This is a genomic window from Bradyrhizobium sp. 139, assembly GCF_023074175.1.
In the GTDB taxonomy this organism is placed as follows: domain Bacteria; phylum Pseudomonadota; class Alphaproteobacteria; order Rhizobiales; family Xanthobacteraceae; genus Bradyrhizobium.
In genome coordinates, this window is the sequence record NZ_JADPKS010000084.1 from 1 (window position 1) to 161,725 (window position 161,725).

Here is a 161,725-nt window from a genome sequence, read left to right on the forward strand (position 1 = left end):
GTGTCGCAACGCGCTACGACAAACTTGCCAGAAACTTCTTAGCTGCCGTCCACCTCGCCGCCATCGTCGCCTATTGGATCAATTGAGTCTGAACCCTAGTTCTCAGCTTATCCCGGTGGGGAACGGTCACGGTGACGGTTAGCGGTGATCCTGGGTATGACTACTTTGTGAGACTGGTCGCAAACGAAACGAACCTTCGAAGCAACCAGCGCACCGTCATCAAGACGCCTGAACTCTGCCTGACCTTCGCCGGGGTGTGATGTGGATGCAAAAGAAAGCCGTGACAGAGTGCGCGCGCGGTTCGAAACCGCGATCACTTCCTCCTATGACACAAATGAGCTGGTAGCCGCCTTCTGCGTCTACAGGGGGCCGCTCGTCAAGCTGGAACGGGACACACATGCCTCCGGCCATCTCGAGTCGGTGGAGACGGCTTGTCAGCTCATCACCCGCGCTCATGTTCGCCCGTTCCTCGAAGGTACCGCCGAGGTCGATCAGGAACGCGACGTCATTTTGAAAGCAGCCGGGCAGCTTCAACAGGCAGGCTTTCGTGACCTGGGAAGCGTTCTTCGATTATTCCTTGCCGTGTTGGCCGATCGCATGGAAGAACCTCCTGAGCCAAGCCACTGCGAATTTGCCGTCAATAATCTGACCTGCAATTCCTGCGGCTATGCTGGCCCGCACAAGTTCTGGCATTTCGTCAACACCACTCTACGCCCGGAGCTGGAAGAACTCGCCATGAGCGGCGCTCTCTGCGAGGGACCTAGATGCATCATGTGCGACGAGCCATTCGAAGCCAAGCCCTTCTTCTATTGCAATCCGTGGCGTGAAGAATTCATCGCTTATTGGCCGCGCGACGATGATGCGGGCGCAGAGCCGTGGGCTGAAAGGTCGCTTGAATATATCGAGGAACTGCCGCCGGCCTTCAAAGGCGGCAAGACGGAGTTCGGCATCGTTCTGGGTATGCCGGTGGCGCTCTATGCTGAGTCCTTCGTCGGCGCCGTAACCGTCGTCCGCGACAAGGATCAGTTCGTTTCTACCGTTAGCGAGCCAGTGAATTATTTTATTGAGCACTACGATATGGCGGATATGGAAGCCTACTTCGAAGGAAAGTTCGCGGCCCAGCGGGAAGACTGGAAGGCTGCATCGGCAGGTTTTGCCAACGCGTTCTTGCTGAACCAGGGCGGCGTCAATCGTCTCGAAATGCTGGCGGGATGTCTCAAGAATTTGGGCCGACACGATCGGGCGAAGCTCATTGAGGATGAATCCATACGGTTGCGGGATCGGCTGGTGAAGGAACATGTTATCGTGCGAATTGGGCGTCCAAGCGTCCACTGGTCCGGAGATTTCAACAAGCAGCTAGGGGTTCAGCAGAACGGCCTGCCTTCGGATTGGGGATTTTCCTCACTTCTCGATCTCGTCCGCGAGATCAGTGAAGGAAACTAGCTGATTTCTTTTGCTTCTTTCGACGTCAGCTTCGGCAGCAAGGGTTTGCGCCTGTTGACGACAAGAACGGCTTCGTAGGGAAGGTCCCACCTTTCTGTGCTCCGCCCGAAAAGCACGACAGCCTGGCTTTCACTTGCATCGAGGGCCTGGTTGGCAAGTTGCTCCAGTGATTTCTTGAGTTCGGGCCGGAGCTGCTCAGGAAACAGGTAAAACCCAACACGCGCTTTGTGCTTTTGTGACGGCTGGATCTGCATCGAACTGACATGTTCCGGGTCGCGATAGTTCTTCCGGACCATGGTGCGCAATTTGTCGAGTGATCGCTCTATGCGGCGCTGCTCCGAAGGATTTGCCGCGCCGAGCAAATGAATGCCAACGGTCGTCCAACCCATCGGCCGCTTCTCATTCAGCCGGTCGATGATCTGCGTGAAGAGAGGGCTCAGGATTGCCTCTGGCTTTGGCGGGGCAATTCCCGCATTCAAGGCATTGTAGTAGCTGTCGATAGGTCCGGACAGGCCTGCAACGTTAAAAAGCATGTCCTTCTCCGGAAGAGCGAAGTTGAAGCCGTTATCAAGATAGATGCCGAGATAGTCCAGTTCGTCACCCAGCAGATTGTGGGCCTTCTGGAAGTATGTACGCTCACTCAAGTAATGCAGCAGCAGAAGCGGCTTATCGAGAATGTCGACGATACAGAGAAGATCGGCGATCAACACCGTCGGTGCGAGCTCGTGATCCTGTGGCACCCAGCCGATCTTCTTGAACTCTCCTTCAGCCGAGCTAAGAACCGAAAGATCATCGAGCGTAACCGACAGCCGTATAACCCGGTCGACCGACGCCGGATCAATCCCCAATCCCGCTACAACGGCCATTGACGCTTCATCGCCCGCTTGCGCGCTCGCAATGACATTGGCAAGTCGCTCCGACTGTAGCGAAGGATCGAGCACCATCTCCTGGATATGGCGTTTGACGCGGGCGGGCGCTCCGCGCAGGCCTTCCGGCGTTAACCGGTTCGCCTTCGCCTCCGCGGCAATCACGGTCCGGTCGATAACGATCAGGACGTCGGTCTCAAAGCCCTGATCGCCGATCTTCCAGGTGGCGCCGGGCGTTATATTTGCGCCCGGGAGTGCAGACCGCAACGTCGCTTCGAGCTTCTGCTGCAGATAGGTGGAGCGCGTTCTTTCCACGGCCTCCTTGAGTCCGGCAGCACGTGCGAGCCGCTCCATGATGCGGTGGATATGACTGAATACGGCTACGGGTATCGGGAGGAAGAAGCGATCTTCGAGATCGATAGCCGGAGACTCCCAGACAGGATTGCCGAGAAACAGATACTCGGTCCTGGCTTCCGAAAGAGAGCCGGGCTTAAGTGAAATGACACGAAGGATTTTTTCGACCACTTGCGCAGTCCGCCCTGACAATCTGGCGAGGTCGTCCGGTGTGAATGTGCCGAATTCGGCTATCCGCAGGTCGTAGTGGGACATCACCGCGGCCTTGGCACCGTCCAGGTCAACACCCGGCATGGCGGCAAGCATCTCTTCCGGATCTCCAACCAACCCCGGCACGTTCTGAAAATAGAGCCGGAAAATCTGCCGGGGGTTTCGTCCACGAAGAACCCGGCGAAACCTTCCCCAATGTTCCGTTTGCCGCCGTTCGTACTCGCGCACGGCGCAGTGCATCACTTCAATCAGGTCCGTAAAACTGAATCCGTGATGAGCAACAAGAGGGCCATCGAGCGGTCCATAGAGCTCTTTCGATATCTGGATGACGGACAGAAAGTGCGCCCAGTTGCGCACAGCCATCGTGTGAAGACGGATACGTTCCTGCAATTCGAGAACAGCCAGCTCTTGCGGGTCGGATACTTTCTGGCCCTCAAGCGACCTCTGCAAAAAGAACGTATCTGACAGCTTCGGCACGCTATCGAAGACAGTTTGCATGATCTGTGGCAGCACGGGAGCCGGTCCCCACTGGTCCTGCGGAATTGACAGGACAATCGCCTGAAGAAGCTCGGCATGGTGTTGCAGGACGTCCGCGACCGGCTTGCCGCTGGAGCCATCCTCAGATCCGAACGACAGAAGCCCGTATCCCGCGTAGCAGGCCAGGATTCCGATCGGATCATGGTGGCGAAGCTGGTCTTTGACGAGTTCGAGTGTCTTGGGAAAGTCGGCGACCGCGGCCAAAGCCGCTTCCGTCATGGCGGCCTTGAATTTCGGATGATCTTCCTCGCTGACGGAGAATGTGTCGAACCTGATTTTGGATCGCTGATCCTTATGTTTGCCTGCCTTGTGTCGCGGATTTCGTTTGCTCATGCGCTACCTTAGCAACAGGCGATCTCACGGAATATCGCCGCTCTTGCGATTTCCGCCTATCGATTGAGGTCTATTCCAAAAGAATTCACGATTGCCGGTGGCAGGCGTATTGATCAATGGCGACGACAATCGCCTGGACGTGATGGTAGGTAGCCCTGAGCGAGGCGACGTCGGTGCTGGGGACGCCCACCTAACTTTTGCCCGCCAGGAGCTCGTATCTACTTCGAAGGATATCCAATCCTGCGGCGTCTTATCTGTCCCGCTCATCGCCTGGTATTCCATCACGCCGGTCGGCATCGGTTCTCTGCTCCGTGCCGCGGCGCCGGGTACTGGCAAGGTCCGAAAGCTCCTTCTTCAGTATATCACGACGGGTCTCGACAGTAGGCATGTCGTCCAGGAATTGCCGAATCTGGCGCGCTAACTCGTGATCTGCTGCCACTCCAGAGCGCTGTAGCTCCGCGGCATAGTCGAGATAACGCCGCCGGATTGCGTCCTGACGTGACTTAATCTGTTCGTCCCAAGGATGTTTGGCGGTCCTGACGCCCCTCACTTCCGAAAGCACCTCATTTCGGGCAAGCCGATCGACATCGGGCGTGATCTTTCGCTTGCGCATAGCGAGGACCGCCCCGCGATCGGCCTTTCGAACCCGCCCGCGCGTTCGTCGCGGCGTTGCCTCTGCCGCGATCCCGCGAAGCCGGAGTTCGCCAGCAAACCGCTCCCGCCATGCCTGCAGATCCGCTTTCCGAGGGTTGAGGCGCTTGCCGTCGTGGCCCAGGGACCGAACGGTCAAGTGCACGTGGGGGTGCTTGTCATCGAGGTGCTGGACGAAGACGTAATCGTGATTATAGCCGAACGTCTCGATGGCAAATGCCCGGGAAGAATCCTTGACGGTGACTGCATCGGTGCCAGCCGGCATCGACAGAATGATGTTGACCGAGAGCGACCCATCGCGGCGGCGCGTGTTGTCGAGACCGGCATCATCCTCCCAGCGTTGCTGCAGATCTTTCAATCCGGAACGACCCGCCAGCGTCGCCCCCTGCTCTGTTTCCACATCGAGCTCGCCGTTTCGCGTGATGTAAGCCAGGTGCGACTTGAGGTGAGCCACGCTCTTGGTGCGACCGGTGATCTTGACCATCACCTCGGGTGCTCGGCGCACGATGCGCTCGAGCTTTGCACGCATCGCCGGCGTAAGGCGGCCGGGAGCGGCCGGATCGGGGATATCCCACTCGGCGCGCCGCGGGCGCCGATTGGGCGTTTCCCAGACATAGGAGATCGGCGGAAGCTCGGAGGCCAAGTCGGTCGGCCGAGGCGAGCGGCGCCGACTCATCGCCGCCCATCCCAATAATCCGCGTTGCCGTGCAGCGCATTACGTAATTGCGCGAGCTCTCTTTCGATGACCAGCCTGGCCTCTTCAATTGCTGTCAGATCGGGCTCAACCGCCCTACCCTGCAGCACACTGGTGTTTGCGGCACGCGCGATCTGGTTGATGTTGCCGCCGATCCGGTTGAGCTCGCGAACGATCGCGCGGAGCGCGTCATGCTCGTTCGGGGAATGCTGCACGGGCGACGCCAATCGCGAGCGCACCAGCGCGACAATCCAGCCGGTGCGGGTCATGCCGCGCTGATGTGAAACTTCCACGAGCTGCCGCATCTCGCTCTCGCGAAATCGCACCGTCACCTTCTCCGGTCGTCCGACCGGCAACGCCAAGATGCGCGGCGCTGGTGCAGCTAGTGCGTCAGCAATGAGACGCCGCAGCAGCGCGGATTTGCCGCCCTGGGTAGCTGCAAGAATTGAGAACTCCGCCGCGACTTGGTCGGAGACGCGAAGCGAGATCAGAGCCATGTGCTCCAATCCCAATCGTAACGTAATACATCGCTGGCGCGAAGCCTATCCTGCACTAGGAAACGCGAATCCTTCCACTCCCTCCACGTTGGTTCAAACCAACAGGCTCGGCAGTGAAAGCTTGGGAGTTGCAGCAGGTGGGATCCAATCCAACCGACGATTGATGCGGAGAATTGCTCCGGGAATGACGCAGCCGTCGCCCCTATTCCTTGTTCGCCACGAACCCCGCGCGTGCCGATCGGCAATACTGGCACCGAATATGTGGGCCGCGGCTTTCCAGCAGCCTCCGGCCTCTCTACAGCGCTGTGGGGGGCGCGTTCGGCCTCCGGCTGCTGCGCTAACGCGCCATCCTTCGGATGGGAAATCCGCTGCGCCGGTGCACCAAATGAAGCAGCATTTCTGAGTAGGTTGTCTAAGACCAGCTTCATGCGAACAGGATCTCTTCAATTGTGACCGTCGATGCTGGAACCTCTTCCGCTTCTTCTGCGCCATCGATCAGCAGCACGGCATGGCGTGAACCTTGAGACGCGAGTCGATCGACCAGAAGACAGCCAGTGCGATCTTGGTGACGGACTCTGATCGTCAGTGATGTGCTCCTTCGCTCGTTCCGATCGACCGAAGAGGTGGCGGGCTTTTCTGCGATCGCCGTCACGCGGTCGCTCTCCCTGGATCGCAATTCCACTTGCGGTGCGATCGGGCTTCGTGCGGGTTGAGCTCCAGGCAGACCCTCGCCATCAGCAGCGGAACCACGAACTTCCGCACGAACTTTGCGAGCCAGTTGACGGGCGTGGGCGTCGGTAAAGCTCTCCTGTGCTGCGCACAAAGTCTCGATGGCGTTGGGCTGCTCGCGCCAAGCCTGGTAGAGTTCATACACAGCACGGATTGATGAGCCGGCAAGCTTCGATCGGAGGAACTCCGGCATGCTCTGTACCGACGCGTAGCGAGACACCCAGTCCCTCGGCTTGCCGAGCTTCCGCGAGATGTCCGCTTGGTTGTCACCCTGCTCCAAACGGTCCGCGATGAACGCCGCAATTTCGGGGGCATTGAGGTCATCACGCTGGATATTCTCGATCATCTGAACATAACGATCCGCAGAACCAACGGCATGGATGAATGCCGGGATGTCACGGAGCCCGGCGCGCTTAGCAGCACGATACCGCCTCGCACCCATGATAATCACGTACCGGCCTTCCTCGGTCGCTTGCCGCAGCACGATCGGTTGCAACACGCCATGCTGACGGATTGATTCCGCAAGCTCCTCGAGCTTCTGTTCGTCGAAACTGCGACGTGGCTGGTCCGGATCTTCGCCAATACGGTCGATGGCGATGCAAGTCGGTTGTCCGATTGTGGCGACACCATCTTCCACGACGTCGATGAGCTGCTTAAAGCTGAGATCAAGCGCCATGTGACGGTTCGTCCATCTGCGCGACGATCTTGGCAAGAACATCGCGGATTTCCCGACCAGCCTCCTGGGCAGAGCGCCGCTTGAGCTTCCAGACCGGCAGGCGTTCCGCAACGGCCTCAGCGTAGCCGTCCCTTGCAACGATCTGGCCCGGAAACACATATTTGCCCGCCTCGCGCAAGAGTTGCTCAAGATGGGTCCTTTGACGGGGCGATTTCGTATTGAAGTTCGAAGGCAGCAACCCGAGGAACTTCGTATCCTGGCGGCCATAGCGCCTCTGCACGCCGATCACGGTCTGCATCAGACCTTTGACGCCCTTGATCGAATAGTCCTCCAGATAGATGGGGGCGAGCACGTGCGACGCCGCCACCAAGCACCCGACACTGCGCAGTCCAAGGGATGGCGGCGTATCGATGACGCAGGCATCGAACTGATCCGACGCGATGGCGAGGTTCTCTTGCAGAGTCGTTATGGCTGCCGCACTGCTGCGATCAAGATCAGTCAGCGAGCTATCGGCCGGCGCGAGCGTTAGGCCTTCGTCTTCCCGAGGTACGACCCGCATCCCCGGCTTAAACAGATCCGCAGCTAACGTTGAACCGGCGTAGTGCCTCAATGTATCCGATGCATTGCTCTGCGCATCAACGTCGATCACGAGAACGCGGAGATCCGCTTCCGCCATGAACCAGGCCAAATGCACAGCAAGCGTCGTCTTGCCAACCCCGCCCTTTTGATTGTTGATGACAATGGTCTTCATCTTAAGGTCCGAAATGGATCTAACAGCGCGGGAGTCATGTTCTTGTCCATCATGTGGTGGGGGATGTTGGTTTGAACCAACAGACGGTTGCGAATCCGGTCACCGGAACGATCCCGGAATTCGTCCGGCGAATCCCCTGCCACAAGAGTCAGGTCAGCCCATAGCCATCGAGGGAAATTCTGGGACGCGAGACTGGGATTGTGCTCGTTGCTGGGCGCTCCGCTACAGGTCGCGAGCGGATCGTCACGCGAAGGCGCGGAGACCGCTTGTGGGCTCCGGGAGCGTCGCCGCGGCGCGAGTAGAGCCGTCCCCGAAGGGGCTCGCCCAAGCAGGCTGGGCTGGAAGTGCCGCAGGAAGCATTGAACTAGGAACCGATCTCTTGCGGGCTCCTGTTCTGATCAGGACTAGCGCAATTGGAAGCCAAGTATTGCACGCGCGCCCCGATGGCGAAGTCTCGATCGAGGAGAGATTCAATCCGGCAAGAGGACGGTCCGCGGTATTTCCGGCGCAACGGACCTATTGATAAAACGAATCGATCTGCCCGGTCGATTCATAAAACTCATTGGACGCCGCTTCCCTCGGAAGCGAGAATCTGTCCGTGCCGAAACCCGAACCAGAACCGCTTCATCTGCGCCGCATCGATGCCGCGCGCAATATGCGTCGGTTTTATGCGCTGTCCACGCAGCCCACCTTGTTCGGAGAAATGTCGCTGATCCGCAATTGGGGCCGGATCTGCACAAGTGGCAAGACCATGGTGCAGACCTTCGATGGTAGTGCGGAGGCGATCGAAGCATTCGTACGCCTGGAGCGTGCCAAGCGGAGGCGCGGTTACGCTGTCGCGGACAAAAGACCGTCTTAGTCTGACATTCTTTCGAGGATTACGGCTCTGCCTGTGATGGCGGCTCTATCTGTCGCGGCCTTGATGCCAGACCAGCAAAATCGAAACAAGACGGAGCTCACACCCCACTAAGGGACGTTATCCTTGACGATGAGTAGGAGGTCCTATGGTTCTGCGAACGACGGAAGCCAAATTGCTTTGAGTCATAACCCAAGCGCGATCTCGGCCCATTTCAACATGCGGTCGCTATTAAGGAACGCCAGCACCGCCGGCTCCAGCGACGCGGGCGCGCCCGGTCCAACTAAAGCCGTTGCGGCCACCATGTCGCAGCGCTGATTGAAGGCGAGTGAGAGCGCGGCGTTGCGATTCCCCTCGACGCGATAGGCCCGGCTGCGGCCGCGCATCGGACCGACGATGATCTCTCGGCCGGCACCGATCGGCGTTGCCTTGCCAATCAGCGCCAGGTCGCCCATTTGCTCGAGGTCGCCATCGTCGGCGACGCCGGTGGCGCAATTGCAAAAGCCGAGCTTGGCGCGAACGTAGAGCTGGATCTCGCCGCCGCAATCGTCAGCCTTGCAGCGGAACGCCTTTCCTTTCCCCCAGGGATCTGCGCCGAAAGGCCAGTCGGTTTCCGTCCACACCGGGCGGACCTCGCCGGATGCCGCTGTTGCGGGTGCCAGTTCGCCGGATCGCAATATCCAGACCGCAGCGGCTGCGCAGAGCAGTGCGGTGGCTGCGCTGATTGCAACGAATTTGCTTGTCAAGCGCATGGATATTGCCGCGGCACTTTTGCTAATTCTGAGCCATGAACTTTCGCGCGGCCGCGAGATCCTCCCGCGAGGAGTCGCCATTGCGCGCCATGTCGACGACTTTCGCGTAGTACTGGCGTGCCTTCACGGCATCACCCGCTTTCTCGGCGGCGTGAGCGGCGCCGATCGTCGCGCCAAAGCGGTTCGGCTCCTTACGCATTGTGCTTTCGAACGCGGCCAACGCCTCCGTCGCCATGCCGCGCTCGAGCAGCATGGTCCCGTAAAGCTCGCGCGCGGGGGCAAGCGGTCCCGGCGTCACGATGGATTTTTCGGTCTTGTCTTCCGCATCGGCGGCAAGGCGCATCGCTTCCAACGCCTCGGCCTGTTTTCCCTGGGCGTTGAGCTGCCAGGCTGTGGCGACCTGCCGCTGAATGTCGACGATTTCGGTCCAATAGGTGTCCTTGTCCTGCTGCAGCTTGTCCCGTAACTCCGCCAGCTTGGCGATGTCCGCCGTTGCTGCGTCTGCATTGCCGGAGCGCGCGGCGCCGAGGGCGCGGGCGAAATAGGTGATGGCATCAACATAGGCAAACCGGCTCGGCTCGACCTTCAGCGCGGCGGCGCCCTGCCAATCACCGCGCTCGACCATATAGCGCGCCTGGCTGGCCGCTATGGCGTAGGGACCGGCGCGGACAGCGGGCGCATAGCCCGTGGTCGCAACCATGTCCGCGATGACGTCGTTGGCTCGGCTGTCCTGCGCGAGCTGGAGCAGGGCGTAGACCATATAGTCGTCGGCATGCAGTTGCTCGCTCGGGTCCTTGCCCTCCTTGGCAGCCTTGGCGGAACGGCTATTGGCGTCGACGGATTCGTTCCAGTAGCCGACGCGCGTGAAGATGTGCGACGGCATATGCAAGGCGTGCGGTGCCGCCGGCGCGATCTCGGAATAGCGCTTGGCAGCCTCGAGTCCTTGCTCTGCGATCGCCGGATAGTCATAGAGGTGGATCAGGTAATGCGCGACGCCGGGATGCCGCGGCTGGCGCTTGAAGATCGGCTCCAAGATGGCAGCGCCCTTGAGCTGGTTGGCATAGGTCTTGTCGTTTGGTGACGCCGTGACATTCAGCGTGATGGCGTAGGCGATCTGCGCCTCGTCATCATCGGGATAGCGCGCGGCGACGGCTTCGGTTGCCTTGAGATAGGCCTGCGCGCGTTGACCAAACGTCGTCTTTTCGTCGCCCGAATAGAAGGCCAGCAGCGCGTCGATATAGTCGCGTTCGCGTTCGCTCTTGGCGCCGAGTGCCTTGGCCTTCTGCAGAGCGCCGAGGCCCTCGGTGAGGTTTTCCTTCGGCGCGGGAAAATGCGGATTGTAGAGCAGACTCAGGGCAATGCCCCAATAGGCGATCGCGCATTCCGGATCGGCCTGCAACGTCTCCTCGAAAATCTCCTTCGCGGGCCGGTACCAGAACGAGTGCTGATAGCGCATCCCGCGGTCAAAGCGGCGCTGAGCCACCTCGTTGCAGGAGGTCTGGAAGTGAACCTTGCCAAATTGCTCGTCGGTCCCGTCCTGCGCGTGTGCGCTACGCGTGGCGGAGATCGAGCCCAGGGTAGCGAGGGTGAGAAGAGAGACGGTTCTCAAGGCGAGCGCGCGCATCGGCCCCTCCGTTTCTGTCCAGAAAGAATTTACTCAGATGGCGCCGATAAAGGCCGGGGCGCCGAAATTCGTAGTGCTGAAATTGGCGGTGGCAATTGCGTTGTTGGAAGGATTCGCCCATTCGCAATGCGAGTCAATACGAGCGGGTGGATTTTGCGTTAGGGAAGCACGCCTGTCAGGCTCCATCCGCCCGTGCGCGAAATCGTAAGGCGGATAGCGAAGCGTAGTCCGCCATTACAGGGGCCGATCTGCCGCCGGGCGGGCACCGATCAGGCCGTGCGGGGGCGTTGCCGGTCGTTGGCCGGCTCGACCTGTGCGTAATGGTCGGGAAGATTGTGTTCGAGCTCATGAGGTATCGATCCTGATCGCGTAACGACGGTGCGTCGTAAGATGCAGGAGGAGGGGGCTTATGCCCCCTCCTCGGCTGCGAGCGCTTCGTTGCGTTGGCGGATGAGTTCGGCCAGTTCGACTTCGAGCGCTTTGCGCTCGGCCGGCGTGAACACGCATTCGCGCAGCTCGGAGCGCAATTCTTCAATGGTGTCGACGGTCATGATCGCATCTCCGGTGGAAGGGGAGCGGGCCCCGCCTTGCGGCGGAGCCGACTTCCTGGAGCTTCAGTCGCGGTTCGGCCGGGACCAGATCAGTTGGAGGCCTTCCGCACCTTCGACCTCGATCAGTGTGGCGTAGATCGGAGCCGGGAAGCTCGGATCGTCCAGCTTGACGGAGAGGTAGTCGCGCTCAGTGTCCTTGGCGGTCTTCTGCCAGGCCGCGCCCAACTCGACGTTGCCGGAGTAGATGCGGAAGTGCGGTCCCTTGTCGGAAGGGGTGTCGACGCGGATCAGCTTGGCTTTGACGTTGAGGTTGAGCGTCTTGATCGCGCCGGAGAAGCCATTGCCCGTGGAGGCGAAGGTGCCGATGGTAGCCATTGTCTCATTCCTTGGTTTTCTCGGGCCGCGCCTATCGCGACCTCGATGGCGGTCGTGAGACCGGAGGCGATCGACCTGCACCCAAAGGGCCGAAATGAAGTGGAGGGCGGCCGGGAGCGACTTTCTTGGACCGCGAGGAATGGTGCGCAGCGCCAGGGGAAGAAAGTCGAGGACGGACGTTGCAGGGACAAGATCGAGAGCCCGCGAAGCGGGATCGGCCTTCGGTCAGACCAGCTTTTATCGAGGACGCTGATGGGTGCGCACGTCGCGAAAACACATGGAATGAAAACAGGCGGCCCTAATCCGTTCAGCCATTCGGCAACGGGCGTGGCAGCAAAATGCGGCTCACCTTAAGTGTGCCACCTGGACGGCGCGTCATCACCCGCAATGGAGATCGTCGCTGTCAGCAACGTCGGCGCACCTTTCGAACTCGCGATCGCAAGATCGATAACGAGGCTGGCAACGTACTCGCCATGTGGACCAACCCTGCCCTCCGCATCCATGCGACCGAACGCCCCCGAGGCGTAAAACAGATGCTAGCGTCGCTGGGCATGCCGGCCTCCGCGTCCGGGATGATTCCGCCGGCACGCGCGATGGAACGAAGCTGGGCGTTGGGGTTGCCACGCCACATCGTCGGAGAGGGTTGTGAGCACAATCGGCCTCTGCAGCAATCCGGCTGCCGGGCTCGATTTCAACTCGAACGTTATTTGGCCGGCGGTCGCAGCGGGCTTTCCGCCCACTTCCGGGCGGCGGGATCGCGCAGCGGATCGTCCTCGCAGACCAGGCAGACGTAGCGCGGCCGGCCGGGCGCGACGTCGTCCGGCACGGCCGTCATCGGCTTACCGCACTTCGGGCACAGCTTCCGGATGAGGTAGAGCGGAGTCATGGTTTTTGCCTGCCGGGATCCAGCTTAGTTCCCCGTGCGTCGCCAGCACAAGTCAATCGACGAAAATTGTCCGCATGCACCAGGCCGCTTGACGCGGAGCGCGTCTCACGTTGAAATCCGATTTTCAGTGATGTTGCGGGGGTGGCGTCGTGGAAGACTTTTATAGGGGCTATGCACAGCGGGCGCGCGATCTGGCGGAGTACGCTGACCCGTTCACCAAGCGGCGGCTACTCGACCTAGCCCAGCGATACGATCTCAAGAGCAAACCGGGAGCCCCGGGCGGCCGGACTCTCCCGCCGCCGCGCGCGACGCCACCGACGGTGCTGTTTTCCGGCTCCGGGGAAGCTTAAGAGTAGTCGGAGCGCGGCCCGGTCGTCGGTTTCTACGTTTTCATCGACCGGTCCGGTGTCGGCCGCCCGCGGTCGCGGTGCCCGCTAACCCCTACTGCACTGAACCGCGCACGCGCGCCGAGAAGAGTCATCGCCTGCGCCGCGCGATCTCATCAGCGATCATGCCCTCCGCCCGCACCAGCCGCTCATGCAGGGTCTCGAACATATCGAGGATGTCATCATTGGGTTCATTCTTGCCCTGCTCGATGGCTTCGGCGACGAGCTCATCGAGGGGCGTCTCCTTCAATTGATCTTTCTCCAGAAGATCCTCAAAAAGGCTATCGCTGGTCGGCTGCGGTTGGATGCGTCCGTCGGAATTGCACCAGACGGTGAAAGTCTGTTGTCCCAGAACGGCGTGCTCGACCATCTCCGCATCCAACGGAATCAGCGTCCCCCAGGCCTCGCCCGCCTCGTCCGCGAACCCCGCCACGTAGATCCGTTGCTCCGCGGCGCCTTCATCACGAGGCTGGAAAAACGGCGTGAGGGTGATTGGAGGGTGTTTTACCATGACGATCTCTCCGAACGGCTCTGCATCGACACAGCGCAGAAGCCGGGTCAGTGCGGGTATTTCGATCACACGAACAAGGCAAGGTCTGGGAACGGCGCCTCATCGCCTCACGCCCGCTGTTTGTCTCGCCGGCGAGAATTGATCTGCGCCATCAGGATCGGGCCAAGCGAAAATTCGCCGACCTCGGCTTTTCGCGTCAGACCGCGCAGATAACCGCCGGCGGAATTGATCGCCGTCCCGCGCTGCAGGATACACGCGACGACGACCGCCGCTTGCGTTTCACCCAGGACGGTTTGCGCCTCCTCCCAGGCGCTCGGACTGATCCCCAGCATCGATCGTACAACGGCCGCTGTGGCCAGGAAATCGCGCCAGTTCGAAATCCCGCCCTTCGCATAATCGACGATGTCCGGGCATGCACTCAGGACCATTCCCAATGGATACGCCCCCTCCCCGACTCGCGATGGTTGAGGCTTTGGCTCAGCTCCCGCCGCCCTGCCTTCTCGAAAGACAGGTTCAAGATCAATCAGGGCATCTGGATTTGAATTCTGTATGTGGCGCTCAGAATGGGACTCATTGGCGCTCGGATTCTTGGATTTGATATGTGTTTCCAGAAGATTGAGCACGTCGTCGGCGAGCTGAGACAACTCGTCGGCGATCGGCTCGAGCTCCTGGCGCGTCGCCGTGCGCGGAATCTGATCGACGATCGCGCGGAAGGCAGCGTGCACGACCTGCCAATCGGCAGGCCCCTGCCCTCCCCTTCGCGTCGGGACGGCTTCCTCGATGCCAGTTGCAATCATCTTCGCGATGTCGCGCCGGCACAGTGTAATCCGCTCACGCACGAGCTTGAGTGCGCGGGCCTCGGCTTCGATATCGGCCGCCAGGCTCTCGAACTCTTCCGAGCGCACGACGAGCGGTGAGAGATCGAAGCCGAACGCGAGCTCGATTTCGCCAGCATCGTCCTTGCGCGCATATCGCTTGCCGTTCGGACTGTCGCGCCGAACGATCAGGCCTGCATCGACCAGCACAGCGAGGTGGCGCCGCAGCGTCGATGCCGGCATGCCGTGCGCTCGCCGAGCGAGCTGATGGTTCGAGGGGAAGACGATCAGATCATCCTCTCCTGTCAGCGCGGTCTCGGGATGGAAGGTTAGGAGCGCGTTTAGCACCGAGAGCGCGCGCTCCGACACACCGAGGCGCGGCCTTGCCGTGCAGATGGCATGGAAGATCTTCCATTTGTGCACGATCTTTTCGGGCGGTCGTGCCGTTGCGACAATTTGACTTGCCACATGGGCAAGCGTCAGCGATCGCCGCCCAAAGGGCGTCGTTGGAGGATGTGACTGCATGTCTTTGCCTTAGTTTGGGCAAAGAAAATCTGCTCGCCGAAACGACGCCAAAAGGCTTGACACCGATTCGCAGAAGTGTGATTCTTTGGGTGCGAATACAAAGAAGGGGCTTCCGGAACGGCGACGTGACGGGGGCCTTTTTCTTTTGCCTATGGTTCTCCGACTCGGTTGCGTTGGTCTTGATCCAGTCGGCTCATTCCGACTGGGCAAGCTGTGTTTATGCCGGCGGATCGCCAGCTTTGAATTCGTCGTAAAGGGTCTGCAGCTTCTCTCTGACGAAGTCGCCGAACTTTGGTGCGACGCGATCGTCGAATGTCAGAGTGAGCCTCTTGCCGACGCGAGAGACTTTGGCAGCATGCGTTCCGTCCTTGGCGGCCCAATTCTCGGCCCGCGCGCGCAACGTCTTTTTACGCAGGCCTGCGGCAAGGGCCTCGAAGCGCTTGTCGGTGTCCAACGCGTTGAAAGTTGGGGCCTTGACGATTTCGAGGGCGCGAGCACGATTGGACTCTTGATCCAGCAGATCGGTGAGTTCCTGCCAACGCACACGGCCGAAGGCTGGCGCCGGCCCGATGGCGTCGATAACCGCGACAGGCACCCGGGTCGCGATCGCGATGAGCCGCGAGAGGGCGGCTTTGTCGACGTTCAGCGATGCCATAATTATCTCGCGCGAAAATTTTCGATCCTCAAGGCGGGCTGCGAAGCGCGCGCGCTCGATAAAGGTGAGATCGGTGCGGCCGCTATTTTCCTGGCCCTGGGCGATGACCAGTTGTTCGTCGGTGAGGGAGCGAACCACCGCCCTCACCTTTATTCCGAGCTCACGCGCTGCCCTCAGGCGGCGGTGCCCGAATGCTACCTCATAGCGCTCGGTGCCGCCGGGCTTTGGACGTACAAGGATTGGCACGTTCTGGCCGTGCTGTCGGATGAGCTCGCGGAATGCAGCATTTTGCTCCTCCGTCGCCTCCATGCGGTCCGGCACAAAGGAATTGTCAATGAGCGCCGGATCGAGGTCGACGATCACCTGCCCTTCGATGAGCTTCTGCTCGATTTCCTCCGCGCGCTTTACCTTCTCCGAGATCCCGCCAAGTGAGTGCGATATCGCACCTAGCGCGCCAGATTGCTTGATCGTGCGTTCAAGCCCGAGAAGAGGGCGCGCGCGTTGCGGGGCGATCTCATGCGCTTCTGACGGTTCCGTCACGGGAGCATCAAAATTGATCTTGCGCGCCATCGTCAGCTCCTGGCCCAGACCTGTTTGATCAGGCCTTCGATCTCTCCGTTCACCAGGTCAAGCGCTTCGGTGGCCCGATCATAGGTGCCGCGGGTGAATTGCTGTCGCTCGACCTCGTACAAAGTCTGCTTGGTGAGCCCCGCATCAGCGATCGCGGTGCTCTTGACCATGGGGTGAGTCAGCACGCGCGAGCCGAAGATCGAGCGCATGAGACCAACCATCGTCGTTTGTGGCCCGTCGCTGGGCTCGTAGCGAGTGACGAGATAGCGCATCCAATCGTATTGAGTGGCGCCGCCAGCTTTGGCGACGACATCGAGAAGGCTTCCGGTCATGTTGAGGAATTGGGACATCGACATCACGTCGAGCATCTGAGGATGCACGGTGATCAGGACTGACGTCGCGGCGCAGAGGGCGGAGAGAGTGAGGAAGCCGAGCTGGGGGGGGCAATCGATCACCACGACATCATAGGCATCGCTGACCTGGGCCAGCGCTTCGCCAATTCTGGCGAAAAACATTGAGTCGTCGCTCTGACGAGTCATCAACGCCTTGGGCGTCTCGTGTTCGAACTCCATGAGTTCAAGCTGCCCCGGAACGATGTGTAGGTTCGGAATGTATGTGCCGCGCACGATCTCCGGCATTTCGCGGCGCTCGGCATCATAGCGGATGGCGCCGTAGATCGTCTCGTTCTCGCCTACATCAAGTTCAGGCTGATGTCCGAACAGTGTTGAGAGGCTCGCTTGCGGATCGAGATCGATTGCGAGGACGCGGTAGCCGCGGAACGCTAGATACTGCGCGAGGTGCGCGGCCGTCGTGGTTTTGCCGCTGCCGCCTTTGAAGTTCATCACCGAAATGACTTGCAGAGCCTCGCCGTCGCGCCTGTGTGGAACGTATCGGCGAACTCCTTTGCCGGCGCTATCCAGCTCGCTTCGCAGCGCGTCAATGTCTTCAACTGAATAGCTTCGACGGCTGTTCGGCGGTGCAGGGGGGCCCTTCCCTTCAGAGACCAGTTGCCGAAGATAGCCCTCAGCGATGCCGATAAAGCGCGCGGCTTCCGCCGATGAGAATCGGCGGATGGTCTTCTCCGCCGCTGGCGGGAAGTCTCGAAGCTGCTGAGCGCGCAACCGTGTCGAAAGCTCCGCCGCGTCGGCATTGATCAGCGATCGGAGATCACGCACATTCTCGTCTAGAGACTTGGTTAACGTCGGCATTTTAAACTCTGCATCTGCGAAATTTTGAGCAGTTGGCCTCAAAATGCGCTGATGGTCAGTAATGCCCGATTCTTCCGAAGCCGCAAGGATTATTGAGTTAACGAGAAGTTAACGGCTGTTCCTCGTCTCGAGGAATTTCTCGCGAGGTCCCGTCAAAAATGGCCTAAGAGCAAACAGTTGTACGCTGACAACTTAACATATTGCCAGACTCCGGCTTTCCGGGTGTTGGTTCCCAACAACGCGGGGTTGGCCCGAGCCGAACCGAACAGTTGTACGCTGACAACTCAATGACAGACTCCTACTAGATTCCGAGGCGCACGGCTCGCCCGTATCTGCGCTCAGACTCATTGTAATAGCTGGCCGCCGGCTGCACGGATCGATGCTGGGATTGCTGCATAGGCTCCGGCAAGGAAACTCCGCGTTGCGCTGCCTCCGTCAGATACCCGGATCTCAAGCCCTGCGCGGAAAACTCCCTCGCCTCCAAGCCCTTCAGCGCACAGCGCCGCTTCACGATCAGGTTGATCGACTGCGGCGTCAGCGCCCTATCCTCCACCACCTCCCAACGGTGATGGCATGGAAGATCGGACTCTTGCTGATGCGGGCCCGTTCGAGCCATTCGCGCAGCGCCTCGACCGGCGGTCCGACCAAAGCACCCTGCCCGCCTCGTCCGTGACCCCGGTCTTGGTCCGGCCCCGTCGCTGATCTGCTCGACCCCGGAGCCGAGCCACCTCGCTGCGGCGGCGCCCACCCGAGGCAGGATGGCGAGATCGTGGGTATCGGCCAGCCGGTCGAACCGGCAGGTGCCAACCAGCACGTCGCGGGTGGCCGCCCGTTTGCTCTTGCGCTGCCGCGGCCGGGTGCTGGCGCGGACCGCCAGCCGGAGTGCCGAGCGCAGGTTGGGTGAGCGAAACGGGACCTCCTGCCCGCTCTTTCGGCAGGATGGCAGAGAGCGTATCGAGCTGCAGCGCCCGCCGGCTTTCGGGGTGGGAGACCAGCGCGCGGGAGGTGATGTCGTCCATCCTCGGCGCTCCGTCAGAAACCGTAAGTGCGATCCACCCAGCGCAGCAGCACGCCGGCGTCCGGGTCGGGAAGCCGCACGCGCTGGGCTTTCATGCCTTGCGCGACCGCCAGGCCGACGTCGGGATCGACCAGTGGCCGTGGGTCATCAGGAAGAACCACCGAAGGGCAAAGCCGATCTCGCGGCCCACCGCCTCGATGCCGTCCATTAGCAAATGGACCGAGGCATCTTGGCGTCATGAGCAGACGTCCTTTCGGCGGCCGCAACGGTCGGGGAATGAAGCCGACTCGCGCTCGCCCTTATGGGGGCAATCGCGGATATCGAGTGCCCAGTGGGCAAAGACCCGCTCGGCCTGGCGCTCGATTCCTCCCAGTCCTGAAAGAACCGCAACTCTCTCGGCACAAAGGCGAAATAGTCCGAGACCGCCGCCAGGAAGGGCGTCTCGCGCGCTCCGCCGGCCCGACCTCGCGAATGACTCGCCGCTCCAACTCGGGCCGCTTAGCCTCCCCGCTTGTCGCGCTCGATGCGGCCGCAGCGATCGAGAAAACTGCGGACGTGGACGATCGCGCCGTGGGCGCGGCCGCGGAGGCGATAGGCTGGACCGGCGAGGCGATCCGAGTCCGGGAGCTGATCGGTACGAGGCCAGCTCGGATCGAGCAGTTCCTCTTCGCCCCGCGGTCGATAGTCCGGGTTGACGATCGGACCGGCGCGCCATTCAACCTCGCGGCCGAGCGCGATCTGAACATTGTAGGCCACGCCTGGCCCGGTTGGCGCCGACACGAAGGAGCTCGTGCCGCGCCACTCCGTAATCTGCAGGTCAGTCTCCTTCAGCCGCTTCCAGACCACCGTCATATCGCCGTTTTTCTTGGCGAGTTCGGCCTTCATTCACGGCCGCAATTCAAGCCGTAAGCCATGGGGACGAAGTACCGAGCGGGTGTTGCGCCAATGATCGTCATCGATCGGCGCGATGCCGAATGTAAAGCCCGGAAAGGCCGCGGTGAGGGAGCCGAGGCCGGATTCAGCCCAGCCAGGACAGTTTCGAGCGAGGCTGCATCGGGAGGCGGGCAGGGGTCGTCATTCTCGCACGCTTTCAGCGGGTGAGCAGGGCTGTCATAAGTCAAAGGTCCCACTTGATTAATATCTCGATTTTCGCTATTTTGGCGGAAACGGAGATTTTTTATGGCCACTGTCACGCTCAGCGCGAGCGAATTCCAGGACCGGGTCGGCGAAGCGCTCGACCGCTCGCTCAGCCAGCCGGTGCTGATCACCAAGCACGGTCGGCCGCGCAATGTCGTGCTGTCGTACGACGAATACGAGCGGCTGCGTGCCCGCGACCGCCGGGCGGTGCGGGCCGAGGACCTCACGGACGAGGACATCGCCGCGATCGAAACCAGCGAGATGGCCCCGGGATATGAGCATCTCGACGCTGAGCTCGAGGCGAAATGACCCTTGAGCCGAAGGTCGGCTGGCTCCTGAATTATAGCTATCTGTGGGCCGATGATCATCGGCGCGGCGACGAGGAGGGGATCAAGAATCGGCCGTGCGCGCTGGTCACAGCGACGCGGCGCGAGGGCGATCGAATCGTCGCGATCGTGGTCCCTGTGACCCACAGTCCGCCGGCCGACCCGACGACAGCGATCGAAATTCCGGCGGTGACCAAGGCGCGCCTCGGCCTCGACGCGCAGCGCTCCTGGATCATTTGCAATGAGGCCAACGTGTTTGCCTGGCCGGGACCGGACCTGCGCGCGGCGGCCGGCCGGACACCGCCCAGCGTCTGGTTCGGGCCGCTGCCGCCAAAGCTCGCCACGGCGGCGCGGCAAAAGCTGCTCGGCTTCGCGCGCGCCGGCCGATTGCGCCAGGTGCCGCGCACCGAGTGACCGCCGCCGCTCGCGGCCGAGTGCGTCCGGAAGAGGGGGACTGGCATCCGCCCGGGCCTTCTCGTCGATCGGAGCCCTGCCGCGGCCGTCGGGGCTTCCGGAGGCTAAGAATCGCCGATTTGCGTTCTGACGTCCAATAAGCGGTGGTTATCGATCGTGAGGAGCGCTGTGGAACCCGTCGCCGCTATGACGGAAGTTAATTCTGTGATAGCTTCCGTTTGAGCGATTCCTGTTAAGGTTATCAATACCTTGCAAAACAGTTACCCAATCCCCGATCCACTGCCTTGGGATCAGCTTGCCGGTCCGCTCGCAATCGCCGAGGACGCGCTGGCCAGGCTAGACGAACGCCTGGCCAAGAGCCCGATCCGCGACGGCTGGGTTGCACGCACACATTATACTGACGCTTGCGCCAGTCTGTGGCTGGAAGGCGAGCTGGTCCATCTCGAAGATCTGGTTCTCCACGACGCCGGCATGGACATCCGTGCCCCGACCCACGAACTCACCCGCGCCCACGCCGTGCTGCGGACCCGGCGCCGCATCGCCGATGCGAAGCCGGATTGGGCGCCATCGCCCGCAGGGCTCGACAACCTGCGCGGCCGCAGCGGGCAGGGCGAGTGGGAGGCGGGGAGGGGCAACCAGAAGGAAGCTGAGCCAGGCTTCGTCGGCGGCGGCGAGCAGGACGAGGCGGATCTCGACGCGCCGCTTGGCGGCACCGAGTCCGACCCGCACCTGGCCGCCGCCTTCGCCGCGGTCGACGCCGCGAATGCCAAGGCGGAGCGGACACTCGCCGGCGCGAGTCGCACCGAGTCCGAGCGGGACCCGCTGGTCTACGACCCCGACTGGGACGAGGACGCGCGTCTCGACGACTGGCGCGCCGTCATCGAGCAGACCCGCATATTGCCGCCGACGCTCGCGGCCGCGCTTGCGACTGAGGCTTGGGACGCCATCGCACCGCTGCAGCACACACCCTGGCTCGGCCGGCTGCTGGCAGCCAGCGTGTTGCGCGCGCGGGCCAAGACCCGCTGGCATCTGCCCTGCCTGCATGACGGGCTGAAGGCGATCCCCCGCGAACGCCGGCGGCCGCGCGACGCGGCGGCGCGACTCGCCGTGCAGCTCGAGGCCATCACCGCTGCCGCGGCAGCTGGTCTCAAGGACCACGACCGCTGGCTTAACCAGCGAACCCTGCTCGCCCGAAAACTCGCCGGCCGCCGCGCCACGTCAAAACTGCCGGCGCTGCTCGACTATATGCTGACCCGGCCGATCGCCTCGGCCGGTACGATCGCGAAGGAGCTTAAGATCACGCCGCGCGCCGCTCAGGACCTGGTCGGCGAGCTTGGCCTGCGGGAGGTGACCGGCAGGGGACGATATCGGGCCTGGGGGATTCTGTAGGCGCCCTCAGTGCGGTGCCCCGCCCCGCAGCAGATCCCGGTAGCCATGCTCGGTGATCCAGCGGGCACAGGCGAGATGGGTTTCCCACGCCCGGCGCGCCCGATCCGGCTCGCGCGCGACGTCAATATGCAGCACAGCACGGTCCGCGCGACCTCTTTCCAGTCGGCGCCGTCGGCTGCGGCGTCGAGCAGACGGAGATAGGTGACCAGGTGCTGCTCGTCATAGCCGGTCAAAATCGGCGCGGTCGGCGCGGCATCGGCGACATTAGGATCGGGCGGTGACTTCTGCATGCGGTGTATTCGCCGGCAAGGTTTCTTGTCAGCGGGGAGTAGGCGCGTTCGTGCACCGGTGAGTAGACCCGAATTACGCACCACGTGGTGCCGGGCGCGTATCACCGAGCATCGCGCAACCGCAGCTGAACGAGTTTCATGGCCGATCTTGGGGATTTTAGCTTAATCCGGGTTATCGTAGCCTGACTACGACTTTGACTTCCAATTCAAGCTTGCAGAACTTGACATTATTCGCATTATCGTAGCATGGCTACGACCCACAGAAACAAGCTAAACAGGCTCTATACCCGCCTGACGCCGGGGGCGTCGCTGACCTCCGATGACTTCGCCGCCCTCGGGATATCGGTCGACCTTGCCGTCCACTATGTCCGTGCCGGCTGGTTGCAACGGTTGGCACGCGGCGTCTATTGCCGGCCAAACGATCCGCCCACTTTGCACCCGAGCCTCGTCCTGCTGCAGCGGAGCATCGAAGGATTGCATGTCGGCGCCAAGTCGGCCTTGGACTGGCAAGGCATCCGCCAGTACGTCCCCCAGCGGCCCGTCCTCCATCTGTACGGCTGGAAAGCGGGACGCCTTCCGGAGTGGTTCACTCAGCGCTTCCCGGCCGAGTACCACCGCAAGCGACTCTTCAAGGAAGAACCCGGCGCGCCGCTTCATGTCCGGCCCTTCGAGAGCCGCAAGGGCGGCCCGCTCGTCTCGGCGCCGGAACGCGCATTGCTGGAGGTGCTGAGCGAAGTCGGCGTCCGGCAGCCCCTGCAAGAAGCGCGCGAACTGGTCGAAAGCACTTACAGCCTGCGTGCCGATCTGCTGCGAGACCTGCTCAAGCGGTGCACCAGCGTCAAGACCGTGCGTCTGTGCCTGCAGCTTGGCCGCGAACTCTCTCAGCCCTGGGCCGGCAAGCTCGATCCGTCTCAACTGCCCAAGGGCAGCGACAGGGCCTGGGTGTCCCGCTCCGGTGACGGGCTCCTGATACTGAAGCCATGAACCAGGTCTACCTCGACAGCGCGCGGTTGCTGACGCGCGTGGCGCCGCTGGTGCTCGTCGACGATACGTTCGCACTCAAGGGCGGCACGGCGATCAACCTGTTCGTGCGCGACGGTGCACGAGGTCCTGTTTCCATCGCTGCGGGATCTCCGCCAGGAGTTCGAACACAATTTCGCGGGCATGACCACCGAGCCCGTTGAACTCGACGCGCTCTTGGCAGCGCGCGAGCGAATGATGCGCAAACTGCATCAAGGTCTGAGCGCCGATGAGCGCCGCTTCCTGCTGTCGCTGGTTGCCGCAGAGCCCGAATGGTCGCTACTGGGCGTGCCGCACTTGGAGCAGCTTCCCGGCCTGCGATGGAAGCTGCAAAACTTGGAACGGCTTCGGAAGGCCAACGCCCGAAAATTCGCCGAGCAATCGAATGCGCTGGCCCGGCTATTTGGATGAGCGAAGGTGGGCCGTCGCCACGGGCCGCAGGTGATACGGTGTGACTGCCGACGAGGCCCCTCCGGCCTCCCCATCAGCTATCCATGAAGCTATAGGCGGCACGATGAGGCAGCGCTTGCCGACTTTACGCGCGCGTTCAAAATCGTTTCTCCTTTCCGCCTACGGGTGAAGGCCCCGCCTCGCGGCGGGGCCACCTGCGCGGCGTCTCAGTCGCGACTCGGGCGAGACCAGATGAGCGAGTGGCCTTCCTCGCCTTCGACCTCGACCAGCGTCGCGTAGATCGGAGCCGGGAAGCTCGGGTCGTCCAGCTTAACCGAGTGGTACTCGCGGCCCGTGTCCTGGGACTTCTTCTTCCACATGGCGCCGAACTCGATGTTCGCGCCCGCGAAGATGCGGTAGTCCGGGGCCTTGTCTGAGGTGCGTTCGGCCGGAACGATCTTGGTCTTGACGGTGCCTAGAGCGAGGGTCTTGACGGTGCCGACGAAGCCGTTGCCGTTGACGGTGAAGTTGCCGATGGTAGCCATGTTCGTGTCCTCTTTCGTTCTCGGGCCGCGACCATCGCGACCTCGATGGCTGTCGTTGACCGGAGGCGATCGGACCGCACCCGAAGGGCCGCCACGCAGTAGAGGGCGGCCAGGGGGAGGCTTTCTTGTCTCGCGAGGAATGGGCGCGCAGCGACCGGGGGAAGAAAGCCGAGAACGGCCGTTGCGGTCTTTTGATCGAGGCGGAGCGCAGCGACGACGGCCTTCGGTTAGACATGCCAAATCGAGGACGCATTGGCGCGTCAGGCCGAACGATGTGGATATGACTGAGCGACAGGCAAGCCATGCCGCAGACGGCTGTCCAGGGCGCGTTGCTGAAAGAGACTCGCTCGCGCCGGGTAGGCTTTCTTCCGGTCCCAGCGGCCTCGACGGTAACCCCGGAGTCGCATCGTGATGACATCAGGCTTCCGCCGCTGCTGGAAGACGCCCGCCAAGGGACAGATCGGCATCTCGGACAGCCAGGCGATCACACCCGGCGCATTTCGCCGACGCCCGTAGGTGATGGGAAGCACCGCCATCTCCAGTCGCCGGTACAGGCATGACGACGCACAAAAGAAAGGCCCCGTGAGACGAGGCCTTCGTCATTGTCTAGAAAGTTGAACGATGAGCGCAAGAGGCCGAGACACGGATCGTTGCGCCTCATGCCGCTTGGTCGATCTCGGCCGGCTTGGGTTGAAGATTGTGCAGGTAAGTCACGGCGCGCTGGGCGTGGGCGGCCGCGGAGAAGATGAAGCGCTTGTCGTTGGAAAGCACCTCTAACCACGATGCAAGGTAACTCGCATGATCCGCACGAGGCTCGAGTTCGGGCACGATGCCGAGATCCGCACTGAGGAAACACGCGCCGAGCTCCGCGACCAACTCTTCGCGCGCCCGCTCACTGCGATCCTTCGCGTAGCGGCTGAGGTCGCGGTTGACGCGATGCGCGGGGGCCGTCCAATGCACGCATTCATGCGCGCGCGTGGCGGCATAGCTTTCAGGGTCACGGAAACTCTCGAATGGCGGCATTTGGATGAGGTCGAGCGCCGGCGCGAAGAAGGCCTTGTCGCCGCCGTGCCGAATGATCGCACCGGTGTTAGCGAAGAAGGCGTCTACATGCGCGATGCGTTGCGCCGGCGCGAAGGTCGGTGCGGGGCGCCCGTAGTAGTGATCCGGAAGGTCGTCGATCTGGTCGACGCAAAAAACGGTATAGGCGCGCAGGAACGGAACGGTCCGTTCGACGTCGTCGCCGCGCTCATCGGTCTCGGTCTTCGTGATCTTGTTGGCATAGACCACCATCGTTCCGGTCTCGCCCTTGCGGATGTGGCCGCCGAGCTCGAGTGATTGCTTGAACGTCATCCAGATCGGTGACGTGAAGCCGCGCGCGATCGCTTCCGACCACAGCAGCAAGACGTTGATGCCCTGATAGGGCATGCCGTTGTGGCGCAGCGGGCGCGTGATGCGTCGTGCCGCGTTGGCCGCATTCCACGGCTTGACCCAGGGCCGCACGCCGCGCTCAAGATCCGCGACGATGCGATCGGTGATCCGCGCATAGATGTCGGCACGCGGTTTGGTTTCCTTACCAGTCATGGTCCTAACCTCCATTGGAGGCCGCGCCCGTCGCGGCCCGTCACGGCGGTCAGCTGCGAAGGCCTGCGGGGTCGCGCATCCGGTGACGCTGGTGGTCGGGATGAGGGGAGAGACGCCGGACCGGAACGCAGTGGAGGACGGCAAAGCCGTTGCGCCGCCGCGCCGGCCAGAGCATCGACCGAAAGCCGGTACGGGCCGCGATGGCGCTCCATCCCGATTCATTTCTCTTTGCTCTCTTTGCTCCTTTCGTCCGTTGCCCCCGCGACATTAAAAAGGCCGGTCCCGAGGGACCGGCCGATATCGGATCGTGAAAGAGAATGGCGGGGCCGAAGCCCCGCCGACGGCGTCACCCGAACGCTGCCATTTGAACTTCGGCCGCCTTGCGGCTGACGGTCTCGCCCGGCTGATCGGGCTGGCGTTCGAACGGCTTCCAGCTCTCGCCGACGACGTGCTCGTAGGCGGCGACGGCGCCTTCGGCCGCCATGCGCAGCGCGTGCGCCTGGATACCGACCTCGGCCGCGAATTCGCGCTTGCGCTGGGCCGCGGATTCGAACCCGACTGGTCCATCAAGGTCTTCGTCGCGCGTGTCATTGGCGAGCTTTGCCGTCGCCTCGCGCGCTTCGGTGACGGCGCGGCTGTAGAACTGGCCGGCGCCGTGGGCTGAGCCGACATAGGAGCCGACGATCCGTTGCAGGTGGATCTGCATGGCGCGTTCGTTGAGACCTTCGCCGAGAGCGTCTGCGGTCTCGGTGATCAGGCGTTGGTGGAGATCGCGAATACCGTCGCTGTCGATGATGGCGAGACCGAAACCCTGGGCGATGCGAGTTGCCTGGGCTGCTTCCGGGCAAACGAGTCGGACCATTTCGATGGTGGTGCCGCGGCGAAGAGGGACGACGCGGACGTTGGTGCGAGGTGCGCGAGCGGTCTTGGTCATGGTGAAGTCCTTTCTGGTTTCGCCGTCGGGTTCGGTCCGGCCCCTGCCGGCTCTCCCCTCGGGTGCGGTCGCCGAGCGCCGCCGGAACGAGGGCCGCTTCAAGGTCCGGGCACCGCCAAGCGAGCAAGGTCCGGTTGCGGACAAGCGGGGTCCCAGACTGCTGGGCCCTGCGCCGGGCGCGGCCGGGCCTTGCCGAGATCGGCGGTCTCCGGTCGCTTGCGACTTGGCCTTGAAGCGGACCGCCGGGGGCGCAGACCGCAGCAAACCCGAGGGGAGAGGCGACAGAGTACGGGCCGGGTTGGCGATACCGGAAAGGTTCGATGTGGCCTCCGCCGCTTCTGCGCCCTCAACGTGTGGCGGGGGATGCCGCGATGTATGCACCGGCGTTGGTCCGCTATGCCGAAGTGCCATGCCGCTTCCCCGGACGACACTCGGCCGGACTGCGAGATTCGTTCGTTCGATTTGCGCGCTCCGGGTCGTCACAAGCGTGTCGAGACTCCGGCGCGCATCGAGCCCGCAGTGCCTCTATTGCGGTATCCTGCCGGGCGAGCTTGCGCGATAGCGCGTCGATCTCCGGCTGGCGCTCTGCCGTGATCGCCGCAAGGTTCGAGCGATAGCGTTCGAGGAAAGCCCTCGGGTCAGGCGGCTTCCCGCGACGGTATCCGGACGGCTTGCGGCCAAGCTGCGGGATCAGCGTCGTCATGCGGCGGATGATCTGCCGGTCGATCATGTCGAGCTGGCGCTGCGTCTGGCGCTGCGCCTCCTCCATGCGCGAAAGCTGGGCGAGGCGTTGGGGAGAGGCCTTCATGGCGATGTCCCCCGCTGCCAGGCGATGAAGCTCGACGGCCCGGAATAGACCGGGCGGCGGGTCTCATCGACGACGAAACCGAAGCGGCCAATTCGGTACTCGTCGGACGGAACCAGAAAGCGCCGCTCCTCAGTGCCAGCACCGCGTCTGCCGCCGGGCGTGGCGACGACTTCGACAAAGGCGGGATGCTGATCCGACGCTATCGCCGACACGACGATCCAGTCGCCAGCGTGCTCCGTCTCGAAGGCGCGCCGATCCTTCTCCCGGGATTCGCCGGGCTGGAGCACGATCCCGAAAATCGCCTCCCACGCATCGGGCCAGCTATCCCTAATCGTGCGCTCCGCACACCGCCGCTCGTAGCTGGTGAACAGATGCGGGAAGGTGATCGCCACGATCGCCCAGGCCTCGTCTTCCTCGTACCAGCCATCCCGCGCGCGCAGCATCGGATGGACGCTACGATTGCGTTCGGCGGAAAGATGAAAGCCGCCGTGTCCTGCCGTCGAATGGCAGACGACGCCTTCCGCATAGACCGTCGCGCCCTGCGATGGGCCCCAAGGCGTGTTCGCCGTGGAGGCGATGTCGCGACGGCCGAGCGCACGCGCCTCGCGCTGGTGCTCGGCATTCTCCGCGATTTTCGCGCGGAAGGCGGCCTCGTCGACGAGCTCGCCCGAATGGCCGTAGAAGTCGGAGTGCTTCCATTCGGCGATCGGCCGGCCGATGCGCCAGCCGGTCGCGAGATAGTGGCGGCCGTCGCGCGCCGGCAGCATGGCGAAGGCGGTGTCGGCAACACGCGCGGCGAGGAAGCCGTCGCTGCTGCGACCAAACTCGACCTCGGGAAATCCGGAAGCCGTACTTTCCATCATGGTGGGGAAGGGAGGGGACGTGGTCATGCGGCCGTCCTCCCGTCTACCACGCCCGCCGCAGTCGCATCGGCCGTCACCTCGTCGAGAACGGCATCCGGATAGCCGTGACTCTCCAGCCAGGTTTCGGCATCAACGCGGCTGTTGGCGAGGTAGACCAGCTCCGCATCGTCGCCGGCCCGGTCGAGCACGCGGACCGCACCGAGCTTCGGCCGTTCGGTCACGACGAACGTCAGGTCGCTGTCGACCGGGAAGGTCCGGTGGACGCGAAGCACCACAACACCTCCGCCGCCATAGTCGCCAGCATGCAGCGTGATGCTCGCGCCGACGACCGTGTTGCCGATGCGCCGTTCGGCCTGCTTGCGGATCAGCCGGCCGCCGCTGTTGTGGTGTTCCCAGGCGGCGAGCTTCTTGCGGTGGCGGTCCGGCGGCCGCGGCGTGCCGTCGGAAAACCGGACGAGCGAGCCGAGCGGGGCGAGGTCGTAGATCAACTGAGCGGACATGACGTCCTCCTGTTCATGGGGCGAAACGGAGCCGCCGCCGGATCACCCGGCGGCGGCGTGTTGTTCGGATTGTCGATGCCGGGCGGACTATTCCGCCGCCTCGCGGAACGCCTCGTCGTCCAAGGCTTCGCCATCGTCGGTATCGCCGGCCTCCGGATCCTCGACCTGGTCGTCGGCCGCGTCGTCTTCGGCGACGGCGTTCTTCGCCAGCCACGACAACAAGGCGGCCTTGTCGGGAGCGAACAACGCGGCCGGATGCACGAAGCGACCCTCGCTGAAGTGCTCAACCAGGGCGATGCGGGTGTCCTTCACCTTCTGGCGCGGAAGAACCGGCGTGTCCTTGCAGGAGCCTTCGAGCGCGGCGCGCGACAGGCACGACAGGTAATCGTCGGTGCCCATGTTCGGCAGGAAGTTGTCCGCGCCGACCACATCGCCGGCGACGCGCGCGACGATGCCGCTGGCGGTGCGGTTCTCTCGGCACGACAGGACTTCCGTAAGGGTTGAGCGCGCCGCGACGCGGAGCGTGTCGATGTCGATGACGAGCTTGCCATCCCGATCGAATAGCCCCGCGGCATGGCGGCCTAAGCGCCGGTTGCCGTAGTAGGTCCCGCCGCTGCCCGAATCGACCGAGACGTTCTGGCCGGCGAAGGCGAGGATCAACAAGGCCATCAGCGCGTCATCCTCGATCGGCGCGCGGGCCAGCGCCTCGTGCAGCGCGTCCGTTCGGAAGTCGCCGATCATCTCGAGGCCCTTGCGCGTCACGTCGGGACGCGGCTTCGAAACTGTTGCGGACTCATCCGCAGCGTCGCTGTCGGCCGCCGCACCCTTGCCCGTCGCCTTCTTCGCCGCGGGCATGCGGTAATGCACGCTCTGCACCCGGCCGTCACGGTCCAGATACATCGCGGTGCAATCGCTCTTCGAGGCCTTGCCGTAGACGCGCTCTGCCTTCGGCGGCAGCTTGACCTCGCCCCAGTTCGTCGTCTCAGCGATGACGCCGCGCTTCGGCAGGTTGTTCGTCATCCATTCCTGCTGCGCGCCGAGGAAGGCCTCGACATCCGTGGTATAGCGGCTGTCCTCATCTGCTGGCGCGAACAGATCCTCTGCCCATTGGATTCCGTAAGCCTGGACGAGGTCGTCGCCGAAGCTGGCATCACGTGCGTACATGCGGGCCTTGGTCAGAGCCTGCGCCACGCTAAACCACGACACCTGCGGATCGGCCTTGGAGGGCTTGTGCTTCTTCCAGACCTCCTTCTGCTCATCCAGCGAGGCGGAGGCGATGGTGCGGAGCTGCCGCTCCTCGGGCATGTCGCCCTTGGCCATGTGATCGAGCATGGCGGGCAGCACGTTCGCCAAGAGGCGGAGCTTTCTGATCTGTCGCACCGGCAGCGCCAAGGCGACGCCGATCGCTTCTTCGGTCCAGCCGAGCGCGACGAGGCGTTCGATCGCACGCCACTGGTCGACGGGATTGAGCGCTTCGCGGGCGATGTTCTCGATCATCGAGCGCATGGCGCCGTTGTCGTTTGCCGCCTCGTCGACAAGCACGTCGATCTCTTCGAGACCGGCGGCGATCGCCTGCTTCACCCGGCGATGACCGGCGTTGATGAGATAGCCGTTGCCACCGCCGGTCTCAGGCGTGATGACGGGCGGCTGGACGATGCCGACGGCCTTGATCGTCGCCAGCAGCAGGGTGTCGGCCTGCGGCGTCGACTTCGACTGGCGCATGCGGTCCGGATTCTCCTTCAGCGCGCGCGGATCGACCTTGATGAGTTGCATGGGATTTCTCCTGTTCGGGGTTGGCGGACCGCGCCCTCGCGGGTCCTTCTTCGTCTTCTTTCCGAAGACACCTCCGGGGCCGCGGAGCGGTCGGGCAGGCACAACTGCGGCCGAGCATCCCTGTCCGCCCGGACAAGCAGGGCTCTTAAGCCCTGCGAAGGACGACGGGCCGGGATCGCGCAGGCCGCGGTTGAGCGTCAGCGTTGCCGGCCTGGCCGATCTGCGAGCGGGCCTCCCTTTCCTTCCTCATCACGCTGCGATGGCGTTCTCGCCGCTCCCCTCCACATCCCTCGCAAGGGCCTTCTCTACCTCCGCCAACTGCTGGCGCTTCTCAGCCAGCTCTGCGGCGAAGGTGAAGTCGCCGTCCTCGCGCGCCTGATACGAGGCGAGCCTACGGCGTGTATCCGCGAGACGCTGGCGATAGCGCTCTCGCTCGCCCTCGAAATCGCCCAACCCATGCTCCAGTCGCGAGATCGCGCCGAGCGGCGTGACCGTGACCGGCAGCTCGATCTCGTCTTCAGCGCCGGTGCGGATCAGCGCGGTGCTGTAGCGATAGCCGTCGCGGCCGAAGCGCTCGCCGGAATATTCGAGATCGAAGCCGCCGATCGTGGCGATCACAATCTCGCCCTCCTGCTGAAGCTGCACGAGGGTCAGGATTTCCTTCATCAGCGCGCGGCCGGCCTCCTTGCGCTCGACATAGCGCCTGCCGGCCACGCTCGCGGTGAAGGAGTCGCCCGCCGTCGCAACGCGGCGCCCGATATCCTTGCCGACGTCCACGATCCGCCGCGTGCAGACCTCGATGTCGCGCTCAGCGTCGCGGATCTGCCGGCGGACCGCATGTTGATCGTCGATATGCGCCGCGCGGAGACGTTCCAGCCGCGCGATGTCGGCTTCCAGTCCCGCCTTCTGCATCAGCCGCTGGTCGCCGCTCGCGATCGCCTTGGCCATCGCGAACTGGTTGGCCTGACCTTCGCCGAGGTCCTCGAGCCGGCGGATCGACGTGTCGCCGGAAAGCGCCGCGGCGATGAAGCGGGCCTTGCGCTCGTTGTTCTGCCACATGCTCGCGTCGAGCGAGCCCTCGGTGGCATAGGCGAAGATGTCGATGACATCGTGCTGATTGCCCTGGCGCTCGATCCGGCCCTCGCGCTGCGCGATCTGCGACGGCAGCCACGGCACGTCGAGATGATGTAGCGCCTTCAGCCGAAGCTGCGCGTTGACGCCGGTGCCCATCGTGTCGGAGGAGCCGATCAGGAAGCGGACCTTGCCGGCGCGCACGTCGCCGAACAGGCGCTGCTTGGCCTCGGACTTCCTAAAGTCCTGCATGAAGGCGATCTGGAACGCCGGCACGCCGAGGCGGACGAGCTCGTCTCTGATCCAGCGATAGGCCGAGAAGCCGCGCGTCTTCTCGACGCTGATCGTTCCGAGGTCGGAGAAGATCATCTGCGCGGCGCCCGGCAGCTCGTAGGGCTTGCCGTCGGCGCGCATGTAGCTGTTTGCCGATGTCTCCTTCCAGATGCGGAAGGCGTTGGCGACGAGCAGGTTCAGCTTGTTGTCCGGCTCGTTGTCGCTACCTGGATCGACCAGACGCAAATCAATTGCCGCATGGCGGCCATCGGTGATGACGGAAAGCAGGATGTCGTCGCCCGGCTCCGGCGGCCGGTCGCGCATCTCGATGGCCTTGATCCGCGCGTCTAGCAGGGACTGGTAGCGCCTGAAGGCGGGGGTTGGCTTTGCGGTCAGGATCTGCCGCTTGCCCGTCGAGATCGCCGGGACCTTCACGTGCTGCCGCAGGTCATCCGGCATCACCACGTCGGCAAAGGACCGGAACATGGCGATCAGCTCGGGGACGTTGACGAAGGTCGCGAAGCGCGTGACGGGCTTGTATTTGCCGGACGGCTGAAGCTCGAGCTCGGTCGAGACGTCGCCGAAGGTCGAGGCCCAGGCGTCGAACTCGTGCAGGCCGCGATCCAGAAGCGCTGCGTAGCCGAGATAGCGCTGCACCGAGAACATCTCGCCGAGCGTGTTGGTGATCGGTGTGCCGGAGGCGAGCACCAGCGCCCGGCCAGGGTTCTTTGTCTCTATGAAGCGGGACTTTACGTAGAGGTCCCAGGCGCGCTGCGAGCCATTGGGGTCGACGCCCTTCAGCGTCGACATGTTGGTGGCGAAGGACAGCTTGCGGAACTCCTGCGCCTCATCGACGATGATCTGGTCGACACCGATCTCGGAGATGGTGAGGAGATCGTCCTTGCGCGTAGCGAGTGCTTCGAGCCGTTCCTTCAGGCCCTCCTTCAGCCGCTCGAGCCGCTTGCGCGAGACCCGGTCCTCGCTCTCGACCTTGGTGAGCAGTTGCTCGTACAGCTCGAGCTCGTCCTGGATCATCTGCTGCTCGAACGCGGACGGCACGCCGATGAATCGGAACGCCGAGTGCGTGATGATGATCGCGTCCCAGCTGGCGGTCGCTGCGCGCGACAGGAAGCGATGCCGCTTGGCTAAAGTGAAGTTGGTCTCGTCGGCGATGAGGATGCGGGCGCCCGGATAGAGCGCCAGGAACTCGCGCGCGGCCTGCGCCAGGCAATGGCCAGGCACGACCAGCATGGCCTTGGCGATCAGGCCGAGGCGGCGTTGCTCCATGATGGCAGCCGCCATCGTCATCGTCTTGCCGGCGCCAACGGCGTGGGCGAGATAGGTCGCGCCCGAGGCGATGATGCGCCAGATGCAGCGCTTCTGATGCCCATAGAGAACGAATGCGCCCGAGGCACCCGGCAGCTTCAGGTGCGAGCCGTCGAAAGCGCGCGGCACGATGTTGTTGAAACGATCATTATAGACCCGCGCCAGGCGATCGGTCCGATCCGGATCGGACCAGATCCAGTTCTGGAAGGCGGTCTTGATCTTATGCAACTTCTCCTTCGCCGCCTCGGTATCGACGACGTTGAGGACACGACGCTCGCTATCGCCGTCCTTGATGGTGTCGAAGATCTGGGGCACTGAGGAATTGAGCGCATCGGAGAGAAGCTGGCCGGCGTGCCGCCGCTCGGTGCCCCATTCGGACGTGCCGGCGGCCATCCAGCCGAGCTGCCGGGCCTCCACGGTCCACGATGCCAGTTCCGGCATGTGGTGGATTTTGATCTCCGCACCCATCCTCTCGTGGACGAAAGCGATGATATCGCAGGCGGGGATCCACGGCGCGCCGAGCCGCGCGGTGATGTCTGAGGGCCGGAGGTCGGCGGGCTGCACCTCCCGCAGGGCCGCCACATTGCGCTCAAATTCGGGGGCGAGCGCGGCCGCGGCCTCCGCCGCCGCGAGCTTCGATCGGACGGCGCCTGAGAGATAGGCGTCGGCGGTCTGCCACGACCCATCGGCCGGATCGCGGAAGATGGCGCTGCCGAGCTCGGCGATGACGTCGTCCGCATCGCGATGCAAGAGTTCAGCGATGTGGTCGGGATCGACATGGCCGCGCTCGTTGAGCACGACGGCCAGCGCGTCAGCGGCGCTGGTGATGATCGGCGGCGCCGGCGGGGCGATCACCCGCTCGGTGAAGATCGGGCCCGGCCTCGCCGTATCGGATTCGAGGTCGTAGTCTTCGATCGACGCAACGAGCCAGCAATCGGGATCATCGAGGAAAGGCTGGAGGTTCGGCCGGCGGTGTGTCTCGCGGACCTCGCCGGTTTCCGGGTCTTCCGTCGTCGAGACGACGGTCGTGTTGATCGGGCCGAAGGCGCGGACGAAGTTCGACCAGGCGATGCGTAAGCGGACCTGCGCATCCTTCCACGGTTGGTCGAGTTCCTGGCATTTCAGCACCTCGCGGACCGCGTCTCGGATCGGGATCAGCTTCTGGATGATCCGGACATGCTTCTCCGGAACACCCTCGGCACTGCGGCCCCTGCGCACCGTGACAGCGACCGGCTCCCCGTCGAGGATCTGCATCAGGCCATGCCGGTGATCGAGGAGATAGCTGCCCTCGCGCGCCGTGAGGCTCGCGGTGCTATCCGACTTCGCCGGCACGGCCTCATCCTCGCCGTCAGGGTCGATCGCCTCCGGTTCGCCGTCATAGAGGGCGTCCGGAAGGAGGGTGATCGCCTCGGCCAGTACGAGCGCGAGGTCCTCGCCCGCCTTGGGAAGACAGGTGTAGGTCTCTCCGAACGGACCGGAGGTCAGCGCGTGCGCGCCGAGCACAAGCCGGGGATGCCGCGCAAACCAGCGGTTGACGCGAATGGCGCCTTCGTCATCGGTCGCCGGGCGCACCTCCTCGACGTCGAGCCAGGACAGGTCGCCCTCGGACTCGCCGTCCTTGCGCCGACGGAGGAATAGAATGTCGACCACGACATCGGTGCCGGCATCGGCGCGGAAGCTGCCTTCCGGCAAGCGGATCGCAGCAACGAGATCGGCATGCTTGGCGATCAGCTCGCGCGCGGAGCCATCCGCCTTGTCCATCGTGCGGTGCGAGGTGACGAAGGCGGCGAGGCCGCCCGGCTTCAACAGCTTGATCGCCCTGACGAGGAAAAAGTCGTGGAGGCGCAGGCCTTGCGAGCGCAGGGCGCGATCCGAGCGGACGGTGCGATCGGAGAAGGGCGGATTGCCGATCGCAAGGTCGAACCTCGCCGGCAGATCGATGCGCGCGAAATCGCCGGTGACGATCCGCGCCCGCGGCAGCAGCAGCCGCGCGATGCGCGCCGTGACGGGATCGAGCTCGATGCCAGTGACGTGCGAGACATGGCGTAGCGCTTCGGGCATCAGTGCCGGAAACAGGCCGGTGCCGATCCCGGGCTCGAGCACACGTCCGCCGCGCCAGCCGAGCCGCAGCAATGCCGCCCAGATCGCCCGCACGATGAACTCCGGCGTGAAATGGGCGTACTGGGTGCAGCGCGCCAGCGAAGCGTACTCAGCATCATCGACCGCATCCTGCAGGTCGGCGCCGATCGCGTCCCATCCCTTCGCGAACTCGGTTTCGCCCGGCCGGCGGAAGACGCCATTGGCGAGCTCGGAGGCGCCGAAACCGGTGAAGCGGATCAGTTGCTGCTGCTCCTCCATTGTCGCGGGCCGTTGCTCCGGTCCGATCTGCGCGGCGAGCCGGACGGCCGCGATATTGTCGCGGGCGCGCTGCTTCCAGCTCCTTGCGAGGCCGCGCGCATCGCCAAGGTAGAAATTGTCGCCGCGGTTGCGGGAGCCGGCCCGGGGGGACTCCGACGTGACCGCCGGCCCTGCTGGGGCCGGCGCCGACGGCGGATCGTCATCATGATCGTCGTCGTCGCCGGGATCGGGGCCGAACGCGGTAACGCCAAGGCCGAGGCCCGACGAAAGGGCAGTACTGCCGAAGAGATCGAGGGTGAAAGGATCGTCATGCGCCATTGGGAATATCCTTCTGCTGGGCGCGCGTCGCCGTCCGCCGCCGCGAGTTGCGACGGACGGCATGGGCGCTTGCGGGACTGACGGAGAGCCGGCGTGGGGGCCGGGTGCGGAAATGCAAAGCCCGGCGCGTGGCCGGGCTGCTGGCAGGTCGGGGAGGGTAGGTCGGCTAGGCCGAGACCGTCTCCGGCAGATGGCGGAGCTGCACCGGCAGCTTGGCCGCGATCTCCGCCTCCGTGAGGTCGTCGAGAAGCTTCAGGACGGTGCCGCGCTGGCCCGCGTAGACGAGCACGGTGCGGCGACCGCGCATGGGAGCGGGCCAGCGTTCGCCGGCATAGCCGCGATAGTCGTCATGCGTGCTCGACCAGATGTGCTCAAGGCGCTCGTCGCGCGTCATGGCGCGGACCGGCCGCGATTCGCGCTCAATGATCTCTGCCTTCATCCGCTCGGGCGAACCCCGGTCCGACAAATCGCAATAGCCGTGGAACCAGCGCGGCCTGCCGTCGATGGTGAGCGCGAAGAAGATGCTGGTGACACTGCCAGTCATGAATTCGCGCATCGCGAACATATCGGCGCGCATCCATAACGGCGGCAGGATCTCGAGCATATAATCATGATCGCATTCCGCGATCTCGAACCACTCGCCCGCAAAGAGATGCTGGGCGTCGCCTTCGGCCATCGCCGGATCGCCCCGATGGCGGTTGAACATCCGGTACATCTCAGGGCGGGTGGCGACGCCCTCGAAGATTTTGCGAATGATGAGAGAGGTGTGCATCGGCGGCTCCTTTCAGCCTGACTGGGCTAAAGCGCGAGCGATCCGCCTGATCTCCTCATCACTTCAGTCCTTCGTCACACCTCCTCGGCAGCCGCCTCTCCGGTCGGCGGGTCAAGGGCCGCGGCACGCGGGCGAAGCTTCACCCTTGACGCGCCGGCCGGGCATGCGGCAGCGGTCCTTCTTTTTTTCATTCCTCATATTTGTTCGCGTTCGCGCGGACGACATACGGCACGGGACCATGCCGTGTTGCCTTCCTATCCACCTCAATTCGGCCGGCGCTGAGGTCCTCGTTCCAATCGTCGGCGCGCGGCTGCGACCGCACGAAACGAGAGCCGGCTTCCTCCGCGATCTCCTGAATCCGACGAGCGTAGACTTCGCCCTGCCGATTGTTATCTGTCGCGGCGACAATGACGGCATTGGCGCGCCCGGCCAAAGCACGGATCGCCATCTCTGATGCCGGCGCCCATCCGCCGCCGGTGCTGATATACAGAGTGTCATCACGCAGCTCTTCGAGCGCGGCAAGGCTCATCGCATCGACGGCGGCTTCCGTCACACAGATGCGCAAGGAATCCGCGGAACCAAGGCGGAACAGCTCCTTCGCACCGCCCGTCGCAAACCCGCGCCAGTTCGGGCCACGCTCCTCCCAGCCAGTGATGACGCCGACCGAATCGCTGGGTGCCGCCCACATGCTGCCTCGCGGGCCCTCCCGGAGCCGTCCTTCGGCAATGGCGGCCGCGATGATCCGTTCGGGGATATGCCGCTCATCGACCAGATAGCGCCAGGTCGCGGAGCCGGGCCGAGGTTCGGAGCGATGCCGCCAACGCTGCGCGATCGCGACAACCGGTTTTGACCTTGCGGTAGGCCGCCAGGCGGGCGCACTGGGCACAAAGCCGACCACGCCGGAAACACGATCACACGCGTCAGCAAATCCATTGGCGCCAAGATGTTGGGCGAGCGAGAACACGTCCCCCTTTGCCGGCGAGAGCGGATCGAACCAGCCGCGACCGTCGTGGATGACGATGACGATTCTCTCGTCGCGGCGATACTTGATCGCCCGGCGGGTGCTCTCCTTGATATCGACCTTCCACCCATCCTGCTCGAGCAAGGCCGCACACCCGACCCGTTCGCGCAGCACTTCGATTTCTCTTTTGTCCATATGCCTACGTCGGGGCTCGCCGCAGGCGAGGCCCGACCCTTTCCTCAGTTCTTTTTGCTTGCTCCAACTCTTGCGGAACGTCCCCGACCGGCCGCGAAGCCGGCCGGATGCAAGGGCGCGGTGACAAACCGTCAATCACCCGATCGCGCCCGCGGCGGAGCTTCCCTTGCAGACGGCATGGCGCCAGCGGCAGCCGGTCACCCCGGCTCAATGAGCCGAGGACCAGGGATCGTATTCGTGAACGATAGCGTCGTGCTCGCCGTCGTACTCGCTGGAGAGCATGACGCCGAATTCGTCATCGACCTGGAAGAGGATGACGGGCACCATCAGCGTGCGGGCCAGATCGAAGGCATGGTTCTGAGCAAGGGTGAGATTGTGCGACATTGAAAGGCTCCCGTCTTGGGGCGGGGACCATCCCCGCTCGACAGGCGCCGATGTGTTCGGGGGCGGCCGCGGTCACCTCGAGAGGCGAAGCCGAAGAGGTCGCACGCTTGCGTAGCGAACCCCTTGCGGGTTGATCGTAGAAGGCCGCGCCGGAACCAAGGAAAGCCCATTCGAGAGCGGGGTGGTCCTTCACCGGAAGCATGGTGTGCCAACGCGCACATCGTTCATCCCGCGGATACGTTGCCGTTCGGCTCGAAAGTGACAATCACCGTCGTCGTTCTGTACGGAATTAATGAAAACGCGTTTGCTCCACGCGGTGCTTCGGGAAACTGTCGTTTCCATTCGACGTCCTTGAGCTCATAGGCATTGCACGCTCTCGCTGGATTAAAGCCCGTTCCGTGAAGCTGCTTCCGATCGAACCCGCATCTGCGATGATTCGAGGAGCTTGGGCCGTCTGCGTCAGGGATGGCAGCCCGCAAGGGGGAAGACCCGCCTGCGGGGCTTCGGCGCAGCCAACAGCCCGGCCCCGCAGGGGCGACGCCCTGAGTCTCAGCTAGGTGAGATCTTGTTCATGGGAAATTTAGCTCCACTGCAAGCATTCTCGTCTGCTCCGTCGCATCCACAGCTTGTCTCGAGATAGGAGGCCGCCGTACTCCGCCGGCAGAACCCCAAGGCGAGTGATGTCCTGGGACTCATCGACGCAGTCTCCCCCTCATTCGAGCAGCCCCTGACGAAGCGCCAGGGCCACTGCGTGGGGAAGGGTTAATGCAGCGAGATTCCGTCTCGCATTGTCCAGATGAAACTTCACGCCACGAGGGCTAACTCCGAGAAGGTCGGCAATGTCCTGCATCGTCTTGCCGTCAGATATCCATGCAAGACACTGCCGTTCACGCTGAGTCAGCAGACGCCCCTCCTGGCTGTTCGGCGCTGCCCGTCCAATCCTGGCACTTACATGCGCATGGAAGTTAAGACCCACCGTCTTTAAGACATCCTCAGAGGTCTCGATAAAGCGGTCGAGCCCGAAGCTGCGGTCGTCCACCGCCAGTGTGAATGCCGCGAATTGGTTTTGACCCGCAGGAATGCGAACTGTGAGGCCAGTTCTGATCTTGAAGCTGAGCGCATCGTCAAACAAGCGGCGCTCTTTCGCCGACTTAGCGCTCCGCGCATCACGTCCATCCCACAGAAACATCCCGCTTGGGCCCCGCGATTTCTGCAGAACGGGATCGATCTCTTCGTACCCTTCGTCGAAGTAGTGGCTGGTCCAGCTTTTCGGGTAGGAGGAGATCAGATTGGATCCGTTCGCGCGGCGTCCAAAGTAGGCAAACCACCGGAACCCCAATGAGTGCGCGGTTCGTTCCGCAACGCGCCGAAAATCATCTTCGGTGATGGCGGAGTGAAGACAATCGACAAACTCATTGCACGCTCTTTCAACATTTTTCATTGCGCCCCTTTTTAGAACTATTCTGACTTCTCCAACGCGACAGCCACGCGACATTCTCGCGCTGCGTGTGGGGCGTGTATTGCGGGGTTGCGGCAGCTTTGGGGCAGAAACGATTCCAAAACGCCCTGTCAGAACTGACAGCGCAACGCCGTGACCACGACTGCTTTCTTGATCTCGAAGCCGTGATTCGTAAGTTTGAGGTTAAGAATGAAGGTCATTGTGCGAACCCGTGCAGCGCTCCTGCAGGACTCTGAACTGAGAATGGGAATGCATCGCCTGCGAAGGCGCGTGTTCAAGGAACGACTCGACTGGGAGGTCTCTGTGTCCGACGGATTGGAGATCGATCAGTACGACACATATAACCCGATTTATCTCCTGGCGCTCGAGCAGCGCGACGTTGTTGGCTGCGTTCGGCTTCTGCCCACCACCGGGCGCAATATGCTGGCCGATACGTTCCCAGTGTTGCTGGACGGCAACCCGGCACCGAAGGCCGCCAGCATCTGGGAGAGCTCGCGCTTCTGCGTTGACACCAAAAGTGCGGCGGCAACAGCAGAGAATGGTCTGCGCAAAGCGACATTCCTGCTGTTTACAGCAATGATCGAATGGGGTCAGCAGTGCGACCTTGAGGCCATCGCAACCGTCACTGATCTCCGTATGGAGCGCATCCTGCGCCGGGCCGGATGGCATCTCGATCGCCTCGGCACGCCTCGTGAAATCGGGACGACCAAAGCCGTCGCTGGATTGTTGCCGATCACCGAGGAGGCTCTCGGCGCGATCCGAGCGGCCGGGCAGATCTCAAGGTGTGCAATTGACGCGCCGTCAAGCCTGGCGATCGCAGCCTAGCATCCAACGTCTCAGCTCCTGACAAGAAGGCTCTCAACCATGGATCCAGCTGCATTCGCGGCTCTGGTCGAACGATGCGCCCCCACGGCAATGGTTCGGCCGCTGACGGCAATCGTCCGACAGGCGAGCTCGTTCGAGCCGCTGCTCATCACGATTCAGGGGCGCAAACCTATTCCGATTCAGGCGACCGACCGTGACGAAGCCATCCAGCTCACAACCGAGGCCATCGCGACCGGCCAGCAGGTCCGAACGGGTCTCGGTCAACTTGATGCGGAGGAAACACGGAAGGCCGGGCTGACGGCTAGTACCACCTTCGATGCGTGCCAGCACATTGCCGGGCTTGGCAGATTGTTCGATGCGCGACTGCAAGCGGCGAGCATAAAACGCGCAGACCGCGACCAGGCGATTGCCGAGGTTGTCGCGAGCTTCGCGCCGAAGGCTTCCGGTCAAGTCTCGGAACCTCGTATCGAGCCGATTGCTTCTACCGGTCGCGATCGCCTCACCGGCGATACGACAGTCAATCCACCCGCAGCCTCTGCCAGCGAGCGCCGGCCCTGGGACGTTTATCGCTCGGGAATAGGCACGTCAGCCTTTGTTTACGAACGATGAGGATCGCCGTTTTTCATCTCAACTCAACCGCGGTCCGGGCTGGGGTCCGGCTGCAGTGCCACTCGGAGCCGTGCCATGACTTCTCCTGTTAAACACTCCGCTGCCCTCCTTTGCATGGGCACCGTTCTCAGCATCGCGCTGGTCGAGCCCGCGTTTGCGCAGACCGCGAACATCGAAGGCGTGCTGCAGAACATCGTCAACATGCTGACCGGCAACGTCGCCCGCCTGCTGGCGACGCTGGCCGTCATCATCGTCGGCATCGCCTGGATGTTCGGTTACCTCGATCTGCGCAAGGCCGCCTATGTCGTGCTCGGTGTGGCCATCACGTTCGGCGCCTCCGAGGTGGTTTCGACCTTGACTGGGGGTCATTGATGACCGAGTCCGCGCGTCTCACGGAGGACACCCTGTTCCTGGCCTGCACGCGTCCGGCCATGGTCGCCGGCGTCACGATGGAGGCCATGGCGCTCAACGTGATGTTTTCCTGCATCCTGTTTCTGGTAGCTGGCAGCATTCTCTACGGCTTGGTCGCAATTCCGATCCATGGCCTTTGCCGCATCATCTGCCGGCACGACCCCAACATGTTCCGGATTCTGCTTGCCTGGATCGAGACGCGAGGGCGCACGCGCAACGCGTCATTTTGGGGCGGATCGTCCTGCACGCCGCTTAAGCTCGTTCGGCGTTATCGAACAAGAGACCTTGGCTATGCGTAACACAGCGCTCAAGACCCGAGAGATCGGGCCTGACGTCTACCTGCCGTTCGGCCGGCATGTCACGGATACGGTGATTAGTCTCACGACACGAGCGCTGCTCACGGTGATCAGGCTCGACGGCACTTCGTTCGAAACCGCCGAGACGGCGGATCTGAACGACCTTCACGCTAAGCTGAACCTCACGCTGCGCAACGTGGCGGATCCACGGCTGGCGCTATGGACCCATCTGGTGCGCCGTCGAACGTCGGACTACCCGGCCGGTACGTTCCGCTCGACATTTGCAGCCGCGCTCGACGCGCAATATCGCAACCGGCTCCGCAACGAGGCGCTCTTTCGCAACGATCTCTATCTGACGCTGGTCTGGCATCCCGGTCGTGCCACCACGGACGTGGCCGCGGCGTTCTTCAAGCAGCTTGGCCGAAACGCTGGGCATTCCCTCGAGGTCGACAGCGATGCCTTGAAGCGGCTCGAGGATGCGAGGCGCGACTTGGTCGCGGCACTGGAGCGTTACGGTGCCCACACCCTTGGATTGGTTGAGCGCAACGGCGTCGTCTTTTCAGAACCGATGGAACTGCTTCACGCCATCACAAGCGGGGAGTGGCTGCCGATCCCGTTGCCACAAGGGCCGATCGGACCAGCGCTCTACTCTAATCGTGTCATCTTCGGAAGCGAAACCGTCGAAATCCGGGGCGCCGGCGGATCGCGCTTCGCTGGCATGTTCGGGATCAAGGAATATCCGGCGTCCACCAGACCTGGGCTGTTGAACGCGCTGCTTTCCGCGCCCTTCGAGCTCATCCTCACGCAATCTTTTGCGTTTCTCTCAAAAGCTGACGCCAAGACCGTTCTGACGCGCAAGCAGAACCAGCTGGTCTCGGCGCAGGATCCGGCGGCCTCGCAAATCGACGAGCTCGCTGACGCGCTCGACGATCTCGAATCCAATAGATTCGCGCTCGGCGATCACCACCTCTCGCTGCTGATCTATGCGGAGACGCCTTCCCAGCTACAGGAATATATGAGCGTGGCGCGGCGCGCACTGGCCGATGCGGGTAGCGTGGTCGCGCGCGAAGATCTTGGACTTGAAGCGGCTTATTGGGCGCAGCTGCCCGGCATGTTTAAGTATCGGGCACGAACCGGGGCGATCAGCTCCCGCAATTTTGCGGCCTTTTCCCCGTTCCACACCTATCCCACCGGGAGGGCTGCCGGCAACCATTGGGGACCGGCGGTTGCGATGCTCAAAACAGCCTCCGGCTCGCCGTTCTACTTCTCGTTCCATTACGGCGACCTCGGCAACACCTTCATCTGCGGCCCGTCCGGGTCCGGCAAGACCGTCGTGCAGAACTTTCTTCTGTCGCAGGCCGAGCGGCTTGGCGCCACTTACGTCTTCTTCGACAAGGACCGTGGCGCGGAACTTTTCGTCCGCGCTGCCGGCGGGACCTATCTGACGCTCCACAACGGCCTTGCGACCGGCTGCGCACCGCTCAAGGCGCTGGACCTGACGCCAGCGAACCTGTCCTTCCTCGGCGCACTTATCCGGAAACTCGTCACACCGGAAAACCGGCCGCTGACGGTGACCGAGGAGGAGCGGATCGATTCCGGATTGAGAGCTCTTGGTCAACTACGGCAAGCGGAACGCTCGTTCGGGGCGCTGCGGGCCTTCCTCGGCCAGCAGGATCGGGAAGGCATTGGTGCCCGGTTGGAGCGATGGTGCCGGGGCGCGCCTTTCGGCTGGGTGCTCGATGGCGAGCAGGATGCCATCGCCTTAGAGGCCCGGTTCATCGGCTTCGACATGACTGATCTCCTGGATCATCCGGCCGTTCGCACGCCGCTCATGATGTATCTGTTTCATCGCGTGGAGCGGCTGATCGACGGCCGGCGCCTGATCATCGATATCGACGAATTCTGGAAGGCGCTCGGCGACGAGGCATTTCGCGATCTCGCTAACAACAAACTGAAAACCATCCGCAAGCAGAACGGCGTCATGGTGTTCGGGACGCAGTCGCCCCGGGATGCGCTGGCCTCGCCGATCGCGCACACCATTGTCGAGCAATGCCCGACGCAAATCTTCCTGCCGAACGCGCGGGGAACGCGGTCGGACTATGTCGACGGCTTCCATCTGACGGACACTGAATTCCGCCTGATCAAGGAGGAGCTCGCGCCCGAAAGCAGACGGTTCCTGGTCAAGCAGGGCCACAACTCGGTGGTGGCGGAACTTGATCTCGGCGGCTTCGACGACGCGCTCGCCGTGTTGTCGGGACGGACGGAAACGGTCGAGCTGCTCGATCGCATTCGCGCCGAGCACGGCGACGATCCGGCGCAATGGCTGCCAGTATTTCACGCAGAGCGGAGGAATGCCCGATGACGGTTCAGCGCATCTCGGCGATGTTCGCCTCCGCGTTAGTCGTGGCGCTCCTGATGGCCTCTCCGGCAGAAGCGGAGATTGTGTTCGACCCTAACGTCTTTGCGCGGCAATTTGAGCAACTGACGGAGCTGAAGAAGCAGGTTGATACCCTGACGTCGCAGCTCAAGGTGGCTCAGGATCAATTGAACCAGGCCAAGCAGCTCTATGACAGCTTCAACAAGCGGACCAACGCCAACGACATCGGATCGCTCTTGAACACGCCGCAGTTCCGCAAAGTTCTGCCCCAACAATTCTCAGACATCGAACGTCTCGTCGCGGGGCAGGGTGGCGGCAACTTTGCCGACGCGATCGACCACTATCTGACGCAGAACCGCGCATATGCCCGCAGCAGCGGCAATTCGTATTATCAGAGCGAGCTCGACCGGATCGCGCGGCAGACCGGCGCCAAGCACTCCATGGGCCAGGCGGTGTACGACACTGCTTCGCAGCGCATCGACGCACTCGAAGAGCTCAGAGCCCGCATCAGCACGGCGACCGACGTCAAGGAGACATTGGATTTGTCAACCCGGCTGCAGGCCGAACAAGCGCTGCTGCAGAACGATGTGCTCCGGATGCAGGGCCTCGCGATGATCCAGCAGGCCCGCATGGACATGGACGGGCAGCGGGAGCGCGAAAAACAACGACAACTGGTTGATGAGATGAAGGCGGCCCTGCAATGACGATCAAAGCATCCATTCTGGTAATCGCCGTTGCCACTGCTCTTACGGGTTGTAACGAATCCGACAGGAGCCAGCAGACGAAGACGGTCAGCTGGTTTTTCGACCATCGGAGCGAGCTTCAAGCAACGCTTAAGGCGTGCCGCGATAACCCAGGCAAACGTGGGAACACGCCCGACTGCATCAACGCGAATGAAGCCCGCAAGAAGATCACCGTCCAAGACATGAAAGACGCCCTGAAGTAAGGACCGCCGCGATGGCCATAAACGTCTTTGACAGTTTCCTGAAAGAGTTCGAGCAACCGATTACAGCATTCGTGTCGACGTCGGTGTCGAATCTCGCGTCGTACATCGATGGCCCGCTGCGCGTCGCCGTGATGCTCTACGTCGTCCTCTACGGTTTTGCTGTGATGCGCGGCGCGATTTCCGAGCCGATCATGGAATTCGCCTGGCGGGCGATGCGGATCGTGGTCGTGGTTCTGCTCGCGACCAATTCAAGCGCGTTCCAGCAATACGTCACAGGCCTATTTTTTGACTCCTTGCCAAAAGAGATCAGCAATGCTCTGGCGGGATCCGGACTGAACACCAATTCCGGAGCGCCTTTCGATCAACTTCTCTCCAAAGGAATCGACGTAGCCAATAAGATCTACGATCAAGCGGGTATAACCGACGTTGCGCCTGCCCTGATTGCCGCCATTCTTCTGGTCTTTGTGGCGGTTGCCTCTTTCTTGCAGTTTGCCATCTTGCTCTATGCCAAGGTCGGCCTCGGCGTCGTGATCGCGCTTGGTCCAGTCTTCATTGCGCTGGGACTGTTCGAGGCGACGCGGCCGTTTACGGAGGCCTGGCTTCGGCAGGTTGCCAATTTCGTAATCCTGTTAGTCCTGGTGGTCGCTCTGGTCGGGCTGATGCTAACGACCGTCAGCGGCTTTATCGACAGGTTCGCAGCCAATGCGGGCACAGCCGGCGAGATGGTGGTGGCCGCGGTCGCGATCAGCGCAGTGCTCGGTTTATCCGGGTACATCGCGCTGCAATTGCCGATCATCGCAGGCGGTCTCGCCGGGGGCGGCGCGTCCCTCGCAAGCCGGCTGGTCACAAGTCCCTTGATTGCCAATGCCACGGCGGCTGCGGGCGGCGCCTATGCCGGCGCACGCTGGTCGGCGAGCCGGGGTCTCGCCGCAGTCAGAGCCGGACGGCAGGGCGGCAGTATGCGGCGGGTCCGATCGCAGGGCACTACGACAGCTTAAGCAAAAGATCGCCGGCATCAGGCGATAAGAAAAACAGGGGCATCAGAACGATGTGGCGTCGACTATTCATCATTTGCGTTTTCGGATGGCAGCTTGGAGGCTGCGCGAACTGGTCAAAGGGGCCACCGTCCTGTGATGGTCTGACGCGCCGGCCGCTCAATCGTTCGTTGTGGGACTGGGAGACGGGAACGCCGCTGGCGGCACCCGAGCCGCCAATTGCGCCGTCGGCGCCAGCACCCATCATACGCAAGGGCGAGACCGGGCCATCAGCGCCATCCAGCCATACCGCCAATTTGAGCTCTCGGTTGAACATTGCAGCCTCTTACCGCGCCTGCGGCAGGGAGGCGTGAGATGGTCCGGCAGGATGATCTGAAGACCTATTTCGACGACGCGCGCCGGTGGGAACAGGATCTGTTGCTATCGGCCCATCGTTCGCGCCGAACGGCGTGGGTGATTGCAGCGGGTGCCTGCGTATTGGCGGCCGCCTCGGTCGGTGCGGTGGCAGCCCTTGCGCCACTCAAAACAGTCGAGCCGTTCGTCATCCGGGTCGATAATGCCACCGGCATTGTTGATACGGTCTCCGCGCTCAAATCGACGCCGGCGCGCTACGATGAAGCCGTGACCAAGTATTTTCTCGGCCGCTATGTGCGTGCGCGCGAGGGCTACAGCTATCCGGAGGCGGAAACCAACTTTCGAACCATTTCCTTGCTGTCCGGGGCGGGCGAGCAAGCCCGTTTCGCGGCGTGGTACCGCGGCTCCAATCCCGAAAGCCCGCAGGTCGTTCAAGGCCGTTTCGGGGTCGCCACCGTACGCATCAAGGCGATCTCGCTCCTGGCCGACAATGTCGCATCCGTGCGGTTCATGAAGGAGAGCCGCAAGGGCGAGGAAACCCGCATCACCCATTGGGTCTCGACCCTGACTTTCTCCTATGGCAGCGCGCCAATGTCCTCTGCCGACCGTCTCATTAATCCCCTCGGCTTTGTAGTTTCGGAATATCGCGCCGATCCGGAGGTCGTGCCATGAAACGTTTCGCCCTTTTTATGATCTTTGCGCTGGGATTCGCGGGGCCGGTGCTGGCGCTGCAGCAGCCGGCACCTGGTCAACACGACGCGCGCGTGCGCACGGTCACTTACGATCCGGCCAACGTGGTGCGGGTCAACGGCGTCATCCGGGCTTCAACCCAGATTTTGTTTGCTGATGACGAGGAGGTCGCGCATGTCGCGATCGGCGACTCCGTCGCATGGGAAGTTGCCCCGGCAGGCTCGATCTTGTTCCTCAAACCGCGGGAAAAGCATCCGCCGACCAATCTGCAGGTTGTGACCACCCGTCCCGACGGCCGCAAGCGCTCGTATCAGTTCGAATTGTCGATCGCCGAGACCACGCTTGCAGACAGTTATTTTGTCGTCCGCTTCGCCTATCCCGGTGACGAGATTGAGCGCCGGCGCATGGAAGCGGCCGCGCGGGGCGCCGAGCGGGAAGGCGCGCTGATCGAGCAGACCTTTGACTTGCATCATGCCTATGGGGCTCGCAACTGGCGGTTTTCCGCGCAGGGTTCGATCGATCTCGAGCCGGAAGCCGTCTTCGATGACGGCAAGGAGACCACTTTCCGCTTCGCGGGCAACCGCGAAGTTCCGGCGATCTACCTGATCAACTCAGACGGCTCGGAAAGCCTTGTGCCCAAGGATGTCCGCGGCGAGCTCGTGGTCGTCCATGCCACAGCACGAGAGTTTCGGCTACGGAAAGGCGAGAACGTGCTCTGCATTTTTAACGAGGCATTCGACGCGGTGGGGATCAACCCCGGTACCAATACCACCAGCCCCTCGATCGAGCGGCGGGCGAAGAAATCACCTCCATCCCTGAAGTCACGATAGGCGGGCGCGACATGACCGAGCATCACGATGAGACGATTGCCGGCGACCGCGGCATTACCCCTGTGGGAGGCGGGGACAATGGTCGAGCGGCGATGCTAAAGCGCAGCTTCGGCGCGCTGGGGCTGACCGCTTTTGCCTTTCTGATCATCTGGACCACCTGGAAGAGTGATAAGCCGGTGAGCGACTCCGCTCGCAAGCTGATGATCCGGCCGGCGGCGGCCTTTGAACCCGCCCCGGAACCGCCGTCGGCACCGATCACCACAGCCTCGATAGCCATACCGGTCGCAGCCGCCCCAGCGGCACCGGCACCTGCCTCCGACCAGCTCCTGGAGAGCGCGCGACGCGCGCCGGTACTCGCTTATAACCGGCCGATTTCTTCCGGGCGCCCCGCCCGCGATAGCGCCACCGGAAGCGTCCTGACCGACCCCTATGAGTTTGGACGGGGCGAGCCGCGCAACGATCTTGCCGACAAACTGAAGCCCACGCCAATCGAGGGCGTACGCGCGGCGCGGCTTCCAAACCGTAATCTGCTGGTTACTCAGGGCACTTCAATTCCGTGCGCACTGGAGACTGCGATGTCGTCTGATGTGGCCGGCTTCGTCTCCTGCGTCGTCATACGGGACGTGATGTCGGATTCCGGCAACGTGGTGCTCATGGAAAAAGGCACGCAGGTGGTCGGCGAGTATCGCGGCAATGTGCGGCGCGGCTCAAAGCGCCTGTTCGTGCTGTGGACCCGCGCCAAGACGCCGACCGGCGTGATTGCAGCACTGGCCTCGCCGGCCACCGATGCGCTGGGCCGCGCCGGCTTCGACGGCGACATTGACACCCACTTCTTTGAGCGGTTTGGCTCGGCGCTCCTGCTCTCGATTGTCAGCGATGCCTCATCGATCGGTCGTCAGCAGATGCAGGACGGCTCCATCCAGATCAACAACACCGCGGGCGCCACCAACACCGCCGCCGCTATTGCGGTTGAACAGTCGATCAACATCCCGCCGACGCTGAACAAGAACCAGGGCGAACTCGTGAACATCTTTGTTGCGCGCGACGTCGATTTCTCCTCGGTCTACCAACTTCGGCGAATCGAGACCCGGACTCAGATTCTCGACCGCACCATCCCTGGGACCATCGTGGCACCGGCTGTGGTGACAAAATGAACGAGGGTGCATCGAACGAACGCGATGGTGGCCGCCTCGTCCTGGAGCGCTATCTGGAGCCGCTGGCGCCATACCTTGCCGACAGAACCCTGACTGAAATCGTCGTCAACCGCCCTGGCGAGATCTTCGTGGAAGGACGTGAAGGTTGGACCCGGCATGAAGCGCCGGCTTTGACGCATGCCTACCTCTCGCATCTGGCGACTGCCGCCGCCGGTCACACCCGTCAGGACGTCGGTCCGGAGCATCCGGTGGTGTCGACCAGTTTGATCGACGATGAGCGCTGCCAGATCGTGGTGCCCCCGGCTGTCCCGGCCGGGACGATCAGCCTGACGATCCGCAAGCCATCGACCCTGACCATGACGCTTGACGCCTTCCAGCAGGCAAAACTGTTCGACGAGGTCCGTGTCACCGGGAATGAGCTCAGTCCTGACGAGCGTCGCCTACTTGCCCTGAAAGAAGCCGGCGCTTGGCGCGAGTTTCTCGAGCTTGCGGTACGGACCCGCCGCAACATTCTCATTTCTGGAGCGACCGGCTCCGGCAAAACTACCCTGTCCAAGGCGCTGATCGCGGCAATTCCAGCGCAGGAGCGGCTTATCACCATTGAGGACACCGCCGAGCTTGTCATCCCGCACCAGAATTGTGTGCGGCTGCTCTATGCCAAGGACGGGCAGGGCGTCGCCAGAATTGGACCGCGCGAGCTTCTTGAGTCCTGCCTGCGGATGCGGCCGGATCGGATCTTGCTGCAGGAGCTGCGGGATGGGACGGCGTTCTTCTATTTGCGGAATGTGAACTCCGGACATCCGGGATCGATCACGACGGTCCATGCCGACAGCGCCCGGCTTGCCTTCGAGCAACTGACCTTGCTGGTGAAGGAAAGTGCGGAGGGCCGCGACCTTCATCGCGATGATATCCGTTCGCTCCTGCTGCTTCTGGTCGACGTCGTGGTCCAAATGCAGAAGCGCGACGGCCGCTACCGCATCTCGGAAATCTATTATGATCCCGTTCGCAAACGCGACCATGCCCACTAGGTTCGCGCTCGGTAGTGCGCTTGCGGTCGGCGCCATTGGGGTGTTTCTGCTGGTCGCCTCAAATGTTCTGCTGCTCGGGCTCCGGCATCACGATGGTGGCCTGCACTGGTCGGAGATCGCCACCGGCTGGCCCCGTTACGGCACTGACCCACGGTTTGACCGGTGGTTGACGCTTTCAACGCTGGCCGGGGTGATCGTGGTCTTTGGCCTGCTCGGCGCTATCTTACGGCACCGGCCTCTGCCCCTTCACGGCAGCGCTCGCTTCGCTTCCGAACGCGAGATCAAGGCCGCCGGCCTTCGGTCCAAGGAAGGCGTGCTGCTCGGCCGCAAAGACGGCGCACTGCTCTGTTTCGGCGGATCCGAGCATGTCCTGGTCTACGCCCCAACCCGCGCCGGGAAGGGCGTCGGCTATGTCATTCCGAACCTGCTCAATTGGCCGGATTCAGTTGTCGTTCTCGATGTGAAGAAGGAGAACTGGGATCGCTCGGCGGGATTTCGCGCAGCCCATGGGCAAGAGGTCCATCTGTTCGACCCGCTCGAGGAGAACGGTCGCACCGCGCGTTATAATCCGCTGGGCTATGTCCGCAGCGATCCCGGCGATCTCTATGACGATCTGCAGCGCATCGCGGTGATGCTGTTTCCGGCCGAAAGCCGCGGTGATCCGTTCTGGTTCGAGGCAGCTCGTTCGTCCTTTGTGGCGATCGGCGGCTATGTCGCCGAAACGCCGGGCCTGCCACTGACGATCGGCGAGATCCTGCGCCAGCTGTCGGCGACCCAGGATCTCAAGACCCACTTCGACAAGATCATCGCCAACCGCAAGGGGGGTCCTTCCCCGCTGTCGCGGCACTGCATTACGGCGTTGAACGACTTCCTCGCGGCTTCCGAGAACACGTTGAACTCGGTCCGCAAGACCGTGACGGCCCGGTTGGGTCTTTGGCTCAATCCCCGCATCGATGCTGCAACCTCGTCCAATGATTTCGACCTGCGGCAGCTGAGGAGGCAGCCTATGTCGATCTATCTCGGAGTGACGCCTGACAATCTCGACCGCATGGCGCCGCTTCTGAATCTATTTTTTCAGCAGGTGGTCGATCTCAATACCCGCGAGCTGCCGGAACAAAACCCCAAATTCAATCGCAAGGTGCTGCTGCTGCTCGACGAATTTCCGGCGCTGGGCAATGTCAGTGTGCTGGCAAAATCGGTCGCCTTCATCGCCGGATATGGCATCCGCCTTCTCACCGTGGTCCAGAGCCCGGCCCAGCTGCGCGCCATCTACGGGATCGACGCGGCCCGCAACTTCATGACCAACCACGCCGTCGAGGTCGTGTTTGCCCCGAAAGAGCAGGACGTCGCCAATGAGCTCTCGGAGCGTATTGGCTATGATACCGTGAAAGCGCACAGCCGCAGCGGACCAAAAGGGCTCGCCATGCGGTCTACCAGCGAGACGATCTCCGAGCATCGTCGCGCCCTGATGTTGCCGCAAGAACTGAAGCTTCTTCCGAAATCCAAGGCCTTTATCCTCGGCACCGGCATTCCACCCATCATCGCCGACAAGATCGTGTATTACGAGGATGCGGCATTCTTGCCGCGATTGCTGCCGGCCCCGGTCCGGGAGTTGCCCAAAGGCCGCTCAAATGCACTGCTCGACGCCGAACTTAAGGAGCTGCGCTCCGAGATCGCCGAGCTGCGCGCGGTATTCCGGGCGCGGCCCATGACCGACGAGGAGGTGGCCGACCCCTCGACAATTCCTTCCAGCGCCAGTTTCGATTTCGGCGACGTGGATGTCGACCTTGAAGGGTTATCGGAAGAGGATATGAAAGCCTGGACTCTGAAATACATCGACGCCCAGGCCATCCCGCCAGCACGACGCTCCAGCCGCAATCAGAACGGGCAGCAGCATGAACGACAGGCGTGACAATGGCGAGGATTTCAGCCTTAGCCGGCAACATCGCACGGGGCGCCGTCCCGACCCGGACCAGGGAGGGGAGGACACAGCAGCCAAGTCAGCGCCGAGCGACAAGCTGGCCTCTGCGACGGTCAAGGACAACGCGTTGCCTGATCGAATCCGCCGCAAATATTATGTGGTGGCCAACGAGTTGGGGAAAGATGGCCCAGACGGCGAAGCCCGGCTCTATGCGGACGAACGCGGCGAGTACCTCGCGTTCAAGGTCACGGAAGATCGCCTCGTCACCCGGCTGGCCGCCGCCGAAGTGATCCGCGACATGATTGGCGTGGCGCAACATCGGCAGTGGGACGCCCTTCGGGTCCGCGGCTCCGTGGAATTCCGCCGCGAGGCATGGCTCGAGGCTGGCGCGCGCGGAATTCAGGTGCAAGGCTATCAACCAAACGAGCTCGATCGGCAATCGCTCGCCGATCGGCGAGACGTCTGGGATCGAACACACGCCGGGACCCGCGATGCAGAGGCTCGCTCGCCCTCCGACAGAAGCCAGCGCGCGGATCAGCTCGATTACGACAAAGGCGTCTCGGGGCGCCTGATGGAGGTCGGCCAGGCACCCTATCGCAATCGTAGCGATGCCGAGTTGTCCACCTACGTGACCATCGAGCTCGACAACGGCCGGCAGCATCAGGTGTGGGGCGTCGGACTTGCAACGGCGACCGCCGACAGCAAGGCAAGGGTCGGTGATCGCATCCAAGTGCGTAGGGATGGCGTCGAACGCGTCGCCAAAGACATCAAGGTCATAGATGCCGCAAGCGGGAGTGCGCGGATAGATCGGCGGCAGGTGCCACGCAACCGTTGGAGGGTGACGGCGGAGAAGTTTCGTACGGCCGATCGGCAGACGGCGGTGCGGGATCCCGATCTGGTCGCGGCCCACTCGCAAATGGTGGTTATTGAGAAGGCGCTGGAACGCGTGTTTCCGCGGGATGAGCAAGCGCAGCGACATATCATAGAAGCTGCAAAGGAGCGGGTCGCGCACCATCTCGAACACGGCCATTCGTTTGCACGCGCGACGGTTCTGGACTCTGTTCAGGAGCACCACCGAGCGGCAAACGACAAAGACCGGGTGCGTCATGAAGCGCGCGCAAGAATGAAGGAGAAAGAGCGCTGACTCTGCGCTTCCGGCTCTGGGACTGCCCTAGCGTCGGGTTAATGGTCTCCTCGCGTGGTTTGTTTTAGTTTCTGTGGGTGCGATGCTTGGATCTCTGGCCGGTACGCCCAACGGCGCGGTTTTCGGAGCAGCTGTACTCTTAACCAGCGGGTCACGCTGCGGGCGTCGATCGAGCGGTTCATCCGCCCGGTTTGTTCGGGTGCCATGTAGGCAAGCGTACCTGCGATGGTCTCGGGCGGCTCGGGCGCCTGCCGCTCGCGGGACAGGCGCGATGCGATGCCAAACCCAGTGAGCCGCACGTGTTCATCCGCGCAGTCCACCACAATATTAGCTGGCTTGATGTCTTTGTGGATGAGCCCGCGCTGATGAAGCTTGCCCAGAGCCGAGGTTACAGCGATTGCGAGGCGCAAGAAGCGTCCTACCTCCATGGGCCTACCGAGCAAACGATCGAGCGGCTCCCCGCCCAGATCATCGAGCATTAGTACGGTCCGACCGGCGTCGCGCATGAGGGCGAGCGGCCGCGCCGCCCATGCCCCGTCGAGTTCATCTTTCAGTTCGTATTCGTGCGTGAGGCGATCGAGTCTCGCCCGGGTCGGGTGGTCGGCCGCAGGCGCAACAAGTAGCACGGCGAGCCGGTTGCCATTGTCGTCCAGTCGCCAGCCGCGACTGAACACGCGCTCGCCGTCCTCCCACAACACCTGAGAGCTGCCGTCCGAGTACGCGATGTTCAGCGACTGCTGCACCATCTGTCAGCCTCCGCCGTCGGACTTCGTCTTGAAGTCGGCTGATCAAGCTCTTCGCGCGCCACACGCGCGGCCTCTCTCCAGCCTCGAGAAATCGTACTCCATCATCGGAGAAATGCCAGCCTTCCCTTGGTCTTGCCGGGTACGGCGGACGCGGATCCTCCTTCGTTTTAGCGACGATTACGAGCGATTTGCCCGCCCCGACCAAGAGGTGCAGAAGCGCGAGCTGGAACTCGGCGACCAGTTGGTCTACCGCGAGCGCCAGCTGACGCAGCTAACCGACCTTGGAAAGGAAGCCCTTCATGCAGACGTGGCATCGCGCGCATTGAAGGTCGGAGACGTCGCGCCGGATCGACATCCGCCGCTATGATCGAATAAAGGGCTCTAGCCTCCGATTTCGCTGCTTAGTGTGGGCCCGAACAGCTCCCATCTGTCGCCCTTGAACCTCCTGAGCTGCACCTGTTTGATCGGCGCGAAATTGATCGGGCTGGTGTTGATCTTGATGCCGGGCAGCAGGTTGGTGGTCCTGAAGTCCTTGAGGTTTGCAGCCTGCTTCATCACGTTCTCGCGCGTGAGATTATCGCCGCACTGCTTGAGGACCTGCACCAGCGTCTGGGCCATATTGAAGCCTGTCATCACCAGACTATCGGCCCGATTGCCTTGGGGGAAAACGTCGGCGAGGAAGTCGTCGAAGGCCTTCATGCCGGGATCATCCTTCCATTGCGGATCGAGCGCGTCCATCAGATGGGTCACCGAAATGATGCCCTGGGCGTTTTCGAAGCCGGCGGGCCTGATGACGGCTCCGATGGAGGTGCTTACGCTGTTGAGGACGTGCAGTGGCTTCCAGCCGATCTCGGCCGCCTTCCTGATGGCTTGTGCCGTGAACTTTGGCGTGGTGATGTCGACGAATACGTCGGCATTGAGCGACTTCATCTTGACGACGTGCGAGTCGATGGTCGGCTCGGCCACCTCATAGGCGTCTTCGGCAACGATCATCGACGCAGCCTTGGCGCCGAGGCCATCCTTCAGGCCTTTGAGGTAATCCTTTCCGTAGTCGTCGTTCTGGTAGAGGACGGCGATCTTGGCGTTCGGCTTCTCCTTCAGAATAAACCTCGCGTAGATCAGTGCCTCGTTCTGAGAGTTGGGCGACCAACCTATAGTCCACGGGAAGTTTTGCGGATCATTCCATTTGGTCGCGCCGGTCTGCACGAATAGTTGCGGCACCTTCTTCGCGTTCATATATTTCTGTATGGCGGTGTTGGACGGCGTGCCAAGCGAGCCGAAGATGAGAAAAACCTCGTCGCTCTCAACCAGTCTCCGCGCCTGCTCGACCGCTTTTGGTGGACTGTAACCGTCGTCATAGGAAATGAATGTGATTTTGCGGCCATTGATGCCGCCTTCGCCGTTGATCTTGCGAAAGTAGGCGGCCTCGGTCCTGCCTGTAATGCCGTAAGCCGACGCCGGCCCGCTGTAGGGCATGATGTTGCCAATCTTGATTTCGGTGTCGGTTGCTCCTGCATCGTATTTCTTCTGGGAAAGTGCGCTGCCTCCGCTTGCAGCAAGCACTATGATGGCTGTCGAAAACGCCACCAATCGTCGCGCGACGAAGGACATCTCGTTTCTCCCTATGAACCAATGAATGTGTCGATCGATATTGGCGCACTCGGGAGATCTCGCTCGGATCTCTCCTCGGAGAGTGAACACCATTCATCAGGCGTTGTCGATCTTCACGAACGCCACTCGCGTGTGCTTTCGGTGCAATTCGTGCGATTCGTCAATGGAGCTGCCCCTAATTCTCAAGACTAAGGCCCGCCAAGCTAAGTGCGACGATGGGGCCGATAGATGACCGAACACAGTGCCGGCGCTGAAGATCAAACAACCGACGGGACTTCTGCTCAGGGACTTTGTCGTGTGCAGACGATGACGCACGATCCTGACCTGCGCATCTGTTCGCACAAGGATCATCACATCGGGAGTCGAGAGGTCTTGGTGCGCTGCAAAGCGAAGTTGAATTCGAGGCTGCTGTAAGCGGGTTGGGAGCCGCGGCTGGTGCCGCGTCATTTGGAACTTCGATGGCGGCAAACCCTGTCCGGTCCGGCAACGCGCAAGAGCGCGATGGCGCTGGCGCAGACCGAGGAAATTGCCCGCCGGCTTGCCGCGGCTGCTCCCGGTCTCGATCTCGAGATCGTCAAGTTCGAGACGACAGGCGTGGTGTGTTCATCGAAGCATCGCGTTCCGGACCTGCCGACAGGTCGCGCGGTCGGGCTTGAGCTGCTGCAAAAAGGTGCGGCCGACATCATCGAGCGCAGTCGGCCGGTTTGATTGTCGCGAATCACAGCTCTTATATGCCCGCACCCGTTTCAGCATCTGCTCGACATGGGCGATCGGCGTCTCAGGCAAGATTCCGTGACCGAGATTGAAGATCAGCTGTCCCTTGGCATAATCGGAAAGCACGTCGTCGACCGCGCGATCGAGCGCCGCGCCGCCGGCGACCAGGACTAGCGGATCGAGATTGCCCTGAATGGCGGCGCGCTTCTGCACACGCTCACTGATCAATGAAGGTTCTGCGGCCCAGTCGATGCTGACGGCGTTGACGCCGGTTCCTTCGACATAGGAGGGCAACAGTGCGCCGGCGCCGCGGGGAAATCCGATGATCTTGGCGTCCGGTGCCTTCGCGCGCACGCCCGCAACGATGTGGCGCCGCGCCGGTTCGATCGACCAGCGTTCGAATTCCCGAGGTGGCAACACGCCAGCCCAGGTGTCGAAAATCTGCAAGGCGTCGGCGCCGGCCGCGAGCTGTCCGAGCAGATATTGGATCGAGTTCTCGATCAGCACGTCGATGATGCGGCGAACGCATCCGGATGCTGATAGGCCATCATCCGCGCCGGCGCCTGGTCGAGCGTACCCTGTCCGGCCACCATATAGGTCGCAACCGTCCACGGTGCGCCGCAAAAGCCGATCAGCGCAGTCGTCGGATCGAGCTCGCGGCGCACTCGCCGCAACGCTTCATAGATCGGCTCGAGTTTCACAAAGTCGACTTGCGTTGAAAGCGCGCGGGCCTTTTCCGGCGTGTCCAGGGGATCGAGCCGTGGACCTTCGCCCACCTCGAAGCGCACCTCGCGGCCGAGCGCGTAGGGAATGACCAGAATATCGGAAAAGTTAATCGCGGCGTCGAAATTGAAGCGGCGGATGGGCTGCAGCGTGACCTCAGTAGCATATTCCGGCGTGAAGCAGAGATCGAAAAAACTTCCCGCCTTGGCGCGCGATTGCCGATATTCCGGCAAATAGCGGCCGGCCTGCCGCATCATCCAGATTGGGGGAATTGGTTGTCGATGTCCGGAAAGGACTTCGATAAAAGGCTTTATGGCAGGGCTTTGGATCAAGGCGGGTCCAGTGCTGATCAACAAGTATGCGAGTGCTTCTGTAACGCCGGGAGTGACCTCGCCAAGTATTGGGCGTGTCAGAATGTTTTTGTAAGAGCGCCTCTGTGAGGGGTTTGCGGGGTCCGCGGACTGATCCCATGGGTTAGTCCGCCGACCGGATTCGACATCACTTCCCGATCGCGAAGGCGCATGGACTGGGGCAGCTGATTATGGACATACATACCACCCTCGGCGACGCCATCCTCTGGGTTGCCGGCGTGCATGCAGCCGTGGCTCTCGTCCACCACTTGCTATCAGCGCGATGAAGTCTTTCAGTCGATCGCTCGGGGCGCATGAATGACTAGTCCGAGCTGCTGCGGCGACGCGTTTTCCCTCCGAATCCGGCGAGCTGGCTCCGGCAGAATCACTCGGTCTCATGTCGCGCTGCCCTTCAAGGAACGGGAGTTCCTTGGGACGGTTCACCCGCACAAGGCCGCTACTGGTCTTGCCGATGGTCCAGCCCATGCCACCTTGAAGGCCGTGCGGTCTGCGATCTCGCTCAGCGCCGCCCGCAACTGGCACCGCTTCTTGCTGCCGCGGGATGCGGAAAAGCACGAAGTTGTGCAGTACCGCCTGGAATGTGACCGCGGGATTTTCTGCCAGGGCATCGCGCAAGGCCGGCGTACGGTGCTCCGTCAGTTCGGCAATAAGCCTATCCTTCAATGGCCCTGCCGCATCCTCTTCATCTGCTTCGGACGGCGGCGCGCGTTGGCACACGCAACCTCGATTGGGCCAAGGGCGGAAAGACTCTGCAGATGCAGCTGGTGGCATTCCTCGCTCGGGCATCACGCGGCGCGGCGGCAATAACGATCGTCTATCGACTCTATGACGAGAGGTGATTTCCCTCTCCGGCTTTGCAAGGTCATTCTCGTCGGGTGGTGGATAGTCATCTTCAAAGCGAACAGGAGCTACCGTGACTATTCAAGTCCGCGGCCTCGCGATTGCGCTCGCAATTGCTGTTCCTATCGCGGTGGCTGCAACGGCCGAATCGTCTGCTGCTCCGATCAATGGCACGTCGATCAAGGCGGCGGTACCAGCCGCGACGACGGACGTGCGCTATCGGGTGCGGCGAGGTTATCCTACTGATAATTCGTACCGGGGCTATCCGACCTATGACTACTCCTATCCCGGTGAGGCCAAAGCTTGGCCGTGTGCGGCTCCCTCGAGCTGCCGCTAGCCAACATGTATTTGAGACATCATAGCGTTCCTCGATCATTCGCACGTCGCTCTTGGAGCAAGCTGAGAAGAGTTCAGCGTGAGCGTATGTCTTCTGCCTTATCCTTGCGCATTTCATCGAGCTCAGTGCTGGTTATTCACCGATGCGGGATGTTCAGTTGGCCGAGTGGTCCAAAGAGGCTATCGCAACAAAGAATCAACGGAAGCTCATCACTGACGGTGACGACGTGGTAGCTAACGGTGAAACAGGCTTATTGGTAAGCTCACGCGCGCATCCCGGTCCTGTTGGGAGGGTTTGGGATAACGACAAAGGAGCGAGCAAATGACGCTCCAAGACAGCTTGACGGGCAAATCAGCTCATGAACGCGCCTTCTCAAGCACGAATACGGAAAGCGCGAGTACAGAGCATTTCTACGCCAATCTGAAGCCGTTCGATAACTTCTCACAAATAACGCATTTCGATCGCTATCTCCCCTTACCGCGCGATTGGTTCATCGGAATTGCCGATGTCGTCCAATCGACGACGGCGATCAAGACCGGCCGATACAAAGCCGTCAACACGGTGGGCGCTGCGGTGCTGGTCGCCATAACCAACGCGTTACCTGAACTCTGCTTTCCCTATGTTTTCGGCGGCGACGGAGCGACCGTAGCGATCCCCGGCAAGTATCTTGACGAAGTGAAGTATGCATTGGTGCGAACTGCGGCTTGGGCAGACGATACTCTCGATCTTGTGCTTCGAGTCGCGATCGTTCCCGTTTCTGCAATCCGCGCAGCCGGTCACGATGTTCGTGTCGCGCGATATGCCGCGTCCGAGAACGTCTCGTACGCCATGTTCACCGGCGGCGGCATGGCGTGGGCGGAAGGACAACTCAAGAAGGGAGAATTCAAAGTACGCCGCGCACCGTTGAATGCCAAGCCCGATTTATCAGGGCTCTATTGCGGATTCGGGCCAATCCCTACCGAGCAGGGCACCATCCTCTCTATCATCGCCATTCCGGTCGAAGAGCAAAGGTCGTACGCGGCGTTGGTAGCGGATGTTTTGGCCTTGATCGAATTTTCCTCGCGTCGATCGGGCCACCCGTTGCCGGAGGGCGGTCCGTTGCCTGCCTGGCTCGGAGGCAAAATCCAGAGATTGCTTGATAAGCACTCCTCACACGCGCACCTTCTGACGGCCATCGCAGATGCACTACGAGCCATCAAGACGCGATTCGTTCTTTCAGCAGGTATTCGCATGGGCCAGTTCAAACCCCTCAAATATCGACGAGAGATTTCGAACAATACGGATTTCAGAAAGTTCGACGATGGCCTGAAAATGACGGTGGACTGTTCGCCGGAAATCGCAGATGCTATCGAGGCTCGACTGGTTTCGGCCCAGCTCTCTGGCGTTTGTGTAGCGGGCACACATCGTCAGAGGAGCGCGCATCTCACCTGTTACGTGCCTTCAAACATCCGGTCAGATCACGTCCACTTCGTTGATGGGGCCGACGGAGGTTACGCCGCGGCAGCGGCCAAACTCAAAGCAGGCAAGACCGCTGTCATGGCAGGCATGGCAGCAGCGCGAGCTGTTGATACTCCGGCGGCACCTTGACACTTGCGGGCCGTCACAACTTGAAGGGCGAGGTCAGCCATGACCATCAAACGTCGTGAATTCGTTGTTGGAGCGGGCGTCATTGGCGTCGTCGGCGTAACTGGCGGATCAGTCGCCCCACAACCCGCATCGGCAGAGCATGCGATGCAGATGGGCGCGAAGCAGACTGCTCAAGCATCCTCACCCGCACAGACGGCAACTTCCGCACCACCCGAGAAGCGCGCTTACACGTTCCTCAATCCCGATGAGGCCACCTGGGTCGAGGCGGCGGTCAATCATATGATTCCGGCCGATGACTTGACGGCCAGCGGCGTCGATTTGGGCATTGCCTATTTCATCGATCAGCAATTGGCAGGCGGTTTCGGGCAAGGCGGTAAAATGTTTATGCAAGGTCCATGGCATCCTGGGGTGCCCCAACAAGGATGGCAGGTTCGCCTCTCTCCTGCGGAAGCTTATCGCGCCGCCATCCCGGCGATCAACGCATACTGCACCAAGACCTACGGCAAGGACTTTTCATCGATCACGGAAAGTCAGCGCGATGAGGTCTTAAATGATCTCGGCACAGGCAAAGCGGATTCGGGACCGCTTCCTGCTGGCCTCTTCCTTGATCTGCTTTATCAGAACGTGATGGAAGGCTTTTTCAGCGATCCCGCTTACGGCGGCAATCGCGATAAGGCTGCGTGGAAGATGATCGGCTATAGCGGGGCGACCGGGAACTTCGTCGACCTGATCGAGACGACTTACAACAAGCCTTACACCGAACCAAGCCAAAGCATTGCTGACTTGAGCTGATTTTCAGATCGAAGGAGAATTCCGATGGCGACGAAGTTGAAACCCGTCGACGCAGTCATTGTTGGTTTTGGCTGGACCGGGGCTGTGCTGGCTAGGGAACTGACAAAAACGGGACTCAACGTGCTGGCGCTTGAGCGCGGCGGGATGCGCGACACTATCCCGAACTTTGCCGCGCCGATGATACATGACGAATTGCGTTTCGCCATTCGTCATGACCTAATGCAGGACGCCTCCCGCGAGACTCTCACCTTTCGCAACAACGTCGACCAGACGGCGCTGCCGATCAGGCGCTGGGGATCGTTCTTGCCGGGAAATGGTGTGGGCGGCGCAGGCGTCCACTGGAATGGCCAGCACTATCGGTTCGCGCCCAGCGAGTTCAGGATCCGCAGCCACTATGGCGAACGATACGGCAAGACGTTCATTCCTAAAGAAATGACGATACAAGATTGGCCAGTTACGTACGACGAACTTGAGCCCTACTACGACCGCTTCGAATATCTCTGCGGCACCGCCGGGAAGGCCGGCAACATCAAAGGCGTGATCCAGGAGGGCGGGAATCCTTTCGAAGGGTCCCGTGCGCGCGAATATCCGAACCCGGCGATGAAGCGCAGCTTTCAAATGAAGATGTTCGAGGATGCTACGCGGGAAATGGGGTTTCACCCCTATGTTCAGCCATCCTCCGACGTTACGCAGGCCTACACGAACCCTGAGGGTGTGGACATGGGCTCCTGCGTGTACTGTGGGTTCTGCGAGCGCTTCGGTTGCGAAATGTCAGCGAAGGCAAGCCCGCAATCGACGCTTCTGCCACTTCTGCTGAAAGACCCTAGATTCGAATTACGCACGCTTTCTCATGTCACTAAGGTCAATCTTGACTCCGGCCGCAAAAAGGCAACCGGCGTTACCTATATCGACTCGCAAGGTCGCGAGTTCGAACAGCCCGCCGATATGGTACTGCTCTGCGCATTTGGTCTGCATAACGCACGGCTGATGATGCTCTCGGGAATCGGTCGCATCTACGATCCTAAGACCGGTAAGGGTGGCGTTGGGCGCAACTATGCCTACCAGATGTCCAGCAGCGTTACCGCGCACTTCAACGATAAAGTCTTCAATCCGTTCATGGGCGCCGGTGCGTGCGCCATGATCATAGATGATTTCAACTACGACAACTTCGATCATGGGCCGCTCGGCTTCGTGGGTGGTTCTTACATCTGTGTCGAGAGCAAGGGGCAACGGCCGATCGATTTCCGCAACCTGCCACCAGGCGAGCCTCGCTGGGGCAAAGGCTGGAAGCAATCGGTTGCCCACTGGTATAACCGAACTTTCGTGATCGCGTCTTTCGGCAGCGTCACAGCCCAGCGCAGCAACTATCTTGACCTCGACCCGAACTATAAGGACGGCTTCGGCAATCCCCTGCTGCGGATGACGTTCGACTTCAGCAAAAACGATCTGGACATGTCGAAGTACTGCACCGATCGTGCAGCCGACATTGCCAAGCACATGAACCCGGACAAAATGGGCATCAACTATCGCAAGGGCCCTTATTCGATCGTCCCTTACCAGACGACGCACACGACAGGCGGCACCATTATGGGAGCCGATCCGACAACCAGCGCTGTCAACCGCTATCTGCAAAGCTGGGATGTTCCCAACGTGTTTGTTATGGGCGCCGGCGCCTTTCCGCAAAACCCGTCGCACAATCCGACGGGCACTGTCGGAGCTCTGGCCTATTGGGCGGCCGATGCAATCACAACGAAGTATCTGAAATCGCCGGGGCGCCTGGTCCCGAGCTGAGCACGTCGGACCAGCGCCGATGGCGCCAGCCATCGAGTAGAACGCGACCCCATGGAGCACGATCTGAGGTTATTCCGGAGCGGCCGATGTACGCCAAGGTTGGGGCGCTTACGGCGCCTTACCGTCACACGCGATAATATCACTGGTGCAGAATGGCATATGTTCTCACGGTAAACGGCAAGCCGCATACGATGGACGCTGACGGCGACACCCCGCTGCTGTGGGTGCTTCGCGACATGCTCCAAATGACTGGCACCAAGTTCGGATGCGGTATGGCGCTGTGCGGCGCGTGCACGGTGCATCTCGAGGGCGCGGCGACAAGAGCCTGTATCACTCCGATTGACAGCGTCCGGTCACCGAGTGATCACCGCGGGCGGTGACCGGGCGGACAAGCTATCTGGCGGGCCTTCTCAAAGCGGCGTGAGAATCTGCCAGAAGACCAGCAGCACCACGATCACCATCATGACGTAGATAATCCTACGGCCGGTCTGGTTTATTCGGCTCATCGGATCACCCTGCACGGTTTGCCCTTCTTGCGCTGAGGCCCGCCATCTGGTGTCGGCCCTCCGCGGTTCAAGGCCCTCATGATGCCAACCCCAGCTTGCGCCCGTCTACCTCGACGATCATCCTCGAACGGCCGCCCCCAGCCCGCCTTCATCAGATGCGCTTCACACTGTCCGCGATTGCGCGTTCAACTTCTGATGCGAGAACCGTCAGGTGATCGGCCAACCTCGTGAAAAGCTTCGTTTCTTCGGGGCGGTCGCCAGATCGCGGATGAGGGCGCACTCCGCCGCATCCGCGCGAAGCTTTTCCAACTGAGCCTGCATGTCTTTCATTGCGGCTACTCCGTTCCCCCGAGGGAACAATATAGCAGCGTCCGAAAGTGAACAGAACTGATTGCCGGATGCTCCTAATGTCGGGATCCCTTGGCGATGACATGCCGCCTAGGGACCTCCGACGGCCCCGGCACATAGGGGTGTGCTGGGGCCGTTTCTATCCGTGCCCTTCAGCCTTGATCAGCCGCACGTAGGTCCCGCTCTCGTGCAGTTCGAGCCAGCCGTGCTCGACTGCATACTTGATGCCGGCGCCGAACTCCGTGCCGCTTCCCTTGAGCGTGTAGAGGAAGGGATAGTTGATCTTCTCAATGTGGATGCGACCGTCCTGTACCGGCTCGATGCTCGACGCTAGCTCAACCAGCTTACGCGCGGCGACTTCCGGGTCGGCGAAGGGGCGTTCTGTGACGAGTTTCATTGCAGGAATCAAAACCTCGAGCCCATCCTTGGCCTAACTCGCCCGAGACTGTCGTGCCAGTTCGGGACGATATGCACAGATCCTGCGGCGCCGCATGCCGATCAGACCAGGCGCAAGCCGATGCGAGACCACGGCTGATCCTGCGGAAGCGTGTCGAGCCGCCCGTCGACCCTGCGATCGCAGCGGCCGTTCAGACACTGGATGCTGCAGGTGACATGGCCGTCGGCCAGCCATTCCGCGGGGCTTCGGGGCGGATAATGGCCGGCCCATTTCGTGTATCCTTGCGCCGGGCTTCCACCCGTTGTTGCCGACAAGATCGTGTATTACGAGGACAAGGCATTCCTGCGGCGTCTGCTGCCGCCGCCTACTCCGGAGATGCCCAAGGGTCGCTCGAATGCGCTGGATGCAGAACTCAAGGAGCTACGCGCCGAGGTCGCTGAACTGCGCGCGGTCTTTCGCTCGCGGCCGATGACCGACGAGGAGGTGGCCGATCCCTCCGCGATTCCTGACGGCGCCAGTTTCGACTTTGGCGACGTGGACGTGGACCTCGAAGGGCTCTCCGAGGAAGAGTTAAAGGCCTGGCCCCTGAACTACATCGACGCCCAGGCCATTCCGCCGGCGCGACGGTCCGGCCGCAAGCAGAACGGGCAGCAGCATGAACGACAAGCGTGACAACAGCGAGGACTTCAGCCTTGAACGGCAAGATCGCACAGGGCGCGGTCCGGGGAGAAACGAACCGGGCGACCAGGCGGAAGCGAAGTCAAAGTCGGCCGCCAGGTCGTCCGCCGCGATAGTTGATGACAATGCGCTCCCCGAGCGTATCAGTCGCAAATATTACGTCATTGCAAATGAGACCGGAAGAGACCGGCATAGCGGGGAAACGCGCTTCTATGCCGACGAACGTGGCGAGTATCTGGCCTTCAAAATCACGGAAGATCGACTGGTCACCCGGCTGGCCGCAGCGGAAGTAATCCGGGACATGGTCAGCGTGGCACAACATCGCCAATGGGAGGCACTTCACGTCCGCGGCTCCGCGGAATTCCGACGCAAGGCCTGGCTTGAGGCTGGTGCGCGTGGAATAAGTTCAGGGGTATCAGCCGACCGATCTCGATCGGCAGGCGCTGGCCGACCGAAGAGAAGTCCGGAATCGAAGATACCCTCGCACGCGTGAGGTTGAGACTCGTTCAAATGTTGACAAGGACGCGCCCACGGCAGGTTCGACTACGACAAAGGCATTTCGGGGCGTTTGATCGACTTCGGCCAGGCACCCTACGGCAATCGGAACAACGCCGAGACGACGGCCTACGTGGCCATCGAGCTCGACAACGGCCAGCGGCATAAAGTGTGGGGCGTGGGTCTGGAAAAGGCGATCGCCGACAGCAAGGCAGGGCCCGGCGACCAAATCCAACTGCGCCGGGAGGGCGTCGAGCGCGTCCTCAAAACTATCAAGGTCATCGATGCAGCCGGAGGTGCGCGAACGGAAAGGCGGCAGGTGCCGCGAAACCGCTGGCGTGTGACCGCGGAGAAATTTCGCGTAAGCGACCGACCTACGGCCGCCCGGGATCCCGATCTGGTCGCGGCACGGTCGCAAGTCGCCATCATCGAGAAGCTGCTAGCACGCGCGTTCCCAAAGGACGAGCGCGCACGTGAGAGCATCATTACAGCCGCAAAGGAGCGCATCGCCCAACACCTCGAGAAGGGGCATTCGTTCAGGCGCGCGACAGTAATGGAACCCGTTCGCGGTGAAAAACTGGGCCGTGACAAGCACGGGGATTATCAAACCCACAAGAGTGAACATGTCAGACTGCAAGAGCGAGAGCGCTGAACGGAGGGTTCAAGCCCTCTTCGAACTGCTCTGCATCCTCCGTTATAGTGCTCCGGCAATCGCGCCGGTAGCCACTTAATCATGACGACAGATACCTTGATGTGACAGAGAATTCCTGCGAAGGTCGCATCGATCAGCACGGGGGCGCACGACAGGATCGGCATCGCGTCGAGCGCTCTTGGCCACAAGGTCTAGTTTATGGTCAAGTAGTGCGACGATTCTCCGACGGCATTTGAGCTCACTCGGCGCAACGTTATTGCAGGTGCGTGCGTCGGCGGAATTGACGACGGCTCCGAGCGACCGACGTAGTTTATGTGATCCTGGCGCTCGGGTTGTTGAATGAGGGTGGACGTCTCATGGAAAGCAGGGGATGTGAAATGCTCAGGAAAGCATTTGCAACGGCGCTGGGCATCGCCGGTGCCCTCGTGGTGTCGCAAGCTCATGCCGAGTCGGCAGGCAACAGCGAGCAGGAGATCGCGCTCCTGAAGCAGCAATTGAAGATGCTGGAGCAGAAGCTCGATAAGCTCCAGAGCCAGACTGCCGCGAACACGGCCGCCACGGCGAAGGCCAAAGTCGAAGCAAGGGCAGAGGCAAAGGCCGAAGCGCGGTCGGAGGCCAAGGCCGTCGTCGCCAACGCTAGTGCTGCGATCCCGCTCAAGGGCCCTGCACCGGCATCCGGCGTTGTCGTAACGATGCCGAACAACCGGCCAACCATCTGCACCGCCGATGGAGCGAACTGCGTCGCCATCACTGGCCGCGTGCATTGGGATGTCGGCGGCTACGACTATCGTCCCAACACCGCGGCCACGGTGCCGCAGAAGCTCGACAGCGGCGAGAACGTCCGCCGCGCCCGCATCGGGCTCGCCGGCAAATTCTTCAACGACTGGAATTTCGCACTGGTCTACGATTTCGGCGGCACCTCCGATGGATTTGGCGGCGCAGCTCCGGGATCGCTGCCCGGCGGCGGCGTCTCCGGCCTCGAGAATGCCTATCTCAGCTACACCGGTTTGAAGCCGTTCGGCGGAAGGATGGCAGTCGAAGCCGGCATCATGGACCTGCCCTACACGCTGGACGAGGCCACGAGCTCCAACGACATCATGTTCATGGAGCGGGCCTCGCCGGGCATCATCGCCACCAACATTGCCGCCGGCGACTTCCGCTCCGCGGCCGGCACGCGGTGGTACAACGACCAGCTCTGGATCGGCGGCTATGTCACGGGACCAGCGACGGGCGCGATCCACTCCGCCTCGAGCGCCGCGCCAGCCGGCACCAGCGAGCAATATGGCGCCGTGGCGCGCGTTGCAGGCAACCCCATCAGCGGCAAGGACTATTCGGTGCATATCGGTGCCGACGCGCAGTGGCTGATCCAGCCGCCGCGCAATCTCATCGCCAACACACAGACGGTCACGCTCAGCGACCGTCCGGAATTGCGTCTGGACCCGACGACGCTGGTGTCCACCGGTGCGATCGCCAATGTCTCGGGCGCGCAGGTCTACAGTCTCGAGGCGGCCGCCACCTATGGACCGCTGATCCTCCAAGGCGAGTATTTCTGGTACAATGTCGATCGCACCGCCAACACCGGCGTGCCGCTGGTCGGTGCGTCGAGCCTGAAGTTCCAGGGCGGTTACGCGCAGGCCGGCTACGTGCTGACCGGCGAAGGTCGTAGCTATAATGCGGCGAACGCGGCCTATAACGGCGTCAAGCCGGCGCATCCGTTCTCGCTGGATGGCGGCGGCTGGGGTGCCTGGGAAGTCGCCGGACGCGTGAGCCAGATCGACCTCAACGATCAGCTCGCGACCGCCAATGGCATCGCCGGCGGACGCCAGACCGTCTACACGCTCGCACTCAACTGGTATGTCAACGGCAACGTCCGCTTCATGCTCGACTACCTGCATGGCAATATCTCCAAGCAGGCCTCGCCGGTCTCGACCGCCGATGTCGGCTCGAAATTCGATGCCGTGGCGATGCGCACGCAGTTTGCCTTCTGACGCAATCTCTTGCAGGAGTGTTTTGTCGGCTTGTTTTTATGCGCGTCCGGCCCTGTTTCCGTCGCGTCGACCCAGAGACGCCTCAATAATACGAGCGGGCGCGTGTCTCATTCGCCGTAACCGGTTCAGTCGTTCCGCAGGCACTGAGTGTGTATCGGCCTCGAACATTGGGTTGGACTCAGATCCGATGATGTTTCTGCCGAGCTTGCGTTTCTCCAGCGGAGGACTCAGGATCATGCAAGCTAACATTTGGATTTCCTTCTTTGTGACGAGTGGGTCAGTTATCCAGAGCGCAGGTGATTCATGTGACTCGATTATTGTAGCGGTCCGAGCGGAAAGCGGCGTGGCCGAGTGCGCATCGTGCGGGCGAGATCAAGAATCGTAGCCCATACGACCGACAGGCTGCAGATTTGGCCTATACAGGCAAGGAAAATGCGCCTTTGCGTGATCACCCGGAGGTTCGATTGCGAGGTGCCCGATTGTCGGCGGCGCATTTTCGCTGAACGGTTCGGGGACGATGGGCGAGCGGCTCGACCAACGTCGAACGACCAAGCGAACCCAATCCCAAAAAGCCAGCCCGAAACCCGGCCCGCGGATTTGCGCCACTTGGTGAAGTCGTGAGGGGCTGCCTTTCTCATTGCTTGGATCGATGTTGCGGTCGAGCCACTCGCCGGATTGCGCGGCGCGCTATTGCTCTGGTATGTCCAGTTGAATACGAATGCCACAGATCGGAGACGCAATCTGCAATAAACGCGAAATCGACGATATCACGCGACAGAGCATGGCCGGACTCTATCGAATGATGTTTCGATACCCGTCAGGCATGATCGACAAGGTGAGGGGCGAGGCAATGTATTTCTTGGCCGCCCGGACGCGCGATGGGATGCGGCGCTTGAAGCCGAATCTCGTGACCGGACTGCCGGTCGTTTATTCGGAGGCGGTGAATTGAGATCAACGGCACTCACGAGCATTCCAGTCGGCGTCCTCATTGAGCGACGGAAGGCGAGGAGCACATGGGCTAAGTTTCTGTGGAGGCCGGTGTTGGGGCCGGAACGCCCTCCGCGGCAGCATGGACGCCGCTCGCCACACGAGCCGACCGGATATTATTTTACGCTGGTGATGCAACTATCAACCTGCACCGGACCGAGACGAGCTATTATCGGAACAATCTTGCGGCGGCGCCGCCCAAACTTTGGGTTGTTCTTCATCCCACCCCATCCGACCCGCCCTATGAACTGCTTTCGGTGACTGCCGATCCGGCCGAAGGCGAAGCCTTCACAGACACGGGCAGCAATCTGGTAGAGAGCGTACCGATGCCGCCGGAAATCGCCGAAACCATCGCTCAGTTCATCGCCACGCATCATGTCGAGCGGCCGTTCCTGAAGCGGAGGCGGCCCGCCGACCGCAACGGGCCCGAAAAGGCGAGGGAGAGCGACCATTGATCGGGCCAAAGAGTTTCGTTTCACGCTGGATGCGGCTGAAAAGCCAATCAGGTGCGGGGCACGACTCCAGGTTGGAAGTGGGGGATTTAGAGCATGGTGCAACACGGGTACCGGATCTCGCGCCGGATGCTGCTGACCGCGAAGCCGACGGCTCCCCCGAAGGGCCGTTTGATACGGCACGCCTCCCGGCCATCGAAACTATCAAGGTTGATACCGATATCGAGGCATTTCTACAGAGCGGGGTGCCGGCCGAACTAACGCGAGCCGCGCTTCGTCAGGCCTGGGCCAGCGACCCTGCCATTCGTGACTTCATTGGCATCGCGGAGAACCAATGGGATTTCAACGATCCGAACGCAATGCCGGGCTTCAGTGCGCTGAATGCGGAAGATAAGGTTGCCGATCTGCGGCGGCAGGTGCTCGGCGAATATCAGACGTTAGGCAGCTCGACACCGGTATCTGTCGCGCAGGTACCGTCAAGCGCTAGTGAGTGCAGAGCGACCGATCCCGCCCGGACGGCTACTCCGGGCGTACCGAGCGAACCCGATTTGGAAGCGACCACCATCGAAGAGGATCTTGCGACAGAGGAATATGACTCCTCGCCCTGGCGCGCTTCCCACGGCGGAGCCTTACCGACGTAACAGGACTTCGAGACCATCGCAGGCGGATCTGAGCGGATGCAGCGGCCTTTGCCTCACACCTACCCGGAACGGATCGTCGACACGATAGATCGCGCTCGCGCACGGGAGTATGCGCTCCTGGCGACTCTTCTTGCCCGCAGCCCGGATAGTCGAATGATAGAGCGTCTGGCTTTGCTCCGGGGCGACGGCAGCTTGCTCGGCGCAGCTCACGCGGCGCTCGCGGAAGCCGCCGCTAGCTGCGATGAGGAAAGCACTGGGCGGGAGTATTTCGATCTATTTGTTGGGCTCGGACAAAGCCTGCTCTCGCCGTATGCGTCACACTATCTGACCGGCTCGCTCTACGCCCGCCCGCTCGCGCGCTTGCGCGCTTGCGCCAGACATTTGGAGCTCTTGTTATCGAGCACGCGCAGAGGTCGGAGCCGGAGGACCACGTTTCAATTATCTGCGAGATAATGGCGGGTCTCATTGGCGGAAGTATCGCGGCTCCGGCCGGCGCAGATCGCTGGTTTTTTAAAGAGCATGTTACGACATGGGCCCAACGCTTTTTTGTCGACTTGGAGGACGCGCAATCGGCAACTTTCTATGCTTCTGTTGGCGCGCTTGGCAGGACTTTCATCTTGTCGAAACTGAAAGCTATTCGCTGTCAGATTAGATCAGGAGAAGCGCAATGCGCCCGTTCATCGCTTCATGCTTAGTCATCGGCCTCATAGCCATAAGTGCCGCGGCCATTCTCGATTGTTTCGTGCAACTGCCAGTGTCAGCCGCCTTCGCGAAATCGAGTGCGCGGCTCTGAAGCTGGCGCAGGGTCGAACGGCACGGCGAACTCGCTGAGGAAATTATCTTACGCTAGGCTTGACGCGCGCTTACGAGTGCGCGGTGTCGAAGCATTGCGACTATGGGACGTTTCCGCCTTGCCAAACATCAATGCAGGCAACACGAACGCGCCGGCCATGATGATGGGATTCGGTGCGCGGAGTTCGTCCGCGGGCAGTTAGCGAATATCTAATCGCTGCGGGCATCCACCAGGGCACAGACTGAGTAGTGGGTTTCAAGCCCTGACGGGCCGCTTCATACTGGCAGGCGGGACCGCTTGGCTTTGTCGAGAATGACACGAGAATGAGTGCGCATGGCCGCGGAGCGCTAAAACCTCTCAAGTCGACGTTCGCCTTCCTCAAACCGGGAGCATGTTGATCACTGTACCAAGAACAAAGCACAGCGATCCGATAAGATAAAGCCAGTTCGCTAAATTGCCCATGCGACATCCCGTGGATCGGCCGGCTGGGGCCCTGCAGTCTCGTTCATTTCAGCATCTATCCTCAGGAGAACGCAGCGGAACTTTATCAATACGACGGACACGTCGGCGTGTCGGTCCAGGGCGCCGTCGCAAAAGCGCCGGCGCGTGGTGCGGGCAACCTCACGTGGAATATCGGTAGCCCTCTGCGCCATCAGGCGATTTAGCTAGGGCGGCGGCCAGTGCGAGAGGAACAGCAATTGCGACGCTGTCGACTTGAAACTTCATGGTGGCTCCTATTCGTGTTGACAATGACTGTCCACCACCGACGAGAATGACCTTCCAGAACTGCTGAAGGAAATCACGTCCTGCCATAGACTCGATAAACGATGGTTATTGCTGCCGCGATCGGTGAGTGCCATAGCCATGGAATGCCATCAGCGCCAGCTGCAGAGACTCTCGTTGCTGCCATGGACCACTCGATGTTGCGCGTCCCAATGCGTCGACCTTGACCATCTTGATCATGACGGTTGTCGTGCACTGTCCTCGCGCACTCAGGATTGGTAGCGGTCTCGCCGGCAGCGGAGAGCGTGGCTGTTCGCCACTGTGGCACAGGACAACAACGCCAGTGCCAGCGCGATCGCCTTCGGCCTCGTGGACCTGATCGCGATGTTCGAGACGGGATCAAGCACGAGAGCGACTAAGCGTTCTCCATGATGTCGTTCGCAGCTTCCAGAAGGATCCGGACCTGGCCGGCAGCCAAGGTGTGTGTGGTTGGCGGAGCTGATTGAAGCTCGCCGGACCCGTGTTGCCAGTCGGCCCGGTCGGACCCCGCCGCACCAGCGCCGCCGCCAGCACCTTCTGCAGTTCGCGCTGAACGCGGTGCGCAACACGAACCTGCGGGATTGTCCCTTCGGCCACGAACCAAGTCCCCCGACCCGCCACTCAACCTGAGCTGACCCGGATGCGTTACGTCGCCTCTCCGCCTCAGTTTTTTTGGTACGAAAACTACAGTTGGATAGCTCGGTTACTCAGAACGTACTAGGACGTTGAGTCTGATGTATGAAGTGCGCAACAGATTCCTACGTCTGCTTCCACCTGACGAACTCAAGCACGTTCTGTTGCTCTCGGAAGAGGTGCCGCTGATGAAACGGCAAGTTCTTCATCGCTACGGCGTTCGCATGCAGCACGTCTATTTCATAGAGAGTGGTCTTGTGTCGGTCGGTGCCAAGGTGGGGCCGGAAGATTTTGTAGAGGTGTGGCTGATCGGCTCGGAAGGGCTTGCTGGAATACATCTCGCGTTGACCGCAAAGACGCAGCCGATGCACCGTCGAATTGTGCAGGTGCCGGCGCGGCTAATCGCCTCACCGTGGATCGCTTTCAGGAGGCGATTGCTCGTCTGCCGACTTTCCGCAGTGTGGTGCACGCCTATATCGCTTCCGTGCTCACTCAGACCGCCCAACCAGGGGCATGTAATACGTCCCATCAACTACAGCAGCGCCTTGGGCGAGGCTCCTGCTCGCGCGCAAGGCCCTGGGATCTGACGAGATCCCTCTCACGCACCAAGTGCTTGCTCAGCTTCTCGGAGTGCGCCGTGCAGGCGTTACTGACTGCCTTCTTTAACTCAGGAAGGATGGGCTTATCGAAATGATGCGTGGCCGCCTCGTCTTCCGCGACGCTTTTCGGCTGGCGCAGATCTCCTGCCATTGCTGGAGCTGGATCGAGCGCGAATACGAGCGACAGCTGCTGAATGTTTGCACTCCGAACAGCGAATCGTTGGTGCATGGGAATCGATACTTATCCGCGATGTGAAGTAAACAATGGCCGGTTGCCTAGGTTGCAGGTGGCTCCACGACTCTTCGTCTGCTTCTTCAAGCGAATCCGAAGGACCCGTCATTCGCTCCGCATGCGGAGACGACACGACTCCAGGCATCCTTCAGTTTCTCCACCATTCATCAGGGTGGCTAGACGAGAGGCACATTTGTGTCCGGTTTTGCAGCGTAGTTGCTGCGAACCGGTCGCGGGACAATGGCGCGTGCTTGAAATCACAAAACTGCAAGAGTCATATCAAGATTCGTCAGTTCTGTAGGCACCCGCTCCGGTGATGGCCTGCTGCAGATGTTCAATTTACGCTGCCTCATTTGACTGCTCGGGCACCGTGAATTGAAAACTTGCGCCCTGCGGCTGGGCAGCGGTGGCCCAGAGGCCCCCTCCGTGCGCTTCAATGATGGTGCGGCAAATCGACAGACCCATCCCCAAGCCGCCAGGCTTTGTGGTGTTGAAGGCGTCAAAGATACGCTCGAGACCCTCTGAACTGAGACCTGGACCCGAATCCCGCACCACGACGAGCACTCCGGAGGGCTCTCCGGTATGAGTGGTGATCACCAATTCTCGCGCCCCCTCGCTGACCGCACTCAACGCTTCGACGGCGTTGATGATCAGGTTCATGATCACTTGTTGCAGCTGAACCCGATCTCCTTGAATAAGCGGCAAGTCGTCCGCGAGCTGCGACTTGACCGAAATGCCGTTCTTCACGATCTCGCCACGGGTCAGGGTGATGACCTCGAGAATTGCAGCGTTAATGTCCACGTCTTCTTTCCGTAGAGGTGCTTTTTTGAAAAGGGCGCGCATCCGAGCGACGACGTCGCTGACGCGATTGCCGTTTGCAAAGATCCGGTTGAGAGCCTGCCGAGCTTTCTCCAAATCTGCCGGTTCTTTGCTCAGCCAGTGCAACGCAGCGGAAGTATTGTTGAGCGTTGCCCCGATCGGCTGGTTGACTTCATGGGCAATCGAAGCCGAGAGCTGCCCCAGTGTCGCGACTCGATTTGCGTGCACGAGCTCCATCTGCACCTCGCCGTAGCGCCGCTCGCTTTCGCGAATTTCCTGCTCCGCTCGCTTGCGCTCAGTTAAGTCTACCACGAAGGCCACGCCCTGGTCGGACCGCCCGCCGAACGTCGCTGCCCCGACCAGCACCGGTACGCGGCTGCCGCTTTTCCGGAAGTACTCCTTCTCGTAGGGTAGCGCCGTTCCGGTCGCCTCGAGCTCCGCCATTCGTCGGTCGTCGGCATCGCGCCATTCGGTGGGCGTCAGATCCCGCCAGCGCAGTCGACCGGAGACAACATCGTCGCGGCCGTATCCGGTGATGCGGAGAAACGCTTCGTTAGCATCGATGATCCGGCCGTCTATATCCCAGAAGAGGATGCCGATTATATTGGCATCCACTAGCCGTCGGATCCTCGCCTCCCGCTCGGCCAGCTCGCGGTACAGGTTAGCGTTCTCTATTGAGATAGCCGCCTGGGACGCGAGCAGCGTGAGCACCGCCATTCGAGTAGGAGTAAATGCGGCAGTCGTAAGGGTATTCTCCAAGTACAGCAGGCCAATCAACCTGGTCTGTTTCAGTATCGGCAGGCAGAGCACTGACCGTGAGCGACGGTCGCGAATATAGTCGTCCGCTGAAAACGGGTTCTGACTGGACGCATCGTGCAGGAGAACGCTTGTTTTTGTGCGAAGCACGTAGTGAAACACCGAGCTTGGTAGATCTGCGGTCGTGACGCGCGCCTGTTTCAGGACCACGGTCACGTTGTCACTGCTGGCTATGGCCTCTGCTTCGATTTGATATTTATCGGCTCGCGGAAGAATCAAGAGACCTCGATCGGCACCCGCGTGTTCGATTGCCGCACTCATGAGCGTGTTGATTAGCTTCTCGAAAACGATCTCGCCTGACACCGCTTCCGAAACTCTGATTACGGTAGCCAAATCGAGTTGCTCGAAGGGTGTCACTATCGTCGCCGGGGAATCCTTGTCCACTTTGAGGTGCGGATAAAGTTCCTCGAGTTGGCGAACCTTTCCGTCGGCTCCCCAGCGCAGGTAGCAGGCCCGCGCGGCCCGCAAATAGGTCGCCGCGATCTTCTCTTGACCGCGCTCTGCGTAGAAACGCCCGGCAATCTCGTTGGCAATGGCCTGGTTGTGCACGAACCCATGTTTGCGGGCCTCGCGGATCGCCTTGTCGTACAGCTCCTGAGCGTTCAGTACGCGGCCCTCCATGCGGGCGATCTCGGCACCGACCAAGGCAGCGCGGTTCTCGAAGTTTTCCGCACAGCGCGCCGCCCATACTTCGAGTTGATTGCGGTGGGCCACAAGAGCCTCAAAATGTTCCTGTTTCTCGTCCGGCGATGCGGAATTCCATGCTGCCGCGTGGCCGAGCGCACTATAGAAGCAGTACTCAGCCGTTTCGAAATGTGATGGTGAGGTCCAAAGTAGCTGTTGCGCTCTCAATGACGCATCCATTGCGGAAGCATAATCCGCAGCGAAGATCCGTGCTTGTAACTTACGGACCCAATATCGAAACTCGAGCAGCTTCAAGACCGGATTAGTCGCTAGGTGGCGCTCGAATCGAAGCTCATCGAAACCCTCGTGGTTGAAGGAGCCAAACGTCGGAGTCAGTCCGCTAAGCGTCCGAATAAATCCGAGCAGCATGGCGAGATTGTCAATGACGAAACCGAACCGAACCTTCTGCGCATACTCGAAACCTCTCTCGGCTTCCCGCTGCACCTCAGCAAGCGGGTCTCCCGCTGCCAAAAAGTTGGTTATCAAGTGATTACAGCTATAACCCGCAAATGTGATGTCCCCTGTGCGGTCAGCAGTAGCAAAGGCGCGACGTACCAGATCACGTCCCTCTAAGACATGTTTTGCCCACGGCATGACAATGTTACCAAAGGACATGTACGTTCGAGCTTGATAGCGCTTTAAGCCGCGCTTTTCTACCAGTTCATAGCCAAGCCGGCCGAAACGAAAACCGTCCTGATAGTTGCTGAAGCGAGGTCCAGCGATCTGGGCGAACCATACATAAGCGAAGCATGACCCATCGCTGTTGCCATACTCGAGGCTCAGATTCACCATTCGACAAACAACGAGCGAAGATAAGTTCTCCTCGATATGCATTGCCGGAAACTCGGCTAATATATCTAGAGTAGCGAGTAAGTCCGGATCGCTCATCAAAGGCAAGTCGACGAGTTCCTCGATTTGTCGACTTCCAAGCTGGGACCAGATTCGATCGTATTCGCGTTGTACTTCGATACGAGTCGGATGAAGTGACCAATCAATGCCTCCACGCTGGAGGTATTCAAGGCATATCTCGAGGCCGCGATCGCTCTGGTCCAAAGTGGTATAAAGCGTGAGCCGCAAACGTGTGACGGCGGCGGTGTCGGGGCCGCTTCTGGCACGACGCGCCAGCATCGAAAGTCGAGTTTCGGCTGCCACCTTACTCGCGGTCAGTAATTCGCACTCGGCTGTGAGACATTCGATGGCGAAGATGAGCTCGTAGTTGTAGTCCCAAATCTGCTCGGTCAAAAACGCCCGCCCAACGGCGAGATACGAAAGCGCTGAAGTATACGCGGTTGAGATCTTCGCGCGTCTACCTGCAATTAGATTCAATTCTGCGACCCGCTCACGCTCCTGATCTGACACTATGAGATGAGAGCCACGATTGAGCTGGTTTACGATGTCGAAGATCTTCTCTTCGATCTGCGTTGGCGGAATGCCGACTGCGAGGAGGCGGCCGATTCGAATATGAGCTTCGGCGCGGGCCGTTTCAGGTATTAGTGAATAAGCCGCTTCCTGGACACGATCATGCAGAAAGCTATACGCGCTTTCGGAGTGGAGAACGAGCCCAACTCGGACCGCTTCCAGGAGATCTCGATGCACTACATCCTTCGAGCCTCCGTAAACCTTCGTAAGTAGTGCGAAATCCGCGCTGTTGCCTAGGCAGGCAAGCTGCTGCAATGCGTTCTGAGTTCGAACGGGCAGCCGAGTCAGCTTCCCGACCATGAGGTCCACCACGTTATCAGTGTAACCCTTTGCGTGAATGCGATTTACATCCCAAGACCATCGCGCGTTGCAGTGGTCACAAATCAGTAACGCCTCCTCGGCAAGCGCATAAATAAACTGGTTAGCGAAGAATGGATTGCCAGCAGTCTTCTCGTGAACTAGTTGCGCCAACGATGTGGCGCGCTCCGGCTCGCAATGAAGGGAGTCCGCAATCAATTGTCCCAAGTGTTCACAGGCCAGGGGCGCGAGGGTGATCTCCTGCACTACCGCGCCAGCTTTGCGGATTGATTCGAGCCTGCGCGTCAGAGGATGGGCGGAGTCCACTTCGTTGTCTCGGTAGGCGCAGATCAACATCATGTACTGCAGGTCCTGCCGGCTCAGAAGATCTTCGAGCAAATCGAGCGTTGCTGCATCGAGCCACTGCAAATCGTCGAGGAACAGCGTAAGCGGGTGCTCCGGCCGCGCGAATACGGCGATGAATCGCCCGAATACCAATTGGAATCGGCGTTGCGCATCCAATGGCGGAAGGACAGAAACCGGAGGCTGTTCTCCGATGATTAGTTTCAATTCCGGGACAAGATCGATGATAAGCTCCGCGTTTGGACCCAACGCTTGGCGAAAGGCATCGCGCCAGATGCTCAGCTCCTCTTCCTCCTTGCCGAGAAGCGGGCGGACAAGGCTGCCGAAGGCCTGCGCGAACGTGGTATACGGGATGTCGCGTTTGTATTGGTCGAACTTACCCGAGGCAAAAAGGCCGCGGGGCGGTACGAGCACCTTGTGCAGCTCATTGACGACAGAGGACTTGCCGATACCGGAATATCCGGAGACCAGCACCAACTCTGGTACACCGGTCTTGATGATGCGATCGAAGCAGGAAAGCAACGTGGCGATCTCACGATCTCGTCCGTACAGCTTTTCGGGGATGAGCAGCCGGTTCGGCGTGTCCAGCAGGCCGAGCGGAAAGTCATCGATACGGCGGCGCGCTTCCCATTCCGCCAGGCAGCGTCGCAGATCGCGCTCGACACCGCCGGCGGTTTGGTAACGATCCTCGGGAGTCTTGGCGAGCAGCTTCATAATGATCGCCGAGACGGGCGCTGGGACACCCTCTAGCCGTTCCCCTGGCGGCACTGGTTTTCTGGCAATATGGCAGTGCACCCATTCCATCGGATCAGCCGCCGTGAAGGGCAGAACGCCCGTGAGCATCTGGTACAGCGTGACGCCGAGGGCGTAGAGATCGCTGCGGGCGTCGATCGAGCGGTTCATCCGCCCGGTTTGTTCGGGTGCCATGTAGGCAAGCGTACCTGCGATGGTCTCGGGCGGCTCGGGCGCCTGCCGCTCGCGGGACAGGCGCGATGCGATGCCAAACCCAGTGAGCCGCACGTGTTCATCCGCGCAGTCCACTACAATATTAGCTGGCTTGATGTCTTTGTGGATGAGCCCGCGCTGATGAAGCTTGTCCAGAGCAGAGGTAACAGCGATAGCAAGGCGCAAGAAGCGTCCTACCTCCATGGGCCCCCCGAGCAAACGATCGAGCGGCTCCCCGCCACCGAGATCATCGAGCACCAGTACGGTCCGACCGGCGTCGCGCATGAGGGCGAGCGGCCGCGCCGCCCATGCCCCGTCGAGTTCATCTTTCAGCTCGTATTCGTGCGTGAGGCGATCGAGTCTCGCCCGGGCCGGGGGGTCGGCGGCAGGCGCAACAAGTAGCACGGCGAGCCGGTTGCCATTGTCGTCCAGTCGCCAGCCGCGACTGAACACGCGCTCGCCGTCCTCCCACAACACCTGAGAGCCGCCGTCCGAGTACGTGACGTTCAGCGACTGCTGCACCATCCGTCAAACTCCGCCGTGGGGGCTTCGGCTTGAAGTCGGCTGATCAAGCTCTTCGCGCGCCACACGCGCGGCCTCTCTCCAGCCTCGAGAAATCGTACTCCATCACCAGAGAAATGCCAGCCTTCCCTTTGTCTTGCCGGGTAGGGCGGACGCAGATCCTTGTTCGTTTAGCACGATTACGAGCGATTTGCCCGGCGCGAGCTGGAACTCGGCGACCCGTTGCTGTACCGCGAGCGCCAGCTGACGCAGCTCACCGACCTTGGAAAGGAAGTCCTTCCGATGCCGGCGTGCGCACTGGCCTCGGCAGAGGCGAGTGCGTCGCAGCGCCCCAGGAGTTCCAACGCAGCCGATCTCAGCCGCCTTCCTGATGGCTTGCGCCGTGAACTTTGGCGTGGCGATGTCAACGAATACGTCGGCATTGAGCGACTTCATCTTGACCGCGTGCGAGTCGATGGTCGGCTCGGCCACCTCATAGGCGTCTTCGGCAACGATCATCGACGCAGCCTTGGCGCCGAGGCCATCCTTCAGGCGTTTGAGGTAATCCTTGCCGTAGTCGTCGTTCTGGTAGAGAACGGCGACTTGGCGTTCGGCTTTTCCTTCAAAATCTACCTCGCCTAGCAGGCTGTTGAAGAACTCAGCCGCGTTCGCAAACGAAGCCTGAATCGTCGCCATTGTGTATGTAGAAGTGGCCGACGAGCCTGCCCGCAGTGCCGATCATAACCCATCCGCGATCGCAGGCGGGGTCATTCTCGTCGTGTCCTTCCCATGAGAACTCCGCGCAGGCCGAACCGTCTCGCGCGCCGTAGCGGACGTCGAGAAAGCCCTTCAGCGCTCCGAAGGCAATTTCGCCATCGGACTTACCCTCGAAGGTGAGATGCGCCTCTTCGACAAGATCGAGGAAGTCGCTGTCCCAGTTGTCCATTTCGACGATGCGCCAGCGGCCGGCAAAGGCCTTGGCGAAGCCGGGTACCCTGGCCATCAGCCGGCCTCCGCTATCAGCTTGGGCAGCCGCACCAGATTGTAGGCGGCGGCAGCGAAGGTAAAAGCCCATGCGACGCGATCACGGCCACGGAAGCTCGTCTTCTCTTGCCCTGCGATCGTCTTGATCCAGCCGAATGCCTCCTCGATGCGCTTGCGGATGCGCTGGCTGACGGCATAGCCGCCGTGTCGGGTCGTTCGCCCGTCGATCGCAGAGCTGCGGCCGCTGGTGTTCTGTGCAACATGCGGCGTCACGTTCATCGAGCGCAGCTCGTTGACGAAGTCTTCTGCATCGTAGGCTTTGTCGGCGCCAAGTGTGATCGCTGTCGGTCGGTCGGCACGAGGCTCAATCATGTGCAGCGCGGCCACCCGTTCGGCGTGCCCGTCCGCCAGCGTCAGGCAGGCATCGACCAGCAGGCTGTGGCGGTTCTCCATCAGCCCATGCCCGATGAAGCACAGCTTCGTCTCCTTGCCTTTACCCTTGCGATAGAGCCTGGCATCGGGATCGGTGATCGAAGCATGGGTGTCGTTTGAGCGTCTCTGGCCATGGAAGTCCGCTTCGGCATTGCGCCCGCCGCCTTGCGCCGGCGGCTCGCCCGAGCCGTCCTTCGGCTTGACGCTCTTCATCGAGGCCCAGGCCTCGATCAGCGTGCCATCGACCGAGAAGTGATCGCTCGACAGAAGCTTCTTCACCTTGGGCTGCGCCAGCAACGCCGCGAGGAACTTGGCCGAGATGTCGCCTTCCAGCAGCCGGTCGCGATTCTTCGAGAACACCGAATGGTCCCAGGCTGCGTCATCAACGCCGATTCCGACGAACCAGCGGAACAGCAGGTCGTATTCCAGCCGCTCCATCAGAAGCCGCTCCGAGCGGATTGAATAAAACGCCTGCAATAGCATCGACCGCAGCAGCTTCTCCGGCGGGATCGACGGCCGCCCAATCGGCGAATAGAGCGCGGCAAACTCGCGCTCCAGCGCCGAAAGCGCCTCGTTCACAATCGTCCGGATCGTTCGCAGCGGGTGATCTCGCCGCACCCGCGCCTCCAGGTCAACGTAGCTGAACAGCTCGCCCGTTCGATTGTCGCCGCCACGCACGCACCATCTCCGAATCTCATCGGAGCCAATGAATCACGGTCGCCGATCGGCGGCGAGCGCCTTTTTCAACAGCCTGCTAGATCCGCGCCTCGTTTTGATAGTTGGGCGACCAACCTATAGTGCACGGGAAGTTCTGCGGATCATTCCATTTGGTCGCGCCGGTCTGCACGAACAGTTGCGGCACCTTTTTCGCGTTCATGTATTTCTGTGTGGCGGTGTTGGACGGCGTGCCAAGCGAACCGAAGATGAGGAAAACCTCTTCGCTCTCAACCAGTCTGCGCGCCCGCTCGACCGCTTTTAGTGGACTGTAACCGTCGTCATAGGAAATGAAGTTGATTTTGCGGCCGTTGATGCCGCCTTCGCAGTTGATCTCGCGAAAGTAGGCGGCCTCGGTCTTGCCTGTAGTACCGTAAGCCGACGCCGCTGTAGAGGTGATGTTGCCGATCTTGATTTCGGTGTCGGTTGCGCCGGCATCGTATTTCTTCTGGCAAATACGCTGCCTCCGCTGCAGCAAGCATTATAATGGCGGTCGAAAACGCCGCCAATCGTCGTGCGACGAAGGACGTCTCGCTTCTCCCTATGAACCAATGAATGTGTCTATCGTTATTGTGGAGCCAGCGCTTCCAAAAGTCGACCCTGACCCTCGTTATCCAGTGGTTTCCAATGTGCTACTTTGAAACTCGCGACCGGTTATTTCTAGGCTTGGCGCGGGGGCGCGGAACATTAGACCACGCCGCGTTCATTGTGGCACTCTGCGGCGCGGCCTGGCGGGTGAATTTGTTGAGTGAAAGCAAGGTGGAAAGCGCATGACAGACTTGGCTGGACAGACCGCATTCGTGACAGGCGCTGCCTCGGGGATCGGACTGGGGATCGCGACCGCGCTGTCACAGGCCGGGGTGAAGGTTATGCTCTGCGATATCGAACAAGAGGCGCTGAAAAAAGCGGTCGCGGATCTGAAGACACGGACCGACGTCGATGTCGACGGCGTGAACGCCGACGTCTCGCTCAAAGGCGAACTTCAGGCGGCAGCGGACGCGACCGTCGCGCGGTACGGCAGAATCCACATATTGGTCAACAATGCGGGCGTGGGCGGCGGCGGCACCTATGGTGAGTGGACTGATGCAGGCTGGAACTGGGTCCTCGGCGTCAACCTGATGTCGGTGATCTGGGGCTTCGAGATTTTCGGTCCGCTGATCGAAGCGCACGGCGAAGGAGGACAGGTTGTTTCCACGGCCTCCGTCGCCGGGCTGATTGCGGGACCAAGTTTGGCGTACGATGTGAGCAAATATGGAGTGGTGGCGCTGTCCGAGGGGATGCGTAACGTGCTCGCCCCGAGGAAGATTGGGGTCTCCGTTCTGTGTCCGGGCGTCATCCGCACGCAGATCATGAACTCTCGGCGCAACGTGCCGCAGCGATTTGCTTTGGCTGTCGGCCCCCCTCCGCCGACAGAAGGCCCCCGCGCCAACTTCATCAAGGCATTACAGGAACGGATCAACCACGGCATTGATCCGCTGTATGTGGGCGAACTGGTTCGCGAGGCCATCGAAAACGACTGGCCCTACATTTTCACGGATACCGAGCACGAATCGTTCATCGACGACCGCTTCGCAGCGATCAAGCAGGGCTTCGACCGTATACGCGGACGAACGCCGCGACACTAGCTCTCGCATCTGCTCACAGCCTGGTGACCCCCTGCCGACCTGAGCGCGGAGCGCCGTGGAAGTCTGTTTCCGGAAGATGAGGCGACGAAGATCATGCCAGCTGTCGAGATCAACGGTGGATCCCGGGATTGTCTGACATGCCCACCCTAATGCTGCTTGATCCCGATCAAGTCAATCGAGCCGCGGCAGCGCCGATCTGCTGAAAGACGAATACTGCATTTAGGTCTCCTTGTGCTCGTGGCGGTGCCGCATGCGGGCGGCGGACGGTGGGACTTAGCGCCGATCGCCTGTTGATCCATGGCGGCGCCAATTTGATGGTCTGCCCATGCCGATAGCGCGTGCTACTACTTCGTTGATGGGCCAGCGGGGCTATCAGCCGCCTGCTTTGACTCACCAGCGTTCCGTCGGCTCAAGGCGCTCCCTGAGCTTGAGGTCCGCTGGGCTAATCTGAGCGCCGGACCCAAGGCGCTGACGGACCGAGAGGCGCACGAACTAGCCCTCGCTGAACTGATCCTTGGCTAGATCAGTACAGCGATAACCCCAGTCAGCAGACCAGCTGGCACATCGGGCTCGGCGACCAGCTCTTCGGCGCCACGCCCGACCGGAGGGAGATCACGACCGCGACCCATTCTAGTCACGAACTGCTCAAGATTCGTCTGATACAATGGATTTCGGGCGAGTTAGCCGGCCACGGATCGCGCATTCCACGGGGAGAGACGGATGCGTTTCCCAGAACAGTTGGGAAAAATAGCCGCTCGGCAGACTGACGGTTGAGCGGAGTGTGACGGAATCGGCAATCTGAGCGCCGCCCCCATGTTTATGATGCATGCGCCCTCGCGCGTTCACGGGCTTCTCAGCGACGCTGGCGACGTTCGCGTCGGCGCTTCGCTCGCTCTATCGGCTGCGGCAACGCTGGCACCGGCGCGCCAGCCGTTTCTGTTAAGTCCTTCTCAATCGCAGGGTCTTGGCTTCGGTGCGCCTCCATGCGTTCGAGCACGGCTCGCCCTTTGGCAGTGACCCTCTACGCGCCATTTTGACGCTCAACGAGGCCGTCCGAAAAGATGTCCAGTCCGGGCACGCGCGCGGCCAGTCGCTTGGTGCGCTCGGCCCACTCCGGGCCGCTGGTGGCGAGGATCGCCACATCGCGGTTGAGGTCCGCCACCACAGCGAACCTGTCCGGGTAGCTCACCAAGATCTTCAACACCGTCACCTGCAAGTTCAACCCGCACCTCGCCCGATCAAGGCCACGTCGTCCGCGCTTGTGTCAGGGCTTTTCGGCCGGTCTGCCGCAGCTTGTCCGGTGTCGTTCGCCGGGTCTTTGCGGCTTCGAGGATCTTGCAGACCAAACTGGGTGCCGCAGGTGGATCCACAATCCCTGAAACGGAACTCTCCGCGACCGCGAAGAGACGTTCACGTGCTCCCGGCCACTATAACGCGCGGCTATCGACTTCATGGCGTGACGTCATTTCCCATACGCCGCGCGCAATCTCATGCTGACGAGTGTGAGCGGCAACTTACGCCGCCACTCCGAGACCCGAGCAAGGGTCCACAATCAGGAGGCTACAAATGTCAGTGAAGCAGCCGGTTCTTACGCCGCCCCACGGCGGCGAGACGGTGACGTCGAGCGGGGGCTCAACGGTCGAGATCAAGGTGGAGAGCAGTCAGACTGGAGGCGAATATGGCACCGTCCTGTGGACGGTGCGGGCCGGGGAGGAGCCGCCGCTGCACACCCACTCGCACGAGGACGAGCTGCTCTTCGTTGTGGAGGGGCAGCTGATCGCGCGGGTTGGCGATGCCCGCATTGAGGTGGGGCACGGCGCCTACGCGGCTCTTCCCCGCGGTGTGCCGCATACAATAGAGGTGGTCGGCGATCAGGCCATCCTGCTGCTCAGCTTCGTGCCGGGTGGGCTGGAGCGCTTCTTGGTCCCTCGCAAAGGCGAGCAGCTCGATCCGGCTGCTTTCGGCCTGACGTTCCCCTAGGGCGGGGACCGGGCGCGCGGAGCCCGCGGCCGTGCGCCCGCTCGGCCCGGCTACAGGCCGCGCGCGACCCGCGCCGGCCGAGTGCGCCAACGGTCTCCCGGTTCAAACCAACTAGCGCGCGGAGCGGTGAAATGCGCTAATGCGCCTGGTCGTCTGCAAGAATCCCGCTGGCCGAAGAGTACACACGGCGGACCGACAAGTCGGTCGCGCCGCTGGTGTCTTGCATATTCGTGGCAGCGTCGCCAAACACCCGAGAAAAAGCCGATAGCCGCCAATTGTCGGAATAGCAGAGGACGATGCAGTGGGACTGCGCCGGTTCGCATTGGCAACCGCGGAGCGGAGTTCAGGTGCCTACGGGCATCATAACGCGGGGTTATCGACTTCATGGCGTGACGTCATTTCCCATTCGTCGCGCGGAACTCCATGCTTGGCCGGAACCTTTCTTATCCATCGCACACCGGCTTAGCGTGTTGACGCCCGCTTTTGAAGCATTCCAAATTAGCGGGAAGGGAATCTCTTTGGATCGAGTGCTGTAATCCGCTAATCAATGCAGCCGAATAGGCTAGGGCCGACGGAATGCGCCAAACAATTGGACGTGTACGGCATTCTAGCGCGCTAATGGGCGCGTTCATTGCGCTGATTGGTCTCAGCGGATTTGCGCGCGCTGGCGGCCCCGCCAGCTCGGATGCAAGCTCATGGCGCGAGATCGAGACAAAATACATTTTCGGATTTACCACCGGCTCAGGTATCGGGATTGAAGGCGAAAAGGAGTTCACGACCGACACGATCGGCCGGTTTGCCAAGCGCGGCGGACGCTACAGTGCGACGGAGACGAAGTACGAGTTCGAATTCACCCCGTCTCAATTCGTGCAAATCGAATTTGGGGCGCTTGGATCCACCCATGACATCCGGAATGCTACTGATCTCGACGACCGTCGCCAAGTTGCGTTCAGCGGCGGGTTTGGTGAATTCCGCTACCTTGCGCTTGAGCGGACGTCGAACAACCCGCTGTCGGTGACGCTTGCATTCGAACCGACGGTTCGGCTAGTCGATGAGACAAGTGGTGAGCGGGTTCACAACTACGAATTCGAGACCACTCTCAATGCTGACCTCGAGCTGGTCAGAAACCGGCTCTTCGCCGGGTTCAATCTCCTGTATGAGCCTGAATACACCCACACCCTGCTTGACGAGACCATCCGGGAAACGAAGCTCGGCGGCTCCGCCGCGCTGTCGTTCCGCCTTACGCCGAACGTCCTCATCGGAGCGGAAGTCTGGTATCTGCGTCATTATGACGACTTCGCGCTCTCGGCCTTTACGGGTGATGCCGTGATGCTCGGTCCGACGCTTTTCGTCCGGTTTACGCCAAAGATGTTCATGACAGCGGCGTGGAATACGCAAGTATGGGGTCGCGAAGTCGGCAGTCCGTTCTCGCTCAATCTTGCCGAATTCCAGCGGAATCGCGCCAAACTCAAATTCGCCGTCGAGTTCTAATTCCCTCACATCCAGGGCTCAGAATGTACGTTTTGACCATGAGCAGGAAGCTGGTCTTCGCAACGCTCTGTACGGCTATGCTGCCGTTCTCTACAGCATCGGCGCAGCAGGCGACCGAAATCCAGATCTCCTACTCCAACGGGCAGTTTCAGCCCCGCGAGGTGCGTGCCCCAGCAGACAAGCCGGTCCTATTCCGGATCAGGAATCTCGAGGGCAAGGCGATGGAGTTTGAAAGCACCTCACTAAGAGTGGAAAAGGTCGTAGCCGCCAAAAGCCAAGGTGTTATCAACGTCCGCCCTCTGAAGCCAGGACGCTATGAGTTCTACGACGATTTTAACGAGAGCGCGCGTGGCGTTCTTGTCGTCGAATAGGCCCACGTCTCGTGCTCGCCGCGCTCATAATCGTTTTCCGCGAGGTTTTCGAGGCTGGCCTCATCGTCGGCATCGTGCTCGCGGTCACGCGTGATGTCGTCCACCGCGGTCGCTGGATTGTCGGCGGCGTGCTAGCGGGAATCGGGGGAGCTTGTCTTGTCGCGGCATTTGCCGGCGGCTTATCGCAGCTGTTCGCAGGCATGGGACAGGAACTGTTCAACGCCGCCATCCTCGGAATCGCCGTCGTGATGCTGACCTGGCACAATGTGTGGATGGCCAGCCATGGCCGCGAGATTGCCCTCGAAATGCGCGCGGTCGGCCACGCGGTGGCCGAGGGCAGCAAGCCGCTAGGGGCACTGGCGGTTGTGGTCGGCGTCGCGGTGCTGCGCGAAGGCAGCGAGGTCGCGCTGTTTCTCTATGGGGTCGGGACCTCCGAAAGCGGCTCGGCCCTGGGCCTTACCTTCGGCGGCTGCCTCGGCCTGTTGCTCGGGGTCGCGGTTTGCCTGCTGACCTATTTGGGCCTGGTGCGGATTCCACCGCGCGCGTTGTTCGCAACGACGACTGTTTTGATCACCCTCCTGGCGGCGGGTATGGCGGCGCAGGCCGTCGCCTTCCTGGAGCGGGCGAACTGGCTAACGTCGCTCGACAGCGTCGTGTGGGACTCGGGCTGGTTCTTATCCGAAGCCAGCATTCCTGGCCGCGCCTTGCACACGCTGATCGGCTATAGTGATCAACCGACGCAAATGCAGCTCATCGTCTACCTTGTAGTTATCGCGGTTACTGGTCTTCTGATGCGGCTGACCGCGCGGGTGCGCGGTGAGAACGCTATCGCACCAGCCTAATGAACGTGAGATGGGTTCAGGGCCCGGCGCTTACAATGTAGCTTCACGCGCGGATAACTGGAAGTTAACGTCTTTCTGGAGGCCGCAACGGCTACATAGGCGCGTGGATGACGTTTACCCAGCCACCCACGACATTCCATGAAGCGGGCGAGGGAAGTTCTGGAAGGTCCAAGGAGTTACTCTTCAACGTGGCAAGCTGAGCCGAGTTGAAGCCCGGCATAGTCGCACCGCGGCGGTGTATCAGGAGCCGTAACCATCTTCAGGACCGTTCGTGCCCCAGTCTGCGACAAAACCGTTCATCGACGTCCTCTCCGGCCAGCGGCAGGTCATTCCGCCGGTCTGGATGATGCGGCAGGCCGGTCGTTACCTGCCGGAATATCGCGAGGTCCGCGCCAAGGCCGGCGGCTTCCTCGATCTCTGCTTCAATCCGGAGCTGGCCGCCGAGGTGACGCTGCAACCGATCCGCCGGTTCGGCTTCGATGCGGCGATCATCTTCTCCGACATTCTGGTGATTCCGTATGCGCTCGGACGTTCCGTGCGCTTCGAGGTCGGCGAGGGTCCCCGGCTCGAGCTGCTGGATGATCCCGCCAAGGTCGCAACACTGGCGAAGCACGCCGATTTCGGCAAGCTCGCGCCGGTGTTCGAGGCCCTCAAGATCGTGCGCGGCGCGCTCGATCCCAAGATCGCGCTGATCGGCTTCTGCGGCGCCCCTTGGACGGTCGCGACCTACATGGTCGCGGGCCACGGCACGCCCGACCAGGCGCCGGCGCGGATGATGGCCTACCGGCATCCGGAGGCCTTTGCGAAAATCATCGACGTGCTGGTGGAGAATTCGATCGAGTATCTGCTGGCGCAGCTCGCCGCAGGCGCCGATGTGTTGCAGATCTTCGACACCTGGGCCGGCGTGCTGCCGCCGGCCGAGTTCGCGCGCTGGTCGGTCGAACCGACGCGGCGCATCATCGAAGGCGTGCGCGCCAAGGTGCCGGACGCAAAGATCATCGGCTTCCCGCGTGGCGCTGGCGCGCAATTGCCCGGTTACGTCGAAGCGACCGGTGTCAACGCCGTCAGCATCGACTGGACCGCGGAGCCGGCCTTCATCCGCGAGCGCGTGCAGAGCAAGGTTGCGGTTCAGGGCAATCTCGATCCGCTGGTGCTGATCACAGGCGGCGCCGCGCTCGACCGCGCGGTCGACAGCACGCTGGCGAATTTCGCGCAAGGGCGGTTCATCTTCAATCTCGGCCACGGCATCCAGCCGGAGACGCCGATCGCCCATGTCGAGCAGATGCTGAAGCGCGTGCGGGGCTGAAGAGCGATTCTTCCTTGCGGCGCATCCTTCGAGACGCTCGCTTGAGGGGGCTCCTCAGATGAGGACTTACTTTGCGACTGACGAGCGCCGCCTTACGCCGCGTCTTGAACCATGACGCCGTGGAAACCGACTACCTTCACTGAAAAAAACGCGAAAACAACGCCATGTAAGATAGAAATCATCGAAGGATTTCGTCTGGCATGGCCCTAAGTCCCACAGTGACCAATGAATTCGCCGCGAGCGTAACCGCATAGGCAACAATTGTGTGTAACTAACGAGCTCCGCTGAGCTCGGCGGTTATTTCGATCAACGTTCCGCATCCGCTCGGTTCAAGGTGCTCAAGGATATTCTCGAGCGCATGCGCGCTTCCGACCAGAAAATCTTTTCGTGCTCGGATGCTTCGAGCGACCCGCCACGCTCTAGGCGATGTGCGTTCCACCGCTGACAAGCGCCCCGCGGGATAGAACGCGCCGCTGCGGCCGGTTGGTGGCCCAGCTCGCAGTCGAACTGTAAACCAACGGGTTGCTACGAGCGCGCCGCCGAACTCGCTGTCCACCTGACTGAGATCGGGAGCCGAACAAACTTCCTTCCGGCCGTCGCAGTTTTTCAGCGCAATCGATCAAAGTGGAGCTGTCGACTTAGAGGCGAACACCATACACCTTCGTATCGTTCCGTGCCCACTTTTTGGTGCCCGATGATTACCTATGTCCGATTGAGCTGCTGGCCCCGATGGTCTTAGGCTGCATGTGTTGGCACGCACACGAGTTTATGAAGTGCGATGAGGAAAAAAGAGGATTGAGGAACAACTGTACTAAAACCAGAAGGAGACTGCGATGCCCTATTGCTCCGAAACTCCTAAGTCTGGCAGAGCCGCGCGATGCGCAGTTTGCGACGGCAAGTTTGGTCTCGTCCGGCACTATTCGTGGCGAACCGGGCTATGTTCCAAGAAATGCGTCGATCGCTTCAGAGCTCGCAGGGAAAGTGACCGCGATTGGGTAAGCTGGCTCCCGATCGCCTTCAACCAACTGCCAGAGAAACGGCCGGGGCCATCATGACGCTCCGGAGCTCGCAACGCGGCACTGTGTATTTGGAAGCAGGGCGGACTTTGCTCCGCACGGCTCAAGCGGTGATTGACTCAGTGATTGCGGCCCGGCTCAAGTCCCTTGCCGACGACTACCAGTCGCAGGATGAGAACGTTCGCGTCTCGATCAACCCAAACGGCATCGGCTCGATCGATTGCCAACAACTGAGGTGAGTGGCGTGCATGACCTGACGGGCTGCTTCATCGCTCGTCTCCGGAAGAACTCGAGGCGATCTTTCGAACGTCCGGCGCGACCCCGGTCACGAGCAGTTTTATTGAGCCGCCCGCACGGCTTCAAAGTTGGAGCTCAGATGGTCGATCTGAATGAAATGAGTATGGTCATATCATAGCGAAGCTGGTTCACGAGGCAGCTTTTCGGAGCGAATATGGGCGAAGTCATTCCGTTTGTCCCAAAATCTGAGCGCGAGCGAGTTCGCCTAATTCGAGAGGCTCGCGCGATCCACGACAGTATCTTCCCGCCGGAGCAGCAGGACAAGGCACTGACAAGTCACGAAGTGGGCGGCACCACCGGTGACGAGGGCGAGTTCTCATGATCAAGATCATCGCCGTGCTCTGCAGTCTCTCCTCTCCGGCAAATTGCCACGAGCAAATTGTCACCACCTCGGACTTCGCCGAGGTCTCGATGCAGTCCTGCCTGATGGGCGCGCCGCAGCTCGCCGACTGGATGAACCAGCATCCGGCCGAGCGTTTGGCCGCATGGCGCTGCGTAATTGGAAGACGGGATGGCAGGGGCGCTTAGATTAGAAGGCGGCGTTCGCTGGCCGTCCTCCGAGAATCCGGCGAACATGCTTTCCGCCAATGCAGGAGCGAAGACAACTACGCTGTGCGCTTATCACGCCAGTTGTGAGCGCGACGGAACGAAGCTAACGGCGGTTCTTTTTTACGACCTCCCCTCCAATCTCCGCGGCCCTGGCGATGATCATCTCCCGCTTGCAGTCTGGGTTAAATAGCACCGGAGGCTCAGACGCCCCATTTTGGGCCCCTGGGCAATGGGTCGGAGGTAAAGTTGATCGCCGGGGCAACCGGCCGGCTTACCACCGCCCAAATCTCTGGCTAGACGCCGCGACAGTTCACCAACCGTGTGGCGGGAGCGGAGCGAGGTGATCGGGTTGCGCAGCAATTCCTCTCGCCACGGCGCCGGGGCCAAAGTCCTGCATTGGCTGACCGTCATGCTAGTTCTCGCCGCTTATGTGCTGAGCAACGGCGACGGCTATTCGCTCTATTCCGCGGCCGCGGACGGGCTCCGCAGGGTTCATGAGGCGCTTGGGGTTGTCCTGTTCATTGTTGTCGTGCTGCGGCTGCTATGGCGCTTGATCGAGACTACGCCCGCGAAGCAGCCGATGCTGCCATGGATGGCTGCGGCCGCAAAGCTCGTTCACTTCGCGCTTTATGCGCTCCTCATCGCGATTCCGGCAACCGCGGTGCTCGGCACTTGGCTGGAGGGGATTCCCGTCACCCTTCCCGGATTCGACATCGCCCCCCTGATTGCGAAGGCGCATGGACTGGGGCAGCTGATCATGGAAGTACACACCACCCTCGGCAACGCCATCCTCTGGATTGCCGCTGTGCATACAGCCGCGGCTCTCTTCCATCACTTCTATCTACGCGACGACGTTCTTCAATCGATGACTCCCCGGCGCATGAATGAATAGTCTTGCCGCTTAGATCAAGCCATGGCGGCGCAAGTAGAGAGATCATTTTGAAACCCCTACCGCCCGCAGCTAGATCGACAGCGAACGCGTTTGACGGAACCTACCACGGTCGCATTCGAGCAGTGACGCGTGCTGCGGGTGTGGACGCGGCTAATAATTTCAAACGGTCGCGCGATCTTTTCGGAGCGACAGGAGGGCGCCGACTCGGCCGTCACTCTGGTCTTGAGGACTAAATCGGCTTCGAATTGTAGGGGCAGGGCTGTTGTCTACGGTCCTAGGCGTTGGGTCAGACCTCAGCGCTGGCGCGCATAACACGCCGTCGTCCAGGCGCTTCGATCGGGTACGCAACTTTTCTGAGCCAGACCCGACAACAGATCGTTCCGTGAACTGCAATATTCAGGCTACATTGACAATCAGGCCAGGCTTCGAGTGAACGTGATCGTCAATCGCGATCTGGTGATCGAACCCTAGCAGTGAAGGAGAGCAAAATGAACATCGGCGCCGAAGAGGAGCTGAGCCGGTCACAATGAAGGTAAAACGCTTCGGCTGCCGTTTACTGTGATCTAAGAAAAGTGCCGTACTGCCAAAGTGCGAGGGCCGTCATACATTGATCTGAAACTCGCTCGTTGCTCCGATGCCGGCCCGATTTACGGCGGTTCATCGGTCGCTTCGACCAGCGCGAAGGCAGACTCGAAACGAAGATGCATAGCCTCCGACGTGATTCACAAAGAGCCGCAACCTGAACTCCTGGAACATCTTCTGGGCGGGAAGGCCGCGACCCACCACGACGATCGGCCATGCTTGAGCCGGTCGCCTTTCCGGAGGAGGCGCTCGGGCGACGGGGTTGTGGTCGATAGATGCCTTCACGTGGCTGAAAAGCTCGACGCTTAGCAAGCCGGCGCTGATGCAGCATCCCGGGACTTGCATTCAAACGCGGCGCAAGGTTTGCTGCACGGCCCGGGGGGTCTCATGCCTAACCCGCTGTGCGCGTGTGCAATCCCGGACGCCTCACGACTGGCTCTTCAGGCGCGTCAAAGATTGACGTCGTGAGCAGGACAGCGGCAGCGAGGATCCAGTAATACGACGCGTCGAGCCAATCGAATTTGAGGGCAAAGGGTAGGATCACAAACACCACCCCAAGGGCGCGATCGAGCCGAAGGTGCAGCCAGTAGGGGATGATGCGGACGAGACCGGTGGGATGGTCGGTTGCAGCGGCCAAGAGCAGCGCGGCAACACCTACGACAACCGAAAGCCACATCGCGACTGGTTCGCTCTGGCCCAGGTTCAGCACGAATGGCGCTGCGATCAGGACGATCGCGGCGGGATAGTCGATCAGGTAAGCGTGGACAGATTTGGTGATGAAGCGGAACGACATCAGTGACTCCTACGTGCTTTGTTGCTCGTGCCGCCGTATGCCAGCAAGCACTCTGCACAATCGTCAAGGGTCAGCCCGTTAGACACACAGGAAACCTATGCCGGTACGCCAAGCATTAGAAGTGCCTGGTCGTTATGGTTTCCATTCCACTCGCTCGGGGCACCCCGCCAGAGGCGTCAGGCTCGTCATGTCCGATGCCCACGAGGGCATGAAGGCCACCGTAGCAAATGTGCTCAAATCCAGCTGGCCGCGCTGTTGTTTCGACTTCATGCGCAATGCATTGGCGCATGCCGCAAGACCGGACGGCGCGTCGTCTCCGCCTTCCTTGCCAAACCGTTTGCCCGGGACGATGCCGAGGCTGCCAAGACGCAGTAGCGCAAGGTCGCCGATCGGTTCCGCCACAAGCTGTCGAAGCTTTCGCCCTTTCGAGACGGCGGAGACCGACGTGCTCGCCTACACGACCTCCCGCCGCAGCACCGGACCAAGCTGCACTCCACCAACCCGATTGAGTGCCTCAACGGCGAGATCAAGCGGCGCACCGAGGTGGCCGGCATCTTCCCCAACGAGAACGCCGTCGTTCGCCTCATCGGCGCGATCCTGCTCGAACAAAACGAAGAATGGGCGGTCCACTGTGCCCGTTATGACAATGGAAGCAGTCGCGCCGTTGCGCGATGATTCGAGCGTCAGCCTCACGGCTCTCGCCAGCTGACCTGCCCGGCTCTCGCCGGCAACGCGGTGATCCACCGCCAGCTAAACCACGCCACGGGACACAATGGGCACACTGGGGTGCGCGGCATCGTAGCGGACCGTATTTCCATTTCGAAGGGCTCGCCGTGCTGGATCGGGATGCGGGACCGAACCAATCGATTTGCAGCACGGGTTTCGGTCAACATTAAAGAAGGTGTGTGGGGCCCCCAACGGGGGTTATTGCTTCCAATCTGCTGCGCATCGCCGAATAACCGCTCAAACAGCGGCCACAGTGCCGGATTTTGAGCAGCGAATCATTGACCTCGAACGCAAGCATCTACGGCACCACAGCGCCACTCTTGCTATCTTGAGCGCCTGCTGGTGTAGCCCACGCGACAGGCTGTCATCCCGCCGATCGCGGCAGTTCCGAGCTCCGCAAGTAGCTTGCCCCCCAGCACAGAACATCGAGCATCGTCGGTCATTGGGTTTGCTCTTTTGACCCGCTAAGACGAACCGATCCCCGCCTGCGGGTCCGCATGTTGAGGTTCGCTCTCTGGGCGGCGCTCACCTCGGGCGCGTTGAGAGCTGAGGTCGTCAGCAAGACTGCTGCGGCGAAAACCCAGGAATAGCCGGCGTCTGGCCCAGTGACATGGAAAGCGGAGGGGGCAGTGATGGAGATCACACCCAATGCGCGGTCCACCCATTGTAGCGAGGCACGGATGACTCCGACGAGCGCCGTCGAGTGGTCCGTGAATGCCGACAGCAGCAGTGAGACGCGGGTCACCACCGAAAGCCACAGCGCGACGGGACTGCTCTTGCCTAGCTTGAGCAGGAATGGCGCAACAATTAAAACGACGGCGACAGGACAGTCGATTAGGTATGTGCGGATAGATTTTGTGATGAAGCGGAATGACATAGCGGAACTCCTGCATGCTGGGCTGCTAGATCGAGTGGTCGGGACATCGAAAATAGGGGCTTGTGATCTGGGCGACCCGTGCTGCCACCAATATCGATAGGGCGTATAAAGAGCGTATTCCCGTCCGCGCGAGGTTAGAAATGTCGGATCGTTATCGTTTTCATTATCTCCAGCCGCCCGGTCTAAAGCTTTCAGACGCCAAGGCCCCCCGCGCGGGCGGTTAGACCAGCGCTCGAGTAGAAATCTCTTCCACTCGAACGCTCCCGGGTTGCCACGCTAAGTCGGGCGAACCTAGCACCGGCGGGGCAAAGGCCTTCCATCCCATCGATTTTGAGCAAATCTCGTTCTGAACGCGTGTTCACAGTGGTCCAAAGTCGCACTCTTTTGTCACCGGCCAGTTACTCCGGGCGCCGCCATCGTCAATCTGAAAATGACGCGTGAACTGCAACTTGCTCGCGACAAAAACCAGCGGGTCGGCCGCATGCCACACCGGCCACCGCGGACGCAACGCCGCTAGCGACAGCCGTGGCGCCGGACCAGATGCCTGCCGCACGGACTCTCTTGTCAGTGGGCAATCGCTGCTCGTGCAAGGCCGTCAGGCAGGTTCAAGCCTTCGCCCAAACCTTGCAGTGACCGGCCGAAGATGAGCCGGCGCGGAGCCAACCACCGTGGCGCCGACGCATGGAGATCGGCCCCGCGAGGAAGGTCCGCGCAGTTCGGCGTTCATCAGCCAGTGCACTTGGAACGGCGACAGGGGCCATGTCCGCCAATCGCCGCGAGGACCATGATGACGGCGCTGCTGACGAACATAAGGCAGTTGCCCACGCTGCATGCGGAGAGCACGTTTGTGCTGTTTAGAGCCTCAGGCGGTGGTCGCCCCGCATCAGGGACGCGCTGCTCACGACGTAATCCTTCAGATTTAAGTCGAGCGCTTCGCGGGCGCGAGTTCATTGGCCAGCAGCTTTGAAGCCGGGCCGCCGCATCCGTTGACAAATCACTCTCTCGGCATCAATGCAACCTCAAGCACACTTTTCCTAAACCGCTATCGCTTCCGGCCCGCGCTGCAATCCCAACGTTGGAGAACATTGCCAATCGCGGATGCGTATAGTTTTCATGGAAACGGGGGAATGGCACGGTGCCGTTCCTCAATCCATTCTAGGTCGAGGCGAGTTGCGCAGTCCGCTACTGCAGCACGCTGCCGTCAAAGCCGCAATAACCATGGTCTATCAACTCTATGCCGCGAGATGATTTCCCTCATCGCTGGGCGACCGCCATCGTGTGAGACCGCATTTGTGGCAGAGGCGGTGGAGGATCATCCGGCGCTTTGATCGCCAGATACCGGAATGAGGGAGTGCAATATTGAGGCTGCAGACTAGCGACGTCTCTCATGGTTTTGCATGCGCCTGTGGCGGCTAAATCCATTTGCTTAACGATCAGGCGAGCGGGTCGGCGCCATCCTGTGTAACCGCCTGCAGCTTTTTGCGACGGTGGACAATGCGGCCGGGGGTAAATCGAAGCAGTATCGGTGGACGGTCGGGAAAACACGGAGGCGCTCGTTGAAAAGCTCAGCTTCATGATCGCGTACGGCTCCGATGCGCCAGTGGTCTCCGTAGTCACCGGAGCATCGCCAATGACGATCCGTCTATCTCCAGGCAACCAGCTTTGTTCTCAATCCCCAGAGCCGGATCGTGACTCCGTCTATTCGGCCGTCTGGGTCTGGCCCGCGACCTCAAGCCTTCGGCAAAACTAGTGAGGAGCAGCGGCAAACTATGGGGAAGGTGGATGAATGGCGCAAAAACATGTAGAGTGCGGCAGCTGCGGCGTTATCGATCCAGACCCCTGCCCTCGAGAACTCGGGCGGAAAGCGCCGGCTCGGTGCCGACGCATGGTGCTCACAGCCTGTGTGCTCGCGTCGTCGATGGCGTTCATCGATGGGACAGCGCTGCCCGTCGTGCTGCCGATATTGCGCGCCGAATTCGGTGCTGACCTCGCCTCGGTCCAATGGGTTCTCAACGGGTATATGCTGGCGCTCGCCTCCCTGATATTGATCGGCGGGGCGCTCGCCGATGTTTATGGCAAGGCGCGCATGCTCGGCGTCGGTTGCGTCCTGTTCGGTCTAGCGTCCGCGGCTTGCGCGTTGGCGCCTTCGCCCGCCTGGCTGATCACTGCCCGGGTGGTGCAGGGAGCGGCCGCAGCGATTGTTACACCTGCAAGTCTCGCCCTGATTGGGGCAACCTATCCGCGCGCGGAGCGGAACCGGGCGATCGGCGTATGGGCAGCGGCATCTGCTCTCACCACCGCCGGAGGTCCTGTCTTGGGCGGCTGGCTGACCGAGACTTTTGGCTGGCCATCCGTGTTCTGGATCAACCCGCCGCTCGCGCTCGTAGCAGTGGGAGTTCTGCTGGTCTTCGCGGGCAGAGATGACCTCATCCAGCGCCGGTTCGACGGGATTGGCGCCGCGATCCTCGCTTTGGCGCTCGGGACGCTCACCTGGGCGCTGAGCCAGATCGGACCAAGTCAAGCTCGGGCCGCTGCGAACGCACCAGCCCAATCCGTGACGGTGCTCACGATAGTCGCCGGGTTCGGCATTCTCGGGTTCGCCGTCTACGCGTTCTGGGAGCGCAGAAGCGAACATCCGATGACGCCACCCCGCCTGGTGGAGAACCGCACCTTTCTCGGGCTGAACGTCGCGACGCTGATGATCTATACGGGGATTTCGATCGTGTTCTTCCTCCTACCTTTTGACCTCGTCGACCGCCGCGCCCTGTCGTCGACCGATGCCGGGTTGGCATTCCTGCCTTTCACGCTCGGCGTGGGGCTCTTGTCCAGTGTCTTCGGCGGGTTGGCCGACAAGATTGGCACGCGGACCATGCTTATCGCGGGACCGGCAGGTGCCGCGCTCGCCTATGTCTGGTTGGCGCTCGGTCATAAAGAATCTTTGATGCTCGGCGTGATCGTACCCATGACGCTGCTTGGCCTTTCCTTCGCGGTGCTCGTGACACCGCTCACCGCATCCGTCATGTCGAGCGTTGACCAGACGGATGAAGGGCTCGCCTCCGGCATCAACAATGCCGCAAGCCGGGTTGCGCAGCTTGCCGGTGCGGCACTAGCCGCCGGTGCCGCGTCTTTCGAGTCCGGCTACGAGGTCGGTCTCGCCGTAGCCGCCGCGACCTCGATCTGCGGAGCTTTTACAGCCGCAATAATCGCCATGCCGGCCGACACGAAAGCGGGCGGCTCGGGAGGCGTCTCGAACCCATGGAATTCAACTAGATTCGATATTGGCTTGCCAGATGTCCTCAAGTTCACCGAAGCAGCCATTCGGAGCGGAGTGTCTCGATCCAGGCTCAGACGCTCCAGGCGCTGGAACACGAGTTGCGCGGAAGCCGGACTATCGCGATGTTCGCGACGCCGCGAGCCTTCGCTGGCCCGTGAACGCTATCCTCGGACCTGATTACCGGATTCGTCAGCCGCAGGCCTCGGCCGGAAGGTCTGCCGGACTTCATGAAGATCGGTGCGTTGACGGGCGGATGCACTCACGCCATCGCATCCCCAGGGGGAATGCTGAACGATCATAGAGGAGTGGCAGTTGCCTTCCTAGTTAGTCATCTGGAACGCAACGCCGTACATTATGGCGCGCGTTGTTTGCTGCGCTCGATATCGCCGCAGAGTTCGTTACCGCATGCCACCAACGGACCTGACAGTCGAGTTCTTGGACGTTATTAAAAGCGATTGATGCTCACGTGAAGGTCTCGCCCACATCATTATGGACAACTAGGCCACTCACACGGCCACCCAAGATCAGGCCCGGCTCATCCGCCGACCCGTCACCATGTTCACTCTACGCAAGCGCCGATCGGCAGCAGCGATCGAAAGCGATCAGCGTCAAGACGACGAGAACTCAAGGAACAGAATGAAGCAGGAGATGAGCCGACTGGAAGTGCTTGATGCGCGGAGCCGCGACACGCTGAATGGATCAACAGCTATCGCTCACGGGTCCCCGATGCCCGTTCGATGACCACCCGTGGACGCGGATGGTGTCATCGGTTACAACGTCCAGGCCGCGGTGGAAACCGCACAGCTTCAGCTTGCTCGATGTCGAGCAAGCCAAAGAAGGTACTCGAAATGGACAAACTCGAGGCGGTCGCCGACCGTGGCTACTTCGACGGGAGAGATATTAGCCCGGAAGGGGCTGGCGTTGCAGTCACCTCGCCCAAGCCCATGACGTCGAACGGGAACGCGGAGGGCCGTTCGGCAAACAGGACTTTGCCTACCTGCCCTGATGAGGACGTCTACCGCAGCCCATCTCGCCAGCAGCTGCCTATCACTACGTACCTCGAGCACGAGACGACGCTGCACCGTTACTGGCCGGCAGCAGCGTGCCAAGGTTGCGCGATCAAGGGACAAGATACTTCGTCAAAGGAGCGCCACATCACGCGCTGAAAGCAAGAGCATGTGGTCGAGCTGGTGCAGACGTAGCTCGATCCCAATCCCGACGCCATGCGGACACGACGCGAGGGGTGGAGCATCCCTTCGGCACTATCAAAGACTGTATGGGTGCGACCCATTCCTGACGAAGGGCCTTGAAGGTCGCCGCTGAGATGGGGTTGGATGTCCTCGCCTATAACTTCACAGGGGTGATTGAACATCCTCGGCACCTGAGGCTGATGAAAACCAGATCCGCGCCGCTCAAAGCCGGAAAGTGCGTCAAACGCGCAATTTCGCGTCACCCAGATTTGTTGATAGATGATCTCGCGCGAGAGCATCGGTTGGCCCGGAAGAATTGACGACCCCGGCCGCGCGTCGACCGACCGGTTTGACACCACCAACATCCAGAAGTGCCGTACGCATGACCGAGGGACGCTAAACTCTTTCAAATACATGTTGGCCAGCGGCGGCGTGAGGAGCCGCACGCCGCCAAGCTTTGGGGTGGCGACGAGCGTGGCCAGCCGGACCCTAAGAGAAGCTCGGACAGTAATGGTCGGATAGCTCCAATATCATCGTCAATCCTTGGGGTGTCATCGACGGCGGTGATCTGATCGTGGATCGTCCGGAGGTCGGCGCGACTTCCTTACATGCAGGCGCAAACCCTCGGGAGCGCAGAGGATTTTGTCAATACGGCGGACACGTCGGCAAGTCGGCCCAGGGGGCTGTCGCAAAGGCGCCGACGCGCGGTCCGGGCGCACAACCTGACCTGTAATATCCGTAGCCGTAGGCTCGATAATATGAATTATAGATTGGATCGCCCCAATACGAACTATAGGCGGGATAACCCCAGTTCGCATCATCGGTCGGATAGCCCGAGTACGAAGGATCAGGATGACCCCGCCGCGCCTGATAGCGCACGTCCATCGTCAGGGCCGGTCCCGCCGCTCTAATCGACGTACCATTAATCGGCGCAGCAGACGACTGGGCGGTGGCGGTCACTGCAAGAGGTACAGCAATCGCGAGGGCAATCGCGAGGCTGCGGACTTGAATCTTCATGAGTAGCTCCTGTTCGTTCTACCCCCCGGCAAGAATGACGTTGCAAGGCCGGCGAGGGAAATCACCTCTGGCCATAGAGTCGATAGACGATCATTATTGCCGCCGCGCCGCATGATGCCCGAACGAGGACTCTCAACGACTGCGTCTGCAAGTACTTCCATTGCCGCGATTGGGCTCCATTTTTAACTCTGCACATTGCGGTGACGCGGTTAACAATGAAGCTGTTCTTTCATACCCAGGTCTAGCGGTAGCACGGAGCTAAGTCCCCGACCCACCACTCGATCCGAGCAGACCCAGACGTTACGTCGCACTCGGCCCTTCGGCCACCTCCCGGGCTTTCCGCTTTTGTGCCGCTGTTGAGGGTTACGCCGAAGGCTTGGCACTTCTTCGAACGCTACGACGAGGGACTTCATTACGTTCTCTGAGTGAGCCTCACTCCGCTAGCTGCATCACCAGACAATCGTGAATCCTCGGACCGCCATTTGTCTCACTGCCGCTGAACTGTTTGTTTCCGAAGGTAACCCCAACCGGATGTGATCAGCTCCAGTAACGCGCCACGGCGCAGCATAGGCGGAGCGGAGCCTGAGCTGACCGGTTCTGGGGACGATTTGTAGAAGGAAGCCAGTCGACTTGCGACATAAAAACTCGGGAACGGTTGAAACATCTTTTATCACAATCGCACGCCGTTTGAACACCGCATGCACGATTGAGATCGCCGGCGTGTGGACGGCCGGATACGCCTTTTCCAAAAGAGTCTTTTCTTCGCAAGCAGGGGAGACCGAGTTACGGACGAAGACCACAGCGGCAATGACGTCCGCCGAGATGAAGATCGGTTGGGGCACTCTTCTGGTCGGCGGGAAAGGCCTAAGTAGCGATCCACCAAACCGGATCAGACTACGGAAAGACCGCCGCCGAACGATCATCCTTTTAGATCATGACGACGACGATTCGCTGATATTTGCCTCCGACCCATTCCGTGAGTTCGCGGCGCTGCAAGCAACATGTCCCCGGCTGGCGCCAGTCCGAAAGTCTCGAGCTTCAGGGCAGATCGACCGACTTACCCGAAACGGAAAATCGACCGTTTAGCATCTAGCGGCCCACCTAATTGGGCGCACCGTCTCTACGCCACCACAAGAGGCGTCGGCTACGTCCGGGCGAATAGAACATGATAATACATCACCCACGGTTTGCGCTCCATTTCACATTCCGCTTCTTCATCCAAGAGCTTGCGCGTGATCCCGGCAAATTAGTACCTGCTTTCATCGTCCTCTCGATGATCAGCTATATCGGCTTCGAATGTCTCCGCCCCCTTCGATATGGGCCGATTGAGCGATGACCAGAAGCCGTTTCCGGCGTGGCTGTCGGCGCCGAGTGCATTCGACTCTCGGAGCAGACGATCGTCCGGCAGGTCGGCGAACAAGACTGGCGCGCGGCCATGCTCATCACCGGGTCGGCAGGTGCGGCACTCACGTATATCTTGGTGACGCGCCGAGCGCGACAACAGCCCGCCCGTTCAGGTTGAGGGGTCGCGGGATGCATTTTTGCACTGGGTCGGCGCAGCATGCTTCTGCCTATTCTGTCAGCATCAAGCAGCGGGCGATTGGTCAGAACCGGCCGCTCGCAGATTCTGGCGACTTTTTTGGACACAACCACCCCCGCAGCAGTATTCCCCGCTGCTATGGAAACTATACATGCCCGCTATTGGAAAACTTCGTCCCGCGCTGGGATCAACGGGTATCGATTGGCAGATTCCTCAAGTAAGCTCAAGCCGACCCGGAAGGACAAATACCGTCAATTCCATTGAGTGCTAGACAAATGAAATCGTCAACACGTTACCGGTTCATCCAGCCGACGAATTCAAGTGCGACGCTTGTACGAACTTGAAGCGCTGGTTGACAGCGTGGGTTTCGTAGCGCCATGCGGATCGCTCGCATGAAGATCCTTCATATTGATTGTAGCCCGCGTCCAGAACCGCAAAGCCGGCAGCTTTCGGCGACGATCGTGAAAAAGCTCCTTGCGGGTGCCCCTGCTGCAAGCATCAGCCGGCGAGATCTGGGCAGTTGTCCCCTGTCGCATGCCTCGCCCGACTACGCCACCGCCCCGTCGTCGCCGGCCACGTTGGCGGCTCCGCCGAGCAGCGCGCTGGATCTTTCCGAAGCACTTATTCGGGAAGTCGAGGCGGCCGACGTCGTCGTTATCGGAGCTCCGATGCACAACCTGACCGTTCCCTCGGTGCTCAAGGCGTGGATCGACCAAATCCTGCGCGCGGGGCGCACGTTCCTGTCGACCCCGGCAGGGAAGGTGGGATTGCTCCGGGATCGTCCGGTGTTTGTCGGCATCGCTTCCGGTGGAGTCTTTACTGGCGAGAAAGCCAACCAGCCCGATTTTCTCACGCCGTATCTATCGGCTTTACTGGGCAGCATCGGGCTGAAAACCGTGCAATTCCTTCCCGTGCAGGCTACCGCATTCCTCGCTGGGGACCGGGCGACACTAGCGAGAGAGAAAGCGCTCGCGGCGCTCGACCTAACCGTCATGAGGAAGCTTCCGTGTCCGATCGTGTGACGCGTCCGGATGCCTATGCGCCTGGGTCGCAATTGTTATGAAGGCAACCGTCGTAACGGAGCAGGTTACAGGAACTGCCGGGATGAGGATTGTGGAGCGGCCCGAGCCGCAGGCATGGGGCCCGCGCCGCGGACTGGCCGGAACCGCTGGGCGCTGCCCGTTCGATCAGCCGGAACGCGGCAAGTCACTCGGCAACGCTGCTGTCTCCGTCCTTGATACCGATAGCGAGCTCGCTGACGACCTCGTCAAACTAGCTACTAGCTGCGCCAACCAAGACTCTATTGGGATGACATGGGCCGCAAGTTTATCACGACCGCCGTTGGCCTTCTCACCGAAAGCGAAAAATCGGCTTCGCGCCAAGCAAGAGCATCAACCCTGTCGAAAAGGGCGCTCGCCCGAGACGTTGTCGCCGAACTATCCGGTGATGTGAAGAGATTGCCGAGCCCTTGGTTACACGAGGAGCGTAGATTTGCTGAATTTGACGAGATAACAAGGACAGTGAGTGCTACCTGATGCGAGGCGAAACGTTGTCATCGAGGACTACCGCTTAGTAAGTTGCTCCATGGGTAGGCTAATCATCTTGCTCGGCCTAAGATATTGCCTATTGAGGGAAGCGGACGCCACGTACTGTTTCACATCAACGGTCTTCTCCGATTCCGCTATCGTTGCTTCGCTTCATGTCGCGAGTGCCAGTTTGCCGTTTTGCTAAGACTTCGAGCTGATAACAATTCCGATCCTATGAGCGAGCCCGGCCTCTTCTCGGTATCGCGCCGATCCTGTGTTCCTTCGCACTTGCCAAGCTGTCCCTCATAGTGACAATCGCCGTTCTGGCTTTTCGTAAACTCCTCGTCGGCACGTACCAAAACGCCCGGAGGCGCTCCACCATTTTTTCCTGGGCGCATCCGGGCAGTGGTGTTGCGCTCGCATCACATGAACGCGCTGAGCACTCTCGGAGGTGTTCGATACGACCGGATGGAGTTTAGACCGAGCCAGCCGGCGCAACGGCGGGAAAGTCCTTCTCGGGATCGAACACATTGTTGAAAAAGTTCGTCAGGGAGTACATGGCCACGAGCGCGACGATCTCAATGACATTCGCATCCGTGTAGCCGGCATTGCGGACGGTCTTCAGATCGGCGTCGCTGATCTTACCGCGGGTCTCGGCGACTTTGCGCGCGAACTGGATCCCGGCGTCCCGCTTCGGGTCGCTGGCGTGACCCATCCGAGCGAGAATTATTTCATTGGCCGGCAGCTTGGCCATATTATCGGCCGTAAAACTATGAACCGTCAGGCAATAGTCGCAGCCATTCACTTCGGACACAGCGAGACCGATGCTGTCACGCGTCTTCACGTCGAGCGACTTGCTCAAGGAGCCGAGCAGGGCGGCCCATGCGTTAAACGCGATCGGGCTTGCCGCGAAAGTCGCCATCATGTTCGGCGTGAACCCGATGTTCTTGGTGAACATGTCGAGGGTCGGTTTCGACTCGGGTGGCACTTGTTCCGGCTTTAGAGCTGCAATCCTAGGCATCATGTTCTCTGTATTTTGTTGGCTTCACTCATAATCAGACCAGATTCAACACTTCAGCCACCGGCCGCCGCGGCTTCTGTGGCCAGTTTCCCGGACGCTCCGCCCCTACGGACAACAGCATGACCGGTACTTCGTCCTTCGTAAGCGCGAACTCGCGGTGCACTGCTTCAGCATCGAAACCGATCATCGGGGTCGAACCCAGGCCTAGCGAGCGGGCCGCATAAATCATCGCCGCCGCGCCGAAGGTGCCGGTGCGTACGGCCTCGTCGCGCTGGCGCTGCGGGTATTCCATGTACAGGTCCCGTGCGGGGATCTCCCATTCCGGCACCATCTTTGCCGGCATGATGCCCTCTTTTACCAGCGGTGCCAGACGCTCGGGTACTACGCTGGAGTCGGCCAACTGGCCGCAGATGATGAAAGTAACAGCCGCCTCGGTGATCGCGGGCTGGCTCCAAGCGATCGGACTGAGGCGAGCCTTGGCTTCCGGCGTGCGCACGGCGATGAAGCGCCAGTTCTGCAAGTGGAAGGATGTCGGCGCGGTGGTCCCGATTCGAACCAACTCGCGGATTTGGTCGTCGCTCAACGTGGCGGCAGGGTCGTAGTACTTCGTGGCCCGGCGGCTCAGGATGCATTCGATGACCTCATTGGTCATAGTTCTTCTGCTGGTCATGGTGATTCCGTTGGTCAAGTTGTTGTTCTGCGTGAGGGAATAGGCTGAGATAACGAGGGCTTTTGCTCCTTTTACTGGAAATGCTACGGAGCCCGCTCGGTAGTTTCCCACGTTGCTCCGGCTCTTCCGATAGGACGCGCCCGGCCACGTGCATCGAAGGCGCACGTCGTTCAGGGACGAGTGCGGATGATCGTCTTCCCGTCGATGCGCTCGGTCGGATTGAAAGCGGCGACGGCGTCATCGAGGATCGAGACGGTGCCGATGTTCGTCCGCAGTCGCCCGTCCCGCACCCGCTGGACGATTTCAGTCAGTTGGGCACGATCGGATTCGACGACGAAGTCGACCGCCAAGGCGTCGGCAGCGCGCGCCTCGCTCGGCCCGACGATGGACACCAGCGTTCCTCCGGCTCGGATCAGGCGGGCGGAACGCTTCCCGATGTCGCCGCCGATTACGTCGAACACCAGATCGACTCCGCCGACGTCTTCCAGGACGTCGTTGTCGAGGCTAACGAACTCATTCGCGCCGAAGTCGAGCGCCTTCTGACGATGAACGCCACGCCCGGTGCCGATGACGTAAGCGCCGGCCTCTCGTGCGAGCTGTGTCACGATTGATCCGACTGCGCCGGCCGCGCCGTGCACGAGAACGCTCTGCCCTGCCTGAAGGCGGCCGTGCACAAAGAGTCCCTGCCACGCCGTGAGGCCCGAGATTGGCAGACTCGCGCCTACTATGAAGTCGACGTCACCCGGGAGCGGGGCGAGGTTGCGCGCCTCCATTGCTACATACTCCGCCAGGGTGCCGTCGCGATACCAGTCGGCGAGGCCGAACACCCGCTGTCCAACCGACAACCCCGTTGTGCCATAGCCGAGGGCGGCGACCACTCCGGCCAGCTCGTGTCCGGGAATCGACGGTGTTCGGTCACGATCGAGGCGGTCGGTCCATGTAGAGGGCCACTCCAGCTCAGTCGGGACGAATCCCGACGCATGAACTTGAACGACGACGTCGTTGATCGCCGCTCGCGGCTGGGGCCGATCCACGAGCCTCATACCCGCAGTTCCCGCCGCCTGGTCCGTTACGACAATTGCCTTCATCATCGGCCTCCCTGTGTGTGGTGTGTCGTCATTTTCAAGTTCTCTTGCAGACGAGCAAAAGTACGGTCGTGAAAATCGATGGTCTAATGACGGGTGGCTATGTAATCGATGCCATGGACGCGAAAGCCCAGAGCGCGTCGGCGGAGCGAATGCCCCGCGGGGCATCGCGTGTTGCGAATTGAAGACCCTGCGGGTATGACAGACTGCGATGCCCCGGTGCAATGATCGACGGCACGAGAGACGGTCAATCCGGAGTAATATTCGGAATCCGGAGCAGAGCCACGTCATCCTCGTAGCTGGCCTGAGGGCTTTCTTGGTGGCCGGAGGTTGTAACGTCCAGACGTGTGGTAATATCCGCACCAGTACCGAGAATTTGGCCTACGGGACAGAGGTTTGCGGCTTCCATCAAGAATGTGCGCTGCTGCGCGTCGAGGTCTCCTTCAAGCACCACGGTGCGCTCGAACGAATCCTTTTCGCCTCGGGAGCCGTGATGGAAGCTGACGCCCACCTCCACGCGCTCCAGCGGTAGTTTCTGGCGCTGAGCCTGGAAACGAACGCTCATAGCACTGCATGCGGCAAGAGACGCGCTGAGAAGGTCGTAAGGATTGGGTCCAGAAGAATTGTGGCCGATGCCATCTGGGCCGCCGACAGCAAACCGAGATTCGCCGACATGGCAAATCAGCGCGCCATGATTGGTGGGGTCGGTTGCGACAACAACTTCGCGAATCTTGGTCACGATTAGGTCCCGATCCTTCGAATGATTGATCCGTCGACTTCGATGAGCATGTCCGCCAGTGACAGCAGGAAATAGATGTTAGCTGTGGTGGGAGATCCCAGCCTTGCGTCCACGCAAGCGAGCGCGTTCAGCAAGTAAGTCCGAAGACCCTTCAGGTAAAGTTATCATTTCCATAATCGCCAGGAATGCTCAGTAGAGCGTATCGACGTCCGGGTGAACAACTCCATCAATGCGTGTGGCGCGCCTACGGTCCTTCCGGTCACGAAGAATGCATTAAGTTCCAGTCAGCCGAAGTCCCAGAACGTGGACGAGCACGCCGCTTTCCACACTCGGTCCTCAAACGAGGCGTGACCTCCTTCAGTGATGGTTGCGCCAGTTAAGTCCCAGGAGGACGCAACGAAGCTCGTCGTACGAGCTTTGCTCGGCGCCCTTGACGCGACTTCGCGGCGGCATCGATAGCCGGTGACTGCACGCGGCCTAGAAGCCTCTGCAGAGTAACGCGGCGCCCTCGAGTGCGGTGCGGCTTCTGAGGTCCCTCGCTAGGCGTCGTGCTCGCGGGTCGAGCGGCAATAACGACCGTTTATCGACTCCATAGCAAGAGGTGATTTCAGTCGCCGACGTTGCAAGGTCACTCTCCAAAGTATCGTCGAGGGATATTTACGGTTTCGCGGTCGGCACGCGGACCAACATGGGAATCTTTGAGAGAGGGTCGACATGCTAAGCAACGATGTATTCGAAATCCTCGTTCCATGGGCACGCTAACACTGCGACCTCCGTCCTTAGCGGAGGCGGAACCTCCCGCGTGTAGTTCGTTTCGTCGCCTTCGGTGCAGCGGCGCGCCGATCGTTCTGCTGCTTGCGTTGGCGCTCGTTGGCTGCCAAGACAAGGCGCAATCGCAGGCGGCCGCGCCTCCGCCACCCTCGGTGACAGTCGCGCAACCGGTGAAACGAACAGTCACCGACTGGGATGAGTTCACCGGCCGGTTCGAGGCGATCGAGGAGGTTCAGGTCCGCGCTCGCGTCGGCGGCTTCATCAACAGGGTCGCGTTCACGGATGGTGCGATCGTTCATGCAGGCGATCTGCTTTACATCATCGATCCACGCCCGTTTGAGGCGGTCGCGTTGCAGGCCCAGGGGCAACTCGACGACGCGCGGGCCAAGGAAGAGCTTGCGAAGCGTGAACTCGACCGTGGCCTGACCCTGGTTCAAACTAGCGCGGTCTCGCAGCAGGTCGTCGACCAGCGCCGTCAGGCCTTGCAGGCGGCTCATGCGGCTGAGACGCAGGCCGAGGGTACATTGAAGGCCGCCCAGCTCAACGTCGAATTCACCCATGTGCTGGCGCCGATCACCGGCCGCGTCAGCCGTCATCTAGTGACCCCGGGCAATCTGGTGCAGGGCAGCGAAAGCGGCGCGACCCTGCTGACCTCGATCGTGTCGCTCGATCCGATCTACATCTATTTCGATGTCGACGAGCCGACCTATCAACGCAACAGCAAGCTGTGGTTTCAAGGCAGGCGGCCGAGTTCGCGCGACACCGCGAACCCGGTGCAGGTGTCGTTGACCGGCGAAACGAAGCCCTCACATGAGGGCAAGATGGACTTCCTGGACAACCGGCTCGACGTCTCCACCGCGACGCTGCGCAGCCGCGCCATCATCCCCAACAAAGATCTCTCGATCCTACCCGGCCAGTTCGGCCGCGTTCGCCTGATCGGCAGCGCGCCCTATGAGGCGCTGCTGATTCCGGACGTCGCGGTCGCAACCGACCAGTCCCGCAAGATCGTGTTCGTGGTCAAGGACGACAATAGGGTGGAGGCAAGGCCGGTGGTGCTCGGGCCTCTAGATGACGGCCTGCGGGTGATTCGCGAGGGCCTGAACCCAGAGGACCACGTCATCATCGACGGCATTCAGCGCGCCCGCGTCGGCGCCAAGGTGACGCCAAACATGTCGCAAACGCTGGGGGGTGACAAGACTCCGCCAGGTGCCAAGCCATGAATCTCGGAAGACTTTCCATCAACCAGCCTATCCTCGCGATGGTGCTGTCGATCGTGCTTCTGATCGTCGGAACGATCGCCTATCAGACGCTGCCGGTGTCGGAATATCCGCAAGCAGTGCCACCGACCGTCACTGTGACCACGCAATATCCTGGCGCCTCGGCGCAGACCGTTTCCGACACCGTTGCTGCTCCAATCGAGCAGGAGATCAACGGGGTCGAGGACATGCTCTATCTCTACAGCCAGGCGACCTCTAATGGTCAGCTCACGATTACCGTCACCTTCAAGCTCGGCACCGATCTCGACAAGGCCCAGGTGCTGGTGCAGAACCGGGTCGCAATCGCGCAGCCCCGTTTGCCCGAGGAAGTCCAGCGCAACGGCGTCGTCACCCGCAAGAACTCGCCCGACATCCTGATGGTCGTGTTCATGCTGTCCCCCGACGAGAGTTTCGACCAGCTCTACATCTCCAATTACACGCTGCTGCAGGTCCGCGACCAGCTGTTGCGGCTCGACGGCGTCGGTGACATTCAGATGTTCGGTGCGCGCGACTACTCGATGCGGCTGTGGCTCGACTCGGAGAGGATCGCCAATCTCGGCCTGACCTCAACCGAAGTAATGGCGGCGATTCGGGCGCAGAACCTGCAGATCGCTGGCGGCCAGATCGCGGAGCCGCCGATCGCCGATCGCGCGTTCCAGCCGAATCTCGTCTTCACCGGCCGCCTCAAGGACATCAGGCAGTTCGAGGACATCGTGGTGAAGGCCGGCTCGGACGGCCGCACGGTGCGGCTGCGCGACATTGCCCGCGTCGAACTCGGTGCGCTCTCCTATGCCACCAGCAGCCGCATCCTGCGCAAGCCGGCGGTTGCAATGGTAGTGACCCAACGGCCTGGATCGAACGCGCTTGCCACAGCGAAGGCAATCTCTACGACTATGGCAAAGCTGAAGGAGAGGTTCCCGAAGGGGCTCGACTACAATATTGGCTACAACCCCACCGAATTCATCGCCCAGTCGGTCCACGAGCTGATCAAGACGGTCTACGAGGCGATGGCGCTCGTCGTCATCGTGGTGCTGGTATTCCTGCAGGGCTGGCGACCTGCGATCATCCCGATCATCGCGATCCCGGTGTCGCTGGTAGGTACCTTCGCGGTAATGGCCGCGCTCGGATTCTCAATCAACAATCTGACGCTGTTCGGGCTTGTACTCGCCGTTGGCATCGTGGTCGATGACGCGATCGTGGTGGTCGAGAATGTCGAGCGACATCTCCGGAATGGTATGAGCCGGCGCGAGGCGGCGCTTAAGACCATGGGGGAGGTCGGCGGCGCACTGGTTTCGATCGCACTGGTGCTCTGCGCGGTGTTCGTGCCGACAGCTTTCCTCGGTGGCATCTCCGGGCAGTTCTTCCAGCAGTTCGCTGTCACCATCGCGGTCGCAACCGCGATCTCCTGCTTCTGCTCCCTGACGCTCTCACCCGCGCTAGCCTCGCAGATCCTGGTCCCGCATGAGGAGAAGCGGTCGGCTGCGCGTTGGAACCTAATCGCGCGCGGCTGGTCGGCCTTCACTGGTGTCTTCAACCGTGTGTTCGATTGGCTGTCGAATGGCTATGCGGCTGTGGCATTCCTGGGGATCCGGCATTCCGCGCCGATGCTGTTGCTCTATGTCGCGTTGATCGGCAGCGCCGGCTGGCTGCTCGCGACCACCTCGCAGGGCTTTATCCCTGCGCAGGATCGCGGTTACCTCATCATCTCGGTGCAGTTGCCGGGCGCCGCGTCGCTTGCGCGAACCGCTGCGATCGTGCGCGAGATCGAGCGGATTGCACTGGATACGCCGGGTGTCGTCCGGGTCGCGGCATTCAGCGGCTTTTCCGGCGCAACTCGCACGCAGGCCGGCAACGCCGCGGCGTTGTTCCCGGTGTTCGACGAGCCGGAGGCACGGCAGAAGAAGGGGTTGACGGCGATTGCAATCACGGCCGATCTGCGCAAGCGGCTGTCGACGCTCCAGGGCGCTTTCATCATCGTCATTCCACCGCCCGCGGTGCCGGGCATTGGCACCGGCGGCGGCTTCGCTATCCGCATCCAGGATCGACAAGGGCGCGGTCCCGAACTGCTCGCGGCTGCGACCAACGAACTCGTCAGAGCCGCGCAGAAGTCGCCAAAGCTGACCTCCGTGTTCTCGCCTTATTCGGCGAACACACCGCAGCTGTTCGTCGATGTCGATCGCGTAAAGGCGCAGAAGCTCGGCGTGCCCATCGCCAGCATCACCGACACGATTGAAACGTACTTTGGCTCGACCTATGTCAACGACTTTAACCTGTTCGGGCGGACCTACCACGTCACGGCGCAGGCCGACCTGCCGTTCCGGAAGGAGACCAGCGATCTTGCGCGGCTGCGCACCCGCAACGCTGTCGGCGACATGGTGATGCTCGGTAGCATCGTGGACTTCAAGGACATTTCCGGGCCCGACCGTGTCGCGCGGTACAATCTATACTCAGCGTCCGAGGTACAAGGTGAGCCTGCGCCAGGTGTGAGCTCGACGACCGCGCTCGACACCATCCAGAAGGTCGCCGACGAAACGTTGCCGAGCGGTTTTTCCCTCGAATGGACCGATCTATCCTATCAACAAGTGACGGGCGGCAATGCCGGTCTCTATGTGTTCCCGATCTGCGTGCTGTTCGTCTATCTCGTGCTCGCCGCACAATATGGCAGCTGGACGTTGCCGTTTGCGGTGATCCTGATCGTGCCGATGTGCCTGTTTGCCGCGACGATCGGTGTGCGTATCCTGGGCCAGGACGTCAACATCCTGACACAGATCGGCTTTGTGGTGCTGGTGGGCCTGGCCGCCAAGAACGCGATCCTGATCGTCGAGTTCGCGCGTGATATCGAGCTCGAGGGCAGGTCGCGGCTGGAGGCGGTGATCGAGGCCTGCCGGCTCCGCCTGCGGCCGATCCTGATGACCTCGTTCGCCTTCATCCTAGGCGTGCTGCCGCTCGTGGTGTCAACCGGTTCCGGCTCGGAGATGCGCCAGGCGGTCGGGGTTGCGGTCTTTTTCGGCATGCTAGGTGTTACGCTGTTCGGCCTGATCTTCACACCCATCTTCTATGTGGTGGTCCGCAACCTCGCGGAAGGAAAGAACGAAGGCAAGCCGACTCAGATGACCGCGGCTGGGGCAGGGTGACAGGCAGTGGCGCCAATCCGCGACGACGCTGCAACTTTTCAGCGCATGCGAGGAGCGGATGCGTTCACTTCTGCCGACTAACCCGCTTCTATTGCACCAGGCGAGTGGAATGAAAACGATAACGACCCGGCATTTCTAATGGTTGGCGTGCTGGCTTACCGTTCCTCAGCTGAGCTGTCCCGTGACTGTTTTAGCGAGCGCTCGCCAGCTTAGGACCGCCGAGTCGTCCGCTTGGGTCGATGCACTCTCCGCGTCGCAAGGACCCACTGTAGCAACGAAACACGTAGGAGACACCGATGTCATTCCGCTTCATCACCAAGTCTATCCACGCCTACCTCATCGATTATCCCGTCGCGATCGTCTTAATTGCAATGCCGTTCGTGCTGAACCTCGGCCAGAGCGGACCGCTCGCAATGTGGCTTTCGGCTGTCGTCGGTGTGGCCGCGCTGCTCTTGGCCGGCCTGACCGACCATCCCACCGGGTTCGTCCGCATCATTCCCTACTGGCTGCACCTTTGGGTGGATCGCGCAGTCGGGGTGGTGTTTGTCATCGCACCCTTTGCCTGCAAATTCGATGGGATCGACGCCTGGTATTATTGGATCCTCGCTGCCGCTGTCCTGTTCACGACGTCGGTCTTGAACGCACCTGAGGATCCGGTCACGGTCCGTTCGAGATTGGGCAGGCGTACAGCGGCGTGAAGGCGGCGGCTCCGTGGTTGAGAGTCGAAATGTTGACGGTGTTGGTCTGCGGCAGTCCGTCACGAACCCGCGCGGAGCGTGGTATTCACAGCCGCCCTAGCGATTCTCCCGAGAGCGATACGCTTGGAACCTGGGCTGGGATCATTCTTCATAACGCCGATGGTGGGGGGCTTGCACTTTGCAAGCCTTCGGGCGGTTCGGCCGCATCGCGCGCTTGATATTCAGGAGACTCAAGATGGCGTTTGCTCAGCCGCCGGACCGAAGCGCCGCGTTCGGGCCACGCCTTGACTATTTGGCGCTGACTCCCGCAGCGGCTGCCGTTTGCTACCCTTTTCTACTCCGGGCCTTTCATGCCGTCGTCGTCACGCAGGCCGCAACGCCCTCGCCATTCGCAATTGCCGGCGCGACCTTGATTCTGGCCATGGCGTTCGTCGTGCCGTTCCTCGCGTTCGCGCTCGCTTGCCGGCCCGACGCCGATCCCGTGACGCGGCGGCTCGCCTATGCCGGCGCGGCGACCCCAACGCTCTTCGTCTTTCTTGGCGTCGTTCAGGTCCTGATTCATAGCCCATTCCCTGACGAACTCGTGTGGTGCGCGCTTTGGCTTACGATCGCGATTTGGCCACAGACCGCCGGCAATCGCGCCGCGGCAACGGGGCCAACCGTGGGGCGCTGGCGCATTGTCCACGGAATAACGGCGGGGGTCTTGTGCCTATACGTCGCTTTCCATCTAGCCAATCATCTGTTTGGCTTGATCGGCCCCGACGCACATGCGGCCGTCATGAAGATCGGCCGCGTTGTCTACCGCTCTGGCGTGGGTGAACCGCTGTTGGTCGTGGCGATGCTTTTTCAGATTGGCACCGGGCTGTTTCTGGCATGGCATTGGAGTGCCGCCCCGCAGGGCTTCCATCGGACATTTCAGGTCGCCTCGGGGGCCTACCTCTCGGTGTATATCCTTGGGCACATGAACTCGGTTTTCATCTACGCAAGAAGGTTTCTCGGCATACCCACAGATTGGAATTTCGCGATCGGCGCCCCGAGCGGGCTGATTCACGACGCATGGAACATCCGCCTTTTGCCTCACTACGCGCTGGGCGTGTTTTTTGTCCTAAGTCACCTTGTGTCGGGATTACGGATGGTACTGATCGCGCATGGCGTCGATCGGTTCGCTGCAAATCGTCTTTGGGGCGCGGGCATCGCAATAAGCGCCTTGATCTCGGCAGCGATCATCGCGGGTATGTGCGGCATTCGAATCAGCTAGGCGACAGCGGCAGGTTAAGGAGCCGAAATATTACCCTGAATGGACCGTTCCGTACTTCCGTTGCTGGCCTACTAGGAAGCCGACGCGACAGCTTGAACCGGATCGAATTTGCAGCCCGACGGGCTCCTTCTGAGAGGTGATTTTCTCCGAGCGGAGAAGGCGGCCACTCTCATGGTCGTTACGCGCAAGAGCCTTAACCGTCACCCGTCCACGCTGCGACGCGCGCGGGATGATGGGGCAAGGACTAAGACGACGATTTCAGCACATTTGTATCAACCGGCAGGCTGCGCAGACGCTTGCCGGTCGCGGCGAAGATCGCATTGGTCACCGCAGCACTGACAATGGCTGTCGGAGCTTCACCGACACCACCTGGAGCTTCCGCGTTTTTAACCAAGTGCGTGTCCACGACCGGCACCTCGTCGATACGCATTGGCAAATAACTGTCGAAGTTGCTCTGCTCGACCCGACCATCCTTGAACGTGATTGACCCATGGAGAGCGGCGGTCAGACCGAAAAGCGTTCCACCTTGAATCTGTGCTTCGATCGTGTCTGGATTGACGTACATGCCGCAGTCAATCGCACAGACGATCCGCTTGACTTTGACAGAGCCATTCGCGGCCACTTCGACTTCGGCGACCTGCGACGTATAACTTCCGTATGCGAATTGCACCGAAATCCCGCGGCCATGCCGCGCGGGGAGGGGTGCTCCCCATCCCGCTTTTTCCGCGGCAAGCGACAGAACAGCAAGTGCTCGCGGATTGTGGCCAAGCAATCCCTTGCGATAAGCGACCGGATCCTGCTTCGCGGCATGCGCAAGTTCATCTATGAAGCTTTCGACCACAAAAACGTTGTGAGTTGGTCCGACTCCGCGCCACCAAGACGTCCGGACACCTGTTGGCTCGACCCGGACAAAGTCGACGTGGACATTTGGCAGCGCATAGGGCGGCTCGGCGGCGGCTTCTATCGCATCGGGATCCAATCCGTCCTTGAAGTACGGAGGATAGTAGCGAGCCATGACTGAGGATCCGGCGATTCGATGCATCCAGGCAACCGGCTTGCCGGCGGCATCAAGTCCAGCCGACAACCGATCGAGATAATACGGCCGATACATATCGTGCTGGATGTCTTCCTCGCGGCTCCAGATCACCTTAACCGGCCCGTCGACGTGCTTGGCGATCTTGACGGCGAGGATCGTCCCATCGGCCTCCAGCCTTCGGCCGAACCCACCGCCAATCAGATGATTGTGAATTTTGATCGCATCCATCGGCAGGCGGGTGAGCTCGGCCACCTGAGCCTGGGTGATCGTAGGCGCCTGTGTACCGACCCAAATATCGCAACGATCCTTCTGCAGATGAACAGTACAGTTCATCGGCTCCATCGCCGCATGCGCCAGGAAAGGCACCTGATAGATGGCGTCAACCCGTTGTGCTGCCTCCGCAATTGCCTTCCCTACATCACCCACCTTACGGGCAACCGCGCCCGGGTTTTTGGATTCCTCCTCCAATTGCTTCACGATATCGGCGCTGCTGACCTTGCCGTTCGGCCCGTCGTCCCAGGCGACGGAGGCGGCCTCGAGCCCCTTCTTCGCCGCACCCATGTGATCCGCCAGCACGGCAACGGCTTCATCTATATTGACCACCTGCCGGACGCCCTTTACCGCCAGCGCGGCCTTCTCATCCAATGCTTTCGCCTTGCCGCCGAGCACAGGCGCAATAGCAACCGCCGCAACCCTCATACCCGGCAGTCGCGCATCGATACCGTAGAGCGCGCGCCCATCGACTTTTATTGCTGAATCCAGACGCTTGGCACGCGTGCCGATCAAGGTGAACTCATTCGGATCCTTCAATTTCACTTTTGCTGCAGGCGGCACAGTCAATTTCGCCGCGGCGTTCGCAAGTTCGCCGTAGCTCAATTCCTTCGAGCCTGGTGCATCGAACACCACGCCCTCCTTAGCGCGGCAAGTTGCCGGATCGACATTCCAGCGCTTTGCCGCTGCCGCGATCAGCAGACTACGGCCCACTGCCCCTGCCTGACGAAGCGGTGTCCAGAAGGCACGGACAGACGCGGAACCACCGGTATTTTGAATGCCTATGATCGAGTTGACGTAAAGAGCATCATTCGGCGGCGCATGCTGAACCTGAATCTGGTCAAGCTTCACTTCCAGTTCCTCAGCGAGAAGCATCGAGAGCGACGTGTAAACCCCCTGTCCCATTTCGATCATCGGAATAATCAGGGTGACGACGCCGGTTGGATTAATCCGTATAAATCCGTTCGGCGCGAAAGTGCCCATAACCTCGTTTTCCGTTACCTGCGAAGCACGCGCTGCGAACACGGGCTCTGTGCGTGCACCGGTCATAGCAAAACCGAGCAGCAAACCTGTCCCCTGAAAAAACGTGCGCCGGGACATGGCGCTTTCACCCTCGGTGTGGTTCGTTCGAATTCGGCTAACCATGCTTCACACTCCCGCTGCTAGCTGTATCGCGGCGCGGATGCGCTGGTAGGTACCGCAACGGCAGACATTTCCCGACATCGCCGAGTCGATATCCGCATCGCTAGGTTTAGGAGTCTCTTTTAGCAATGCCGCCGCCGACATGATCTGCCCGGATTGGCAGTAGCCGCACTGCACTACTTCCAGATCCAGCCAGGCCTTCTGCAAGGCGGCGCCTTGCGGCGTGCGCCCAACCGCCTCGATGGTGGTAACCGCGCTGTCGCCGATACTATCGACCGACGTCTGACAGGAGCGGGCCGGTCGGCCGTCGATATGCACCGTGCAGGCGCCACACAATGCTTGGCCGCAACCAAACTTGGTCCCGGTCATGCCGAGCACATCGCGCAGCACCCATAGCAAGGGGATGTCGCCGTCGACATCGATCTCATGGGGTGAGCCGTTGATCTTTAATGTGAAAGCCATGAATGCCTCTTGATCCGCCTAGGGGGTCAGCCATGAGTCAATCAACCGCACTCATGAAATCCGCGAAAGCTCACACATTGATCGCAACAAGGGACGACGCTTTCCAATAGCCGGCATGTATAGTTTTCATACCAGCGGGGAATGCCGCCAACCGGATAGCTAAGAAGACGATTAACGCAGCCAGTGTTCGCTTCGGTGTCGCCGCGCGCCTAGACCTCTTGCCGGATGACAGCCTGAGGGAGAACGAGCGCTTCTCGCGTTCGCTCAGCGTGATGTCGTTTGGAGTCAGCATCTACTTGGTCGGCCAACCTACGGAAGGCCTGATGCTAAAGGGCTGCGGATGTGATCGGGGAACAATGACTAGCCCCGCCGCCGGCGCCGCATGCGTCGCTCTGGTCGAGTAGAACCTACATCTTGTTCATAGAATCCGCGCGTTAGCGCTGACAGCACTGGTCATATAGGGCAGATCGTAACCACACTCCTGGCCGAGCATATTGACGGTAGTTGGTGTGCCGGAGCAACTCTTCACACGATAACGCATCGTGCAACGACGTCGCGAGGTTCGTCGGCCGAATGGTCAATATCCGAAACTTGCTAGCGAGTTTCTTTACACCTATCCAGCGTCTTTCCCTCGTTAGACTTAACACTTCCGCGACATTCAAGCGCCCGAGCGTGGAGGGCGCTTCATAGTCAAAAGCTCCGTCACATCATGCCGATCATCTGCGGATGAAATGGCAATTGTGAGGAATTTACCATCCGGGTATGTCTTGGCTTTATCGTAAAGCTTGATCAACTGCGAGCGCCAGGCATTACGGCGCTCCTCAAACCTATCTCGTTCTGCTCCCCCCAAGACCACCACGGCGGAAAACCGCCTGTATTCCGGCAGCAAGGTACAAAATGCCCTTGTTTTCTTGTAGCGTAGGGACCAGCCGCGCTTCTTGCCGCCATAGAGCCATTCCGGCGCGAAGACCCCGGGGTACATTTTCTCAATCCAATTCTGCAGAGAGGCCCAATGCTTGAACGTGCCCGGTCCGATCCAGTCCCGAACGGTGCCATCATCGGGCGATGCTGATTTGTCAGTAATCCTGTCGCCGATTTGGGGGGACTTTTCCATGCCGGTGTCCTTCAATTTTCACGACCGATTCGAAGCTTGGCGGCCGACCTTGACCTTGTACGAAGGGATGTGTGGGCCTTCTTCCCAGATTTCGCAACTTCTGTCGCGGACCTCTCCACCATTGGGGCTAGGCGAGTTGCCTGTCAAAGCTGATATCGGGCGCGTGGACTTGCGGACACGGAAAACGGACGTCCGGTCCGTTCTTCGGGGACAGGACTGTACTGACATTTGGGGCTAGTCCGTTGCCGTGACGATCTTTCGCGGCAGAACATGAATAAGCATCGACCACGCTAAAGATTCTGCGCGCTTCCGGGCCATCACGGTCAACACCAGCCCGCACGATTAGTGTGTGCGCACATCGCGGGCCGCAGCCTTTCGAGGGCGAGCGTTGGGTTCCGATATCGGGCGCCATCGCTGCGCACTGGGTTGCACACCGGTCTTTGGGTTGAAGTCGCAATCCTTAGCTAGCGCGCGCCTGCGTTCCTCGATGGCGCGCCCGGAGCACCTCGTAAAGCGATTCGTGGGACGGCTCGTCCTGCGCGTGTTCGTACCAGAGCAGCCGAGCTTGCAAGGACCTCGCGATGTAAGGCAGTTCATAGTTCGTGATCGCATGGGCTTGCTCGAGCCCACGCGCCAGCGGTCGCGGAACGATAGCCGCCAATTCGGCGCCGACCAGCACTGCCGGCACTGCAAACGCCGTAGCGAGATCGCGTAAGATGAAGCCGGCCAACGCCCTCTTGTTCTCCGCCGAAGGGAGCACGACCAGCGGCAGGGGTCGCGAGCTTTCTTTGTCGAGCCGGCCGAGCTTGCATCCTTTGCCAACGATCAGGACATCCTCATACTCAAACAGCAACGCGGTGCGGAAGCGGCTCGGGGTCCAAGGTTTTCATCGAGACGGCGAGGAAGGCGCCTACATGATTCATGCCGGTACCTGTGGTGCGGTGATGCACGATGTGAAGGCGGTCGAAGCCGCAGACACGCTTGATGGACCGGCCGTTGCTGCCAAAATGCGCGAGTTGCCGGTGAACGATCGTTTCACGCGGGCCAGCGGCGGGCTAGTATTTGGGGCCCGGGCGGCATCGAGCAGCCGCGCCACTCCTCCACGCTCAGCATCACCGGCAGCCTGCGCGGCTCTTGGATGATGTGGGTGTGTTCGACGATATCGTGACGCCGTAAGGTGATATTGAAGAAGAACCGTAAGGTCGAGATACTCTGGTCGATGATCGGGACGCCGACAGCGCTCGATCCCAGATGGAGCTGATAGCGGCGCACCTCTTCGCAGGTGGCCGGATCCGAAGACCATCTGAGGAACGCTGCGATTGTCTGACCAGTTGAAGGTGGTCATGTTGGGTGTTTGGCGCGCACTTGCGCATCGTCATCTCATCGATCATGCGCACGCCGACGCAGCGGGCTCACTGCCTCGTTGGTCATGGGCGGCTCCTCTCTAGGGTGAAGGTTACGAATCCCTTCTCAAGAGAACAGGCTTCGCTGCGCTATGCTCTTAGCCGCCCCGCCGGCTCTCATGCTCTACCACTCGAGCGGTTTACTTTGATGCATTGCGGAACTGGTCGGCTTTAAGGGCGAACGCAATGAACCTTCGTATCGTTCCATGGCGACTTTGGATGCCCGACGATTTCCTAGGTCTAATTGAATCGCTGATCGCGACTATCTAGGCTGCATGCGTTAAAGGGTGCGGCGCTCAAAGCAACTCGCTCCCGCCTTCCGGTGGAATACGCCCCCTCCCGCGGAAGGTCTAAGGGCGGTGAAGTCCCCCCAACTTCACCGCCCGCTTTTCAACTCGATCGAAAGTACCAGAAGGAAGGCACAATGCCCCACCGCTCTCCGAGCCTTAGATCTGGCAGAGCCGCGCGATGCGCAGTTTGTGACGGCAAGTTTGGTCTCGTCCGGCACTACTCGTGGCGAACCCCCCTTTGCTCCAAGAAATGCGTTGATCGGTTCAGAACTCGGAGTGATCGCAATTGGGTGGCCTGGCTCCAAATCGCTCTCGACCAGCTGCCGGAGAATGGCGCCAGGGGCGGCTCACGGTCAGAGTGACGCGAATGACCCAACCCGGAAATTTGCCTCTGAGATGATGCGGCACTGCTGTGATTTCCAGCCCGTTCGTAGAATTTCTGCAGCTATCACAGGAGCACACCTTGAATATCGCTTTAGTGTCTCAGTTGGTAGCGGGCGTCATCGTCGCGTCCTTTGTGGCATATAACTTGTTTCATTACCTACTGTTCCTTTTGGTGACCCGACCGAAGGACGCGAGTAAAATCGGCCACCAGCTAAATGAGTTCGAGCAGCGCCAACTGATCGAGTGGACACCAAGGCCGAACGATTTTCTGAAACATGACGACGAGACGCGCACATACGATGACGTGTTCGGCAGGTATCGCGACGAACAATCAAACTACAGCACGTGTGTGTTCCCCCGTTTGGCATTTTCGCACCCTTACGAGGCCGAGTATGCGCTTTTGAAGCCGAGAGACGGGATGCGCTTCCTGGATCTCGGATGCGGCTCCGGCGCGGCAGCGGAATACCTCGCCAGACGGAGCAATATCGAAGTTGTGTGCGTGACCAATTCCTCTGTCCAGGCGGAGATCTGCCGGCGCAAATTTGCGAGGCTTGGGGGGCGTGGACAGGTGATAGTCATCGACTTCGACAGCCTCGATCTCCCGAATGAACACTTTGACGCCATCTATGCGCTGGAATCGATTGGCTACACCAAAGATCTGGACGCGTGGCTAGCTAGGTGCTGGCGGATGCTCAAGCCGGGAGGACGGTTGCTGATCCATTCGCCGGGGTCGCTGGATCATTGTCGCCGTACCGAAGATTACCTGAGTGTCACCGCCTTCTTCGAGAATTGGCGTTACAATTTTGTCGGCGCCAATCTTCTCGTCTACAAGATGCGCCGACTTGGCTTCGGTCCAATCCACTATCGGCGCCTACCATTCTTGGCGTGGGGATTAACCTGGAACTTCATTCAACACATGCTGTTGTGGAAGTACCGGCTGAAGATGCGCACATTCGTGGAACTGGAGCGAATCATTTGGCGCACGTCGAAGGTATTTGTGTTCGGTAACCCGTACAACACGGTGCTGGCCACCAAACCCAGGCACCCTCTTGCTCCCACACTCATATGTTCGGAAGGAGTGGCTGGGGTTTCCGACACTGACCACGAGCTCCGCGCATCAATACCCGCTTCATGATAATCGCTGTCTCAGAGGGCCGCGCCTCGCCGGTCCGACGATGGTCACCAGCGTTCCTCCGGCTCGAATACGCCTGCGGACCGCATCTGGATGTCGCCGCCGATGACATCCAACACCGGATCGGACGTCCTCCATGCCGTCGTTCTCGAGGTCAACGAACTCCTTCGCGCCGAAGTCGAATGCTCTCTGACAGTCGGCGGCGGTCCGGTACCGACGACACAGGCGAACTGACTGCGCCTGCCGCGCCGTAGCAGTGAGCGGTGACCACTCCGGCCAGCGCGTGCCCAGGGATGGACGGTGGTCGGCCACAATCGCGGCGATCGGTCCGGGTCAAGGGCGCATGACAGCTCAATCGGAACGAATCCCGACGCATGAACCTGAATGACGACGTCGTTTATTGCCGACTACAGCTCGGGCTCCTCCACCAGCTTCTTCCCGGCCGTTCCCGCAGCCCGGTCCGTCACAACGATCGCCTCAATGATAATGCATCTCGCATCGGTGGGCGCGTGTCGCTCACGGACGTACGCGGATGATGGTCTTTCCGATGCGTCGCTCGGTCCGGTTCAAGTCGGCGACGGCATCGTCAAGGGTCAAGACGGCGCCGATGTTCGTCCGCAGCCGCCCGTCCCGCACCCGCTGAACGATCTCAGTCAGTTGGGCACGATCGGACTCGACGACGAAATCGACCGCTAAGCCGTTGGCAGGCCGTGCCTCCGGCGGGCCAGCAATGGTCACCAAAATTCCTCCGGCACGGATCAGGGCTGCGGAGCGCTTCCCGATGTCGCCACCGAAGACGTCGAAGACCAGATCGACTGTACCGACGTCTTTCAGGGCGTCGTTCTCGAGGTCAATGAACTCTTGTGCGCCGAAGTCGAGCACCGCCTGACGGTCGGAGGTCCGTCCTGTGCCGATGACGTAGGCGCCTGCCGCCCGCGCGAGTTGGGTCACCATCGAACCGACCACGCCGGCAGCCCCGAGCGCGAGGACGCTCTGCCCGGCCCGGAGACGACCGTGCTCGAACAGTCCCTGCCACGCAGTCAGCCCCGGCATTGGCAGACTTGCGCCCACCGTGAAGTCGACGTCACCCGGCAGCGGCGCGAGGTTGCGCGCCTCGACCGCCACATACTCGGCCAGGGTGCCGTCGCGCGTCCAGTCCGTGAGGCCGAACACCCGCTGGCCGACGGACAGCCCCGTCGTACCATAGCCAAGGGCAGTGACCACTCCGGCGAGCTCGTGCCCTGGCGTTGATGGTGTTCGGTCGCGATTGAGGCGATCGGTCCAGGTCGGGGGCCACGTCAGCTCATCCCAGGTGAATCCCGACGCATGAACCTGAACGACAACGTCGTTTATAGCCGCGTGCGGCTCGGGTCTCGCCGCCAGCTTCATCCCGGCCTTTCCCGCAGCCTGTTCCGTTACCACGATCGCCTTCATCGTCCAGCTCTCGATGTGTGGGATTTCGCCATCTTTAAAGTTCCTGTGCAGATGAGCGAAAATGGAATAGCAAAAATCGATCGTCCAATGAGCATTGGCTATGGAGTCGATGCCATCGACTTGCCGTACAACAATCAGCAGTGCGGAACCGCACACGAACGAGCCGACCCTCATGATGAGGATCGACCGCTGGTCACCCTTGGCTTGGAAATGACCACCACGGCTGACGTGTCTGTTCGACTTCGCCATTCGATCTCAGGAGATGCATATTGTCTCCGGGCGCGGAGATAATCGCGGAATGCTGGTGTGGTGCTAAGACTCAAACCGCTGGAGCATAGTGCGCTGCGTGTCCGCGGCGCCCTTGGTCACCAGCGCGAGCTTGACGCCGAGCGCCTTCAGCCTGTCGATCGCATCATGCGCGCCCGGGACATATCCTCTTCGCGATAGCTGGTGAAGCGATCGGCCAGGCTCATGGCGAGATCGTCGGGCAGAGCGCGGTGGCCCGCGGCAGCGAGCGCGGCAAAGCCGCTCTTGACGGTCAGATGCCGGGCTTCGGCAAGCTTCAGTCGCCATGAGGCGTCCGCATTGGCCCAGGCGATCTCGGGCCGGCCGTGGGACGACAGGATGCCGTCGTCCATGTCGATCAGCATGGCCCGGGGGAGAAGCTTGCCCGCGCTCATGGCCACTTCACCTCCGGCGGCAGCGACGACAGGATCGAGTCGACATTGCCGCCGGTCTTGAGTCCGAAAATCGTGCCGCGGTCGTAGAGCAGGTTGAACTCGACATAGCGTCCGCGCCGGATCAATTGCTCCTCGCGGTCTTCGGCCGTCCATGCCGTCGCGAAATTGCGACGCACGATGTCAGGATAGGTCTTCAGGAAGGCGTGGCCGACGTCGTGGGTGAAGGCGAGATCGGCGCCCCAATCACCGCTGTCGTGCCAGTCGTAGAAAATGCCGCCGACGCCGCGCGCCTCTTTCCGGTGCGGCAGATAGAAATACTCGTCGCACCATTTTTTGTATTTGTCGTAATCGGCAGCGCCGTTCGCTCCGGTACAGGCGTCCTTCATCGCAGCGTGGAAGGCGATGGTGTCGGCATCGTCCTGGGTGCGCCGGCGATCCAGCACCGGAGTGAGGTCGGCGCCGCCGCCGAACCAGGTCTTGGTGGTGACCACGAAGCGGGTGTTCATGTGCACGGCCGGCACCTGCGGATTGCGTAAGTGAGCGATCAGCGAGATACCGGAGGCCCAGAACCGCGGATCTTCCGCCGCGCCAGGGATCTGCGCGCGAAACTCGGGGGCGAATTCGCCGTGAATGGTCGAGCAGTGCACGCCGACCTTCTCGAACAGGCGGCCGCACATCATCGACATCACGCCGCCACCGCCGGGCGCGCCGGTGTGGTCGGTGCGCCGCCACGGCGTGCGTTTGAAGCGGCCGGCCTCGCCCGGATAGAGGCTTTGCGGCGCGTCATCCTCCAGCCGCTCGAAGCTCGCGCAGATGTCGTCGCGCAAGGATTCGAACCAGGCGCGGGCGCGGGCTTTGCGATCTTCAATGATTGAAACGTCCATATCCAAAATCCTGAAGGAACCAGCCCGTAGGGTGGGCAAAGGCGCCCTTGCGCCGTGCCCACCATCCTTCACCGGCGTCTTGAATCGTGGGCACGCGGCGCTTTGCCCACCCTACACGATCTATCCCTGCGGACCGTAATAGGTGCAGCTCTCGTTGCGACTGTGGCGGTTAATGCTGACGCGGATGAGCTTGCCGATATGCTGTAGCCGCCGCCAAACGAAGCGCAACAGGTTTTCCAGGATCGGGGTGACGGGCCGACGATGCCGTGGGCATCCATTCCCGCGCGCGACGAACTCGCGTTCTTCGCCCTGATCTGGCTCTCTCGGAACATCTGTAACCACCAACGCGCTCCTCACACTCGTACCTGGGTGCTTCTGGGCCTTAACGTCACCTAAATCACACGGTTTCGCGGTACTCGCTCATGTGCCGCACCTCGCAGCCGGCCCCGTATTCACGCCGCGTCGGAGGACGCGACCGTCGAGCCCCGCGTTTTGTCCAGCGCACTCGTCCAGTCGCGAAAACGAGCAACCTTGATAAAGGCGTCGAGCGCCGGCGAATACTGCCTCCCGGCCACGGCCAAAAGCTGCACCTCACGCCGGACGGGGTCGCCCTCGATTGGGATAGCCGCGAGCGACGGCAGCGTGGGAGCATGGTCTGGCGCCAGGATGGCCCCTAAACCGGCGGATGCCATTTGCTGAAGGTGCCTTTCCTGATCGCTCCTGTGCACAACTGTCGGGCCGGGATGGTCGGCAAAACACGCCTGCTTAAATCGGCCTGCGACGTCGCACCCGACCCTTTCGAGAAAAACCAGCTCGTGAAGGTTTTGAAGCGGGATAACTGTTTGACTCGCCATCGGATGTTTCCGCGACAAGACGAGCACATACCGCTCCTCGAAGAGCCGCCAGCGGTTGATGCGCTCAGGTACCTCCACCGCGTCGCCGACGAGTGCGGCGTTGATCTTACCATCCAAAAGCATCGCAACGAGCCCGTTGGCATCGGCCTCGCGCAGATCGACTCGAAGATCAGGGATGATCCTGGCGAGTTCCAAGAGCAATTCCGTGATGAGTGCGGCGGAGATTGATGGCGCCAGCCCGATCTTCAGCGGAGCGATGGTCTTCTTTTTATAGCCTCGCGCCTGAAGTCGTACCGACTCCGTCGCGGCAAATATTTCCTCCAGCGTTGGCAAAATCATGTTGCCCAGCTCGGTGAGCTGGGTGAGGTGACGTTCACGGTGGATCAACGCGCCACCGAGTTCTTGCTCCAGCTTGTGTATCGCCTTTGTCAGCGCCGGCTGGGTCACATTGCATTGCTCCGCAGCCCGCGTAAAATTGAGCGTCCTTGCTAGGGCTAAAAAATATCGCACCTGATGAAACTGCAGCTGCATACTTATACTCGAAAGGGTTGAGGTGGTTCGGACCATTCCAGTTCGTTGCCGGGGCGGGCAGGGGTGATGATAAAACGGTTTGTCGCGGAGCCTCCCAGGAAACAGGTATTGTGTGCCGGCTCGGCATTCTCGACCCGCGTCTTGCGGAACGTTTCCTCACCGACACTGCTTTGAATTAGCGTTGCGGACCAAGCCATCAGCTTTTGAGCGTCCCAAAGACGCGTCCAATCGTACGAACGTTGCATTGCCTCGCTCGGATCTCGACGTACTGGTGCGACCTTGAATTCGCCGTCATTGGAGTCATCGTCTGTTTGGTCAGCTAAAGTGTGAATATGTCACTCGGAGCGTGCATCACAGCCTATCCACTGCACTTTCCGGGGCCGGACAAATGGTCGTGGGATCGTGGGTCGCTTCTCCGCATTTCTCACACTTGTCATCACATCGACCGGGAAGCCGTCTCACATCCGGCTCGATGACCTGACAGCAGAAGAGAGTGAGTGTCGTGGAGGGGCAATGGCATCGGGGAAACGTCCATCCTTGCGATAGGGAACTACAGTTCGGCGAAGCGTAGAAAAATGCAGCTCCTTTGAACCCTGATCCGATCAAATGGTCGGATCACGTCGGGCACCAACAATCTCCAGTCGCGCGGACCAGAGCATCGACTTTGCGCCTTGCGCGGTGCGCGTCGTGTCCATCTGCCGATCGGTTGCAAAGCGACCATCGCCGATATCCCGTCTATGGCGATGGCCCTGACGTTGGTGGTCTCCATTGTGCTGTTTCCGGCTAGACTTCTGAATTCAGGTGACGCCAAGCCGCGGAGTGACTTGTCCAGCAGGGCGTACAACAGGACCGACACGCCATCCTTCCCGGCATTGGCAATATCGCCGTCGCTGTAGTTCTCCTACCCTCAATTTGGTGGTATCAGCTTTTGGCTCATGTTGATTGAACTTGCGGTAGCCTCGGCCATGAGTGTCGACATAGGGCTTGGTGCATGTGACGGTCACATCGTCGCCACTAGTCGCTGTGAATATCGCCGGCATCATTGTTCTCCTTGTCGCTGCTAAGCCTGATGCTCTTGCGGACTACAGATAGAGCGGGTTAATCGCTGCGTGAAGCGCAGTTCTTGTTACGGCGTTCTCATTCTTGCGGTTTGTTGAGCGCGTGTTTTATGACGCCGGCATCCGTTGCGTGCCCACATCTCAGAGGTCTGGACACCAGCTCGACCCAAATGGCTCGAACAATCCGCCGTAGTATAGAGGTGAGTATCGGTCGCGCTGTTCGGGCCGCGCGAGCGCCCGTTAAGACGGGTTCGCTGCGGTGCGACACACGCCACTGATATTCATAATTAAGGAACGTACTTTGCGCTCTTCGCTTGCCAAATCGAACTTGTTCCGGCGTTGACCGGACCTAGCGAATGCAATGACCGCGCACGAGGCCGGCAACGGCGACGGTGGTCAGGTTAGCGCGTCAATGCTTCCGATCACCGCTCCCATGCGGCAACACAATATCGGCATTTCTCTTGAACTTCGCCTCTGCTTTGTCGATCTCGGGCATTGAACGATCAAGCCAGACACGTAGCTCGGCATTCTTTGTCACGGAGAGCGGTGCTTGACGATTTCTGAGGCGCTCCCGGCGACCTCACTCAACGCCGTGGCCAACCCGACGTCGCCGCAATCCGAGTGCTCAGACTCGTCGCTCCTTAGCTGCGCTGAACGTGGAAGGAGATGGACATGAGCCGTTCCAAGGAACAAGCCACGAGCATGACGACCTCCTAAATGATGAATAGCGCGCTAGCGGCGCCAGCGGAACTCCAGTGCGTGCAGCCCAGAGTTCTTCCGTTAGGAATACATGGCGCTGTGATTTGTTTCGATCCGGCCACCCCTGGCGTATTGGCCATCTTAATGCGCCACATACGAGCTAAGATGAATCCGCTGCACCATCTGCGCACAACAGAACAGACGTGGGACTGATATCACAATTCGTGACGCCGGTAGCGATCCGGTCCGTTGCAGACGCGCTGCAAACTGTTCAATTCACGAGGCCTGATTTGACCGTGCGGGCAGCGTGAATTGAAACGTCGCGCCCCGAGGTTGAGTGGCGGTGGCCCACAGTCGTCCCCCATGCGCTTCAATGATGGTGCGGCAGATCGATAGGCCCATCCCCAAGCCGCCGGGCTTTGTCGTGTTGAAGGCGTCAAAGATGCGCTCCAGACCCAGTGAACTCAGACCTGGCCCGGAATCCCGCAGTACTACCAGCACGCCGTCCGGCTCGCCCTTACCAGTGGTGATCACCAGTTCTCGCGGATCCTCGCTGATCGAGCTCAATGCTTCAACGGCATTGATGATCAGGTTCATTATCACTTGTTGCAGCTGGACCCGATCTCCTTGAATGAGCGGCAAACCGTCCCCGAGGTGTGATTGCACCGAAATGCCATTCTTCACGACTTCGCCGCGGGTCAGGGCGATCACCTCAAGGATTGCTTCGTTGATGTCCACGTCTTCTTTCCGTAGAGGTGCTTTTTTGAAAAGCGCTCGTATCCGGCCGACAACCTCGCTGACGCGATTGCCGTTAGCAAAGATCCGGTTGAGAGCGTCCCGAGCTTTATCCAGATCTGCTGGTTCTTTGCTCAGCCAGTGCAACGCCGCAGAGGCATTGTTGAGCGTCGCCCCGATCGGCTGGTTGACTTCATGGGCGATCGAAGCCGAGAGATGCCCCATTGTTGCAACTCGATTCGCGTGCACGAGCTCCATCTGCACCTCACTGTAACGCCGTTCGCTTTCGCGAATTTTCTCCTCCGCCCGCTTGCGCTCAGTTAAGTCTACCACGAAGGCCGCGCCTTGGTCGGATCGCTCTCCGAAGGTCGCTGCCCCGACCAGCACCGGCACGCGGCTGCCGTTTTTCACGAAGTACTCCTTCTCGTAGGGTTGCGTGGTCCCGGTCGCCTCCAGCTGGGCTAGTCGTCGGTCGTCGGCATCGCTCCATTCCGTGGGTGTCAGGTCCCGCCAGCGCAGTTGGCCAGAGACGAGATCGTCGCGGCTGTATCCGACGATGCGGAGAAAAGCGTCGTTGGCATCGATGATCCTACCGTCAACATCCCAGACGAAGATTCCGATGATGTTGGCATCCACTAACCGTCGGATTCTGGCCTCCCGCTCGGCTAGTTCGCGATACAGGCTGGCGTTCTCTATTGAGATAGCGGCCTGGGAAGCGAGCAGTGTGAGGACTACCATTCGAGCAGGCGTAAACGCGGCAGTCGTAAGGTTGTTCTCCAAGTACAGCAGGCCAATCAACTTGGTCTGCTTAAGTATCGGCAGGCAGAGCACTGAGCGCGAGCGACGGTCGCGAATATAGTCGTCCCCTGAAAACGAATTCTGACCGGACGCATCGTGCAGCAGAACGCTTTTTTTTGTGCGAAGCACGTAGTGAAACACCGAGTTTGGCAGATCTGCGGTCGTGACGCGCGCCTGTTTCAGGACCACCGTCACGTTGTCACCGCTGGCTGTGGCCTCTGCTTCAATTTGATATTTGTCGGCTCGGGGAAGAATCAGGAGACCTCGATCGGCGCCTGCGTGTTCGATTGCCGAACTCATGAGCGTGTTCATTAACTTCTCGAAGACGATTTCGCCTGACACCGCTTCCGAAACTTTGATTACGGTTGCCAAATCGAGTTGCTCGAAGGGTGTCACTATCGTCGCCGTGGAATTCGGGGTCGACTCGTCCAGTTTGAGCTGCGGATAAAGTTTCTCGAGTTGGCAAACCTTTCCATCGGCTCCCCAGCGCTGATAGCAGCCCTGCGCGGCCCGCAAATAGGTTGCCGCGATTTTCCTGTAATCGCGCTCCGCGTAGAAACGCGCGGCAATCTCGTTGGCGATTGCCTGGATGTGCACGAATCCGTGTTTGCGAGCCTCGCGGATCGCCTTGTCGTACAGCTCCTGAGCGTTCAGTGTTCGGCCCTCCATGCGGGCGATCTCGGCGCCGACCAAGGCGGCGCGATCTTCGAAGGTTTCGGGGTTGACCTCCGCCCACGCCAGGAGTTCCCGGTGGTGCTCAAGTACAGATGCGAAATGCGCCGGCCTCTGCTCCGGTGGGGCGTGATCCCACATCGCCGCATGCGCCAGCGCGGCATAGAGGCGATACTCCGCCGACTCGAACGTTGCCGCCGACGTCCAAAGCAGGGGCTCCGCGTGCCGCGATGCATCGACCGCCGCCGCAAGCTCTCCGGCAAAAAAATGCGCCTGCAGCTTTCGCGTCCAGTAATAGAACTCCGAGAGCACGAGATCCGGGCTGTTGGCCAAGCGGCGTTCGGTATCGACTTGACTATATCGCTCATGATCCAGGCAGCCGAACGTTTCAGTCAGCCCGCGCAGGGTGAGGATCAAACCAAGTTGTGCTCCGCAGCGCTCGATGAGCGGACCGAAGCGCACCCGCCTCGCAAATGCCAAGCCCCTCTCGCATTCCTCTTGCACTTCCGCGAGTGGATCCCCGGCAGCGAGACCAACCGTGACGGTCAGCAGCTCGCACTCGGCTGTCAGATACTCGATCGAGAAGATAAGCCGGTAATTGCGTTCCCAAGTCTCTTCTGTAAGAAGGGCGCGGCCTGCCCTGAGATAGATGAGAGCGGAGTCGTATGCTGTCGAAAGTTTCGCGCGCCGACCTGCGATCAGATTCAATTCTGCGACGCGCTCGCGATCCTCGACAAAGTTGATAAGGTGAGAGCCACGGTTAAGTTGATTGGCGATATCAAATATCGCCTTCTCACGTCTTTCTAAGGGCGTATGCTCAGCGAGGAGCATTCCGATGCGGAGGTGAGCCTCGGCACGCAGCTCCGCCGGGATAAGCGAGTAGGCCGCTTCCTGCACGCGGTCATGCAGGAAGCCGTAGCAATTGTCCGTGCGGAAGATCAGGCCCGATCGCACCGCTTCCCAGAGATGGTCGTGCATGTCGTCGACGGAGCCCTGATACCCAATCCGCAGCATCTCGAACTCTGCAGTGTTGCCCATGCAGGCGAACTGCTGCAGTATCTTCTGAGTTTCTGGCGAAAGGCGCTTTAATTTGTCGACCATCAGCTCTACGACGTTGTCCGTGAAGCCTTTGGCACGAATGCGGGGCAGGTCCCATATCCAACGGCGCGCGCGGTAATCGAATGTCAGCAGGCGATCGTCCGCCAGAGTAGAAATGAACTGGATTGCAAAGAACGGGTTGCCCGTGGTTTTTTCGTAAATCAAGTCTGCCAGTGGGGCGGCGGGCTCCAGTTGGCAGTGAAGGGAGTCCACAAGCAGTTTACCTAGATCGTCGCGACTGAGTGGTGTGAGAACGATGTCCTGCACTGCGGCTCCGGCCTGACGAATCGCTTGAAGCTTACGTACCAGCGGATGGTTGGCATTGACCTCATTGGTCCGATACGCACCAATGAGCAATAAATGCTGCAAATCGTTGCGTGTTAGCAGATCTTCGAGGAGGTCGAGTGTGGCGACATCCAGCCATTGCATGTCATCGAGGAAGAGCGCAAGCGGATGTTCAGGTCGCGCAAACACGCCGATGAACCGTCGAAAGACGGTCTGAAAACGTCTCTGCGCTTCCTGCGGCGGCAATTCGGGCACTGGCGGCTGGTCGCCAATGACGTGCCGCAATTCCGGGACGAGATCGACGAGGAGCAGTCCGTTCGGACCCAGCGCCTCACGAATTGCGCCCTGCCATTTGTGCAGATCTTCCTCGTTCTGGCTGAGGAGCCGCCGGATAAGGCTCTGAAACGCATGGGCCAGGGAGGCGTGCGGAATATCCCGCTTGTGCTGGTCGGATTTGCCCGACGCGAACAAGCCGCGTGGCGACACGAGTGATTTATGGAGCTCATTGACGACTGCGGATTTTCCGATTCCAGAGTATCCGGAGACCAGCACCAGTTCGGCTCGGCCACCGCCAACGATGCGGTCGAAGGCGGTCAGCAGAGTGTCAACTTCGCGGTCCCTCCCGTACAGCTTCTCGGGGATGATGAGGCGATCCGGGGTATCGTAAGCGCCAGGAGTGAAGTCATCGATCCACCCGTGGGACTCCCACTGGGATAGGCAGCGCCGAAGATCGCTCTCAACTCCCACCGCTGTCTGATATCTTTCCTCCGCGGTCTTGGAGAGCAACTTCATCGTGATCGCGGAGACCGAGACTGGTACGGTTCCCACCCACGCTCTGGGTGCGGCTGGTTGTTTCGCGATATGACAGTGCACCCATTCCATGGGTTCGGAGGCCGTGAATGGAAGAGTCCCGGTCAACATTTCATAAAAAGTCACTCCAAGCGAGTAAAGGTCGCTCCGATAATCGACCGAGCGATTCATTCGTCCCGTCTGCTCGGGTGCCATGTAGGCGAGCGTTCCCGCGATGAACTCGGGAGGATCGGGCGACTGGCGCTCGCGCGGAAGTTGGGACGCAATCCCGAATCCGGTGAGCCATGCGTTACCGGTCTCGTCGACGAGGACATTCGAAGGCTTGATATCCCTATGGATGAGGCCCTGCTGATGGACTTGACCCAGTGTTCTTGCCAGCCCAATAGCGATGCTCAGGAACCGAGTCACATCTAGCGGTTGCCCATGGTCACGCTCAAGAATCCAATCCAGCGGCTGACCGCCGGGGTCCTGGAGTAGGAGGATCGTCCGCCCTTCGTGACGCGTAATGGCCAGAGGCTTGGCAGCCCAAGCGGGATCGAGTTCGGCGGCGATCGAGTATTCGTGCATAAGCCGCCTGATACTTTGAGGCGACGGCTGTTCAAAGAGTGCGATCGCTAGGACCGACGAGGGGTCATCGTGTTTCCGGCCGCGGTAAAGGGTAAAATCCGCGCTTTTCCGCAGGGGCACCAGCACGTACCCCGACAGCCCCGGGATAGGTGACATTCTTGTCGCCACGGGCATCACGACCTCGGAGTATTGATTTGGACAGGACGCTAGAAGGATGTCAACTGCAACGAGATATCTGTGGCCGCGCCAGACAAAGAGTTGGTCCAATCTTTCGGACGACCTGGAACTTTCTGGGTCTCTTCGTCGACAACATTCTACGCAGCGGCACTCCGCTCATCAGACAAGTGCGTTCACTTCCACCGAGCCTCTGAGCAGATGAGCCCAAGGCAGACAGGTTAACCTCCGGTAGGCGTTTGCTCATAAGCCGAGCCCTTCTTGGATTGTGGTTTCAGGCGATCTTCCGGCATGCCCGCAGCGCCGCCTCCCGCAGCTCGTTAGGTCTCCAATTGGGAAAGTGACTGGTTCCGCGCTTCACCGCGACCTTTCACGCTCCGCCCAGGTCACGGGCTATCCCTCGTCCTCGCCGCTCCCATCATTTCGCTCACAGTCCTGCTACCGAAATGTGGCGGCTAGCCTTCGCGAAGCCCGTCTCTCAGGACTTGAGAGTTCCGCAAGATAGAGTCTTCCTGCGTAGTCTGAAGTGTCCTCTTGACATGCGGGATAAACGGGACATGAAATTCGATCGTCTTCTGACTCCATCGCGCAAAGGAAGTTGAAAATGGCAACCAGCGTGACACATAGTGGTTTGGCAACAAGCACGATGATTTTGGATGGTGACTTCGACGAGATCGACTTCCGGGGAGAACTCGTCGACGGCCACCTCGTCGCAAAAGGAATTCTTGCAGACCAAGCGGCAATGGATTCTATCCCTGTAGGGATATACGTCCTTGAGAAGGATGCCACCGTCGTTAAGTGCAACAAAGCTGCAATCGCGGGTTGGGGACGGACGCCGTCCTTGGGAACCTCGGAAAAGTTTTGCGGGTCACACCTGCTTCGTTACCCCTCAGGAGAAGTGATGCCGCACGAGCTTGCGCCACCTTCCGTGGTGGTCAACAACGGCGCCACCGTTCGGAACGCCGATGTAATTTGCGAGCAGCCAAACGGTTATCGTCTTCTGGCGCTCGTAAATGTGTTTCCAATTCGTGACGACGAGGACGAAGTGATCGGAGCGGTCAACATTTTCCGACACAACACCAGCAAGACTGTTCCTGGCTTACTCTCCGAGCCTGCAAGTGGTTCTAACTCCAAGAGCGGTGACGGGGAGCAGTGAGGCTCCCCCTCGCCGCCTCGGGGACTAGCGTGTTGGTAGTTCGCTTCTCGGAATGTGGTGTACCAGAAACCCATGTTCGGTGATGTCCGAGGCAACCCGGGTGACGCTTTTCAGGCCCCGAAAATCACTACGTGCGCCAACTAGGCCGCGCTACTCCTTTTGCGGTGGAGCGATTTGTGCAATCGAACGAGCGACGCGAACGGGAGCGTGAGATGCGTGACGCTGGGCGGCTGCCCCCAGGACAGTCGCTGACGCTCAAGTGGCCGGTGCTGCATGTGGGCTCGGTGCCGCTCTTTGCTCCCACGACCTGGGATTTTCGCGTGTTCGGCCTGGTAGAGGAGCAGCTGCGACTTTCCTGGGAAGAGCTCTGCAAACTGCCTCAAAGCGAAGTATTTGCGGACTTACACTCCGTCTCGCGCTGGAGCCGGTTCGACAACCGTTGGGGAGGAATTCTCGCCACAGAATTGATGAAGCGAGTGACGTTGCGGCCAGAGGCGCGGCACGTGATGATCCATGGCGAGAACAACTACACGGCGAACCTGCCAATCTCGGACTTTCTGCTCCCGACGACGGTTTTCGCCTTGCGGCATGACGGCGAACCCCTTACGGCCGAGCATGGTTACCCGCTCCGGCTCGTGGTGCCAAACCTGTATGGTTATAAAAGCGTGAAATGGGTGCGCGGGATCCAGTTTTTGGATCGCGAATCGCCGGGCTTGTGGGAATTCAACGGATTTCACATTTACGGGGACCCGTTCAAAGAGCAACGATTTTCGAGCTGAAGGGAACGTTTCCTGCGCGGCAGCCGATCGATTGCTAATTACGGATTTTCATCTGATTTCGCGCGCTGTAGAGCCAATTCGACGCATCCGAGTAGAACCTTTTCGTCGATGGGTTTGGTCAGGTAGCCAACGACGCCCTGATCCAGAGCCCGAGCTCGCGCGCTGTCGTCGGGGTAAGCGGTGATCAGAACCGTTGGTATGTTATAGCCGGATCCTACCAAGCGGCTATGCAACTCAGTCCCAGTCATGCGCGGCATGTGGACATCAACAATCAAACAGGAGCTATCGCGCAAGTTTCCAGACGCCAGAAACTCCACTGCCGATGAGTAGGTCTCAGTCGTGAATCCGATCGCTTGCAGGAGACCCGCTAAGGCTGAGCGAGATTGGTCATCATCATCGATGATCGAAATTTGAATCTCGCTAGACATATCCCCACCTTCGTTCCTGGGGAGGTGGCCCGCCGCATCTCGCGTTCCGTGTCCATCTCATGAAGCGCACTGCGCGGACACCATTGGACGGTAACGACGAGGGTCTGAACTGGCGATTAGACGATGGACTGGCGGTGCTACGCTTTGGAACAACCGATGCTATACTTTGGAATAATCGATGCAGACTATCTGAATAGTTCAGCCCAGTTTGGGCCACGTCCGAACGCGTGCGCTGATGTCGGGTCGTTGCGCTCGACGCGGCAGCAGGGCCTGGCGGCAAGCGATTAAAGCCGTCAGTTGATTTGCGCAAACAATAACCCTCTTAGCTGATGCACGCACGTGCAAGCAGGAAGCGATTAAGACCGGGCCGACTTTATACCGAGCGTCTCCGCCATTTTGACAAGCTCGGCTAGCGATTGCGCACCCATCTTCTGCATAACATGACCGCGGTGCGCCTTTACAGTGATCTCAGCTATCTCTAGCTTAAAAGCGATCTGCTTGTTCTTTAAGCCAGTCGTCACGAGAGCCAGCACCTCTCGCTCGCGCGCGCTTAATCGCTCGAGACGCGACTTCAATTCCGTGAGCCACTGCTCGGTCTTCCGCCGCGTCCGATCGCGCTCGAGCGCGATCGTGACTGCATCCAGCATGTCTTGATCGCGGAATGGCTTGGTTAGAAAATCCACAGCGCCTGCCTTCATGGCCCTGACCGACATCGGAATGTCGCCGTGGCCGGTCATGAAGATGATGGGAATGGAAGCGTTCACTTTCGACAGCTCGGCTTGGACATCGAGACCGCCTAGGCCCGGCAATCTGACGTCAAGTACGAGGCAGCTCACCGCGTCGGGCAACAATTCGCCTTGCAGCAGCTCCGCTGCCGAGCCAAACATCTTGACCTTGAAGCCAACCGAGTTGAACAGGTCCCCGAGTGAGGCGCGGAAGTCGTTGTCGTCGTCAACGACGACGATGGTTGGCTCCTCGGCTACCGCACGCTTTTGAATTGAATGCTGCGCCATGGGATACTCCCCCAAAACCGACGATTCCGTGTAAAAATATCATCTTCACGAAGACCATTCAACAAATGACGCTCCGCGAGTTCCAGCGTGGAACGCGATCGTTTGCGCGTGAAGGTGGTCTAACTTTTCATCGGTCGGACTAAAACAGGGGTGATGAGGACAATCGACCTAGTCTCGCACCCACCCATCAGCAGCTACAGATTTGCGAAACGTCCTAGGATCGCTCTGGGCGGGTCCGTTTCCCAGCGCCGCTTGCTTTCGGTCGCTTTGCCGAAGTCCCGCGATGGGCTTCTGCCTCTCTTCGCCACCAGCGGCAGATGCATGCCTTCTTAAGGCCCGTGACTTGCTTTCTTGACGGGCACCAAAGCCCGATCGTCCTCATCGCAATGTGACACCGAGACGCCGCTACCTTCGAATGGCAAAGTTGAGCGCGACGCCGCAATTCATTCATACCCTTATCGGAGGAGCCACGCTTCGGCGGTAATCCACGGGGGCAATTCCCGTCGCCTTCCGAAACGCCGTGGCGAACGCGTTACGACTGCTGAAGCCGACCGCCCGACCGATTTCCGTCATAGAGCCTGCGCGGTTTGCCAGCAGTAATTTGGCCTGTTCAACGCGACGTTTGGTCTGGTACCGATGAGGCGGCATTCCAAGAGATTGCTTGAACACCCGGCAGAAATGATACGGGCTAAGACGAACGAGCTGCGCCAACGTGCCAATCGGTATCCGCTCATTGAGATGTTCCTGGATGTAGGCGGTGACGAGCCGTTGCTGCCACTGTGCAAGACCACCTTGGAGTTGACGTTGAATGCTGGGCATCCCGCAAGTGAAACGCACGACTTCATGCATGAGCAAACTACCGAGACTCTCGAAGTAGACCGCGTCTCCTGCAGAGCTATCGACGAACGTCTTCAGCTTGAGGGCGGTGTTCCATAGCGTTTCGTCTTCGAATAGTAGGCGTGGGGAGTCCGGCAGGCCGGTGATGCCACGTTTAGAAAGAGCCTTCAGCCTCTCAGGGTCGAAGTAGAAGTACATGAGCTGCATCTGCGATCCGCGCGGCTCGTGCCAATCGTAAAACTCGCGGCCCGCAGGAACGAATGTCAGCTTCCGCCCGAGGTTCCGGAGCGCTGATGGCGGCAAACCTTCCACAAATGTTTCTCCATCGCGGCGCTCCCCCTTCTCGTACATGACGAGCATATGCATTGGAGCCCGATACTGATGTTGGATTTTGCCTCGGCTTGTGGATCGCACAGATTCGGCCGTCATGCCGTGCCCTGTTAGGGTGAGGCGTGCCACTGCCTCGCGAGGAGAAATTTCAACAACGGGGTGGATCAAGTCCGCCGGCACCTGATCATCCAATTGGCGAATTGGGTCGAAAATGAGCGGCTCATGGTCGCCAACAATGATCGGAGATTGAGCTATCGGCAGCAACATTCGTGATCTTGAAAGTTGTTGCCGATCTTCAGGGCCGTGGCGCCAATCGCGTGGCTTTCCAAGCTTCTTGCATAAAGGAGCTTGCTGGAGCTCGGGTCGCGGCGTGGAGGGCGAAAGTGGTCGGCGGCGTTCCACCATCGCTTCACCCGTCTGCTGGAATTTGACGCGTGGCGTCAACTGGTCATCATTGGCTGGACCCATGGAATTCGAACTCCGATTCAGGACTGCATTCATCCATACCGTTGCGCGATCGCTGTGCCTGTTTTGGGAGTAGGGCGTCGCGCCGGGCCGAGCGGCAGATCCTCCCCGAAAGCTGCTACAAGCGATGCGAGGTGAGCCTGCCCTGCGACACGGAAGTCCCCAATTGCACTCGCGTTTGCATGTCTGACAGAAAAGGCAAAACGGGACTAGACTTTTGGCGGAGCAGGGCTGCGACTTTTGGATATCCCGGCTCCGACCTATTTGGCGCGCGGCGTCACTTCACCAACTCTGATTTTTGAAGCGCCGGGCAAGCGAACCTCAATTTGGTTACGTCGGTCTCCCTCAACGCCGCGCGGGCTAGAAGGCACCTCTGTCGGTCGCGGCATACGTTATCAGCAACAGATGTTCGACTGAAGAGGTTGGCTTGCTCACCGATTGTCGTGGCTTCGCGGCTGCATCTTGCAGAAGCACTCTTGACAAAAATGCCGAATAGGGCACGCGCTCCGCAAATCGAACCCAATGCCTCGTGCAGCGATCAGGTGTCGGTTCGGAGGATAATCTTGGCGAACAGCTCGTCCAGCTCGACGCTTGGCTATTGCCTCTCCTCGATCGTGTCGCTCGGCGTGAAGGAGCCCTGGCGCGGTGAAAGAGTCGTGACCTCCTCAACGGAAGCTGCTGCCTACTTGTTCGTCTGCCCGCGCGCATCGCGATACTGGGGCCGGCGACTATTCCTAACGATTATTCGTCGACGGTTACCATTCCAAAGTTGAATTTTCGTTTTCCAGAACGCTCGGTCACCATGGAAGAAACATACGCGGACAGGTGCCGCGAGGGGTACCGGGGAGAACCAGAATGGGCGCCAAAGTTTCGAAGGGACGTCCCGTCAGTACGCCGATGGACCCTCCCGCGGAGACCTTGAGTGGCTTTCGCACGCTGGACGTCCGAACCGACCGGATGGTTTCATCATGGCTGCGAGAGGCGGGCGTTCCTGACGGCGCCCTGAAGGCGAACGCTCTTGCCCCCGATTTCCTTCTCCCCGAGGTAAATGGAAGGCTCGTTTCATCTTTGGAATTGCGACAAACTGCACCGTTGATTGTCACCTTCGTTTACGGGACTTGGTCCCCAATGTGCGCAGCTGGTCTACGCGCTCTTCACGGGGCCATCCCTAGTATCCGCGCTGCTGGCGCCAGAGTAATTGCGATAACGCCCGAGACTGGGGACTTGCTACGCAATTTCAAACGCGACCGCCGACTGGATCTGGAAATCCTCTCCGACCTAGATCTTGGGGTGAGCCTTTCGTTCGGCCTGTTGTCCGTGGTGCCGGCGGACGTAAAGAGCCATCTCTTGCGGCGCGGACTCGATCTCTGCGCTCCCCATGGCTTCTCCTTTTGGATGTTGCCGATGCCGGCCATCTATGTCCTCGACCAACGAGGGATCATCCGTCGAGCGTTTGTCGGCCCGGACTCCATCACGGGAGCGAAGACCGAAACCTTGCTTGCTGCCCTGTCCGAAATAGGATGGGCCTAAGCCTCGCCCTTCGAGGCTGACCGGAATGAGACAAGTCAATTCAAGAGGCTGCGCATGGGTGACTGCAACTGCGTCATGGCCCGGCTTGTCCTGGCCATCCACGACTTCGCGTCACTTCAGCAACGACGGTTAGATGCCCGTGCCAAGCTCGGGCATGAAGAGGCGGGACCGGGGCCCGTGATTTGGATCAAGGAACCTGCACCTTATGCTTCAGCCGTGCAAACATTGTCCTTGTTCGAGTCAGGGGCAGATGCGCGGCGGAGTTTGTCCAACGCACTCGTCCAGTCGCGAACACGAGCAACCTTGATGAAGGCGTCAAGCGCCGGCGAATACTGCCTCCCCGCCACGGCCAAAAGCTGCACCTCGCGCCGGACGGGGTCGCCCTCAATTCCGACAGTGGCGAGCGACGGCAGTCTGGGAGCGTGCTCTGGCGCCAAGATGGCCCCCAAACCGGCGAATGCCATTTGCTGAAGATGCCTTTCCTGATCGCTCCTGTGCACAACCTTGGGGCCTGGGTGGTCGGCAAAACAAGCCCGCTTAAATCGGTCTGCGACGTCGCATCCGACCCTTTCGAGAAAGACCAACTCATGCAAGTCTTCGAGCAAGATGACGGTTTGCCTGGCCATCGGATGTTTCCGAGACAAGATGAGCACGCAGCGTTCCTCGAACAGGCGCCAGCGGTCGATACGCTCAGGCAGCTCCATGGCGTCACCGACAAGTGCGGCATTGATCTCGCCATCCAAAAGCATCGCAACCAGCCCGTTGGCATCGGCCTCGCGCAGATCGACTCGAAGATCGGGGATGATCCTGGCGAGCTCCACGAGCAATTCCGTAATGAGTGCGGCGGAGACTGACGGCACCAGTCCGATCTTAAGCGGGGCTATTGTCTTCTTTTGATAGCCTCGTGCCTGAAGCCGTACGGCCTCGGCGGCGGAAAATATTTTCTCCAGCGTGGGCAAAATCATCTTGCCCAGATCGGTGAGCTGGGTGAGATGACGTTCACGGTGAATCAGCGCGCCACCGAGTTCTTGCTCCAGCTTTTGTATCGCCTTTGTCAGCGCCGGCTGCGTCACATTGCATTGCTCCGCAGCTCGCGTAAAATTTAGCGTCTTTGCTAGGGCTAAGAAATATCGCACCTGATAAAGCTGCAGCTGCATAGTCATACTCGAAACATTTGCCGCGGTTCGGGCCGTTCAGTTCGTTGCCATAGTAGGCAGGGGTGATGATCAAGCGGTTGCTCGCGGAGCTTCCGAGGAAACAGGTATTGTGCGCCGGCTCGGAATTGCCGGCCGCGTCTTGCCGAAAGCGTTCGCATCGATGCTGTTTCCTATTGAGGTCGCGGTTGCTAGAACATCGTACGCGAGACCAGTTTAATGTCAGGTTTGCATTGGGATCGCCTCGACCACCTTTCCATTAAGTGCTTTTTGCTCATTTGGGGATCTCCTAAGGCGTCAGTTCTGGACAGTGAAATGAGGGCCGCGGGAAGCGCGGCACGCTCACACTAGTCGAAGAGGTTCCCAACTTCGCTTAGGCAGTTGGTCATGGCGAGCAGATGCGCATCATCCTAGCCATAATACAGTACCAAGATTTGCAATTGTCCTGTCCTAAGACTAGGACATCAGCTCAATCCGAGAGTCCGAAACACATGTCCGATCGTCCAAATCTTACATTGCTTCGATCCCATCTCGATGTGCTGATGGCAACTTTGGATGTCGACGTCATTGGGCTCATCGAGTGTTTGGTTAGCCCAGGCTGGCGCCTGTCATTCGGAAGCGCGGAGGCGCCGGCTATCCACTACAATCTTTCCGGGACCGGACGAATGGTCGTGGGTGGCTTCTCCGCATTTCCTCTAGTACCTCACACCCTTGTCATCACACCGGCCAAGAAGCCGTTTCACATCGAGGTCGATGACCGCACAGCGGCCAAGAGAGTGAATGTGGTCGAAGCGCAATGGGATCCGCGCTTCGGCGAGCGAATCCAGCGATTCGTCGCCGGGGACCTGGACCCGATGGTCATGCTGATCTGCGGGTACTTTCGCGCTACCTACGGCTCGTCGATCGACCTCTTTGCAGGCCTTTCCACGCCGATTGTCGAGCGCTTCGAACCAGCCGATGAAGTGGGGTCAAAGTTGCAGGCCGCGTTGGCAGAAATCAGCGGCCGGCGGGTTGGAATGCAGGCGATGACAACCGCCATCCTCAAGCAGGTGCTCGTCACGCTCGTCCGTCGCAGTCTCAATTCGACCAGCGTTTGGCTCGAACGCTTCTCTATTTTGAGTGACCGTCAAATCGCTCTTGCGTTCGCCGATATGCTGGCGCGGCCGGCGGCCGATCACTCCGTCATGGCCTTGGCGCAGACGGCCGGCTTGAGCCGATCCGCATTCATGGCGCGCTTTGTGCGCACGATAGGATGTTCGCCAATGGTAGCGCTCCGGCAAATACGGATGAAGCGTGCAGCCGATATGCTCGCCGCGAGGACATTTTCAGTTGAGCAGATCGCGCGGGCGGTCGGTTATAGGAGCTACAGTAGCTTTCTCCGTGCCTTTCGCCAAGTGCATGGATACGTTCCGGAAGAATCTGAGGGTGATGGACAGAACTCCGATTGAACATACGGCGAGGTGGTGAGGGCAGCCAAACGCCGCCGTGATGCGATCGCGTCTGAATTAAGCTTATGATAAATGGCTATCGGATAGATAGTCGCAGGGCATTTCCCATTATCCGGCGGCGACGGCACCTCAGCACTCGCCTTGCGAGTTACTACCGGGGCGACCGAAACGCATCGCCGAGCTGTCGTGGTCACAACAACGTTAGCCGCGGCTCATCGTGGTTGGGCGCGCGATCCTTTGTCACGAATTCGATCATGGCCTCGAAAGCGGATCGCCGATTAGCAACCGATGGCACCTGCATTGCGAAACCGAAATGACTGATTTGAAGTCATGTGTGGACGGCCCCGTGTCCCGCATTTTCTTCGCTGCTTGAGACGCGGTCGCCCTCTAACTCCTGCCGTACCGGCCTTGATCGTAGGCCTGCAGGATGCGGACAAACTCGGCCATGCTGGATCGATCCCGACCGGTCACAACCGCAACTTGAGCATTGGACGCGGGCCGGCTCCCTTGCCGGAACCGGATTAAGAGATCGGCGATGCTTATCATGGGGGGCTCTCCGCAACCATGGAAGTAAACAGTAATTACTGGCAACATGCGGCTCGATGATGGGAAAGACCGGTCGAGCATTACGTGGCCGACCTTGTCCTGCAACTGCCTGCTCGCGGGCCGGTTCCGTTGCTGTTCGCTCCGTATCATCTGGTAGCACCGGACGCTTAGTTGTTGCCATTGCGCGAGGGTATGAAGTGACCCTACCGAGTTATAGGTCGACCAGACCTCGGTTCAATTCCATATGAGTGCACACAAAAAAAAGGGCCGCCTGCGTTGCCACAAGCGGCCTAAGTCTAGGGAGGAAACGCCCAAGGTGGGCAGCGATAGCTGGGAGGGCCACCGCACGCGTTTTAGATACGACGATCGCGATTGGTGGCTCAATTGACCCTACGTACGGGTCGGGCATCCAAACGGAGTAAGGGACCTATACGAAGAAGGCGCCCTTTAAAGCGGACCGCTTACACGAGACGAGCGCCGTCACTTTTAGCTCATTACGCCGAGCATCGAGCGCGGCATTAACCGCTATCTCGACGTCGCACGCGATCGAATAGCGCGCGGCTCCCACCTGCTATCGGTCTCTCGAATTGCTGTGCCGTCTGCACGCGACGATTTCGGCCACTCCAAGTATACAAATCGGAGCCGCTCAGCTCTGGGCGCCTAGCGGGCATCAAAACAATAACTGGAGGTAATTTGTGAAATCGTCTCCGGTATGATGCGATACTCATCGGCTTGTAGACGCCCGAGTGGCACGAACTTTCGTCGGGAGCGCGAGCAATCCCGGCCTGCAGGTTGAGTTCGAGGAGATCGGCATTTGAGTCTGAACTTCACTGCGTACAGCAATCCTGGTAATTTCGTGCGTAGCGCCGCAAGGCTGCTGCCTTGGCTTTGGGGTTCGACGGCGTTCGCCTTCGCAGTTGGTCTGCTTGGAACATTCGCCGCGCCACCCGACTACCAGCAAGGCGAGACGGTGCGCATCATGTACATCCACGTTCCCGCCGCGTGGACAGCGATGCTTGCCTACACGTTCATGGCGGTGTTTGCGCTCGGATCCTTAGTTTGGCGTCATCCACTTTCCGATGCAGCACAAAAGGCGGCTGCGCCGCTTGGCGCGGCTTTCACCTTTATCTGCCTCGTCACAGGCTCCCTCTGGGGTAAACCGATGTGGGGCGCATATTGGGTTTGGGACGCCCGGCTCACCTCCGTGTTGGTTCTGTTTCTGATCTATCTCGGTCTGATCGCGCTCTGGCAGACGATCGAGGACCCGAACAGGGCGGCACGAGCAGTTTCGATCATGACCTTGGTTGGGTTCATCAACATCCCAATCGTGAAGTTTTCGGTTGATTGGTGGAACACTCTCCACCAGCCGGCATCGGTATTTCGGATGGAGGGCTCGGCGATTGCCGGCACGATGTTATGGCCGCTGATTGTGATGGCGCTCGCATACTCGCTTTTGTTCGTGACTCTCCACGTAATGGCAGTCCGTAACGAAATCATGCGACGCCGTATCCGGCGGCTTGCGATCACGATGGCGGCTGCGGGTGAACCTGCCATGGCTTGCATACTGCCTGTCGAAATGGCGTCCTGAGCAGATTGTGATGCAGCATAGCGGATTCATCACAGTGACTTTTCTGGTGACGGGCACCGTGCTTGCCGGGATGATCGCGGCGGTCCTCATCGACTATCGCGTTCAGCGCCGTACCCTGCGTCGTCTGCGACTTGGTCACTCCGATCCGCGCGGCCGCGTATGAGCAACATCACACCTTCGATTCACCTCCCTGCGAGCACCACGGCCCGTCAACGCGCGCTGGCCCGCCTGTGGGTGATTATCCCGCTTTTAGTCTTCTTCGGAATCGCGGTATTATTCCTGGTGCGGCTCGGCGCCGGAGACCCGTCGCTCGTGCCCTCCGCTGTGATCGGCAAGCCGGCACCGCAGTTTGCGCTGGAGCCGCTCGAGGGGCTTCGCACGCCTGGTCCACCCGGCTTGTCGAGCGCCGATCTGCGGAAGGGGCACGTGACAATTGTGAACGTGTTCGCATCATGGTGTATCGAGTGCCGGGAAGAACAAGGGGCTCTGATGGCGTTGGCGAGCGACCGGATGCTGCAGCGACAGGGGGTGACGCTTACCGGCATCGTCTACAAAGACGATCCCAGAAACGCGCTCGCCTATCTCGCCGCGAATGGGAACCCCTTCGCACAAGTCGGCACTGACCGGTCCGGCCGAACGGGCATCGATTTCGGCGTCTATGGCGTCCCCGAGACCTATGTGGTCAAGGGGGATGGCACAATCGCCTACAAGCTGGTTGGAGGCATCTCGGACGCAAGTCGACCTGCTTTGATGGCGGCAATTGCCGGGGCAGAGCGTCCATGACGACTGCCTTGCAAGTCCATTTACATCATTCGGGAGTGGCCGATCGGACCATGGGAGCGGCACACATAGAAGCAGTCCGATTTTCAAGCGCGCCGGATGCCCGAAAACGTGGTACGTTACGAATTGGCGAAAACGGACGGAGGCCTTGAACGTGCTCTGGGCCGTCTTCGCAATGATGACCTTTGCAATCGTGCTGGCGCTGGCCCGGTCGCTCTCCGAGCGGCGTGAGAGCTTTGGCGGTCACGATTCCGACGTGGCCTTCTATCGCGGCCTTCTGGCCGAGGCGGATGATGACGTCCGCTGCGGACTCGTAGGGCCCGAGGATGCCATGGCCACGCGTGCCGAGATCGGGCGCCGGCTGCTTGCGTCACTCGACTCCGCGTCGGAGAGCCGGCCGCATGCGTGGCCGCGCTGGCAGCCGAGACGCACTGCCGCGGCCTTGGCGATCGCCCTAGTGCTGCCACTCGTGGCTCTCGCGTCGTATCTCAAGGTCGGCGCTCCCAACCAGCCTGATATGCCGATCGCATCGAGGCGCACGGGTGAGGACTTCACTCTCGCTGCCGCGATTTCCGAAGTCGAGACGCGTCTGAAGGGTCACCCCAATGATGGCCGCGGATTCCAGGTTGTCGCGCCAATTTACCTGCGCATGGGAAGGTTTCAGGATGCGGCGCATGCGTATAGGGCGGCGCTACGGCTGCTCGGCGAAAATGCGGAGGAGCGTGCGTCTCTTGGGCAGGCGCTGACGATGGCTGCCGACGGCGTTGTGACTGCAGAAGCACGCGGTGCCATTGACCAAGCACTCGTGGATGATCCCAAACAGCCTCTGGCCCGATTCTTCCATGCGCTCGCAGTAGAGCAAGATGGCGACACAGATCGGGCGAGACAACTTTGGGAGGCGCTGGAGGCCGATACGCCAGCCGGCGCCCCGTGGATCGATGCCGTCCGCCAACACCTGGATAAGTCTTCTAGGCCAACTCAATCAAAAGCAGAAGCCGGCCGAAGCCGGACTGAAATCGCGGCGCTTCCACCGGAGCAGCGGAGAGACGCGATCCGCGGGATGGTGGGAGGACTGGCCGAGAAGCTTTCGAAGGATGGCCATGACCTTCAGGGATGGCTGCAACTGATTAGGTCCTACGTCGTATTGGGTGAACGCCAGAAGGCCGAGGCGGCCGTCGCAAGTGCGCGCGCCCGGTTAGCAGAAGATGCGCAAGCGCCAGAGCGCATCGATGAACTCGTCAGTCAGCTTGGTTTGAAGAGGTAGACTTTGACCAGAAAGGGCAGGCGCATCGCTATCATCAGCGCAGCAGGCTTCACCTTGGCCATCGCGGTTGGGCTCATCCTGTTTGCGTTGCGTGACAGCATCGTCTTCTTCTACGGGCCGACCGAGATGGCCGAAAAGGCGCCGCCGCGAGGAACCCGTCTGCGCATCGGTGGCCTGGTGAAACGTGGCTCACTTACCTATGGCGGATCGTCGACTGTCGTCTTCGCGGTGACCGACCTGAAGTACGACATCCAGGTCAGCTACACCGGATTGCTGCCGGATCTCTTCCGTGAAGGACAAGGCGTCGTGGCCGAGGGCACGGTGGAGGGACCGGGCGTCTTTCATGCGGATACCGTGTTCGCCAAACACGACGAGCGATACATGCCCAAGGACGTAGCCGACAAACTCAAGCAATCAGGCATTTGGCGGAACGAAAATGCGCGTGGGCGCAATAGCGCGGCCTTCCACGAAACACCACAACGGGGCGGACCGAAAGGATGATCGTCGAAACCGGACATTACGCGCTCGCTCTGGCTCTCGCCGTCGCGCTGCTTCAGTCAGTTCTGCCGCTCTGGGGGACCCGCAGTGGCGATTCTGGGCTGACTTCCATTGCGGTCCCAGCTGCAATTACCCAGTTCCTGCTGTTGGGCTATGCCTTCGCGGCCCTGACTTACGCTCATGTGGTGTCCGACTTCAGTCTCGTGACAGTCGCCGAGAACTCGCTCACGACCAAACCACTCGTGTACAAACTCGCCGGCGTCTGGGGCAATCACGAAGGATCCATGCTGCTTTGGGTTCTGATCCTCGCGGCCTTCGGAGCGGCAGTTGCGATTCTCGGGCGCGGCATGGCAAAGGAATTGCGCGCCAATACACTAACGGTCCAAGGCTGGATCTCCTTTGCCTTCCTCTGCTTCATCCTGTTCACCTCCGATCCCTTCGTTCGACGGTTTCCGGCGCCCTTTGAAGGCCAGGATCTCAATCCGCTGCTTCAAGATGCGGGCCTTGCAATACACCCACCGCTCCTTTACCTCGGTTATGTCGGCTCCTCGATCGTGTTCTCGTTCGCGGTGGCGGCGCTGATCAGCGGACGGTTGGACGCCGCTTGGGCCCGCTACGTTCGGCCTTGGATACTGATTGCCTGGATATTTCTAACGCTTGGCATAGCCATGGGCTCGTACTGGGCCTATTACACCCTCGGCTGGGGCGGGTTCTGGTTCTGGGATCCGGTCGAAAACGCGTCACTCATGCCCTGGCTTGCGGGTACCGCGCTCCTGCATTCGGCCGCCGTTATGGAGAAACGCGAAGCCCTCAAGATCTGGACACTGTTCCTGGCGATACTTACATTCTCGCTATCGCTGCTCGGCACCTTCCTGGTGCGTTCAGGAGTGCTGACCTCCGTTCATTCGTTTGCCAGCGACCCGACGCGCGGCGTCTTCATCCTGATCATCCTGAGCACGTTCATTGGCGGTTCCCTCGCGCTTTATGCTTGGCGTGCGCCTTCCCTGAGCCAACGTGGTCTGTTCGCGCCCGTGTCACGCGAGAGCGCGCTCGCAGTCAACAACCTGCTGCTCACCGCCTGCTGCGCTACGGTCCTGACCGGCACGCTCTATCCGCTCGCGCTTGAGGCTCTGACCGGGGACAAGATTTCGGTCGGTGCACCGTTTTTCAATTTGACCCTCGGTCCGCTACTAGCGTTGATCGTTCTGCTGATGCCGATCGGTCAGTCGCTCGCCTGGAAGCGTGGCGACCTGCTCGGCGCGGCGCAGCGGGCGACGGTTGCAGCCTTGGGGGGCCTCGTGGTCGCACTTGTGCTCGTTGCCGTCATCCGAGGCGGCCCTGTCCTCGCCACGGTTGGCCTCGGCCTCGCCGTCTACCTCATAGTCGGTTCGTTCGCCGATGTGATGTCGCGTATCCGGGCACGTGGGCAGCCCATTCGAGTGATGCTGGCCCGCGCGGTCGGGCTGCCGCGCTCCGCCTGGGGTGCTGCTATCGCTCACGCTGGCCTTGGCGTGACACTTATGGGCTTGGCGGCGACCGGTTGGGGCGTGGAGCGGATCGCGACCGTCAAGCTAGGCCAGGGGATCGATCTCGGGCCTTATCAAGCGACTATCGAAAATCTACAATCGCGACAGGGCCCGAACTACTCCGAAGTCCTGGCCTACACGGTCATAAGCCGGGGCGGCGCGGCCGTGGCCACCGTCGAGCCCGCCAAGCGCAGTTTTCCCGTACGACAGACTACCGTCAGCGAGGCTGGCATCGTGACGCTGGGTTTTGGCCAGATCTACATTTCGCTTGGGGACCAGCACCCGGATGGTTCGATCGATGCGCGCATGTTCTGGAAGCCGCTTGTGACGGCCATCTGGATAGGCGGCGTCATCATGGCGTTTGGAGGGATCGTGTCGTTGTCTGATAGACGCCTCAGAATCGGCTTCGCGCGCCGCGCGGTTCGCGTCCGCGCCGCAGCTAACCCCGCAGCAGCGCCGCAGGCCGCCGAATGACTCCGCTTCGTCGCATTCTTCTGCTTTCGATCGTATACGCAGGCCTCGCGCCTGGCTTGGCCAGGGCGGTGCAGCCAGACGAGGTCCTGCCCAACCCGAACCTTGAGGCGCGCGCGCGCGATATTTCCGCCGGACTGCGCTGCCTGGTCTGCCAAAACCAGTCGATCGACGATTCGAAAGCAGAATTCGCGCGGGATCTCCGGCTGCTGGTGCGCGAACGCCTTAACCTCGGCGAGAGCGACGAGCAGGTCCGCGACTTTCTGGTGAAGCGTTATGGGAACTTTATCCTGCTGAGATCACCGCTCGACTTGGAAACCACCTTCCTCTGGGGAATGCCGGCTTTGGTGCTCGCAACGGGCGGGATCGCTCTCCTGTTCAGATTGCGACGCCTGCAACCTACGCCGGCGGCGCCCCTGAGCCAAGCCGAGCGGGATCGGCTCGCGGCCTTGTTAGACGCGGATACTCCGCTATAGGCATTGCCCGATGATCAAGTCGTCTTAGCTTGGGAAGCGTGCGGAGTCGTTCCGCGACGGCGAGCTCACAAGCAAACCCTTCCGCTGCATGCGCTTGTCATTCTCCCGCCCCGCGAAGTGCCGCGGCTGCGGCGATTGGGGCGAGGGCGATGGATGCAAGTCCCAGAGCGCAGAGAACCAGGAACGGTGTCAGAACGGGCGCTGTGCCACTCTGCGCCGCGGAGACACCGAAGATCAGCACTGGTACGGCTAGCGGTACAACGAGGATCGAAAGCAGAAGACCACCCCGCCGCAGCGTGACGGTAAGCGCTGCACCGATCGCTCCCAGGAAGGTGAAAGTTGGCGTACCCACCAACAAGGTCGCTGCTACCGCCCAGAGCGCCGAGCCGTCCAAGTCCAACATCAGGCCAAACAAAGGCGAGAGCAGAACGAGCGGTAGCCCTGTAACAAACCAGTGGGCCATGCACTTCACCAGAACAATGAGTTCTAGCGGCGTCGGCGACAGCAACATCTGGTCCAGCGAACCGTCCTCGTGATCCGCCTGGAACAGACGGTCAAGGCCCAATAGACTCGCGAGGAGCGCCGCTATCCACAGAATGGCTGGACCGATGCGCGACAGCAAGCGCAGGTCAGGTCCAATCGCGAAAGGCACCACAGTTACGAGACTGAGGAAGAAGACCAGGCCAAGAACTCCGCCTCCGCCGATGCGACGCGCCAGCGTGACGTCGCGAAGAAAAACGACGAGGAGAATACGGATCATGGCCCCCATCCGGCGTCGCCATTGCGTCGAGACCGTTCCGGGAAAATCGGAAAAGCGGCGTGACCTCTTCTCTCCCGACCCTGAGACAGACGGCTATAAGGATGCCGGCCGCCCCTCAGCGGGAAGACACTCACCTCGCTCCGAGCCTGACTTGGATTGTCCCCGGCAGACCGAGTGGTTCGTGGGTGGCGGCGAGCATCAATCCTCCGCTTCCGAGATGGTCCGCGACAATAGTCTTGAGCAAGGCTCGTGCGTGCCGGTCTAGCGCCGTTAGCGGCTCGTCGAGCAGCCATAGAGGGCGATCGGCAACCAGGAGCCGGGCCAATGCGACACGGCGACGCTGCCCCGCGGAGAGATAGCCAACGGGCAAATCGAGAACGTGGGCTAACTCCAGACGCTCCAGTGCGTCTAACGGGGTTAGCCGACCTCGGCCCAAAATTCCCAGGCCGATCTCGAGGTTTTCGCGGGCGGTCAACGCTGATTTCAGCCCGTCGAGATGACCCACGTAGTGGAGGCGCTCTGCCAAGGGCGCTGAATCCATGGCTTCGGACTCCACCAGTGACATGCGACCAGATCCCAATGGCAAGAAACCGGCGATAGCGCGCAAAAGAGTGGATTTGCCCACGCCATTGGGACCCGTCACTTCGGCGAGTTGGCTCGAGCCAAGTTGCAAATACACTCCGCCTAACACCACGCGCTCGCCGCGCGCGACGGACAGATCCTCGATCAAGAGATGACACCGCTGCGTGATATCCATTTTTATTTCCGGTTGCCCGTTGTCTCGCTCGGATCGCTTTCGAACGCCGGGTTGGAGGGCTTATCGAAATGAACGATTCTGGATCAGCATGTTCGAACGAAGGGCGGCGCCGTTGGGGAGAACCGCCCAACAGGATGACGAAGGTCAATTCTTCGGGGCTGCCCACTAGAAGAATGCGAGCCCTATTGTGATCGTAAGCAGCAAGATCTGCCACGCGATGACCCATGCAACGTAGCAGCGTGATAGAAGGAGTGGATTGGGTCGCATCACATCTTTTAACCGAAAGCGTGTCGAAAAGGGGCGGGTCTCTCCTCAAACGGCTTTCTTTGGCTGGTCCGTCGTCCCAACTTGGCTGCCTCGGCCGCAACCTGGGAGCCGCGAGGCCTTCCCAGCGTGGTCCGCGCCCGCCGGGTAGCCGATGCCCCTCCGATGCACAATGTTGGGGGAGGCGGTTGCGAAGGGGGCGCTCCCAAGCACGGCTCTCAGGCAAGAGAGAGGGTCTCCCAAGTCTCAGCGAGCGCAGCTGCGAGTTCCGCTATGTGGCTATCGCCGTGATATGGCGAGGGCGTGATGCGGAGACGCTCGGTCCCACGGGGAACGGTCGGATAGTTGATTGGCTGGATGTAAATGGCGTGGCGCTCTAGAAGACGATCGGCTGCCGCCTTACACAATTCCGCATCGCCGACAATCACAGGCACGATGTGGGTGTCGGTCGGGAAGACCGGAAGCCCGGCGGCTTTGAGCGCCCGCTTCGTTGCAGCGGCTTGCCGTTGGTGTGCTTCGCGCTCGGCAGACGAGTGCTTCAGGTAACGAACGGACGCACGGGCTGCGGCGGCAATTGGTGGAGGGAGTGCCGTCGTGAAGATGAATCCGGGCGCGAAGCTGCGCACCGCGTCGCAGATCGATCGCGACGCCGCGATATAGCCGCCAACGCAGCCGAATCCCTTGGCGAGGGTACCCTCGATCACGGTCACGCGGTGCATCACGCCATCACGCTCGCTGATCCCGGCACCGTGACCGCCATAGAGGCCAACCGCGTGAACCTCATCGAGGTAGGTCATCGCGCCATACCGGTCCGCGAGGTCGCAGATGGCGCCGATCGGCGCCACATCGCCATCCATCGAGTATACGGACTCGAACACGACAAGCTTGGGGCGGTCTCCTGCCTCGCGCAGCAACGACTCAAGGTGACCGAGATCGTTGTGCCGGAAAATCCGCTTTTCGCAATTTGATTGGCGGACGCCTTCGATAATCGAATTGTGGTTATCTGCATCAGATAAGACCACGCAGCCTGGGATCAGCTTACCGATGGTCGAGATGCTGGCCTGATTCGATACGTACCCGGAGGTAAAGACGAGGCTCGCTTCCTTGCCATGCAGATCAGCGAGCTCGCCCTCCAAATCAACCAAGGGGGAATTATTGCCGGCGATGTTGCGCGTTCCACCCGCTCCTGCGCCGCAGCGGTGTGCCGCTGCGGTCAGTGCACTCACGACTTCCGGGTGCTGTCCCATACCGAGATAGTCATTCGAGCACCAAACCGTGATTTCCCTAACAGTTCCGTCAGACCGGCGCCATTTGGCGGCTGGGAAGCGGCCGGAGATCCGTTCGATGTCGGCGAAGACGCGATAACGTTGCTCCCCGTGCAGGCGCTCAAGACAGCCGTGGAAATGACGCTCGTAAGCTTCGGCCGCACAATTGTGATCGTCCGCAGCGAACGTCCCGTTGGGCGGCGTCAATGCTCGTTCCCCCGGCACTACGTCCACACACAAAAGTCTGCTACTGACGTTTCCGTGTGGCTGATGCCTTGCTTGCCAACTCGCTGGTACGTCCAGATCATCCATCTCAATCTCTCCTGACCGTCCCTCGACCGTAGCTCATCACGCATTCGCGCTCGTATTAGTTATAGTTTGCATGAGGTCCGGTTATGGTCGGGTGCCGCCTGAGCCAGCTTACAACTGGCCCGCCTGCGTCCATTTCGGAAAACCGCACGCCCGTTCTGGTGCAACTATCAGCGAGGCGGCTTTGCCGTCCTCTCCGTGACAGCGGCTGAATTGCAGAGCGTAGAGACGTGCCTTGCGTGAGGTCCGAATGCATACCTGTTCTACGATGCGGCCCTTTCCATGACGACGGTATGGTCCGCCCTTTGTATGGTGGCAAGCCGATGAGCAACCAGGATCGTGGTGCGTCAGTCGTTGTGCGATCAGCGCCTACTCCAACTCGCTCGTTCCCGAGTCGAGCGTGGAAGCCGCCGTTCACGATCGCGCGGGCGATAGCGAGGCGCTGGCGTTGACCGATTGAGAGCGTCACTCCGCGCCTGCCGACCGACGTGTCGTATCCTTCTGGCGGCGGCGCGTGGTGAAACAATCAGCTGCCGCTTTGGTCACGCCCTGCGCACCTGGTCGATCAGGCCTCCCGCCGACAAAGCGGATCTTCTCGGCGATGCTGCCGGAGAAGATCCGAGATCCTCAGGCAAGAGGGCGAACTGCCGCCTGAGGTGCTGGGATCTAGCGTCGCGCGGTCAGTTGCGGCGAAGCGGGTCGCATCAACATTCGTTTCCAGCGAAGCGCTTCTGTGCCTTCGTCCTTCGAGGCGTTGCACGATGCGCTCGGCGCGCAGATGCAAACGCCACTAGGGTCACGAGGTTGTCCTGAGCACCGGAACAGCATCAGTCCAGCGAGATCGGACTACACGGGCCGGATCAGCAAGCTGGGCAATGGTTCGTTGCGCATGGCACTCTACGATGTTGCCCATATCATGCTACCAAGCCGCTCAGGGGCTGTTCACAACTGAAGAGCTGGGCCGGTGCGGATCGCCAACATGAGCAAGGCCAAGGTGGGGCTCCCGGCCGACTAGCGGTGAGCATGCAAGGCATGCTTGCAAAAGCAGGCTCTTGAGCTGGACAGGAAGCGCGAAACAGTTCGGGCAGGCTACGCTACCAGGCCTACTCGAAACGAAGTGCTTTAGCTGGACGATGGATCACAAGGCCGTACGCTTCGCGGTGAGTAACAATCGTGCGGATTAGATTGCCCAAGCGCAATCTCTCCAATCAATCGATTGTCACGCCGGTGACTCCGAATCATTTCGGCATGCGTTGCGCGGGCGAAACGCTCGTTATCGCCAAACATAGATAGTTCGAGAGGACATCATTCCCGACGGGTATCGATTGCATGCCCCTTCGTTGCTTTCGCACATAGGCACGCACGTTTAATCTGACTTGTGCGTAGTTGATGAGACCGCCTGCGCACGAATGCCGCCACTACAGCATTCGGTGACATTATAGCTGGTCAGAGGAGAGAGATCATGAGACGCACAGTATTAGCACTATCCGCCGTCCTCGGTGCTAGCGCTATAGCGACCGCAGTCTTCGCACAGCAACCTCAGCTACCACCACCCGACGATTGGCACGCCACCGGCCGGTATCTTCCTGAATACACGAAAGATGGCGAGCTTATTCTGCCAAAGAACTTCCACGAATGGGTTTATGTCGGTTCGCCACTGACGCCAAACTTCTTAAACCCCCCTCAAGCAAACTTCCCAGAATTTCACAACGTCTATATCGAGCCTGGTTCTTACGATATTTACAAGAAAACAGGTGTCTTCCCCGAAGGAACAATCTTCGTGAAAGAACTGCAGCTCATGCAGCCCGCCACTCATCCGGACGGTTCGAGAACTGAGCCATCTGGGAAGGGATTCTTCCCGGGCGCCTTCAACGGCGCGGATGTGACGGTCAAGGACAGCGAGAGATATAAGGCAACCAACGGCTGGGGCTACTACAACTTCAACCACCATGAACCCAAGGCAGCCACCGCGAAAGTCCGGCCAATCGAGGAATGCGCCTATTGCCACATTGCGAGTGCGAAACGGGATGACGTATGGACGCAGTTCTACGGGTTGCTCGACCAGGTGCCGGTGCCGCCTGGCCAGAACTCTTCTAAAAAAATGCCGCCCAGCCAGAATCCTTCGATTACAAAGTAGGAAAACCTGTGATGACATTTCTCAGAAGTGCGGCCGTGGCGTCCGCGTCCTTCATCGTAGTTACGGTCGGGTGTCTTGTTTCGCAGCCCGTAGCCAGCCAGCCCGCCCCTGCGCAGGAACAACTTGTTGATGCGGCAGGCAACATGCATATCCCGAAGAACTACCGAACCACCTACGAATTCCTTGGGAGTTGGTCTGTCGCAGGTGACAAAGGCGCTAAGCAAATTCACGTCGTCTACGCTTCGCCCGGAACTGCGGCAAGCTATCGCACAACGGGCGAATTTCCCCAAGGTTCGATCCTGGTGAAGGAGGTTTACGACGCGGCCACTTCGGATATGACGACTGGAACGGTCAGCCATCAAGAACTTCTCAAAGGTTGGTTCATGATGGTGAAGGACAGTAAGAACAGCCACCCCGATAATAAGTTGTGGGGCAACGGCTGGGGCTGGTCTTGGTTCGACGCGGGCGATCCCGTGAAAACGACCTCAACGAACTTTCGCTCAGATTGCCTGGGCTGCCACATCCCAGCCAAGGCGACTGACTGGATCTATGTCCATGGCTATCCCGGACTAAAGAAGTGACGGATCGTTAGCCACGTCCGCTTGGATGTCGTGGGTAATACCAGATGCGTGGGTAATACCAGACTGGATGCAGAAAAAGGTAGGGTTATGAAGCACAGTAAAAAGTTCAGCAGATGCATTTGTGGATCGATGATGATCTTTCTTCTGTCGTTTTCGGCACCCCAAGGGAGTCTAGCAGCCGGTCCGGTAACCTACAAAAAAATCACAAAGCAATTCCTCACGTCGGGCAAAGTGGACCTTGTACGGGAGGTGGTGACCCTGCCGCTCCATCGCGGCCGTCTTGCCTCGGGAGAAACTGTTTGGTTCGTGCTTACCGACGTAAGTGACTACGCTACTTCGAAAGACATGGGGCTCACATGGGCGCCGAGTCTCGCTAAGGCAAAAGACTTGACGAGCACACGGGTTGCGGAAATTGATGAGTCGGGTAACTTCACGTTCAAATCGGGCCGGGTCGATTTCTCACCGTCACAAACGTTGGTGGGGGGGGAGGCGCCCCATTTTTTTCCGCCTAGGACGGCCCGAGCCGGATCTGTCGGGGATGTGCACTACAGCCCATTGGCTCGGGTGGCTAATCGCAAGGACATTGTCTTCAACGCTCCAGTCATCGCTTTTAATGTCGAGCCCGCGAAAATCGCGTTCTGCAACGGCAGTCCTGATTACTCTGTCGTGACGGACTCCGTGGCGAGCATCTGTCCTGACAAAGGTACCGTTGACTTGAAACTCCGGTTTGGCTTCGCAAACGGCAAACACCTGCGTTATCTTAGTTTTGACGCAAACTCCGAGGAGTCGGCGACCCTCGAGTCGTCCACCTTTGCGCCTGCGGAAAGCGACATTCTTCAGAGCGGCGCGATTGAGGTGATCTATACGATTGTGAACGGCAAGATCGGTGAGAACGATCCGAACCGCCAGGGGCTCGACAGTGCCATCAACGGAGAGGGCCCCTCGCTCGACATCCTCGCGCACTTCAAGGAGATCAGCGCCGGATACTCTCCGATGTGGGACGTACGACTCGCCGAGTGGACCCAGGAGGCTATCTCGAAGGATCAACGGAAACTGATCACTGACGGCGACGATCTCGAAGCAAAAAGTGCGTCAGGTTTGCTGGTGAGTCCTGCGGGCGGGCCCGTGAAGACGACGGGGAATCTGGTGAATTGCCCGGTCGTAGGCTTCACCGATGAATGACCTCTTGCCCACATAACTGCCGATTCCCTGCGGCAGCGGCGCGTCTCGCGTCGCCGCTCTGCCCTTGACGTTGCCCCCAAGTTTTTTCAGTTTTGAGTTCGCTCTTGCCGGCGGATTTGCCCGGTTGGGCGGTGCGAGCGACGGGAGCTGGCGCGGTGCCTTTCGGGTAGCGCAGCGCCAGATCCTGGCGCGGGTGGCAGGTCATGGCGAACTCGGACGGGTTCTCCATCCGAGCTGCGAATGCAGGCGGCGTTCGTGAGCAATCGCCCTCAGGCGCTGGCGGCGGTTAGCAGCGTCAGCCTGGGTTGTCTGATATCTCATGGTTATGCGGCAGCAGCCGCTTTACACGCCCGCCGTTCGCTCATCACGTGAGCATCCACCAGATGAGCGACAGCTTTCCGCTTCCCCGCGAGCGTCACCATTTCCTTCCCAGGAGATCCTTCAATGCCGCATTGTCAACATGGCGTCAGCCAGAAGCCGCTTCAGCTTCGTGTTCGCTTCCTTGTTGCCGTCTCGCGCTTTTCTATGCATTACGCGCGGCCATGGCCCCGCGCCGTCACGCAAGAGCGGCCCCGCAAAAAGGCCTAATTTTACTCACCAACCACGCCGAAGCGCGTGTAAAGCGAGAACGGGTTGGGCATCCACTCTCAGACGTCGTCGAACATCTGCTGCATCCCAGCTTTCGGTAGGGACGCGGATTTGGGCCTAGGTTGCCGTCCATCTCGACCCTTTGCGCTCTGGCTCCGCAGCCGATTTCCAGAGCACCTGGCAAGCGCATGAGCCTCGAAGTAGCTGACGTGCACGACGGACGGGTCGGATCGACCAGTTGAGACTTCAGCGTCATCGTCCCGTGCTGGCCGTTCGGGGTCTGCCACTTACGCGGCCCCGACCAGCCCTTAGGCTGCTCATGTTACATCCGAGCTCGATCAGCTCAGCGACCTCCCCGGCCCGGGAGCAACCAAGTTAGCGACTGCTCGGGTCGACATGCGCGCGCTATTAGACTTCGTCCATTGCCGGCCCGCGTGATCATGCCGCGCCGAGGACGCTGCAGCCGCGCCTCAGTGTCTCGTACTAGGCATTGAACAGGAATGTGAACCGCTCATCGAATGGCCGTAGTCCGTCAGATCAGCGAGAGCGATCGCCACAAAAAGCAGGTCGCGTATGTGAGGTGCCAGTTTCGCAGAGCCCGCATCGGTCATCGACTGCGTCCGTTGCGCCCGCGACGGAAATCGGTTCTCCGTCCTACTCGTTCGTGTGCCGGACTATCGCTAGAACCGCTCAAGGCCACCTGAGCACGAGCGCCGATTGGAACGGATGCGCAAAGGCAGTTGCAAGTCCTCACGATGAATTCAAATGGGCCATTCAACGCGCATAGACTCGCGCACGCCAAACGTCATCGAATGATCCAGGGCCGAGAATCTGAGGCCTTGCCCGGCCGTCCAAACCTCACCACCTTGTCGCGTTCTGAGCGACTTCGCGGAAGCGGCGAGAGCACTTTGCAAACGCTTACGACACACCCGCCGCGGGGCTGCGCGCGCGCCGCAGGCCACCGACAACGCAATCGCCCGTCAGGCGGCGTTCCTGCGCGGCAACTTCCATTGTGGACGAACACGATGGCAAGTGTAGCCGTTCGGATAGCGTTCCAGGTAATCCTGGTGCTCTGGCTCCGCCTCCCAGAAATCGCCAGCGGGCGAAAGCTCGGTCACCACTTTCCCCGGCCACAGCCCTGAGGCCTCGACGTCGGCGATGGTCTCCTGTGCGACGCGGTGCTGATCCTCGTTTATGTAGAAAATCGCCGACCTGTAGCTTGCACCCTGGTCGTTTCCCTGCCGGTTGAGAGTCGTCGGATCGTGGATCTGGAAGAAGAACTCAAGCAGGTCGCGGAAGCTAGTCTGACTCGAATCGAACCTGATCTCGATCGCTTCCGCGTGTGTGCCGTGGTGGCGGTACGTGGCATTCTCGACGTCGCCGCCGGAGTAGCCGACCCGCGTTGAGATCACACCGGGCAGGCGCCGCACCAGCTGCTGCATCCCCCAGAAGCAACCGCCTGCCAGGATCGCGCGTTCTGTAGTCCCTGCCATTTTCAGGCCTCCTGCTTTGCAAAGAACCTCACGTAGTCGCCGAATCGCTCATACCCCAATTGGTCGCGGTGGATTACGCGAAGGGGGGCCGAGTTGACGCAGTATCTCAGCCCTTCCTTGTGGCAACGCCCCGTCAGGTAAAACATGGCCGAGGTGGCTGTCTCAGTGCTTGGAGCGGACCTCTGTCTCCGTGTATGCCTGCGAGCTGTCACCGTTCTCGAGGACACTTGCGGCCTCGAGATGCCGCTTTTCATTTCGAGCGCGGCGCAATCATGAACATCGCCGGTTATGTCAGCGCTCTCGGCATGAAGCAGCGAATGTGCGGTTGGTCGGTCATTTGAAAACCGGAGCTATACCACACCCATACCAACGTGCTATGGTCCAAGTTCGGCTCGGTAACGAGGGCATCGTCGGGAACATCAACCCACTCGGTATCGCCCTTCTTCATGTCCTGACCGTTGGAGGCGGATCTGTAGAGGTCGGCGGTCTTGGGCACCATAACCCTGTAATGGCTTTCCTTCTTGTTTTGAGTGGTCCATTCGACATCCCGCAGATGTAGGGCGTCGGAGCCATCACAGCAGGGGCCAGACTTACTACGGAGCTTCGCAAACCACGGGTTCAGCTCCGGGTGCATTGCATCATGGCCGTTGGAAGATGGCAGGTTCATCGTCAACATTAGGGCGCTCGCGAGCACGCACCTGACGATCAGGTAACAAGCCGAAATGAGAGGACCGCAGTTCTCTTCGGGGGTAACACTCGACACTACGGTCCCCTTCATCCGGGCTTCCCAAAACCGGCTCCTTTGGATTGGGGCCGTCGGGGTGGAGTCAGTCTTGGGTGTGTCAACCATCCAATCACTCGGCCATACTCAAGAACGACTCACCGGGATAGTGCAGAAGCGAGCGGAAAAAGCCGACGTTCTGGTAGAGTGAAGTCAGGACTGCCGCTTGCATTCCGCTTTCGCGTCGACCAAGAAACGGCGTACGCAATGGGCACAAGACGACTTCAAAGGCGTGAAGTTCACTTCGGGCTTTGGCGGGCGCTCGCGCTTTCCGTGAAACTCGGCCATCCCGTTTCGCTGTCGAGCTCGTCGAAGCATGCGAAGAGCGGCTCGCTGGAAACGTCGACGCAGAGACCAGACTCCCTGTTGTCCCAGGATTTGTTGCAGAAGGGAGCGCTCGATCCGATCAGTCTGCGTCGCGCGATACTGCTCGGCAGTCAACTTCGAGACCGCTTCGGGGTTGTTCCTGTAGGTCGGCATTCGCCGTACTCCGTGGTGTGCTACATTAAAGATATGTACCGGGTCGTCGTCCGTCCAATCACCTCCGGCTATCGAAACGATGCCATGAGGATCGACATTGGAGGTGTTTCAATCTGCAAGGGCCTATTCAACTTCTTCCAGGAGGCGGGTCTGACACTGCTGCAACAGGACTTTGAATCGGGCTACGGCGAAGGCGTGTACCAGGGACTGCGGTACGGCGTCACCGGGCGGAAGTCTTTACGGAAAGCGAATCCAGCCCGTTCGCGCGAGCGGTCGCCGGCGGCGACGTCGTCAGCTTCACCCTTTACCGGCCGAGGTCGGGTGAGGCTCTTTGCGTCCTGCGAAATACCAGCCAGGCGAGTTTGTTCTCGGGCATCTCCCCAGGGAGCGGAGAGCATCGACCCGCCGAGGAGAGTTGAAACGCATGGAAAGCTGCACTCGAGACCGCAGTTGACGTTTTTCGCTTCAGCCGGGCACGGCGACTTAGGATCGCTCCCGTCTGCGGTGAAGTGGCGGTCACCGCCGCGCTCCATCGTGATCCTGACGGCCTTCGCGCTCGCTTCTGATTCCGTGTAGCTCGCCGCGAGCGCCTCGAGAGATAAACGATCGACTCTCATCACTCAGACTGTTCGCTCGACGCGGGGCACGCCAGCAAACTTCTCCAGTGCCGGTTGGGAGTGCGGCCTGTTGCCTCTGCATCCGAGCTGATCGTCGCGCTCGGGGAGGACGTCGGCTGCCGGCGCCAGGTACCGGGGCGCGCCCTCGCGGAGACCGCCACGAAGCTCCACGGCTCACCAAACGCGATCAGAACGTGGCAGTTGCCTGGTCGCGTCGACCTCGCGGTCGAGCGGAAGGGGTGCTAGCTGCGTGGAAGACAAGGCGGGACGTCTCGGAGGCATGGAGCCGGCCGAGCAAACCCTGCTCGTCGACCTCAGACGAACGCGCCGCTCACGTCGGCTTCAGGATATCGATGAGCCACCGACGGTTGCGCTCCTGACTCCAGGGCAACGGATAGCGGACGCGGTCGCCGCGGTCATGGGATCGTGGACCTTCATCATCGTCCAGAGCGTGATCCTGTGCGTCTGGACATCGGCCAACCTGGTGGGCGCGATCAGGCGCTCGGATCCTTACCCGCTCACTCTTCTCAATCTCGCGCTTTCGTTCCAGGCGGCCTACGCCGCGCCAGTCATCATGATGAGCCACAACCGGCAGCAGGACATCGATCGCGAGGCGGCGGAGAACGACTACCGGATCAACGTGAAGGCGGAGCTCGAGATAGAGTTGTTGCATGAGAAGATCGACCAACTGCGCGAGCGTGAAATCCTCAAGCTAACGGAGGCAGTCAGGATGCTGACCGTGCTGCTGGAGGAGCCGGCGTCGGGTGCACGCGAGTCCGATGCGGAAGGCGGAGGGCGGTCATAACCAGCGACTATCGACTTCATGGCGTGATGTCATTTTTCATTCGCCGCGCGGAAGTGCATGCTTTAACGGTACCTTGCTCATCCGGCGCACGGCCGCTTAGCGGGCTGTACGCGGCTCTCGCCCGCAGAGAGCAGCCATACGCGAATGACTGAAGCGGTTCTCGCAACCCGGGCGATGGCAGAGCTGCGCGATGGTCGAGATCCCGGAGGACGCCGCTATGAAGAGCTTCTTTCGCAACCGTATCCGAAACGTCCGACTACACCCAGGGACAGCATGTTTCCGTGCGGCTGATGGGGCCAACGGCTACACTGCCGTCCTTAGATCCTCGATCGACCGGGCAATTCTACGTCGAGAATCGACTGCGTCGCAGCACTCTAGGAGCGAGATACGAGTATGTTTTCAGTGATTTTTGAGATGCTCCCCAACAAAGAGAGTCGGGATGACTATTTCGACAACGCCGAGAGGCTGCACCCCGAGCTGGAGCAGGTCGATGGCTTCGTCGACAATATCCGATACAAGAGCCTGATTCGCGAGGGCTGGATCCTTTCGCTTTCAAACTGGCGGGACGAGAAGTCGCTTGTCCGCTGGCGCTCCCGCAGGCGTCATCATGAGGTTCAGCAGAAGGGGCGCGAGGAAATCCTCGCGGACTATCACCTGCGCGTCGGCCAGATCACTGCCGACAATCAGGTGCCGACGGGGTACGCAGTCACTGAGCAAAGGCTCGATGAGACCGAAGTCGGGGAGGGAACGACGGTGACGCTTATCAACGCGACTCGCCCCGGGGAGTGGAAGCAAACCGACAACCCGTACGATTGCGCCGAGTGGCTCGGCCTGAACCCGTGGGCTCCCGACACCACGTCCTGGGACATCTTCGAGGCCGTACTTACGCCCGGCGACCTGATTCTGCTCATATCCTGGAAGGACGCCGGTGCAGCGCGGGCCTACGAGGACGCTTACGCGCCGAATGAGACGGCACGGGTTCGGAGAGTGCGGATCGTACGCGATTATGGGAAATACGACCGTCGCGAGGCACCTCAGTACTATGCAGAGGCCCAGGGCGGTAAGGCCCTCTACGCCTGAGACCGCTCCGTCGTGAAGGCCGCCCTGCTGCGAATTAGACCGTGCGTCGGCGAAGTCGCGAGCCGCGGAGCAGCCAGCGTCGCTCTCGCGAGGTGACAGCGACGAACACGATCAAGGAGACCCGCCGAAATGAGGACGGCGGAGGCCGAGGCATCGCTGAAATCCGGGTTCTGCTAACGCGTCGCTCGTCTGGCTCCTCATCGTGTTCCGCTCGAACATCATAGCGGCCTCGTTGCGCTGGATTGGGCGATCCCTCGAAGCGTCCTTCTGTCGTCCAGTGGTGATCAGGGCTTACGTGCTCTCGTCGTCAGCGAGCGTGAGCCGGAGGCGCGCGGAAAGGTCCGTGTAAACCGATCGTGCACTGACCTGCTCTGGCTCGCCAGCTAAGACCCAAGTCAAACTCTGAATGTCAATCGGCGTTCAAATTTGACCCCGTATCGGCGTCCAATTTTGACCCCTTAGAGCGGCGGGTTTTGACGGTAGCGCTCGCCTCGTCGGAGCTGGTC

136 protein-coding genes and 15 pseudogenes are annotated in these 161,725 nt (G+C 60.7%); 77 read left to right on the top strand and 74 right to left on the bottom strand.

Features of this window, described 5'->3' with window-relative positions; genetic code table 11:
- A pseudogene (locus IVA80_RS19965) lies at positions 1 to 86 on the top strand (IS5/IS1182 family transposase); the annotation flags it as partial.
- Positions 87 to 261: 175 nt separating this feature from the next.
- The gene (locus IVA80_RS19970; RefSeq protein ID WP_247434048.1) at positions 262 to 1,443 is read left to right on the top strand and encodes a hypothetical protein; all 1,182 of its coding nucleotides are present in this window, start codon (positions 262 to 264) and stop codon (positions 1,441 to 1,443) included.
- On the opposite strand, the gene IVA80_RS19975 is transcribed toward IVA80_RS19970, so the two are convergent.
- From IVA80_RS19975 to IVA80_RS19995, 5 genes are all read right to left on the bottom strand, one after another.
- Positions 1,440 to 3,743: a hypothetical protein gene (locus IVA80_RS19975; protein WP_247434053.1), complete on the bottom strand. Its 2,304-nt coding sequence runs from the start codon at positions 3,741 to 3,743 to the stop codon at positions 1,440 to 1,442. The genes IVA80_RS19970 and IVA80_RS19975 overlap by 4 nt on opposite strands.
- A gap of 250 nt (positions 3,744 to 3,993) precedes the next feature.
- On the bottom strand, positions 3,994 to 5,037 hold the full coding sequence (locus tag IVA80_RS19980) for a relaxase/mobilization nuclease domain-containing protein (protein ID WP_247434055.1): 1,044 nt from the start codon (positions 5,035 to 5,037) through the stop codon (positions 3,994 to 3,996).
- A 29-nt stretch (positions 5,038 to 5,066) separates the two neighbouring features.
- On the bottom strand, positions 5,067 to 5,393 hold the full coding sequence (gene mobC / locus IVA80_RS19985; protein WP_247434058.1) for a plasmid mobilization relaxosome protein MobC: 327 nt from the start codon (positions 5,391 to 5,393) through the stop codon (positions 5,067 to 5,069).
- A 616-nt stretch (positions 5,394 to 6,009) separates the two neighbouring features.
- The gene (locus IVA80_RS19990) at positions 6,010 to 6,990 is read right to left on the bottom strand and encodes a ParB/RepB/Spo0J family partition protein (protein ID WP_247434061.1); all 981 of its coding nucleotides are present in this window, start codon (positions 6,988 to 6,990) and stop codon (positions 6,010 to 6,012) included.
- Positions 6,980 to 7,741 (bottom strand): ParA family protein, encoded by a 762-nt coding sequence (locus IVA80_RS19995; protein WP_247434064.1) that lies wholly within the window; start codon positions 7,739 to 7,741, stop codon positions 6,980 to 6,982. The genes IVA80_RS19990 and IVA80_RS19995 overlap by 11 nt, the downstream gene beginning before the upstream one ends.
- Positions 7,742 to 8,339: 598 nt before the next feature.
- On the opposite strand from IVA80_RS19995, the gene IVA80_RS20000 reads away from it, so the two are divergent.
- Positions 8,340 to 8,600: a WGR domain-containing protein gene (locus tag IVA80_RS20000; RefSeq protein WP_206736198.1), complete on the top strand. Its 261-nt coding sequence runs from the start codon at positions 8,340 to 8,342 to the stop codon at positions 8,598 to 8,600.
- Positions 8,601 to 8,782: 182 nt separating this feature from the next.
- Here the strand turns inward: IVA80_RS20000 and IVA80_RS20005 are convergent, their stop codons facing one another.
- The 5 genes from IVA80_RS20005 to IVA80_RS20025 all read right to left on the bottom strand — a co-directional run bounded on the left by IVA80_RS20005 (position 8,783) and on the right by IVA80_RS20025 (position 12,785).
- Positions 8,783 to 9,349: a hypothetical protein gene (locus IVA80_RS20005; protein WP_247434067.1), complete on the bottom strand. Its 567-nt coding sequence runs from the start codon at positions 9,347 to 9,349 to the stop codon at positions 8,783 to 8,785.
- A 22-nt stretch (positions 9,350 to 9,371) separates the two neighbouring features.
- Positions 9,372 to 10,973: a hypothetical protein gene (locus tag IVA80_RS20010; RefSeq protein ID WP_247434069.1), complete on the bottom strand. Its 1,602-nt coding sequence runs from the start codon at positions 10,971 to 10,973 to the stop codon at positions 9,372 to 9,374.
- 407 nt (positions 10,974 to 11,380) lie between these two features.
- Positions 11,381 to 11,524 (bottom strand): hypothetical protein, encoded by a 144-nt coding sequence (locus tag IVA80_RS20015; RefSeq protein WP_247434072.1) that lies wholly within the window; start codon positions 11,522 to 11,524, stop codon positions 11,381 to 11,383.
- 63 nt (positions 11,525 to 11,587) lie between these two features.
- A complete protein-coding gene (locus IVA80_RS20020) occupies positions 11,588 to 11,899 on the bottom strand; it encodes a DUF736 domain-containing protein (RefSeq protein ID WP_129273754.1) in 312 nt (103 codons plus the stop codon).
- A gap of 703 nt (positions 11,900 to 12,602) precedes the next feature.
- The gene (locus tag IVA80_RS20025) at positions 12,603 to 12,785 is read right to left on the bottom strand and encodes a hypothetical protein (protein ID WP_247434074.1); all 183 of its coding nucleotides are present in this window, start codon (positions 12,783 to 12,785) and stop codon (positions 12,603 to 12,605) included.
- A 149-nt stretch (positions 12,786 to 12,934) separates the two neighbouring features.
- Here IVA80_RS20025 and IVA80_RS38630 point away from each other — a divergent pair, with 149 nt between their 5' ends.
- Complete coding sequence (locus IVA80_RS38630; protein ID WP_247434077.1) at positions 12,935 to 13,135, top strand: hypothetical protein; 201 nt, start codon at positions 12,935 to 12,937, stop codon at positions 13,133 to 13,135.
- Positions 13,136 to 13,262: 127 nt separating this feature from the next.
- Here the strand turns inward: IVA80_RS38630 and IVA80_RS20035 are convergent, their stop codons facing one another.
- The 7 genes and pseudogenes from IVA80_RS20035 to IVA80_RS20065 form a co-directional block, all read right to left on the bottom strand.
- Positions 13,263 to 13,682, bottom strand: coding sequence for a hypothetical protein (locus IVA80_RS20035; protein ID WP_247434080.1), 420 nt, complete (start codon positions 13,680 to 13,682; stop codon positions 13,263 to 13,265).
- 107 nt (positions 13,683 to 13,789) lie between these two features.
- On the bottom strand, positions 13,790 to 15,022 hold the full coding sequence (repC, locus tag IVA80_RS20040; protein WP_247434083.1) for a plasmid replication protein RepC: 1,233 nt from the start codon (positions 15,020 to 15,022) through the stop codon (positions 13,790 to 13,792).
- A gap of 217 nt (positions 15,023 to 15,239) precedes the next feature.
- Positions 15,240 to 16,247 (bottom strand): plasmid partitioning protein RepB, encoded by a 1,008-nt coding sequence (repB, locus tag IVA80_RS20045; RefSeq protein WP_247434085.1) that lies wholly within the window; start codon positions 16,245 to 16,247, stop codon positions 15,240 to 15,242.
- A gap of 2 nt (positions 16,248 to 16,249) precedes the next feature.
- A complete protein-coding gene (repA, locus tag IVA80_RS20050; RefSeq protein WP_247434088.1) occupies positions 16,250 to 17,455 on the bottom strand; it encodes a plasmid partitioning protein RepA in 1,206 nt (401 codons plus the stop codon).
- A gap of 301 nt (positions 17,456 to 17,756) precedes the next feature.
- Positions 17,757 to 18,365: pseudogene (locus IVA80_RS20055) on the bottom strand (integrase); the annotation flags it as partial.
- A gap of 122 nt (positions 18,366 to 18,487) precedes the next feature.
- A complete protein-coding gene (locus IVA80_RS20060; RefSeq protein WP_247434091.1) occupies positions 18,488 to 18,634 on the bottom strand; it encodes a hypothetical protein in 147 nt (48 codons plus the stop codon).
- A gap of 337 nt (positions 18,635 to 18,971) precedes the next feature.
- The gene (locus IVA80_RS20065; RefSeq protein WP_247434094.1) at positions 18,972 to 19,358 is read right to left on the bottom strand and encodes a hypothetical protein; all 387 of its coding nucleotides are present in this window, start codon (positions 19,356 to 19,358) and stop codon (positions 18,972 to 18,974) included.
- Between the two features lie 294 nt (positions 19,359 to 19,652).
- Here IVA80_RS20065 and IVA80_RS20070 point away from each other — a divergent pair, with 294 nt between their 5' ends.
- The 3 genes from IVA80_RS20070 (at position 19,653) to IVA80_RS20080 (ending at position 21,739) form a co-directional block, all read left to right on the top strand.
- The gene (locus tag IVA80_RS20070) at positions 19,653 to 19,919 is read left to right on the top strand and encodes a type II toxin-antitoxin system prevent-host-death family antitoxin (protein ID WP_247434097.1); all 267 of its coding nucleotides are present in this window, start codon (positions 19,653 to 19,655) and stop codon (positions 19,917 to 19,919) included.
- On the top strand, positions 19,916 to 20,350 hold the full coding sequence (locus IVA80_RS20075; RefSeq protein WP_247434100.1) for a type II toxin-antitoxin system PemK/MazF family toxin: 435 nt from the start codon (positions 19,916 to 19,918) through the stop codon (positions 20,348 to 20,350). The genes IVA80_RS20070 and IVA80_RS20075 overlap by 4 nt, the downstream gene beginning before the upstream one ends.
- Positions 20,351 to 20,575: 225 nt before the next feature.
- On the top strand, positions 20,576 to 21,739 hold the full coding sequence (locus tag IVA80_RS20080) for an RHE_PE00001 family protein (protein ID WP_247434386.1): 1,164 nt from the start codon (positions 20,576 to 20,578) through the stop codon (positions 21,737 to 21,739).
- A 6-nt stretch (positions 21,740 to 21,745) separates the two neighbouring features.
- On the opposite strand, the pseudogene IVA80_RS20085 reads toward IVA80_RS20080, so the two are convergent.
- Positions 21,746 to 22,029: pseudogene (locus tag IVA80_RS20085) on the bottom strand (DUF2285 domain-containing protein).
- 246 nt (positions 22,030 to 22,275) lie between these two features.
- On the opposite strand from IVA80_RS20085, the gene IVA80_RS20090 reads away from it, so the two are divergent.
- The 3 genes from IVA80_RS20090 to IVA80_RS20100 are packed head-to-tail and all read left to right on the top strand — an operon-like array spanning position 22,276 to position 23,460.
- Positions 22,276 to 23,013: a type IV toxin-antitoxin system AbiEi family antitoxin domain-containing protein gene (locus IVA80_RS20090; protein ID WP_247434103.1), complete on the top strand. Its 738-nt coding sequence runs from the start codon at positions 22,276 to 22,278 to the stop codon at positions 23,011 to 23,013.
- Positions 23,010 to 23,213: a nucleotidyl transferase AbiEii/AbiGii toxin family protein gene (locus tag IVA80_RS20095; protein WP_247434106.1), complete on the top strand. Its 204-nt coding sequence runs from the start codon at positions 23,010 to 23,012 to the stop codon at positions 23,211 to 23,213. Before IVA80_RS20090 ends, IVA80_RS20095 begins: the two co-directional genes overlap by 4 nt.
- Positions 23,194 to 23,460, top strand: a complete 267-nt coding sequence (locus IVA80_RS20100) for a hypothetical protein (protein WP_247434109.1) — start codon at positions 23,194 to 23,196, stop codon at positions 23,458 to 23,460. Before IVA80_RS20095 ends, IVA80_RS20100 begins: the two co-directional genes overlap by 20 nt.
- 206 nt (positions 23,461 to 23,666) lie before the next feature.
- Here IVA80_RS20100 and IVA80_RS20105 read toward each other — a convergent pair whose 3' ends face one another.
- The 12 genes from IVA80_RS20105 to IVA80_RS20160 all read right to left on the bottom strand — a co-directional run bounded on the left by IVA80_RS20105 (position 23,667) and on the right by IVA80_RS20160 (position 39,545).
- On the bottom strand, positions 23,667 to 23,984 hold the full coding sequence (locus tag IVA80_RS20105) for a DUF736 domain-containing protein (RefSeq protein WP_009859453.1): 318 nt from the start codon (positions 23,982 to 23,984) through the stop codon (positions 23,667 to 23,669).
- Positions 23,985 to 24,641: 657 nt separating this feature from the next.
- Positions 24,642 to 25,568: a zincin-like metallopeptidase domain-containing protein gene (locus IVA80_RS20110; protein WP_247434112.1), complete on the bottom strand. Its 927-nt coding sequence runs from the start codon at positions 25,566 to 25,568 to the stop codon at positions 24,642 to 24,644.
- Positions 25,569 to 25,914: 346 nt separating this feature from the next.
- Complete coding sequence (locus tag IVA80_RS20115; protein ID WP_247434115.1) at positions 25,915 to 26,502, bottom strand: hypothetical protein; 588 nt, start codon at positions 26,500 to 26,502, stop codon at positions 25,915 to 25,917.
- Positions 26,503 to 26,896: 394 nt separating this feature from the next.
- Positions 26,897 to 27,310 (bottom strand): hypothetical protein, encoded by a 414-nt coding sequence (locus IVA80_RS20120; RefSeq protein ID WP_247434118.1) that lies wholly within the window; start codon positions 27,308 to 27,310, stop codon positions 26,897 to 26,899.
- Positions 27,307 to 28,200, bottom strand: coding sequence for a hypothetical protein (locus IVA80_RS20125; RefSeq protein WP_247434121.1), 894 nt, complete (start codon positions 28,198 to 28,200; stop codon positions 27,307 to 27,309). Before IVA80_RS20125 ends, IVA80_RS20120 begins: the two co-directional genes overlap by 4 nt.
- Entirely contained in the window at positions 28,197 to 28,673 is a 477-nt protein-coding gene (locus IVA80_RS20130) for a hypothetical protein (RefSeq protein WP_247434124.1), read from the bottom strand. Before IVA80_RS20130 ends, IVA80_RS20125 begins: the two co-directional genes overlap by 4 nt.
- A gap of 87 nt (positions 28,674 to 28,760) precedes the next feature.
- Entirely contained in the window at positions 28,761 to 30,446 is a 1,686-nt protein-coding gene (locus tag IVA80_RS20135; RefSeq protein WP_247434127.1) for a ParB/RepB/Spo0J family partition protein, read from the bottom strand.
- Between the two features lie 249 nt (positions 30,447 to 30,695).
- Positions 30,696 to 35,792 carry an N-6 DNA methylase gene (locus IVA80_RS20140; protein WP_247434130.1) on the bottom strand — a complete coding sequence of 1,699 codons (5,097 nt, stop codon included), beginning with the start codon at positions 35,790 to 35,792 and terminating at the stop codon, positions 30,696 to 30,698.
- Between the two features lie 166 nt (positions 35,793 to 35,958).
- A complete protein-coding gene (locus IVA80_RS20145) occupies positions 35,959 to 36,564 on the bottom strand; it encodes a DUF1419 domain-containing protein (protein ID WP_247434133.1) in 606 nt (201 codons plus the stop codon).
- 187 nt (positions 36,565 to 36,751) lie between these two features.
- Complete coding sequence (locus IVA80_RS20150) at positions 36,752 to 37,720, bottom strand: DUF3991 and toprim domain-containing protein (RefSeq protein WP_247434389.1); 969 nt, start codon at positions 37,718 to 37,720, stop codon at positions 36,752 to 36,754.
- A 207-nt stretch (positions 37,721 to 37,927) separates the two neighbouring features.
- A complete protein-coding gene (locus IVA80_RS20155) occupies positions 37,928 to 38,104 on the bottom strand; it encodes a hypothetical protein (RefSeq protein WP_247434136.1) in 177 nt (58 codons plus the stop codon).
- A gap of 712 nt (positions 38,105 to 38,816) precedes the next feature.
- Positions 38,817 to 39,545 carry an autoinducer binding domain-containing protein gene (locus IVA80_RS20160; RefSeq protein WP_247434139.1) on the bottom strand — a complete coding sequence of 243 codons (729 nt, stop codon included), beginning with the start codon at positions 39,543 to 39,545 and terminating at the stop codon, positions 38,817 to 38,819.
- Between the two features lie 207 nt (positions 39,546 to 39,752).
- Here IVA80_RS20160 and IVA80_RS20165 point away from each other — a divergent pair, with 207 nt between their 5' ends.
- From IVA80_RS20165 to IVA80_RS20200, 8 genes are all read left to right on the top strand, one after another.
- Positions 39,753 to 40,388 carry an acyl-homoserine-lactone synthase gene (locus IVA80_RS20165; RefSeq protein ID WP_247434142.1) on the top strand — a complete coding sequence of 212 codons (636 nt, stop codon included), beginning with the start codon at positions 39,753 to 39,755 and terminating at the stop codon, positions 40,386 to 40,388.
- Between the two features lie 39 nt (positions 40,389 to 40,427).
- On the top strand, positions 40,428 to 40,997 hold the full coding sequence (locus IVA80_RS20170) for a type IV secretion protein (RefSeq protein ID WP_247434145.1): 570 nt from the start codon (positions 40,428 to 40,430) through the stop codon (positions 40,995 to 40,997).
- A 75-nt stretch (positions 40,998 to 41,072) separates the two neighbouring features.
- Complete coding sequence (locus IVA80_RS20175) at positions 41,073 to 41,369, top strand: TrbC/VirB2 family protein (RefSeq protein ID WP_085398292.1); 297 nt, start codon at positions 41,073 to 41,075, stop codon at positions 41,367 to 41,369.
- Positions 41,369 to 41,707, top strand: a complete 339-nt coding sequence (locus IVA80_RS20180) for a type IV secretion system protein VirB3 (protein ID WP_085398291.1) — start codon at positions 41,369 to 41,371, stop codon at positions 41,705 to 41,707. Before IVA80_RS20175 ends, IVA80_RS20180 begins: the two co-directional genes overlap by 1 nt.
- A complete protein-coding gene (locus IVA80_RS20185; RefSeq protein ID WP_247434149.1) occupies positions 41,700 to 44,066 on the top strand; it encodes a VirB4 family type IV secretion/conjugal transfer ATPase in 2,367 nt (788 codons plus the stop codon). Before IVA80_RS20180 ends, IVA80_RS20185 begins: the two co-directional genes overlap by 8 nt.
- Positions 44,063 to 44,785: a P-type DNA transfer protein VirB5 gene (gene virB5, locus IVA80_RS20190; protein WP_247434153.1), complete on the top strand. Its 723-nt coding sequence runs from the start codon at positions 44,063 to 44,065 to the stop codon at positions 44,783 to 44,785. The genes IVA80_RS20185 and virB5 overlap by 4 nt, the downstream gene beginning before the upstream one ends.
- Entirely contained in the window at positions 44,782 to 45,027 is a 246-nt protein-coding gene (locus IVA80_RS20195) for an EexN family lipoprotein (protein WP_247434156.1), read from the top strand. Before virB5 ends, IVA80_RS20195 begins: the two co-directional genes overlap by 4 nt.
- 11 nt (positions 45,028 to 45,038) lie before the next feature.
- Positions 45,039 to 46,025 carry a type IV secretion system protein gene (locus IVA80_RS20200; protein ID WP_247434158.1) on the top strand — a complete coding sequence of 329 codons (987 nt, stop codon included), beginning with the start codon at positions 45,039 to 45,041 and terminating at the stop codon, positions 46,023 to 46,025.
- On the opposite strand, the gene IVA80_RS20205 is transcribed toward IVA80_RS20200, so the two are convergent.
- A complete protein-coding gene (locus IVA80_RS20205) occupies positions 46,012 to 46,338 on the bottom strand; it encodes a hypothetical protein (protein ID WP_247434163.1) in 327 nt (108 codons plus the stop codon). The two genes, IVA80_RS20200 and IVA80_RS20205, sit on opposite strands and share 14 nt — an antisense overlap.
- Positions 46,339 to 46,376: 38 nt before the next feature.
- Here IVA80_RS20205 and IVA80_RS20210 point away from each other — a divergent pair, with 38 nt between their 5' ends.
- The 6 genes from IVA80_RS20210 to IVA80_RS20235 are packed head-to-tail and all read left to right on the top strand — an operon-like array spanning position 46,377 to position 53,143.
- On the top strand, positions 46,377 to 47,048 hold the full coding sequence (locus tag IVA80_RS20210; RefSeq protein WP_247434166.1) for a virB8 family protein: 672 nt from the start codon (positions 46,377 to 46,379) through the stop codon (positions 47,046 to 47,048).
- Positions 47,045 to 47,896, top strand: a complete 852-nt coding sequence (gene virB9 / locus IVA80_RS20215) for a P-type conjugative transfer protein VirB9 (protein ID WP_028143675.1) — start codon at positions 47,045 to 47,047, stop codon at positions 47,894 to 47,896. The genes IVA80_RS20210 and virB9 overlap by 4 nt, the downstream gene beginning before the upstream one ends.
- Positions 47,897 to 47,907: 11 nt before the next feature.
- Positions 47,908 to 49,050, top strand: coding sequence for a type IV secretion system protein VirB10 (virB10, locus tag IVA80_RS20220; RefSeq protein ID WP_247434169.1), 1,143 nt, complete (start codon positions 47,908 to 47,910; stop codon positions 49,048 to 49,050).
- Complete coding sequence (virB11, locus tag IVA80_RS20225) at positions 49,047 to 50,078, top strand: P-type DNA transfer ATPase VirB11 (RefSeq protein WP_247434171.1); 1,032 nt, start codon at positions 49,047 to 49,049, stop codon at positions 50,076 to 50,078. Before virB10 ends, virB11 begins: the two co-directional genes overlap by 4 nt.
- Complete coding sequence (locus IVA80_RS20230; RefSeq protein WP_247434174.1) at positions 50,044 to 51,990, top strand: type IV secretory system conjugative DNA transfer family protein; 1,947 nt, start codon at positions 50,044 to 50,046, stop codon at positions 51,988 to 51,990. Before virB11 ends, IVA80_RS20230 begins: the two co-directional genes overlap by 35 nt.
- Positions 51,974 to 53,143: an LPD7 domain-containing protein gene (locus IVA80_RS20235; protein ID WP_247434176.1), complete on the top strand. Its 1,170-nt coding sequence runs from the start codon at positions 51,974 to 51,976 to the stop codon at positions 53,141 to 53,143. The genes IVA80_RS20230 and IVA80_RS20235 overlap by 17 nt, the downstream gene beginning before the upstream one ends.
- Positions 53,144 to 53,181: 38 nt before the next feature.
- Here the strand turns inward: IVA80_RS20235 and IVA80_RS20240 are convergent, their stop codons facing one another.
- Entirely contained in the window at positions 53,182 to 53,889 is a 708-nt protein-coding gene (locus tag IVA80_RS20240) for a protein kinase (protein WP_276007579.1), read from the bottom strand.
- 28 nt (positions 53,890 to 53,917) lie between these two features.
- Between IVA80_RS20240 and IVA80_RS20245 the strand changes: the two genes are divergently transcribed.
- Entirely contained in the window at positions 53,918 to 54,256 is a 339-nt protein-coding gene (locus IVA80_RS20245) for a hypothetical protein (protein WP_247434179.1), read from the top strand.
- Between the two features lie 14 nt (positions 54,257 to 54,270).
- Here IVA80_RS20245 and IVA80_RS20250 read toward each other — a convergent pair whose 3' ends face one another.
- Positions 54,271 to 55,500 carry an ABC transporter substrate-binding protein gene (locus tag IVA80_RS20250; protein WP_247434182.1) on the bottom strand — a complete coding sequence of 410 codons (1,230 nt, stop codon included), beginning with the start codon at positions 55,498 to 55,500 and terminating at the stop codon, positions 54,271 to 54,273.
- Positions 55,501 to 56,001: 501 nt separating this feature from the next.
- On the opposite strand from IVA80_RS20250, the pseudogene IVA80_RS38635 reads away from it, so the two are divergent.
- Positions 56,002 to 56,094, top strand: a pseudogene (locus IVA80_RS38635) (hypothetical protein); the annotation flags it as partial.
- 141 nt (positions 56,095 to 56,235) lie between these two features.
- Here the strand turns inward: IVA80_RS38635 and hemE (IVA80_RS20255) are convergent.
- Positions 56,236 to 57,266 (bottom strand): annotated as a pseudogene (gene hemE / locus IVA80_RS20255) (uroporphyrinogen decarboxylase); the annotation flags it as partial.
- Between the two features lie 955 nt (positions 57,267 to 58,221).
- Here hemE (IVA80_RS20255) and IVA80_RS20260 point away from each other — a divergent pair.
- The 5 genes and pseudogenes from IVA80_RS20260 to IVA80_RS20280 form a co-directional block, all read left to right on the top strand.
- Complete coding sequence (locus IVA80_RS20260; RefSeq protein WP_247434185.1) at positions 58,222 to 58,485, top strand: hypothetical protein; 264 nt, start codon at positions 58,222 to 58,224, stop codon at positions 58,483 to 58,485.
- A 321-nt stretch (positions 58,486 to 58,806) separates the two neighbouring features.
- Positions 58,807 to 60,072 carry a DUF3095 domain-containing protein gene (locus tag IVA80_RS20265; protein ID WP_247434188.1) on the top strand — a complete coding sequence of 422 codons (1,266 nt, stop codon included), beginning with the start codon at positions 58,807 to 58,809 and terminating at the stop codon, positions 60,070 to 60,072.
- A 39-nt stretch (positions 60,073 to 60,111) separates the two neighbouring features.
- The gene (locus tag IVA80_RS20270; RefSeq protein ID WP_247434191.1) at positions 60,112 to 60,864 is read left to right on the top strand and encodes a gluconate 2-dehydrogenase subunit 3 family protein; all 753 of its coding nucleotides are present in this window, start codon (positions 60,112 to 60,114) and stop codon (positions 60,862 to 60,864) included.
- Positions 60,865 to 60,888: 24 nt separating this feature from the next.
- Positions 60,889 to 62,655, top strand: a complete 1,767-nt coding sequence (locus IVA80_RS20275; RefSeq protein ID WP_247434193.1) for a GMC family oxidoreductase — start codon at positions 60,889 to 60,891, stop codon at positions 62,653 to 62,655.
- A 152-nt stretch (positions 62,656 to 62,807) separates the two neighbouring features.
- A pseudogene (locus IVA80_RS20280) lies at positions 62,808 to 63,005 on the top strand (2Fe-2S iron-sulfur cluster-binding protein); the annotation flags it as partial.
- A gap of 363 nt (positions 63,006 to 63,368) precedes the next feature.
- Here IVA80_RS20280 and IVA80_RS38370 read toward each other — a convergent pair.
- Positions 63,369 to 63,491, bottom strand: a complete 123-nt coding sequence (locus IVA80_RS38370) for a hypothetical protein (protein WP_256467474.1) — start codon at positions 63,489 to 63,491, stop codon at positions 63,369 to 63,371.
- A gap of 157 nt (positions 63,492 to 63,648) precedes the next feature.
- Positions 63,649 to 63,906 (bottom strand): hypothetical protein, encoded by a 258-nt coding sequence (locus tag IVA80_RS20285; protein WP_247434196.1) that lies wholly within the window; start codon positions 63,904 to 63,906, stop codon positions 63,649 to 63,651.
- Positions 63,907 to 64,224: 318 nt separating this feature from the next.
- On the opposite strand from IVA80_RS20285, the gene IVA80_RS20290 reads away from it, so the two are divergent.
- The 11 genes from IVA80_RS20290 to IVA80_RS20335 all read left to right on the top strand — a co-directional run bounded on the left by IVA80_RS20290 (position 64,225) and on the right by IVA80_RS20335 (position 72,574).
- Positions 64,225 to 64,578, top strand: coding sequence for a hypothetical protein (locus IVA80_RS20290; RefSeq protein WP_247434200.1), 354 nt, complete (start codon positions 64,225 to 64,227; stop codon positions 64,576 to 64,578).
- Entirely contained in the window at positions 64,562 to 65,077 is a 516-nt protein-coding gene (locus tag IVA80_RS20295) for an LPD7 domain-containing protein (protein WP_247434203.1), read from the top strand. Before IVA80_RS20290 ends, IVA80_RS20295 begins: the two co-directional genes overlap by 17 nt.
- Positions 65,078 to 65,152: 75 nt before the next feature.
- Positions 65,153 to 65,731 (top strand): hypothetical protein, encoded by a 579-nt coding sequence (locus tag IVA80_RS20300; protein ID WP_247434206.1) that lies wholly within the window; start codon positions 65,153 to 65,155, stop codon positions 65,729 to 65,731.
- 377 nt (positions 65,732 to 66,108) lie between these two features.
- Positions 66,109 to 67,719 carry an OprO/OprP family phosphate-selective porin gene (locus tag IVA80_RS20305; protein ID WP_247434209.1) on the top strand — a complete coding sequence of 537 codons (1,611 nt, stop codon included), beginning with the start codon at positions 66,109 to 66,111 and terminating at the stop codon, positions 67,717 to 67,719.
- A gap of 781 nt (positions 67,720 to 68,500) precedes the next feature.
- Positions 68,501 to 68,668: a hypothetical protein gene (locus IVA80_RS20310; RefSeq protein WP_247434213.1), complete on the top strand. Its 168-nt coding sequence runs from the start codon at positions 68,501 to 68,503 to the stop codon at positions 68,666 to 68,668.
- 79 nt (positions 68,669 to 68,747) lie between these two features.
- The gene (locus IVA80_RS20315; RefSeq protein WP_346348007.1) at positions 68,748 to 69,161 is read left to right on the top strand and encodes a DUF3305 domain-containing protein; all 414 of its coding nucleotides are present in this window, start codon (positions 68,748 to 68,750) and stop codon (positions 69,159 to 69,161) included.
- A complete protein-coding gene (locus tag IVA80_RS20320) occupies positions 69,158 to 69,799 on the top strand; it encodes a DUF3306 domain-containing protein (protein ID WP_247434217.1) in 642 nt (213 codons plus the stop codon). The genes IVA80_RS20315 and IVA80_RS20320 overlap by 4 nt, the downstream gene beginning before the upstream one ends.
- A gap of 153 nt (positions 69,800 to 69,952) precedes the next feature.
- Positions 69,953 to 70,252 (top strand): molecular chaperone TorD family protein, encoded by a 300-nt coding sequence (locus IVA80_RS38230; RefSeq protein WP_253075735.1) that lies wholly within the window; start codon positions 69,953 to 69,955, stop codon positions 70,250 to 70,252.
- The gene (locus IVA80_RS38235) at positions 70,168 to 70,494 is read left to right on the top strand and encodes a molecular chaperone TorD family protein (protein WP_253075736.1); all 327 of its coding nucleotides are present in this window, start codon (positions 70,168 to 70,170) and stop codon (positions 70,492 to 70,494) included. The genes IVA80_RS38230 and IVA80_RS38235 overlap by 85 nt, the downstream gene beginning before the upstream one ends.
- A gap of 174 nt (positions 70,495 to 70,668) precedes the next feature.
- Complete coding sequence (locus IVA80_RS20330; RefSeq protein WP_247434220.1) at positions 70,669 to 70,794, top strand: hypothetical protein; 126 nt, start codon at positions 70,669 to 70,671, stop codon at positions 70,792 to 70,794.
- A 1,294-nt stretch (positions 70,795 to 72,088) separates the two neighbouring features.
- Positions 72,089 to 72,574: a hypothetical protein gene (locus IVA80_RS20335; protein WP_247434222.1), complete on the top strand. Its 486-nt coding sequence runs from the start codon at positions 72,089 to 72,091 to the stop codon at positions 72,572 to 72,574.
- A 583-nt stretch (positions 72,575 to 73,157) separates the two neighbouring features.
- Here IVA80_RS20335 and IVA80_RS20340 read toward each other — a convergent pair.
- The 5 genes and pseudogenes from IVA80_RS20340 to IVA80_RS20360 all read right to left on the bottom strand — a co-directional run.
- Positions 73,158 to 78,686 carry an ATP-binding sensor histidine kinase gene (locus IVA80_RS20340; RefSeq protein ID WP_247434226.1) on the bottom strand — a complete coding sequence of 1,843 codons (5,529 nt, stop codon included), beginning with the start codon at positions 78,684 to 78,686 and terminating at the stop codon, positions 73,158 to 73,160.
- A 345-nt stretch (positions 78,687 to 79,031) separates the two neighbouring features.
- Positions 79,032 to 79,358, bottom strand: a pseudogene (locus tag IVA80_RS20345) (ABC transporter substrate-binding protein); the annotation flags it as partial.
- A complete protein-coding gene (locus IVA80_RS20350; RefSeq protein ID WP_247434229.1) occupies positions 79,321 to 79,665 on the bottom strand; it encodes a hypothetical protein in 345 nt (114 codons plus the stop codon). The pseudogene IVA80_RS20345 and the gene IVA80_RS20350, both read right to left, overlap by 38 nt.
- Positions 79,665 to 80,756 carry an IS5 family transposase gene (locus IVA80_RS20355; RefSeq protein ID WP_247434232.1) on the bottom strand — a complete coding sequence of 364 codons (1,092 nt, stop codon included), beginning with the start codon at positions 80,754 to 80,756 and terminating at the stop codon, positions 79,665 to 79,667. Before IVA80_RS20355 ends, IVA80_RS20350 begins: the two co-directional genes overlap by 1 nt.
- A 79-nt stretch (positions 80,757 to 80,835) precedes the next feature.
- A pseudogene (locus tag IVA80_RS20360) lies at positions 80,836 to 81,274 on the bottom strand (ABC transporter substrate-binding protein); the annotation flags it as partial.
- A gap of 288 nt (positions 81,275 to 81,562) precedes the next feature.
- On the opposite strand from IVA80_RS20360, the gene IVA80_RS20365 reads away from it, so the two are divergent.
- A complete protein-coding gene (locus IVA80_RS20365) occupies positions 81,563 to 82,417 on the top strand; it encodes an SDR family NAD(P)-dependent oxidoreductase (protein ID WP_247434235.1) in 855 nt (284 codons plus the stop codon).
- Between the two features lie 853 nt (positions 82,418 to 83,270).
- Here IVA80_RS20365 and IVA80_RS20370 read toward each other — a convergent pair.
- A pseudogene (locus tag IVA80_RS20370) lies at positions 83,271 to 83,639 on the bottom strand (hypothetical protein).
- Positions 83,640 to 83,983: 344 nt separating this feature from the next.
- On the opposite strand from IVA80_RS20370, the gene IVA80_RS20375 reads away from it, so the two are divergent.
- From IVA80_RS20375 to IVA80_RS20415, 9 genes are all read left to right on the top strand, one after another.
- A complete protein-coding gene (locus IVA80_RS20375; protein WP_247434239.1) occupies positions 83,984 to 84,397 on the top strand; it encodes a cupin domain-containing protein in 414 nt (137 codons plus the stop codon).
- 618 nt (positions 84,398 to 85,015) lie between these two features.
- The gene (locus IVA80_RS20380) at positions 85,016 to 85,888 is read left to right on the top strand and encodes a hypothetical protein (protein ID WP_247434242.1); all 873 of its coding nucleotides are present in this window, start codon (positions 85,016 to 85,018) and stop codon (positions 85,886 to 85,888) included.
- Between the two features lie 38 nt (positions 85,889 to 85,926).
- Positions 85,927 to 86,259, top strand: coding sequence for a cupredoxin domain-containing protein (locus IVA80_RS20385; RefSeq protein WP_157158512.1), 333 nt, complete (start codon positions 85,927 to 85,929; stop codon positions 86,257 to 86,259).
- Between the two features lie 11 nt (positions 86,260 to 86,270).
- Positions 86,271 to 87,101 (top strand): FTR1 family protein, encoded by an 831-nt coding sequence (locus IVA80_RS20390; RefSeq protein ID WP_247434245.1) that lies wholly within the window; start codon positions 86,271 to 86,273, stop codon positions 87,099 to 87,101.
- 271 nt (positions 87,102 to 87,372) lie between these two features.
- Positions 87,373 to 88,407 (top strand): uroporphyrinogen decarboxylase, encoded by a 1,035-nt coding sequence (gene hemE / locus IVA80_RS20395; protein WP_247434248.1) that lies wholly within the window; start codon positions 87,373 to 87,375, stop codon positions 88,405 to 88,407.
- A 991-nt stretch (positions 88,408 to 89,398) separates the two neighbouring features.
- Positions 89,399 to 89,662: a hypothetical protein gene (locus IVA80_RS20400; RefSeq protein WP_247434251.1), complete on the top strand. Its 264-nt coding sequence runs from the start codon at positions 89,399 to 89,401 to the stop codon at positions 89,660 to 89,662.
- A gap of 212 nt (positions 89,663 to 89,874) precedes the next feature.
- Positions 89,875 to 90,042, top strand: coding sequence for a hypothetical protein (locus IVA80_RS20405; RefSeq protein ID WP_247434254.1), 168 nt, complete (start codon positions 89,875 to 89,877; stop codon positions 90,040 to 90,042).
- Positions 90,039 to 90,248: a hypothetical protein gene (locus IVA80_RS20410; protein WP_028141220.1), complete on the top strand. Its 210-nt coding sequence runs from the start codon at positions 90,039 to 90,041 to the stop codon at positions 90,246 to 90,248. The genes IVA80_RS20405 and IVA80_RS20410 overlap by 4 nt, the downstream gene beginning before the upstream one ends.
- Positions 90,249 to 90,609: 361 nt before the next feature.
- Positions 90,610 to 91,161 (top strand): cytochrome b, encoded by a 552-nt coding sequence (locus IVA80_RS20415; protein ID WP_247434256.1) that lies wholly within the window; start codon positions 90,610 to 90,612, stop codon positions 91,159 to 91,161.
- Positions 91,162 to 92,134: 973 nt separating this feature from the next.
- Here IVA80_RS20415 and IVA80_RS20420 read toward each other — a convergent pair.
- Complete coding sequence (locus IVA80_RS20420) at positions 92,135 to 92,536, bottom strand: hypothetical protein (protein ID WP_028141222.1); 402 nt, start codon at positions 92,534 to 92,536, stop codon at positions 92,135 to 92,137.
- A 172-nt stretch (positions 92,537 to 92,708) separates the two neighbouring features.
- Between IVA80_RS20420 and IVA80_RS20425 the strand changes: the two are divergent.
- Positions 92,709 to 93,245: pseudogene (locus IVA80_RS20425) on the top strand (transposase); the annotation flags it as partial.
- Between the two features lie 456 nt (positions 93,246 to 93,701).
- Here IVA80_RS20425 and IVA80_RS20430 read toward each other — a convergent pair.
- Complete coding sequence (locus tag IVA80_RS20430) at positions 93,702 to 94,139, bottom strand: hypothetical protein (RefSeq protein ID WP_247434259.1); 438 nt, start codon at positions 94,137 to 94,139, stop codon at positions 93,702 to 93,704.
- Between the two features lie 1,885 nt (positions 94,140 to 96,024).
- Between IVA80_RS20430 and IVA80_RS20435 the strand changes: the two genes are divergently transcribed.
- Positions 96,025 to 97,590 carry an MFS transporter gene (locus IVA80_RS20435; RefSeq protein WP_247434262.1) on the top strand — a complete coding sequence of 522 codons (1,566 nt, stop codon included), beginning with the start codon at positions 96,025 to 96,027 and terminating at the stop codon, positions 97,588 to 97,590.
- Between the two features lie 1,658 nt (positions 97,591 to 99,248).
- Here IVA80_RS20435 and IVA80_RS20440 read toward each other — a convergent pair.
- Positions 99,249 to 99,620, bottom strand: a complete 372-nt coding sequence (locus IVA80_RS20440) for a hypothetical protein (RefSeq protein ID WP_009859400.1) — start codon at positions 99,618 to 99,620, stop codon at positions 99,249 to 99,251.
- A gap of 449 nt (positions 99,621 to 100,069) precedes the next feature.
- Positions 100,070 to 100,462: a hypothetical protein gene (locus IVA80_RS20445; RefSeq protein ID WP_247434267.1), complete on the bottom strand. Its 393-nt coding sequence runs from the start codon at positions 100,460 to 100,462 to the stop codon at positions 100,070 to 100,072.
- Between the two features lie 1,090 nt (positions 100,463 to 101,552).
- Here IVA80_RS20445 and IVA80_RS20450 point away from each other — a divergent pair.
- Positions 101,553 to 102,182 (top strand): NAD(P)H-dependent oxidoreductase, encoded by a 630-nt coding sequence (locus IVA80_RS20450; protein ID WP_247434270.1) that lies wholly within the window; start codon positions 101,553 to 101,555, stop codon positions 102,180 to 102,182.
- 979 nt (positions 102,183 to 103,161) lie between these two features.
- On the opposite strand, the gene IVA80_RS20455 is transcribed toward IVA80_RS20450, so the two are convergent.
- From IVA80_RS20455 to IVA80_RS38125, 4 genes are all read right to left on the bottom strand, one after another.
- Positions 103,162 to 103,707, bottom strand: a complete 546-nt coding sequence (locus IVA80_RS20455) for a carboxymuconolactone decarboxylase family protein (protein WP_247434273.1) — start codon at positions 103,705 to 103,707, stop codon at positions 103,162 to 103,164.
- A gap of 34 nt (positions 103,708 to 103,741) precedes the next feature.
- On the bottom strand, positions 103,742 to 104,359 hold the full coding sequence (locus IVA80_RS20460; RefSeq protein WP_131233064.1) for a nitroreductase family protein: 618 nt from the start codon (positions 104,357 to 104,359) through the stop codon (positions 103,742 to 103,744).
- A gap of 188 nt (positions 104,360 to 104,547) precedes the next feature.
- The gene (locus IVA80_RS20465) at positions 104,548 to 105,465 is read right to left on the bottom strand and encodes an NADP-dependent oxidoreductase (RefSeq protein ID WP_247434277.1); all 918 of its coding nucleotides are present in this window, start codon (positions 105,463 to 105,465) and stop codon (positions 104,548 to 104,550) included.
- 244 nt (positions 105,466 to 105,709) lie between these two features.
- Positions 105,710 to 106,201, bottom strand: a complete 492-nt coding sequence (locus IVA80_RS38125; RefSeq protein WP_247434281.1) for an OsmC family protein — start codon at positions 106,199 to 106,201, stop codon at positions 105,710 to 105,712.
- 749 nt (positions 106,202 to 106,950) lie between these two features.
- Here IVA80_RS38125 and IVA80_RS20475 point away from each other — a divergent pair.
- The 4 genes from IVA80_RS20475 (at position 106,951) to IVA80_RS20490 (ending at position 113,318) form a co-directional block, all read left to right on the top strand.
- On the top strand, positions 106,951 to 108,192 hold the full coding sequence (locus IVA80_RS20475) for an efflux RND transporter periplasmic adaptor subunit (protein ID WP_247434284.1): 1,242 nt from the start codon (positions 106,951 to 106,953) through the stop codon (positions 108,190 to 108,192).
- Positions 108,189 to 111,362, top strand: a complete 3,174-nt coding sequence (locus tag IVA80_RS20480; RefSeq protein WP_247434287.1) for a multidrug efflux RND transporter permease subunit — start codon at positions 108,189 to 108,191, stop codon at positions 111,360 to 111,362. Before IVA80_RS20475 ends, IVA80_RS20480 begins: the two co-directional genes overlap by 4 nt.
- 296 nt (positions 111,363 to 111,658) lie before the next feature.
- Positions 111,659 to 112,060, top strand: a complete 402-nt coding sequence (locus IVA80_RS20485; RefSeq protein ID WP_009859394.1) for a hypothetical protein — start codon at positions 111,659 to 111,661, stop codon at positions 112,058 to 112,060.
- A gap of 235 nt (positions 112,061 to 112,295) precedes the next feature.
- Positions 112,296 to 113,318, top strand: coding sequence for a hypothetical protein (locus IVA80_RS20490; RefSeq protein ID WP_247434290.1), 1,023 nt, complete (start codon positions 112,296 to 112,298; stop codon positions 113,316 to 113,318).
- A 244-nt stretch (positions 113,319 to 113,562) separates the two neighbouring features.
- Here IVA80_RS20490 and IVA80_RS20495 read toward each other — a convergent pair whose 3' ends face one another.
- The 5 genes from IVA80_RS20495 to IVA80_RS20520 all read right to left on the bottom strand — a co-directional run bounded on the left by IVA80_RS20495 (position 113,563) and on the right by IVA80_RS20520 (position 118,615).
- Positions 113,563 to 115,725 (bottom strand): xanthine dehydrogenase family protein molybdopterin-binding subunit, encoded by a 2,163-nt coding sequence (locus IVA80_RS20495; protein WP_247434293.1) that lies wholly within the window; start codon positions 115,723 to 115,725, stop codon positions 113,563 to 113,565.
- A gap of 48 nt (positions 115,726 to 115,773) precedes the next feature.
- On the bottom strand, positions 115,774 to 116,229 hold the full coding sequence (locus IVA80_RS20500; protein ID WP_028141233.1) for a (2Fe-2S)-binding protein: 456 nt from the start codon (positions 116,227 to 116,229) through the stop codon (positions 115,774 to 115,776).
- 658 nt (positions 116,230 to 116,887) lie between these two features.
- A complete protein-coding gene (locus IVA80_RS20505; RefSeq protein WP_247434296.1) occupies positions 116,888 to 117,343 on the bottom strand; it encodes a DUF3788 domain-containing protein in 456 nt (151 codons plus the stop codon).
- 460 nt (positions 117,344 to 117,803) lie between these two features.
- Positions 117,804 to 118,073, bottom strand: coding sequence for a hypothetical protein (locus IVA80_RS20510; protein WP_247434399.1), 270 nt, complete (start codon positions 118,071 to 118,073; stop codon positions 117,804 to 117,806).
- A 305-nt stretch (positions 118,074 to 118,378) separates the two neighbouring features.
- On the bottom strand, positions 118,379 to 118,615 hold the full coding sequence (locus IVA80_RS20520) for a hypothetical protein (protein ID WP_247434402.1): 237 nt from the start codon (positions 118,613 to 118,615) through the stop codon (positions 118,379 to 118,381).
- A gap of 884 nt (positions 118,616 to 119,499) precedes the next feature.
- On the opposite strand from IVA80_RS20520, the gene IVA80_RS20525 reads away from it, so the two are divergent.
- Positions 119,500 to 120,555 (top strand): class I SAM-dependent methyltransferase, encoded by a 1,056-nt coding sequence (locus tag IVA80_RS20525; RefSeq protein WP_247434299.1) that lies wholly within the window; start codon positions 119,500 to 119,502, stop codon positions 120,553 to 120,555.
- Positions 120,556 to 120,585: 30 nt separating this feature from the next.
- Here the strand turns inward: IVA80_RS20525 and IVA80_RS20530 are convergent.
- The 5 genes and pseudogenes from IVA80_RS20530 to IVA80_RS20550 all read right to left on the bottom strand — a co-directional run.
- Positions 120,586 to 121,034 (bottom strand): annotated as a pseudogene (locus IVA80_RS20530) (hypothetical protein); the annotation flags it as partial.
- A gap of 34 nt (positions 121,035 to 121,068) precedes the next feature.
- Positions 121,069 to 121,986: an NADP-dependent oxidoreductase gene (locus IVA80_RS20535; protein WP_247434392.1), complete on the bottom strand. Its 918-nt coding sequence runs from the start codon at positions 121,984 to 121,986 to the stop codon at positions 121,069 to 121,071.
- 318 nt (positions 121,987 to 122,304) lie between these two features.
- Positions 122,305 to 122,672, bottom strand: a pseudogene (locus tag IVA80_RS20540) (HAD family hydrolase); the annotation flags it as partial.
- Positions 122,663 to 123,550 carry an oxygen-dependent coproporphyrinogen oxidase gene (gene hemF, locus IVA80_RS20545; RefSeq protein WP_247434303.1) on the bottom strand — a complete coding sequence of 296 codons (888 nt, stop codon included), beginning with the start codon at positions 123,548 to 123,550 and terminating at the stop codon, positions 122,663 to 122,665. The gene hemF and the pseudogene IVA80_RS20540, both read right to left, overlap by 10 nt.
- 452 nt (positions 123,551 to 124,002) lie before the next feature.
- On the bottom strand, positions 124,003 to 124,935 hold the full coding sequence (locus IVA80_RS20550) for a LysR family transcriptional regulator (RefSeq protein ID WP_247434306.1): 933 nt from the start codon (positions 124,933 to 124,935) through the stop codon (positions 124,003 to 124,005).
- A gap of 1,419 nt (positions 124,936 to 126,354) precedes the next feature.
- Here IVA80_RS20550 and IVA80_RS20555 point away from each other — a divergent pair.
- Positions 126,355 to 126,492, top strand: a complete 138-nt coding sequence (locus IVA80_RS20555) for a hypothetical protein (protein WP_247434309.1) — start codon at positions 126,355 to 126,357, stop codon at positions 126,490 to 126,492.
- 476 nt (positions 126,493 to 126,968) lie between these two features.
- Here IVA80_RS20555 and IVA80_RS20560 read toward each other — a convergent pair whose 3' ends face one another.
- The gene (locus IVA80_RS20560) at positions 126,969 to 131,657 is read right to left on the bottom strand and encodes an ATP-binding sensor histidine kinase (RefSeq protein ID WP_247434312.1); all 4,689 of its coding nucleotides are present in this window, start codon (positions 131,655 to 131,657) and stop codon (positions 126,969 to 126,971) included.
- 778 nt (positions 131,658 to 132,435) lie between these two features.
- On the opposite strand from IVA80_RS20560, the gene IVA80_RS20565 reads away from it, so the two are divergent.
- Complete coding sequence (locus IVA80_RS20565) at positions 132,436 to 132,987, top strand: PAS domain-containing protein (protein WP_247434316.1); 552 nt, start codon at positions 132,436 to 132,438, stop codon at positions 132,985 to 132,987.
- Positions 132,988 to 133,199: 212 nt separating this feature from the next.
- On the top strand, positions 133,200 to 133,766 hold the full coding sequence (locus IVA80_RS20570) for a sulfite oxidase-like oxidoreductase (protein WP_247434319.1): 567 nt from the start codon (positions 133,200 to 133,202) through the stop codon (positions 133,764 to 133,766).
- Between the two features lie 38 nt (positions 133,767 to 133,804).
- On the opposite strand, the gene IVA80_RS20575 is transcribed toward IVA80_RS20570, so the two are convergent.
- The 3 genes from IVA80_RS20575 to IVA80_RS20585 form a co-directional block, all read right to left on the bottom strand.
- Entirely contained in the window at positions 133,805 to 134,194 is a 390-nt protein-coding gene (locus IVA80_RS20575) for a response regulator (RefSeq protein ID WP_247434322.1), read from the bottom strand.
- 356 nt (positions 134,195 to 134,550) lie between these two features.
- Positions 134,551 to 135,207: a response regulator transcription factor gene (locus IVA80_RS20580; protein ID WP_247434325.1), complete on the bottom strand. Its 657-nt coding sequence runs from the start codon at positions 135,205 to 135,207 to the stop codon at positions 134,551 to 134,553.
- Between the two features lie 447 nt (positions 135,208 to 135,654).
- Complete coding sequence (locus IVA80_RS20585) at positions 135,655 to 136,842, bottom strand: AraC family transcriptional regulator (RefSeq protein WP_247434328.1); 1,188 nt, start codon at positions 136,840 to 136,842, stop codon at positions 135,655 to 135,657.
- Positions 136,843 to 137,694: 852 nt separating this feature from the next.
- Here IVA80_RS20585 and IVA80_RS20590 point away from each other — a divergent pair.
- A complete protein-coding gene (locus tag IVA80_RS20590) occupies positions 137,695 to 138,369 on the top strand; it encodes a peroxiredoxin-like family protein (RefSeq protein ID WP_247434331.1) in 675 nt (224 codons plus the stop codon).
- A gap of 203 nt (positions 138,370 to 138,572) precedes the next feature.
- On the opposite strand, the gene IVA80_RS20595 is transcribed toward IVA80_RS20590, so the two are convergent.
- On the bottom strand, positions 138,573 to 139,526 hold the full coding sequence (locus IVA80_RS20595) for a LysR family transcriptional regulator (protein WP_247434334.1): 954 nt from the start codon (positions 139,524 to 139,526) through the stop codon (positions 138,573 to 138,575).
- A gap of 488 nt (positions 139,527 to 140,014) precedes the next feature.
- On the opposite strand from IVA80_RS20595, the gene IVA80_RS20600 reads away from it, so the two are divergent.
- From IVA80_RS20600 to IVA80_RS20635, 8 genes are all read left to right on the top strand, one after another.
- Positions 140,015 to 140,971, top strand: coding sequence for an AraC family transcriptional regulator (locus tag IVA80_RS20600; RefSeq protein ID WP_247434337.1), 957 nt, complete (start codon positions 140,015 to 140,017; stop codon positions 140,969 to 140,971).
- 1,360 nt (positions 140,972 to 142,331) lie between these two features.
- Positions 142,332 to 143,105 carry a heme ABC transporter permease gene (locus tag IVA80_RS20605; RefSeq protein WP_247434341.1) on the top strand — a complete coding sequence of 258 codons (774 nt, stop codon included), beginning with the start codon at positions 142,332 to 142,334 and terminating at the stop codon, positions 143,103 to 143,105.
- Between the two features lie 10 nt (positions 143,106 to 143,115).
- Complete coding sequence (gene ccmD / locus IVA80_RS20610) at positions 143,116 to 143,268, top strand: heme exporter protein CcmD (RefSeq protein WP_247434344.1); 153 nt, start codon at positions 143,116 to 143,118, stop codon at positions 143,266 to 143,268.
- Positions 143,265 to 143,888 (top strand): DsbE family thiol:disulfide interchange protein, encoded by a 624-nt coding sequence (locus IVA80_RS20615; RefSeq protein WP_247434347.1) that lies wholly within the window; start codon positions 143,265 to 143,267, stop codon positions 143,886 to 143,888. Before ccmD ends, IVA80_RS20615 begins: the two co-directional genes overlap by 4 nt.
- Before the next feature lie 151 nt (positions 143,889 to 144,039).
- Positions 144,040 to 145,149: a c-type cytochrome biogenesis protein CcmI gene (ccmI, locus tag IVA80_RS20620; protein ID WP_247434395.1), complete on the top strand. Its 1,110-nt coding sequence runs from the start codon at positions 144,040 to 144,042 to the stop codon at positions 145,147 to 145,149.
- A gap of 3 nt (positions 145,150 to 145,152) precedes the next feature.
- Positions 145,153 to 145,650 (top strand): cytochrome c maturation protein CcmE, encoded by a 498-nt coding sequence (gene ccmE / locus IVA80_RS20625; RefSeq protein WP_247434350.1) that lies wholly within the window; start codon positions 145,153 to 145,155, stop codon positions 145,648 to 145,650.
- The gene (locus IVA80_RS20630) at positions 145,647 to 147,647 is read left to right on the top strand and encodes a heme lyase CcmF/NrfE family subunit (protein WP_247434353.1); all 2,001 of its coding nucleotides are present in this window, start codon (positions 145,647 to 145,649) and stop codon (positions 147,645 to 147,647) included. The genes ccmE and IVA80_RS20630 overlap by 4 nt, the downstream gene beginning before the upstream one ends.
- Positions 147,644 to 148,120, top strand: coding sequence for a cytochrome c-type biogenesis protein (locus IVA80_RS20635; protein WP_247434356.1), 477 nt, complete (start codon positions 147,644 to 147,646; stop codon positions 148,118 to 148,120). The genes IVA80_RS20630 and IVA80_RS20635 overlap by 4 nt, the downstream gene beginning before the upstream one ends.
- A 97-nt stretch (positions 148,121 to 148,217) precedes the next feature.
- Here the strand turns inward: IVA80_RS20635 and ccmB are convergent, their stop codons facing one another.
- The 3 genes from ccmB to hemA all read right to left on the bottom strand — a co-directional run bounded on the left by ccmB (position 148,218) and on the right by hemA (position 151,478).
- A complete protein-coding gene (gene ccmB / locus IVA80_RS20640; RefSeq protein ID WP_028141256.1) occupies positions 148,218 to 148,880 on the bottom strand; it encodes a heme exporter protein CcmB in 663 nt (220 codons plus the stop codon).
- Positions 148,881 to 149,010: 130 nt separating this feature from the next.
- Positions 149,011 to 149,637, bottom strand: a complete 627-nt coding sequence (gene ccmA, locus IVA80_RS20645) for a heme ABC exporter ATP-binding protein CcmA (protein WP_247434359.1) — start codon at positions 149,635 to 149,637, stop codon at positions 149,011 to 149,013.
- 482 nt (positions 149,638 to 150,119) lie between these two features.
- Positions 150,120 to 151,478: a 5-aminolevulinate synthase gene (gene hemA, locus IVA80_RS20650; RefSeq protein ID WP_247434362.1), complete on the bottom strand. Its 1,359-nt coding sequence runs from the start codon at positions 151,476 to 151,478 to the stop codon at positions 150,120 to 150,122.
- 1,459 nt (positions 151,479 to 152,937) lie between these two features.
- Between hemA and IVA80_RS20655 the strand changes: the two genes are divergently transcribed.
- The 3 genes from IVA80_RS20655 to IVA80_RS20665 all read left to right on the top strand — a co-directional run bounded on the left by IVA80_RS20655 (position 152,938) and on the right by IVA80_RS20665 (position 155,375).
- A complete protein-coding gene (locus IVA80_RS20655; RefSeq protein ID WP_247434365.1) occupies positions 152,938 to 153,612 on the top strand; it encodes a cytochrome P460 family protein in 675 nt (224 codons plus the stop codon).
- 11 nt (positions 153,613 to 153,623) lie between these two features.
- The gene (locus IVA80_RS20660) at positions 153,624 to 154,193 is read left to right on the top strand and encodes a cytochrome P460 family protein (protein ID WP_247296392.1); all 570 of its coding nucleotides are present in this window, start codon (positions 153,624 to 153,626) and stop codon (positions 154,191 to 154,193) included.
- Positions 154,194 to 154,325: 132 nt separating this feature from the next.
- On the top strand, positions 154,326 to 155,375 hold the full coding sequence (locus IVA80_RS20665) for a hypothetical protein (protein WP_247434370.1): 1,050 nt from the start codon (positions 154,326 to 154,328) through the stop codon (positions 155,373 to 155,375).
- A gap of 222 nt (positions 155,376 to 155,597) precedes the next feature.
- Here IVA80_RS20665 and IVA80_RS20670 read toward each other — a convergent pair.
- From IVA80_RS20670 to IVA80_RS20690, 5 genes and pseudogenes are all read right to left on the bottom strand, one after another.
- Positions 155,598 to 155,879 (bottom strand): annotated as a pseudogene (locus IVA80_RS20670) (IS3 family transposase); the annotation flags it as partial.
- 1,064 nt (positions 155,880 to 156,943) lie between these two features.
- Positions 156,944 to 157,456 (bottom strand): peptide-methionine (S)-S-oxide reductase MsrA, encoded by a 513-nt coding sequence (msrA, locus tag IVA80_RS20675; RefSeq protein ID WP_247334933.1) that lies wholly within the window; start codon positions 157,454 to 157,456, stop codon positions 156,944 to 156,946.
- Between the two features lie 2 nt (positions 157,457 to 157,458).
- A pseudogene (locus IVA80_RS20680) lies at positions 157,459 to 157,642 on the bottom strand (peptide-methionine (R)-S-oxide reductase); the annotation flags it as partial.
- Between the two features lie 100 nt (positions 157,643 to 157,742).
- Positions 157,743 to 158,132: a hypothetical protein gene (locus tag IVA80_RS20685; RefSeq protein WP_247434374.1), complete on the bottom strand. Its 390-nt coding sequence runs from the start codon at positions 158,130 to 158,132 to the stop codon at positions 157,743 to 157,745.
- 767 nt (positions 158,133 to 158,899) lie between these two features.
- Entirely contained in the window at positions 158,900 to 159,334 is a 435-nt protein-coding gene (locus IVA80_RS20690) for a hypothetical protein (RefSeq protein ID WP_247434377.1), read from the bottom strand.
- A gap of 250 nt (positions 159,335 to 159,584) precedes the next feature.
- On the opposite strand from IVA80_RS20690, the gene IVA80_RS20695 reads away from it, so the two are divergent.
- Positions 159,585 to 160,139, top strand: a complete 555-nt coding sequence (locus IVA80_RS20695) for a DUF1003 domain-containing protein (protein ID WP_247434380.1) — start codon at positions 159,585 to 159,587, stop codon at positions 160,137 to 160,139.
- Positions 160,140 to 160,532: 393 nt separating this feature from the next.
- A complete protein-coding gene (locus IVA80_RS20700) occupies positions 160,533 to 161,219 on the top strand; it encodes an antibiotic biosynthesis monooxygenase (protein ID WP_247434383.1) in 687 nt (228 codons plus the stop codon).
- A 409-nt stretch (positions 161,220 to 161,628) separates the two neighbouring features.
- Here the strand turns inward: IVA80_RS20700 and IVA80_RS38640 are convergent.
- A pseudogene (locus tag IVA80_RS38640) lies at positions 161,629 to 161,725 on the bottom strand (IS21-like element helper ATPase IstB); the annotation flags it as partial.

Coding starts and splice junctions, on each gene's coding strand:
- IVA80_RS19995 (WP_247434064.1), bottom strand. CDS start 7,741: ATGAAGACCATTGTCATCAACAATCAAAAGGGCGGGGTTGGCAAGACG.
- IVA80_RS20335 (WP_247434222.1), top strand. CDS start 72,089: ATGTATGAAGTGCGCAACAGATTCCTACGTCTGCTTCCACCTGACGAA.
- IVA80_RS20160 (WP_247434139.1), bottom strand. CDS start 39,545: ATGAAAAATGTTGAAAGAGCGTGCAATGAGTTTGTCGATTGTCTTCAC.
- IVA80_RS20180 (WP_085398291.1), top strand. CDS start 41,369: ATGACCGAGTCCGCGCGTCTCACGGAGGACACCCTGTTCCTGGCCTGC.
- IVA80_RS20585 (WP_247434328.1), bottom strand. CDS start 136,842: ATGGGTCCAGCCAATGATGACCAGTTGACGCCACGCGTCAAATTCCAG.
- IVA80_RS20635 (WP_247434356.1), top strand. CDS start 147,644: ATGACTCCGCTTCGTCGCATTCTTCTGCTTTCGATCGTATACGCAGGC.
- IVA80_RS20550 (WP_247434306.1), bottom strand. CDS start 124,935: ATGCAGCTGCAGTTTCATCAGGTGCGATATTTTTTAGCCCTAGCAAGG.
- IVA80_RS20435 (WP_247434262.1), top strand. CDS start 96,025: ATGGTGCTCACAGCCTGTGTGCTCGCGTCGTCGATGGCGTTCATCGAT.
- IVA80_RS20450 (WP_247434270.1), top strand. CDS start 101,553: ATGAAGATCCTTCATATTGATTGTAGCCCGCGTCCAGAACCGCAAAGC.
- IVA80_RS20015 (WP_247434072.1), bottom strand. CDS start 11,524: ATGACCGTCGACACCATTGAAGAATTGCGCTCCGAGCTGCGCGAATGC.
- IVA80_RS20100 (WP_247434109.1), top strand. CDS start 23,194: ATGACCACCGAGCCCGTTGAACTCGACGCGCTCTTGGCAGCGCGCGAG.
- IVA80_RS20195 (WP_247434156.1), top strand. CDS start 44,782: ATGACGATCAAAGCATCCATTCTGGTAATCGCCGTTGCCACTGCTCTT.
- IVA80_RS20380 (WP_247434242.1), top strand. CDS start 85,016: ATGGGCGCGTTCATTGCGCTGATTGGTCTCAGCGGATTTGCGCGCGCT.
- IVA80_RS20075 (WP_247434100.1), top strand. CDS start 19,916: ATGACCCTTGAGCCGAAGGTCGGCTGGCTCCTGAATTATAGCTATCTG.
- IVA80_RS20130 (WP_247434124.1), bottom strand. CDS start 28,673: ATGTCCGCTCAGTTGATCTACGACCTCGCCCCGCTCGGCTCGCTCGTC.
- IVA80_RS20500 (WP_028141233.1), bottom strand. CDS start 116,229: ATGGCTTTCACATTAAAGATCAACGGCTCACCCCATGAGATCGATGTC.
- IVA80_RS20295 (WP_247434203.1), top strand. CDS start 64,562: ATGAACGACAAGCGTGACAACAGCGAGGACTTCAGCCTTGAACGGCAA.
- IVA80_RS20660 (WP_247296392.1), top strand. CDS start 153,624: ATGACATTTCTCAGAAGTGCGGCCGTGGCGTCCGCGTCCTTCATCGTA.
- IVA80_RS20420 (WP_028141222.1), bottom strand. CDS start 92,536: ATGTCGTTCCGCTTCATCACCAAATCTGTCCACGCTTACCTGATCGAC.
- IVA80_RS20700 (WP_247434383.1), top strand. CDS start 160,533: ATGTTTTCAGTGATTTTTGAGATGCTCCCCAACAAAGAGAGTCGGGAT.
- IVA80_RS20595 (WP_247434334.1), bottom strand. CDS start 139,526: ATGCAGCTGCAGCTTTATCAGGTGCGATATTTCTTAGCCCTAGCAAAG.
- IVA80_RS20350 (WP_247434229.1), bottom strand. CDS start 79,665: ATGGCCAGGGTACCCGGCTTCGCCAAGGCCTTTGCCGGCCGCTGGCGC.
- IVA80_RS20005 (WP_247434067.1), bottom strand. CDS start 9,349: ATGCGCTTGACAAGCAAATTCGTTGCAATCAGCGCAGCCACCGCACTG.
- IVA80_RS20025 (WP_247434074.1), bottom strand. CDS start 12,785: ATGACTCCGCTCTACCTCATCCGGAAGCTGTGCCCGAAGTGCGGTAAG.
- IVA80_RS20475 (WP_247434284.1), top strand. CDS start 106,951: ATGGGCACGCTAACACTGCGACCTCCGTCCTTAGCGGAGGCGGAACCT.
- IVA80_RS20590 (WP_247434331.1), top strand. CDS start 137,695: ATGGGCGCCAAAGTTTCGAAGGGACGTCCCGTCAGTACGCCGATGGAC.
- IVA80_RS20485 (WP_009859394.1), top strand. CDS start 111,659: ATGTCATTCCGCTTCATCACCAAGTCTATCCACGCCTACCTCATCGAT.
- IVA80_RS20430 (WP_247434259.1), bottom strand. CDS start 94,139: ATGTCATTCCGCTTCATCACAAAATCTATCCGCACATACCTAATCGAC.
- IVA80_RS20495 (WP_247434293.1), bottom strand. CDS start 115,725: ATGTCCCGGCGCACGTTTTTTCAGGGGACAGGTTTGCTGCTCGGTTTT.
- IVA80_RS20145 (WP_247434133.1), bottom strand. CDS start 36,564: ATGCACACCTCTCTCATCATTCGCAAAATCTTCGAGGGCGTCGCCACC.
- IVA80_RS20375 (WP_247434239.1), top strand. CDS start 83,984: ATGTCAGTGAAGCAGCCGGTTCTTACGCCGCCCCACGGCGGCGAGACG.
- IVA80_RS20580 (WP_247434325.1), bottom strand. CDS start 135,207: ATGGCGCAGCATTCAATTCAAAAGCGTGCGGTAGCCGAGGAGCCAACC.
- IVA80_RS20240 (WP_276007579.1), bottom strand. CDS start 53,889: ATGGTGCAGCAGTCGCTGAACATCGCGTACTCGGACGGCAGCTCTCAG.
- IVA80_RS20410 (WP_028141220.1), top strand. CDS start 90,039: ATGATCAAGATCATCGCCGTGCTCTGCAGTCTCTCCTCTCCGGCAAAT.
- IVA80_RS20455 (WP_247434273.1), bottom strand. CDS start 103,707: ATGCCTAGGATTGCAGCTCTAAAGCCGGAACAAGTGCCACCCGAGTCG.
- IVA80_RS20690 (WP_247434377.1), bottom strand. CDS start 159,334: ATGAGAGTCGATCGTTTATCTCTCGAGGCGCTCGCGGCGAGCTACACG.
- virB10 (WP_247434169.1), top strand. CDS start 47,908: ATGACCGAGCATCACGATGAGACGATTGCCGGCGACCGCGGCATTACC.
- IVA80_RS20575 (WP_247434322.1), bottom strand. CDS start 134,194: ATGTCTAGCGAGATTCAAATTTCGATCATCGATGATGATGACCAATCT.
- virB5 (WP_247434153.1), top strand. CDS start 44,063: ATGACGGTTCAGCGCATCTCGGCGATGTTCGCCTCCGCGTTAGTCGTG.
- mobC (WP_247434058.1), bottom strand. CDS start 5,393: ATGCGGCAGCTCGTGGAAGTTTCACATCAGCGCGGCATGACCCGCACC.
- IVA80_RS20480 (WP_247434287.1), top strand. CDS start 108,189: ATGAATCTCGGAAGACTTTCCATCAACCAGCCTATCCTCGCGATGGTG.
- IVA80_RS20235 (WP_247434176.1), top strand. CDS start 51,974: ATGAACGACAGGCGTGACAATGGCGAGGATTTCAGCCTTAGCCGGCAA.
- IVA80_RS20165 (WP_247434142.1), top strand. CDS start 39,753: ATGAAGGTCATTGTGCGAACCCGTGCAGCGCTCCTGCAGGACTCTGAA.
- IVA80_RS20070 (WP_247434097.1), top strand. CDS start 19,653: ATGGCCACTGTCACGCTCAGCGCGAGCGAATTCCAGGACCGGGTCGGC.
- IVA80_RS20615 (WP_247434347.1), top strand. CDS start 143,265: ATGAGCAACATCACACCTTCGATTCACCTCCCTGCGAGCACCACGGCC.
- IVA80_RS20285 (WP_247434196.1), bottom strand. CDS start 63,906: ATGAAACTCGTCACAGAACGCCCCTTCGCCGACCCGGAAGTCGCCGCG.
- msrA (WP_247334933.1), bottom strand. CDS start 157,456: ATGGCAGGGACTACAGAACGCGCGATCCTGGCAGGCGGTTGCTTCTGG.
- IVA80_RS20310 (WP_247434213.1), top strand. CDS start 68,501: ATGGCCGGACTCTATCGAATGATGTTTCGATACCCGTCAGGCATGATC.
- IVA80_RS20460 (WP_131233064.1), bottom strand. CDS start 104,359: ATGACCAATGAGGTCATCGAATGCATCCTGAGCCGCCGGGCCACGAAG.
- IVA80_RS20600 (WP_247434337.1), top strand. CDS start 140,015: ATGTCCGATCGTCCAAATCTTACATTGCTTCGATCCCATCTCGATGTG.
- IVA80_RS20490 (WP_247434290.1), top strand. CDS start 112,296: ATGGCGTTTGCTCAGCCGCCGGACCGAAGCGCCGCGTTCGGGCCACGC.
- IVA80_RS20200 (WP_247434158.1), top strand. CDS start 45,039: ATGGCCATAAACGTCTTTGACAGTTTCCTGAAAGAGTTCGAGCAACCG.
- IVA80_RS20205 (WP_247434163.1), bottom strand. CDS start 46,338: ATGTTCAACCGAGAGCTCAAATTGGCGGTATGGCTGGATGGCGCTGAT.
- IVA80_RS20365 (WP_247434235.1), top strand. CDS start 81,563: ATGACAGACTTGGCTGGACAGACCGCATTCGTGACAGGCGCTGCCTCG.
- IVA80_RS20090 (WP_247434103.1), top strand. CDS start 22,276: ATGGCTACGACCCACAGAAACAAGCTAAACAGGCTCTATACCCGCCTG.
- IVA80_RS20120 (WP_247434118.1), bottom strand. CDS start 27,310: ATGAAGGCCTCTCCCCAACGCCTCGCCCAGCTTTCGCGCATGGAGGAG.
- virB11 (WP_247434171.1), top strand. CDS start 49,047: ATGAACGAGGGTGCATCGAACGAACGCGATGGTGGCCGCCTCGTCCTG.
- IVA80_RS20135 (WP_247434127.1), bottom strand. CDS start 30,446: ATGCAACTCATCAAGGTCGATCCGCGCGCGCTGAAGGAGAATCCGGAC.
- IVA80_RS20385 (WP_157158512.1), top strand. CDS start 85,927: ATGAGCAGGAAGCTGGTCTTCGCAACGCTCTGTACGGCTATGCTGCCG.
- IVA80_RS19990 (WP_247434061.1), bottom strand. CDS start 6,990: ATGGCGCTTGATCTCAGCTTTAAGCAGCTCATCGACGTCGTGGAAGAT.
- IVA80_RS20405 (WP_247434254.1), top strand. CDS start 89,875: ATGGGCGAAGTCATTCCGTTTGTCCCAAAATCTGAGCGCGAGCGAGTT.
- IVA80_RS20305 (WP_247434209.1), top strand. CDS start 66,109: ATGCTCAGGAAAGCATTTGCAACGGCGCTGGGCATCGCCGGTGCCCTC.
- IVA80_RS20555 (WP_247434309.1), top strand. CDS start 126,355: ATGACCGCGCACGAGGCCGGCAACGGCGACGGTGGTCAGGTTAGCGCG.
- virB9 (WP_028143675.1), top strand. CDS start 47,045: ATGAAACGTTTCGCCCTTTTTATGATCTTTGCGCTGGGATTCGCGGGG.
- IVA80_RS20105 (WP_009859453.1), bottom strand. CDS start 23,984: ATGGCTACCATCGGCAACTTCACCGTCAACGGCAACGGCTTCGTCGGC.
- IVA80_RS20010 (WP_247434069.1), bottom strand. CDS start 10,973: ATGCGCGCGCTCGCCTTGAGAACCGTCTCTCTTCTCACCCTCGCTACC.
- IVA80_RS19975 (WP_247434053.1), bottom strand. CDS start 3,743: ATGAGCAAACGAAATCCGCGACACAAGGCAGGCAAACATAAGGATCAG.
- IVA80_RS38230 (WP_253075735.1), top strand. CDS start 69,953: ATGATAGAGCGTCTGGCTTTGCTCCGGGGCGACGGCAGCTTGCTCGGC.
- IVA80_RS20655 (WP_247434365.1), top strand. CDS start 152,938: ATGAGACGCACAGTATTAGCACTATCCGCCGTCCTCGGTGCTAGCGCT.
- IVA80_RS20020 (WP_129273754.1), bottom strand. CDS start 11,899: ATGGCTACCATCGGCACCTTCGCCTCCACGGGCAATGGCTTCTCCGGC.
- IVA80_RS20465 (WP_247434277.1), bottom strand. CDS start 105,465: ATGAAGGCAATTGTCGTAACGGACCAGGCGGCGGGAACTGCGGGTATG.
- IVA80_RS20665 (WP_247434370.1), top strand. CDS start 154,326: ATGATCTTTCTTCTGTCGTTTTCGGCACCCCAAGGGAGTCTAGCAGCC.
- IVA80_RS20505 (WP_247434296.1), bottom strand. CDS start 117,343: ATGGAAAAGTCCCCCCAAATCGGCGACAGGATTACTGACAAATCAGCA.
- IVA80_RS20440 (WP_009859400.1), bottom strand. CDS start 99,620: ATGAAGATTCAAGTCCGCAGCCTCGCGATTGCCCTCGCGATTGCTGTA.
- IVA80_RS20175 (WP_085398292.1), top strand. CDS start 41,073: ATGACTTCTCCTGTTAAACACTCCGCTGCCCTCCTTTGCATGGGCACC.
- IVA80_RS20265 (WP_247434188.1), top strand. CDS start 58,807: ATGACGCTCCAAGACAGCTTGACGGGCAAATCAGCTCATGAACGCGCC.
- ccmA (WP_247434359.1), bottom strand. CDS start 149,637: ATGGATATCACGCAGCGGTGTCATCTCTTGATCGAGGATCTGTCCGTC.
- repB (WP_247434085.1), bottom strand. CDS start 16,247: ATGGCGCGCAAGATCAATTTTGATGCTCCCGTGACGGAACCGTCAGAA.
- ccmD (WP_247434344.1), top strand. CDS start 143,116: ATGCAGCATAGCGGATTCATCACAGTGACTTTTCTGGTGACGGGCACC.
- repA (WP_247434088.1), bottom strand. CDS start 17,455: ATGCCGACGTTAACCAAGTCTCTAGACGAGAATGTGCGTGATCTCCGA.
- IVA80_RS20340 (WP_247434226.1), bottom strand. CDS start 78,686: ATGGTGCAGCAGTCGCTGAACGTCACGTACTCGGACGGCGGCTCTCAG.
- IVA80_RS38370 (WP_256467474.1), bottom strand. CDS start 63,491: ATGAAAGACATGCAGGCTCAGTTGGAAAAGCTTCGCGCGGATGCGGCG.
- IVA80_RS20150 (WP_247434389.1), bottom strand. CDS start 37,720: ATGGACAAAAGAGAAATCGAAGTGCTGCGCGAACGGGTCGGGTGTGCG.
- IVA80_RS20270 (WP_247434191.1), top strand. CDS start 60,112: ATGACCATCAAACGTCGTGAATTCGTTGTTGGAGCGGGCGTCATTGGC.
- ccmB (WP_028141256.1), bottom strand. CDS start 148,880: ATGATCCGTATTCTCCTCGTCGTTTTTCTTCGCGACGTCACGCTGGCG.
- IVA80_RS20630 (WP_247434353.1), top strand. CDS start 145,647: ATGATCGTCGAAACCGGACATTACGCGCTCGCTCTGGCTCTCGCCGTC.
- IVA80_RS20125 (WP_247434121.1), bottom strand. CDS start 28,200: ATGACCACGTCCCCTCCCTTCCCCACCATGATGGAAAGTACGGCTTCC.
- IVA80_RS20230 (WP_247434174.1), top strand. CDS start 50,044: ATGATCCCGTTCGCAAACGCGACCATGCCCACTAGGTTCGCGCTCGGT.
- IVA80_RS20140 (WP_247434130.1), bottom strand. CDS start 35,792: ATGGCGCATGACGATCCTTTCACCCTCGATCTCTTCGGCAGTACTGCC.
- repC (WP_247434083.1), bottom strand. CDS start 15,022: ATGCAGTCACATCCTCCAACGACGCCCTTTGGGCGGCGATCGCTGACG.
- IVA80_RS20210 (WP_247434166.1), top strand. CDS start 46,377: ATGGTCCGGCAGGATGATCTGAAGACCTATTTCGACGACGCGCGCCGG.
- IVA80_RS20570 (WP_247434319.1), top strand. CDS start 133,200: ATGCGTGACGCTGGGCGGCTGCCCCCAGGACAGTCGCTGACGCTCAAG.
- IVA80_RS20560 (WP_247434312.1), bottom strand. CDS start 131,657: ATGCACGAATACTCGATCGCCGCCGAACTCGATCCCGCTTGGGCTGCC.
- IVA80_RS20250 (WP_247434182.1), bottom strand. CDS start 55,500: ATGTCCTTCGTCGCGCGACGATTGGTGGCGTTTTCGACAGCCATCATA.
- IVA80_RS20065 (WP_247434094.1), bottom strand. CDS start 19,358: ATGAAGGCCGAACTCGCCAAGAAAAACGGCGATATGACGGTGGTCTGG.
- IVA80_RS20095 (WP_247434106.1), top strand. CDS start 23,010: ATGAACCAGGTCTACCTCGACAGCGCGCGGTTGCTGACGCGCGTGGCG.
- IVA80_RS20110 (WP_247434112.1), bottom strand. CDS start 25,568: ATGACTGGTAAGGAAACCAAACCGCGTGCCGACATCTATGCGCGGATC.
- IVA80_RS20275 (WP_247434193.1), top strand. CDS start 60,889: ATGGCGACGAAGTTGAAACCCGTCGACGCAGTCATTGTTGGTTTTGGC.
- IVA80_RS20170 (WP_247434145.1), top strand. CDS start 40,428: ATGGATCCAGCTGCATTCGCGGCTCTGGTCGAACGATGCGCCCCCACG.
- hemF (WP_247434303.1), bottom strand. CDS start 123,550: ATGGACGTTTCAATCATTGAAGATCGCAAAGCCCGCGCCCGCGCCTGG.
- IVA80_RS20115 (WP_247434115.1), bottom strand. CDS start 26,502: ATGACCAAGACCGCTCGCGCACCTCGCACCAACGTCCGCGTCGTCCCT.
- IVA80_RS20685 (WP_247434374.1), bottom strand. CDS start 158,132: ATGTTGACGATGAACCTGCCATCTTCCAACGGCCATGATGCAATGCAC.
- IVA80_RS20535 (WP_247434392.1), bottom strand. CDS start 121,986: ATGAAGGCGATCGTGGTAACGGAACAGGCTGCGGGAAAGGCCGGGATG.
- hemA (WP_247434362.1), bottom strand. CDS start 151,478: ATGGATGATCTGGACGTACCAGCGAGTTGGCAAGCAAGGCATCAGCCA.
- IVA80_RS20155 (WP_247434136.1), bottom strand. CDS start 38,104: ATGTCGCACAATCTCACCCTTGCTCAGAACCATGCCTTCGATCTGGCC.
- IVA80_RS20035 (WP_247434080.1), bottom strand. CDS start 13,682: ATGGTAAAACACCCTCCAATCACCCTCACGCCGTTTTTCCAGCCTCGT.
- IVA80_RS20185 (WP_247434149.1), top strand. CDS start 41,700: ATGCGTAACACAGCGCTCAAGACCCGAGAGATCGGGCCTGACGTCTAC.
- IVA80_RS20565 (WP_247434316.1), top strand. CDS start 132,436: ATGGCAACCAGCGTGACACATAGTGGTTTGGCAACAAGCACGATGATT.